This is a genomic window from Tessaracoccus sp. MC1756 (genome assembly GCF_014164735.1).
Lineage (GTDB): Bacteria > Actinomycetota > Actinomycetes > Propionibacteriales > Propionibacteriaceae > Arachnia.
Genome location: NZ_JACJFZ010000001.1, coordinates 747,076 through 976,125, shown reverse-complemented (window position 1 = coordinate 976,125; position 229,050 = coordinate 747,076). Strand labels below are relative to the sequence as shown.

Annotated in this window: 219 protein-coding genes and 6 tRNA genes (1 of these 225 only partly in view); 70 read left to right on the top strand and 155 right to left on the bottom strand. The window is 68.4% G+C overall.

Features of this window, described 5'->3' with window-relative positions; translation table 11 throughout:
* The first annotated feature begins 121 nt into the window (after positions 1–121).
* The 3 genes from H5393_RS04550 to H5393_RS04540 all read left to right on the top strand — a co-directional run bounded on the left by H5393_RS04550 (position 122) and on the right by H5393_RS04540 (position 2,227).
* Complete coding sequence (locus H5393_RS04550; RefSeq protein WP_255436252.1) at positions 122–1,048, top strand: hypothetical protein; 927 nt, start codon at positions 122–124, stop codon at positions 1,046–1,048.
* Positions 1,049–1,058: 10 nt separating this feature from the next.
* Positions 1,059–2,132 (top strand): tellurite resistance/C4-dicarboxylate transporter family protein, encoded by a 1,074-nt coding sequence (locus H5393_RS04545; protein WP_182765621.1) that lies wholly within the window; start codon positions 1,059–1,061, stop codon positions 2,130–2,132.
* A gap of 21 nt (positions 2,133–2,153) precedes the next feature.
* Positions 2,154–2,227 (top strand) — tRNA-Ile (locus tag H5393_RS04540).
* A 3-nt stretch (positions 2,228–2,230) separates the two neighbouring features.
* Here the strand turns inward: H5393_RS04540 and otsB are convergent.
* On the bottom strand, positions 2,231–3,055 hold the full coding sequence (otsB, locus tag H5393_RS04535; protein WP_182765620.1) for a trehalose-phosphatase: 825 nt from the start codon (positions 3,053–3,055) through the stop codon (positions 2,231–2,233).
* 90 nt (positions 3,056–3,145) lie between these two features.
* On the opposite strand from otsB, the gene H5393_RS04530 reads away from it, so the two are divergent.
* Entirely contained in the window at positions 3,146–4,543 is a 1,398-nt protein-coding gene (locus tag H5393_RS04530) for a trehalose-6-phosphate synthase (RefSeq protein ID WP_182765619.1), read from the top strand.
* Positions 4,544–4,549: 6 nt separating this feature from the next.
* Here H5393_RS04530 and H5393_RS04525 read toward each other — a convergent pair whose 3' ends face one another.
* Positions 4,550–6,487 carry a solute carrier family 23 protein gene (locus tag H5393_RS04525; protein ID WP_182765618.1) on the bottom strand — a complete coding sequence of 646 codons (1,938 nt, stop codon included), beginning with the start codon at positions 6,485–6,487 and terminating at the stop codon, positions 4,550–4,552.
* Between the two features lie 118 nt (positions 6,488–6,605).
* Here H5393_RS04525 and H5393_RS04520 point away from each other — a divergent pair.
* A tRNA-Asn gene (locus tag H5393_RS04520) sits at positions 6,606–6,678 on the top strand.
* 86 nt (positions 6,679–6,764) lie between these two features.
* On the opposite strand, the gene H5393_RS04515 is transcribed toward H5393_RS04520, so the two are convergent.
* Positions 6,765–7,445 (bottom strand): DUF6766 family protein, encoded by a 681-nt coding sequence (locus H5393_RS04515; protein ID WP_182765617.1) that lies wholly within the window; start codon positions 7,443–7,445, stop codon positions 6,765–6,767.
* A gap of 85 nt (positions 7,446–7,530) precedes the next feature.
* Entirely contained in the window at positions 7,531–7,923 is a 393-nt protein-coding gene (locus tag H5393_RS04510; RefSeq protein ID WP_182765616.1) for a hypothetical protein, read from the bottom strand.
* A gap of 123 nt (positions 7,924–8,046) precedes the next feature.
* Between H5393_RS04510 and ybaK the strand changes: the two genes are divergently transcribed.
* Both ybaK and H5393_RS04500 read left to right on the top strand, forming a co-directional pair.
* The gene (gene ybaK, locus H5393_RS04505; RefSeq protein ID WP_182765615.1) at positions 8,047–8,538 is read left to right on the top strand and encodes a Cys-tRNA(Pro) deacylase; all 492 of its coding nucleotides are present in this window, start codon (positions 8,047–8,049) and stop codon (positions 8,536–8,538) included.
* A 75-nt stretch (positions 8,539–8,613) separates the two neighbouring features.
* On the top strand, positions 8,614–9,231 hold the full coding sequence (locus tag H5393_RS04500) for a GNAT family N-acetyltransferase (protein WP_182765614.1): 618 nt from the start codon (positions 8,614–8,616) through the stop codon (positions 9,229–9,231).
* Here the strand turns inward: H5393_RS04500 and H5393_RS04495 are convergent.
* From H5393_RS04495 to hisI, 8 genes are read right to left on the bottom strand one after another with little or no spacing between them, the layout of a single operon-like run.
* Positions 9,218–9,838, bottom strand: coding sequence for an SCO family protein (locus H5393_RS04495; protein ID WP_182765613.1), 621 nt, complete (start codon positions 9,836–9,838; stop codon positions 9,218–9,220). The two genes, H5393_RS04500 and H5393_RS04495, sit on opposite strands and share 14 nt — an antisense overlap.
* Positions 9,835–10,683, bottom strand: a complete 849-nt coding sequence (gene trpA / locus H5393_RS04490) for a tryptophan synthase subunit alpha (protein ID WP_182763489.1) — start codon at positions 10,681–10,683, stop codon at positions 9,835–9,837. Before trpA ends, H5393_RS04495 begins: the two co-directional genes overlap by 4 nt.
* Positions 10,680–11,915 (bottom strand): tryptophan synthase subunit beta, encoded by a 1,236-nt coding sequence (gene trpB, locus H5393_RS04485; RefSeq protein ID WP_182763490.1) that lies wholly within the window; start codon positions 11,913–11,915, stop codon positions 10,680–10,682. The genes trpA and trpB overlap by 4 nt, the downstream gene beginning before the upstream one ends.
* Entirely contained in the window at positions 11,915–12,709 is a 795-nt protein-coding gene (gene trpC / locus H5393_RS04480) for an indole-3-glycerol phosphate synthase TrpC (RefSeq protein WP_182765612.1), read from the bottom strand. The genes trpB and trpC overlap by 1 nt, the downstream gene beginning before the upstream one ends.
* Positions 12,706–12,912: an HGxxPAAW family protein gene (locus H5393_RS04475; RefSeq protein ID WP_076058596.1), complete on the bottom strand. Its 207-nt coding sequence runs from the start codon at positions 12,910–12,912 to the stop codon at positions 12,706–12,708. Before H5393_RS04475 ends, trpC begins: the two co-directional genes overlap by 4 nt.
* A 44-nt stretch (positions 12,913–12,956) precedes the next feature.
* Complete coding sequence (locus tag H5393_RS04470; RefSeq protein ID WP_182765611.1) at positions 12,957–13,118, bottom strand: hypothetical protein; 162 nt, start codon at positions 13,116–13,118, stop codon at positions 12,957–12,959.
* Complete coding sequence (locus H5393_RS04465; protein ID WP_370585926.1) at positions 13,115–14,605, bottom strand: anthranilate synthase component I; 1,491 nt, start codon at positions 14,603–14,605, stop codon at positions 13,115–13,117. The genes H5393_RS04470 and H5393_RS04465 overlap by 4 nt, the downstream gene beginning before the upstream one ends.
* Positions 14,602–14,931, bottom strand: a complete 330-nt coding sequence (gene hisI, locus H5393_RS04460) for a phosphoribosyl-AMP cyclohydrolase (RefSeq protein ID WP_370585925.1) — start codon at positions 14,929–14,931, stop codon at positions 14,602–14,604. The genes H5393_RS04465 and hisI overlap by 4 nt, the downstream gene beginning before the upstream one ends.
* A 48-nt stretch (positions 14,932–14,979) precedes the next feature.
* On the opposite strand from hisI, the gene H5393_RS04455 reads away from it, so the two are divergent.
* Positions 14,980–15,588, top strand: a complete 609-nt coding sequence (locus H5393_RS04455) for a TIGR03085 family metal-binding protein (RefSeq protein ID WP_182765610.1) — start codon at positions 14,980–14,982, stop codon at positions 15,586–15,588.
* Here the strand turns inward: H5393_RS04455 and gatB are convergent.
* From gatB to H5393_RS04420, 7 genes are all read right to left on the bottom strand, one after another.
* Positions 15,575–17,071, bottom strand: a complete 1,497-nt coding sequence (gene gatB, locus H5393_RS04450) for an Asp-tRNA(Asn)/Glu-tRNA(Gln) amidotransferase subunit GatB (protein ID WP_182765799.1) — start codon at positions 17,069–17,071, stop codon at positions 15,575–15,577. The genes H5393_RS04455 and gatB overlap by 14 nt on opposite strands.
* Positions 17,068–18,576 (bottom strand): Asp-tRNA(Asn)/Glu-tRNA(Gln) amidotransferase subunit GatA, encoded by a 1,509-nt coding sequence (gene gatA / locus H5393_RS04445; protein ID WP_220488221.1) that lies wholly within the window; start codon positions 18,574–18,576, stop codon positions 17,068–17,070. The genes gatB and gatA overlap by 4 nt, the downstream gene beginning before the upstream one ends.
* Positions 18,573–18,866: an Asp-tRNA(Asn)/Glu-tRNA(Gln) amidotransferase subunit GatC gene (gene gatC, locus H5393_RS04440; RefSeq protein ID WP_182765608.1), complete on the bottom strand. Its 294-nt coding sequence runs from the start codon at positions 18,864–18,866 to the stop codon at positions 18,573–18,575. Before gatC ends, gatA begins: the two co-directional genes overlap by 4 nt.
* 71 nt (positions 18,867–18,937) lie before the next feature.
* On the bottom strand, positions 18,938–19,135 hold the full coding sequence (locus H5393_RS04435) for a hypothetical protein (RefSeq protein ID WP_255436325.1): 198 nt from the start codon (positions 19,133–19,135) through the stop codon (positions 18,938–18,940).
* A gap of 45 nt (positions 19,136–19,180) precedes the next feature.
* Complete coding sequence (locus tag H5393_RS04430) at positions 19,181–20,134, bottom strand: uroporphyrinogen decarboxylase family protein (protein ID WP_182765606.1); 954 nt, start codon at positions 20,132–20,134, stop codon at positions 19,181–19,183.
* Positions 20,134–21,207: a tRNA 2-thiouridine(34) synthase MnmA gene (gene mnmA, locus H5393_RS04425; RefSeq protein WP_182765605.1), complete on the bottom strand. Its 1,074-nt coding sequence runs from the start codon at positions 21,205–21,207 to the stop codon at positions 20,134–20,136. The genes H5393_RS04430 and mnmA overlap by 1 nt, the downstream gene beginning before the upstream one ends.
* Before the next feature lie 29 nt (positions 21,208–21,236).
* Complete coding sequence (locus H5393_RS04420) at positions 21,237–22,127, bottom strand: LysR family transcriptional regulator (protein ID WP_182765604.1); 891 nt, start codon at positions 22,125–22,127, stop codon at positions 21,237–21,239.
* Positions 22,128–22,197: 70 nt separating this feature from the next.
* Here H5393_RS04420 and H5393_RS04415 point away from each other — a divergent pair, with 70 nt between their 5' ends.
* Positions 22,198–23,196, top strand: coding sequence for a putative sulfate exporter family transporter (locus tag H5393_RS04415; protein WP_220488159.1), 999 nt, complete (start codon positions 22,198–22,200; stop codon positions 23,194–23,196).
* Here the strand turns inward: H5393_RS04415 and H5393_RS04410 are convergent.
* Positions 23,193–24,308 carry a cysteine desulfurase family protein gene (locus H5393_RS04410; RefSeq protein WP_182765602.1) on the bottom strand — a complete coding sequence of 372 codons (1,116 nt, stop codon included), beginning with the start codon at positions 24,306–24,308 and terminating at the stop codon, positions 23,193–23,195. The two genes, H5393_RS04415 and H5393_RS04410, sit on opposite strands and share 4 nt — an antisense overlap.
* An 84-nt stretch (positions 24,309–24,392) precedes the next feature.
* On the opposite strand from H5393_RS04410, the gene glgX reads away from it, so the two are divergent.
* The 3 genes from glgX to H5393_RS04395 are packed head-to-tail and all read left to right on the top strand — an operon-like array spanning position 24,393 to position 29,737.
* Entirely contained in the window at positions 24,393–26,573 is a 2,181-nt protein-coding gene (gene glgX, locus H5393_RS04405; RefSeq protein ID WP_182765601.1) for a glycogen debranching protein GlgX, read from the top strand.
* Positions 26,574–26,582: 9 nt separating this feature from the next.
* Positions 26,583–28,589, top strand: a complete 2,007-nt coding sequence (locus H5393_RS04400) for a maltotransferase domain-containing protein (RefSeq protein WP_370585924.1) — start codon at positions 26,583–26,585, stop codon at positions 28,587–28,589.
* Positions 28,586–29,737 carry a phosphotransferase gene (locus H5393_RS04395; protein ID WP_182765600.1) on the top strand — a complete coding sequence of 384 codons (1,152 nt, stop codon included), beginning with the start codon at positions 28,586–28,588 and terminating at the stop codon, positions 29,735–29,737. The genes H5393_RS04400 and H5393_RS04395 overlap by 4 nt, the downstream gene beginning before the upstream one ends.
* Here the strand turns inward: H5393_RS04395 and H5393_RS04390 are convergent.
* On the bottom strand, positions 29,716–30,342 hold the full coding sequence (locus tag H5393_RS04390) for an RNA polymerase sigma factor (protein ID WP_182765599.1): 627 nt from the start codon (positions 30,340–30,342) through the stop codon (positions 29,716–29,718). The two genes, H5393_RS04395 and H5393_RS04390, sit on opposite strands and share 22 nt — an antisense overlap.
* Positions 30,343–30,462: 120 nt before the next feature.
* Here H5393_RS04390 and H5393_RS04385 point away from each other — a divergent pair, with 120 nt between their 5' ends.
* From H5393_RS04385 to H5393_RS04375, 3 genes are all read left to right on the top strand, one after another.
* A complete protein-coding gene (locus tag H5393_RS04385) occupies positions 30,463–33,282 on the top strand; it encodes a BTAD domain-containing putative transcriptional regulator (protein WP_182765598.1) in 2,820 nt (939 codons plus the stop codon).
* An 87-nt stretch (positions 33,283–33,369) separates the two neighbouring features.
* Positions 33,370–35,265, top strand: coding sequence for a 1,4-alpha-glucan branching protein GlgB (glgB, locus tag H5393_RS04380; protein WP_182765597.1), 1,896 nt, complete (start codon positions 33,370–33,372; stop codon positions 35,263–35,265).
* Complete coding sequence (locus H5393_RS04375; protein ID WP_182765596.1) at positions 35,262–36,047, top strand: NUDIX hydrolase; 786 nt, start codon at positions 35,262–35,264, stop codon at positions 36,045–36,047. Before glgB ends, H5393_RS04375 begins: the two co-directional genes overlap by 4 nt.
* 22 nt (positions 36,048–36,069) lie before the next feature.
* Here the strand turns inward: H5393_RS04375 and H5393_RS04370 are convergent, their stop codons facing one another.
* Positions 36,070–36,441 (bottom strand): ankyrin repeat domain-containing protein, encoded by a 372-nt coding sequence (locus H5393_RS04370; RefSeq protein WP_182765595.1) that lies wholly within the window; start codon positions 36,439–36,441, stop codon positions 36,070–36,072.
* A gap of 33 nt (positions 36,442–36,474) precedes the next feature.
* Between H5393_RS04370 and treY the strand changes: the two genes are divergently transcribed.
* The 10 genes from treY (at position 36,475) to H5393_RS04320 (ending at position 48,017) form a co-directional block, all read left to right on the top strand.
* Complete coding sequence (treY, locus tag H5393_RS04365; protein WP_182765594.1) at positions 36,475–39,003, top strand: malto-oligosyltrehalose synthase; 2,529 nt, start codon at positions 36,475–36,477, stop codon at positions 39,001–39,003.
* A complete protein-coding gene (treZ, locus tag H5393_RS04360) occupies positions 39,003–40,709 on the top strand; it encodes a malto-oligosyltrehalose trehalohydrolase (protein WP_182765593.1) in 1,707 nt (568 codons plus the stop codon). Before treY ends, treZ begins: the two co-directional genes overlap by 1 nt.
* Positions 40,702–41,601, top strand: a complete 900-nt coding sequence (locus tag H5393_RS04355) for a tetratricopeptide repeat protein (protein WP_182765592.1) — start codon at positions 40,702–40,704, stop codon at positions 41,599–41,601. The genes treZ and H5393_RS04355 overlap by 8 nt, the downstream gene beginning before the upstream one ends.
* A gap of 14 nt (positions 41,602–41,615) precedes the next feature.
* Positions 41,616–43,244, top strand: coding sequence for a phosphoglucomutase (alpha-D-glucose-1,6-bisphosphate-dependent) (gene pgm / locus H5393_RS04350; RefSeq protein WP_182765591.1), 1,629 nt, complete (start codon positions 41,616–41,618; stop codon positions 43,242–43,244).
* Positions 43,245–43,299: 55 nt separating this feature from the next.
* The gene (gene mce, locus H5393_RS04345; RefSeq protein WP_076058548.1) at positions 43,300–43,749 is read left to right on the top strand and encodes a methylmalonyl-CoA epimerase; all 450 of its coding nucleotides are present in this window, start codon (positions 43,300–43,302) and stop codon (positions 43,747–43,749) included.
* A 125-nt stretch (positions 43,750–43,874) separates the two neighbouring features.
* Positions 43,875–44,978 carry a DivIVA domain-containing protein gene (locus tag H5393_RS04340; RefSeq protein WP_182765590.1) on the top strand — a complete coding sequence of 368 codons (1,104 nt, stop codon included), beginning with the start codon at positions 43,875–43,877 and terminating at the stop codon, positions 44,976–44,978.
* The gene (locus H5393_RS04335; RefSeq protein WP_370585923.1) at positions 44,975–46,246 is read left to right on the top strand and encodes an AI-2E family transporter; all 1,272 of its coding nucleotides are present in this window, start codon (positions 44,975–44,977) and stop codon (positions 46,244–46,246) included. The genes H5393_RS04340 and H5393_RS04335 overlap by 4 nt, the downstream gene beginning before the upstream one ends.
* Before the next feature lie 30 nt (positions 46,247–46,276).
* Positions 46,277–46,969, top strand: coding sequence for an endonuclease NucS (gene nucS, locus H5393_RS04330; RefSeq protein ID WP_182763512.1), 693 nt, complete (start codon positions 46,277–46,279; stop codon positions 46,967–46,969).
* Complete coding sequence (locus H5393_RS04325) at positions 46,969–47,241, top strand: hypothetical protein (RefSeq protein WP_182765589.1); 273 nt, start codon at positions 46,969–46,971, stop codon at positions 47,239–47,241. Before nucS ends, H5393_RS04325 begins: the two co-directional genes overlap by 1 nt.
* On the top strand, positions 47,238–48,017 hold the full coding sequence (locus tag H5393_RS04320) for an alpha/beta fold hydrolase (RefSeq protein WP_182763514.1): 780 nt from the start codon (positions 47,238–47,240) through the stop codon (positions 48,015–48,017). Before H5393_RS04325 ends, H5393_RS04320 begins: the two co-directional genes overlap by 4 nt.
* Here H5393_RS04320 and H5393_RS04315 read toward each other — a convergent pair.
* The 3 genes from H5393_RS04315 to H5393_RS04305 form a co-directional block, all read right to left on the bottom strand.
* On the bottom strand, positions 47,989–48,771 hold the full coding sequence (locus tag H5393_RS04315; RefSeq protein WP_182765588.1) for a sulfite exporter TauE/SafE family protein: 783 nt from the start codon (positions 48,769–48,771) through the stop codon (positions 47,989–47,991). The two genes, H5393_RS04320 and H5393_RS04315, sit on opposite strands and share 29 nt — an antisense overlap.
* A complete protein-coding gene (locus H5393_RS04310) occupies positions 48,772–50,202 on the bottom strand; it encodes an MBL fold metallo-hydrolase (protein WP_220488158.1) in 1,431 nt (476 codons plus the stop codon).
* A 71-nt stretch (positions 50,203–50,273) separates the two neighbouring features.
* On the bottom strand, positions 50,274–50,945 hold the full coding sequence (locus H5393_RS04305) for a peptidylprolyl isomerase (protein WP_370585922.1): 672 nt from the start codon (positions 50,943–50,945) through the stop codon (positions 50,274–50,276).
* A gap of 27 nt (positions 50,946–50,972) precedes the next feature.
* Here H5393_RS04305 and H5393_RS04300 point away from each other — a divergent pair, with 27 nt between their 5' ends.
* On the top strand, positions 50,973–51,575 hold the full coding sequence (locus H5393_RS04300) for a cob(I)yrinic acid a,c-diamide adenosyltransferase (RefSeq protein ID WP_182763516.1): 603 nt from the start codon (positions 50,973–50,975) through the stop codon (positions 51,573–51,575).
* 31 nt (positions 51,576–51,606) lie between these two features.
* Here the strand turns inward: H5393_RS04300 and H5393_RS04295 are convergent, their stop codons facing one another.
* The 20 genes from H5393_RS04295 to H5393_RS04200 form a co-directional block, all read right to left on the bottom strand.
* On the bottom strand, positions 51,607–52,065 hold the full coding sequence (locus H5393_RS04295) for a DUF2550 domain-containing protein (RefSeq protein ID WP_182763517.1): 459 nt from the start codon (positions 52,063–52,065) through the stop codon (positions 51,607–51,609).
* Between the two features lie 88 nt (positions 52,066–52,153).
* A complete protein-coding gene (locus H5393_RS04290) occupies positions 52,154–52,564 on the bottom strand; it encodes a F0F1 ATP synthase subunit epsilon (protein WP_182765587.1) in 411 nt (136 codons plus the stop codon).
* Between the two features lie 4 nt (positions 52,565–52,568).
* On the bottom strand, positions 52,569–54,020 hold the full coding sequence (atpD, locus tag H5393_RS04285) for a F0F1 ATP synthase subunit beta (RefSeq protein WP_182765586.1): 1,452 nt from the start codon (positions 54,018–54,020) through the stop codon (positions 52,569–52,571).
* 8 nt (positions 54,021–54,028) lie between these two features.
* On the bottom strand, positions 54,029–54,943 hold the full coding sequence (locus tag H5393_RS04280) for a F0F1 ATP synthase subunit gamma (RefSeq protein WP_182765585.1): 915 nt from the start codon (positions 54,941–54,943) through the stop codon (positions 54,029–54,031).
* 6 nt (positions 54,944–54,949) lie between these two features.
* Complete coding sequence (atpA, locus tag H5393_RS04275; protein WP_182763520.1) at positions 54,950–56,587, bottom strand: F0F1 ATP synthase subunit alpha; 1,638 nt, start codon at positions 56,585–56,587, stop codon at positions 54,950–54,952.
* A gap of 23 nt (positions 56,588–56,610) precedes the next feature.
* Positions 56,611–57,408: a F0F1 ATP synthase subunit delta gene (locus H5393_RS04270; RefSeq protein ID WP_182765584.1), complete on the bottom strand. Its 798-nt coding sequence runs from the start codon at positions 57,406–57,408 to the stop codon at positions 56,611–56,613.
* Positions 57,405–57,935, bottom strand: coding sequence for a F0F1 ATP synthase subunit B (locus tag H5393_RS04265; RefSeq protein ID WP_255436321.1), 531 nt, complete (start codon positions 57,933–57,935; stop codon positions 57,405–57,407). Before H5393_RS04265 ends, H5393_RS04270 begins: the two co-directional genes overlap by 4 nt.
* A 17-nt stretch (positions 57,936–57,952) precedes the next feature.
* The gene (atpE, locus tag H5393_RS04260) at positions 57,953–58,171 is read right to left on the bottom strand and encodes an ATP synthase F0 subunit C (RefSeq protein WP_076058514.1); all 219 of its coding nucleotides are present in this window, start codon (positions 58,169–58,171) and stop codon (positions 57,953–57,955) included.
* A 56-nt stretch (positions 58,172–58,227) separates the two neighbouring features.
* On the bottom strand, positions 58,228–59,028 hold the full coding sequence (gene atpB / locus H5393_RS04255; protein WP_370585921.1) for a F0F1 ATP synthase subunit A: 801 nt from the start codon (positions 59,026–59,028) through the stop codon (positions 58,228–58,230).
* Positions 59,029–59,326: 298 nt separating this feature from the next.
* Positions 59,327–59,785 carry a hypothetical protein gene (locus tag H5393_RS04250; protein ID WP_182765583.1) on the bottom strand — a complete coding sequence of 153 codons (459 nt, stop codon included), beginning with the start codon at positions 59,783–59,785 and terminating at the stop codon, positions 59,327–59,329.
* Positions 59,778–60,923 carry an MraY family glycosyltransferase gene (locus H5393_RS04245; RefSeq protein ID WP_182765582.1) on the bottom strand — a complete coding sequence of 382 codons (1,146 nt, stop codon included), beginning with the start codon at positions 60,921–60,923 and terminating at the stop codon, positions 59,778–59,780. Before H5393_RS04245 ends, H5393_RS04250 begins: the two co-directional genes overlap by 8 nt.
* Complete coding sequence (locus H5393_RS04240) at positions 60,923–61,666, bottom strand: L-threonylcarbamoyladenylate synthase (RefSeq protein ID WP_182765581.1); 744 nt, start codon at positions 61,664–61,666, stop codon at positions 60,923–60,925. The genes H5393_RS04245 and H5393_RS04240 overlap by 1 nt, the downstream gene beginning before the upstream one ends.
* Positions 61,663–62,520, bottom strand: a complete 858-nt coding sequence (prmC, locus tag H5393_RS04235; RefSeq protein WP_182765580.1) for a peptide chain release factor N(5)-glutamine methyltransferase — start codon at positions 62,518–62,520, stop codon at positions 61,663–61,665. The genes H5393_RS04240 and prmC overlap by 4 nt, the downstream gene beginning before the upstream one ends.
* Entirely contained in the window at positions 62,517–63,584 is a 1,068-nt protein-coding gene (gene prfA / locus H5393_RS04230; RefSeq protein WP_182765579.1) for a peptide chain release factor 1, read from the bottom strand. Before prfA ends, prmC begins: the two co-directional genes overlap by 4 nt.
* Before the next feature lie 88 nt (positions 63,585–63,672).
* Positions 63,673–63,873 (bottom strand): 50S ribosomal protein L31, encoded by a 201-nt coding sequence (gene rpmE, locus H5393_RS04225; protein WP_076058500.1) that lies wholly within the window; start codon positions 63,871–63,873, stop codon positions 63,673–63,675.
* Positions 63,874–63,967: 94 nt separating this feature from the next.
* Complete coding sequence (rho, locus tag H5393_RS04220) at positions 63,968–65,812, bottom strand: transcription termination factor Rho (protein WP_182765578.1); 1,845 nt, start codon at positions 65,810–65,812, stop codon at positions 63,968–63,970.
* A gap of 180 nt (positions 65,813–65,992) precedes the next feature.
* Entirely contained in the window at positions 65,993–66,877 is an 885-nt protein-coding gene (gene thrB, locus H5393_RS04215) for a homoserine kinase (RefSeq protein WP_182765577.1), read from the bottom strand.
* Between the two features lies 1 nt (position 66,878).
* The gene (locus tag H5393_RS04210; RefSeq protein ID WP_182765576.1) at positions 66,879–68,183 is read right to left on the bottom strand and encodes a homoserine dehydrogenase; all 1,305 of its coding nucleotides are present in this window, start codon (positions 68,181–68,183) and stop codon (positions 66,879–66,881) included.
* Positions 68,180–69,583: a diaminopimelate decarboxylase gene (gene lysA, locus H5393_RS04205; RefSeq protein ID WP_182765575.1), complete on the bottom strand. Its 1,404-nt coding sequence runs from the start codon at positions 69,581–69,583 to the stop codon at positions 68,180–68,182. The genes H5393_RS04210 and lysA overlap by 4 nt, the downstream gene beginning before the upstream one ends.
* Before the next feature lie 43 nt (positions 69,584–69,626).
* Positions 69,627–70,130, bottom strand: coding sequence for a hypothetical protein (locus tag H5393_RS04200; RefSeq protein ID WP_182765574.1), 504 nt, complete (start codon positions 70,128–70,130; stop codon positions 69,627–69,629).
* An 83-nt stretch (positions 70,131–70,213) separates the two neighbouring features.
* Here H5393_RS04200 and H5393_RS04195 point away from each other — a divergent pair.
* From H5393_RS04195 to galK, 5 genes are all read left to right on the top strand, one after another.
* Positions 70,214–70,285 (top strand) — tRNA-Arg (locus H5393_RS04195).
* Between the two features lie 84 nt (positions 70,286–70,369).
* Positions 70,370–71,581, top strand: coding sequence for a glycosyltransferase 87 family protein (locus H5393_RS04190; protein WP_182765573.1), 1,212 nt, complete (start codon positions 70,370–70,372; stop codon positions 71,579–71,581).
* 105 nt (positions 71,582–71,686) lie between these two features.
* Complete coding sequence (locus H5393_RS04185) at positions 71,687–75,508, top strand: multifunctional oxoglutarate decarboxylase/oxoglutarate dehydrogenase thiamine pyrophosphate-binding subunit/dihydrolipoyllysine-residue succinyltransferase subunit (RefSeq protein ID WP_182765572.1); 3,822 nt, start codon at positions 71,687–71,689, stop codon at positions 75,506–75,508.
* 18 nt (positions 75,509–75,526) lie between these two features.
* On the top strand, positions 75,527–75,706 hold the full coding sequence (locus H5393_RS04180) for a DUF6104 family protein (RefSeq protein WP_182765571.1): 180 nt from the start codon (positions 75,527–75,529) through the stop codon (positions 75,704–75,706).
* Entirely contained in the window at positions 75,706–76,848 is a 1,143-nt protein-coding gene (gene galK, locus H5393_RS04175; protein ID WP_182765570.1) for a galactokinase, read from the top strand. Before H5393_RS04180 ends, galK begins: the two co-directional genes overlap by 1 nt.
* Here galK and H5393_RS04170 read toward each other — a convergent pair.
* Positions 76,845–77,219, bottom strand: a complete 375-nt coding sequence (locus H5393_RS04170) for a hypothetical protein (protein WP_182765569.1) — start codon at positions 77,217–77,219, stop codon at positions 76,845–76,847. The two genes, galK and H5393_RS04170, sit on opposite strands and share 4 nt — an antisense overlap.
* Positions 77,220–77,386: 167 nt before the next feature.
* Between H5393_RS04170 and H5393_RS04165 the strand changes: the two genes are divergently transcribed.
* A complete protein-coding gene (locus H5393_RS04165) occupies positions 77,387–77,638 on the top strand; it encodes a WhiB family transcriptional regulator (protein WP_076058478.1) in 252 nt (83 codons plus the stop codon).
* A gap of 80 nt (positions 77,639–77,718) precedes the next feature.
* Here H5393_RS04165 and H5393_RS04160 read toward each other — a convergent pair whose 3' ends face one another.
* Positions 77,719–79,131 (bottom strand): sensor histidine kinase, encoded by a 1,413-nt coding sequence (locus H5393_RS04160; RefSeq protein WP_182765792.1) that lies wholly within the window; start codon positions 79,129–79,131, stop codon positions 77,719–77,721.
* A gap of 123 nt (positions 79,132–79,254) precedes the next feature.
* Here H5393_RS04160 and H5393_RS14820 point away from each other — a divergent pair, with 123 nt between their 5' ends.
* On the top strand, positions 79,255–79,329 hold the full coding sequence (locus H5393_RS14820; protein WP_369819251.1) for a 50S ribosomal protein bL37: 75 nt from the start codon (positions 79,255–79,257) through the stop codon (positions 79,327–79,329).
* 68 nt (positions 79,330–79,397) lie between these two features.
* Here H5393_RS14820 and H5393_RS04155 read toward each other — a convergent pair whose 3' ends face one another.
* From H5393_RS04155 to leuC, 5 genes are all read right to left on the bottom strand, one after another.
* Positions 79,398–79,670 (bottom strand): zf-HC2 domain-containing protein, encoded by a 273-nt coding sequence (locus tag H5393_RS04155; RefSeq protein WP_182765568.1) that lies wholly within the window; start codon positions 79,668–79,670, stop codon positions 79,398–79,400.
* The gene (locus H5393_RS04150) at positions 79,670–80,284 is read right to left on the bottom strand and encodes a sigma-70 family RNA polymerase sigma factor (RefSeq protein ID WP_182765791.1); all 615 of its coding nucleotides are present in this window, start codon (positions 80,282–80,284) and stop codon (positions 79,670–79,672) included. Before H5393_RS04150 ends, H5393_RS04155 begins: the two co-directional genes overlap by 1 nt.
* A 247-nt stretch (positions 80,285–80,531) precedes the next feature.
* Positions 80,532–81,002: a DoxX family protein gene (locus tag H5393_RS04145; RefSeq protein WP_182765567.1), complete on the bottom strand. Its 471-nt coding sequence runs from the start codon at positions 81,000–81,002 to the stop codon at positions 80,532–80,534.
* Positions 81,003–81,169: 167 nt separating this feature from the next.
* Positions 81,170–81,775, bottom strand: coding sequence for a 3-isopropylmalate dehydratase small subunit (leuD, locus tag H5393_RS04140; protein ID WP_182765566.1), 606 nt, complete (start codon positions 81,773–81,775; stop codon positions 81,170–81,172).
* 3 nt (positions 81,776–81,778) lie between these two features.
* Positions 81,779–83,185, bottom strand: a complete 1,407-nt coding sequence (gene leuC, locus H5393_RS04135) for a 3-isopropylmalate dehydratase large subunit (RefSeq protein ID WP_182765565.1) — start codon at positions 83,183–83,185, stop codon at positions 81,779–81,781.
* A gap of 115 nt (positions 83,186–83,300) precedes the next feature.
* Between leuC and H5393_RS04130 the strand changes: the two genes are divergently transcribed.
* Complete coding sequence (locus tag H5393_RS04130; protein ID WP_182765564.1) at positions 83,301–84,026, top strand: IclR family transcriptional regulator; 726 nt, start codon at positions 83,301–83,303, stop codon at positions 84,024–84,026.
* Positions 84,027–84,070: 44 nt separating this feature from the next.
* On the opposite strand, the gene H5393_RS04125 is transcribed toward H5393_RS04130, so the two are convergent.
* Positions 84,071–84,364, bottom strand: coding sequence for an antibiotic biosynthesis monooxygenase (locus H5393_RS04125; protein WP_182765563.1), 294 nt, complete (start codon positions 84,362–84,364; stop codon positions 84,071–84,073).
* Between the two features lie 116 nt (positions 84,365–84,480).
* On the opposite strand from H5393_RS04125, the gene H5393_RS04120 reads away from it, so the two are divergent.
* Positions 84,481–84,867: a DUF4870 domain-containing protein gene (locus tag H5393_RS04120; protein ID WP_182765562.1), complete on the top strand. Its 387-nt coding sequence runs from the start codon at positions 84,481–84,483 to the stop codon at positions 84,865–84,867.
* A gap of 70 nt (positions 84,868–84,937) precedes the next feature.
* Here H5393_RS04120 and H5393_RS04115 read toward each other — a convergent pair.
* The 5 genes from H5393_RS04115 to cimA form a co-directional block, all read right to left on the bottom strand.
* Positions 84,938–85,013 (bottom strand) — tRNA-Glu (locus tag H5393_RS04115).
* Positions 85,014–85,069: 56 nt separating this feature from the next.
* Positions 85,070–85,141 (bottom strand) — tRNA-Gln (locus H5393_RS04110).
* Between the two features lie 79 nt (positions 85,142–85,220).
* On the bottom strand, positions 85,221–86,156 hold the full coding sequence (locus tag H5393_RS14815) for a CPBP family intramembrane glutamic endopeptidase (RefSeq protein ID WP_182765561.1): 936 nt from the start codon (positions 86,154–86,156) through the stop codon (positions 85,221–85,223).
* Positions 86,153–86,956, bottom strand: a complete 804-nt coding sequence (locus H5393_RS04100) for a fumarylacetoacetate hydrolase family protein (RefSeq protein ID WP_182765560.1) — start codon at positions 86,954–86,956, stop codon at positions 86,153–86,155. The genes H5393_RS14815 and H5393_RS04100 overlap by 4 nt, the downstream gene beginning before the upstream one ends.
* A 31-nt stretch (positions 86,957–86,987) precedes the next feature.
* Complete coding sequence (cimA, locus tag H5393_RS04095) at positions 86,988–88,568, bottom strand: citramalate synthase (RefSeq protein ID WP_182765559.1); 1,581 nt, start codon at positions 88,566–88,568, stop codon at positions 86,988–86,990.
* A gap of 130 nt (positions 88,569–88,698) precedes the next feature.
* Here cimA and H5393_RS04090 point away from each other — a divergent pair, with 130 nt between their 5' ends.
* On the top strand, positions 88,699–89,751 hold the full coding sequence (locus H5393_RS04090; RefSeq protein WP_182765558.1) for a 3-isopropylmalate dehydrogenase: 1,053 nt from the start codon (positions 88,699–88,701) through the stop codon (positions 89,749–89,751).
* 59 nt (positions 89,752–89,810) lie between these two features.
* On the opposite strand, the gene mgtE is transcribed toward H5393_RS04090, so the two are convergent.
* Positions 89,811–91,172, bottom strand: coding sequence for a magnesium transporter (gene mgtE, locus H5393_RS04085; RefSeq protein WP_182765557.1), 1,362 nt, complete (start codon positions 91,170–91,172; stop codon positions 89,811–89,813).
* 235 nt (positions 91,173–91,407) lie between these two features.
* Here mgtE and H5393_RS04080 point away from each other — a divergent pair, with 235 nt between their 5' ends.
* Positions 91,408–91,893, top strand: coding sequence for a hypothetical protein (locus tag H5393_RS04080; RefSeq protein ID WP_220488157.1), 486 nt, complete (start codon positions 91,408–91,410; stop codon positions 91,891–91,893).
* Between the two features lie 56 nt (positions 91,894–91,949).
* Here H5393_RS04080 and ilvC read toward each other — a convergent pair whose 3' ends face one another.
* The 13 genes from ilvC to H5393_RS04015 all read right to left on the bottom strand — a co-directional run bounded on the left by ilvC (position 91,950) and on the right by H5393_RS04015 (position 104,375).
* Positions 91,950–92,978 (bottom strand): ketol-acid reductoisomerase, encoded by a 1,029-nt coding sequence (gene ilvC, locus H5393_RS04075; protein WP_182765555.1) that lies wholly within the window; start codon positions 92,976–92,978, stop codon positions 91,950–91,952.
* Between the two features lie 44 nt (positions 92,979–93,022).
* Complete coding sequence (gene ilvN, locus H5393_RS04070; RefSeq protein WP_076058449.1) at positions 93,023–93,529, bottom strand: acetolactate synthase small subunit; 507 nt, start codon at positions 93,527–93,529, stop codon at positions 93,023–93,025.
* Positions 93,526–95,268, bottom strand: a complete 1,743-nt coding sequence (locus H5393_RS04065) for an acetolactate synthase large subunit (RefSeq protein ID WP_182765554.1) — start codon at positions 95,266–95,268, stop codon at positions 93,526–93,528. The genes ilvN and H5393_RS04065 overlap by 4 nt, the downstream gene beginning before the upstream one ends.
* A 268-nt stretch (positions 95,269–95,536) precedes the next feature.
* Positions 95,537–96,019 (bottom strand): aromatic ring-opening dioxygenase LigA, encoded by a 483-nt coding sequence (locus H5393_RS04060; protein WP_182765553.1) that lies wholly within the window; start codon positions 96,017–96,019, stop codon positions 95,537–95,539.
* A 161-nt stretch (positions 96,020–96,180) separates the two neighbouring features.
* On the bottom strand, positions 96,181–96,573 hold the full coding sequence (locus tag H5393_RS04055) for an HIT family protein (protein ID WP_182765552.1): 393 nt from the start codon (positions 96,571–96,573) through the stop codon (positions 96,181–96,183).
* An 18-nt stretch (positions 96,574–96,591) separates the two neighbouring features.
* Complete coding sequence (hisF, locus tag H5393_RS04050; protein WP_182763551.1) at positions 96,592–97,353, bottom strand: imidazole glycerol phosphate synthase subunit HisF; 762 nt, start codon at positions 97,351–97,353, stop codon at positions 96,592–96,594.
* A gap of 63 nt (positions 97,354–97,416) precedes the next feature.
* Entirely contained in the window at positions 97,417–100,173 is a 2,757-nt protein-coding gene (locus tag H5393_RS04045; RefSeq protein ID WP_182765551.1) for an RNA helicase, read from the bottom strand.
* A gap of 59 nt (positions 100,174–100,232) precedes the next feature.
* Positions 100,233–101,156 (bottom strand): diacylglycerol kinase family protein, encoded by a 924-nt coding sequence (locus H5393_RS04040; protein WP_182765550.1) that lies wholly within the window; start codon positions 101,154–101,156, stop codon positions 100,233–100,235.
* A complete protein-coding gene (gene tatC, locus H5393_RS04035) occupies positions 101,153–102,022 on the bottom strand; it encodes a twin-arginine translocase subunit TatC (RefSeq protein ID WP_182765549.1) in 870 nt (289 codons plus the stop codon). The genes H5393_RS04040 and tatC overlap by 4 nt, the downstream gene beginning before the upstream one ends.
* 2 nt (positions 102,023–102,024) lie before the next feature.
* Positions 102,025–102,249 (bottom strand): twin-arginine translocase TatA/TatE family subunit, encoded by a 225-nt coding sequence (locus tag H5393_RS04030; protein ID WP_255362881.1) that lies wholly within the window; start codon positions 102,247–102,249, stop codon positions 102,025–102,027.
* A 68-nt stretch (positions 102,250–102,317) separates the two neighbouring features.
* Positions 102,318–102,503: a hypothetical protein gene (locus tag H5393_RS04025; protein ID WP_182765548.1), complete on the bottom strand. Its 186-nt coding sequence runs from the start codon at positions 102,501–102,503 to the stop codon at positions 102,318–102,320.
* A 10-nt stretch (positions 102,504–102,513) separates the two neighbouring features.
* Entirely contained in the window at positions 102,514–103,446 is a 933-nt protein-coding gene (locus H5393_RS14810) for a WYL domain-containing protein (RefSeq protein ID WP_182765547.1), read from the bottom strand.
* The gene (locus tag H5393_RS04015; protein ID WP_182765546.1) at positions 103,443–104,375 is read right to left on the bottom strand and encodes a YafY family protein; all 933 of its coding nucleotides are present in this window, start codon (positions 104,373–104,375) and stop codon (positions 103,443–103,445) included. Before H5393_RS04015 ends, H5393_RS14810 begins: the two co-directional genes overlap by 4 nt.
* Before the next feature lie 42 nt (positions 104,376–104,417).
* Here H5393_RS04015 and gluQRS point away from each other — a divergent pair, with 42 nt between their 5' ends.
* The gene (gene gluQRS / locus H5393_RS04010) at positions 104,418–105,332 is read left to right on the top strand and encodes a tRNA glutamyl-Q(34) synthetase GluQRS (protein ID WP_182765545.1); all 915 of its coding nucleotides are present in this window, start codon (positions 104,418–104,420) and stop codon (positions 105,330–105,332) included.
* Here the strand turns inward: gluQRS and H5393_RS04005 are convergent.
* Positions 105,329–106,366 (bottom strand): FKBP-type peptidyl-prolyl cis-trans isomerase, encoded by a 1,038-nt coding sequence (locus H5393_RS04005; RefSeq protein WP_182765544.1) that lies wholly within the window; start codon positions 106,364–106,366, stop codon positions 105,329–105,331. The two genes, gluQRS and H5393_RS04005, sit on opposite strands and share 4 nt — an antisense overlap.
* Before the next feature lie 69 nt (positions 106,367–106,435).
* On the opposite strand from H5393_RS04005, the gene H5393_RS04000 reads away from it, so the two are divergent.
* From H5393_RS04000 to H5393_RS03990, 3 genes are read left to right on the top strand one after another with little or no spacing between them, the layout of a single operon-like run.
* A complete protein-coding gene (locus H5393_RS04000; RefSeq protein ID WP_182765543.1) occupies positions 106,436–107,347 on the top strand; it encodes an AEC family transporter in 912 nt (303 codons plus the stop codon).
* Between the two features lie 48 nt (positions 107,348–107,395).
* Positions 107,396–107,878 carry a DedA family protein gene (locus H5393_RS03995; RefSeq protein ID WP_370585920.1) on the top strand — a complete coding sequence of 161 codons (483 nt, stop codon included), beginning with the start codon at positions 107,396–107,398 and terminating at the stop codon, positions 107,876–107,878.
* Between the two features lie 5 nt (positions 107,879–107,883).
* On the top strand, positions 107,884–108,921 hold the full coding sequence (locus H5393_RS03990) for a magnesium and cobalt transport protein CorA (RefSeq protein WP_182765542.1): 1,038 nt from the start codon (positions 107,884–107,886) through the stop codon (positions 108,919–108,921).
* Here H5393_RS03990 and ilvD read toward each other — a convergent pair.
* The 8 genes from ilvD to H5393_RS03950 form a co-directional block, all read right to left on the bottom strand.
* On the bottom strand, positions 108,916–110,769 hold the full coding sequence (gene ilvD / locus H5393_RS03985) for a dihydroxy-acid dehydratase (protein ID WP_182765541.1): 1,854 nt from the start codon (positions 110,767–110,769) through the stop codon (positions 108,916–108,918). The genes H5393_RS03990 and ilvD overlap by 6 nt on opposite strands.
* Positions 110,770–110,934: 165 nt before the next feature.
* A complete protein-coding gene (gene gnpA, locus H5393_RS03980) occupies positions 110,935–113,142 on the bottom strand; it encodes a 1,3-beta-galactosyl-N-acetylhexosamine phosphorylase (RefSeq protein WP_182765540.1) in 2,208 nt (735 codons plus the stop codon).
* A 115-nt stretch (positions 113,143–113,257) separates the two neighbouring features.
* Complete coding sequence (locus H5393_RS14805) at positions 113,258–114,055, bottom strand: sulfurtransferase (protein ID WP_182765539.1); 798 nt, start codon at positions 114,053–114,055, stop codon at positions 113,258–113,260.
* A complete protein-coding gene (locus H5393_RS03970) occupies positions 114,052–114,717 on the bottom strand; it encodes a response regulator transcription factor (protein WP_370585919.1) in 666 nt (221 codons plus the stop codon). Before H5393_RS03970 ends, H5393_RS14805 begins: the two co-directional genes overlap by 4 nt.
* 75 nt (positions 114,718–114,792) lie before the next feature.
* Positions 114,793–115,332, bottom strand: coding sequence for a hypothetical protein (locus H5393_RS03965; protein WP_182765538.1), 540 nt, complete (start codon positions 115,330–115,332; stop codon positions 114,793–114,795).
* Between the two features lie 84 nt (positions 115,333–115,416).
* Positions 115,417–118,251 (bottom strand): vitamin B12-dependent ribonucleotide reductase, encoded by a 2,835-nt coding sequence (locus tag H5393_RS03960; RefSeq protein ID WP_182765537.1) that lies wholly within the window; start codon positions 118,249–118,251, stop codon positions 115,417–115,419.
* 59 nt (positions 118,252–118,310) lie between these two features.
* On the bottom strand, positions 118,311–118,829 hold the full coding sequence (gene nrdR, locus H5393_RS03955; RefSeq protein ID WP_182765536.1) for a transcriptional regulator NrdR: 519 nt from the start codon (positions 118,827–118,829) through the stop codon (positions 118,311–118,313).
* Positions 118,830–119,035: 206 nt separating this feature from the next.
* Complete coding sequence (locus tag H5393_RS03950; RefSeq protein WP_182765535.1) at positions 119,036–119,374, bottom strand: hypothetical protein; 339 nt, start codon at positions 119,372–119,374, stop codon at positions 119,036–119,038.
* Positions 119,375–119,582: 208 nt separating this feature from the next.
* Here H5393_RS03950 and lexA point away from each other — a divergent pair, with 208 nt between their 5' ends.
* Positions 119,583–120,320: a transcriptional repressor LexA gene (gene lexA / locus H5393_RS03945; protein WP_182765534.1), complete on the top strand. Its 738-nt coding sequence runs from the start codon at positions 119,583–119,585 to the stop codon at positions 120,318–120,320.
* 12 nt (positions 120,321–120,332) lie between these two features.
* Here lexA and H5393_RS03940 read toward each other — a convergent pair whose 3' ends face one another.
* From H5393_RS03940 to miaA, 4 genes are all read right to left on the bottom strand, one after another.
* The gene (locus tag H5393_RS03940; protein ID WP_255436312.1) at positions 120,333–122,258 is read right to left on the bottom strand and encodes an ATP-dependent DNA helicase; all 1,926 of its coding nucleotides are present in this window, start codon (positions 122,256–122,258) and stop codon (positions 120,333–120,335) included.
* Between the two features lie 67 nt (positions 122,259–122,325).
* On the bottom strand, positions 122,326–123,750 hold the full coding sequence (gene hflX / locus H5393_RS03935; RefSeq protein WP_182765532.1) for a GTPase HflX: 1,425 nt from the start codon (positions 123,748–123,750) through the stop codon (positions 122,326–122,328).
* Positions 123,751–123,817: 67 nt separating this feature from the next.
* The gene (dapF, locus tag H5393_RS03930; protein ID WP_182763571.1) at positions 123,818–124,633 is read right to left on the bottom strand and encodes a diaminopimelate epimerase; all 816 of its coding nucleotides are present in this window, start codon (positions 124,631–124,633) and stop codon (positions 123,818–123,820) included.
* Between the two features lie 16 nt (positions 124,634–124,649).
* Positions 124,650–125,567, bottom strand: a complete 918-nt coding sequence (gene miaA / locus H5393_RS03925) for a tRNA (adenosine(37)-N6)-dimethylallyltransferase MiaA (RefSeq protein WP_370585918.1) — start codon at positions 125,565–125,567, stop codon at positions 124,650–124,652.
* 84 nt (positions 125,568–125,651) lie between these two features.
* Here miaA and H5393_RS03920 point away from each other — a divergent pair, with 84 nt between their 5' ends.
* Complete coding sequence (locus tag H5393_RS03920; RefSeq protein WP_182765530.1) at positions 125,652–125,876, top strand: antitoxin; 225 nt, start codon at positions 125,652–125,654, stop codon at positions 125,874–125,876.
* Here H5393_RS03920 and miaB read toward each other — a convergent pair whose 3' ends face one another.
* The gene (gene miaB / locus H5393_RS03915) at positions 125,877–127,370 is read right to left on the bottom strand and encodes a tRNA (N6-isopentenyl adenosine(37)-C2)-methylthiotransferase MiaB (protein WP_182765529.1); all 1,494 of its coding nucleotides are present in this window, start codon (positions 127,368–127,370) and stop codon (positions 125,877–125,879) included.
* A gap of 33 nt (positions 127,371–127,403) precedes the next feature.
* Here miaB and H5393_RS03910 point away from each other — a divergent pair, with 33 nt between their 5' ends.
* A complete protein-coding gene (locus H5393_RS03910; RefSeq protein WP_182765528.1) occupies positions 127,404–128,288 on the top strand; it encodes an aldose 1-epimerase family protein in 885 nt (294 codons plus the stop codon).
* Here H5393_RS03910 and rny read toward each other — a convergent pair whose 3' ends face one another.
* The 4 genes from rny to H5393_RS03890 all read right to left on the bottom strand — a co-directional run bounded on the left by rny (position 128,289) and on the right by H5393_RS03890 (position 131,996).
* Complete coding sequence (gene rny / locus H5393_RS03905; RefSeq protein WP_182765527.1) at positions 128,289–129,863, bottom strand: ribonuclease Y; 1,575 nt, start codon at positions 129,861–129,863, stop codon at positions 128,289–128,291. It lies immediately after the preceding gene.
* 210 nt (positions 129,864–130,073) lie between these two features.
* Positions 130,074–130,607, bottom strand: a complete 534-nt coding sequence (locus tag H5393_RS03900) for a regulatory protein RecX (protein WP_182765526.1) — start codon at positions 130,605–130,607, stop codon at positions 130,074–130,076.
* Positions 130,597–131,643: a recombinase RecA gene (gene recA, locus H5393_RS03895; protein ID WP_076059417.1), complete on the bottom strand. Its 1,047-nt coding sequence runs from the start codon at positions 131,641–131,643 to the stop codon at positions 130,597–130,599. Before recA ends, H5393_RS03900 begins: the two co-directional genes overlap by 11 nt.
* 158 nt (positions 131,644–131,801) lie before the next feature.
* On the bottom strand, positions 131,802–131,996 hold the full coding sequence (locus H5393_RS03890; protein ID WP_182765525.1) for a DUF3046 domain-containing protein: 195 nt from the start codon (positions 131,994–131,996) through the stop codon (positions 131,802–131,804).
* Between the two features lie 202 nt (positions 131,997–132,198).
* Between H5393_RS03890 and H5393_RS03885 the strand changes: the two genes are divergently transcribed.
* The gene (locus H5393_RS03885; protein ID WP_182765788.1) at positions 132,199–132,960 is read left to right on the top strand and encodes a DeoR/GlpR family DNA-binding transcription regulator; all 762 of its coding nucleotides are present in this window, start codon (positions 132,199–132,201) and stop codon (positions 132,958–132,960) included.
* A gap of 4 nt (positions 132,961–132,964) precedes the next feature.
* Here the strand turns inward: H5393_RS03885 and H5393_RS03880 are convergent, their stop codons facing one another.
* From H5393_RS03880 to H5393_RS03790, 19 genes are all read right to left on the bottom strand, one after another.
* Complete coding sequence (locus tag H5393_RS03880; protein WP_245243933.1) at positions 132,965–133,240, bottom strand: helix-turn-helix domain-containing protein; 276 nt, start codon at positions 133,238–133,240, stop codon at positions 132,965–132,967.
* A gap of 104 nt (positions 133,241–133,344) precedes the next feature.
* On the bottom strand, positions 133,345–133,824 hold the full coding sequence (locus H5393_RS03875; protein ID WP_182765524.1) for a CinA family protein: 480 nt from the start codon (positions 133,822–133,824) through the stop codon (positions 133,345–133,347).
* 18 nt (positions 133,825–133,842) lie between these two features.
* On the bottom strand, positions 133,843–134,460 hold the full coding sequence (pgsA, locus tag H5393_RS03870; RefSeq protein ID WP_245243935.1) for a CDP-diacylglycerol--glycerol-3-phosphate 3-phosphatidyltransferase: 618 nt from the start codon (positions 134,458–134,460) through the stop codon (positions 133,843–133,845).
* Entirely contained in the window at positions 134,457–135,842 is a 1,386-nt protein-coding gene (gene rimO / locus H5393_RS03865; protein WP_182765523.1) for a 30S ribosomal protein S12 methylthiotransferase RimO, read from the bottom strand. Before rimO ends, pgsA begins: the two co-directional genes overlap by 4 nt.
* Before the next feature lie 21 nt (positions 135,843–135,863).
* A complete protein-coding gene (locus tag H5393_RS03860) occupies positions 135,864–138,155 on the bottom strand; it encodes a DNA translocase FtsK (protein WP_182763692.1) in 2,292 nt (763 codons plus the stop codon).
* A 340-nt stretch (positions 138,156–138,495) separates the two neighbouring features.
* Positions 138,496–139,419 carry a thiamine-phosphate kinase gene (locus H5393_RS03855; RefSeq protein WP_182763581.1) on the bottom strand — a complete coding sequence of 308 codons (924 nt, stop codon included), beginning with the start codon at positions 139,417–139,419 and terminating at the stop codon, positions 138,496–138,498.
* Positions 139,416–140,528, bottom strand: a complete 1,113-nt coding sequence (locus H5393_RS03850) for a D-alanine--D-alanine ligase family protein (RefSeq protein WP_182765522.1) — start codon at positions 140,526–140,528, stop codon at positions 139,416–139,418. The genes H5393_RS03855 and H5393_RS03850 overlap by 4 nt, the downstream gene beginning before the upstream one ends.
* Before the next feature lie 8 nt (positions 140,529–140,536).
* Entirely contained in the window at positions 140,537–141,340 is an 804-nt protein-coding gene (locus tag H5393_RS03845; RefSeq protein ID WP_182763583.1) for a 1-acyl-sn-glycerol-3-phosphate acyltransferase, read from the bottom strand.
* A gap of 93 nt (positions 141,341–141,433) precedes the next feature.
* Positions 141,434–142,321, bottom strand: coding sequence for an EamA family transporter RarD (gene rarD / locus H5393_RS03840; RefSeq protein ID WP_182765521.1), 888 nt, complete (start codon positions 142,319–142,321; stop codon positions 141,434–141,436).
* A 64-nt stretch (positions 142,322–142,385) separates the two neighbouring features.
* The gene (locus H5393_RS03835) at positions 142,386–143,216 is read right to left on the bottom strand and encodes an alpha/beta fold hydrolase (RefSeq protein WP_182763585.1); all 831 of its coding nucleotides are present in this window, start codon (positions 143,214–143,216) and stop codon (positions 142,386–142,388) included.
* A 67-nt stretch (positions 143,217–143,283) separates the two neighbouring features.
* Entirely contained in the window at positions 143,284–143,778 is a 495-nt protein-coding gene (locus H5393_RS03830) for a bifunctional nuclease family protein (RefSeq protein ID WP_182763586.1), read from the bottom strand.
* A 58-nt stretch (positions 143,779–143,836) separates the two neighbouring features.
* Positions 143,837–144,226 carry a metal-sulfur cluster assembly factor gene (locus H5393_RS03825; RefSeq protein ID WP_182763587.1) on the bottom strand — a complete coding sequence of 130 codons (390 nt, stop codon included), beginning with the start codon at positions 144,224–144,226 and terminating at the stop codon, positions 143,837–143,839.
* A 26-nt stretch (positions 144,227–144,252) separates the two neighbouring features.
* Positions 144,253–144,687: a Fe-S cluster assembly sulfur transfer protein SufU gene (sufU, locus tag H5393_RS03820; protein WP_182763588.1), complete on the bottom strand. Its 435-nt coding sequence runs from the start codon at positions 144,685–144,687 to the stop codon at positions 144,253–144,255.
* 3 nt (positions 144,688–144,690) lie between these two features.
* Positions 144,691–145,935 carry a cysteine desulfurase gene (locus H5393_RS03815; protein ID WP_370585848.1) on the bottom strand — a complete coding sequence of 415 codons (1,245 nt, stop codon included), beginning with the start codon at positions 145,933–145,935 and terminating at the stop codon, positions 144,691–144,693.
* Positions 145,932–146,696 carry a Fe-S cluster assembly ATPase SufC gene (gene sufC / locus H5393_RS03810; RefSeq protein ID WP_182765520.1) on the bottom strand — a complete coding sequence of 255 codons (765 nt, stop codon included), beginning with the start codon at positions 146,694–146,696 and terminating at the stop codon, positions 145,932–145,934. The genes H5393_RS03815 and sufC overlap by 4 nt, the downstream gene beginning before the upstream one ends.
* Before the next feature lie 58 nt (positions 146,697–146,754).
* Positions 146,755–147,084 carry a non-heme iron oxygenase ferredoxin subunit gene (locus tag H5393_RS03805; RefSeq protein ID WP_182763590.1) on the bottom strand — a complete coding sequence of 110 codons (330 nt, stop codon included), beginning with the start codon at positions 147,082–147,084 and terminating at the stop codon, positions 146,755–146,757.
* Positions 147,081–148,262, bottom strand: coding sequence for a Fe-S cluster assembly protein SufD (gene sufD, locus H5393_RS03800; protein WP_255436250.1), 1,182 nt, complete (start codon positions 148,260–148,262; stop codon positions 147,081–147,083). The genes H5393_RS03805 and sufD overlap by 4 nt, the downstream gene beginning before the upstream one ends.
* A 44-nt stretch (positions 148,263–148,306) precedes the next feature.
* Complete coding sequence (gene sufB, locus H5393_RS03795; protein ID WP_182765518.1) at positions 148,307–149,749, bottom strand: Fe-S cluster assembly protein SufB; 1,443 nt, start codon at positions 149,747–149,749, stop codon at positions 148,307–148,309.
* A gap of 14 nt (positions 149,750–149,763) precedes the next feature.
* Entirely contained in the window at positions 149,764–150,435 is a 672-nt protein-coding gene (locus H5393_RS03790; RefSeq protein WP_182765787.1) for a metalloregulator ArsR/SmtB family transcription factor, read from the bottom strand.
* 164 nt (positions 150,436–150,599) lie between these two features.
* Here H5393_RS03790 and H5393_RS03785 point away from each other — a divergent pair, with 164 nt between their 5' ends.
* Genes H5393_RS03785 through H5393_RS03765 form a run of 5 tightly spaced genes read left to right on the top strand, consistent with a single transcriptional unit; the run spans position 150,600 to position 155,561 of the window.
* Positions 150,600–151,310: an ABC transporter ATP-binding protein gene (locus tag H5393_RS03785; RefSeq protein WP_370585939.1), complete on the top strand. Its 711-nt coding sequence runs from the start codon at positions 150,600–150,602 to the stop codon at positions 151,308–151,310.
* Entirely contained in the window at positions 151,307–152,068 is a 762-nt protein-coding gene (locus tag H5393_RS03780) for an ABC transporter permease (protein ID WP_182765517.1), read from the top strand. Before H5393_RS03785 ends, H5393_RS03780 begins: the two co-directional genes overlap by 4 nt.
* Positions 152,056–152,943: a heme A synthase gene (locus H5393_RS03775; RefSeq protein ID WP_370585917.1), complete on the top strand. Its 888-nt coding sequence runs from the start codon at positions 152,056–152,058 to the stop codon at positions 152,941–152,943. The genes H5393_RS03780 and H5393_RS03775 overlap by 13 nt, the downstream gene beginning before the upstream one ends.
* A gap of 39 nt (positions 152,944–152,982) precedes the next feature.
* Complete coding sequence (locus tag H5393_RS03770; RefSeq protein ID WP_182765516.1) at positions 152,983–154,974, top strand: M3 family metallopeptidase; 1,992 nt, start codon at positions 152,983–152,985, stop codon at positions 154,972–154,974.
* A gap of 11 nt (positions 154,975–154,985) precedes the next feature.
* Entirely contained in the window at positions 154,986–155,561 is a 576-nt protein-coding gene (locus H5393_RS03765) for a DinB family protein (protein ID WP_182765515.1), read from the top strand.
* Here the strand turns inward: H5393_RS03765 and H5393_RS03760 are convergent.
* Both H5393_RS03760 and H5393_RS03755 read right to left on the bottom strand, forming a co-directional pair.
* Positions 155,548–156,969, bottom strand: coding sequence for an MDR family MFS transporter (locus H5393_RS03760; RefSeq protein ID WP_182765514.1), 1,422 nt, complete (start codon positions 156,967–156,969; stop codon positions 155,548–155,550). The genes H5393_RS03765 and H5393_RS03760 overlap by 14 nt on opposite strands.
* 105 nt (positions 156,970–157,074) lie before the next feature.
* The gene (locus H5393_RS03755; RefSeq protein WP_182765513.1) at positions 157,075–158,403 is read right to left on the bottom strand and encodes a DUF4921 family protein; all 1,329 of its coding nucleotides are present in this window, start codon (positions 158,401–158,403) and stop codon (positions 157,075–157,077) included.
* 41 nt (positions 158,404–158,444) lie between these two features.
* Here H5393_RS03755 and H5393_RS03750 point away from each other — a divergent pair, with 41 nt between their 5' ends.
* On the top strand, positions 158,445–160,493 hold the full coding sequence (locus H5393_RS03750) for a prolyl oligopeptidase family serine peptidase (protein WP_182765512.1): 2,049 nt from the start codon (positions 158,445–158,447) through the stop codon (positions 160,491–160,493).
* An 18-nt stretch (positions 160,494–160,511) separates the two neighbouring features.
* Here the strand turns inward: H5393_RS03750 and H5393_RS03745 are convergent, their stop codons facing one another.
* Complete coding sequence (locus H5393_RS03745) at positions 160,512–161,438, bottom strand: heme o synthase (protein ID WP_370585916.1); 927 nt, start codon at positions 161,436–161,438, stop codon at positions 160,512–160,514.
* A 137-nt stretch (positions 161,439–161,575) separates the two neighbouring features.
* On the opposite strand from H5393_RS03745, the gene zwf reads away from it, so the two are divergent.
* The 3 genes from zwf to pgl are packed head-to-tail and all read left to right on the top strand — an operon-like array spanning position 161,576 to position 164,765.
* A complete protein-coding gene (gene zwf, locus H5393_RS03740) occupies positions 161,576–163,108 on the top strand; it encodes a glucose-6-phosphate dehydrogenase (RefSeq protein WP_182765511.1) in 1,533 nt (510 codons plus the stop codon).
* Between the two features lie 16 nt (positions 163,109–163,124).
* Positions 163,125–164,030, top strand: a complete 906-nt coding sequence (locus H5393_RS03735; protein ID WP_182765510.1) for a glucose-6-phosphate dehydrogenase assembly protein OpcA — start codon at positions 163,125–163,127, stop codon at positions 164,028–164,030.
* Positions 164,031–164,765, top strand: a complete 735-nt coding sequence (gene pgl / locus H5393_RS03730) for a 6-phosphogluconolactonase (RefSeq protein ID WP_182765509.1) — start codon at positions 164,031–164,033, stop codon at positions 164,763–164,765.
* 24 nt (positions 164,766–164,789) lie between these two features.
* Here the strand turns inward: pgl and H5393_RS03725 are convergent, their stop codons facing one another.
* From H5393_RS03725 to uvrC, 12 genes are all read right to left on the bottom strand, one after another.
* Positions 164,790–165,146: an RNA polymerase-binding protein RbpA gene (locus tag H5393_RS03725; RefSeq protein WP_076058374.1), complete on the bottom strand. Its 357-nt coding sequence runs from the start codon at positions 165,144–165,146 to the stop codon at positions 164,790–164,792.
* 56 nt (positions 165,147–165,202) lie between these two features.
* The gene (gene secG, locus H5393_RS03720; protein ID WP_370585915.1) at positions 165,203–165,421 is read right to left on the bottom strand and encodes a preprotein translocase subunit SecG; all 219 of its coding nucleotides are present in this window, start codon (positions 165,419–165,421) and stop codon (positions 165,203–165,205) included.
* A gap of 226 nt (positions 165,422–165,647) precedes the next feature.
* Positions 165,648–166,427: a triose-phosphate isomerase gene (gene tpiA / locus H5393_RS03715; RefSeq protein ID WP_076058369.1), complete on the bottom strand. Its 780-nt coding sequence runs from the start codon at positions 166,425–166,427 to the stop codon at positions 165,648–165,650.
* Positions 166,427–167,641, bottom strand: a complete 1,215-nt coding sequence (gene pgk / locus H5393_RS03710) for a phosphoglycerate kinase (RefSeq protein ID WP_182765508.1) — start codon at positions 167,639–167,641, stop codon at positions 166,427–166,429. The genes tpiA and pgk overlap by 1 nt, the downstream gene beginning before the upstream one ends.
* A 102-nt stretch (positions 167,642–167,743) precedes the next feature.
* Positions 167,744–168,739, bottom strand: a complete 996-nt coding sequence (gene gap / locus H5393_RS03705; RefSeq protein WP_182765507.1) for a type I glyceraldehyde-3-phosphate dehydrogenase — start codon at positions 168,737–168,739, stop codon at positions 167,744–167,746.
* Between the two features lie 113 nt (positions 168,740–168,852).
* Positions 168,853–169,833 (bottom strand): DNA-binding protein WhiA, encoded by a 981-nt coding sequence (whiA, locus tag H5393_RS03700; RefSeq protein ID WP_220488155.1) that lies wholly within the window; start codon positions 169,831–169,833, stop codon positions 168,853–168,855.
* A 49-nt stretch (positions 169,834–169,882) separates the two neighbouring features.
* Positions 169,883–170,830, bottom strand: coding sequence for a uridine diphosphate-N-acetylglucosamine-binding protein YvcK (gene yvcK / locus H5393_RS03695; protein ID WP_182765506.1), 948 nt, complete (start codon positions 170,828–170,830; stop codon positions 169,883–169,885).
* Positions 170,827–171,693, bottom strand: coding sequence for an RNase adapter RapZ (rapZ, locus tag H5393_RS03690; RefSeq protein ID WP_182765505.1), 867 nt, complete (start codon positions 171,691–171,693; stop codon positions 170,827–170,829). Before rapZ ends, yvcK begins: the two co-directional genes overlap by 4 nt.
* A 36-nt stretch (positions 171,694–171,729) precedes the next feature.
* Positions 171,730–172,353, bottom strand: coding sequence for a CbiQ family ECF transporter T component (locus H5393_RS03685; RefSeq protein WP_182765504.1), 624 nt, complete (start codon positions 172,351–172,353; stop codon positions 171,730–171,732).
* The gene (locus H5393_RS03680; protein ID WP_182765503.1) at positions 172,350–173,060 is read right to left on the bottom strand and encodes an energy-coupling factor ABC transporter ATP-binding protein; all 711 of its coding nucleotides are present in this window, start codon (positions 173,058–173,060) and stop codon (positions 172,350–172,352) included. The genes H5393_RS03685 and H5393_RS03680 overlap by 4 nt, the downstream gene beginning before the upstream one ends.
* Positions 173,057–173,650 (bottom strand): biotin transporter BioY, encoded by a 594-nt coding sequence (locus tag H5393_RS03675; protein WP_182765502.1) that lies wholly within the window; start codon positions 173,648–173,650, stop codon positions 173,057–173,059. The genes H5393_RS03680 and H5393_RS03675 overlap by 4 nt, the downstream gene beginning before the upstream one ends.
* A gap of 418 nt (positions 173,651–174,068) precedes the next feature.
* Positions 174,069–175,988, bottom strand: a complete 1,920-nt coding sequence (gene uvrC / locus H5393_RS03670; protein ID WP_182765501.1) for an excinuclease ABC subunit UvrC — start codon at positions 175,986–175,988, stop codon at positions 174,069–174,071.
* 45 nt (positions 175,989–176,033) lie between these two features.
* Here uvrC and H5393_RS03665 point away from each other — a divergent pair, with 45 nt between their 5' ends.
* Positions 176,034–176,624, top strand: a complete 591-nt coding sequence (locus H5393_RS03665; protein WP_182765500.1) for a hypothetical protein — start codon at positions 176,034–176,036, stop codon at positions 176,622–176,624.
* Positions 176,625–176,661: 37 nt separating this feature from the next.
* Here H5393_RS03665 and uvrA read toward each other — a convergent pair whose 3' ends face one another.
* The gene (gene uvrA / locus H5393_RS03660; protein WP_182765782.1) at positions 176,662–179,505 is read right to left on the bottom strand and encodes an excinuclease ABC subunit UvrA; all 2,844 of its coding nucleotides are present in this window, start codon (positions 179,503–179,505) and stop codon (positions 176,662–176,664) included.
* Positions 179,506–179,531: 26 nt separating this feature from the next.
* Between uvrA and H5393_RS03655 the strand changes: the two genes are divergently transcribed.
* The 5 genes from H5393_RS03655 to gcvP all read left to right on the top strand — a co-directional run bounded on the left by H5393_RS03655 (position 179,532) and on the right by gcvP (position 186,801).
* Positions 179,532–180,227 (top strand): maleylpyruvate isomerase family mycothiol-dependent enzyme, encoded by a 696-nt coding sequence (locus H5393_RS03655; RefSeq protein WP_182765499.1) that lies wholly within the window; start codon positions 179,532–179,534, stop codon positions 180,225–180,227.
* 90 nt (positions 180,228–180,317) lie between these two features.
* Positions 180,318–182,381: an excinuclease ABC subunit UvrB gene (uvrB, locus tag H5393_RS03650; protein ID WP_182765498.1), complete on the top strand. Its 2,064-nt coding sequence runs from the start codon at positions 180,318–180,320 to the stop codon at positions 182,379–182,381.
* A gap of 105 nt (positions 182,382–182,486) precedes the next feature.
* Positions 182,487–183,605 carry a glycine cleavage system aminomethyltransferase GcvT gene (gcvT, locus tag H5393_RS03645; protein ID WP_182765497.1) on the top strand — a complete coding sequence of 373 codons (1,119 nt, stop codon included), beginning with the start codon at positions 182,487–182,489 and terminating at the stop codon, positions 183,603–183,605.
* A gap of 9 nt (positions 183,606–183,614) precedes the next feature.
* Entirely contained in the window at positions 183,615–183,971 is a 357-nt protein-coding gene (gene gcvH / locus H5393_RS03640; RefSeq protein ID WP_220488154.1) for a glycine cleavage system protein GcvH, read from the top strand.
* Between the two features lie 7 nt (positions 183,972–183,978).
* Positions 183,979–186,801, top strand: a complete 2,823-nt coding sequence (gcvP, locus tag H5393_RS03635; protein WP_182765496.1) for an aminomethyl-transferring glycine dehydrogenase — start codon at positions 183,979–183,981, stop codon at positions 186,799–186,801.
* A 9-nt stretch (positions 186,802–186,810) separates the two neighbouring features.
* Here the strand turns inward: gcvP and coaE are convergent, their stop codons facing one another.
* Positions 186,811–187,407, bottom strand: a complete 597-nt coding sequence (coaE, locus tag H5393_RS03630) for a dephospho-CoA kinase (protein ID WP_182765495.1) — start codon at positions 187,405–187,407, stop codon at positions 186,811–186,813.
* 63 nt (positions 187,408–187,470) lie between these two features.
* Between coaE and H5393_RS03625 the strand changes: the two genes are divergently transcribed.
* Positions 187,471–187,626, top strand: coding sequence for a lmo0937 family membrane protein (locus H5393_RS03625; RefSeq protein WP_143570834.1), 156 nt, complete (start codon positions 187,471–187,473; stop codon positions 187,624–187,626).
* Positions 187,627–187,693: 67 nt separating this feature from the next.
* On the opposite strand, the gene rpsA is transcribed toward H5393_RS03625, so the two are convergent.
* Positions 187,694–189,139: a 30S ribosomal protein S1 gene (gene rpsA / locus H5393_RS03620; RefSeq protein WP_076058328.1), complete on the bottom strand. Its 1,446-nt coding sequence runs from the start codon at positions 189,137–189,139 to the stop codon at positions 187,694–187,696.
* 210 nt (positions 189,140–189,349) lie between these two features.
* On the opposite strand from rpsA, the gene H5393_RS03615 reads away from it, so the two are divergent.
* On the top strand, positions 189,350–190,105 hold the full coding sequence (locus tag H5393_RS03615) for a class F sortase (RefSeq protein ID WP_182765494.1): 756 nt from the start codon (positions 189,350–189,352) through the stop codon (positions 190,103–190,105).
* 3 nt (positions 190,106–190,108) lie between these two features.
* On the opposite strand, the gene polA is transcribed toward H5393_RS03615, so the two are convergent.
* A complete protein-coding gene (gene polA, locus H5393_RS03610; protein WP_370585914.1) occupies positions 190,109–192,787 on the bottom strand; it encodes a DNA polymerase I in 2,679 nt (892 codons plus the stop codon).
* Between the two features lie 34 nt (positions 192,788–192,821).
* Here polA and H5393_RS03605 point away from each other — a divergent pair, with 34 nt between their 5' ends.
* Positions 192,822–193,223 (top strand): PaaI family thioesterase, encoded by a 402-nt coding sequence (locus H5393_RS03605; protein ID WP_182763617.1) that lies wholly within the window; start codon positions 192,822–192,824, stop codon positions 193,221–193,223.
* Between the two features lie 40 nt (positions 193,224–193,263).
* On the opposite strand, the gene H5393_RS03600 is transcribed toward H5393_RS03605, so the two are convergent.
* Entirely contained in the window at positions 193,264–193,845 is a 582-nt protein-coding gene (locus H5393_RS03600) for an ANTAR domain-containing response regulator (protein ID WP_076058321.1), read from the bottom strand.
* Between the two features lie 141 nt (positions 193,846–193,986).
* Here H5393_RS03600 and H5393_RS03595 point away from each other — a divergent pair.
* Positions 193,987–194,069 (top strand) — tRNA-Leu (locus H5393_RS03595).
* A 69-nt stretch (positions 194,070–194,138) separates the two neighbouring features.
* Here the strand turns inward: H5393_RS03595 and pyk are convergent.
* The 20 genes from pyk to mraZ form a co-directional block, all read right to left on the bottom strand.
* Positions 194,139–195,566 carry a pyruvate kinase gene (pyk, locus tag H5393_RS03590; protein ID WP_182763618.1) on the bottom strand — a complete coding sequence of 476 codons (1,428 nt, stop codon included), beginning with the start codon at positions 195,564–195,566 and terminating at the stop codon, positions 194,139–194,141.
* A 53-nt stretch (positions 195,567–195,619) separates the two neighbouring features.
* The gene (locus tag H5393_RS03585) at positions 195,620–196,552 is read right to left on the bottom strand and encodes an RluA family pseudouridine synthase (RefSeq protein WP_182765493.1); all 933 of its coding nucleotides are present in this window, start codon (positions 196,550–196,552) and stop codon (positions 195,620–195,622) included.
* A complete protein-coding gene (gene lspA / locus H5393_RS03580; protein WP_182763620.1) occupies positions 196,549–197,031 on the bottom strand; it encodes a signal peptidase II in 483 nt (160 codons plus the stop codon). Before lspA ends, H5393_RS03585 begins: the two co-directional genes overlap by 4 nt.
* 17 nt (positions 197,032–197,048) lie before the next feature.
* Positions 197,049–197,474, bottom strand: coding sequence for a TraR/DksA family transcriptional regulator (locus tag H5393_RS03575; protein WP_182763621.1), 426 nt, complete (start codon positions 197,472–197,474; stop codon positions 197,049–197,051).
* 111 nt (positions 197,475–197,585) lie between these two features.
* The gene (locus H5393_RS03570; RefSeq protein ID WP_182765492.1) at positions 197,586–198,539 is read right to left on the bottom strand and encodes a DivIVA domain-containing protein; all 954 of its coding nucleotides are present in this window, start codon (positions 198,537–198,539) and stop codon (positions 197,586–197,588) included.
* A gap of 107 nt (positions 198,540–198,646) precedes the next feature.
* Positions 198,647–198,934 (bottom strand): YggT family protein, encoded by a 288-nt coding sequence (locus tag H5393_RS03565; protein WP_209455103.1) that lies wholly within the window; start codon positions 198,932–198,934, stop codon positions 198,647–198,649.
* A 5-nt stretch (positions 198,935–198,939) separates the two neighbouring features.
* On the bottom strand, positions 198,940–199,401 hold the full coding sequence (locus H5393_RS03560; RefSeq protein ID WP_076058311.1) for a cell division protein SepF: 462 nt from the start codon (positions 199,399–199,401) through the stop codon (positions 198,940–198,942).
* Between the two features lie 107 nt (positions 199,402–199,508).
* On the bottom strand, positions 199,509–200,690 hold the full coding sequence (gene ftsZ / locus H5393_RS03555) for a cell division protein FtsZ (RefSeq protein WP_182765491.1): 1,182 nt from the start codon (positions 200,688–200,690) through the stop codon (positions 199,509–199,511).
* Between the two features lie 109 nt (positions 200,691–200,799).
* Positions 200,800–201,531 (bottom strand): cell division protein FtsQ/DivIB, encoded by a 732-nt coding sequence (locus H5393_RS03550; protein WP_182763625.1) that lies wholly within the window; start codon positions 201,529–201,531, stop codon positions 200,800–200,802.
* The gene (murC, locus tag H5393_RS03545) at positions 201,528–202,970 is read right to left on the bottom strand and encodes a UDP-N-acetylmuramate--L-alanine ligase (protein WP_182765490.1); all 1,443 of its coding nucleotides are present in this window, start codon (positions 202,968–202,970) and stop codon (positions 201,528–201,530) included. The genes H5393_RS03550 and murC overlap by 4 nt, the downstream gene beginning before the upstream one ends.
* Positions 202,971–202,989: 19 nt before the next feature.
* Positions 202,990–204,072, bottom strand: coding sequence for an undecaprenyldiphospho-muramoylpentapeptide beta-N-acetylglucosaminyltransferase (murG, locus tag H5393_RS03540; RefSeq protein WP_182765489.1), 1,083 nt, complete (start codon positions 204,070–204,072; stop codon positions 202,990–202,992).
* Positions 204,069–205,313, bottom strand: coding sequence for a putative lipid II flippase FtsW (gene ftsW / locus H5393_RS03535; RefSeq protein ID WP_182763628.1), 1,245 nt, complete (start codon positions 205,311–205,313; stop codon positions 204,069–204,071). Before ftsW ends, murG begins: the two co-directional genes overlap by 4 nt.
* Positions 205,314–205,338: 25 nt before the next feature.
* Positions 205,339–206,790, bottom strand: a complete 1,452-nt coding sequence (murD, locus tag H5393_RS03530; RefSeq protein WP_245244234.1) for a UDP-N-acetylmuramoyl-L-alanine--D-glutamate ligase — start codon at positions 206,788–206,790, stop codon at positions 205,339–205,341.
* A complete protein-coding gene (gene mraY / locus H5393_RS03525; RefSeq protein WP_182763630.1) occupies positions 206,787–207,866 on the bottom strand; it encodes a phospho-N-acetylmuramoyl-pentapeptide-transferase in 1,080 nt (359 codons plus the stop codon). Before mraY ends, murD begins: the two co-directional genes overlap by 4 nt.
* Positions 207,863–209,302, bottom strand: a complete 1,440-nt coding sequence (murF, locus tag H5393_RS03520) for a UDP-N-acetylmuramoyl-tripeptide--D-alanyl-D-alanine ligase (protein WP_182765488.1) — start codon at positions 209,300–209,302, stop codon at positions 207,863–207,865. The genes mraY and murF overlap by 4 nt, the downstream gene beginning before the upstream one ends.
* Positions 209,280–210,836 (bottom strand): UDP-N-acetylmuramoyl-L-alanyl-D-glutamate--2,6-diaminopimelate ligase, encoded by a 1,557-nt coding sequence (locus H5393_RS03515; protein ID WP_182765487.1) that lies wholly within the window; start codon positions 210,834–210,836, stop codon positions 209,280–209,282. The genes murF and H5393_RS03515 overlap by 23 nt, the downstream gene beginning before the upstream one ends.
* Position 210,837: 1 nt before the next feature.
* Positions 210,838–212,595 (bottom strand): penicillin-binding protein 2, encoded by a 1,758-nt coding sequence (locus H5393_RS03510; RefSeq protein WP_182765779.1) that lies wholly within the window; start codon positions 212,593–212,595, stop codon positions 210,838–210,840.
* A gap of 272 nt (positions 212,596–212,867) precedes the next feature.
* A complete protein-coding gene (locus H5393_RS03505; RefSeq protein WP_182765486.1) occupies positions 212,868–213,401 on the bottom strand; it encodes a hypothetical protein in 534 nt (177 codons plus the stop codon).
* A complete protein-coding gene (gene rsmH / locus H5393_RS03500; RefSeq protein ID WP_182765485.1) occupies positions 213,398–214,348 on the bottom strand; it encodes a 16S rRNA (cytosine(1402)-N(4))-methyltransferase RsmH in 951 nt (316 codons plus the stop codon). Before rsmH ends, H5393_RS03505 begins: the two co-directional genes overlap by 4 nt.
* 129 nt (positions 214,349–214,477) lie before the next feature.
* The gene (gene mraZ, locus H5393_RS03495) at positions 214,478–214,915 is read right to left on the bottom strand and encodes a division/cell wall cluster transcriptional repressor MraZ (RefSeq protein ID WP_182765484.1); all 438 of its coding nucleotides are present in this window, start codon (positions 214,913–214,915) and stop codon (positions 214,478–214,480) included.
* 257 nt (positions 214,916–215,172) lie between these two features.
* Between mraZ and H5393_RS03490 the strand changes: the two genes are divergently transcribed.
* From H5393_RS03490 to H5393_RS03475, 4 genes are all read left to right on the top strand, one after another.
* Positions 215,173–216,138 carry an AAA family ATPase gene (locus H5393_RS03490; protein ID WP_370585913.1) on the top strand — a complete coding sequence of 322 codons (966 nt, stop codon included), beginning with the start codon at positions 215,173–215,175 and terminating at the stop codon, positions 216,136–216,138.
* 3 nt (positions 216,139–216,141) lie between these two features.
* On the top strand, positions 216,142–217,365 hold the full coding sequence (locus H5393_RS03485; RefSeq protein ID WP_182765483.1) for a DUF58 domain-containing protein: 1,224 nt from the start codon (positions 216,142–216,144) through the stop codon (positions 217,363–217,365).
* Entirely contained in the window at positions 217,362–219,515 is a 2,154-nt protein-coding gene (locus H5393_RS03480; RefSeq protein ID WP_182765482.1) for a transglutaminase family protein, read from the top strand. Before H5393_RS03485 ends, H5393_RS03480 begins: the two co-directional genes overlap by 4 nt.
* 69 nt (positions 219,516–219,584) lie before the next feature.
* Positions 219,585–219,977 (top strand): DUF3040 domain-containing protein, encoded by a 393-nt coding sequence (locus H5393_RS03475; protein WP_182765481.1) that lies wholly within the window; start codon positions 219,585–219,587, stop codon positions 219,975–219,977.
* 3 nt (positions 219,978–219,980) lie between these two features.
* Here the strand turns inward: H5393_RS03475 and H5393_RS03470 are convergent, their stop codons facing one another.
* The 4 genes from H5393_RS03470 to H5393_RS03455 all read right to left on the bottom strand — a co-directional run bounded on the left by H5393_RS03470 (position 219,981) and on the right by H5393_RS03455 (position 225,912).
* On the bottom strand, positions 219,981–220,562 hold the full coding sequence (locus H5393_RS03470) for a CueP family metal-binding protein (RefSeq protein WP_182765480.1): 582 nt from the start codon (positions 220,560–220,562) through the stop codon (positions 219,981–219,983).
* A 78-nt stretch (positions 220,563–220,640) separates the two neighbouring features.
* Positions 220,641–221,861, bottom strand: a complete 1,221-nt coding sequence (dinB, locus tag H5393_RS03465) for a DNA polymerase IV (RefSeq protein ID WP_182765479.1) — start codon at positions 221,859–221,861, stop codon at positions 220,641–220,643.
* A gap of 5 nt (positions 221,862–221,866) precedes the next feature.
* On the bottom strand, positions 221,867–225,607 hold the full coding sequence (locus tag H5393_RS03460) for a DNA polymerase III subunit alpha (RefSeq protein WP_182765478.1): 3,741 nt from the start codon (positions 225,605–225,607) through the stop codon (positions 221,867–221,869).
* Positions 225,607–225,912, bottom strand: a complete 306-nt coding sequence (locus H5393_RS03455) for a DUF6504 family protein (protein ID WP_182765477.1) — start codon at positions 225,910–225,912, stop codon at positions 225,607–225,609. Before H5393_RS03455 ends, H5393_RS03460 begins: the two co-directional genes overlap by 1 nt.
* Positions 225,913–226,199: 287 nt before the next feature.
* Here H5393_RS03455 and H5393_RS03450 point away from each other — a divergent pair, with 287 nt between their 5' ends.
* Positions 226,200–227,132 carry a hypothetical protein gene (locus tag H5393_RS03450; protein WP_182765476.1) on the top strand — a complete coding sequence of 311 codons (933 nt, stop codon included), beginning with the start codon at positions 226,200–226,202 and terminating at the stop codon, positions 227,130–227,132.
* Here H5393_RS03450 and H5393_RS03445 read toward each other — a convergent pair.
* Together H5393_RS03445 and H5393_RS03440 are read right to left on the bottom strand one after the other, a co-directional pair.
* Positions 227,129–227,935: a cytochrome c biogenesis CcdA family protein gene (locus H5393_RS03445; RefSeq protein ID WP_182765475.1), complete on the bottom strand. Its 807-nt coding sequence runs from the start codon at positions 227,933–227,935 to the stop codon at positions 227,129–227,131. The genes H5393_RS03450 and H5393_RS03445 overlap by 4 nt on opposite strands.
* Positions 227,932–228,759, bottom strand: a complete 828-nt coding sequence (locus H5393_RS03440) for a thioredoxin domain-containing protein (RefSeq protein WP_220488153.1) — start codon at positions 228,757–228,759, stop codon at positions 227,932–227,934. Before H5393_RS03440 ends, H5393_RS03445 begins: the two co-directional genes overlap by 4 nt.
* A 204-nt stretch (positions 228,760–228,963) precedes the next feature.
* Between H5393_RS03440 and H5393_RS03435 the strand changes: the two genes are divergently transcribed.
* On the top strand, positions 228,964–229,050 hold the 5' portion of the coding sequence (locus H5393_RS03435) for a UvrD-helicase domain-containing protein (protein WP_182765473.1). It continues 2,115 nt past the right edge of the window; the window shows 87 of its 2,202 coding nt (coding positions 1–87); it begins with the start codon at positions 228,964–228,966; the stop codon falls past the right edge of the window.

Here is a 229,050-nt window from a genome sequence, read left to right as displayed (position 1 = left end):
TGACTCCTTCTGGACGGGGATCCGCGCTCAACGATAGCGCTCCGGGGGAAGCACCAACTCTACGCAGACCACGCACGGCCGTCGACGCTGTTGCTTGTCTGAATGTGGTTCGATGGTCACGATGAGCGAGCACGACGACGCCGGCCCGGTGCAGGGTCCCCCTCCCCCTCCGCCCGAGGAACGCGCGGAGGATGAGATGGTGCTCGCCGCGCACCATCCCCTCCGGGAGGAAGACCCGCCCAAGGTGGGCGGCTTCTGGCTCGACGCCAGGCTGACCGCCACCCCGGCGGGCACCACCTTCGTCGCGCACGAGGACGGCGGCGACTCCGTCATGCTCCTCCTGCTCTCAGAGGGCGCGGCGCGCGACGCCGCGGCCCGGGCCCGGTTCTCCGGCGAGATCAACGCCATGCATATCGACACCGTCGTCGCCCGTGGCGGCGAGGATCAGGACGACGGCCGCACCGCCGTCCGGTACCGCAGCGAAGACGACGATCCACACCTCGCCCATCTGCTCCCCCTCGCGCCCTGGGCTGCGCTGGCGTTCGACGGAACGCTCGCGGCCGTCGAGGAGGCGGACAGGGTGCTGCGCGCCGTCGATCTGTCGATGGCGCCGCCGCTGAGCCAGCCGGCGGGCCCCGACTACCGGTTGCACTGGATCGACAAGACCGGCCACGGCGCCACCCGGCTCTGGCCGCTGGCCTGGCCGGGGCGTCGGGACCGTGCCTCCTGGATCACCATCCTGGTGTCCTTCCTGGTGATGGCCCTGTTGTCGGCGCTCGCGCTGCTGATGGCCATCCTCGCCTTCCAGAACCAGCCCCCCGTCGACGCTCCCCCGCCCATCCCTTCGCCCGCGGAGGGCTCCGGCGAGGGGTCAGGCTCGCCTGATCCGGCGTCGGCCTCCCCCCAGTCAGGGGAGCCGCAGAGCGGCGAGCCGTCCAGCCCTTCACCTGGCAGCGACGGCGGACCGTACAGCGACTCGCCCTCGATGGAGGTACCCAGCGACGGCGAATCCGGCCCCGGCGGGCCGAGCGTCAACCCGAAGCTCTGACGCGCCGGTCATGAGCCAGCCCTCCGCCTTCTCAGAGGCCCTCGAACGCCTGTCGCCGGGCTACTTCGCGCTCGTGATGGGCACCGGCATCGTCTCGATCGGCCTGCACGAGATCGGCCTGGAGTCGCTGTCGCTCGCGCTGCTCGTGATCGCCGCCCTGTCCTACGCCGTGCTCTGGGTGCTCTACGTGTGGCGCGCCGTGTCCCACCGTGCCGCGATGCTGCGCGACCTGCGCGGGCCTGAGATGGCGTTCGCCTACTTCACCGTGGTCGCGGGCACCGACGTGCTCGCCGTCCGTCTGCTGGCTGCCGGGTATGTCACCATCGCGCTGCCGCTGATCTTCCTCGGCACCGTGCTCTGGTTCGTCTTCGGGTACGTGTTGCCCTGGCAGGTGCTGATGACCCGCGACGGCAAGCCGATCCTCGCCAGGACCAACGGCACCTGGTTCATCTGGGCGGTCGCCAGCCAGTCGCTGGCCATCGGCATGACCCGCATCATGGGCTTCTTCCCGGATGGGCGGGCGTGGATCGGGATCCTCGCGGTGCTGTCGTGGTCGGTCGGCGTTGCGCTGTACGCGGGCGTCTCCATCCTCGTGCTCCTGCGCATCGTCCACTTCGGCATCACGCCGCGCGAGTTCGAGCCGCCCTACTGGGTGGCCATGGGCGCGATGGCGATCGCGGTCGTCGCGGGCAGCAACATCGTCGCCATGGATTCGACGCCCATGGTCGATGCGACCCGGACGCTGATCGCGGGTACCATCGCCATCTTCTGGAGCTTCTGCCTGTGGCTCATCCCGATCCTGGTCGGCGCAGGAGTGTGGCGGCACTTCGTGCACCGGGTGCCGCTGGTCTACGTGCCCACCTTCTGGTCGATCGTCTTCCCCGTCGGCATGTTCGCCGTCGCCTCGATCAACGTGGGCAGGGTCGACCGACTGCCGTTGGTGGAGGCCATCGGCACTGTGTTCCTGTACGTCGCGCTGGCGGTGTGGGCGGTCGTCTTCGTCGCCATGATGCGCAACGTGGTGATGGTGCTCCTGCCGAGGGCGCGGCCGGGACGGCCACGTGTTGGGCAGGGACAGGCGTAACTGAGTATCCTTCTTCCCCGAGGGGCATTAGCTCAGCCGGTTAGAGCAGCGGACTCATAATCCGCCCGTCGCGGGTTCAAGCCCCGCATGCCCCACCCTCAGGCCAGCGCTGCAGCCAGGTCCCGCAGCCAGGCAGCGACACCGTCGGGCCCCTCCGCCAGCACATCGGCCTGGGCGGCCATCGCCGGCTGTTCCGCAGACCCGCTGATGACGGCGCAGGTGCTGAGACCCCCGTCGCGCAGTTCGCGAAGCACTTCAAAGGCCGGCAGGTCCCCCAGGTCGTCGCCGCACATCGCCACGACGGAGGCCCCGGTCTCGTCGACGAGGGCACGGAGCGCGTCACCCTTGGTCAGCGCTGAAGCACGCAACTCAAGGACGTTGCGGCCGGGCTCCAGAACGAGCCCGTGCCGCTCGGCCACGACAGCCAGCTGCGGCTCCAGGAGCCGGAACGCCGCGTCGGGGTCTGCGCTGCGACGCGTGTGCACGCCGAGCGCGCGGCCCTTGTCCTCCAGCACCACACCGTCGATGGCGCAGCCCGCGATGATCTGCTCCACCGCTGGGCGCGCCGCGGAGACGTTCTCGGGCACCGACGGCGGCGTCTCCTCGCCCGTGGCCGCATCCCAGCGCTCCGCGCCGTACTGGCCCAGGACCACCAGGTTGCCCAGCCCTTCGCGCTCCGCCAGGCGCCCCAGGCGCCGGACCACCGCGACCCCCCGTCCGGTGATGATCGCCACGTGCCCGAGAACGCCGCCCAGCCGGGCGAGGGCCTGGGCCGCGCCGTCGTGCATCCGGGAGTCCTCCGGGTCATCGACGATGGGGGCAAGGGTGCCGTCGAAGTCGAGGGCGAGCAACACCCGGGACGGGTCTGCGGCGGCGGCGGAGAAGAAGCTCCGGGCATGATCGGTCACTGCATTCCAGGTCATGGCACCTACCTTGCCACGTCGGCGTTCTCGGGTCGCCCGACTCATGTGACAGCCTCACTCGGTAAGGTGATAGACGACCTAGGAGGAAAAATGTCCGAGCGCGCACGCTTCGTCGTTGTCGCCAACCGGCTCCCTGTCGACCGCATCACCGCAGATGACGGGAGCGTCGACTGGCGCACGTCACCGGGTGGCCTGGTCACCGCTCTCGAGCCCGTGATGCGCCGCATGGGCGGTGCATGGGTGGGCTGGCACGGCGCGTCGGGTGAGCGCGTCGCGCCCTTCGAACACGAGGGCTACTCCGTCGTGCCGGTACCCCTGAGCGCAGAGGAGTATGAGGAGTACTACGAGGGCTTCTCCAACGCCACCCTCTGGCCGCTGTACCACGACACCGTCGCCTTCCCCGAGTACCACCGCGAGTGGTGGGACGCCTACGTCACGGTCAACCGTCGCTTCGCCGAGGCGACCGCGGAGGTGGCCGACGAGGGCGCCACTGTGTGGGTCCAGGACTACCAGCTTCAACTGGTCCCCAAGATGCTGCGCGAGCTGCGCCCGGATCTGCGGATCGGCTTCTTCCTCCACATCCCGTTCCCTCCCACCGAACTGTTCCAGCAGCTACCGTGGCGCAGTGAGATCCTCGAGGGTCTCCTCGGTGCTGATCTGGTGGGCTTCCAGGTGCCGGGCGGCGCCCAGAACTTCCTGCGGCTCGTGCGCCAGCGCACCGCCCACCGTGTGGAGCGCGACCGGGTGCGCGTATCGGGATCGCACGTGTGCACCGCCCGCGCCTACCCGATCTCCATCGACACGGAGGGCTTCGCGGCCCTGGCCGAGACGCCGGAGGTCATCGCCGAAGCCGAGGCCCTGCTGGAGGAACTGGGGCATCCCAAGCGGATCTTCCTGGGCGTGGACCGGCTGGACTACACGAAGGGCCTGCGGCAGCGCATCCGCGCCATGGGCGAACTCTTCGAGGAGGGCAAACTCGACCCGGCGGACACGGTCTTCCTGCAAGTGGCGACCCCGTCGCGCGAGCGCGTCGACGAGTACAGGCGGCTGCGCGACGATATCGATCTCCTGGTGGGGCGGATCAACTCCGAGGTTGGCGGCGTCGGTCGCCCGGCCATCTCCTATCTCCACGCCGGCTTCCCGCGCACGACGATGGCGGCTATGTACCGCATCGCCGACGTCATGGTCGTGACTCCGCTGCGTGACGGCATGAACCTCGTGGCCAAGGAGTACGTGGCGTGCCGCCCCGACACCAATGGCGCGCTGGTCCTCAGCGAGTTCGCCGGCGCGGCGCAGGAACTCAAGCAGGCCTACCTGGTCAATCCGTACGACCTCAACGGCATGAAAGAGGTCGTCATGCAGGCCGCGACGGACCCGGCCCGGGAACGCCAGCGGCGCATGCGGGCGTTGAAGAAGCAGGTGCACGGCAACACCATCGAGCACTGGGCCGACAATTTCCTGGGTGACCTCCAGAACACCGACGGCTGAAGCGGGTCAGTTCAGCGCCTCGAACTTGCGTGACCAGGCGGAGCGGATCGGGTTCGCGTCAGCCACGAGGGCATCGAAGCGGCGGTCAGCGATGTTGGCCACCTCGCCCACGGTCTTGTGCAGTTCGCGTTCCGGCGAGGCCTCCACGCGCACCCAACTCTGCTCCACCACGGAGTCGAGCGTGGTGGTCGCGTTGAGCGACACCACGAGCGGGAGGCCGAACTTGTCCTGGTACGCGTGCGACACGGCCATGAGACTCTGCCGGTCGTGGTCGTCCATCCTGTCGGCGGCCAGCGATCCGGTCTCGGTGAGCGCGGCGATGTCCGACGGCGTGTGACCAGGGTCCTCGTCGAGGAGGAGGTCGGCGATGTCGCGGTACCTGAGGATCAGGCTCCGCTGTTGGTCGGGGGTGCCGCTCATCAGCGAGTTCTGGAAGGCTCCCCGCAGGTCGGCCGTCGAGTTGAACGGACGCGACTGGTACGCGGCACGGATGGGCCAGGTCTCTTCCGGATAGAGGCTGCGGAAGGTCTCGACGAAACGTTCCTCGTCCATGGCGTTGATCTGCTCGAGGTTGAGCGGGCTCCTGCCTGAGGTCGCGACGTCCGGGCCCCGGCGGCGTCCGACGTGGAAGAACAGCAGGTTGAGCACGATCGCGGTGATCGCGCCGATCGTGACGCCGGAACCGAAGAAGATGTGGAGCCACCCGGGCACAGCCTGGGCAACGGAGGGCTGCAGGGTGACCAGCATCGCCAGCGCCAGCGAGGTGGAGACGATGACCTGGTTGCGGTTGTCGTGCAGGTCGGCCTTGCCCAGCGTCTGGATGCCGACGAAGGCCACGTTGGCGAACATGGCCAGGGAGGCACCGCCCAGAACCGGTCCGGGGATGGCCGCGACGATGGCGCCTGCCTTCGGGAGGAGGCCCAGGATGATCATGAACACGCCGGCCACGGCGACAACCCAGCGCGACTTCACGCGGGTGAGGCGCACGAGGCCGACGTTCTGCGCGAAGCAGGTGTAGGGGAACGAGTTGAGGACACCGCCCAGCGCGGTGGACAGGCCGTCGGCGCGCAACGCGGCGGCGATGTGCTTCGGGGTGATGCGCTTGCCGACGACCTCACCGGTGGCGAACACGTCACCGGTGGTCTCGACGGCCGTGATGGCCATCACGATCAGCATGGAGACGATCGCGGCGAAGGTGAACTTGGGCATCCCGAACCAGAACGGGGTGGTCACGCCCACCCAGGAGGCGTCGGCCACGTGGGTGAACGAGGTGTCGCCCAGGATGACGGCGACAACCGTACCCAGGACCAGACCCATGAGGACGGCGACGGTGGCCATGAAGCCCTTGAAGAAGCGCTGCATCAGCACGATCACGCCGAGCGTGGCCAGCGCGTAGGCCAGGTTGCGTGTCAATTCCGCCCCTGCGGCGTTCCCGCCGCCGGCACCGCGGACGATGTCGCTGGCCGCCACGCCGATGAGGGTGGTGCCCATCACGGTCAGGAGGGTGCCGGTGACCACCGGCGGGAAGAAGCGGATGAGCTTGGAGAAGTAGGGGGCGACGAAGAACGTGGCCAGACCGGCGACGATGATGGAGCCGTAGATCTCCGGCAGGCCCTCCCTGCCACCGCCGGCGGCCAGGCCGATGGCGATGATCGGCGACACGGCCGTGAACGTCACGCCTTGGATGAGCGGGAGCCGCACGCCCACCTTCCAGAAGCCGACGGACTGGATGATCGTCGCGATGCCGCAGGTGAACAGATCGGCGTTGATCAGGTGGATGAGGTCCTGGGTGGACAGGTCCAGCGCGCCGGCGATCACGATGGGGACGATCACCGCGCCGGCGTAGAACGCCAGGACGTGCTGCAGGCCGAGGACGGCCAGCTTGGGCCCCGGTGGAACCTGGTCAACGGGGTGGACGCGGCGCTCCAGCGTGGCGGCGGACATGGGCTGCTCCTGTCACGAAAAATCGACTGGCTAAAGCTACCCCCAGCCCCTCCGATTCGCCATCCGGCAGAATCATCTGCTAACGTTCTTCATCGCGTGGTCATCCACTGACCACCGGTCCCTGGTAGCTCAATTGGCAGAGCATCTGACTGTTAATCAGAGGGTTACTGGTTCGAGTCCAGTCCGGGGAGCTAGAGCAAACACGCTCTGACAAGCTGAACGGCCCTTCCAAGCTCCATTGGAGGGGCCGTTCTTTTTGGCCAACCTCGCGACTCCTCTAGGGGTTCTCGTGGTGCGGCATGCCCACCGGCTTGGATTCCGGGGAGTTCCGCTGCCGGAGGAACACCGCGAAGATCGCCATGGACCCCACTGCAAGGAACTCGGACTGCCAGTTCTGGAACGTCCTGCTCCAGAACTCCGGTTGGAGGAGATAGTCACCCAGGCTGAGCGGATCGAGCAGGTCGCGCAGGCGTTCCTCGTTGTAGGCGACACGACCAGCCACCGCCTGAGCAGCCCAGGACAACACGAAGATGGCGAACATCACGATGGTCAGCGACATCGAGAACACGCTGGTACGCCACCCGCCGACCCGGGCAAGCTGCGGCGAGTCAGGCCGGGCGAACTCCCCCACCATCTCCTCCGAGTCGTCGTGCGGCCCCATCTCCTGGGGCGGCTTGGACTCCGACGAACCCCGCTGGACCAACCAGACGGTGAGCAGGATGAAGAGCGTGAACTGGAGGTACTCGGACTGCCAGTTCTCCGCCACGTCGACGGCGAACGAAGAGGACGTCAGGTAGCGCCACATGTCGATCTCGGCCAGGCCCGCCGTGCGGGCCTCCAGGTTGTAGTGGGCCTGACCGGCGAAGGCCTGGCCGATCAGCGCGAGCAGCAGCAGGATGCCGAAGCCGATGGACAGGGAGTTGTCGCGCAGCGCGGACTGGACTCGTGGATCCTTCACCGTGCCACCGCCGCAATGATGAAGACGGCGAGCAGCCCCAGCAGGATGAACAGCAGGTACGTCCAGAACACAACCCTCGCGAGAATCATGCCTTCACCTCACACTCGTACGGCCAGGCGGGATCCGCCTCTTCACGGACGCATCCCGCTGCGGTCACCAGCCAGCCCTCAGGGAACCGCGCCAGGAACACGACGTCATCCGCGAGTCGCACCTGGGCGCTCTCACCCGCGACCTCCCCGCCCTCCACGTCAGAGGCCGAGGGCAGCCCCAGTTCCTCAAGGACTGCGGCGCAATCGGTGCCCGAGTCCTTCTCCACGCTCTTGCGGGTCTCCGGCGCGAGCATCTCGCACGCCTCCGCCGGAGTGGCTCCCACGAAGGCGCGGGCGGCGTCTTCCACCTCGCCCTCGCGGGCGTCGGCCGAGCAGCCGGCCACTGCCAGACCGGCGATCACCACAGCAGCCATCCAGTTTCTTGCCACGAGTTCAACCTCCTCGAGACAGCGGGGCCCATATCCGGGTGAACCCGTCCGAGAAAGCCGACAGTAGTCCCGGACAGGTGCTTCGAATCACACCCTTGTGGGCTACGACAGTAGGCTTCGCCCATGGCCAAGAAGCAGCACGGCGGCACGGGCACGCCCGCCACCAGCGCCCTGGACCAATCGAAAGTGCCCTACACCATCCACACCTACGACCACGATCCCGCCTCACCCTCCTACGGTCTCGAAGCAGCGGAGGCGCTGGGCAGGCCGGCCGAGGAAGTGTTCAAGACGCTGCTCGTCGATACCGGCGCGGGGCTCGCCGTCGGGGTGGTCCCGGTCCATCTGCAACTGGACCTGAAGGCGCTCGCGGGCGCCCTGGGGGTCAAGCGCCTCACCATGGCCGCTCCTCCCGCGGCCGAACGCTCCAGCGGGATGGTGGTCGGGGGCATCTCCCCCATCGGTCAGCGCAAGCCGCTGCCCACGGTGCTCGACGCGTCGATGCAGGGCAGGGCCACAGTGCTGGTCAGCGGCGGACGACGCGGCCTGGACGTCGAACTCGCCCCTGCTGACCTGGCCCGCCTCACGCGGGCCACCTTCGCAGCCATCGCCAGATAGCCTCACGGCCCGCCCCGCTACCCTGTCCAGCATGGCCTGGTCAGACATCCTCCCCTTCATGGGCGTGTCCATCCGTTGCGGCGACCTCACGCTGAGCGCGATGACGCCCGACGACGTGCCGGAACTGCTCGCCGTCGCGGGCGGCGGCATCGTGCCAGACGGTTCCGGCTACCCGTTCCTCACCGACTGGGCGCTGCTGCCGAAGGCCGAACGCGAGCTGAGTTCACGCAGTTCTACTTCTCGACTTGGAGCGCCGCCCGCCCCGAGCGTTTCGAGCTCCTCATGGTGGCGCGCCAGGGCGACACCATGCTGGGCGCCCAGGACCTTCGGGCGGCCGACTTCGCGGTGCGCCGAACGGGCTTCACCGGGTCCTGGCTGGGCCGGGAGTTCCATGGCAGCGGCATCGGCACCCGCATGCGTCAGATGATCTGCGCCTTCGCCTTCGACGAACTGGGCGCCATCGAGATGCGCACCGAGGCCTATGCCGACAACCCGGCATCGAACAGGGTGAGCCAGAAGACCGGCTACCGGGAGTTCGACCGCGCCCGCGTCAACCGCCTGGGCGAGGCCGCGACCGAGGTGCGCTACAAGCTCACCCGGGAGCAGCTGACCAGGCCGGAGGAGCCGATCAGCTACGACGGCGGCCAGGCCCTGCGCCGATTCCTCGGCATCTCCTGGGTCAGCCCGCGATGAGGCGTTCGTAGTCCTCGCGCATCTCGCCGGGCGGAACCTCGTTCCACACGACGGCCAGCTTGCGGTCCTCGCCGAAGCCCAGGATGTAGCTGCCGTGGTCCACCTCATAGCCACCGGACGGCAACTGCTTGCCCTCGGCGATGTCGATGCCGAGGCTCAGCGCGGCGGGCTTGATCAGGTCGAGGCTGCCGGTGAGCCCGATGAAGGACTCGTCGACCCGACGCAGGTACTCCTTCAGCGCCTCGGGGGTGTCACGGGCCGGGTCCGTCGTGACGACGATGAGCGTGATGTCATCAACGATCTCAGGCGGGAGGCGGCGCTTGGCCGTGGCCATGTCCGCCATGATGCCGGGGCACACGTCTGGGCAGTTGGTGTACCCGAAGAAGAGGGCCAGGGCCTTGGTGGTGACGTCCGTGGCCAGGTTGAACGGGTTGCCGTCCTGGTCCGTCAGGGTCACGTCCGGAACGGGGTTGCCGCCGCCGGACAGGTGCGTGCCGTGCCACTCACCCGCGCCCTCGATGTCGGCAGCAGGCTCGTCGGCGGCGGGGCTGCAGGCAGCCAGCAGCGCGGTGGCACCGGCGCCGAGAAAGAGGCGTCGTCCTATCACCGGCGAGCCCGCTCGACGCCCGCCGCAAGGTCGTCGGCCAGCGCCCGGAGCTTCTGCAGGTCGCCGTGCATGTCCAGCCCGTCCGACGACATACACTTCACCAGCGCCGAGCCGACGATCACCAGATCCGCGAAGCTACCGATCTCGGCCGCCTGGTCCCCGTCGCTGACGCCCAGGCCGATGCCGATGGGCAGCGACGGATCAACGGCGCGGGCGCGCTCCACGATCACGGGGGCCGCGTCGGAGGTCTGGCTCCGCACACCGGTCACGCCCATGACGGACGAGGCGTAGACCCAGCCGCGGCAGGACTCCATGGTGAGTGCGATCCGCTCGTCGGTGGATGACGGGGCGATCAGGAAGACCCGGTCCACATCGTGCGCGTCCGAGGCCTCGAACCACTCCGGGCAGTCGTCCGGCGGCAGGTCGGGCGTGATGACGCCCGCTCCCCCGGCCGCCGACAGGTCCCGGGCGAACGCGTCGACCCCGTAGGCCTCCACGAGGTTCCAGTAGGTCATGACCATCGGCGTGGCACCGGCCGATGCCACGGCCTCGACGGCGAGGAAGGCGTCCCTGGTGCGGACGCCGCGCGCACGGGCCTTGGTGGTGGCGTGCTGGATGACCAGCCCATCCATCAACGGATCCGAGTACGGGATGCCGATCTCGACGATGTCGGCGCCACGGCCCTGCGTCCCCTCGACGAGGGCCTTCACCACGGACAGCGAATCCGGCACCGTGGGGTAGCCCACCGGGTAGTAGCCCACCAGCGCAGGGCGCCCCTCGTCGAGGCAGCGCGCGACAGCGGCACCCGAGTTACCGAGGCGCTTGGGATCTGTGAACTGGCTCATTCGAACGCTCCCACCGTCACGTCAGGCTGGCCTGACAGGCCGAAATACTCGAACGCGGTGGCCACATCCTTGTCGCCCCGCCCGGAGAGGCACACGAGGATCGACGGCGTCGCCGAGGGATCCTGCTGCGCCAGTTGTCGGCCGAGCCGCAGCGCACCGGCCAGGGCGTGAGCCGACTCGATGGCAGGGATGATGCCCTCGGTGCGGGTCAGCAACTTGAAGGCCTCCATGGCCTCCGCGTCGGTGACCGGCTCGTAGACGGCACGGCCCGTGTCCGCCAGGTAGGCGTGCTCCGGCCCGACACCCGGGTAGTCGAGGCCGGCGGAGATGGAGTGCGACTCGATGGTCTGCCCGTCCGCGTCCTGCAGCAGGAAGGTGCGCGCACCGTGCAGCACGCCGGGGGTCCCGGCCGTGATGGTCGCCGCGTGACGGCGGGTCTCGATGCCGTCACCCTCTGCCTCGAAGCCGTACAGGCCGACACCCTCGTCGCCGATGAACTCGTAGAACATGCCGATGGCGTTGGAGCCGCCGCCGACGCAGGCCGCCACGTAGTCCGGCAGGCTGCCGTGGTCGTCGAGCATCTGCTGGCGGGCCTCGACGGAGATGACGCGCTGCAGTTCGCGGACCAGGTACGGGAACGGGTGTGGACCGCCCACGGTGCCGATGAGGTAGTGCGTGTGGTCCACCGTCGTCACCCAGTCGCGCATGGCCTCGTTCATCGCGTCCTTGAGGGTGCGCGAGCCCGCGGCGACCGCGTACACCTCGGCGCCGAGCAGCTGCATGCGGGCGACGTTCAGCGCCTGACGCTGGGTGTCCACCTCCCCCATGTAGACGCGGCACTCAAGGCCCAGCAGCGCAGCCGCAGTGGCTGTGGCCACCCCGTGCTGTCCTGCGCCGGTCTCCGCGATCACGCGGGTCTTGCCCATGCGCTTGGTCAACAGGGCCTGGCCCAGAACGTTGTTGATCTTGTGGGCGCCGGTGTGGTTGAGGTCCTCGCGCTTGAGCAGGATGCGGGCGTTACCCGCATGCTTGGAGAACTCATCGGCGACCGTGATCGGCGTAGGCCGGCCGGCGTAGTCGCGCTGCAACCTGGCCAGCTCCGCGTGGAACGTCGGGTCCGCCCAGGCCTCGTCGAACGCGACGATCAGTTCGTTCAGCGCCGCTTGGAGTGCCTCGGGCACGAAACGGCCGCCGAAGCGGCCGAAGTGTCCCCGGGAATCGGGAAGGCTCATCAGTGCTTTGCCCTTTCTGCGGCAGCCATGAAGCTGCCGATGGCGTGGGTGGGGTCGCCGTGTTTGACGAGCGCCTCCCCCACGAGGATGACGTCTGCCCCCTCGGCCGCGACACGCGCGACGTCGTCGGCGGACTGGATCCCCGACTCCGCCACCTTCACGGCGGCATCGCCGATGCGCTCAGCCAGGCGGCCGAAGGTGGCCGGGTCGACGTCGAGGGTCCTCAGGTTCCGGTTGTTGACGCCGATGAGGCCGGCCCCGGCGGCGAGCGCCCGGTCCACCTCCTCAGCGGTGTGGGTCTCGACCAGCGCGGTCATGCCGAGCTCTGCGGTCAGCCCCAGGAAGCGGGTGAGTTCGTCGTCGGTGAGCGACGCGACGATCAGCAGCACCAGGTCCGCACCGTGGGCGCGGGCCTCGTGGAACTGGTACTCCTCCACCATGAAGTCCTTGCGCAGCACCGGGATGCGGACGCGCTCACGTACGGCGTCGAGATCCGCCAGCGAACCGTTGAACCGGTGCTTCTCCGTGAGAACAGAGATGGCTGCGGCGCCGCCCGCCTCGTAGGAGGCGGCGAGCCCGGCAGGATCCGTGATCATGGCGAGGTCGCCCTTCGACGGCGACTTGCGCTTGACCTCCGAGATCACGGCGATTTCCGGGGTGCGGAACCGCGGCATCGGGTCGATCGCCGGCGCTGCCTGGTGGGCGGCGCGGACGACCTCGTCGATGGAGGTGCGGGCCTTGCGTTCCTCGAGGTCTCGCCGGACGCCGACGATGATGTCGTCGAGGACGGTCACGGCTGACCCAGACCCATGGCCTTCATGATCATGGTGGTCAGTGCCCCGACGAGAATCACGGCTGCACCGACGATGACCCAGAGCCACGCCGGGCCCAGCATGGCGGCCACGCAGGCGATGGTGAAACCGACAGCGGTCAGCACCGATCCGGTCCAGGCGGCAGGGCTCCGACCGTGGTGGTAGTACTTCGGGGTACGTGCCATGAGCGCGACCTTTCTCTGAACGAGGGAGGGTTCAGCCCCCGAGCCTACCCTCTATCAGTCGGGTCGGCACCGTCGTCCATCGCCTTCCAGAGGTCCTCGGGCTGCTCCGCCGACTGCTGTTTCGGGCGGCGCCGTGGCTTCCAGAACCAGAAGAGCAGCGCGCCCGAGGCCAGCACCCCGAGGATGGGCCAGATGACCTCGATCATGCCGTCGCCATGGCCTCTGCACGCCCGATCGCCGCGATGACGGCGCGCGCCTTGTGGGAGCACTCGGCGTCCTCCGTCTCCGGCACTGAATCCGCGACGACGCCGGCGCCCGCCTGCACATAGGCGACACCGTCGGCCAGCACCGCGGTACGGATGGCGATGGCCACGTCGGAGTTGCCGGCGAAGTCGAAGTAGCCCACCACTCCCCCGTACAGGCCGCGCCGCGAGACCTCCAGGCGGTCGATGATCTCCATGGCCCGCACCTTGGGGGCGCCCGACAGGGTGCCCGCGGGGAAGCAGGCCAGCGTGGCGTCGAGGGCGGTGCGGCCCGCGTCCACCCGGCCGGAGACCGCGGCCTCCAGGTGCATGATGTGGCTGTAGCGGCGCACGTTCATGAACTCGTGCACGGTGACCGAACCCGCCTCGCAGATGCGCCCCAGGTCGTTGCGGCCCAGGTCCACGAGCATCAGGTGTTCCGCCTTCTCCTTGGGGTCTGCGAGCAGCTCCTCCGCCATCTGGCGGTCCTCCTCCGGGGTCCGGCCCCGGGGCCGCGAACCGGCGATGGGCCGCGTCGTGGCCACGCCGTCCTGCACCGTGACGAGCGCCTCCGGGCTGGAGCCGACGATGTCGAAGCCCGGCAGGCGCATCAGGTACAGGTAGGGGCTGGGGTTGGTGAGGCGCAGCGCGCGGTACACCTCGAAAGCATCGGCGCTGGTGGGGATGTCGAAGCGCTGCGACACGACGATCTGGAAGGCCTCTCCCGCGCGGATCTCGTCCTTCACCTCGTCCACCATCGCGCGGAACTCCTCCGACGTGCGTTGCCGATGGACCTCGGGCGTGCGCGGTTCGCCCTCCTGGCACACCAGCGCGACGCGGGGTTGGCGCACCTGCTCCGCCATGGTCTCGACGGCGGCCACCGCGTCGCAGTAGGCGCGCTCCGCGCCCTCCGGGGTGCCGTCGTAGTTGATGGCGTTGGCGATGAGCCAGAGTTCGCCGCGGTGGTGGTCCAGCACGGCCAGTTCGGAGCTGAGCATCATGACCAGCTCCGGCAGTTCAAGTTCGTCGACGGTGGTCTCGGGCAGCTTCTCGAGCCGGCGCACCACGTCGTAGCCCAGGTAGCCCACCATGCCCGCGTGGAACGGCGGCAGGCCGGGGGTCGCCGGGGTGGCCAGCTCCGCCAGGGTTTCGCGGAGGACGACGAGCGGGTCGCCGTCGGCGGGGATGCCCACCAGCTCGCGGCCGATCCAGGCCGCCTGGCCGTCGCGCTCGGTGAGCATGGCTGCGGAACGCACGCCCACGAAGGAGTAGCGCGACCAGACACCAGCGTCTGCGGATTCGAACAGGAACGTTCCCTCCCGGGCGCCGCACAGCGCCTGGTAGAGCGCGACGGGGGTGAGGTCGTCTGCGAGCAGCTTGGCGTGCACGCTGATGACGCGACGATGGTTGGCGAGTTCGACGAACTCGTCGAGCGTGGGAGAGACGATCACTGGGCGGTGTCCTGAGCGGTCAGAGGGGTGAAGAAGCAGGTGCGGTTGCCGGTGTGGCAGGCGGCGCCGGTCTGGCGCACCCTGAGCAGGATGGTGTCGCCGTCGCAGTCGACGGTCACGCTCTCGATGGCCTGGTGGTGGCCGGAGGTCTCCCCCTTGACCCAGAATTCCTGCCTGGACCTCGACCAGTAGGTGGCCTTGCCGGTGGTGAGGGTTCGGCGCAGCGCCTCCTCATTCATCCAGGCCATCATCAGGACCTCGCGGGTCTCTGCGTCCTGGGCGATGGCGGGCACCAGCCCGTCGGAGTTGTAGGTCACAGTCGGCATGAGCATCATTGTGCCGCACGTGTCCGAACCCCCTCCTAGACTGCCCACATGAAGTTCGTCCACCGCCAGCGCGCCGCCCTTGCAGACCTGCTCGAAGAACTGGGGCCGTTCGCCCCCACCATGTGTGAGGGCTGGCAGACCCAGGACCTGGCCGCCCACCTGTACGTACGTGAACACCGCCTGGACGCCCTGCCCGGCATCGGCTCCGAGCGTTTCGCCGGGCACACCGAGCGGGTCCAGAACCTCGAGCTGCACCGCCGCGGGTTCCTGCCGCTGGTGGAGGCCGTCCGCAGGCCCGGCTGGATCATGCGGCCGTTGGATCAGCTGGTGAACTCCTCAGAGCTCTTCATCCACCACGAGGACGTCCTGCGGGCCAACGGCCGCTCGCAGACGCTCACCGCCGAGGAGCAGGAGCACCTGTGGCCGTTGGCGAAGGTCCTGGCCAGGCGTGCCCAGATGCGGTTCGGCGGGCGGCTGCTCATGACCCGCACGGACACAGGCTACGAACACCAGATCGGTCAGGGGGACCGCACCGTGCACCTCGCCGGGCTGCCGTCGGAACTGCTCCTGCACCTGAGCCAGCGTGAGGCCGACGTCACGCTCACCGGCGAGACGTCCGCCGTCGACGCCTGGCGTTCCGCGATCAGCCCGTTGTGAGCTTCGCGAGGATCAGTTCGCGCACCTTGGCCGCATCGGCCTGGCCGCGCATGGCCTTCATGATCTGACCGATGAGCGCACCGGCAGCCTGGACCTTGCCGCCGCGGATACGCTCGGCGATGTCCGGGTTGGCGGCGATCGCCTCGTCGACGGCGGCACCCAGGGCGCCTTCATCAGAGACGACGGCGAGGCCACGCTTCTCGAGGACCACGGCGGGTTCCCCTTCGCCGGCGAGCACGCCGTCGATGACCTGCCGAGCGAGCTGGTCGTTGACCTTGCCCTCGTCCACCAGCGCCTGCACCGCAGCCACCTGGACGGGGGTGATGGCGAGGTCCTCCAGCTCGATGCCGGCCTCGTTGGCCCGGCGGGAGAGGTCTGAAACCCACCACTTTCGGGCGGCCGCCGGTGAGGCACCTGCGGCGACGGTGTCCTCCACCAGCCCCAGGGCACCGGCGTTGACGATGCCGCTGAAGTCGATGTCGTTGAAGCCCCACTCGCCCTGGAGGCGGCGACGGTGTTCCGTCGGCGGTTCCGGCAGTGTGGCGCGCAGTTCCTCCACCCATGCACGCGACGGCGCGATCGGCATCAGGTCCGGCTCCGCGAAGTAGCGGTAGTCCTCCGCGTCGGACTTCACGCGGCCGGCCGAGGTGGTGCCGTCGGCCTCATGCCAGTGGCGGGTCTCCTGCACGATGGAGCCACCGGCGTCGAGGATGGCAGCCTGTCGCGTCATCTCGTAGCGCACCGCGCGCTCGATGGAGCGCAGGGAGTTGACGTTCTTCGTCTCGGTGCGGGTGCCGAGCTTGTCGCTCCCGACGGGGGCGATGGACACGTTCGCGTCGCAGCGCAGCGAGCCCTGCTCCATCCGCACGTCGGACACGCCGAGGGCCTTGAGCAGGTCGCGCAGCTGCGCCACGTAGGCGCGTGCCACCTGGGGCGCCTTGTCACCGGCGCCCAGGATGGGCCGGGTGACGATCTCGATGAGGGGCACGCCGGCACGGTTGTAGTCGATGAGCGAATAGTCCGCCCCCTGGATGCGGCCGGAGCCGCCCACGTGCGTCGCCTTGCCTGCGTCCTCCTCCATGTGCGCGCGCTCGATCTCGACGCGGTAGGTCTCGCCGTCGACCTCCACCTCGACCCAGCCGTCGAAGGCGATGGGTTCGTCGTACTGGGAGGTCTGGAAGTTCTTGGTCATGTCCGGGTAGAAGTAGTTCTTCCGGGCCATGCGGCACCACTCGGCGATCTGGCAGTTGAGGGCCAGACCGATGCGGATGGCGGACTCGACGGCCTTGCCGTTGATCACCGGGAGCGAGCCGGGCAGGCCCAGGCACACGGGGCACACGTGGGTGTTCGGGTCGCCGCCGAATTCGTTGGCGCAACCGCAGAACATCTTGGTGTTGGTGTTCAGTTCGACGTGGGTCTCGAGACCCAGCGCAGGCTCATACCGGGTGAGGAGATCGTCGTAATCGACCAGTTCAGTCATCAGTAAACCGCCTTCGATCCCTCGAGCTGAGTCATTTCGCGCCACATCGGGCCGCCCCACTGCGCTTCCAGCGCCCGCTCCAGCACTGCACCGACCCGGTAGACGCGTGCGTCCTCCATGGGCGGGGCCATGATCTGCAGGCCGGTGGGCAGGCCGTCGCTGAGGCCCGACGGGAACGAGCCGGAGGCGTTGCCCGCCATGTTCGACGGGATGGTGCAGAGGTCTGCCATGTACATGCTCATGGGGTCTGTCATCCGTTCCCCCACCTTGAACGCGGTGGTGGGCGTGGTGGGCGAGACCAGCACGTCGACCACCTCGAAGGCGCGGTCGAAATCCGCCTGGATGAGCGAGCGGACCTTCTGCGCCGAGCCGTAGTAGGCGTCGTAGTAGCCCGCGGAGAGTGCGTAGGTGCCGATGATGATGCGGCGCTTGCCCTCGCGGCCGAAGCCGGCCTCGCGGGTGAGGTTCATGACCTCTTCCGCGGAGCGGGAGCCGTCGTCGCCGGCGCGCAGGCCGTAGCGCATGCCGTCGAAGCGGGCCAGGTTCGAGCTGAGCTCCGCCGGCTGGATGAGGTAGTACGCGGGCAGCGCGTAGGTGAATGCCGGGCAGGACACCTCGACGACCTCGGCCCCGGCCTGACGCAGCAGTTCCACCGCCTCGTGGAAGCGCTCGAGCACGCCCTCCTCGTAGCCGTCGCCCCTGAACTCGGTGACGATGCCCACCTTCATGCCCGTGAGGTCGGTGGCCTGCGCCGCCGCCACGAGTTGGGGTACGGGCTGGTCGAGCGACGCGGAGTCCTTCGGGTCGTGGCCGCTGATGATCTCCTGGAGGAGGGCCGCGTCCTCAGCGGTGCGGGCGCAGGGCCCGGGCTGGTCAAGGCTGGAGGCCATGGCCACCAGGCCGAAACGCGACGAGCCGCCGTAGGTGGCCTTCACCCCGACGGTGCCGGTGACGGCACCCGGCTGGCGGATCGAGCCGCCGGTGTCGGAGCCGATCGCCAACGGCACCATGAACGCCGCGACGGCCGCTGCCGAACCGCCGCCGGAACCGCCGGGCACCCTGTCGGTGTCCCACGGGTTGCGGCTGGGGCCGAAAGCGGAGGTCTCGGTCGAGGAGCCCATCGCGAATTCGTCCATGTTGGTCTTGCCGATGATGACCAGGCCGGCATCGCGCAGGCGAGCCACGACGGTGGCGTCGTAGGGCGGCACCCAGCCTTCGAGCATGAGGGAGCCGCACGTCGTCGGGAAGTCGGTGGTGCAGTAGTTGTCCTTCACACCCACGGGCACGCCGGCCAGGGGACCCAGTTCCTCGCCGGCTGCGCGGCGCTGGTCCACGGCGCGTGCCTGCTCGAGCGCGTGCTCAGCGTCGACGGCCAGGAACGCGTTCAGGGCGGGGTTCAAGGCCTCGATCTGCTCGAGGCAGGCGCGGGTGAGTTCCTCGGAGGTCAGTTCCCGGGCGGCCATCAGCCGGCCCAGTTCAGCGGCGGACTTCGTGATCATCTGGCTCAGTCCTCGCTCAGGATCTGGGGCACGCGGAAGCGGCCGTCCTCGTGGTCCGGCGCGCCGGAGAGTGCCTGCTCCTGCGTAAGGCCGGGGGTGACCACGTCGTCGCGGAACACGTTGCTGACAGGGAGGGCGTGGGTTGCCGTCGGCACATCGGGGCGTGCGACCTCCGACACGCTGCGGACGGATTCCAGGATGACGTCCAGCTCGGGGGCAAGCTCCGCGCACTCCTGCTCGGTGAGCTGGATGCGGGCCAGAGCGCCCAGCCGGGCCACGTCGTCGGCGGTGAGACCCACGTCGATACTCCCTCGGTTGGTGCGGTGCCGCAGGATGCGGCCTGCCCCATCTTAGGGGTAGACGGCGGGGGTCATCCCCCGGTGAGGATCAGGTAGAACATGCGCCCCAGGAAGAACAGCCCGGTGGCGATGGCCACGGTGATAACCGGCACGATGATGCGCTGGAACTTCTTCCACCGCGTGCCGGGGACGCCACGGGGGCCCCACGAGCCACGGGCCGGCTGGACCCGGGTGGGCGTCTGGCCGTCGAGGTTCAGGTTGGAGAACATGCGCACCTGCCCAGCTTAGGCGCTGGCGGCGCACTGCCCATCCCCTCAGCCCTGGCCGAGGAGTTCCTCGGTGAGGGAGGCAGCGCGGGCGAGGGCGTCGAACTGCGGCACGACGTCCGTCTGCCGCCACCCGGCCAGCCCGCAGGCAGTGCCGAGCAGCAGGTGGTCGCCGCCCTCTGCCTGGATCGCCCGGAGCACGCGCAGGGCTTCGTTCACCAGGGCATCCACCCCCTGCGGTTGCCCCAGGCCCGTGTCGACGACGCCCAGCACCAGGGTGCGGCGTTCGTCGGCCCACTGCGCCAACTCATCCAGATCCGCCAGGCGGGAATCGACGGCGGCCCCGGCGAACCCGGCGCGCCGGGCCAGTTCCAGCCAGCGGCCGGGCGCGCAGTTGTGCAGGAGGGCACCGTCGGCGAAGGGCTTCAGGGCCTCGACGGCATCAGCCTCCGAGACACTCCTGTGCCTGCTGAAACCGCTAGCGGTGGGGATGTCGCCCCCGACGACGGCGCCGAGCGCCGGTTCGTCCACCTGCACCAGCACGGTCGCGTCGGGCAGGCGCCGGCCGAACTCACCCCGGAGCACGGCCACCGCCTCGACGAGGGCCTCAGCCAACTCCCGACGCGCCCCGTGATCTGCCAGCAGCCAGTCGCCGGTGGGACGCTCGACAGACGAGGCCAGCGTCCACGGCCCTGTGACGGCGACCTTCAGGGTGCCCGCGAAACCCTGCAGGAGTTCTTCCGCATCGTCCAGGTCGTGGCGCCACTGTGCCCTCGCGCGCCGATGCTCGGCGTCCGGGTGGTGGGTGAGCCGCCACCCGGCGGGCTGCAGGTCGAACGCGAGCCCGCCGACGAGGCCCAGCGTGCGCCCGATCATCGCCGAGGCCACTCCCCTGGCGGGCAATTCCGGCAGCGGCAGCACGTCGGGCAGCGCCTCTGCCATCGAGGAGAGGGCGCCTCGGAAATCCGTGCCGGGCAGCGACCCGGCAGCGGTGATCCGCATCACCGCGCCTCGGCAATGACGGCCGAGCCCACCACGCGGTTGCCGTCGTAGACGACGACGGTCTGGCCTGGGGCCACTCCGGAGGCGGGCTCGTCGAGCGCCACCACCAGGTCGCCGTCGAGAAGGGAGATCGTGGCGTCCTGCGGGATGCCGTGCGCCCGGTACTGGGCGTGACCGCGCCAGGGGCCCTCGATGGGCGACTCCGTCCAGGTGGGACGGATGCCGCGCAGGGAACGCACCGCGAGATCCTCGCGGGCACCCACGACGACGGTGTTGCTCACCGGCTCGATGCTCAGCACGTAGCGTGGTTCGCCCGTGGGGGCGGGGACGCGCAGGTCGAGGCCCTTGCGCTGGCCGACGGTGTAGCGGTGGTGGCCCTGGTGTTCGCCGAGCACCTGCCCGTCGGCGTCGATGATCGGGCCCGGCCTGTCGTCGAGGTAGCGCGACAGGAAGCCCTGGGTGTCGCCGTCGGCGATGAAACAGATGTCGTGGCTGTCGGGCTTCTTCGCCACGCCGAAACCGAGCACGGCCGCTTCCTGGCGCACCACGGGCTTCTCCACGTCGTGCAGCGGGAACAGGCAGCGGCTCAACTGCTCCTGGTTCAACATGCCCAGCACGTAGGACTGGTCCTTGGCCGCGTCAGCAGCGCGGTGGAGCGACACCGACCCGTCGTCGTGGCGCTGCAGGTCCGCGTAATGCCCCGTGGCGACGGCGTCGAAGCCCAGCGCAACACCCCTGTCGAGCACGGCGGCGAACTTGATCTTCTCGTTGCACCGCAGACAGGGGTTGGGGGTGCGGCCGGCCTGGTACTCGGCGATGAAGTCCTCGACGACCGCCTCGTGGAACTCCTCAGCGAAATCCCACACGTAGAAGGGGATGTCGAGCTTGTCGGCCACGCGGCGGGCGTCGTGCGAGTCCTCCAGCGAGCAACAGCCGCGGGCTCCGGAGCGGTACGACGCGGGGTTCTTCGAGAGCGCCAGGTGCACGCCCGTCACATCGTGGCCCTCGGCCACGAGGCGCGCGGCGGCGACGGCGGAGTCCACTCCGCCTGACATGGCAACCAGAACCCGCATGGCCCTCCTTCGGTGATCGGCACCCAAGTCTAGGCGCCCATCGCCGTGGCCAGAAAAAGGGCTGCGGGGCCCGTGGGTTGGGACGGCCCCAGCCAGACGGCGTGCAGGTCACGCTCGATGTTGCCGCCGACGATCGGCACCGCCAACAGCCTGCCGGCGACCAACCCGCTGAGGACCGCGTGGATGGAGAGGACTGCGGGCCCCAGCCCCGCCGCCACGGCAGCGACCACCGCGCCGTTGCTCGGGAGTTCCACGAGGGGGGCCACCCGGCGGCCGGGTACCGCCTGATCGAGGAACGACCTGGTGCCCGAGCCGCGTTCCCGTTCCACCAGTGCCGTGACGGCCAGTTCCTCGACGGTGACGCCCCCTCGCCTGTCCCCCCAGGGATGCTCCGGAGCGACCACCACGACGAGCCGGTCGGTGCCGACGCGGACCCGCTGCAGGTCGCCGGGCACTTCCGGGCCCTCCACGAACCCGAGGCCCACCCGCCCGCGGCGCACGTCGTCGACCACGTCGGCCGAGTTGTGGATCACCATGCTGGCCGCGACCCCGGGATAGTCGCGCCGCATGGCGGCCAGCCAACTGGGCGCGAGGTACTCGGCGATCGTCATGCTGGCGGAGACCACCAGGTCGCGGCCCTCGTACTGCAGCGCCCCGACCCCCTGCAGCAGGCGGTCCATCGCCATCACCACGCTCCGCGCCCACTCGACGGTGAGCTCCCCGTCGGCGGTCAGCGTGGAGCCTGCGGCGCTCCGGGTGACGAGCGTGAGCCCGAGCCGCTGCTCCAGGCCGGCCAGGGTCCGGCTCGCGTTCGACTGGGCCATCCCGACAGCCCGGGCTCCGGCACCCAGGCCGCCTTCGTCGGCGACCGCAACCAACAGGCGGAGGGCCGCGACGCCGGGCTCATGGATCAGAGACATATCGGGAGCATATGCCCTCATGTCCGATGCGGGTTACCGCCTCCGGCCAGGCATTCTGCACACTCTTCCTGTGACCACACCAACAGCCGTCAGAACAAGCACGTCCGTTCTCCCCGGGCTCGCCGCAGCCTTCGCGGCAGCACTCCTCGCCGTCGCCGTCGGCCAGGTAGTCCCCACCCTCAGCCCGCTGCTGGTGGCGATCATCCTGGGCGGCCTCTGGCGGAACCTGGCCGGACAACCGGCCTCGTGGGCACCGGGTGTCGCCGTCGCGGGCAAGCGCGTGCTGCGGATCGGCATCGTGCTGCTGGGCTTCCAGGTATCGCTCGTCGAAGTGCTCGGGCTCGGCGCCGGCACGCTCCTGCTGGTGGTGGCCGCCGTCGGCGTCACCTTCTTCACGACGCGACTCCTGGGCAGGCGGCTCGGGTTATCCGTGGCGCAGAGCACCCTGATCGCCGCCGGCTTCTCGATCTGCGGTGCCGCCGCCGTGGTGGGGGTCGAGCCGGTCACCGACGCCGACGAGAACGACACTGCCACCGCCGTCGCCCTGGTGGTGGTGTTCGGCACCCTCCTGATCCCGCTGCTGCCCCTCGCGGTGGCCGCCCTCAACCTCGGCGCCCAGGTGGGCGGCATGTGGGTGGGCGTCTCGACCCACGAGGTGGCGCAGGTGGTGGCTGCCGCCGGCCTGATCGGACCCGAGGCGCTGACGGTGGCAGTCACGGTCAAGCTGGCCCGCGTCCTGTGCCTCGCCCCGATGGTCGCGCTGCTGGCCATGGGGCGCCGCCGGGCGGCCGCCGGCACCGCCTCCGCGCCGCCGCCCATCGTGCCGCTGTTCATCGCCGGCTTCGTACTCGCCATGCTGGCGCGCACCGTCGGCATCCTCCCTCAGGCCGCGTTGGGCGCGATCGCGGTGGGGCAGAAACTGCTCCTCGCCGCCGCGATGTTCGCGCTCGGGCTCGGGGTGCATGTGAAGTCCCTGCTGACAGTGGGCGGCAAGCCGTTCATCCTGGCCACCGTCGCCACCGGCATCATCACCTCGATCGGTTTGGCCGGCGCCCTGGGCCTCGCCTAGAACGCCGCCCGCGCCTGCTGCAGCGCTTCAGGAAGCACCCGGCACACCACGTCGATGTCGGCGTCGGTCGTCGACCAGCCCACCGAGAACCGCAGCGACTGGGTCGCCTCGTCGGGGGTGCGGCCCATCGCCAGCAACACATCGCTGGGCTGGTGCACCCCGGCCTTGCAGGCGGACCCGACGGACGCGTGCACACCCCGCTGGTCCAGCAGGAACAGGAGGTCGTCGGCCCTGATGCCGTCGAAGGTCACGTTGACGATGTGCGGTGCGCCGTCGTGACGGCTGTTGAGCCGGCCACCGGCATCCACCGCCGCCGCTGCGATCCGTCGGCTGAAGCTGCGCAGCCGTTCAGCCTCCTCCTGCAGCGACGCGACAGCGGTGCTCGCGGCCCGCGCGAAGGCCGCCGCCAGGATCACGGGCACCGTCCCCGAGCGAACCTCCCGCTCCTGGCCGCCGCCGAGACCGATGGCCCGCGGCACCACGTCGCGCCTGACGAGCAGCGCGCCGACGCCCACCGGGCCGCCGATCTTGTGCGCGGACAACGACATCAGGTGCGCGCCGCTGGCCGCGAAGTCGACGGGGAGGTGCCCGAGTGACTGCACCGCGTCCACGTGCAGCCACGCGCCCACCTTCGTGGCCGGGCCCCGGATGTCGTCGACCGGCTGCACGATCCCCGTCTCGTTGTTGACCGCCATCACCGAGACGACGCCGACCCGCTCGTCGATCAGCTGCGCAGCCTCCGCGACGTCCACCCACCCCTCCGCCGTGACCGGCATGATTTCTGCGCCCCACTGGACGGCGCCCAGGACGGCTGGATGCTCGACGGCGGACACCAGGCAGCGGTCACGGCCCTCGTCGCGCCGCTTCGCCCAGCCCCCCAGCACGGCGATGCTGTCCGCCTCGGACCCCCCCGACGTGAAGACGACCTCGGTGGGATGGGCACCCACCGCCGCCGCCAGTTCCTCGCGCGCCTCCTCCAGGATCGCGCGCGCACGCTGGCCCGGCCGGTGCAGCGAGGAGGGGTTCCCGACGAGGGAAACGAGCTCCGTGAACACCGTTATACTGTCCCCGCGCATGGGGGACGAAGCGGCGTGATCGAGGTAGACCGACATAACCTCAGCCTAGAGGCGTGGCGCACAGACCAATTCGTCCAAACCCGGCCCCAGTGGCAGAATGAACCGCCGTTCCATCCTCAGATGAAAGACAGCATGATCCCCCAATCGGCACCTGACAGCCGCTCCCTCGGCGCCCACATCACTGATGCCGGAGTCCGCTTCGGGTTGTGGGCACCTCGCGCGACGGCAGTCGAGCTGGTGCTGGTGGACCAGACCAACCATCAGTTCAACCACCACATGGCCGCCGACGACCTAGGGATCTGGAGGGTCGAGATCCCCGGCATCGGCGCCGGTCAGGCCTACGGCTACCGGGTGCACGGCCCGTGGGACCCCAGCGCGGGCAGCCGCTTCAACCCCGCCCGCCTCCTGCTGGACCCTTACGCCCGCGCCATCAGCGGCGGCGTCGACTTCCGTGGCCCCATCCTCGACCACGTGCCGGGCGACCCGTTCACCATCTCCACCAGGGACTCCTTCGGTGCCGTGCCGCTGTCCGTGGTCGTGCAGGACACCCCGCCACCCACGCCCATCGATAAGCGGCGCCCGATGTCCGAGACGATCATCTATGAGACGCACCTGCGCGGCTTCACCAAGATGCACCCCAGCGTGCCGGAGCACCTGCGCGGTTCCTACCTCGGCATGGCGGATCCCGCGGTCATCGCCTACCTCAAGGACCTGGGCGTCACCGCGGTCGAGTTCCTCCCGCTGCAGCACTTCGTCTCCGAGCCGTTCATCGTGGCCAAGGGCCTGCGCAACTACTGGGGCTACAACACGCTCGGCTTCTTCGCCCCGCACGCCTTCTACGCCCCCCGCGGCACCGTCGGTGACCAGGTGTCCCAGTTCAAGGCCATGGTCTCCGCGCTGCACGAGGCCGACATCGAGGTGCTGCTCGACGTGGTCTACAACCACACCGGCGAGGGGGGCCACCAGGGCCCCACTCTGTCCATGCGGGGCATCGACCACGACGCGTACTACCGCCTCACCAACGACCGTCGCAACGACTACGACGTCACAGGCACCGGCAATTCCGTCAACACCGCCCACCCCATGGCCCTGCAGCTGGTGATGGATTCGCTGCGGTACTGGGTCACGGAGATGGGCGTCGACGGCTTCCGCTTCGACCTGGCCACCACCCTGATCCGCGACGCCAACCACCACGTCGACCAGAACCACGCCTTCAAGCAGCTCGTGGCGGCGGACCCCACCTTCGACGGCATCAAGATGATCGCCGAACCGTGGGACGTCGGCCCCTACGGCTACCAGGTGGGTGCGTACGGCCCCGGCTGGTACGAATGGAACGACCGGTTCCGCGACCACGTGCGCGACTACTGGCGCGGCGCCGTGCACGGCGTCCAGGAGCTCGCCACCCGGCTGGCCGGCTCGCCGGACATCTTCGACCAGCCCGGCCGTAAACCCCAGGCGAGCATCAACTTCGTCACCGCCCACGACGGCTTCACGATGCTCGATCTCGTCAGCTATGACGTCAAGCACAACCTCGACAACGGCGAGGCCAACCGCGACGGCAGTGACAACAACCGCTCCTGGAACCATGGCTGGGAGGGTGAGACGCCAGACCCTGAGATCAACGCGCTGCGCCGCCGGCAGGTGCTCAACATGATGGCCACTCAGCTGCTCGCTGCCGGCACGCCCATGCTGACGGCCGGAGACGAATTCGGCCGAACGCAGAAGGGCAACAACAACGCCTATTGCCAGGACTCACCCACCTCCTGGGTGAACTGGGACATCACCCCCGAATGGGAGGCGGTGCGCGACCGCATCCGTGACCTCATCGACATACGGCAGCGGCACTGCGCGTTCCGGCCCGTTGACTACGCCTATCACACAGAGATCATCAACGAGCACGGCGAGAACCTGCAGCGCGTCGACCTCACCTGGATGGACGGCCGCTACGGCGAGATGAGCCAGGACGCCTGGCACGACGGCGCCCGCCGCCTGCTCGGCATGTACGTCTCCAACGACCACGAGGGCTTCCTCACCTGGTTCAACTCGGACCCGGAACCGCAGCGCATCGTGTTGCCGACCATGCCCTGGGGCCACGCCTACGAGGTCATCTGGCATTCCGGCGACGACGGCGAACTGCCCGAGGGCGCGCTGCCCGCGCTCGGCGAATTCGACATCCCCGGCCGCACCGTCGCGCTCATGCGGGTCAGCGTGCCGTTCAACTCCAAGGAGCTGCTCGCGCTCCAGGCCGAGTCGGAGCCCTCGTCGTACGACCTCATTCCGGGCGGCACGTCCACCAGCTAGGCTGGCGGCGTGACTGAGGACATCTCGCCCCGTATCAGCAAGCGCATCGTCCGGACAGACGGAGGCTTCGGCCGCATCCCCGTCACCGGCGTCACTCCCGTCATCGAGGGAGGGGCCTACCCCGTCAAAGCTGTGGTCCATGAACGCATCCTGATCCAGGCCTCCGTCTTCCGTGAGGGCCACGACGCGGTCAACGCATCGGTCATCCTCACCTCCCCCGGCGGCACCCAGCGTCGCGTCGACATGAAACAGGTCGAGCCGATGGGCCTCGACATCTGGCAGGCGCACGTGCGCATGGCCGCCGAGGGCGACTGGACCTACCGCATCGAGGGCTGGTCAGATCCCTGGGGCACCTGGCGCCACGCCGCGGAGAAGAAGCTCCCGGTCGGGGTCGACGTCGAACTGGTGTGCATGGAGGGCCGTGACCTCCTGGAGCGGGCCGCCCAGCACGCGGACCAGCTGCGGGTCGCCGGCGCCGCCCACCTCCTGCGCGGCGCGGCCGAGACGATCACGCCGGAGACGGACATCGAGGAGATCCTCGAGCTGGTCACCTCCGGCCCCATCCAACGGGCCATGGCCCGCTTCGGCCCGCGTGAAATGGTCTCCCCCACCCCCGACTACCCCATCCGGGTCGAGCGTCGGCGCGCGCTGTACTCCTCCTGGTACGAGTTCTTCCCCCGTTCCCAGGGCGCTCATGTGGACGAGCACGGCACCTGGCACTCGGGCACGTTCAATTCTTCGCACGAGCGCCTGGAGGCTGCCGCCGCCATGGGCTTCCACGTGGTCTACCTGCCGCCCATCCACCCCATCGGCACCGCCTTCCGCAAGGGCAAGAACAACTCTCTGGACCCGAGTCCGCAGGATCCCGGTTCCCCGTGGGCGATCGGCTCCCGGGACGGCGGGCACGATGCAATCCACCCGGAACTCGGCGACTTCGAGGACTTCGACAGGTTCGTCGCGAAGGCCCGTTCGCTGGGCCTCGAGGTGGCGCTCGACCTGGCGCTGCAGGCCTCCCCGGACCACCCCTGGGTACAGGACCACCCGGAATGGTTCACCACCCGGCTGGACGGCACCATCGCCTACGCCGAGAACCCCCCGAAGAAGTACCAGGACATCTACCCCGTCAACTTCGACCTCGACCCGGTGGGCATCTACCACGAGGTGCTGCGCATCGTGCGGTTCTGGATCGACCGCGGCGTGAGCATCTTCCGCGTCGACAACCCGCACACCAAGCCCGTCGAGTTCTGGGACTGGCTCATGAGCCGGGTCTACGAGACAAACCCCGAGGTGATCTTCCTCGCAGAGGCGTTCACGAAGCCGCAGATGATGGCCGCGCTCGGCAAGGTGGGATTCCACCAGAGCTACACCTACTTCACCTGGCGCAACGCGAAGTGGGAACTCGAGGAGTACCTCACCGAGCTGTCCTCGGAGATGGCCTCCTTCTACCGGCCCAACTTCTTCGTCAACACCCCGGACATCAACCCGTTCTACCTCCAGTCGGGCAACCCGGCCGCCTTCTCGATCCGGGCGATCCTGGCCGCCACCATGTCCCCCACCTGGGGCGTCTACTCCGGCTTCGAACTCTTCGAGCACGAACCGCTGGCCGAAGGCCGTGAAGAGTACCTCAACTCGGAGAAGTACGAGTACCGGCCGCGTGACTACAACGCGCAGCCCAACCTCAACCTCCTGTTGGGGAGGCTCAACGAGATCCGCGAGCAGCACCCGTCGCTGCAGCAGCTGCGCGACATCCACCTCCACCATGCCGCGCACGACCAGGTCATCGTCTACTCCAAGCGCGACGCCGACGACCTGGTCGTCGTCGTGTGCTCCCTGGACCAGGACGCCACGGTGGAGTCGCCCGTCATGCTCGACTTCGACGCGCTCGGCTTCCCGAACCGCGCCACGGTCAAGGTGCACGACCTGCTGACCGGCGAGGAGTACCAGTGGGGCCGCGAGTCCTTCGTCCGGCTCTACCCCGGCAAGCCCGCCCACATCTTCCACGTGACGGCCGAATGAACGGCACCGATGATCTCTGGAACCTCGCGCTCACGCAGCGGTGGTTCTCCGGGCGCGAAGGGCGTCCCGTCGACGTCGAGTACGGCGATTGGCTCCCCTCGGAGGATGCCGAGGTCCGTCTGCGGCCGGCGGTGCTCGTCGTCGAGTTCGAGGGCGGACGCCGGGAGCGCTTTCTCATCCCGCTGCTGTACCGCGGGGGACAGGACCCCATTGATGCCTGCGACGACGGCGGGGTTCTGCTGGACCTGCTCCGCACCGACGCGCCCGGGTTCGAGCGGCTCCGCGACGTGCCTGAGGGGCTGCCCGCCCGCCGTTACACGGGCGAGCAGTCCAACACGAGCATCTTCTACGGCACGCACCTATTGGTGAAGGTGTTCCGCCGCCTCGAGCCGGGCGTCAACGCCGACGTGGAGGTGCACCGGGCGCTGGCCGGTAGCGGCGTGGTGGCCGAGCTCTATGGCTCGTGGCGGGTCGACGGCACAGACTATGCGGTCTTCCTGGAGGCGCTGAAGGCCCCGCAGGACGGCTACGTCCTCGCCTGTGAGTTCGCCTCGGCTGGCCGCAGTTTCGCAGACCACGCGCAGGCACTGGGCGTCGCGCTGGCCACGGTGCACCATCGCTTGGCCGCGCACTTCCCCACCTCGACGACCGACGGCGCCCGGCTGGCGGATGACTTCAGGCGAAGGTTCCGGGCCGTCGCCTCCGAAGTCGGTGCCGTCGAGCGGTATCTGCCGGCCGCGGAGGCGGTGTTCGGCCAGGTCGCGGACCACGGGGTGCCCACGCAACGCGTGCACGGTGACTGCCACCTCGGCCAGGTCCTCCTCAGCGAGGGCCGGTGGATCTACGTCGACTTCGAGGGTGAGCCCCTGAAGTCGATCGAGGAGCGCAGCCTGCCGGATTCACCGTTGCGCGATGTCGCCGGCATGCTGCGTTCCTTCGCCTACGCCGCAGCAGCCGGCGAAGCTGACGATGCCTGGCTCACCGAGGCCCGAGACGCCTTCCTGCGCGGCTACGGGCGGGACCACATCGACGCGCCGCTGCTGGCGGCCTACGAGATCGACAAGGCGGGCTACGAGGCGACCTATGAATCGCGCTACCGCCCCCACCTGCTCGGCGTCCCCCTGGGCTACCTCGGCACGCTCGGCTGAAGCGCCCCCGCCACTGCCAGCCGGTGCCTCACCAGCACTGCGCGCAGCAACTGGTCGAAACGCGTACGGTCCAGAGCCGGCGCCCCCTGGAGCGGGCGAATCCCGCCGCCCCTGCTCAGCCGGGCCTTGACCGTGTGGATGCCCACCACCTGGTGCACCGCGATCTGCTCGTAGGTCAATCCACAGATGTCGCGCAGCACCAACGCCTCTCTGATGACGACCGGCAGAGACTCCACCACCCCCCGCAGCCGCAGTTCGACCGGATCCGTGCACACGGGCACGGGAAGTGCCGCCTGTCTGAACGGCTCTGGGCTCCGTTGCCGGTGCCAGGCGACGGCCCGGGACGTCCCCGCCGCCACGAGACTCAGCCAGTGGCCGAACGCCACCGCCCCGCTGTAATCAGTTATCGCCCTCCTCGCGTTGCCGAACGTGTGCGCCAACGCATCCATCGCGTCGCGCGGGTCGTTGGTGATCCTCAGACAGACGGACCACAACGTGTGGCGGTGCGGCTCGAGCAGCGTCCCGAACGCCCGCTCATCCCCCGCGCGTGCCGCGTCGATGGCAAAGGTCCTTGCCGCTATGTCGCCCACCGATGTGATCGTCATGTTGTCCCCCCTGAAATCAACGGTGACCTGAGCCATATCCTCGTCCGGCGACTTAAGGGATCCTTAAACTTCCTTACCGGATGGGCTTTGGGAACGCCTCCGTCGTGAAAGCATGTGTTGATGGAGAAGGCTTGCCGGATTCGCCTTCTCGGCCCCGCCCGGGTGCTGGGGGCCGACGGCGCCGGCCCTGTGATGATGAGCGGAACGCGGCAGCGGGTCCTGCTGGCTGCGCTCGCCCTGAGGCCCGGCCGCCCCGTCCCCGTGCCGGACCTCGTTTCCGCGCTCTGGGGGGACGAACCGCCGGACAGCGTGCACAACGCCCTCCAGGTCCACGTCTCAGGGCTACGCAAGGTTCTCGAACCGCTCGGTTTCCCCATCGTCCGCGACGGCGCCACCTACACTCTGGCCTGCGGGATCTCCGACGTCGACGTCGCCATGTTCGAGGCTCTCGTCACCCGCGCCCAGTCCCTCCTCCGCAGCGCCGCCCCGGACCAGGCGCTCGAGGTGCTGGAACGAGCCTTCACGCTCGCTGCCGGCCCGCTGCTGGCGGGGCTGGACCTGACCGCCTGGTTGGAGCAGGCCCGCAGGGCGATCGCCGAGCGGCATGTGGCCGCCCGCCGGGACCACGTCATCGCCCTCTTCCGCAGCGGACGTGCGGAACGGGCGGTGGAGGAGGCCAGGTCGCTGGTGGCCGACGACCCCCTCGACGAGGCGTCCTGGTCACGCCTGATGGCAGCCCAGTACCATGCGGGCCAGCCCGGTGCCGCCCTCGAAACCTTCCACCAGGCCCGACGCACGCTCCTCGACGAACTCGGCGTGGAGCCGTCACCCGAGCTCAGCGCGCTGCAGCGCGACATCCTCAACCACAGGCTCCCGTCCCCGGTCACCCCGCCGACGTTGCAGGGGGCGTCGCTGCCGACGGGCGACCTCATCGGACGTGACGACCTCGTCGCGCGCGTGCTCTCGGCGGTGGGCTCACACCGGCTCGTGACGCTCCACGGTCTCGGAGGGGTGGGCAAGTCCGCCCTCTGCGTCGCGGTGGTGGACAGGCTGAAGGCCGCGGGCCGGCGGGTGGCCACGACGGAGTTCATGCAGGTGTCCACGCCCAGGGACGCGCTGGAATCCTGGTGCCGAGCCCTCCAGTTGCCGATCGGGGACGGGGATCCGACGCAGACGATCGCAAGGACCGGACCGTGCGTCCTCGTGGCGGACAACGCAGAGCAGTTCGACGGCTTCGCAGACCTTGCGCTCGCCCTGCTGTCCGCGGCGCCTGAGGCCACGGTGCTCGTGACCGCCCGCCAGCCGGTCGGGATCGGGCCGGAGGCGGCGATCGTCGTGCCGCCGCTGCCGTCGGATCCCAGCGGCCCCTCGGCAGCCGAGGAGTTGTTCCTCCGCCATTGCCGCCGAGCGAGACCCGGCATCGACCTCGAGGATTCCCGAGACGACATCCGCGAACTGTGCAGGCTGAGCGGCGGCCTGCCGCTGGCGATCGAACTCCTCGCGGCCCGGATCAGGGTCTCGTCCCCAGTGCGGCTGGTCGAGCAACTGCGCCGCTCCCCCGAGGCGCTCGCAGCCCTCACGACGGACCGCGACCCCCGGCGCAGCATCCCCGCCGTCGTCGAGTGGGCGGCCAACGGTTGCTCGCGGGAGGCACGGATGCTGCTGCGTGCCCTGGCCGAGGCGACGGGACTCGTCAGTGGGCGCCTCGTCGACTCCCTCAGCCGCAGCCCCCACGCGCTGATGGAACTGGTGGACGCCGGACTCGTCACGGGACCGACGGACTCTGACCACTTTCTCGTCCTGCCCCCGGTGGCGCAGGCCCTCGGCGACTCCGACGGCCCGACCAGGGACGCGCTGCTGGACGCCGTGACGGATCTGGTGCGGCCTCCCGACGGGTCACAGCCATCGGTGCGGGCCCTCCTGGATGACGAGTCAGCCGTGTTGCGGGCGGTGACGCTCTCCTGCGAGGCAGGGCATCCCGGGGTGCTGTTGCCGTGGCTCGAACCGTTCTGGCTCGCCACGGCCCGTGTGCGCGAGGGCATCCGCGTTCTGCGGGGGGCGGTGGAGAGCGCCCATCCCGACGACAGGGTGGCCCTGCAGGTCTCGCTGGGGCTGTTGGCGATCCTGACCGGCGAAGGCGATGCCGACGCCTTGGAGGGGTCGCTGCGGGAGGCGGAGACCACCCCCTGGCACCACAGTCGGCTCGTCGTCGAGGGCTGGTGCAGCGTCGGGGGTCTCCATGCGGCCGCCCTCCGGCCTGAGGAGGTGACGAGGTGTGCGCAGGAGGCGACCACAGCGGCCGGCCACGACCCGGTGCTGCGCGCCCTGGCGCTGGGCTGCTCTGCGGCCGCCGCCGACGCCGCCGGTGACACTGAGCACGCCGTCGACCTGGGCTTCCGGAGCGTCGCCGAACTCCGACGCCACGGGGACCCCCAGGATCTGGTCGTGGCGCTGGGGCGGTTGGTCGAGCCCCTCGTCCGCCTCGGCCGGGTGGCGCAGGCGCGGGTCAGCGTCGACGAGATGTTGGAGCTGTCGGCCCGGCACCCCATGGGGATGGGAGCTGTGGCGGTCTCGGCAGAGGCGGCCGTCGTCGAGCTCGCGGAGGGCGGGGCCGCCGCCTCGATCGGAATGGCGACCACGGTGCTGGCCAAACTCGACGAAGTGGGGTGCCGCACACGCCACGAGGTGGTGGCGCTGCGTTGCATCGCCCTCGCTCACACGCAACTCGGCCGCCCCGGCCTCGGGGCCCGCTTCCTGGGCGCCGCCGACGAAGTGGCCCACCGTGCCGGCCGGCATCCCGAGGAACCAGGGGCGCTGATGTTCGAATCGACACTGGCCGCGCTGCGGGCCGCCCCCGAATTCGCGGAGAACCGCCTCATCGGCCGATCCGATCCCGACGGTGTGGTCCAGCGCTGGCTGGCAGCCATCGCCAACGCCTGAAACCGGGCACGCAGCCACGGGGTCCGCCAGCGGCGCACCCCTGGGCACGCTAGATTGGCGCGCAGACCTGCACGATGGGAGCAAGACATGGCGCATGACCAGTTCGGCGGACTGACCGGGTGGGACTTCGAGGGTTTCCACAGCGGCGGCGACACAGAACTGTGGCGGCGCCTCGGTAGCAAGGTGGTCAGCGTCAACGACGACGGCCGGGAGGTTACCGGCGTCCGCTTCGCCGTCTGGGCGCCCAACGCGCGCTCGGTCCAGGTGATCGGCGACTTCAACTGGTGGACCGGCGACCAACTCCACCTCGTCCCCGGCACCGGCGTGTGGGCCACCTTCATCCCCGGCCTCGACGAGGGCACGCTCTACAAGTTCCGGATCGAGACGGCCGACGGCCAGTGGCTCGAGAAGGTCGATCCCATGGCCCGCTTCTCCGAGCAGGCACCGGCCAACGCGTCGATCGTCTACGAGTCGAAGTACCTCTGGTCCGACGACGAGTGGATCGCCAAGCGACGCGCCGCGCAGGCCCACGCCGAGCCGATGAGCATCTACGAGGTGCACCTCGGCGGCTGGCGCAAGGGTAAGAGCTACCTGGACCTTGCCGAGGAACTGGTCAGCTACGTCAAGTGGCAGGGCTACACGCACGTCGAGTTGATGCCCGTGGCGGAGCACCCCTTCGAGCCCAGCTGGGGATACCAGGTCACCGGCTACTTCTCCCCCACGTCACGCTTCGGTAAGCCGGATGACCTGCGTTACCTCATCGACCGCCTGCACCAGGCGGGCATCGGCGTGATCATGGACTGGGTGCCCGGTCACTTCCCGAAGGACGCCTGGGCGCTGGGCCGCTTCGACGGCACCGCACTCTACGAGCACGCTGATCCCCGGCAGGGCGAGCACCAGGACTGGGGCACCTACATCTTCAACTACGGCCGCAACGAGGTGAAGAGCTTCCTCGTGTCCAACGCGCTGTACTGGATCCAGGAGTTCCACGTCGACGGGCTGCGCGTCGACGCGGTGGCATCGATGCTCTACCTGGACTACTCGCGCGAGGAGGGCCAGTGGGTACCGAACCAGCACGGCGGCCGCGAGAACCTCGAGGCAATCGACTTCCTGCGCTACGTCAACCGGCACCTCTATGAGCGCGAGCCCGGCGTCCTGATGATCGCTGAAGAGTCGACGAGCTTCGCCGGCGTCACCAAGCCGGTGCACGAGGGTGGTCTGGGCTTCGGCTTCAAGTGGAACATGGGCTGGATGAACGACACGCTGCGCTACCTGCAGCTCGACCCGGTCTACCGCCAGCACGAGCACAACCTGCTCACCTTCGCGATGGTCTACCAGTATTCGGAGAACTTCATCCTGCCGATCAGCCACGACGAGGTCGTGCACGGCAAGGGCTCCATGATCAACAAGGTCCCGCAGGACGACTGGCGCAAGTTCGCGACGCTGCGCGCCTACTACTCCTTCATGTGGAGCTTTCCCGGCAAGCAGCTGGTGTTCATGGGTTGCGAGTTCGGCCAGCGCCCGGAGTTCAACGAGTCCGTCTCGCTCGAGTGGTGGGTCAGCGAGCTGTGGGGGCACGGCGGCCTGCAGCGCCTCTTCCGCGACCTGAACCTCATCTACCGCGCCACCCCCGCCCTCTACGAGCTGGACAGCTCGCCTGACGGCTTCAGCTGGATCAAGGCGGACGACCCCGGGCACAACGCGCTGTCCTGGGTCCGCCACGACTCGCAAGGCAACCATGTCGCCTGCATCGTCAACTTCTCCCCCGTCCCGCTCCAGGATTATGAGATCGGCCTGCCCGTCGACGGCACCTGGGAGGAGATCCTCAACACCGACGCGCCCATCTACGACGGTTCCGGCGAGTTCGGCAACCTCGGCGAGGTGCACGCGATCGACGAGCCGTGGGGCCACTGGCCGGCGCGCGCCAACGTCACGGTGCCCCCGCTCGGATCGGTCTGGTTGCGCAGGGCAGCAGGTCAGTGAGCGAGTTCAGCGTCTCTGTCGACATCACCGGCGGCGTCGGCACGCTCCGGTGGGAGGAGCAACAGGTCGACGTCGACACGCTGAAGCGGGCCATCTCGCTCGCCGCTGACGACGCCATCCTCGCCCACAACCTGCGCCGACTCCAGGTGGAGCTGCCGGAGTGGGACACGGCGGCCCGGGTCTCGCTGCACCGCGCCGGCTTCCGGCTCGAGGGGCGCCTGCGTTCGGTGTTGGAGCCCCAACCGGGCGTCTTCCGCGACATCCTCGTGTACTCGCGCCTCGCCGTCGATCCCGTCTACGGCGAGGTGGGGTTCTCGGGCGTGCTGGATTCGATCCTGCCCACCAAGCGCCTGATCGCCCATGCGTTGTTCCGCGACGCGGAGGGCCGGGTGCTGCTGCTGGAGACGTCCTACAAGGACGACTGGGAGCTGCCCGGCGGTGTCGTCGAGCCCGGGGAGTCGCCCCGCGTCGGCGGCGAACGCGAGTGCCTGGAGGAGCTCGGCATCGAGGTGCGGTTCGGCCAGCCACTGCTCGTCGACTGGATGCCGCCGTACCTCGGCTGGTCGGATGCGCTGGAGCTCATCTTCGACGGCGGGGTGCTCGACGACGACACCATCTCGCGGCTGGGCACCGACGACCCCGAGATCGTCGCCATCCACTGGGTGGCACCGGAGGACGTCGAACCCCACGTCATGGACCTGTCCGCCCGGCGGATCCGTCTGATGCTCGACAGCTACACCGGGCTCACCGAGAACGGCTACCCGGTCCCCGACGCCGGTTGAGCCCCGCGGTCCGCGCGAGGGGTCAGAGGGTGAGGCCGAACATCTGTGCGGTGGCGCGCGCTGAGGGCTGACCCGCTTCGGGATCTGCCCCCGCCTCCAGCAGCGCCGCGATCACGGCCTGTTCCTGTTTGAACACGGCCCCGGCCAGTGGGGACTGGCCCCGGTTGTTCAGGGCGTCCGGATCAGCACCCAGCGCCGCCAGGGCGCGCACGGTTCCGACATGGCCGTGGTAGGCGGCCAACATGAGCAGTGTGTTGCCGTCGGCATCCGTGAGGTCGACCGGCGCGCCCGCCTCGATGTAGGCGCTCAACCGCTGCGTCTCGCCCTGCCGTGCGCGATCGAAGAGCCAGTCGGCCAGCGTCGCAGGGTCCGAACCGTCAGGAATTTCACTCATGGATGGAACCCTAGCCCGCCTATGCTGGAACGCATGGCACGGTCCGCATCCGCCCTTCCCACGTCCACTTACCGCCTTCAGCTGAACGCGGACTTCACCTTCGAGGACGCCACCAGGCAGCTGCCCTATCTGGCCTCCCTGGGCGTCACCCACATCTTCTGCTCCCCCATCCTCCAGGCCGCCCCGGGCTCCATGCACGGCTACGACGTGGTGGACCACTCGCGGATCTCCGTGGAGTGCGGCGGCGAGGACGGGTTCCGCAGGATGGTGGCGGCCGCGCGGGAACTGGAGCTCGGCATCATCGTCGACGTCGTGCCCAACCACATGGCGGTCCCCACCCCGCTGTGGCTCAACCGCGCGCTGTGGGACGTGCTGCGCTCGGGCGCTGACTCGGAGTTCGCCGGCTGGTTCGACATCGACCTCACCCGTTCCCGCGCCATCCTCATGCCGGTGCTCGGCCGGCGCATCGGGGACGAACTGGCAGACAACACGATCCGGCTGGAGAACCGGATGTTCCCCGGCGGCGGCGAGCCGGTCATCGTCTACCACGACCACGTCTTCCCGGTCCGCCCGGGCACTGAGCACCTGCCGCTCATCGAACTCCTCGAGCAGCAGTGGTACCGCCTGGCCTACTGGAAGGTCGGCAACGAGGAACTCAACTACCGGCGCTTCTTCGACGTCGACACGCTCGCGGCCATCCGCGTGGAGGACCCGGAGGTCTTCGAGACGAGCCACGCCAAGCTCATCGAGCTGTTCGACGAGGGGCTGATCGACGGCTTCCGCATCGACCATCCGGACGGCCTGGCCACCCCGCGCGGCTACCTCCAGATGCTGCAGCGCGCCACCGGGGGCTGCTGGGTCGTGGTGGAGAAGATCCTCGAGCCGCACGAGCAGCTGCCGGAGGGCTCCCGGTGCGCGGGCACCACGGGCTACGACGCACTGCTGCGGGTCAACGGCCTCTTCCACGATCCCAGCCAGCTGGCCAGGCTGAACGACCTCTGGGAGCGCACCGCGGACACGTCCGAGGGCTGGTTCGGCCAGGTGCTGCAGCAGGCCAAGGAGGAGCTGGTCAGGACGATGTTGTTCACGGAGGTCAACCGGCTGACCTCGATCGCCGTGGCTGTCTGCGGCTCCGACCTGAGGCTGCGCGACCACACCCGTCGCGACCTGGAGCGGGCGATCCGGAGCCTGCTCGTCCAGATGGACCGCTACAGGGCGTACCTCGAACCCGGGCTGCCGGCCAGCGACGCCGAGCTCGCCGTCGTGCGGGAGGCGGCAGACCGGGCGCGCCCGGACCTGGACGACGACGAGCAGGCCACGCTCGACTTCATCGTGGCCCTCGTCTCGGGCGAAGACCCCACCGGTGAAGGCGGCGGCCCCGAGACCCTGCCCTCGGTGACTGCGCACCCCGTGACCACCGAGCTGCCGGACTCGGCACCTGATGTGGCTGCGCTCCGCGCGGAGTTCATGATCCGCTTCGCCCAGACCTGCGGGCCGGTGATGGCCAAGGCCAAGGAGGACACTGCCTTCTACCGCTGGAACCGCTTCGTCGGTGTCAACGAGGTGGGCAGCGAACCCACCATCGTCGGGATCTCGCCGGATGCCTTCCATGACTTCTGCGAACAGCTGAACCAGCTGTGGCCGGCCACCATGACCACCCTGTCCACGCACGACACCAAGCGCTCCGAGGACGTCCGGGCACGGCTCTCCGCGCTGTTGGAGCACGCCAAGGCCTGGGAGGCGTGCCTGGCCGAACTGCGCGCCGCCACAGAGGAGATCCGCTCGTCGATGGTCGACGGCGCCACCGAACTGCTTGTGTGGCAGACCCTGGCGGCCGTGCGTCCCATCACCGAGGAACGGCTCGACAGGTACCTCACCAAGGCGATGCGCGAGGCGAAGCGGCACACCACCTGGACCGCCCCCGAAGCTTCGTACGAGTCGGCCGTGCTGGACCTCGCGCACGCGGGGCTGAGGAACGACCGGTGCGCCGCGGCCCTGGCAGAGTTCGACGACGTGACCGCGGACACCGTCCGCAGCAACGTGCTGGGCGCTAAGCTGATCCAACTGACCATGCCCGGGGTGCCGGACGTGTACCAGGGCTGCGAGATCGTCAACGTCTCGCTCGTCGACCCCGACAACCGTCGACCGGTGGATTTCGCCCTGCGCGCCAAACTGCTCGCCGAACTCGACGCGATCACCGCACCGGGCTCCCTGGATGCCGAGAAGCTCCTGGTCACGAGCCGCGCACTGCGGCTGCGGCGCCAGAGGGCCGACGCCTTCCGCGGCCCGGGGGCCACCTACGCGCCGGTCCCCACCACCTCCGGTCACGCGGTCGCCTTCGCACGGGGCACCGAAGGCGGCGGCGTGACCGCGGTCACCGTCGCCACCCGGCTCCCCTCTGCACTGGCTGAGCGGGGAGGCTGGGGCGAGCACCTGATCATCCTCCCGGAGGGCCGGTACCGCTGCATGTTCACCGGGCTGGAGATCGACGGCGGCGCGCAACCGCTGGCGAGCCTCCTGACAGAGCTCCCCGTCGCGCTGCTGATGGCGGTGGACGCCTGATGCGCCCAGAGGTCTGGGCGCCCCTGCCCACCGTCGTCGAACTGCAGCTGGTCACCAGCCGCCACCCCATGCGGCCGGACCCCTTCAGGCCCGGATGGTGGGTCGCGGACCATGAGTTCGACGCCGGAAGCCGCTACGGCTTCGTCCCGGACGGCGAGGGCCCCTTCCCGGACCCGCGTTCTCTCAGCCTCCCGGACGGGGTACACGGCCTGAGCCGCGCTGTGGCTCTGCCCAAGCAGCGCCCAACGGGATATCTCGGGACGCCCCTGCGCGGCAAGGTCCTCTACGAACTGCACGTCGGTACGTTCACGGACGAGGGCACCCTCGACGCCGCCGCCGGTCGTCTCGCCGACCTCCTCGAGCTCGGGGTCGAGGCCGTCGAGCTGATGCCGCTCAACGCTTTCGCCGGTGACCGGGGGTGGGGCTACGACGGTGTCGCGCCCTGGTCCGTGCACGCGGCCTACGGCGACCAGGAGGCGCTCGTGCGCTTCGTCGACGCGGCCCATGAACACGGGTTGGCCGTGCTCCTCGACGTGGTGCACAACCACCTCGGCCCCGAGGGGAACTACCTGTCGAAGTTCGGCCCGTACTTCACCGAGCGCCACACCACGCCCTGGGGACCGGCCGTTAACCTGGACGATGTGGGGGCCGCGGAGGTGCGCCGCTATCTGATCGGGTCGGCCCGCCATTTCCTCGTAGACATCGGGATGGACGGGCTGCGCCTCGACGCCGTGCACGCTCTCCGGGACGACTCGGCGCGGCATTTCCTCGCGGAACTCTCCGACGAGGTGGCCGGCTGGGAGGCCGAGACCGGCCGCCCGCTCACCCTGTTCGCGGAGTCAGACCTGAACCGCGCCGAGATGGTCTCCCCCGTCGGCACGTCCCCCGGAGCCAGGGGCATGGACGGGCAGTGGGCCGACGACATCCACCACGCGCTGCACTCATTCTTCGGCAGAGAGACGCAGGGCTACTACGTCGACTACGGCACCCCCGAGATCCTCGTCAAGGCCCTCACCCGGGTGTTCGTGCGCGACGGGGGCATCTCCGCCTTCCGGGGCACGCCGTGGGGGGCGCCCGTGGACCCGACGAGCCCCCACTACGACGGGCACTCTTTCGTGGCCTCGCTGCAGAACCACGATCAGGTGGGCAACCGAGCCGTGGGCGACCGCTTCCACATGCATGCCGGTCACGCCGCCCAGTCGGCCGCCGCGGCGCTGTACCTCCTGGGACCCTTCACTCCGATGCTCTTCATGGGAGAGGAGTGGGCCGCCTCCAGCCCATTCCCCTACTTCAGCCGGCTCGGACCGGAACTCGGGCCGTTGGTGACCGAGGGCCGGGCCCGGGAATTCGCCGCCATGGGGTGGCAGCAACAAACCCCTGACCCCCAGGCTGAGGAGACCTTCCTCAGCGCGAAGCTCCGATGGGAAGAGCGCTCGGAGGGCAAGCACGCCGAGATGCTGGAGTGGTACCGCACGCTGCTGCGCCTGCGCCGCGAACACCCCGAGTTCCGCAGCCCGGACCTCGCGGCCGTCGGTGCCGCGGTGCTCGACGCGGACACCGTGGCGCTGCACCGGGGCCCGTTCATGATCGTGGCCTCCCGCGTGCCGGACCGGGTGGGCGTCCCCCGCGGCGAGGTGCTCGCATCGACCGAGGGCTGCATCATCGTGCGGCGCGGCCGAGCCTGGCAAGATGGAACCCATGACTGATGCGAACTTCACGCGCCCGGGCGCCGTTGACCTCTCCTCACTGACGGATGCCGCACCGACGGTCGGCAGCTACGTCACCTCGGTGACCGAGGCCAGCTTCAACGACCTCGCCGGCACATCGATGCAGCACCCGGTCGTCGTCGAGTTCTTCTCCCCCCGGGACCCGAACGGCCAACAGGTCTCCTCAGCGCTGGCCGAGCTGATCAACGCCGCCCAGGGACGCTTCCTGCTGGGCCGCGTCGACGTCGACGCCGAACCGCGTCTGGCCCAGGCACTGGGCGTGCAGGCGGTGCCCACCGTCGTCGCCCTCATTGGGGGCCAGATGGCCCCGCTGTTCCAGGGCACCAAGTCCCGCGAGGAGATCTCGGCCGTGCTCGACCAGATCGCGCAACTCGCCGTCGGCAACGGCATGACCGGCCGGGCGCAGCCGGTGGGCGGTGCTCCCGCCGGCAACGGCGACGCCGAGCAGCAGCCCGTTGCCAACCCGCGCTTCGCGAAGGCCGACGCCGCCCTGCAGGCGGGCGACTTCGCACAGGCCGTCAAGGAATTCGACGAGCTGCTCAAGGAGACCCCGCACGACGCTGAGGTCATCGCCGGCCGCGCCCAGAGTGCCCTGCTGGAGCGCTCCGCCACCTTCAACCCGGCGGAGATCGTGGAGCGGGCCGCCGCCCAGCCCGACGATGTCGCCGCCCAGCTCGATGCGGCAGACCTCGAGATCATCAACGGTCGCTACGAGGAGGCGTTCGACAGGCTGCTCGGTCTCGCCGCCGAGAGCGACGAGGAGCAGCGCGACGCCATTCGCGTGCGACTGCTGGAGCTCTTCGAGGTCGTCGGTCGCGCCGAAAGGGTCGTCCTGAAGGCACGCCGCAAGCTCGCGTCCGTCCTGTTCTGAATAGGATGACTGGCATGGCACACGAGCGCGCCGGCCTGCCGGCCCAGGAATCAGATCTCATCAACGTCGACGAACTCCTCGCCGCCTACTTCGACCGCACCCCAGATCCGTCCAACCCGGACGAGATGGTCGTCTTCGGCACGTCGGGCCACCGTGGTTCCTCGCTCGACACGGCCTTCAACGAGGCGCACATCGCCGCCACCACCCAGGCGATCGTCGAGTACCGCGCAGCGCAGGGCACCACCGGCCCGCTGTTCATCGGCAAGGACACCCACGCCCTGTCGCTGCCCGCCTGGAAGACGGCGCTCGAGGTGCTGCACGCCAACGGCGTGAAGGTGCTGGCCGAGCGCGAGGACGAGTACACCCCCACACCGGCCGTCTCGCGCGCCATCATCCGGTACAACAACGACGGCAGCGCGGCGCAGGCCGACGGCATCGTCGTCACCCCGTCGCACAACCCGCCGCGCGACGGCGGCTTCAAGTACAACCCCCCCACGGGGGGCCCGGCAGACAGCGACGCCACCAAGGTGATCGCCGCCCGCGCCAACGAACTGCTCTCGGACATGGGCGCCGTCCGGCGCACGCCGTACGAAAAGATCGCCGCAGACATCGAGCGCTACGACTACCGCACGCCCTACTGTGCGGAGTTGGCCCAGGCGCTGAACTTCCCCGCCATCATGTCGGCCGGCCTCACGCACGGCGCTGATCCCATGGGCGGCGCGTCCGTCCAGTACTGGCAGTACCTCGCCGAGCAGGGCCTCCCCATCGAGGTCGTCAACCCGGAGGTGGACCCCACCTGGCGGTTCATGACGCTCGACACCGACGGCAAGATCCGCATGGACTGCTCCTCCCCCAACGCCATGGCCTCGCTCGTCGCCCAGCGCGACAGGTACACCGTCGCCACCGGAAACGACGCAGACTCGGACCGCCACGGCATCGTCACGCCGGACGCCGGCCTGATGAACCCCAACGCCTACCTGGCGGTGGCGATCAACTACCTGTTCGCCCACCGTTCCGGCTGGTCGTCCAGCGCCGGCATCGGCAAGACGCTGGTGTCGAGTTCGTTGATCGACAAGGTGGCCACCAAGCTCGGCCGGCGCCTCGTGGAGGTCCCGGTCGGCTTCAAGTGGTTCGTGCCTGGCCTGATGGGCGGCTCCATCGGCTTCGGCGGTGAGGAATCAGCAGGCGCGTCCTTCCTGACGCTGGACGGCCGCACGTGGACCACGGACAAGGACGGCATCCTCCTGGCGCTGCTGGCGTCCGAAATCATCGCCGTCACCGGCAAGACCCCCAGCGAGCACTATGCGGAACTCGAGGCCGAATTCGGCAGGTCCTACTATGCACGCGTGGACGCCGACGCCAACCGTGAGCAGAAGGCTCGCCTCGGCAGCCTCGGCCGCGCCGACGTGACCGTCGACGAGTTGGCCGGGGAGCCCATCCGCACGGTGCTGTCGCACGCGCCCGGCAACGACGCGCCCATCGGCGGCATCAAGGTCACCACGGACAACGCCTGGTTCGCTGCGCGCCCCTCCGGCACCGAGGACAAGTACAAGATCTACGCCGAGTCGCTGCGGTCCGAGGAACATCTGGCAGAGGTCCAGGTGGCCGCCAAGGCGCTCGTCGATGCCGCGCTGGTGAACTGAGTCCGAGGGCCACCCCGCCGCCGACGGCCGCACCCTCTATGGAAAACTAGGAGCCATGGAAAACTCTGATCTGTTCATCTGCATCGATCACGTCGGCCTGGCCGTCCCGGACCTCGATGAGGCCGTCAAGTTCCACACGGAGGTCTTCGGCTGGCGCGAACTGCACCGCGAGGTCAATGAGGAGCAGGGCGTTGCCGAGGCCATGATGGGCACCGGCGAGCAGGGCGAGGAGAACGCCAAGATCCAGCTGCTGGCCCCGCTGAACGAGAACTCGACCATCGCCAAGTTCATCGATCGCAACGGCGCCGGCATGCAGCAGCTCGCCTACCGCGTGGCGGACCTGGACAAGGTCAGCGAAACCCTCAAGGAACGCGGCATGCGCCTCCTGTTCCCGGAGGCCAAGCGCGGCACCGGCGGCTCCCGCATCAACTTCGTGCACCCCAAGGACGCACGCGGTGTGCTCCTGGAGCTGGTTGAACTGCCCAAGGAGCCTGCAGCGCACTGACGTTGCGTGCTTCCCGGCACAGACGGGGCGGGGCGGTCATCCGCCCCGCCCCCTTCGTGTCGGTTCCGGTGATCTGGCGCGGGCACCGACTAGGCTCTGAAGGAGCGAGATGGAAGGACTGCACGGTGACTGAACCCCAGGACCTCGAAACCGAGGAGACCGGACTCAACCTGTTCGACGACAGGGCCTCGGCGGTGGGCAGCTTCCCCAATTCCATGCTCGGCTACGACAAGCATTCCGTCGACAGTTACGTGCGGGAACTGGAGAACCGCGTCGCCGAACTCAAGATGCAGGTGCGCGAGCAGGCCCGCGAGACCCGCTACGTCCGCGACACCGTCGGCGACACCGACTTCAGCCGGCTGGGCGCCCACGCCGCAGGCCTCCTCAGGTCTGCCGAAGCGCAGGCGGGCGACCTCATCGACCGCGCCCAGCATGAAGCGGAACGGATCAAGACGGAGGCGCGCCGCACCGCGGCCGCGCTGCGCGAGTCCGCGCAGCAGGAAGCAGACGACGTGCGCCTCACCGGCCTCGCTGGGCTGCGCCAACTCCGCCAGGAGCAGGCACAGGCGGGCAAGGCCACGCTCGAAACCGCGCGCCGCGACGCGGACCTCATCCTCGAAGACGCCCGCATCCGGGCCAAGGCAGTGCTCGACGGCGCCACTGCGCGCTCCGAGAGCCTCCTCGAAGCCGGCCGGGCAGAAGCAAACCGGGTGCTCAAGGAGGCGGAGCGCCGGGCCATCGAGCTCAAGCTTGAAACCGAGCGCGCCGCGGAGAAGTCGGCCACGGAACTCGCGGCCCATGCGAAGGCCACAGACGACGCCATCGCTGGGCGCCTCACCCAGGCGGACAAGGACGCTTCGGCGGCTGCGGACCGGGCTCTGAAGGCCCGCGAGGAGGCCCAGGCCATCCGCGCCGAGGCGGTCAAGGCGGCTGAGGACATTCGGCTGACCGCCACCCGCCAGAGCGAGGAGACGCTCACCGTCCTCCGCGAGCGCGTTTCCCGCGCGGAGGCGGAGCTTGAGGAGAAGATCGCCTGGCGCAAGGAACAGTTGGAGCGCGAGATCGCCTCGCTGGAAGCCCGCCGCGCCAACGCGCTCGGGCAACTGAGCAACCTGCGTGCCCTGGCAGAGGAATCCGGCGAGCAGTACGCCGAGACCACCGCGGTCATCGCGACCGCAGATCCGGACAGCGAGACCACCATCATCCGAAACAGCAACGGGCAGCCGTGAGCCACCCCGACGAGGCGTCGCCGGAGACCGGTGTCCCTGGGGCCACCCCCGCTTCCGAGGCACCCGGTCCCGCCCCCGGCATGGCAGCCACGCCCAGGCACGTCGGGGCCGGCCACGCACGGCTGCCCCGCGTCGTCGGCCGCTTCTTCGGCACGACGGCGCGTGGGGCCCGTAAGATGCTCACCCCGCTGCCCGAGGCAGTCATCGAGCCGGTGCCCCCCACTCCGCACGCCGTCGAGGAGCGCCGCTACTCGGCCTTCGGCATGGGCTTCATGGGCGCCATCGGCGTCCTCGTAGCCCTTGCGCTTGCCCAGGCCGTCCTCACCGTGCAGAGCGTGCTCATCCTCGCCGTCCTCGCGCTCTTCCTGGCGCTGGGGCTCAACCCGGCCGTCGAATTCCTGACCCGCCTGCGCGTACCCCGCGGCATCGGGGTGGCGCTGGTGACCCTCCTGCTCCTCGGCGTGCTGGCCCTGGGCGTGGTCGCACTGGTTCCCATCTTCACCGAGCAGACCACCGCGCTCACCACGCAGTTGCCGGAGATGCTGCAGACCCTCCTCAACCATCCGCTCCTGGCGGAGTGGGAGCAACGCGACGAGGTACTGGCGCGGGCGCAGGAGTTCATCACCTCGGGAGCGCTGCTTCAAAACCTCTTCGGTGGGCTGATGGGCGCGGGCCGCCTGGTGGCCAACCTGGTCTTCTCCGTGATCGTCACGTTGGTGCTCACGGTGTACTTCCTGGCCTCACTCCCCACCATCAAGGAGACCATCTACGCCCTCGCCCCGGCCAGCCGGCGCCCCCGTGCGCGCTATCTGGCCGACGGCATCTTCGGCGGCGTCTCCGGCTACATCACCGGAATGTTCGTGATCGTCAGCATCGCGTCGGTGTCTGCGCTGATCTTCATGAACATCGCAGGCCTGGGCGACTACTCACTGGCGCTGGCCTTCGTCGTCGCGATCTTCTGCTTCATCCCGTTGGTCGGCTCCAGCCTGGCCATGATCACGGTCGCCATCGTCGGTTTCGCGGTGGATCCGGCCATCGGCATCGCCACCATCATCTACTTCGTGATCTACCAGCAGTTCGACGCCTACGTCCTCTATCCCAACGTGATGAAGCGCACCGTGAAAGTGCCGGGCGCATTGGTGGTCCTCTCGGCGATCATCGGCGGCATGCTGTTCGGTGTGATCGGGGCCGTCATCGCAATTCCCACCACCGCTGCGGTGCTGCTGCTGTACCGCGAGATCGTCCAGCCGGCGCTCGACGCCTCCTGATCCAGGGAGCAAGCCTGCTAGGTTGGTCGGGTGCGTTTGGTCATTGCGAGGTGCCAGGTTGATTACGTGGGCAGGCTGACCGCCCACCTCCCCCTTGCTACCCGGCTCATCCTGGTGAAGGCTGACGGGTCGGTCTCTATCCACGCGGATGACCGCGCCTACAAGCCGCTCAACTGGATGAGCCCGCCGTGCACCATGCAGATCACGCAGCCGGATCCGGAGGCCTCCGAACGGCTCGGGATCACGGAAGTGTGGCAGGTGCGCGCCAAGGACGGCGACACCCTGCACATCTCCATCGCGGACGTCCTGCACGATTCGGCGCACGAACTCGGAATCGACCCCGGCCTGCAGAAGGACGGTGTGGAGGAGAACCTCCAGGCCCTGCTCGCTGAGCACCCCGGCACGCTGGGCGAAGGCCTCAAGCTCGTGCAGCGCGAATACCTCACGCCCATCGGCCCGGTGGACCTCCTCCTGCGGGAAGGCACCGGCTACGTCGCCGTCGAGGTGAAGCGCCGCGGCGAGATCGACGGCGTGGAACAGCTCACCCGCTACCTCGAACTGATGAACCGCGACCCCCAACTCTCCCCCGTACGCGGCATCTTCGCCGCCCAGCAGATCAAGCCGCAGGCCCGGACGCTCGCCACCGACAGGGGCATCGAGTGCCGCCTGATCGACTACGACGCACTGCGGGGTCTCGACAACGTCGACGAGCGGCTCTTCTGATGGGTCGGCGCCCCTCCAAGCACCTGCGGGCGCCGCGCCCGCTGCTCTCCGGCGGCTCGCAGCGCAGGGTGAGGAAGGGGGGCGTCAGCTACATCGTGCGCGACGTCCCCGCACAGCGGGCGGAGAAGGAGTACCGCTGTCCCGGCTGCCAGCAGACGGTCGCCTCCGGCACCGCGCACGTCGTCGCCTGGCCTGAGAACGGCTCCTACGGGCTCGACACGGGCATCGAGGCCCGACGACATTGGCACACACACTGCTGGGGACAGGCATGACGAACCAACTGCACCACCTCACCATCGGCTCCGGGGAACACACAGCAGTGTTCCTGCACGGGCTCTTCGGTCAAGGCAAGAACTTCGGCTCCATCGCCACCGGGCTGACGGGCGTCGCCACCAGCTACCTGGTGGATCTCCCCAACCACGGCCGCTCGCCGTGGACGGAGACGTTCTCGCTGGACAACCAGGCCGCAGAGGTCGCCGAATGGCTCCACCAGTCGTTCGACGAGCCCGTCGCACTCATCGGACACTCGCTGGGCGGCAAGATCGCCATGCGCGTCGCCCTCCAGGCGCCGGAACTGGTCGAGAAGCTGATGGTGGTGGACATCTCACCCGCCCGCAACGTGGAGGCGGCCCAGTTCGTCAACCTGGTGGCGGCACTACGCTCACTCGACCTGGCTGAAGTGCACAGCCGCACCCAGGCCGAGGAGGCCCTCGAGGAACTCATCCCGGACCGGACGGTGCGCCGCTTCCTGCTGCAGAACCTGCACCACAAGGACCACGTGTGGTTCTGGCTGGCGAACCTGGACCTGCTGGCAGATTCACTCCACGCGGTGGGCGGCTGGCCCCACATCGAGGGCGAGTTCGACGGGCCGGTGTTGTGGGTGACCGGAGGCCGCTCCCCCTACTGCCTGCCTGAGCATGAGGCGCCCATGCAGGCGCTCTTCCCGAGGGTGCGTCAGGTGACGGTGAGGAACGCCGGGCATTGGGTGCACGCCGATGACCCGGAGACCTTCACCAGCATCACCCGGATGTTCCTGACCCAGAACTGAGGAGCGGCGGCACTTCCTGGCTGAGCACGAAGATGCCCATCGCCAACACGAAGATGCCGAACCCCTTGCGCAACGCCTTCTCCGGAACCATCCGGGTCAGGCGGGCACCGATGAGCGCCCCGACCATGGCCGTGGCGCTCACTCCCAGCACGAGCGGCCAGTCGATGCTCACCGTCGTCAGGTAGCCGGCGAGGCCCGCGAACGACTTCATCGAAATCACCAGCAGCGACGTGCCCACGGCCACGGACATGCGCAGGCCCCCGAGCAGCGCCAGCGCAGGAACGACCAGGAACCCGCCCCCGGCGCCCACCAGACCGGTCACGGCGCCGACGACGAGGCCCTCGAGCACGATCTTCGCCACCGGGAGATGGTCGCGCTCCTTCGTCGTCCCTGCTTTTCGGCCGCGGATCATGGCCACCGAGGTGGCGATCATCATCAACGCGAAGAGCAGCATCAGCACGAAGCCCGGGATGCGGCCCCCGGCCAGACCACCGGCGAACGCACCGGCCATGCTGGCCGCGCCGAAGACCAGGCCGGTGCGCCACTGCACGTTGCCGGCGCGCGCGTGCGCGAAGAGGCTCAGCATCGAGGTGGCACCCACGATGAACAGCGAGGAGGCGATCGCCTCCTTGGGCCCCATGCCGGCGACATAGGTCAGCAGGGGCACGGTGAGGATGGACCCGCCGCCGCCGAGGAGGCCCAATGAGAGCCCGACGGCGACGGCGAGGACCAGTACCAGGACTGTGGTGACCACCTAGTTGGCGGCTTCCTGGTAGGCCACCCACCCCAGCCAACTACCGTCCAACTCGGCCACGTCATAGCCCTTCCGACGCAGGGCCGAGGCGGCCACGGAGTTGCGGACCCCGCTGCGGCAGTAGGAGACGATCCTGCCGTCGCGGGGCAGCTCGTCCAGATGCCACAGGACGCGGCCGCCGCTCAGCTGGTACGAACCGTCGATGGCGCCCTCGGCGTGCTCGGTCTTGTTGCGGACATCCAGCAGCATGTCGCGCTCGTAGGACGCGAGCTCGGCCGGCTGGACCACCGTCGGGGTGTACATGGGCAGCCCATCGAGGCTCGTGGTGTAGCCAGCGACCTGGTCGATCCCGACGCGCATGAGGTGCTGCCGGTAGGCGTTGGCCTCGTCGCGGTCCGACGCAAGGAGGACCAGGGACGCTGTGTCGGTCTCGGGATCGTAGACCCAGGAGCCGTAGGTGGCGGACTTGTCCAGGCCGGGCACGTTCACGGAGCCCTTCACCGTCCCGCCATGGACCTCGTCGTGCGGACGCGTGTCGACGAGGATGACCTCCCCGTCGCCGATCTGCGCCGCCAGGGACGCTTTGTCCAGTTCGGGGAGTTCGGCGAGCGGGTGGCCCAGCACGGCCGGTCCGCTCCGGTTCTGACGCTTCATCCGCCCGAAGTAGGCGTGCGCGTCGGGCTGGCCGTCGAGGAGCTCATAGACGAAGCCCTGCTCGTCGTCGGAGGCCAGGAAGGGTGCCCACCAGGCGTAGGTGCGCTCGTAGCCCACCGTGGTGGACGGCAGCGCGCCGAGCGCCTTGCCGCAGGCGCTGCCCGCGCCGTGGGCCGGGTAGACCTGCACGTGGTCGGGGAGCTGGAGGAAGACGTTCTTGAGGCTGGCGAAGAGCTGCCTGGCGCCACCGAAGCGGGTGTCGACTCCGCCGGCGGCCTCGTCGAGCAGGTCGGGGCGGCCGAGGTCGCCGGAGAAGACGAAGTCCCCTGACAGCAGGTAGCCGGGGTCGCTGGCGAAGGCGCCGTCTGTGACGAGGAATGACAGGTGTTCGGGGGTGTGGCCCGGGGTGTGACGGGCCTCGATGGTGATGTTGCCGATGGTGATGGTGTCGCGGTCGTAGAGGCGCTCACCCTCGAAGTCGTATTGCCAGTCCTCGCCGCCCTCACCTGAGACGTAGATCGTGGCGCCCGTGGCGGCGGCAAGTTCGCGGGTGCCGGACAGGTAGTCGGCGTGGATGTGGGTCTCGGTGACGGCCACGATCTTCATGTCGTGCCGGGCGGCCAGCTCGAGGTACTCGTCGATGTCGCGTCGGGGGTCGACGACGACGGCGGTGTTCTCCGCCTGGCATCCGATCAGGTAGCTGGCCTGAGCGAGATCTTCGTCGTAGAAGCGATGCAGCAGCATGGTGATCTTCTCCTCGTGGGTCTGTGATGACACCACCCTAACAGATACCCCCGGGGGTATCCATAACACCGACGAAGTCCGTTGTCAGGTCACTGAACAGTGAATCAGCCGAGCGTGACGGCGGTGATCTTCGCCTCCGCGATGGGCGAGGTCTGGTCCCCCGCGTCCACGCCCTGGGCCGCGATGCCGCCCACCACATCGATGCCGGCCTGGTCCATGGTGCCGAAGACCGTGTAATCCGGCGCCAGCTGCGAATCCGCATAGACCAGGAAGAACTGCGAGCCGTTGGTGTCCGGGCCCGCATTGGCCATAGCGACGGTCCCCGTCGGGTAGGCCGCCTGCCCCAGGTCCTTGACGGGCTCGAGCTCGTCGGCGTAGCTGTAGCCCGGCCCACCCATGCCCGTGGCCGATGGGTCGCCGCACTGCAGCACGAAGATGCCGTAGTCCGTGAGGCGGTGGCACACGGTGTCGTCGAAGTATCCCTGCTCCGCGAGCGAGACGAACGAGTTGACGGTGCACGGGGCCTTGGCCCGGTCCATCGTGATGGTGACGTCACCTGCCGTCAGCTCGAGTGTGGCGGTCACCTCGCCCTGCGTCGGCACCCCTGTGGTGGCTGGCGCATCGACGGCCTTCGCGGGCTCCCCCGCGCTGGGGTACTCGCAGGTGGTGGTGTTCTCGCCCGAGACCGGACCTGTGTTGGTCTGGTTCGCGTCGGTACAGGCGGAGAAGGAAACGAGCGCGGCCGCGCTCAACATGGCAAGGGCTCGAATACGCACGGCTTCACTCTGGCATAGATTGGGACCATGGTCACACTCTCGAAGATCTATACCCGCACCGGCGACGCGGGCACCACCCGCCTGTCAGACAACTCCGAAGTCCGCAAGACCGATCTGCGCGTCGAGGCCTACGGGCACACCGACGAGGCGAACTCCGTCATCGGTGTGGCCGTCGCCCTCGGAGGGTTGCCGGATCGGGTGGTCGAGATGCTCGCCCTCGTCCGCAACGAGCTGTTCGACGTGGGCGCGGACATCTCCAACCCGCTGGACCCGGACCCCAAGTGGCCCCCGCTGCGCATCGAGCAGCCCTCGATCGACCGTCTCGAGGCGTACTGCGACGAGCTCCAAGAGGACCTGCCGGTCCTGCGCAGCTTCATCCTCCCCGGTGGGAGCCCCTCGGGCGCGCAGCTCCATGTGGCCCGCACGGTTGCCCGCCGCGCAGAGCGGGCGGCGTGGGCCTGCGCCGAGGAACACGGCCTGGACGTCGACGGCGGGGTGAACTCGCTGGCGATCAAGTACCTCAACCGCCTCTCGGATCTGCTGTTCATCATGAGCCGCGCCGCCAACGGCACGGAGCATGAAGTCCTCTGGGTACCGGGAACTGACCGCGAGAAGCCGGCGCGAGCCTGACTGCGCCCGGTTTTGGCGAGGCCCCGGAAGATCAGGGGGGCGAATCCGCCGAGGTCGGCAGGTAGTTGGAGCCGGGCGGGGCTGACTCGAGCCAGCTCATCAGTGCCAGCACCTCGTCGCGTGCCATGGAGAGCGACGACGTCGAGCCGGTGAAACGGTCGCGCACCGTGACGATCATGGAGTCCTCGAACAGCGCGATGGCCTCCAGGCCCGCCGGCTGACGCTGGTGCACGTACGCGGTGGCGACGCGGGGGAAGACCCGTTTGGGGCGCAGGTTCAGGGAGAAGGCCCGGAACCATTCGAGGTTCTCGCCCCGGTACCTCCCCATGCCGAGCACCCACCCGGAACCGGGGGTCTTCTCGTTGATCTGATAGGCGCAATCAAAAAGACCGCCTTGGCCAGTGAGCCAGCGGCGGCGGAGGTAAAGCAGCGCGAACGGGAGCAGGACAATGGCAATCACCATCAACGTTGTCCATACGATCTCCCACATCTGCCGGTCTCCTTTCCGCTGCGGGACTTCCCAAGTATGCACTCAGGGCAGCCCCCCGATGGAGGACCGCCCTGAGTGGTGGGTGCTTCTAGTTGCTGGCCGCTCGTTCGCCTGCGCGAACCTGGGCCTTGAGCATCTTGAGCCGGTGGATCTCGGCGTCGTCGGCCTGACCCTGCTGGGCCCTCAGGACGAGCGGCGCGAGTTCCTTACGGGCCTCCTCCAGACTCACCTCGTGACCGAGCGTGGCGAACTGCGCCAGCACCGACACGTGGCCGTGGGCCACCGAGATGAACCCGCCGTCGACCATGAGCGACTCGCTGGCGCCCTCTGCGGTCACGATCTCGACCATGGACGGCTCGAGGACCGCCAGCAGCGGTTCGTGACCGGGCAGGATGCCGATATCGCCCTCGACCGTGCGCGCGATGATGTTGACGGCGTCGCCGGACCAGACCACGCGGTCTGCCGACACGACCTCGACATGCAGCGGTGCGTGCTCCATGGACTCAGCTTTCCTTCTGCATGCGGTCCCAGTTGGCCATGACGTCATCCATGCCGCCGACATTGAAGAACGCCTGCTCAGCGATGTGGTCGACGTCACCGTTGCAGATCATCTGGAACGACTCGATCGTGTCGGCCAGCGGCACCGAGGAGCCCGGGATGTTCGTGAACTTCTCGGCCATGTAGGTGTTCTGCGACAGGAACTGCTGGATGCGACGCGCGCGGTTCACGATGATCTTGTCCTCTTCGGACAGCTCGTCGATACCGAGGATGGCGATGATGTCCTGCAGTTCCTTGTTGCGCTGCAGGATCTGCTTCACGCGCACCGCGGTGTCGTAGTGCTCCTGGCCGATGTACTGCGGGTCCAGGATGCGCGACGACGAGGTGAGCGGGTCCACGGCCGGGTACAGACCACGCGAGGCGATCTCACGGGAGAGTTCCGTGGTGGCGTCCAGGTGGGCGAACGTGGTGGCCGGGGCCGGGTCGGTGTAGTCATCGGCCGGCACGTAGATGGCCTGCATCGACGTGATGGAGTGACCCTTCGTCGAGGTGATGCGCTCCTGGAGCTGCCCCATCTCGTCGGCGAGGTTCGGCTGGTAACCCACCGCGGAGGGCATGCGCCCCAGCAGCGTGGAGACCTCGGAACCGGCCTGCGTGAAGCGGAAGATGTTGTCGATGAACAACAGCACGTCCTGGTTCTGCACATCGCGGAAGTACTCCGCCATGGTCAGGGCCGACAGGGCGACGCGCAGGCGGGTGCCCGGCGGCTCGTCCATCTGGCCGAAGACGAGCGCGGTGTCCTTGAGGACTCCCGCCTCTTCCATTTCGTTGATGAGGTCGTTGCCCTCACGGGTGCGCTCCCCCACGCCGGCGAACACCGAGGTGCCACCGAAGTTGTGGGCGATGCGGTAGATCATCTCCTGGATGAGGACCGTCTTGCCGACGCCCGCACCACCGAAGAGGCCGATCTTGCCGCCCTTCACGTACGGGGTGAGGAGGTCGAGGACCTTGATGCCCGTCTCGAGCATCTCGGTGCGGGACTCCAGCGCGTCGAACGCGGGGGCCGCACGGTGGATGGGCCAGCGCTCGGTGATCTCGATCGACGAGGGGTCGACATTGAGCACGTCACCGGTCACGTTCCAGACGTGGCCCTTGGTCACGTCGCCCACGGGCACCGTGATGGCGTCGCCGGTGTCCGTGACCTCGGCCCCACGGCGCATGCCGTCGGTGGGCTTCAGTGCGATGGCGCGCACCACGTTGTCGCCGACGTGGAGGGCGGTCTCCATGGTCATGGTGCGCTTCTCGCCCATGACCTCGGTCTCAACGGTCAGTGCATTGCCGATGGCCGGGATCTGGTCAGCCGCGAACTCGACGTCCACGACGGGGCCGATGACGCGGGTAACGCGGCCGACACCACCGGTGGTGGCGGGCTGCGTGTCGCTCACAGTGGCAGTCATTTGTTACCTCATTCGTTTCCGGCTGATTCCGCCAGCGCCGAAGCGCCGCCGACGATCTCAGTGATTTCCTGTGTGATGCCCGCCTGGCGAGCCTGGTTCTCGGCGCGGGTCAGCTTCTCGATGAGCTCCTGCGCATTGTCGGTGGCCGACTTCATGGCGCGCTGGCGGTTGGCCAGCTCGGATGCGGCCGACTGCAGGAGCGCCGTGTGGATACGGTTCGCGACGAACAGCGGCAGGAGCCTGTCGAGCACTGTGCGCGCATCGGGCTCGAACTCGTAGAACGGGTGGGTGTCCTCCGCGCTGTCGACGTAGTCGCTCGGGGCGTCCTCGACGACCAGCGGAAGCAGTCGAACCGCAACGGCGGTCTGCGTCATCATCGAGACGAAGCGCGTACCGACGATGTGCAACTGGTCGACCCCACCCTCCTCGTAGGGGCGCAGGAAACGCTCGATGAGGACATCGGCGATCTCCTTGGCGTTGGCATACGTGGGACGATCCGAGAAACCCGTCCACGACTGCTCGATGTGACGGTTGCGGAAATCGAAGTACGCCACACCTTTGTTGCCCGTGATGTACTGGACGTTCTCCTGACCCTCCTGGATGATCTTCGCGTGCAACTGCTCGGCCGCCTTGATGGCATTGGTCGAGTAGGCGCCTGCGAGACCACGGTCAGAGGTGATCAGCAGCATCGCGGAACGACGCGGCTTCTCCACATCGCGCAGCAGCGGGTGGTCGAGATCCTCCACGCTGGCCAGGGCCGATACGGCCTGGGTCAGTTCGCGGGTGTACGGGGCCGCAGCTCTCGCCGCCTGCTGCGCCTTGACGACGCGGGAGGCGGCGATGAGCTCCATGGCTCGGGTGATCTTCTTGGTCGTCGATACGGATCGACGACGCTGGCGAAGCTCACGCAGACTGGATGCCATGCTCTATCAGCCCCGCTTCTGGCGCACGATCGTCGTCTGGGCGATGTCCTCGTCCTCGAGCGGCTTGTGCTCCTCGCGGCCGACGAGCAGCTTGCCCTCGGACGTGCGGAAAACCTTCTTGAACTCACCGATCGCCTGGACGGTGGCTGCCTTGCGGTCGTCGCCGAACTGGAAGTCGCCGGCGATGTCGGTCAGCACCGACGAGTTGTGACGCAGGTAGTCGAGCAGTTCCTGCTCGAACCGCAGCACATCATCGACCGGTACGTCGTCGAAGTGACCCTCGATACCCGACCACACGGAGATGATCTGGTCCTCCACCGGGTACGGCGCGTACTGGCCCTGGCGCAGCAGCTCGGTGAGGCGGGCGCCACGGTCGAGCTGGCGGCGGGTGGTCGCGTCGAGGTCCGAGGCGAACATGGCGAACGCCTGCATGTCGCGGTACTGGGCCAGGCTCAGCTTCAACGAGCCGGACACCTGCTTCATGGCCTTCACCTGAGCGGCGCCGCCGACTCGCGACACCGACACGCCGACGTCGACCGCCGGGCGCTGGTTGGCGTTGAAGAGGTCCGACTGGAGGAAGATCTGGCCGTCGGTGATGGAGATCACGTTGGTCGGGATGTAGGCCGACACGTCGTTGGCCTTCGTCTCGATGATCGGCAGACCGGTCATCGAGCCGCCACCGAGCTCGTTCGACAGCTTCGCGCAACGCTCCAGCAGACGGGAGTGGAGGTAGAACACGTCACCGGGGTAGGCCTCGCGGCCCGGGGGACGACGCAGCAGCAGCGACATCGCACGGTAGGCCTCGGCCTGCTTGGTGAGGTCGTCGAACACGATCAGGACGTGCGCGCCCTGGTACATCCAGTGCTGGCCGATGGCCGAACCGGCGTAGGGCGCGATGTACTTGAAGCCCGCGGGATCTGACGCCGGTGCGTGCACGATGGTGGTGTATTCCATCGCGCCGGCTGCCTCGAGCGTGCCCCTGACCTCGGCGATCGTCGAGCCCTTCTGGCCGATGGCGACGTAGATGCAGCGGACCTGCTTCTTCTTGTCACCGGATTCCCAGTTGGCCTTCTGGTTGATGATCGTGTCGATCGCGATGGCGGTCTTGCCCGTCTTGCGGTCGCCGATGATCAGCTGACGCTGGCCACGGCCGATCGGGATCATCGCGTCGATCGACTTCAGACCGGTCTGCAGCGGCTCGCGCACCTCCTGACGGTCCATGACGCCTGCGGCCTGCAGTTCGAGAGCGCGGCGTCCCTCGATGCCGCTGATCTCGCCGAGACCGTCGATGGGGTTACCCATGGCGTCCACGACGCGGCCGAGGTAGCCGTCGCCGACAGGGACCGAGAGGACGTCGCCCGTGCCGTGCACGGTCGAGCCTTCGTTGATGCCTTCGGAATTGCCCAGGACGACGACGCCGATCTCACGCTCGTCCAGGTTGAGGGCGATGCCGAGGGTGCCGTTCTCGAAGCGCAGCAGTTCGTTGGCCATGGCCGAGGGCAGGCCCTCGACGCGGGCGATGCCGTCGCCCGAGGAGACGACAGTGCCGACCTCGGTGCGGCCGGCGGCCTTGGGCTCGTACGCCTGCACGAAATCGTCCAGGGCGTTGCGGATCTCGTCCGGACTGATGGTGAGTTCAGCCATGTCGTCCTACTCTTTCTTAGGATTCAGAAGGTGGTGAGCTGCCTGCGGGCATCTTCGAGCCGTGCAGCAACGGTTGATTCGATTACGTCATCGCCGATGACCACGCTCATGCCGCCGAGCACAGCGGGGTCGACCTCGATCTGCAGGTTGACGGGACCGCCCACCTGCCTCTCCAGAGCGGACTTCAGGCGGGCGACACGTTGGGGGTCGAGCGGCCGTGCGACCGTGACCAGGGCCATCTCTTCGCCTGCGATCTCGGCACCCATCTCCACGTACGACTTCGCCGTGAGGGCGAAGGTGCGCTTGCGGGCCTTTGCCGCGCGCGATGCGAGCATCGCGGTGGCGGGGTGGACCTTGCCCGAGACGAGCCTGTTGATGAGGTCGCGTTTGCCTTCCAGCGGATACTGCGCGTTGCGCAGTGCTCCGGCCAGTTCGCGGTTCGCATCCACGGTCACGGACAACTGGTAGAGATCACCCGTGACGTCGTCGATGCGACCCTCGCGGTGCGCACTGCGCAGCACCAGGCGAATGCCCTGCCGCTCGAGAGCGCCGACCAGCCTGTTACCGCTGTTCCACGAGTGCTTGACGATCGCCACGACGACGTCGAGCGCCGCCTGCGAGATCTTCCCGCCGAGCAACCGCTCGGCGAGGTGCGCACGGTTGGCGTCGGAGGCTGAAGGATCCGAAAGGCTTCGACGCAGCGTCGGCTGACCGTCGAGCAGATCGACGACGGCGAACAACTCTTCCGCGGTGCCGGCATCAGTGCTGATGCCGTCCACCTCGGAGTCGAGCGCAGCGTAGGCAACGTCGCGGGCCGTCATCGATCCGATCCTGCCGTCTCGAGCTCAGCCAGGAAACGATCGATGGTGCGTATGGCACGCTCGTCGTCCGTGAGGGACTCACCGACGATCTTGCCGGCGAGAACGGTGGCCAGGCCGCCGACCTCACCGCGAAGATCCTGAACCAGCTGTGAACGCTCCGCCTCGAGCTGCGCACGGCCCGACTGCAGAATCCGCTGAGATTCCTTGCCGGCCTTGTCGCGAGCCTCGGCGAGGATCGTGGCGGACTGGTTCTTCGCATCCTCGCGGATACGGGCGGCTTCCTCACGAGCAGCATTGAGCTGGTCGTTGTACTCAGCGAGCGCAGCTTCGGCCTTCGCCTCCGCGGCTGCAGCGCGTTGCATGCCACCTTCGATCTTGTTCGAGCGCTCTTCGTACATCTTCTCGAATGCCGGAACGACAACCTTCCACATGATGAGGAAGATGATCAGCATCAAGCCGATGCCCGCGAACACCTCCGACCAGTGGTGGGGTGCAAGGGGCCCAAGGATGTCTTGCGCCCCTTCCAAGGGGACCACAGGATGCCTCAGAGAACGAACGCGAGAGCGATGGCGATGATGGCGAGAGCCTCAACAACGGCGAAGCCGATGAAGGCGGTGCTCATCATGGCGCCACGGGCCTCCGGCTGACGGGCAGTGCCGTTGATGACCGACGCGAAGATCCAGGCAACGCCGAGGGCGGGGGCGATCGTGGCGATCGCGTAACCGATCATGTTCAGGTTGCCGGTGATTTCGAGGAGGGACATGTGTTTCCTTTCGGATGACTACCCAGGCGGTCGACCTGGGGAGGGTTTTCGGTGCTTTAGTGCGCCTCGGCGATCGAGGTCGACACGTACTGGGCGGTGAGGACGGTGAAGATGTAGGCCTGCAGGGCGCCGATGAACAGTTCCAGCAGCATGATGATGAGGCTGAAGAGGATCGAGACGCCGCCGGAGATGTTGTAGAACAGGTTGTCCTGCTGTGTGAGGAGCCAGCCGCCGCCGACCACGAACACCATGACTACGAGGTGGCCCGCGAACAGGTTGGCGAAGAGACGCAGGGCCAGCGTGATGGGGCGCGTGATGAACGTGGCCAGGAATTCCAGCGGAATGACCAGCGGCAGCAGGTACACCGGCACGCCGTCGGGGACGAGCGCCTTCTTGAGGAAGCCGCCGAAGCCCCACTTGGCGAAGCCTGCGCCGACGTAGACCAGCCAGGAGAGGATGGCCAGGCCATAGGCGTAGCCGACGTTGGAGAACGCCGGGTACATGAAGAAGAAGAACTGGCCGAACCAGTTGTTCACCAGCAGGAAGGTGAAGAGGCCGAGCAGGTACGGCAGGAACTTGCGGAAGTCAGAGTGCAAGATGTCGCGCGCGATGCCGTTGCGGACGAACTCGTAGAGGTACTCCGCGAAGAACTGACCCTTCGTGGGCCGCACCTTCAGCTTGCGGGACGCAATCACCCACAGGGTGATGACCAGGAGGGCGCCGATGACCGCCTGGAGGAGGGGCTTGTTGACCCAGTCGGGGAGGACGCCCGGCATGATGGATCCCCAGAGGAAGTCCTCGGTGCCAGGTGGCTCGTAGTCGCCGCCGGTCTCCAGCGGAAGAAGGCCCAGAGTCACGTACCACTCCCATATCGTTTGATGATCAGATACAAGCTACTGACAAGTCCTACGATGAGTCCGAGTGGCAGTAACCATGTTGTCTCGAGGAAATGATCACCGACCCACCCGAGGCCCCCGTAGAAGATCAACCCTGCGAGGATGTAGGCGAGAACGGCCATGCCGTCCTCATGCCCGGTGGGGCCAGAACGCTCTGACCCGTCGCCTGGCGTAGGTGAAGTGCCCATAACGTGGTTGAGCCTAGCGGAAATAGCAGGTTGTTACACATCGGGAACTCCCTGTCCCAAAAACCTGCGCCTCAACCGGAGGACGGCGGCTCGTACTCGTGGTCGTACACCGGCACGCGCTGCCGTGAGGCCACGAACACGACGCCGATCAGCCAGGCCAACACTGTGCCCGCCACGCTCAGGAGCAGCCATCCCTTGGAGACGTGCGGCGCGACGGCGGGCAGGCTCAGCAGGGCCCACAGGCCGGCCGCGATGCCCACGACCCGGACGCCGTAACTCACCAGCACCAGGCTGAGCCCCTGGAAGGGTTCGAGTTCGGAGGCGACCACCTCGAGCGCCTGCCCGATCGAATAGAAGATGACGACGGCGGCGAAGCCGAGGGCGGCCGTCAGGGCGGCGCTGGGGCCGTCGACGGCCAGGGCGAGGCCGAGGACGGTGAGACCCACGACGTGACCTGCGATCACGCCGCCAATCATCATCTCCTTGGCCCGTCGGGTGGCTCCGGTCACCCGACGGCGTGGTTCAGTCATCGACGCTCAACCTGTCGACGACCTCGGCCTCGCGGCCGCCGATGAAGCTCGGGGCTGTGCGCACCGGCCAGAGCGTGAGCACCAGCACGGTCACCAGGCTTCCCGCCACCAGCCACACCGCGGTGGAGCGGTTGGTGAGGGCGATCAGCACCAGCCCCACCGAGACGACGGCGGACCAGCCGTACATGAGCAGCACGGCCCCCCAGTGGGAGTGCCCCCGGGCCAGCAGGCGGTGATGCAGGTGCTGCTTGTCCGCCTGGAAAGGGTGCTGGCCGTTCCAGGCCCGCCGCACCCAGGCGAGCATCAGGTCGAGGAGCGGCAGCGCCAGCGCCGCCACCGGCAGCAGGATGGGCAGGATGGCGGGCAGCACGTCGCTGCCCTGCGCCAGCGCGCTGGGGTCGAGCTGTCCCGTGAAGGAGATGGCGCTCATGGCCATCAGCAGGCCGAGCAGCATCGCGCCGGAGTCGCCCATGAACATCTTCGCGGGGTGCCAGTTGTGGAACAGGAACCCCACGGCGATGCCACAGGTGGCCACCGTGATGAGGCTCGCCGTCGTGGCGCGGGCGAGTTCCTGTTCGTAGGCCAATACGTAGGTGTAGCTGAAGAAGGCGCCGGACCCGATCGCGACCACCCCGGCGGCCAGGCCGTCGAGGCCGTCGACGAAGTTCACGGCGTTGACACAGATGGCGATGATCAGGACGGTCACCATGATGCTGGTGGTGTCGTCGAGCCCGACGATCCGGTTCGGCAGCGGGATCCAGTAGATGCGCACGCCCTGCATGACGGCAACGCCGGCGGCCAGCACCTGACCGCCGAGCTTCACCAACGCCGGCATGTCGTACTTGTCGTCCAGCACGCCCACGATGCAGATGACCAGGCCGGCCCACAGCACTGCGGAGGCATCGTGCTCGACGGTGGTGTACCGGCCGAGGAACGGCATCTGGACGGCGAGAAGCATGGCGATGACCAGGCCGCCGAACATCGCCATGCCGCCGAAGTACGGGATGGGATGGGTGTGGACGTCACGGTTACGGACCGTGGCGAGGGCTCCCGTGCGCACCGCGATGGTCCGGGCCAACCCCGACAGGAGGTAGGTGGCACCGGCTGCGACGAACAGCACCAGGAGGTATTCGCGCACTAGTGACCCGGTTCCTCGGGTTTGCCCTCGACCGTGACGTCGGGCTCCGGCTCGGACTCGGGCGCGGATTCGGTTTCAGGTTCGGGTTCCGTCGGCAGGCTGAGGACCTGGGGGGCGAATTCGTGGAGCTGCGCCAGGCTCAGCGCCCCTTCCCTCAGGACACGGCCCTCGGGTGATGAGGCGAAGTCGACGATGGTGGAGGCGACTCCCCCGGCGGCGGGACCGGCGTCGAGGTACACGGCGACGCGGTCGCCCAGCTGATCGACAGCCTCCTGGGCCGTCACCGCGGCGGGCTGGCCGTGGACGTTGGCTGAGCTGACCGCGAGCGGGCCGGTGTGGCGCAGCAAGGCTCGCGCGCCCTCATGGTCCGGTACGCGCACGGCCACCGTGCCGCCGGTCTCCCCCAGCTGCATGCCGGAGCGGGGCTGGGCGCGCAGGATCAGGGTGAGCGCACCGGGCCAGAAGGCCTTCGCCAGCGCAGCCGCACCCTCTGGCACCTCGTCGGCGACCGCGCGCAGCATGGAGGGCTCCGCGACCAGGACCGGCGGGGGCATGTCGCGCCCGCGCTCCTTGGCGTTGAGCAGCCGCTGCACGGCGTCCGCGTCGAAGGCGTCTGCCCCGATGCCGTAGACGGTGTCGGTGGGCAGCACGATGCACTGGCCCTCGCGGACGGCTGCGGCGGCCTCACGGAGCCCGGTGTCGCCGTCGGCGTCGAGGTTGAAGACGCGTGGGGATTGAGTCACAGCCCAATCCTGCCATCATCCGCCGGTGCCGTGGCAGTGACGAACCGCGGGCGGCCCGTCAGATCGTTGTGTGAGACCACGTCGGCGAACCCGGCCTCCCCAAGCAGGCGCACGACGGCGGGAGCATGGGAGTCGTCGTGCTCCGTCGCGAGGAGCCCGCCGGGGCGCAGCAGGCGCGTGGCGACCTCTGAAACGACCCGCAGCGCGTCGAGGCCGTCCCGGCCTGAGAACAGGGCCATCTCGGGGTCCTGCAGCACGTCGGTGGGCAGCAGTTGTCGGTGCGGCTCCGGAATGTACGGGGGGTTGACGATCACGAGGTCAACGGTGCCGTCGAGTTCGTGGAACGCCTCCGCCATGTCGCCGAGCACGACGTCGACGGCCAGCCCGTGGAGGTTGCGCACGAGATACGCGTGCGCTTCGGGCGAGAGTTCGACGGCGTGGAGCTCCACCTGCCCCAACTCGTGCCCGATGGCCGCTGTGATGGCACCCGAGCCGGCGCACAACTCCACGACACGGCGCCGACCGACGGGCCGCGCGGCCAGCCGCTGCAGTGCCCAGGTGACCATCTCCTCGGTCTCCGGACGCGGGACGAACACGCCGGGGCCGACCTCAAGGGTCTCGTACCGGAAGTAGGCGACTCCGGTCAGGTGCTGCAGCGGCGCACCCTCGGCACGGAGGTCGACGAGCTGGTCGACGACGGCGCGCTGCCTGGGCGAGACGCTCGCCACCAGCAACTGCGCCGGCTCGATACCGAGCACATGCGCCACCAGGGTGCGCGCCTCGGGGCCGGGGCTGGGCGAGCCGCAGCGGGTCAGGCGTTCGGCGACCTCGTGGGCGACGTCGCTGGCCCTCACCCGCCCACTCCGGCGAGGCGCTCGGCCAGATCCTGCTCCGCCAGCGCGTCGAGCAGTGGGGTGAGCGCCCCCTCAAGCACGGCATCGAGGTTGTGGGCCTTGAAGCCGATCCGGTGGTCGGTGATCCGGTTCTCCGGGAAGTTGTAGGTGCGGATGCGCTCCGAACGGTCCACGGTGCGCACCTGCGACTTACGGGCGTCGGAGGCCGCCGCAGCGGCCTCCGCCTCAGCGCGCTGGGTGAGGCGGGCGCGCAGCATCCGCATGGCGGATTCGCGGTTCTGCAGTTGGGAGCGTTCGTTCTGGCAGCTCACCACCACGCCCGTCGGGAGGTGCGTGATGCGCACGGCGGAGTCTGTGGTGTTGACGCCCTGGCCGCCGGGGCCGGAGGAGCGGTACACGTCGATGCGGAGGTCGTCGTCGTTGATCTCCACCTCGTCGGCCTCCACGTCCGGCATCACCAGGACGCCAGCGGCCGAGGTGTGGATGCGGCCCTGCGATTCCGTGACCGGCACCCGCTGGACGCGGTGCACGCCACCCTCGAACTTGAGCCGGCCGTAGGGCCCGAACCCCAGGCTGCTGCCGCCCTTGACCGCGACGGTGACCGACTTGTACCCGCCCAGGTCTGTGTCCTGCGCATCGAGGATCTCGATCTTCCAACCGAGGTCCTCGGCGTAGCGGGTGTACATGCGCAACAGGTCGCCTGCGAACAGGGCGGACTCGTCGCCGCCTTCGCCGGACTTGATCTCGACGAGGGCGTCGGCGTCGTCGTTGGGGTCGCGCGGGGCGAGCAGCCGGGTGAGCTTGGCCGTGGCCGTCTCGATCTCGGCGTCCAGTTCCGCGACCTCGTCGGCGAACGCGGGGTCGTCGGCCGCCAACTCAGCGGCCGCGCCGCGGTCGCCGGTCAGCCGGCGGTACTCCTCGATGCCCTCGACGACGGGCCGCAGCGCGGCGTAGCGACGCCCGACCCTGCGCGAGCGGGCCATGTCGGAGTGCAGTTCGGGGTCTGAGAGCTGTTTCTCCAGATCGCGGAACTCGTCGATCAGAGGCTGTGCGTTGTCGAACATGGCTGGCTCCTGGGCACGGTGGATCGAGGGCAAAAAGAAACGAACGCCGGTCCGGGCACTGCCCGGATCACGGCGTTCGTCTGCTTGGCTACTTCTTGGCGTAACGCTTCGCGAAGCGCGCCACGCGGCCACCGGTGTCAAGAATCTTCTGCTTGCCGGTGTAGAACGGGTGGCATTCGGCGCACACGTCGGCGTTCAGCGTTGCCTTGGTGCTGTGGGTGGTGTACGTGTTGCCGCAGGTGCAGGTGACCTGGGCCTCGACGTAATCAGGGTGAATTCCCTGCTTCATGATGGACTCCTAGGGGTGTGGGTTTCGGCCGGGTCGCCTGGAGGCGGCGTGAACCGGCACATCTACGTATTATGCCACGCGCAACCGGTGCGGCCTAACCGTCCTGGGCCGGGGTGGTCTTGAGCACGCTGAGCAGGAAGTCGTGGTTGCTGGCGGTCTTCGTCATCCGCGACTTCAGCGTCTCCAACGCGGCCTGGTTGTCCAGACCGGAGAGCGCACGACGCAGCTTCCAGATGATCTGCAGTTCGTCGCGGTTGAGGAGGAGATCTTCGCGACGGGTACCGGAGGCGTCGACGTCGATGGCCGGGAAGATGCGCTTGTCCGCGAGCTCGCGACGCAGGCGCAGTTCCATGTTGCCCGTGCCCTTGAACTCCTCGAAGATGACCTCGTCCATCTTGGAGCCGGTCTCGATGAGAGCGGTGGCCAGGATGGTCAGCGAGCCACCGTTCTCGATGTTGCGGGCGGCGCCGAAGAACTTCTTCGGCGGGTACAGCGCCGCCGAGTCCACGCCACCGGACAGGATTCGGCCCGACGCTGGGGCTGCCAGGTTGTAGGCACGGCCCAGGCGGGTGATGCCGTCCAGCAGCACGACGACGTCGTGGCCCAGCTCCACGAGGCGCTTGGCGCGCTCGATGGCCAGCTCCGAGATCATGGTGTGGTCCTCGGCGGGGCGGTCGAACGTCGAGGCGATGACCTCGCCGGAGACCGTGCGCTGGAAGTCGGTGACCTCTTCAGGACGCTCGTCGACCAGGACGACCATGAGGTGCACCTCGGGGTTGTTCGCGGCGATCGCGTTGGCGATGGACTGCATGATCATCGTCTTGCCGGCCTTCGGCGGGGACACGATGAGGCCGCGCTGGCCCTTGCCGATGGGCGAGACCATGTCGATGATGCGGCCGGTGAGGTTGTTCTGCACCGTCTCGAGGCGCAGTCGCTCCTGCGGGTACAGCGGGGTGAGCTTCTGGAACTCTGGACGGCCCTTGGCCTTCTCCGGGTCGTCGCCGTTCACGGAGTCGATGCGCACGAGCGGCTGGAACTTGTCCTTGCGCTCCCCCTCGCGGGCGACGCGCACGGCGCCGCTGATCACGTCGCCACGACGCAGGCCGTAGCGGCGGACGGTGGCCATGGACAGGTAGGCGTCCGCCGGGCCGGGCAGGTAGCCCGTCGTCCGGACGAAGGCGTAGTTGTCGTTGATGTCGACAATGCCGGAGATGTTGGCCAGCTCGTCGTCGTCTGCGACGGTGACCTCGGCGTCCATGCGGTCCATGCCTTGGCCGCCACGGGTTGGGCGGCGCTGGTTGCGGTCGCGGTCGCGGCTGCGGCGACGGCGACCGCGGCGGGAACCACCCTGGTCGTCGTCATAGCTGGCGGGCTCGACGTTCACGGAGCGGGACTGGGCCGGCTGCTGCTCCCGCTGCTGTTGCTGCGGCTGCTGCTGGCCGCCGGCTGCCGGCTGCGTTCCGCCCATGGCGGCCTCCAGGAGCTCGCCCACCACTTCGATGGTCTCCGGGTTGGGCTGACGCTCGCGGTCACGGCCGCGGCGACGGCGGGTGCGGGTGCCGTCACCCTGCTGCTGGTCGCCACGCTGTTGGTCTCCACGCGACTGCTGATCGCGCTGCGGCTGCTGATCGCGCTGCTGGCGCTGTTCGCGGGGCTGCTGGTCACGCTGTTCGCGTGGCTGCTGGTCGCGGGACGACTCGCCATCGCGCGGCTGCTCCGGGGCGGAGGATCCGTTCTTCGGCTGCGCCTCGGTGAGGAGCTCCGCCTGCGCGGGACGCTCGGCGCTGCGCTGGCGCGCCGGCCTGCCGCCTCCCTGGTTCTGGATGGCGGCAACCAGATCGGCCTTCCGCATGGCGGAGATGCCCTTGATGCCCAGCCCTGTGGCCACCTGCTTCAGGTCGACCAGTTTCATGCTGGACAGGTCAGCGGATTCGCTCAACGAGATTCCTTCCCAAGAGCCGACGCGCCGAAAATGGATTCAGGAGGCGCCGCCGGCGTCAGAATGATGGGACCCACTCAGCAGCTGAAGTACTGCGGCAGATTTGCCGCGAACAGCGCCTTCTTCGGTGGGCCACTCATCAGGTTAGCAATGACCCGGCCCAGATACCAAAGTTTCCGGCTAAAACAGTTCCACGCCCCCGGCGGGACGCAGGTGGCGCACGGTGAAACCCGTGACATCGACGGCGTCGACACCTGCCAGTTGCTCGTTGAGGCCGACGGCGATCACCGTGGGCCCGGCACCGGAGATCGCGGCCGGCGCCCCGGCCCCACGCAGGCGCAGCACCAGGTCGTAGCTCGAGGGCATCATCGGCGCGCGGTACTGCTGGTGCAGGCGGTCCGACGTCGCGTCGAAGAGCAGATCGGGTCGCTTCGTGAGAGCCAGCGGCAGGGCGGCCGCGGCGATGGCCTGGGCGACGGCGTCGGCACGCGTCACGGTGTCCGGCAGCACGGCGCGCGCGTCGTCGGTCTTCGACTCGAAATCCGGCACGAACGCCACCGCGCGGAAATCCTCCGGCAGCGGCAACTGCACCAGCGAAACCTTCTCATCACGGGCCCACGCCAGGATCGCGCCTCCCCAGACGGCGGCACCGGCGTTGTCGGGATGGCCCTCGGCTTCGTGGGCCAGCCGCGTGATGGCGGAACGGTCGATGGGTTCGCCGGGGCGGGCGATGCCCCACGCCAGCGTCAGGCCGGCCACGATGGCGGCCGCCGAGGAGCCGAGTCCCCGCGAGTGCGGAATGGTGTTGTGCGCCGTCAGGCGGAACCCGGGCACCTCAGCGCCCCAGGCGGCCAGGCCCCGGTGGATGGACCGCACCACGAGATGGCTCGCGTCCGTCGGTACCTGGAGGGCGCCCTCCCCCGTCACCGCAACCTCGAGGCCGGGCTCCTCCAACAGGTCCAGCGTCAGTTCGTCGTACCAGTCGAAGGCCATGCCGACGCAGTCGAACCCGGAACCCAGGTTCGCCGTCGTGGCCGGCACCCGCACAGTCAGGCGTCGGGCCACCTCAGAAGCCTACGACGCGCATGACGCGCACCTGGGAGCCCACGAAATCAGATTCGCACAGTTGCTTGACGACGGCCGCCAGCGACGACTCCTGCGTGATGTGCGTCATGACGCCGAGGCGGGCGGGGAAGCCCTCCACGTGCGCCTCGTCCTCGAGATAGGACTGCTGCACCACGCGCAGCGACACGTTGTGGTCGCCGAACACCGCGGCACACCTGGCGAGCACGCCCGGGCGGTCCTCCACCTCGAAGCTGACGTAGAACTGCGTCCAGGACTCTCCGACGGGCGCCACCTGGCGGCGGGTGTAGCCCGAGCCGATGTGGGCGGCGGTGCCGCGGTGGCGGTTGCGGCCCACGGTGACGACGTCGCCCATCACTGCGCTGGCCGTCGGGGCCCCGCCTGCGCCGGCGCCGAGGAACATCAGTTCCCCGGCCTCGCGCGAGTTCACGAAGATGGCGTTGTAGGCGCCGCGCACCGCCGCCAACGGGTGCTTGTTGGCCACCATGGCCGGGTGCACCTTGACGATGATGCGGTCGTCGTCGGTCAGCTTGGCGACCGCGAGGAGCTTGACGGTGCAGTCCATCGACTCGGCCGCGGCGATGTCGGCCTCGGTCACGCCTGTGATGCCCTCGGTGAAGACCTCCTGGCCCTTGACCTCGGTGTGGAACGCCAGCCCGGCGAGGATGGCGGCCTTCGCCGCCGCGTCGTGGCCGCCGACGTCGGCGGTGGGATCAGCTTCGGCGTAGCCCAGTTGCTGGGCTTCAGCGAGCGCCGAGTCGAAGCTGACGCCGTCTGTGACCATCTTGTCGAGGATGAAGTTGGTGGTGCCGTTGACGATGCCCATCACCTCGGTGATGTCGTCGCCCACCAACGACTCGCGCAGTGGCCGGATGATCGGGATGGCGCCGGCGACGGCAGCCTCGTAGTAGAGGTCGACGCCCTTCTCCTCCGCGATGCGGGACAGTTCGCCCAGGTCCTCCGCCAGGAGGGCCTTGTTGGCGGAGATCACCGAGGCGCCCTTCTGGAGGGCCGTGCGCACCAGTTCACGGGCGGGGTCGAGGCCGCCGATGAGTTCGATGACGATGTCGAGGTCGTCGCGGGCGACGAGGGACTCGAGGTCTGTGGTCAGCAGCGCCGGGTCGATGCCGGGCCGCTCGACGTCCATGCGCCGGACGCCGATGCCCACGAGTTCGAGGCGGCGGCCGATGCGGGCCTCGAGGGTGTCACCCTCGTTGAGGATGATGCGTGCCACCTGGCTACCGACGACGCCGGCCCCCAACAGCACAACCTTCAGCGGCTTGCTCACTTACCCACGTCCAATCTCATGAGGTCATCCAGCGTTTCGCGGCGCAGCATCACGTCGGTGACACCGTCCTTCGCGCTGACGACAGGGGGCTTCGGGATCTGATTGTAGTTATTGGCCATGCTGCGTGCGTAGGCGCCGGATCCCGGGACGGCGATGAGGTCGCCGATGCGCACGTCCGAGGGGAGGAAGACGTCGCGGATGAGGATGTCGCCACCCTCGCAGTGCTTGCCCACGACACGGCACAGGACGGGCTGCGCATCGGAGGCACGGTTGGCGATCGCGCCGGAATACTCGGCGGCGTACAGGGCCGGGCGGATGTTGTCGCTCATGCCGCCGTCGACACTGACGTACATTCGCGAGCGGCCCCCCTCGAGTTCGACCTGCTTGACGGTGCCGACCTCATAGACGGCCACACCGGACGGGCCACAGATGGCGCGGCCGGGCTCGATGCTCAGGTGCGGGCGGTTGATGCCGAACGCGCGGCACTCGTGGTCGATCATCTCCTCGAAGGAGGACGCGAGTTCCGTGGTCGTCGACGGCGTGTCGGCCGCGGTGTAGGCGATACCGAAGCCGCCGCCGAGGTCCAGCTCCGGCAGTTCGACACCGGTGGCTTGGCGGAACTGCGAGGCCAGCTTCAGCGTGCGGCGGATCGCCACCTCGAAGCCGTGGGTATCGAAGATCTGAGAGCCGATATGGCTGTGGATGCCGCGCAGCTCGAGGAACCTCGACGAGTGGCAGCGCACCAACGCGGTCAGCGCCGCGCCACCCATGATGCTGAGGCCGAACTTCTGGTCCTCGTGCGCGGTGGCGATGTACTCGTGGGTGTGCGCCTCGACGCCGGTGGTGACGCGGATCAGGACATTGGCGGTGTGACCGCCGTCGGCGCACGCCCGCTCCAGGCGGTTGATCTCGTCGAAGGAGTCGACGATGATCCGCCCCACGCCCTGCTCGAGGGCGAACGCGATCTCGTCGTCGGACTTGTTGTTGCCGTGCAGACCGAGCCGCTCGGCCGGCATCCCGCCGGCCAGCGCGATGCGCATCTCGCCCATGGTCGTGACGTCGAGGTTGAGCCCCTCCTCGGCCGCCCACCGTGCGACGCGCCGCGTCAGCAGCGCCTTGCCCGCGTAGTAGACCGACCAGCCGGGGAAGGCCGTGATGAAGTCATGGGCCCTCGAGCGGAAGTCGTCCTCGTCGATCAGGTAGACGGGCGTGCCGTGCTCAGCGACGGCGTCGGGCAGCGCCACACCTGCCACGACGATGCGGCCCTGGTCGTCGCGGTGGGTGCCGCGGGGCCAGAGCTTGAGGTCGAGCTCGTTGAGGTCGTCCGGCACGGTGAGCCACTGGGGCCCGCCCTGCACGGCGTCCGCGTGGATCGAGCCGGCGATGTGCATGTGCGTCATGGGGTCAAGCCTGCCAGAGCGCGGTTGGCAATCGGTATTTCGCTCAGCTGGTGGCCACGACCTGGATCTCCCTGGCATCACGCAGGAGCACCTGGGCAGGCTCGCCGTCCACGACCTCGCCGTCGACCCTGACCTCGAGCGAGCCGCAGGCGGCACCGAGGCAGCCGGCGCCGAACCTCACACCCCACAGCGCAAAGAAGTGACCCAGGGTGGATTCCCTGTTCGCCCCTCCCTCCAGCCACACTTCACCGCCGGCATCGTGGGTGTGCACCGGCGCCTGGATGGCTCGCGGCCTGTCGATCCCGATGTAGGCCGGAATCTCGACGGGTGCGCCGTCGACCATGATCGCCAGGTCGAGGATCCACGGGTCCGCGTCGTCGCCGAGGGCCAGTTCGCGCAGTCCAGCCGCACGGATGTAGGAGACGGCGTCACGAGGAGCATCCCAGGGCGGAGCGGTGTCGCGCAGCACCGCAGGAGCGGGCTCCGGGCGCGAGACGCACCCCACGAGCAGCGCCGCACTGACCACCAAGACGAGCAACCTACGCACGCCGCAACCATAACGGCAGGCGGTGGTGGTGTTGACGACCGTTTCGAGGTGCTAACCTTTCACCGGTCGCCTTCGGGTAACTGGCCCCCGTAGCTCAGGGGATAGAGCACCGCCCTCCGGAGGCGGGAGCCGAGGTTCGAATCCTCGCGGGGGCGCAAGCCGTTCACAGGGGAGGCCAGAAGATGACCGGAGCCGGGCGCGCGCCAGGTGGCCCGACTTTCCGAGACATCCTCGTACCTGTGCTGTTGGTGGCACTCTTCGCCGCCACCCGGTTTCTCATCCTGCTATCGCTCAAGCTCGAGCAGGTGGCGTTCATCGCCAACGACGTGAGCTACTACGCCTTCTACCTCAACAAGCTGGACATGGGCGAGACGGGCATCATGCTCGAATACCCGATCCCCGCCGTGTGGCTCCTGCAGATCATCTACGCCCTGGGCGGCGGCTGGGAGACCTGGACCCCGGTGTACGTCGGCTGCTTCCTCGCGCTCGACGCCCTGGTGGCGATCCTCATGTACCGACGCGGCAATGCTGCGGGGACGCTCTTCTGGATCCTGTTCACCGGCGCGCAGGGTGCGGTGCTCTGGTACCGCTTCGACCTCATTCCTGCGGCCCTGGTCGCCGTCGCCTGCGTGTACGCGCTGAGGTTCCCGAAGATCGCTGGCGGCGCCATCGGGCTGGGCGCGGCCGTGAAGCTGTGGCCGGCGCTGCTGATCGGGCCCCTGCTGGCTCCCAACCCGCTGCGCAGGGGGGGCGCCCGTTCGCGTCTCATCGGCTTCATCGTGGTGGGCTTCGGCCTGGCCGCCGCGTCGCTGATCACGAGCGGCTGGACCCGTTCGGCCTCCCCGCTGACGTGGCAGAGCGACCGCGGCCTACAGATCGAATCCGTGCCCGCCACCCCCCTGATGTTCCTGCGCACGTTCACCCACAACGAGAGCTGGCTCATCGAGTTGTCGCAGTACAACGCGCTCGAGATCGTCACCGGCCCGGGCATCAACCAGCTGCTGACGGTGTCGACGGTGCTGACCGCCGCGTCGGTGCTGCTGACCATCTGGCTGAGCTACCGCCTCATCCGGCTCTTCCGCGAACAGGACCACCGTCTCCACGAGGCCATGCTGCTGGCTGTGCTGGCGATCGTGCTGGCCACGGTGATCGCCAACAAGACGCTGTCGCCGCAGTACATCGTGTGGCTCGGCGGCCCCGTCGCCGCCCTCCTGGTGGTGCAGCGCAGCGAGTGGTTGCTGCGCCACACCACGGTGATAGCCGTGGCGCTGGTGATCGTCGGGGGCCTCACCCAGTTCACCTATCCGTGGGGCGCGTACGGGATTATGGCGATCCCCCAGGGCGCCGGCCCGGAGACCTCCGTGCTCATCCTGCGCAACCTCGCGCTCGTGGCACTGACGACCTACTCCGTCGTCCTGACTCTGAAGGCGACCCGACGCTCCACGTCCTGAGAGTGGTCGGGACGGATGCCCATTATTGGGTAAGCTCAGTGAAGCAGCCGCAGACGTCTGCGGCCTCCGTCCAAATAGAGGGGAAAGTGGCTTCTGCCACGGAACATGTCAGCACCTGACTCGAATGACCTTTTCGGTGCCAACACCTGGCTGATCGACGAAAAGCGGGAGGCGTATGACGCAGACCCGCAGTCAGTGGACGCCACCTGGCGTGAGTTCTTCGCTGCCGAGGGTGCACCTCCGCAGCCCGCAGCGGTGGAGTCCGCCGCTCCGCCGACGAGTCGTGCCCCCGAGAAACCGCAGGCCACGCCCCAGGCCGAGACGAAGCCGGCCCCGAAGGCCGAGACGAAGCCGGAAGCCAAGTCGGAGCGCCCGAAGTCGCCTGAGGCGAAGCAGCGCGAAGCGGCCTCCGGCCTGTCTGACGCGCCCGCCCCCAAGCCGGCTGCGGCGAAGACGGAGAGCAAGCCCACCGTCGAAAAGGTGACGACGGGCCGCAACGCGCCGCACAACCCCGGCACCGGTGCCGGTCTCAGCGCCAACACCCCCAACCCGAACGTGCGTCCCGAGCCCACTGCTGCCCAGCCCAAGTACACGGTCCTGCGCGGTGCCCCCATGCGCACGGCCAAGAACATGGACACCTCCCTCACCGTCCCCACGGCCACGTCCGTGCGCTCGGTGCCGATGAAGCTGGTCATCGACCAGCGGGTGCTGATCAACAACTTCCTGCGCCAGTCAAAGGGCGGCAAGGTCTCGTTCACCCACCTCATCGGCTACGCCATGGTGCAGGCGCTCAAGGCCATGCCCGAGATGAACAACGCCTACGACATGGTGGACGGCAAGCCCAACCTGATCGAGAACCCCTCGATCAACCTCGGCATCGCCATCGACATCCAGAAGGGCGACACCCGCCAGCTCCTGGTGCCCAACATCAAGGGCTGCGAGAACTTCAACTTCTTCCAGTTCTGGTCCGCCTACGAGCAGGTGGTGCGCAAGACCCGCGCCGGTGACCTGCAGGTGTCGGACTTCGCCGGCACGACGGCGTCGCTCACCAACCCGGGCGGCATCGGCACCAACCACTCGGTGCCCCGGCTGATGACCGGTCAGGGCATGATCCTGGGCGTCGGCAACATCGACTACCCGGCCGAGTTCCAGGGCATGAGCGAGTCCAAGATGACAGACCTCGCCGTGTCCAAGGTCACCACCCTGACCTCTACCTACGACCACCGCGTGATCCAGGGCGCCACCTCCGGCGAGTTCCTGAAGACGATGCACGGGTTGCTGCTCGGCGAGAACGGCTTCTACGACGAGATCTTCGAAGCGCTGCGCATCCCCTACGAGCCCCTCCGCTGGGCCGGCGACATCTCCGCGCACCGCGACAACCAGGTCTCCAAGACCGCCCGGGTACTGGAGCTGATCAACTCCTACCGCGCGTTCGGCCACCTGGTCGCCGACACGGACCCGCTGGAGTACCGCCAACGTTCCCATGAGGACCTGCGCCTCGAGACGCACGGGCTCTCCATCTGGGATCTGGACCGCCAGTTCGCGGTGGGCACCTTCGGTGGCTCCGAGCGCACCTACCTGACGCTCCGCGACATCATCTCGACGTTGCAGGATTCGTACTGCCGCACCGTGGGCATCGAGTACATGCACATCCCGGATCCGCGGCAGCGCCGCTGGTTCCAGCAGCGCATGGAGAAGCCGCACCAGGCGCTGACGCACGACGAGCACATGCACGCGCTGGACAAGCTCAACGAGGCGGAGATCTTCGAGACGTTCCTGCAGACGAAGTTCGTCGGGCAGAAGCGCTTCTCCCTCGAGGGTGGCGAGTCCGTCATCGTGCTGCTCGACGAGATCGCGCAGCAGGCGGCCAACGACTCCGTCGACGAGGTCTGCATCGGCATGCCGCACCGCGGCCGGCTCAACGTGCTGGCCAACATCGTCGGTAAGAGCTACGGCCAGATCTTCCGCGAGTTCGACGGCCAGGTCGACAGGTCGGGCACGGGTGACGTGAAGTACCACCTGGGTGCGGAAGGCACCTTCGTCGCCTCGAACGGCGCCACCGTCAAGACGTCCGTGGCCGCCAACCCGTCCCACCTGGAGGCCGTGAACCCGGTGCTCCAGGGCATCGCCCGCGCCAAGCAGGACATGCTGCGCCAGAGCGACTACCCGGTGCTCCCCCTGACCATGCACGGCGACGCGTCGTTCGCGGGCCAGGGCGTGGTCTTCGAGACGCTGCAGATGTCGCAGCTACGCGGCTACAAGACCGGTGGCACGATCCACGTCGTGGTCAACAACCAGGTGGGCTTCACCACGGCCCCCACGGAGTCCCGTTCCTCGACATACTCCACCGACGTGGCGAAGTCCATCTCCGCCCCCGTGCTGCACGTCAACGGCGATGACCCGGATTCGTGCATCCGCGCGGCACGCATCGCGTTCGAGTACCGACAGACGTTCCACAAGGACGTCGTCATCGACATGGTCTGCTACCGGCGTCGTGGCCACAACGAGGGCGACGACCCGAGCTTCACGCAGCCGAACATGTACGACCTCATCGAGCAGAAGCGCTCCACGCGCCGGCTCTACACCGAGTCGCTGATCGGCCGTGGTGACATCTCCATGGCCGACGCCGAGGACGTCATGAACCGCTTCCGCGCCCGCCTCGAGAACGTGTTCCGCGAGGTGCGCGACTCCAAGGGCGCGCCGGACGAGTACCGCAAGGTGCCGTACTACCCCACCAAGCCTGAGGAGCGGCTCACGGAGATCACCACGGAGATGCTCCAGCGGATCGCCAATGTGCACACGCAGTTCCCGGAGGGGTTCGCCGTGCATCCCAAGGTGCAGCCGCAGCTTGAACGCCGCGCCGAGGCGATCATGAACGGCCCCATCGACTGGGCCACCGCTGAGATGATCGCCATCGGTTCGCTGCTCATCGAGGGTCGCCCGGTGCGCATGGCCGGCCAGGATTCGAGGCGGGGCACGTTCTCGCAGCGCTTCGCCGCCATCGTGGACCGGGTCACCAACGAGGCGTGGGTGCCGCTGAAGCACCTCACCGAGGACCAGGCCACCTTCGAGGTGTGGGATTCGCTGCTGAGCGAATACGCCGCCCTCGGATTCGAGTACGGCTACTCGGTGGCGCGTCCCGACGCGTTGGTGCTGTGGGAGGCGCAGTTCGGCGACTTCGTCAACGGCGCTCAGATCATCTCGGACGAGTTCGTCGCCTCGGGCAACGCCAAGTGGGGCCAGAAGTCGGGCGTGTGCCTGCTGCTACCCCACGGCTACGAGGGTCAGGGGCCAGACCACTCGTCGGCCCGCATCGAGCGCTGGCTGCAACTCTGCGCCGAAGGCGCGCTCGCGGTGTGCCAGCCGTCGACTCCGGCGAACCACTTCCACCTGCTGCGCCAGCACGCCTACGTCAACTGGCACCGCCCCGTCGTGATCGCCACCCCGAAGTCGATGCTGCGCAACAAGCTGGCGACGTCGACGCCGGAGGAGTTCACCTCGGGCCGCTGGCACCCCGCCCTCGACGATCCCACCATCGAGGACCCGTCGAAGGTGGAGCGCATCGTGTTGTGCTCCGGCAAGGTCCGTTGGGACCTGGTGGCCCGCCGCCAGAAGAACGGTCACGACGGGAAGATCGCGATCATCGCCCTGGAGCGCCTCTACCCGCTCCCGGCCGAGGAACTCGTGGCCATCCTGCGTCGGTACTCGCACGTCAGCGACATCCGCTTCGTGCAGGACGAGCCGGAGAACCAGGGAGCGTGGCCGTTCATGTCGGTGCACCTGCCCGGAGCAGTCAGGGAACTGTTCCCCGAATTCGACCTGAAGATGACCCCGGTGACCCGTCCGTGGTCCTCGGCGCCGTCCGTGGGTTCGATGGCGGTGCACAAGCAGCAGGAGGAGGACCTGCTGCGCGCAGCCCTGGGCTGAGGCCCTAAGCTTTCGGTCATGTATTTCACTGACCGCGGGCTGGAAGAGCTGGTTGATCGGCGCGGCCACGAGGAGGTCTCCTTCGAGTGGCTCGCCGAACAGCTGCGCACCTTCGTCGACCTCAATCCCGAATTCGAAACCCCCGTGGAGCGTCTGGCCTCATGGCTCGCGCGTCTCGACGACGACGAGGAGGAGTGATGCCGGATCTCGATGCGCTGAGGGAACGCTACCGCGCTGCGGTGGGCAGTGAGCCCGAGGGCCTGTGGTTCGCGCCGGGCCGGGTGAACCTCATCGGTGAGCACACCGACTACAACGACGGGTTCGTCCTGCCGTTCGCCCTCGACAAGAAGGCGGTCATCGCGGGCGGTCGTCGCGACGACGACGAGCTCATGATGGTCTCGCTCGAACTCGACGACGAGGTGCGCCTGAGGATCGAGGACCTGGCCCCCGGCACCGAGGGCTGGTCCTCCTACCTCGCCGGCGTCGTCTGGGCGCTGCGCGAGGCCGGCCACGCCGTGGGCGGGGCCAACCTGGTGATGAGCTCGGACGTGCCCCTCGGTGCGGGCCTGTCGAGCTCCGCCGCCATCGAGTGCGCCACCGTCGCGGTACTCACAGACCTGTACGGGCTCGACATCGAGCCCATCGACCGGGCCAAGCTCGCCCGCGTGGCCGAGAACGCCTACGTGGGCGCGCCCACGGGCCTCCTGGACCAGGCCGCCAGCACCCTCTGCGAGGCCGAGCACGGCCTGTTCCTGGACTGCCGCACGCTGGAGACAGAGCAGGTTCCCCTCCCGATGGCCGAGCAGGGCTACGAGATGCTGGTGCTCGACACGAAGACCCCGCACAGCCACGTCGACGGCGAATACGGCACCCGCCGGGCCTCCTGCGAGCAGGCGGCCGCCATACTGGGCGTCCCGGCGCTGCGCGACGTCACAGACCTGGACGAGGCCATCCAGAAGCTCGACGACCCCACCATGGTGAAGCGGGTGCGGCACGTCGTCACGGAGAATGAGCGAGTGCTGAACGCCTTCGAACTGACACGCTCAGCAGATCTCGCGGAGTTGGCGCCGCTGCTGGATGCCTCGCACGCCTCGATGCGTGACGACTACGAGATGACGGTGCCCACCGTCGATCTAGCCGTGGACACGGCGAAGCAGGCCGGCGCCCTGGGTGCGCGCATGACGGGTGGCGGCTTCGGCGGCTGCATCATCGCGCTCACGAAGGCGGGCGAGGCGGACCGGATCGGTCAGGCCATCGCCACCGCTTTCGCCGACGCGGGCTTCGGCGCCCCGGAATGGTTCACCGCCACGCCGGCTGCCGGAGCAGGGCGGCTCGCCTAGAGCTTCTCCAGCTCGCCACGGCCCACGGCCACCACGGAGGTGACGACCGTGACGAGGATGAATGGGGCCACGACGAGGGCACCGATGAACTGCGCGCGGTCATCGGTGCCCAGCAGGCTGTAGACGACCATGGCGTGCAGCAGGGAGGACGCCACGATCAGGCCCAGCGCCCACCGCCGGCCGCGCACCACCAGCCAGGCAAAGGCGATCAGGGCGATGCCGTAGATCGAGAGCATCGTCGCCACGCCGATCCCGAACATCCTGCTGTTGGCCACCAGCGTGCCGACGGCGACGCCCAGGATGGCCAGCCCGGTCAGGGCGGTCAGGATCACAGGGATCGCCAGCAAGGGATGTCGCAGCGCAGCAGTCACCCGTTCAGCGTGCCCGAGGCCGCAATTCTCGGCAACTCTTGGGATCGACCGGCGCGGTATACAACACGCAGCCACAGCTATTGCTTATCGTTGCTGCCAAGGGTAATCTGCATGAGCTTGCGGAGAATTCCGCGGCGGAAATTCCCCCCGACAGAAGGAGTACAACTATGGATTGGCGCCACCGGGCTGCCTGCCTCACTGAGGATCCGGAGTTGTTCTTTCCCGTCGGCAACACGGGGCCGGCCTTGGCTCAAATCGAAGAGGCCAAAAAGATCTGCGCCCGTTGTGTCGTCAAGGACCAGTGCCTCTCGTGGGCACTCGAAGCCGGTCAGGACCACGGCGTCTGGGGCGGTCTGAGCGAAGACGAGCGTCGCGCGATCAAGCGCCGCGCCGCCCGCTCCCGCCTCCGCAACAACTGACCCGACCCGCCATCGTGAGCCCTCTCGGGGGCTGGCGCTGCGCGTCCTGAGTCTCTGCACACCGCCACCCGTTCAGCACCTCACGGAACGGGCAGCACGATGTGCGCCACGGCGCCCTGGCCGTCGTCCCTGTTCCTCAGCGTGAAGGTGCCGTCCAGGTCGTGGATCAGCGTCGAGATGATCGACAGCCCCAACGACTTCTGCGACCCCATCCGGAATCCGTCGGGAAGGCCGTTGCCGCCGTCGAGGATGTCGATCTTCAGCGTGCCACCGTCGCGGTGGGGCCGCACCTCCACGAGCCCTGAGGCGCTGTCCAATCCGTGCTCGACGGCGTTCTGGCAGAGCTCGGTGATGACCATCGAGAGCGAGGTGGCCATCTCCGCCGGGATCACCCCGAACGTGCCGCGCCGCGTGGCCCGTACCGTGCCGGCTGAGGCGGCCAGGTCTCCCACCATCTCGAGGATCTTGTCGCAGACGCCGTCGAAGGCCACCTCCTCCACCAGCGAGTAGCTGAGGGTCTCGTGGACCATCGCGATCGACGACACGCGGCGCATGGCGTCGCGAAGGGCCTCCCTGCCCTCCTCCGACTTCAACCGCCGCGACTGCATGCGCAGCAGCGCGGCCACCGTCTGCAGGTTGTTCTTCACCCGGTGGTGGATCTCGCGGATGGTGGCGTCCTTGGTCACGAGCATCCGGTCGCGGCGCCGCAGGTCTGTGGTGTCGCGGCACAGGACGAGCATGCCGGCCGTGGTGAACTCCAGCCACAGCGGCAACACCACGAAGCGCATGGAGGCGCCCCGAGCCTCGACGTCGAACTCCAGGGTGAGCCTGCCGTCGATGTCCGCGCTCACCGTCTGCCCCATGGACTCGACGCCCTGCCGGACACGGCGGGTGAGTTCCCGGAACCGCTCCCCCTCGATGTCGCCGATGGCGCCCAACCTGCGGTAGCCGGTGATGGCGTTGGGGCTGGCGTACGAGATCACCCCGTCCGGCTGCACCCTGAGCACGCCGTCGGCCACTCGTGGCATCAACGCCTTGTCCGACGGGGGCACCAGCGGGAACTCGCCGCGCATCAGCATCTGCGTGAGGATCTCCGCCGCCTCGAGGTAGTTCTCCTCGAGGGCACCGGTGGCCCGCATACCCATCTGGTTGGTGTGGCGCTCGATCACCGCGACCGGGCGGTCGTGTCTCAGCACCGGGATGGCCCAGACGTCGACGGGGATGCCGGCGGAAATGGCGTTGTCCGTGGTTTCGGCGATCTCGTGCGTCATGAAGGCGACGGTCACCTGGTGGTCCGGCTCATACTCGATGAGTTCGCCCACGATGTCCTCCTCGAGGGCTGTGGGGCCCGTCACCGGCCTCACCTGGGCGGTGCAGGCAAAGATGTCGCCTTCTTCGGTGAGGGGCTTCCAGAGGACCAGGTCAGAGAAACTCAGGTCTGCCAGCATCTGCCAGCCGGAAACGAACGCGTCGAGCCATTCGTCGTCGCTCATCAGGTCTACGTCTCGGGTCACAGGCTCCACTCTGCCACGGACACCCTTTTCCGTGCAGCCGGGTCCTTCTGGCACAATGGGGCGTCACCTGAATAGACATAAGCAGACCTAAGGAGGCCCAACATGGGTAAGCGTGGCCGTAAGCGCAAGGCTCGTCGTAAGAACGGCGCCAACCACGGTAAGCGTCCCAACGCCTGACCGGAGAAACCACAAAGCCCCCGCCTGGTGCGGGGGCTTGTTGTTTCTCAGAACTGTTCGGCTTGTCCTCAGCCGGTCCGGGAGATGCGGATGGTCTGGATGCGGGCCGTCAACGTCGACGGTGCCGTCTTCTGCGGCAGGCTGCGCTGGATCATCTCGGTGATGGTGGATTCGATTTCGAAGTTCTCCATACATCGTTCACAGGCGTGGAGGTGGTGACGGATCATGTCCGCGTCGGCGTCGAGGAGTTCGTTGTGCAGGAAGGCGTGCACCCTGGCGAGGGCCTGGACGCATTCGTCCATCTCGTCGTGCGCATGGGAGAACATGTCGCTTTCACTCATCACCGGCCCCCCGCCTTCCGGCCGATGCCCCGCTCGAGGGCGTAGTCTGCAAGCAGCTCGCGCAGTTGGGCGCGGCCGCGGTTCAGTCTGCTCATCACGGTGCCCAGCGGGGTGTCCATGATCTCTGCGATCTCCTTGTAGGAGAACCCTTCAACGTCTGCGAGGAGAACTGCCATGCGGAAGTTCTCCGGGAGCGCCGCGATCGCGTTGGCGACGGCCGCATCCGGCGTCTGGTCGAGCGCTTCCATCTCCGCGCTGCGCAGACCGGTGGAGTCGTGCGAGGCGGCCCGGGCGAGCTGCCAATCGGTGACGTCCTCGTCGCCGCTGGTCTGCGGCGAGCGCTGCGCCTTGCGGTAGGCGTTGATGTAGGTGTTGGTGAGGATGCGGTAGAGCCAGGCCTTGAGGTTGGTACCGGGCTGGAACGTGTGCCGCGAGGCGAAGGCCCGCGCGTAGGCGTCCTGGACGACATCTTCGGCGTCTGCCGGGTTGCGCGTCATGCGCAGCGCTGCGGCGTAGAGGCGGTCGAGATGGCTCAGCGCTTCCTCCTCGAACGCCGCGGCGGCCGCGACGTCGAGTTCGGCGTCAGTTGACGCATCGAGAAGTTCCTTGTCCATCACGACAGAGAATAGCGCGAGAAGCACGATGGCCCGCACTGAGCCCACTGGCACCGCAGTGGTGCAGCGCTTCGAGGCTGGCATCGTGGTCATGTGCTGTGTAACGCTCCGCATGCGTGAGTTATTCCCACCGAAGGACTTTGTGCCGCCGGCATCTGTCCCCGCCTCCCCGCCTCCCAGCCAACGGTCGAGAAGAGACAGAGACGCCCCGCTCCCTGACGGGACGGGGCGTCTCTGGGTGGCGGGATCAGTTGCCGACGGGCTGCGGTTCGCGCGTCTCGGCGGCGACACCGGCCGAGCGGGAGAGGATCATCGCGTCGACGGAGTAGCGACCGGCACCGGCAACGCCGACCGCGAGCGCGGCGGCGGCGATCACGCCGACCAGTTCCCAACCGTTGGCGGCGACGAACACGCCGCCGGACAGGTGCACGAGCACGGCGGCGCCGGCCATCTCGACGGCGACGATCAGGCCGGCGATCGCAGAGAAGGCACCGACGAGCAGCAGGAGGCCACCCACGAGCTCGACGAACGCGGCGACGGTGGCAGACAGCTGCGGGGCGGGGACGCCCATCTGCTCGAACGCCGCGCCGGTACCGGCGAGGGTCCACTCGCTGAACTTCTGAACGCCGTGCGCGATGAGCACCGTGCCGAGGATGACGCGGGCGATGAGCAGGGCGACGTTGCGGGCCGCGGCGGGGAAGGCGATGAGGCTCTTCATGAGGGAACTCCTGGTTTCAGACGTGGAGGCGGCATCGGTCGACCCACCTGGTTGATTGTTCAACTTTACATATTAGTTGAAGCTTCCACAACATGGGACCCGCCCGGGACAGCAGAAGGGGACCTGCCCAGTGGACAGGTCCCCTTCGGTGAGGAGTGGTTGGACCCTCAGCCGGCGGTGCGCACCGGGAGGGTCTTCGGCTTGAACGACGGACGGGTGGCCTCGTAGGCCGAGATCGTGTCCGCATCCTGCAGGGTCAACGAGATGTCGTCGAGGCCGTTGAGCAGACGGTGCTTCGTGTACTCGTCGATCTCGAACCTCACTGTGAGGCTACCGCGCACGATCGTCTGCGACTCGAGGTCCACCGTCGTCTCGACGTTGGGGTCCGCCTCGATGGCGGCCCACAGCAGGTCGCGGTCCGCGTCGGAGACGAGCGCCACGAGCAGGCCGGCTTTGCCGGAGTTCGAGCGGAAGATGTCGCCGAAGCGGGTACCGATGACCACGCGGAAGCCGTAGTTCTGCAGGGCCCACACCGCGTGTTCGCGCGAGGAACCGGTGCCGAAGTCGGGGCCGGGGATCAGAATGGTGCCCGAGGTGAACGGTTCCTTGTTCAGGACGAACTCGGGATCGTTGCGCCATGCGGAGAACAGGCCGTCCTCGAAGCCGGTGCGCGTGATGCGCTTGAGGTACACCGCCGGAATGATCTGGTCGGTGTCGACGTTCGAGCGCTGCAGCGGAACGGCGATGCCGGTGTGGGTCTTGAAGGGTTCCATTGGTCAGGCTCCAATCAGGTCGGCAGGGGCGGCCAGGTGGCCGACGATGGCGGTGGCGGCGGCGACGGCCGGCGACACGAGGTGGGTGCGCCCACCCTTGCCCTGCCGTCCTTCGAAGTTGCGGTTCGAGGTAGACGCGGCGCGCTCCCCCGGTGCCAACTGGTCCGGGTTCATGCCGAGGCACATCGAGCAGCCGGCGGCACGCCACTCGGCACCGAAGTCGAGGAACACCTGGTGCAGGCCCTCGGTCTCGGCCTGGAGGCGTACCCGCGCCGAGCCCGGCACGACCAGCATGCGGACGCCCTCGGCGATGTGCTGGCCCTGCAGCACGGAGGCGGCGAGGCGCAGGTCCTCGATGCGGCCGTTGGTGCAGGAGCCCAGGAAGACGGTGTCGACGGTGATGTCGCGCATGGGGGTGCCAGGCACGAGGTCCATGTATTCGAGGGCGCGCTTCGCGGTGGCCTGCTCGACATCGGACTCGAAGTCCTCGGGGGCCGGCACGACGCCGCCCAGCGGGACGCCGTGACCCGGATTCGTGCCCCAGGTGACGAACGGCGTCAGTTGCGTGGCGTCGATGTCCACCTCGACGTCGAACGTGGCGTCGTCGTCGGTGCGGAGGGTCTTCCAGTACTCGACGGCGGCATCCCACTCTTCGCCCTCAGGCGCGTGGGGGCGACCCTTGAGGTAGGCGAACGTGGTCTCGTCCGGCGCCATCATCCCGGCCTTGGCGCCCCACTCGATGGACATGTTGCAGATCGTCATGCGGCCTTCCATCGAGAGGTTCTCGATGGTGGAGCCGCGGTACTCGACGATGTGGCCCTGGCCGCCGCCGGTGCCGACCTTGGCGATCAGCGCCAGGACGACGTCCTTGGCTGTGACGCCATCGGGAAGTTCGCCGTTGATGTTGACGGCCATGGTCTTCGGCTTGGCCTGGTTCAGCGTCTGCGTGGCGAGCACGTGCTCGACCTCGGAGGTACCGATACCGAATGCGAGCGCGCCGAAGGCGCCGTGCGTGGAGGTGTGGGAGTCGCCGCAGACGATCGTCATGCCCGGCTGGGTGACACCCAACTGGGGGCCGATGATGTGCACGACGCCCTGGTCCTTGTCGCCCAGCGAGTGGATGCGGATCCCGAAGGCCGCGGCATTCTCACGCAGGGTCTCGACCTGCTTGCGTGAGACCGGATCCGCGATCGGCGCGAGGATGTTCAGGGTGGGGGTGTTGTGGTCCTCGGTCGCGAGCGTGAGGTCCGGGCGACGGACGGCGCGGCCGGCCAGGCGCAGGCCCTCGAAGGCTTGGGGGCTGGTCACCTCGTGGACGAGATGGAGGTCAATGTAGAGCAGGTCCGGCTCTCCCTCGGCGGCGCGGACGACGTGTGCGTCCCATACCTTTTCGCTCAGGGTCTTACCCATGGCTCCTCGCTTCGCAGAACTTGGATCGTTCGTGTGTGAACTCACCGCAAGTATGCAGGAATCGCCGCAACTTCCCCGTTTGCTTGTCCAGCATGTGGATTGATAATCTCACCATATGGACGACACTTCTGGCGTTGGAGTACTCGACAAAGCGAGCCTGGTGCTGGCCGCTCTCGAGCGCAACCCCCTCACCCTCGCGGGCCTGGTCACGGCCACCGGACTGGCCCGACCGACCGCCCACCGTCTCGCGGTGGCGCTTGAGCACCACCGGTTCGTGGGGCGCGACCTCCAAGGCCGCTTCGTGCTGGGCCCCCGCCTGATCGAGCTGGCCGAATCCGCCGGTGAAGACCCCCTCCTCGCCACTGCCGGGCCCATCCTGCAGCGCCTCCGCGACATCACGGGCGAATCCGTCCAGTTGTTCCGCCGTCAGGGCGACTTGCGCGTGTGCGTGGCCTCGGTGGAACGCCCCACGGGTCTGCGCGACACCGTCCCCGTCGGCGCGCAACTGTCGATGTCCGCCGGCTCCGCCGCCCAGGTGCTGCTGGCCTGGGAGGAACCGGACAAGCTGGACAAGCTGCTCGACGCGGCGTCGTTCACCATGGCCACGCTGCAGACCGTGCGCCGCCGCGGCTGGTCCCAGTCGGTGGCGGAGCGCGAGGCCGGCGTCGCGTCCGTCTCTGCCCCGGTGCTGGCACCTTCCGGCAAGCTCATCGCGGCAGTGTCGGTCTCCGGCCCCATCGAGCGGCTGACCCGCTCCCCCGGTCGTCTGCACGCGCCCGCGGTGCTGGCGGCGGCGGAGCGCCTGAGCGAGGTTCTCCGCAGGAGCGGCGCCCCTGAATGAGACAACCAGAAACATCCCCCGGCACCGGGGGACGTTTCTGTCGCCTAAAGGCCGGCCAGCGCCCTGAAGACCTGCTTGACGCGCGGTTCGGTCTGTACCCGGTTGGTCACCTCGGCCCACGCCCTGTAGTGGTCGGTCTGCTTGTGGGCGTCCAGCGCACCCTCATCGACGTAGGCCTCGGCCAGCGTGAACCTGGTGGGGTCGTCGTCGTGCTGGAGAACGTCGAACCGGAGGCAGCCCGGTTCCTGGAGTGAGGCGGCGCTGTTGGCCGCCGTCACGGCGACGAACTCCTCCTCGGCTTCTGGATGGATGGTCACGACTACCTGGAAGACGTACATGGGCCTCAACATAACTCCCCGGGGTGGCTCGGGGGGCCTCGACCCGGGCACCGACAGGGGGCGGGTCCGGGCTGATCCGGATACCCTCGGCGCCGCTGCCTCCCTACGCTTGAAACATGACCTACCACTATTCCGATGCCCGGGCCGCGCGGAGCGACGAGCGCTCCATGGCGGTCCTCGCCCACCTCTCCGCGATCATCGCCATGGTCCTCAGCGCCGGCTGGCTGAGCTTCGCCGGTCCTCTGATCGTCTGGTTCCTCTACAAGGACCGCAGCGGCTACGTCCGCCGTGCGGCCGCCGGTTCGTTCAACTTCAACATCTGGGCCTGGCTGATGAACGCCATCGCCTGGGTCTGCCTGTTCACGGTGGTCCTGATCCCAGTGTCGATCGTGCTCTGGGCGATCGCCGGCATCATGACCCTCTGGTGCCACATCCACGGCGCGGTGCGCGCCTCCAACGGCCGGACCTACGACTACCCGGCGTCCATCCGCATCCTGGACTGACCATTGGTCGCTCAGCTCTGGGCACACAAAAAAGCAGCCTGGTCAACAGATGTTGACCAGGCTGCTCGCTTGGTAGCCCCGACGGGATTCGAACCCGCGCTACCGCCTTGAGAGGGCGACGTGCTAGGCCGCTACACAACGGGGCCCCTAACGCGTGGGAGAGCTTAACACTCTCTCCTGCTGGATGGCTAATCGCCATCCGCAGGGGTACCAGGACTCGAACCTAGACTAACGGAACCAGAAACCGTCGGGCTGCCAATTACCCCATACCCCTAGTTACTCGGCTACCCGAGCACGAGAAGAAACACTACACCACCCTCAGCCAGCACCACAAATTCGGCGTGCGCGCCGGTTCAGGGCGTGGTGGTCGCGAGATTGAGGCGCCGGGCAAGCCACCAGGCAGCGAGCCCGAAGAGCACGAACGCCAAGATGTTCCAGCCGGCCTCCGCCCATGTGATACCCGTTGTGGCCCGCAGCTCCTCGAGCCCGATGCTGAAGAGCGCGTACACGTAGCTCGAGATGTTGTTCACGATGTGCGCCCCGATGGCCGCCTCGAGCCCCCCGGTCACCAGCACGAGCGAGCCGGCCACCAGGCCGAATACCAGGCGGTGCGCGAAGAGAGCGGGGTTCTGCAGCCCGTGCATGAGCGCGAACAGCAGCGCCGAGCCGACGACGCCCACCCAGGCGCGACCCGTCGCCGAGCCGATGGCTTGCAGCAGGTAGCCCCGGAAGAAGAACTCCTCAGCAGCGGCCTGCAACGGCGAGGAAAGCACGATCAGCACCAGGAAGCCCTGCCACCCCGGCTGGCCATCAGTGAACGGGGACAACTGCCCGAGCGCCCACTGCGCCCACACGACGGCGTTGAGGAGCACGGCGGCCACCACCAGCGTCATCAGCAGATAGCGCCACCGCATCCCCGGTTGGACGGAGGCCAGCCAGCGGGGTTTCAGGCCGTGCACGTAGCGCATCAGCAGCAGCGAGATGGGGATGAGCAACGCGAGCGCCAACTGCCCCGCCACGGGGCCGTCGGGAAGACGGTAACTGGCCGCGTCCGCCAGGTAGGCCGACCAGCCGCCGCCCCCGCGCACCAGGAATCCAAGGCCCAGGAAGGCCTGGTTCGCCAGCGGGATCAGCAGCGCGTAGGCCGAGAAGCCCAGCAGAATGCCGAGGGTCACCGTCATGCCCAGGAACGGGACCGTGGGCAGCACCCTCGGGTACGGCATCCCCGGCGGCGGATCCACCGCCTCCCCTGGATGGAACAGCGCGAGCGGCGTGGGAGGCTGGGTCACGCGTCGACGACGGGGTTGCTGAGCGTGCCGAGGCCGTCGATGCTGACATGCACCTCGTCGCCGGGCTGCATCTCCCCCACTCCGGCGGGGGTGCCGGTCAGGATGAGATCGCCCGGGAGCAAGGTGATGGACTGCGAGATGTGGCTCACCAGCTCGGCGATGCCGCGCACCATCTGAGAGGTGTTGCCGCTCTGGCGGACCTCCTCGCCGAGCCTGGTCTCGATGGGCAGGTGGCCGGCCTCGTCGATGGTGAGATGCGTATTCATCCACGGCCCCAGCGGGAGGAACGTGTCCGCGCCCTTGGCGCGGGCCCACTGGCCGTCCGAAGCCTGCCAATCACGCGCGGTGACGTCATTGGCGATGGTGTAGCCGAAGATCACCTCGGGCACCCGCTCGACGGGCACCTGCTTGCAGATCCGGCCGATCACGACGGCGAGCTCACCCTCGAAATGCAGCGACTCCACTCCGTCGGGCCGGATGATCGATTCGTTGGGCCCGATCACCGAGGTGTTCGGCTTCAGGAACAGCAGCGGCGCGGGCGGCACCTCCCCGCCCATCTCCTTGGCGTGGTCCGCGTAGTTCTTCCCGACGCCGACCACCTTGGAGCGAGGGATGACCGGCGACAGCAGCCGCACGTCGTCGAGCTCGTGCCGCTCCCCCGTGTAGTTGACGGGGACGCCGGCCAGCGGATCTCCGGTCAGCGTGGCGATGGTGTCGGGGTGGTCACCCCCGTCGACAGCGAGTTCGATGACCCCGTAAGCGGGGTCCTGTCCGGCGGTGGCGAAACGTGCGATGCGCATGAGGCACAGAGTAGTGGACCCCTGCTGCGCACTAGTGCGCGTAGGTCATGAGTCCGTAGGCGAGGGCGTCGCGCAGCGCCTCCCACGAGGCCTCGATGACGTTGGTGCCCACACCCACCGTCGTCCAGGCGTACCCGTTGTACGCGGTGTCGATCAGCGTGCGGACGATGGCGTCGGTGCCGTGACCCTCGTCGAGGATGCGGACGCGGTAGTCCGTGAGCTCGAACTGGGCCACCTGCGGGAACGTCGGCTGCAGCGCCGAGCGCAACGCATGGTCCAGGGCGTTGACCGGCCCGTTGCCCTCGCCCACGACCATGAAACGGCCGCCGTTGGCGGTGAGCTTCACGGTGGCCTCGGAGAGGTCCTCGCCGGCGCGCTCCTCGGTGAAGACGCGCCAGCTCTGCACCTGGAACGGCAGCTCGAGGATGCCGAGTTCGTCGCGCAGGAGCATCTCGAAGCTGGCGTCGGCCGACTCATAGGAGTAGCCCTCGGCCTCGCGCTTCTTGACGCGATCCGTGACTCGCGCGGCCAGTTCGCGGTCGTTCAGGTCGAAGCCGAGCTGCTCGCCCTTGATCTGGATGTTGGCGCGGCCGGCCATGTCGGAGACCAGCATGCGCATGTCGTTGCCCACCAGGCTGGGGTCGATGTGCTGATAGAGATTCTCGTCCACCTTGATGGCCGAGGCGTGGAGCCCCGCCTTGTGCGCGAACGACGACTGTCCGACGTAGGGCTGGCGACCCACGAGCGGCTGATGCGCCACCAGCGCGATGGCGTGTGCGACCCGGGTGAGCTCCGCCAGGTTTTCAGCCGGCAGCACGTCCCAGCCGTACTTGAGCTGGAGGTTGGGGATGAGGGCGGACAGATCGGCGTTGCCGGTGCGCTCCCCGTAACCGTTGAACGTGCCCTGCACGTGCATCACGCCCGCCTCGACGGCCGCCATGGTGTTGGCGACGGCGCAGGCCGTGTCGTTGTGGCAGTGGATGCCCAGGTTCGCGCCGGTCGACGCGGCCGCCTGAACGACTTCGGCCATCCAGCTGGGCAGCATGCCGCCGTTGGTGTCGCACAGGACCACGACGTCGGCGCCGGCCTCGTGGGCGGTGCGTACCACCTGCAGCGCGTACTCGGGATTGGCGCGGTAACCGTCGAAGAAGTGCTCGCAGTCGACGAAGACGCGCTTGCCCTGGCTGCAGAGGTATTCGACGGTGTCGCGGACCATCTCGAGGTTCTCCTCGAGCGTGGTGCGCAGCGCGCGGAAGACGTGCTCGTCATGCGACTTGGCCACGATGCAGATGTAATCAGTACCCGCATCGACGAGGGCCTTCGTCAGGGCGTCCTCAGAGGCGGTGGCTCCGGCCTTGCGGGTGGCGCCGAAGGCGACCAACCGGGAGCGCTGCAGGTCGAGCTCTTTGGCTGCACGCTGGAAGAACTCCGTGTCGTTGGGGTTGGCCCCCGGCCAGCCACCCTCGATGAAGTGCACCCCCAGTTCGTCGAGGTAACCCGCGATCTTCAACTTGTCGTTGACGGACAGGTGCATGCCCTCCTGCTGCGCGCCGTCGCGCAGGGAGGTGTCGAAGACGTGGAACTCGGCGGGCTGCACCGGCACGGTCGGCATGGTCTCTCCAGTCGGTTGGGGAATCTGGGGGAACAATACGCTGTCCAGCGCCTGCCCGGACGTCTCAGCCAGTGGACGGACACCTGAGACACCCACCGCCACCGGAGACGCCTCGCGTAGGGTTTCCGCCATGACTTCAGCGAAGATCGCCGTGATCGGCGGAGACGGTATCGGCCCCGAGGTGACCACGGAGGCGCTCAAGGCGCTGACCGCCGCGGCTGGACCGGACACTTTCGAGTTCGTCGACTACGACCTGGGCGCCGAGCGCTGGCAGCGCACCGGTGAGGTCCTGCCGGACTCCGTCCTTGAAGAACTGAAGTCCGTCGACGCCATCGTGCTCGGCGCTGTCGGTGCGGCCCCCGGTTCGAAGGCCATCCCCAGCGGCCTCCTGGAGCGGGGCCTCCTGCTGAAGCTGCGCTTCGCCTTCGACCACGCCGTCAACCTCCGCCCCTCCAAGCTCTACCCGGGCGTCCCCACCCCCCTGGCGCCGCACATCGTCGAGGGGCGCACCATCGACTTCGTCGTCGTGCGCGAAGGCACGGAGGGCCTCTACTGCGGCAACGGCGGCTCGGTCCGCGCCGGCACCCCGCAGGAGCTGGCCACCGAGGTCTCCGTCAACACCGCCTACGGCGTGGAGCGCGTGGTGCGTGACGCCTACCGCCGCGCCCAGTCGCGTCGTGGCCACCTCACGCTGCTGCACAAGCACAACGTGCTGGTCAACGCCGGCAGCCTCTGGAACCGCGTCTTCACGGAAGTCGGCCAGGAATTCCCGGACGTCGAGACGAAGTATTTGCACATCGACGCGGCGATGATCGCCATGGTTGTGGACCCCGCGCAGTTCGACGTGATCGTCACCGACAACCTCTTCGGCGACATCGTCACGGATCTCGCCGCAGCGGTCACCGGCGGCATCGGGCTGGCGGCCTCGGCCAACATCAACCCCACGGGCGAATTCCCGTCGATGTTCGAGCCCGTGCACGGCTCCGCCCCCGACATCGCGGGCAAGGGCATCGCCGACCCGACGGCGGCCATCTCATCGATGGCACTGCTGCTCGACCACCTGGGCAGGCCGGAACTCGCCAAGAAGATCGACGACGCGGTCACCGCCGACATCGGCGCCCGCGGCGCCGACAAGTTCTCGACCACCGAGATCGGCGACCGGATCGCGGCCAAGCTCTCCTGACCCGGCACCACACTGGAAAGGCGTGGCCCCGGCACCTCCGGGGTCACGCCCACCGCGGCTCACACGCCGAGGACGGCCTTGGCGATGAGGAAGTAGATGACCAGGCCCGTGGCGTCGACCAGGGTCGTGACCAGCGGCGCCGACACCACGGCCGGGTCGATCCCCATCTTCCGTGCCAGCAGCGGCATGGCGCCGCCGATGGTGGCCGCCCACGCACAGATCAGCACGAGCGAGATGGCCACCACCAGAGCGATGCCGGGGCCGACGAAGAAGGTGCCGACCACGAGCCCGAGGATCGCCAGCATCAGGCCCAGCAACAGCCCCACGCGCAACTCGCGCCAGGCGACGGTGGGCAGGTCGCGGAACCTCAACTCGCCGATGGCCAACGCCCGCACCGACGCGGTCGCGGCTTGGGCCCCGGCGTTGCCGCCGGCGCCGATCAGCATGGGGATGAAGAGCGCGAGGGCGGCCACCTGTTCCAGCGTCGCCTCGAAGGCCTGGGTCACCGAGACCGTCAGCGTGGCGGCCACCAGCAGCAGAGACAGCCACATCGCCCGGTAGCGGGCCAGCCGGAACACTCCGACCGCCATGTAGTGGCCGGCCCACGGCGCCGAGCCGGACTGGAGGGCCGTGTCCTCGTTGTCGGCCTCCTCGATGACCTCGATGGCGTCGTCGAGCGAGAGCATGCCCACCAGGCGACCCTCGCTGTCGACCACCAGCATGTTGTACGCGTTGGTCTCGCGCATCAACCGTGAGGCGTCCTCGGCGCTCTCGGTCGCCGGCACGACGACGGCGTCCGGGTCCAACAGTTCCCCGACTCGGGTCCCGGGCGCTGAGAGCACCAGCGTCCCCAACTCCAGGACCCCCACCAGATGGCGCGTCGCGTCCACTGCTGCCAGGGTGTAGACGTTCTCCGCCTGGGGCCCCTTCCGCTGCACGGCCAGGAGGGCCTCCCCTGCCGTCGCCCCGGCCGGCACGGTGAGCACCTCCGGCGTCATCACGCGGCCGACGGAGCCCTTGGGGTAACCGAGCAGGGTGGCGGTCATGGCGCGTTCGGTGGGGCTCAGGCCGCCCAGGACGCGCCGCACGACCTTGGCCGGGGCCTCGTTGAGCATTCGGGCGCGGTCGTCCGGGTCCATCCCCTCGACGACCTCCTGGAAGGCCTCATCACGCAGCGACTCGAGCAGCCTCTGTTGGTCGAACGGCTCGAGTTCTTCGAACACCTCGATGCCCGTGTCCTTGGGGAGCAGGCGGAACGCGATGGCCATCGGCACGTCGTCGAGCCGGGCAAGTTCACCGGCGATGACATGGTCCGGTTGCTCGCCCAGCAACCTGGCAGCTTCAGGCAACCGCATCTCGTCGATCAGCTTGGTCAGTTCCCGGGCGTAGTCCTGGGTCGCCGTCCCGTCATCGCGCGCCATCTCACCCCTCACCCTCGGTAACCGACCGAAGTCTAGCCGGGCATCTGTCACGGGCCATTGCCATCCTGACCGCCCCTGGCGGGCAGGACGTCGCGACTGCGCAGCTCAACAGTCCCGCACGCTGACCGCCACCCACCACAGCCCCACCCTGCGGGGTGGGCCCAGCGCCCCTTCCCTGGTCCTGCACGCCTCGGATGGGTAGCGTCGGGGTAAGACCCACAGGAAGGTTGTGACCATGACCTACATCAAGACCTATCTTCGGGACCACCACGGCGGAGCCGCCGCCGGCGTCGACGCCTTTCACCGCGTCGCGGAGGGCCACGGCGACCAGAGCGTGCGCGACACCGTCGCCCGCATCGCCGTCGACATCGAGGCAGCGCACGAGGAACTGCAGCACATCATGGAGCGCTTCGGGGCGCAGCCCAACAGCGCGAAGGACTTCGTGGCGAAGATGGCCGAAAAGGCGAGCAGGCTGAAGCTCAACCGCGAGGTGGTGCGCCGCTCCCCGCTCTCAGACCTGGTCGAGCTCGAGGCGTTGATGGACGCCGTGCACGCGCAGTCCAGGATGTGGCAGATCCTGCTGCAGCTCGACGACACCCGCCTCGACCGTCGGCAGCTCACCGACCTCTTCTCCCGGGCGCGGCAGCACGAGAGCGAGCTTGAAGAGCTCTGGCTGAGGCAGGCCCCCAAACTGCTCGAGCGCGACGAACAGCCCGGGTGAGACGAAGAGGCCCCAGTGACCGGTGCGGTCACTGGGGCTTCTCAGGCCGGCCCGGATCAGCGGGCGGCGGTGCCTTCGGTGTAGTCGGCATCGTCCGAGGCGACCCAGCTCATGAGCTTGCGCAGCTCACGGCCGGTGGCCTCGATGGGGTGCGCCTCACCCTTGGCGCGCAGTTCCTTGAACTCCGGCGCGCCGGCGTCCTGGTCGTCGATGAAGCGCTTGGCGAAGTTCCCGTTCTGGATGTCCGCGAGGACGCCCTTCATGTTCTCCTTGACGCGCTCGTCGATGACACGGGGGCCCGACACGTAGTCGCCGTACTCGGCCGTGTCGGAGACGCTCCAGCGCTGCTTGGCGATGCCGCCCTCGTACATGAGGTCGACGATGAGCTTCAGCTCGTGGAGGCACTCGAAGTAGGCGACCTCAGGCTGGTAACCGGCCTCGGTCAGCACCTCGAAGCCGGCCTGCACGAGAGCCGACGCGCCGCCGCACAGCACGGCCTGCTCGCCGAACAGATCGGTCTCGGTCTCTTCGGTGAAGGTGGTCTTGATGCCGCCCGCGCGCAGCGAGCCGATGCCCTTGGCGTAGCTCAGCGCGAGCTCCCAGGCCTTGCCGGACTCGTCCTTCTCCACGGCGATGATCGCGGGCACGCCACGGCCGTCCGCGTATTCGCGACGCACGAGGTGCCCGGGGCCCTTGGGAGCCACCATGCACACGTCGACGCCCTGCGGCGGCGTGATGTAGCCGTAGCGGATGTTGAAGCCGTGCGCGAAGAACAGCGCGTCGCCCTCGGCGAGGTGCGGCTCGATCTCCTCCCTGTAGAGGGTGCGCTGCGCCTGGTCCGGCGCCAGGATCATGATGAGGTCAGCCTCTTCGACAGCCTCGGCCACGGACACGACGCGCAGGCCCTCGGCCTCCGCCTTCGCACGCGACGGCGAGCCTTCGCGCAGGCCGACCCGCACGTCGACGCCGGAGTCACGCAGCGAAAGGGCGTGCGCGTGGCCCTGCGAGCCGTAGCCGATGACGGCGACGTGGCGACCCTGGATGATCGACAGGTCGGCGTCTTTGTCGTAGAACATCTCTGCCATGGGAATCCTTCTTTGATGTAGCGATGTGGGGGTGAGTCTATTGGTTACTTGGCTTTGCTCTGCGAGAGCGTCTTAGCACCGCGGCCCAGCGCGACCTGGCCCGACTGGACCAGCTCGATGATGCCGTGCGGAGTCAGCATCTCCAGCAGGGCGGCGAGCTTCTCGTCGCTGCCGGTGGCCTCGACCGTGATCGATTCGGCCGACACGTCCACTGCCTTGCCGCGGAACAGGCTGACCACGTCGATGACCTGGCTGCGGGTGTTCACGTCTGCACGCACCTTCACCAGCATCATTTCGCGACGCACCGCCGAGACACTGAGTTCGAGCACCTTGCGCACCTCGATCAGCTTGTTGAGCTGCTTGACGATCTGCTCGAGCGCCGCCTCGTCGTCGACCTGCGCCACGACAGTCATGCGCGACAGGTCCTCGGACTCGGTGGGACCGACGGCCAGGGACTGGATGTTGAAGCCACGGCGCGAGAACAACGCGGCGACGCGCGTCAGGACGCCGGGACGGTTGTCGACCAGGATGGACAGGGTCTGGGTCTTCACAGGACTTCCTCTTCCCACTCGGGAGCCATGTCGCGGGCGACGCGGATCTCATCGTTGCTGACACCGGCGGGCACCATCGGCCAGACCATGGCGTCCTTGTGCACGACGAATTCGATGACCACGGGGCGGTCGTTGATCTCCAGGGCCTGCTGGATGGCCGCCTCCGCCTCCACCTCGTTGGTGGCGCGCAGCCCGACGCAGCCCATCGATTCCGCGAGCATCGGGAAATTGGGCAGCGACTCGGTCATCAGGTCGGTGTTGGAGTAGCGGCCCTCGTAGAACAGGGACTGCCACTGGCGCACCATGCCGAGGGCGTGGTTGTTGATGATCGCGATCTTGATCGGGATGTTGTTGAGCGCGCAGGTGACGAGTTCCTGGTTGGTCATCTGGAAGCAGCCGTCGCCGTCGATCCCCCACACCGTGGTGTCCGGGTTGGCGACCTTGGCTCCCATCGCCGCAGGGACACAGAAGCCCATGGTGCCGGCGCCGCCGGAGTTGAGCCACGAGTTCGGCTTCTCGTGCGGCAGGAAGTGCGCTGCCCACATCTGGTGCTGGCCGACGCCGACAGCGTAGATGCTGTCCGCGGGGCTCAGCTGGCCGATGCGTTGGATGACCTCCTGCGGGGAGAGCTGCCCGTCAGGAGCGGCATCCCACCGTGGCTGGTAGCGCGCCTTCATCGTGCCCAGCTGACGACGCCACGCGTCGATCTGGGGCATCTCATAGGCCTCGATCGCCTCGTTGAGCTGGACGAGCGTCTGCCTGACGTCGCCCACGATGGGGATGTCAACCGGCTTGTTCTTGCCGATCTCGGCCGGGTCCACGTCGGCGTGGATGATCTTGGCCCCCATGGCGAAGCTGTCCAGCTTGCCGGTGACGCGGTCGTCGAACCGGGTACCCAGCGCGATCAGGAGATCGGCCTTCTGGAGCGCGCCCACGGCGGCGACCGTGCCGTGCATCCCGGGCATCCCCATGTTGAGCTCGTGCGAATCCGGCAACGCACCGCGTGCCATCAGCGTGGTCACGACGGGGATGCGGGTCTTCTCGACGAACTCGGCAAGCTCCTCGTGGGCTCGGGAAAGGGTGACGCCGCCACCGATGTAGAGCACGGGGCGCTTGGCGTCGGAGATCATCTTCGCCGCCGCCCGGATCTGCCGCGAATGCGGGCGGATCGTGGGCTTGTAGCCGGGCAGGTCGAGCGTCTCCGGCCAGATGAACGGCGCCGAGTTGGTCAGCGCGTCCTTGGCGATGTCGACGAGCACCGGCCCCGGACGTCCCGTGGCGGCGATGTGGAAGGCCTCCTGGATCGCGCGCGGGATCCCGCCGACCTCCTTGACCAGGTAGCTGTGCTTCGTGATCGGCATCGTGATGCCGCGGATGTCTGCTTCCTGGAACGCGTCGGTGCCGATCGAGTGGCTGTTGACCTGTCCGGTGATCGCCACGATCGGGGTCGAATCCATGTACGCGTTGGCGATGGGGGTCACGAGGTTCGTGGCGCCGGGACCCGACGTGGCGATGCAGACGCCGACGCGGCCGGACGAGATCGCGTACCCCTCGGCCGCGTGGCCGGCGCCCTGCTCGTGCCGCACCAGGATGTGGCGGATCTTGGAGTCGTAGAGCGGGTCGTAGGCAGGCAGAATGGCGCCACCGGGAATACCGAAAGCTACATCGACACCCATTCGTTCGAGTGACTCAACGAGAGCCTGGGCCCCCGTCATGAGCTGACCGTCTGTCTGCGCCATTGCCTCTCCCTTCTCATGTGCAGTGGCTCGTGGACTTCGTCTTCCAAGAAAAAACCCCCGCTGCCCACTTGGGCACACGAGGGAGCGCTTCGGATCTGAGATCGCTAAGCGCTAGAAGTCAATTACGAGCCAGCTGGTGTTGGGCATGGGTCAACCCTCGCGTTTGGCGCCGTGACTGTCAAGCGATTCGGCGGTGTGGTCCGAAATGTAAGACGGCGGACCGGGAAAATCCCGGTCCGCCGCCTCACGAGCGCTCAGAGGTGGGCGATCACGCCTCCACGCGGCCGACGACCGGGCGGATGGTGGTCAGGGCCCAACCGATGAGGGCGAACAGGATGCCGAGACCGATCACCAGGGCGGCGACGCCGAAGGCGACGACCGAGGTGAACAGCGAGGCGCGGAGGAAGGAACCGTTCATGACGGTGTTGCGCTGCTTGTTGAACTCCTCAGCGGCGGCGGTGTCGCCGGCGGCCTCGGCCTCACGGGCGAGCGAGCCGAGCTCGGCGTAGGTCTTGCCCTCGGAGCCGGCCAGGGCGTGCATGTTGATCGTGTCTGCCTGAGCGAACGCGCTCAGCGGGCCGGTGACTTCCTTGCCCGCGTAGGCGCCGTTCATGAACGTCGAATCGCCCGGCACGGTGATGTTCTCAGCCTTGAGCTGCGACGACACCTGGGTCCAGGTGACGGCGCCGGCGACGATGAGGACAACGCCGGCGATGATCGACAGGATGCCGACAAGTTTGGTGGCCTTCATGGAAGCCCTCTTTCTATCTGTTCTGGGTGCGCTTGCACCCTGGGACTGTGTCTCGGGACCCACTGGAGTGAGGGCTCCGGCCGTTACCTTACGGGGGTTCGGTATTTACGACAATTGGTAGTATGCACCCCTGTGGTTAGCCTGTCCTAATCGGGGGTCACTTAAGGCTTCAGTGCCGCGTGGACATCGTCCAGATCAACGTCGATCACGCCCCGCATGTTAGTGATTCCGGGGTTGTCGGCATAGCGCGGAATCACGTGCACGTGGGTGTGGAACACCTCCTGGCCCGACACGCCCCCGACGTTGGCGAGCACGTTGAAACCGTCCGCCCCCAGGCCCTCCTTGAGGAGCCGACCGACCCGAGCCACGGCGTGCCCGATCTCGGCGAGCACGTCGTCGTCCTCCAGGATGTCGACGGTGTGCCGCTTGGGCACCACGAGGCTGTGACCCTTCTGCCAGGGCGAGATGTCGAGGAACGCGAAGGCCACGTCGTCCTCATAGATCTTCTTCGAGGGGATGTCGCCGTTGATGATCTTGCAGAACAGGCAGTCCATGAAGAGTTCCTTCGGTTGTCAGCGGACTTCGAGCCCGGCCTCACGGAGGCCGGCCTTCACTTGGTCGACGGTGAGGGCACCGTAGTGGAACACGCTCGCCGCGAGCACCGCGTCGGCGCCGGCACGGGCCGCGTCGACGAAATGCTGCACCGTGCCCGCCCCACCGGAGGCGATGAGGGGCACGTCGACGGTCTCTCGCACGGCGCGCAACATCTCGAGGTCGAAACCGTCCGTGGTGCCGTCGGCGTCCATCGAGTTGAGCAGGATCTCTCCCACGCCGCGGTTGCAGGCCTCCCTGGCCCACGCCAGCGCGTCGACCCCCGCCGACTTCTTCCCCCCGTGGGTGGTGACCCCGTAGCCCGACGGCATCCCCTCTTCGCGGCGGGCGTCCACTGAGAGCACGAGCACCTGGTTGCCGAAGGCTCTGGCGATCTCGTCGATCACCCCGGGGCGGGCCAGCGCACCGGTGTTGATGCCCACCTTGTCGGCACCTGAGCGCAACAACGCGTCGACGTCGGCGACCGAGCGCACTCCCCCGCCCACCGTCAGCGGGATGAACACCGTCTCGGCGCAGCGGGCGACCATCTCACGGGTGGTCGCCCGGCCCTCGACAGAGGCGGAGATGTCCAGGAAGGTGAGTTCGTCCGCCCCCTGGGCGGAGTATTTCGCGGCCAGCTCGACGGGGTCGCCCGCGTCGCGGAGGTTCTGGAAGTTGACCCCCTTGACCACCCGGCCGTCGTGGACGTCGAGGCAGGGAATGACACGCAGAGCTACTGACACGGGGAAATCCTACTGTTCTTTCGCCGGACACACGCTCGCTCCCACGGCCGCAGCGGGACGCGGTCAGTCCTCCGTCAGGTCCGTGGCGACGACCCCGCGGCGCATCGAATCCGCCACTGCGTGGCAGGTACGACGCAGGTCACCGGGACCGACGGCGGTGGCCAGCTGGCCCGCAAGGTCCACGACCTGGCGCACCCAGCGCACGAAGTCCCCGGCCGACAGGCTGGTGGTGGCGAGCACCTTCGACAGGTCCTGGCCGGACGACCAGCGCCACGCGGCCTCGGCGAACCCGATGTCCGGCTCCCTGCCCCGGTCACGCTTGTGCTGGCGCTCCAGCCTGCCCACCTCTCGCCACACGTCACGCAGCGCGGACTGCGCGCGCTCCGACTCGGCGTCCGGCATGCGCGGCAGCACAGCGTCGCGCGAGGGCCGCGACTCGTAGACCAGCGTCGATAGCACCGCGGCCAACTGGGGAGGGGTGAGCCCGGCGAAGACGTCGCGGCGGATGCATTCGGCGGCGACGAGATCGAGTTCGTTGTAGATGCGGCGCAGCATGCGTCCGGCATCCGTGAGCGTGTCGTCGTCGAGGTAGCCCAGTTCCTCGAGCACCGCCAGCACGCGCTCGAACTGCACCGCCAACGAATTCGCGCGACCGGTGATCTGTGACTCGATCCGCTCCGCCTCACGCTCCAGCCGGATGACGCGCGCAGCCTCGACGGCATGGACCTCCCGATCCGGGCACTCGTGGCAGGGATGGGCCTTGAGTTCGCCGCGCAGCTGCCGGATCTCGCGCTGCACCTGGTCGTCGGACGGCGGCGCGGTGTCCGGGATCTCCGGGTCTGCGGAGGCGATCTTGCTGCTCATGGCCGACAGCAGAGAACGCCTGTCCGCGCGGTCACGCACCGAGAAGTTGCGCGGCACGCGCACCCGGCCGACCGGCTGGACAGGGCCGCGGAGGTCGTGGGCCTGCAGCTTGAGGACCGTGTGATCGCCGGAGATGATCTGCGCCCAGGGCTCGGCCTGCCGCCCCTGCTGGCCCACACGCAGCACCACGGCCCACCCCTGGCGCGGTACGTGCACGATGTCCCCGGGCATCAGCGTGGTCAGGGAGTGCCCGACGAGCTCCGACTGCTCAGCCTTGCGGGCCTTCGAGGACACCGCCTCCAACCTGGAGATCTCGTCGCGCAGCCGCGCATAGCTCATGAAGTCGCCCAGGTGGCACTCCACCGCCTCGCGTGCGACGGCGAGATCAGCGCGCGTCGAGCGGGAGGTGCGGGTGGCCTTCACCACCGACTTGTCAGTCTGGAACTGCGCGAACGACTGGTTGAGCAGGTCACTGGCCCGCTCGCGGCCCAGCGTGGCCATCAGATTGACGGCCATGTTGTAGGTGGGGGCGAAGCTGGACACCAGTGGATACGTGCGCCTCGAGGCGAGGCCGGCGACCGCACGGGGATCCATACCGGACTGCCACAGCACGACGGCGTGCCCCTCGACGTCGATGCCGCGTCGGCCGGCACGCCCGGTCAGCTGGGTGTACTCCCCCGGCGTGATGTCGACGTGCGACTCGCCGTTGTACTTGACCAACTTCTCAATGATGACGGTGCGCGCCGGCATGTTGATGCCCAGCGCGAGCGTCTCCGTGGCGAAGACCAGCTTGAGGGCACCCGTGGCGAAACCCTCTTCGACGATCGCCTTGTAGGCGGGCAACTGGCCGGCATGGTGCGCGGCCACCCCTGCCATCAGCGCCTCCCGGAACCGGTCGTAGCCCAGCGCGTCCAGGTCTGCCCACGACAGCCCCTTGACGTGCTTGTCGGCGATGTCGCCGAGCAGCGCCGCCTCGGACCGGTTCGTCAGCGTGATGCCGGCGTCGAAGACCTGGCCGACCGCCGCGTCGCAGCCGACCCTGGAGAAGATGAAACAGATGGCCGGCAGCAGCTGCGCCCTGTCCAGCACGACGGCGATCTCGCCGCGGCTCGTGCGGTGCTCGCGGAAGCGCTCGTGCGCAGCGCCACCGTACCGGCCGGAACCCTGCGTCACCTCACGCTTGCCACGCCCGGACCTGCCGCGCGGCCTGCGGGCGTCGTCGCGCACCTTGGTGGCCTCACCCTTCGAGACCCGCAGCAGCTCACGGTTGACCTTCGACGCGCGCGCCTCCGGCAGTTCCTGCGCCGTGGGTGCCACCCCTTCGAACAGGTCCATCAGCTTGCGGCCCACCAACACGTGCTGGAACAACGGGACCGGCCGCCGCTCGGACACGACGATGGAGAACTCACCGCGCACGGTGCGGAGCCACTCGCCGAAGTCCTCCACGTTGCTCACCGTCGCCGACAGCGCCACGATCTGCACCGAATCCGACAGGCCGAGGATGACCTCTTCCCACACCGCGCCGCGGAACCGGTCCGCCAGGTAGTGCACCTCGTCCATCACGACGAAGCCGAGGTTGGCCAACGTCGGGGAGCCCGCGTAGATCATGTTGCGCAGCACCTCGGTGGTCATCACCACGATCTGCGCCTCGGAGTTGATGGAGGTGTCGCCCGTCAGGAGACCCACCCGGTCTGACCCGTAGCGCTCCACCAGGTCGTGGTACTTCTGGTTCGAGAGCGCCTTGATGGGCGTGGTGTAGAAGCACTTGCGGGAGGTCTCAACCGCGAGGAAGACCGCGAACTCACCCACGACGGTCTTGCCGGCGCCGGTGGGGGCGGCCACGAGCACGCCGCGGCCCTCCGCCAGCTCGCGGCATCCGTCGAGTTGGTAGTCGTCGAGCTGGTACGGGTAGAGCGCACTGAACTCGGAGAGTTGGTCGAGAACGTTGTCCGTCATTTGCGTATCACGTTACCGCACGCGTTTGGGCAGGGTGGGGACCTCGGGGGCGCGGAGCCTCAGCCCGCGTCCCCGACGATGACCTTCAGGCAGCCAGGGACGCAGGTCACGGTGGCGGGCACGTCGCCCATCTCCTCGCCGTCGCCCATCAGGAACAGACCGTCACCGTCCACCTCGACGGTGCGCGCACGGAGGCGCTCCACCACCGGGTCCGTGACGAAACCACCCGTGTAGACCGAGGGCAGGAGGCGCAACAGCTTGCCGCGTGAGGCCTCATGGATGATCGTGACATCGAGCATGCCATCGGCGACGTCCGCGTCCGGCGCAATCTGCATGCCACCGCCGAACACCGCGGTGTTCGCGACCGCCACCATCATGGCGCGCAGTTCGCGGGGCTGGCCGTCGATGACCAGGCGGTACTCCAGGGGCGCGAAGGAGGCCAGCTCCCGCAGCGCGATCCAGCCGTAACTCAGCGCCCCGAAGCGCAGCCGGATGTCGTTGGTGGCACGGTTGACCCGCGCGTCGTAGCCGCTGGAGACGACCGCGCCGACGAAACGCGCGCCGGAGTCGTTGGTGAGCTTGCTGAGGTCCATCACGCGGACGACGCCGGCCACGACGGCCTCCACAGACTGCCGGATGGATTTGGGAATGCCCGCGCCGCGGGCGAAATCGTTGCCGGTGCCGGCGGGGATGACCGCGAGCGTCGCATCGGTTTCGGCGCAGGCGTTGAGGCCCAGATGGGCCATGCCGTCGCCACCCATGACCGCGACCACGTCCCCGGGACGGGCCTGCAGGGCGAGCGAACGCGTCAGGTCCCGGGCCTGCTCGTAGGACGTGGAGGTGACGATGTGCAGGTCTGCGCCGGTGAGGCCGTCGCGCAACTGGCGGGCGACGCCGGGAAGGGCACGGCCGGCACGACCGCCGCCGGAGGCTTCGTTGCACACGACGCTGACGAGGCGGCGTTTGGCAACCTCACCGGTCACTGGCCGTCTTCCAGGTCGATCGCGTATTCGGCGACCGTTTCCTCGGTGATGCCCTTACGTTTGTCTGAAATCCGGCAGATCAGCTCCGCGATCAGGAACATGCCGGACACCGGCAGCGCCAGCGACAGCATCGAGAAGGGATCTGTGGTGGGCGTGGCCACGGCCGCGAGCACGACGCTGCCGAACATCACGAACTTGCGGGCCCTCTTGAGCTGGTAGCCCCGCACGACGTTGGCCATGTTCAGCGCCACGACGACCACGGGCAGCAGGAAGCTCAGGCCGAAGACCAGAATGATCTGGATCTCCATCTTGAGGAACTCCGCCATGTCCTGCATGTTGGTGATGCCCATGTCCTGTGGCGTGAAGCTCAACAGCACCTCGATACCCTTGGGCCAGATGTAGTAACCGAGTGCGCACCCGCCGAGGAACAGCGGAGTGGCAGCGCCGATGAACCCGAGCGCGTACTTCTTCTCCTTGGCCACCAGGCCGGGGGCTACGAAGGCCCACAGCTGGTAGACCCAGATGGGGGTGGACAGGATGATGCCGGCCACCACGCACAGCACCACGGCGAAGGTGAAGGAACTGGTCACGCCGTTGTTGACCACCATGAGGCTGGCTCCGGGCCTGGCCTCTTCGAGGGCGGTGCGGGCCCGGTTCCAGGGCGCCATGATCAGCAGCACCAGCTGCTTGTAGAAGATGATCGAGAAGGAACCGGCGAGGACGATCGCGATGGCGGCAATGGTGACCCGGTAGCGGAGTTCCCGCAGGTGGTCCCAGATCGACATCGTCCCGCCGGGGCCACCCTTCGGTGGCCGCAGCCAGGCGAACCGGCCCTCGGTGGCTGGCTCAGCAGTTGCGGCCGACATGATCAGCTTTCGCGCGGCTTCCGGTCGTGATCGATCTCAGGCTGGACGATCTCGGCGTCGACGACCTCGTCGTGACGCGTTGCACCACCCTCGCCCTCGACACCCTTGACCTCTTCCTTGAATTCGCGGATGGAGCGTCCCATGCCCTTACCGACACCGGCAAGACGCGAGCCGCCGAAAAGCAGCAGCGCGACAACGAGAATGATCACCCATTCCCAGCCGCCCATGAACAACAACGTAGGCATTGGTCCCTTTCTTAGGCGACGGGAGGCGTCGCCTGTTCTGCCCTCACAGTCTAGTCGCGCTGTGCAGGGGTTCTCTCAAGCTGACCGAGCAGCGTGCGCAGTTCGGCGCGCCGCTCGTTCAACACGGTGACCTCGGCCTTGACGTCTGCGGCCTTGTGGCCCAGCGACACGGCGTGGATGACCAGCGCCACCACACCTGCGAGGGCGAGCGCGCCGACAACAACAACCCAGATCACGGGCGAAATGCTACCGGACGACCTCGGGATATCCAGCAAGGGCCCTGCCTGCCTTCACCCTGGCCGCCTGGGCGACCCTGTCGTCGGACACGTCCAGCACCGCGCCGCCGAGGCGCAGGATGAGCGACACGGCCCAGTCGTGCGAGGCGACGGGGAACGTGACGGCCACCCTGTCGCCCAGATCCTCGACGCCCACCGTCGGGAAGTACTCGGCGATCCAGCGGGCCGAGGGCTGCACCGTCAGCGTCAGCCGGTCCGGCACGTCGTCGAACCAGCCGTCCGGGGGTGCCCCGTGGTCGCCGGCCGCCTGGTCGAGCACCTCGACGGCGACGACCCGGTCCAGCCGGTAGCTGCGCCAGGCCTCGCGTGACCTGCTCCACGCGTCGAGATAGGTGTAGCCGTCCACCAGGTTCAGCCTGGCGGGCTCGACCACGGCAGTGGTGGTCCCCTGCCTGCCGGTGGTGCGGTACTCCAGTTGCACTGCGCGTCGCTGTTCGACGGCCCGGCTCAGCGCCGCGCGCCGCTGCGGATCCGTCGACTCCACCGCCACGCTGACGTGGGCGTCGGCCTCCCCCACGGCCGCCTCCAGCTTCTTCAACGCGCTCGCGGCCGCGTCAGACCTGCCCGCGACGTCGACGACGAGCCGCAGTGCGGCCAAGAGGCCCGCGGCCTCCGCCGGGCGCAACCGCAGCGGCCGGGCCAGGACGTCGGCGTTGCGGAAGTCGATGTGTCCCTCCTCGCGCACCACGTCGATGTCGACGTCGAAGAGGTCGTCGAAGTACCCGCCCGGGAGGCCGCAGAACTGCAGCACCTCGAGGTCCCTGATCACCTGGCGTGGCGTCACGCCGAACTCCTCAGCCACCTTCGCCACCTCGATACCGGGGTGGGAGGACAGGTACGGCACCAACCGCAGGAGCCGCGCAAGCTGTTCCTCGGACCTCACGATGCCACCGCCCGCAGTCGCTCGATCACAGCGGCGCGGAGCTCCGGCGGATCGAGGAGGATCATGTCTGGGCCCGCCGCGGCCACCTCGCCGACGATCGCGTCATCGGTGGAGAGGCTGACCCGGAAGGCGCTGTAGCCCTCGGGGACTCCCGCGTGGGCCACGGCCTCCGGGTGGGGGAAGTCGTGCGGGGCGCCTTCGCGCACTGCCACGACTGCGGTGCTGGCGCCGGGCGGCGCGAGCCGTTGGGCGCGCTCCCCCACGTCATCAGGGACGGTGTAGGCACCCGCCTTGCCGTGGGCCACGGCCTCGCCGGTGAAGCGCGACAATTTGAAGAAGCGGTCCGCCTGGCGGTCCGGATCGAACCCGAACACGTACCAGTGGCCGCGGCGCTGCAGCATCTTCCAGGGCTGCAGCCGACGCTCCTCCCCGGCATAGCCGAACGTCACCTCGACGCGACGCAGGATGGCGTCGTAGAGCACGTCGAAGCTCGGCTCTGCCACGGCCAGGAGAGGGCGCATCCGGGGCACCAGGGTGGGGTCCGGTGCCGCGCCGCCGGCACGCAGCGCCTCGAAGGCCTGGGCCGTGTGGTCCGCCGCCACCGTGTCCTGCCAGACCTGACCGGCGAGGCCGAGCGCGGAGAGTTCCTCGGGCGTGAAATCCAGCGGCGGGAGTTCGAACTCTGACCGATTGATCCGGTACCCCTCCTCGTCGTCGAAGAACGGATCGTTGGAGCCGGTTTCGATCAGCACCCCGATGTTGCGCAGTTCTTCCTTGTCACGCTCGAACTGGCGTTCAAAGGCGCTGTCGCTCGCGGAGAGCCGATAGCCCTCAACCGTCCCACGCAGTTCCTGTTTGGTCAGGAACCGACGGGTACTGAGCAGCGCTATGAGCAGGTTGACAAGCCGCTCCGATTTCCTCGCTGACATGCGGCTCAGGGTACCGGGTGCGGAGGCGGCATCATGGACCCCATGCCACATGTCGACCGATACGCGCCGAGCCCCACCTCGGACCTCCACCTCGGGAACCTGCGCACCGCCCTGGCCGGCTGGCTGCTCGCCCGTTCCGTGGGCGGCCGGTGGCTGATGCGTGTCGAGGACCTGGATGCGGAGCGGGTGCGGGCCGCCGACGGCGTGGAGGCACGGAACCTGGCAGACCTGCTGGCCCTGGGGTTGGAGTGGGACGGCGAGGTGGTACGCCAGTCCGAGCGGCTGGACCTGTACCGCGATGCCGTGCGCAGCCTGCCCACCTACGAATGTTTCTGCAGTCGCCGCGAGATCGCGGAGGCTGCCTCCGCGCCGCACGACGGGTACCGCGCCTACCCCGGCACCTGTCGGCGGTTGACCGCCTGGGAACGCGCCGAGCGCCGCGCCACCCGGAGGCCCGCCCTGCGGGTGGATTCCGGGGGCGCCACGTTCACCGTCGAGGATGTGCACGCTGGCCGGGTGGAGGGCGTCGTCGACGACTTCGTGCTGGTGCGCGGTGACGGCGCCTTCGCCTACAACCTGGCGGTGGTGGTCGACGACCTCGGGATGGGGGTCACCCACATCACCAGGGGCGACGACCTCCTCAGCTCGGCCCCCCGGCAGGCGTGGCTCACCCGCCAACTAGGCGGCACGCCGGCCACGTACGCGCACATCGGGCTGGTGGTCAACGAGGAGGGGCAACGGCTCGCCAAGCGCGACGGTGCGGTCGCCCTCGCCGACCTGGCCCCGCTCAAACCCGCAGACGTCCTGGCGCGGCTCAGCAGCTCTCTCGGGCTCGGTGCCTGCCGGACAACAGAAGAAGCGCTGGCCGCCATGCCGGGCGATCAGCGCTTCTTCTCGGGTGCCGTGTGGCGGTCCTCCGACCGGGCCTTGGCGCCCGGCGAGGCCGTGGCGGACTAGTTCTGCACGTCCAGGATGTCGATCACGTAGACCAGCGTCTGGCCGGCCTCGAGCGGAGGGGTGGCCTCCGGGAGTCCGTCGGGGAACGCCAGCGCGGGGGGCACGACGAGCAGCACGCGGGAGCCGGCCGTCTTGCCGACGAGGCCCTGCTTCCAGCCCTCGATGAGGCTGGAGAGCTTGCCCGACTGCGGCGCCCAGGCGTCCTGCCAGATCGTGCCGTCGGCATAGTTGAACGCGCGGTACTGGACCTGGACGGTCGACTCTGCGGTGATGGCGGCACCCGGGCCGGTGATCAGCGGCTGGGCGCGCAGCTCTGTGGGAGCCGCAACTCCGGCCGGGACGGCGATCTCGGGCTTGCCGTCCTTCATCGTGACGGTGGGCATGCCCTCGGCCGGGGGAACCTCTTCGCCCACGGCCTCGGAGAAGTTCGCCGAGATGATGTCGACGAGGAAGACCAACGACGTGCCTGCTTCGATGCCGGCGCCGGGGTTGCCTTCGCCGTAGCCGTCCTCGGGAACCATGCCGATCAGCACGCGGGAGCCGACCTTCTGGCCGGAGAGCCCCTTCTGGAACCCGGGCACGACCTGCTCGAGCGAGAAGGTGGCGGGCTCGCCGCGCTCGTACGAGCTGTCGAACACCTCACCGGTGGTGCCGTTGACGCCCATGTAGTTGATGGTGACCACCGACGTGTCGGTGAGCGTCTGCGCGCTCTCACCCTCCTTCAGCACGTCCGCCTGGGTCTTCTCGATGCCCCACGGCGCGGGGACCTTGACCTCGGGGACCTCGCCGTCGACGACCTCGACGGCGCTCAGGTCCGCGGAGGGGGTAATGGTGGGCTGGGGGCTCTCTTCGACGCTCGGTGATGCCTCTGCGCTCGGCGACGCCTCCGCACTGGGCTCAGCGGAGACCGACGCCGAGGGCGACACCTCCGGCTCAGTGGTGGGGTCGTCGGAGCCACAGGCGGACAGGGTGATCAGCGAGGCGATACCGACGGCGGCCAGCATGCGACGCAGCGTTTTGGCGGAGAAAGTCACGGGGGAATCGTAGCCGACCCCGACAAGACCGCTGAAACCACGGTGAAGCCTGGGCGTAGTCTTCTGCGCATGTGGGCGGCACTGCAGGGATTCACGACGATCGGCATCGTCGTCGCCGTCGGATATCTGCTGGCCCGCACCCGGGTCACCGGCCGCTCGGCGCAGAAGGTGCTGGGCGACGTGGCGTTCTACGTGGGCCAGCCCGCCCTCGTGTTGGTGGCCGTGGCGGGGGCGGATCTCGACCTGCTGATCGGCCCCCACGTGCTGGCCTTCGGGCTGGCCTGTGTCCTCACCGGCCTGGCCTTCTCCATCACGATGGTGCGACGGTGGGGCGCCACCCGTGCGGAGGGTGCCGTCGCATATCTGGCCACGAGCTACGTCAACGCCGGCAACCTGGGCATCTCCATCGCCGCCTACGTGCTGGGCGACGCAGCGTGGGCGGCTCCCGCGATGCTACTCCAGGTGCTGGTCCTGCAACCCACTGCGGTGGCGGTGCTCGAGTCGACGCCGGCGGGCCGTGGCCGTTCGGTGGTTCGCAGCTTCCTCACCCATCCCCTGGTACTGGGGGGAGTCATCGGCCTGGCGCTGAACCTCAGTGCTTGGCAACCACCCATCGTCCTCTGGGATCCCCTGGTGCTGATGGCAGAGCTGGGTATCCCCGCCATGCTGCTGGCCTTCGGCATGTCGTTCCACTCCACTCCCCTGCCCGCCCTGAACAGGCTGCCCCGGCTGACCGTGGCCGCCATCGCGACGAAGTCTTTCGTGGTGCCGGGGGTGGCGCTCGGCCTGTCCCTGCTGTTCGGCCTCACCGGCACGCCGCTACGCGCCGCCGTCGTCCTGGCTGCGCTACCCACGGCCCAGGTCGTCTTCGTGCACGCCATGCGTTACCGCACCGCCCTCCCGCTGGTGCAGGCGACGACCCTGTGGACCACTCTGCTGAGCGTGCCGGTGATCGTGGCCGCCGGTGCCTTCCTCAACTGAACAGATACACTGGCGGAGCCCCATCCCCCTCGCAGCACCAGGAGAGCCGTGTTTGATCCCACCACCTGGGACGCCCCGTTCGCGGTCGTGGTGGTGGCGCTCTTCGGGATCGTGATGCTGCGGGCCAACGCCACCTACTGGTTGGGGCGCGGCATCGCCGCAGGGGCCCGGCGGACGCGGCTCGCCAAGCTGATGGAGTCGCGGCACTACGCCACGGGGGCCCGCTGGCTGAACCGGTGGGGCGCCCCCGCGGTGTCCATCTCGTTCCTGACCATCGGGATCCAGACCATGGTCAACCTGGCCGCGGGTGTCACGCGGATGCCGTTGCGTCGCTACCTGCCCGCCGTCACCCTCGGCTGCATCATGTGGGCCTTCCTGTACGGCACCATCGGCATGATCGGCTTCAAGGCGATCGGGATCCTCTGGACCCGTTCCCCCTGGCTCGTGCTGGCCGTGGCGCTCGTGGCCGCCGCGCTGGTCATCTGGATCGTGCGTCGACGCGACGTGGCCCCCGACGCTGCGACACACTAGGGGCCATGACCCAGCCGCGCCCCACCTCGATCGTCGATGCCGGCTTCTACGTCGATGGGCGGCGGATCGCGTCGCCCACCACGTTCGACCAGAGCTTCAACCTGCTCGACGAGCACGCCGACGGTTTCGTGTGGATCGGCCTGTACCGGCCCACCCACGCTGAGATGGCGCTGTTGGCCGAGGAGTTCAAGCTGAGCCCCCTGCTGGTCGAAGACACCATCACCGCACATCAGCGGCCCAAGTTCGAGCGATACGGTGACACACTGTTCCTCGTGCTCCACGCCGCGAGGTACGTGGACCGCACCGAGACGGTGGACTTCGGCGAGGTGCACGCCATCGCCGGCGACCGCTTCGTCATCACGGTGCGCCACTCGGAGACACCTGACCTCACAGTTGTCCGGCGCGACCTCGAATCGGCGCCGGAGACCCTGGGGATCGGGCCCAGCGTGGTGCTGGAGCAGCTCCTCGACAACATCGTCGACGATTACGGCCCGGTGGTGCTGGGCATCGAGAACGACATCGATGAGATCGAAACCCAGGTGTTCAGCGGGTCGGCCCGGGTGTCGCGGCGCATCTACCAGTTGTCACGCGAGGTGATGTACCTCCAGCGCGCGGTACGCCCCCTCAAACCCATCCTCGACTCCGTGCGCCGCGACAGGGTCTTCCTGATGGCCGGCGAGCACCGTCGGCAGGAACTGCGCGACATCGAGGATCACGCCATCCACATCACCGAGCACGTCGAGGTGCTCCGCGAGACGCTGAAGGGCACCCTGGACCTCAACATATCGCTGCAGACGCAGCGGCAGAACGAGGAGGCCAGGAACATGACCTCAGCCAGCCTGAAGCAGACAGAGGACTCACGCCGCATCGCGGCATGGGCCGGTGTGCTGTTCGTGCCCAGCCTGGTGACGGGCACCTATGGGATGAACTTCCACACCATGCCCGAACTGGACTGGCCGTTCGGCTACCCCTTCGCCCTGCTCCTCATGGTGGGCACGGGCGTCGCGATGTACCTGGTCTTCAAGTCCAAGAAGTGGCTATAGGGCCTGGTTGAGCTTGCGCGCGGCGCCCTTGTCGGCCGACTGCGCGAGCATCCCGTAGATCTTCAAGGCCGTCGACACGGCACGCCGGCGCTGTTGCGCCGGCTGCCACCCCTTCGCGTCACGCGCGGCGCGCCGGGCGGCGAGGGTCTCGTCGTCGACCTCGAGGTGCAGCGAGCGGTCCGGGATCGAGATGGTGATCTTGTCGCCGTCCTCGATCAGCCCGATGGCGCCGCCACTGGCGGCCTCCGGCGACACGTGCCCGATGGAGAGGCCCGAGGATCCGCCGGAGAAGCGGCCGTCGGTGATCAGCGCACACTCTTGGCCGAGGCCGAGCGCCTTGAGGTAGGACGTGGGGTACAGCATCTCCTGCATGCCGGGACCGCCCTTGGGCCCTTCGTAGCGGACGATGACGATGTCGCCGGGCTTCACCACCTTGCCGAGGATGGCTTCCACAGCCGCGTCCTGCGACTCCGTGACCACCGCGGTACCGGTGAAGTGCCACTGCGACTCCGGAACACCAGCCGTCTTGACGATGGCACCGTCGGGCGCGAGGTTGCCGGTGAGCACCGCCAGCCCGCCGTCGACCGTGTAGGGGTTGGCGGTGGAGCGGATACACCCGTTGTCGGAATCGGTGTCCAGGCTCTCCCACCGGTTGGTGCTGGAGAACGCCTCGGTGGTGCGGACCCCACCGGGAGCCGCGTGGAACAGTTCGATGGCCTCCGGCTTCGTCTTGCCGCTGCGGATGTCCCAGTCGTCGAGCCACTGCTGGAGCGTCGGGGTGTGCACAGAGGTGACCGCTTCGTTGAGCTTGCCGCCGCGGTGCAGTTCGCCCAGGATCGCCGGCACGCCGCCGGCGCGGTGCACGTCCTCCATGTAGTAACGCTCGGAGTTGGGCGCCACCTTGGCCAGGCACGGGGTGACCCGCGAGATCGCGTCGATGTCGGCCATGGTGAAGTCGACGTCACCCTCCTGGGCCGCGGCGAGCAGGTGCAGCACGGTGTTGGTGGAGCCGCCCATGGCGACGTCGAGCTTGATGGCGTTCTCGAACGCGGGCTTCTGGGCGATGGACCTGGGCAGCACCGAGTCGTCGTCGTCCCCGTAGTAGCGCTGACACAGTTCGACGATGAGGCGCCCGGCCTCCTGGAACAGGCCCTTGCGCGCCGCCGCGGTGGCCAGCGTGGAGCCGTTGCCCGGCAGCGCCAGGCCGATGGCCTCGAGCAGGCAGTTCATCGAGTTGGCCGTGAACATTCCGGAGCAGGAGCCACATGTGGGGCAGGCGTTCTCTTCGATCCGGCCCAGTTCGGCGTCGCTGACGTTGGGGTCCACCGCAGCGACCATGGCGTTGACCAGGTCCAGCGAGCTCTCGACGGTACCGCCGTCCTTGATGACGGCCTTGCCGGCCTCCATGGGGCCACCGGAGACGAACACTGTGGGGATGTTCAACCGCAGCGCGGCCAGGAACATGCCGGGTGTGATCTTGTCGCAGTTGGAGATGCACACCATGGCGTCGGCGCAGTGCGCATTGACCATGTACTCGACGGAGTCGGCGATCAGCTCGCGGCTCGGCAGCGAGTAGAGCATGCCGTCGTGGCCCATGGCGATGCCGTCGTCGACGGCGATGGTGTTGAACTCGCGGCCCACGCCGCCCGCTTCCGCGATGGACTCGGAGACGAGCTTGCCCATGTCCCGCAGGTGCACGTGGCCCGGCACGAACTGCGTGAACGAGTTGACCACCGCGATGATCGGCTTGCCCCAGTCGTTGTCCGTGACGCCGGTGGCACGCCAGAGCGCGCGGGCGCCTGCCATGTTGCGGCCGTGGGTGGTGGTGCGGGAGCGAAGCGCCGGCATGGTGTGGATACCTCCAAGGGATTTGTGCTCACAACACAATAGCGGCCCGCTCCGTTGGCTCAGCTTGCGGTACGTACCGTGAGCAATTGGATGGGGTCGTCGGGCGACACGCCGAGAAAACGGCTCGGAACCACACGTGACCCCATCCAATTGCTCATGATCCACTCAGGCGAGGTCGATCCAGCGCGACTCCATCGGCTCGAGGTCCAACTGCAGCGCAGTGATGTCGCCGTCGGAGACAAGGCCACCCACGCGGCCGGACACCGCCGTCGACGTCGCGACCGTGAGGTTGTTCATGACGAAGGCTCTGCCGGCGTCGGGGAACACTGCAATCTCGACCCCGGGGTTCGACGGGATCCAGTGGGCGTCGAAGTCGTCCTCGCGGCCCGCGGCCCAGTAGATGGCGCGGTGCAGCAACCGGGCGTTGTCGTGGCTGTAGGGCAGCCCAGCCGCGTAGACGGCCCGGCCGTTGCCGGTCTCCTTGGCCGCCAGATCGACGGACTTATCGGTGAGGCGCAGGATCCGGGTGTCGTCGTTCAGGGCAAAGATGTCGCCGGCCCCTTCGCCCACGTCGACCTTGGTGGACTCGTCGAGGTGGGCCGTGATGAAGTGCTGGGGCTTCTCCACCGGGTAGCGGTCGGTCGACTGGCTGAGCCCCAGTTCCTTGTCGACGCCGAAAACGTCGGACAGCTGGAAGAAGGCCCCGTTGGCCAGCACCGCGGTCGGTTCACCCACACCGATGAGGCCGCCGCCCTGGTGGACGTACCGGCGCAGCGCCACAACCAGGGCTTCGTCGAGCCATTCGCTGCCGCCCGAGAACGCCGTCTCGGCCGCGCCGACGTTCAGCACCACGTCGAGGTCGGCCAGCTTGCCGTCGCGGGCCTCGTCGAAGCTGACGAACTTCAGGTCGAACGGGAGCCCGGCGAGGGCCTCCATGACCCCGAGGTAGGAGTAGATCTGCTTGTACCAGAGCGCGTGCGCCACCATGTGCGTCTGCCAGGTGCGCAGGCTCCCCCAGGCGTTGAGCACGCCGATGCGGATGGGCGCATTCTCAGGACGCTTGCCCTGGCCCTCGTCGTGGATGGAGCGGAACTCGTCGCAGATCTGTTCGACCCGCGCCATGAAGTCGGGGAACTGCACAGCCAACGACAGGTAGCCGCCGTATCCGATGCGGTCGAGCGGCGTGCGGGCGATGGCGCGGCGGGCCAGGAGCCAACTTTCGTTCGCCTCGCCGAGGGGGTCGCCGCCGGGGCGGAACACGTCGGGGAAGAAGTACGGGAGGAACCGGCCCTCGGTGAACTTCACGCCGGGGATGTCCGAGATCATGCGGCACGTGACAGAGGATCCGACGGAGCCCACGACACCGTCGATCCCGGTGCCGGCGAACAGCTCACCGTACGGTTCGGTGCCCATCCAGTTGTCGCCGAGGAACATGAGGGCTTCCTTGCCGTACTCGTGCACGATGTCGACGAGTTCCTTGACGCGGGAGCAGACGAAGCGGGTGGTGAACTCGATCCAATCGCGGAACACCTTCGACGGCACCCGGAAGGATGAGTTGTAGTAGCCCTGATCCACGAAGTCCTCGGCGCGCAACCGGTAGCCGTACTCCTCCTCGAAGGCCTCCATCGCGATGGGATTGACGGAGGTGGAGTAGCCGAACCAGTCGACGTACTTCTCCTTGCCGAGGTCGTTGAAGACGAGGGTGAAGTGATAGAAGAACGTGGTGAAGCGCACCACGTCGACCTCGGTGCGCTCCTCACACCACTGGCGCAGGGACGACTTCATGAACTCCCACGCGACGGGGTGGCGGGCGTCGTAGCCGATCTCCCGTACGCGCGACTCGTCGTCCCACCAGTTGTTGGTGGTGTAGTTGTACATCTGCGTGGAGTCCCAGACCTGCCAGGCCAGGAAGTTCACCGTGTACACGTGGAACGGCACAGGCTCAGCGACGGTGACCGACACGTCGGTTCCCTGCCCCCCGACAGTCCAGCCGTCCACGGGCACGACCTCGCCGGTGGTGCGGTCAATGACCTCCCACCACCGCCGCACATTTCCCTGGTCCGGCTCGACCTGGAGCTCGTAGTAGCCCTTCATGATGTCGATGGACAGCGGGCCCTCGGCCGGAGCGGCCACGCGCTCACTCATCAGATAGAAGCGTGGGCGGGCGTCAAGGTTGGCTTCGGCAAACGCCTGGTGACCGCGCGCCGGGAAATACGTCTCGTAGACCTTCACCCCCAACTGGGGTGTGATCTCAGGCAGCCAGGTCCCGTCCGAGTTGCGCACGGCGTCGGCGCCGAGCCGTGCCAGGATGCCGGGCAACTGGTCGTCCATGCCCTGTTCGATCGGGAGGGTCACTCGCCCCTTTGCGTTCATGCAGAGTCCTTCGCAGGTGTGTTGGTAAAGCGGTGTAGGTCGGAGACGAGTCTGGCACCGACCTGAGCGGTTCCGCACGTTGCGTGCAGATGCGCCGTCCACTCTGCGCGATTGCTCACTCCCCGACGGCGACGGGCCTCTCGGTGCCGCTGTACTGCGACCATGAACCCGGGTACAGGCGGCCCCGTCCGAGTCCCGCGTACTCCATCGCAATGAGGTTGTGACAGGCGGTGATGCCGGACCCGCAATAGGAGATGGTCTTAGCCGCATCGTCGATCCCGCGGAAGCGTTCGCGCAACTCCACCGGGCCCAGGAAGTGGCCATCCTGCGTGAGGTTGTCCGTGAGCGGAAAGCTACGTGCACCGGGAATGTGTCCGGCCTTCGCGTCGATCGGCTCGGTCTCGCCACGGAAACGCTCAGCACCACGGGCATCGATGACGATGGACCCGCGCGCGGCCTCCTCGATGGTGGCCAGCGCCTCGTCCGGCCACGGCGTGACGGTGAAGGTGGCAGGAGCCGGGTCAGGGACCACCGTGGTGAGTTCCCCGTCATAGGCGGCCATTCCGCCGTCGAGCAGGGCTGCGTCGCGGCCCAGCATGCGCAGGAGCCACACCAGGCGTCCGGCCATCGAGCCCCCCGCGTCGTCATAGGCCACGACGGTGGAGTCGTCGCCGATTCCGACGGCGGCGAGCCCCTCAGCGAAGCGCTGCGGGGTGGGCAGCGGATGGCGGCCCAACTCAGTCGTGGGGGGATCCGCCAGCACCTCGTCCATCGGGACATGGACGGCGCCGGGAAGATGCCCGTGCTCATAGGCCCGGGCGCCGGAGCGACCGTCGAGGTAGTGCCGCACATCCGCGAGCACCACGTGGGGATGGGCCTGGAGCCAGGTCGCGTCGACTACTGGAGGAATCACCCGTCCAGCGTAACGTGGCTGAAGTCTGGCAACATTCCGTTCTCCAGCCCCCACCGCACGGCCTGCGAGCGTCGTTCGACCCCGATCTTGCGGTAGGCGGAGCGGATGTAGGACTTCACCGAGTTGATGCTCAGGTAGCTGCGGCTGGCGATGTCCTGGTTGGTGAGACCACGGGTGATGAGCGCCAGGACCTCGGATTCCCGCGCTGTGAGGCCGAAGTGCGCCCCCGGCCAGGCCAGGTCCTCAGGCGAGGTGAGGGTGTGCCCGTCGTGGTCCGCGTTCGGCTCTGAGATCACGACTTCACCTCGGGCGATGGCCTCGAGCGACTCCACCAGCTGGGCGGCGGACATCGACTTGTCGAGGTACCCCCGGCACCCTCTGGCGACGGCCTGCGCCGCGAGGTCGGGGTGCATGGTCCAGGTGTAGATCACCAGCGCCCCCGTCCCCCGCGTGCCAATCAGGCCCTGAATGTCGGGGTCATCTTCGTGGCTCTGGCTGAACGTGTCGTAGAGGGTGACATCCACCGGTTCCTCCACGTGTGCGCGGGGACCCATGTCGACGATCTCCACCCGATCCTCGAAGGGCGCGAGCATGCTACGGAGGCCGTGCACGACCACTTCATAGTCGTTGAGGATTGCGATACGCAGCCGCTTGTCAGTCACGAGAGTCAATATACGCACCAAACTGTGCAAAAGGCGGTAAACGCCGCGAAACTCGACCTGACTACCATTTCAGCCTCATCCGAAAGGGTGAGGCGGGGGTTTCCAGCGTCCACCGACGGTGCTCCACAGCGCCCATCCGAGAGCGCCTACCAGGTAGGTGACGAGGACGGCCCAGAAGGCCCCTGAGAAGCCCGGCTGCCCCGCGGCGACCCTGCCCACCTGGTCCAGGGCGAAACCGACGAAGGCGATGGTCGCGGCCCCGAACCACCCCATGTCGTCAGCGATCATCCCACGCGTCCGAGGGAGGTTCTCCGGCCTCAGCCAGTAGTCACGGTGTGGGAGGTTGACGGCTTCGACCGGCAACCGGCCGATCAGTCTGGGGGCGAACCACATCGCCAGGAACAGCCCCAGGCCGGCCAGGCAGGCCATCAGCACGTGGGTGGGGCGGTCGGACCATCTGGCGACCTCCCCGCCGGGCCCGATCTGTCCAGGCACCCGGTCCGGCAGCGTGTAGGCCTGGTAGACGACGAGCACCGCGTATCCGGCGGCTGCGGCGAGCAGTGCGGCTCGAGCCCGCGAGAGACCGGTAGCCGGCGGCTCGTTCATTTCCATCACAGGGACAGCCTAAGCCCGGCACCAACGCGGACAGGGCCGCCCCGGTTGCGCCCGAGGCGGCCCTGCGGTTCCACATCGTGCTGGTCAGCTGCAACCGCTGGTGGAGCCGCAGCCCTCGCAGACATAGCAGCTGCCCGACGGGCGCATCTTGGTGCCGCAGGTCATGCACAGCGGCGCGTCGATTGCGGCGACGCCCATGGCCTCCATCAACTCCGCGGTCGTGTGCGCGTCGATCAGCGAAGGCTGACGGGCGCCGTCCACGTTGAAGTCGTCGAACTCGTCGTTGCGGAGCTGCTCGGCCTCGGGCATCCGGGCCTCGTCCTCCTCCGACAGGTAGCTGCCGGTCTCGACGTAGCGGGCACGCTCACCGGCGGTGTAGATGCCGAGCTCGGCGCGGTCGTCGAACGTGAGGTAGTCCAGGGCCAGGCGGCGAAAGATGTAGTCCATGAAGGACTGCGCGATCCGGATGTCGGGGTCGTCCGTCATGCCAGCGGGCTCGAACTTCAGGTTGGTGAACTTCTGCACGAAGCTCTCCAGCGGCACGCCGTACTGCAGGCCGATCGACACCGCGATGGAGAACGCGTCCATCACGCCCGACAGGGTGGAGCCCTGCTTGCCCAGCTTGAGGAACACCTCGCCGAGGCGGCCGTCGTCGTAGGCACCCGACGTCATGTAGCCCTCGGCACCGCTCACAGAGAAGCTCGTGGTGCGCGAAGCACGCGACTTGGGCAGGCGGCGGCGCTTGGGACGGTACTCGATGCGCACCTCGGGCTGCGGGGCTTCCTTCGCCTCGTCGGCGGTCTTCTTCTTGCCGTCGGAGAGGGGCTGGCCGACCTTGCAGTTGTCGCGGTAGACGGCGAGCGCCTTGAGACCGAGCTTCCAGCCCTGCAGGTAGACGTCCGCGATCTCCTCGACCGTGGCGTCCTCCGGGAGGTTGACCGTCTTGGAGATGGCGCCGGAGAGGAAGGGCTGCACGGCGGCCATCATGCGCACGTGACCCATGGGCTTGATGGCCCGGGTCCCCATGGCGGTGTCGAAGACCTCGTAGTGCTCAGCGGCCAGGCCGGGCGCCCCGATCACGTGACCGTGGGTGCCGATGAACTCGACGATGGCGTCGATGTCCTCGGACTTGTAGCCGAGGCGCTTGAGCGCACGTGGGACCGTCTGGTTGACGATCTGCATCGAGCCGCCGCCGACGAGCTTCTTGAACTTCACGAGCGAGAAGTCCGGCTCGACGCCGGTGGTGTCACAGTCCATCATGAAGCCGATGGTGCCGGTGGGGGCCAGCACGGAGGCCTGCGCGTTGCGGAAGCCGTTCTTGGCGCCCAGCGAGACCACGTGGTCCCACTCGCGGGTGGCGACGGCGTGCAGCTGGCGATCGTCTGCCAGCACGCGCAGGTCGTCGTTGGCGGCCTGATGCTTGCGCATCACGCGCTGGTGGGCCTCCGCGTTGACGGCGTAGCCGTTGTACGGGCCGACGATGGCGGCGAGCTCAGCCGAGCGGCGGTACGAGGTGCCCGTCATGACCGACGTGATCGCGGCGGCGGTGGAGCGGCCACCATCCGTGTCGTAGCCCTTGCCCATGGCCATCAGCAGCGCCCCGAGGTTGGCGTAGCCGATGCCCAACTGGCGGAAGTTGCGGGTGGTCTCCCCGATCGACTCGGTGGGGAAATCCGCGAAACAGATCGAGATGTCCATCGCGGTGATGATCAGCTCGACCGCCTTGACGAACGTCTCCGCGTCGAAGGTGCCGTCGGCCTTGAGGAACTTCAGCAGGTTGAGCGAGGCCAGGTTGCACGACGAGTTATCGAGGCTCATGTACTCGGAGCAGGGGTTCGACGCCGTGATGGGGCCGGTCACCGGGTTAGTGTGCCAGTCATTGATGGTGTCGTTGTACTGAATGCCCGGATCCGCACACTCCCAGGCCGCCTTGGCCATCTTCTGGAACAGGTCCTTGGCGTCGACCTCCTCGATCACTGAACCGTCGCTGCGGGACCGCAGCCCGAAGGCGCCACCGTTCTCGACGGCGGTCATGAACTCGTCGCTGACGCGAACGGAGTTGTTGGCGTTCTGGTACTGCACCGAGGTGATGTCCTTGCCGCCCAGGTCCATGTCGAACCCGGCGTCGCGCAGGGCGCGGATCTTGTCCTCTTCGCGCGCCTTGGTCTCGATGAACTCCACGATGTCCGGGTGGTCCACGTCGAGCACCACCATCTTGGCGGCCCTACGGGTGGCGCCGCCCGACTTGATGGTGCCGGCCGAGGCATCGGCGCCGCGCATGAAGGACACGGGACCCGAGGCGGTGCCTCCGGAACTCAGGAGTTCCTTGGACGAACGGATGCGGGAGAGGTTGAGGCCGGCGCCGGAGCCGCCCTTGAAGATGAAGCCCTCCTCCCGGTACCAGTTGAGGATGGACTCCATGGAGTCGTCGACCGAGAGGATGAAGCAGGCGCTGACCTGCTGCGGCGAGGGGGTGCCGACGTTGAACCACACGGGCGAGTTGAAGGAGAAGTACTGGTTGAGCAGCATCCACGTGAGTTCGTGGCCGAAGATCTCCGCGTCGGTGTCTGTGGCGAAGTAGCCGTAGTCGCTCCCGGCCTTGACGTAGCTCGTCACCACGCGGTCGATGAGGGTGCGCAGCGAGTCTTCCCGCTCGGGGGTGCCGACGGCGCCACGGAAGTACTTCGTGGTGACGATGGTGGAGGCGTTGACGCTCCAGGACGACGGGAACTCCACGCCGTGCTGCTCGAAGACGGTCTCACCGGTACGCCAGTTCGTCTGAACCACGTCGCGGCGGTCCCACTCGACTTCGTCGTACGGATGCACGCCCGGCTTGGTGAAGACGCGGTCGATGACGAGACCCGTGGCCTCTGTCTCCGAGGACTTGCGGCGGGAGGCCCGCGCTGCGGTCGCTGTCATGGTCAAAACCCCTCTGATTCTCTTGCTGCGTTTGATTCGATGTGAAGCTGATGTGTTGCTCAGCCCAGGAGCGGCTCTTGGGCGGTGAGCTGTTGGAAGGCCGCTCCGCCCTCGGGTGCCGGCTTCCGGGTGGTTGCGCTGAGGCGCAGGGCGTCGATCTCGCGTTGGAAATCGTCGACCGACTCGTAGTTCTTGTAGACGCTGGCGAAACGGAGGTACGCGACGGAGTCGAGTTCCTCCAATGGGCCGAGGATGGCCACGCCGATCTGTTCCGAAGGGATCTCCGCTTGGCCGGAGGCCCGGAGGGACTCCTCCACACGCTGGGCGAGGGCGGCCAACTGCGCCGGTGTCACGGGACGGCCCTTGCAGGCCTTCGACACGCCGCGCATGACCTTCTCGCGGCTGAACGATTCGACGACGCCGGACCGCTTCACCACCGTCAGAATGATCTGTTCGATCGTGGTGAACTTACGCTCGCACATGGGGCACATCCGACGGCGCCGGATGGCGGAGCCGTCCTCGGTCGCGCGCGAATCCGACACCTTGGTGTCGCAGTGGCGGCAGAACGGGCAGTGCACGGCGCGGGCCTTCCTCGAGCGATGGAGCGAGTGGACAACAGTGCCACACCGGAGCGGTTCCTCACAAGTGGCGAATCACGTTCGAATCACAACTTGTAGGGGAATCACATCAGTGCAACCACTAGATGTAGGGATCACACTAGGCGCGGCCCATCAGGAAGGCAAGAGACACGCCGAGGGGAATTCGACGTGTCCCAGTAGAGGAATCAGGGCTGCGAGACGTGCGCCCAGGCTGGGTCACCGGCGACATAACCCATCGCCGGATCAGGGGACACGAGGCCGCCCACCAACTGAGCGGCGGAGACGGCGCCACCGGCCAGCGCCAACAGCGACACAACCGCGACCTTGGCCGCCAGCCAGGGGGAGCGGCGCTCCGGGCTCACGACGCGGCACGAGGCAGCAGCACCAGTGCGTCCGGGACCGACGGGACGCGTGGGGCTGATGCGGGGCAGATGGAGATCAGGACGGCCGGCCGGGGACACGGTGACGACCCGACGACCGGGCGTGCCGACGATCTGGAAGCGAACTGCGCTCGACGTGGTCATGACTGACCTCTTTCATTCCTAGAACAAGTGTTCGATTGAAACGCTACCGCATGTGCGGATCAGATTCAAACATTTGTTCGAAGCCTGCTGTGCGCCACGGGATTTGTGACGTGCACCACTCAACAGGAGCCCACTGACAAAATTCGTCGACCATCGACACGCCTGCGCATTTCGAACACCTGTTCCAGCTAATGGCTACCATGGGGCCATGGCTGACAAGACGAACCGCCCGCGCCGTGGCCGCCCCAGCAACGCAGAGATCGAGGCGCAGCTGGCAGGCTTCCCCATTCCCGAGGGACCGGATTACGGGCTCTCCCGCAGGCAACTGGCGCTGGTGCACGTCATCAAGGACGCCATCGAGGACCTGGGCTACCCCCCCAGCATCCGCGAGGTGGCGGACAGGGCGGGGCTGGCGTCGACGTCATCGGTGACCTACCAGCTGCGCATGCTGGAGCAGAAGGGCTTCATCCGCCGGGACCCCAACCGGCCGCGGGCCGTCGTGCTGACACTGCCTGATGTGCCCAAGCTCCCCGAGGAGCTGGATTCGGCGCAGGGATGGGATGCACGTCCCTCAGCCGTAGCCGCGCCCGTGTTGGGCCGGATCGCCGCCGGCGGGCCGATTCTGGCCGAGGAGCACATCGAGGACGTGTTCGCGCTGCCGAAGCAGATCGTCGGCGACGGCCAGCTCTTCCTCCTGGAGGTCAAGGGCGACTCCATGATCGACGCCGCAATCTGCGACGGCGACTGGGTGGTGGTACGCCAGCAGAAGGACGCCACCAACGGCGACATCGTTGCCGCGTTGCTCGACGACGAGGCCACCGTCAAGACCTACAAGCTGCAGCAGGGCAAGGTGTGGCTGCTGCCGCACAACGAGCGCTACTCCCCCATCGACGGCACCCACGCCAGCATCATGGGCAAGGTCGTGGCACTACTCCGCAAGGTGTGAGCCCGCCATAGGTCACTCAATGTCGCCGCGGAGGCGGCGTAGTGCCGACACGGCCACATCGCCATCCGTGGTGGCCCAGAAATCCGGTAACGACGCGGTGAGGAAGGATCCGTACCGCGCGGTGGCCAACCGGGGGTCGAGCATGGCCACCACTCCCCTGTCCTCGGAGCGCCGGATCAGCCTGCCGGCCCCCTGCGCCAGGAGCAGTGCAGCATGGGCGGCGGCCACACTCATGAAACCGTTGCCCCCTGCGTCGTCGACCGCCTTCTTCCTGGCCTGCATCAGCGGGTCGTCCGGCCTCGGGAACGGGATCTTGTCGATGATGACGAGCTGGCACGATTCGCCCGGGACATCGACGCCCTGCCACAGCGACATGGTGCCGAACAGGGCGGTGGTGGGCTCGTCGAGGAAGCGTCTGGTGAGCTCTGACAGTTGGGCGTCGCCCTGGGCCAGGATGGTCAGGTCCGGTAGTTCCCGCCGGCAGTAGTCGGCGGCCTGGTCGGCAGCCCTGCGCGAAGCGAACAGCCCCAGCGCACGGCCCTCGGCCGCCCAGACCAACTGCGCGATCTCGGCGAGGGTCTTTTCGTGCATCCCGTCACGGCCCGGCGGCGGCAGCCGGCGGGCCACGTACAGGATGCCCTGTTTGCGGTAGTCGAACGGCGAGCCGACGTCGATGCCGCGCCACGCGAACTCGTTGTCCCCCTCGCCCTCGCCCTCGGCCTCAAGCCGGTCTGCCGCGCGCAGCCCGACGGCGCCCGCAGCCGGTTCGAACGCCCCGCCCAACGTGAGCGTGGCGGAGGTCAGCACGGTTGGCCCCTGGCCGAAGACCTGGTCCCTGAGGAGGCCCGACACGTTGAGCGGCGCCACGTACGCGGCGCGCCCCATGAGGTCGGACTCTGTCACCCACACCACGTCCTGTGGTTTCAGAGCGGCGATCCGCTCCGCGATGTCGAAGATCTCCCTGACCGACGAGGTGGCCTGTTGACGGTCCGGGTCGTCGGTCACCTTGCCGAGCGCGCTCACCACACGACGGGAGACGTCGCGCAGCGCTGCCGCAGCGTACGGCAGCGGCGCGGAGGACTCCGTGATGCGGGTGAGTTCTGATTCGTCCAGGGCCTCGCGCAACGTGTCCACCTGGTCGAGGAAATCCACGCCCAGGTCGTCGTCGAGCCAGGTGAGTGCCCGCCGGGCGGCGCGATCCACGATGCCGGGGGTCAGTTCATCCGTCGCCGCCGTCGTGATGCGGCTGACCAGTTCGTGCGCCTCATCCACGACGAGCGCTGCGTGTTCCGGCAGCGCGGTGCCACCGTGCATGGCGTTGATCGCCAGCAGCGCGTGATTGGTGACGATGAGATCCGCCTCGCGGGCGACCTCGCGGGACTTCTCGACGAAGCACTCCGCCCCGAACGGGCAGGCCGACACCCCCAGACACTCCCTCGTGGGGATCGACACCTGCGACCAGCCGCGGGCGGTGTGCGTGGGGGCATCGTCGCGGTCTGCCAGGCCGCCGCTCTCCGCCTCCCCCTCGATCCACTCGCGCAGCGCCAGCACCTCGGCGCCGAGCCTGCCGACATCGTCCGCCTTCGACGTGGCCGCCGTCTCCGCCATGGCGGAGGCGCCGATCAGGGAGTCCTGGTCGAGGTCTGAGCCCTGGCGGGCCCGGTAGAGGCAGGCGTAGTTGGTGCGGCCCTTCAGGATGGCCGCCTTGGGCCGCTGGCCGGTGACCTCCTCCACTGCGTCGAGCGCCGTGGGGATGTCCTTGGTCGCCAACTGGGCCTGGAGCGCCAGGGTGGCCGTGGCCACGACCACGACCTCGCCGGTACTCACGCTCCGGGCGAGCGCGGGTGCGAGGTAGCCGAGCGACTTGCCGGTGCCCGTACCCGCCTGCACCAGGAGGTGCGTGTCATCCTCGAATGCCGCGGCCACGGCGTCTGCCATGGCCTGCTGACCGGGGCGTGCCTCGCCCCCGATGTCACCGACCGCGGCCGCCAGAATGGCTCCGTGATCAGTCACGTACGAACTCGGCCAGCTCATCGGCAAGATCAGGGCGCACCCGCGCGCTGATCAGCGTGCCGTCGCCGGTGTGCTCGAGCGAATCGATCACGGCCGTCTTGTGGACCTTGTCCACCAGATCCCCGCGGTTGTACGGCACCAGAGCGGTGAGCGCGACCTCGGGGCGCGGGAGCCTCTGCTCGAGGGCCTCACGCAGCGCCTCGAGGCCGCGGCCCGTCCGCGCGGAGATGACGACGGCATCCGGGTGCTTTGCACGCAACGCCATGATGCTGGCGGCATCCGCGACGTCCGCCTTGTTGAGGACCAGCAGTTCCGGCACCGAGGCTGCGCCGATCTCTGACAACACGGTGCGGACGGCCCTGATCTGCCCCTCAGGATCCGGGTCTGCGGCGTCCACCACGTGGAGCAGCAGGTCTGCCTGGGCCGACTCCTCCAATGTGGAGCGGAACGCCTCGACGAGGTCGTGGGGGAGATGGCGGACGAAGCCGACGGTATCTGTGAGCGTGAACACGCGGCCGTCGTCAGTCTCCGAGCGGCGGGTAGTGGGGTCCAGGGTGGCGAACAGCGCGTCCTCCACGAGCACCCCGGCTCCCGTGAGCCGGTTGAGCAACGACGACTTGCCCGCGTTGGTGTACCCGACGATGGCGACGGAAGGAACCTGGTGACGACGCCGCTCCGCTCGCTTGGATTCGCGGGTGGCGTCCATCTCGCGCAGCTTCCGGCGCAACTGCGAGATCCGGGTGTGGATGCGGCGGCGGTCTGTCTCGATGCGGGTCTCACCGGGGCCTCGGCCACCGATACCTGCACCGCCGGCGACGCGGCCACCCGCCTGGCGCGACAGGTTGCCGCCCCAGCCGCGGAGGCGCTGCTTGAGGTACTGCAACTGGGCCAGTTCGACCTGGGCCTTACCTTCGGCGCTCTTGGCGTGCTGGGCGAAGATGTCGAGGATCAATGCTGTGCGGTCCACCACCTTGACCTTGATCCGGTCTTCGAGGTTTCGCAACTGCGCGGGTTCGAGTTCACCGTCGCAGATGACGGTGTCTGCGCCCGTGGCGCGCACCACCTCCGCGACTTCCAGCACCTTGCCGCGGCCGATGTAGGTTGCCGGGTCCGGGTGGGAGCGACGCTGGACCAGCGCGTCGAGCACCTCTGAGCCGGCGGTCTCCGCCAGCAGCTTCAGCTCGTCCATCGCGTTGTCGGCGTCTTCCTGTGAGCCTGTGGTCCAGACACTGACCAGCACCACGCGCTCGAGCCGCAGTTCGCGGTACTCGACCTCTGTGATGTCCTCGAGTTCGGTGCGCAGGCCGGCGACGCGGCGCAACGAATGGCGCGCCGCCAGGTCTTCCTGATCACCGTCGTAGTCAGGCTCCAACTCGTCGTCGTCGTAGTCGAGCAGGTCTTCGTCAGAATTAGTCATCGTCTGCCCATTCTTCCAGCCCAGCCCCTGACATCCAAGGGACGGGTACGGGCTGTGGATAATCGAGTCAGATCCAGAATTCCCCACGCCCGATGATCACCGCGGGCCCGGTCAGGCGGGCCGCGTCACCGTCGAAATCGACCGTGAGGTCGCCACCGGGAACGGTCACGTCGACGCTGCCGTCATGCTGAGCGCGCCGGCGATAGGCCGCCGCGGTGGCCACCACGCCGGTGCCGCAGCTCTGGGTCTCCCCCACGCCGCGCTCGAAGACCCGCATGGACAGCTTGCCTGGCTCGTCGACCCGGACGAACTCGACATTGACGCCCTCGGGGAAGGCACTCACCGGTTCCCAGGTGGGGGCGTCGTACAGATTGAGGGAGTCGAGGTCCTCGTCCTGAAGGAACACCACGGCGTGGGGGTTGCCGACATCCACCTTCGTCGCCGGCCACTCCCGCCCGCCGAGCCGGACGGTGACGTCCTCATCGGACACGGTCGCGTCCCCCATGGTGGTGCGGATCAGCCCGTGCCTGGCCACTTCGACGCGGCGGAGGCCCGCCCGGGTTGCCACGTCGAACTCCCCGTTGTCGACCAGCTGCTCGTTGATCAGGTGGCGGGCGAACACCCGCAACCCGTTGCCGCACATCTCGGCGATGGATCCGTCGGCGTTGTAGTAGTCCATGAACCAGAGCGAGCTGTCGCCCTCCCAGCCGCGGATGCTGGAGGCCCGGACCACGCGGATCACGCCGTCGGCGCCGATGCCGCTGTGCCGGTCACAGACCATCTGGATGAAGTCGGGATGCATCTCGTGCATGCCGTAGGAGTCATCCAGGATGATGAAGTCGTTGCGGGTGCCGTGACCCTTGTGGAAGCTGAACCGACGCATCACGCCCTCCTGAGTTTCACAAGTCTATCCCTGTGAGCACGCTTTGGACCGCCGTCGGGGAGGTTGCGTCCAGCCATGTGATGCGGGGGTCGCGCCGGTACCAACCGAGTTGGCGACGGAAGAACCGCCTGGTGGCCCGCTGCACCTCACCGCGGGCCTCCGCTTCGGTGAGTTCGCCGTCGAGGAAGGCGACCACCTGCCGGTAGCCGATCGCCCGGATCGCGGTGACGCCCTCACGCAGGCCCCGCGCCAGGAGGGCCGTGACCTCCTCAACGAGGCCCTGTTCCCACATCTGTTCGACGCGCAGGTCGATCCGCCGGTCCAGCTCCGCCCGGTCCAGGTTCAGCCCGAACTGGTGCACGTCTTCCAGTTCGTAGGTCCACTCGGGGATGACGGGGGCGTGGCCCCCTGTCAGCTCGAGCACCTCGAGGGCCCGGACGATCCGGCGGCCGTTGGCGGGCTCGATGGCGGCCGCCGACTCAGGCGCCAGTTCGGCGAGCCGACGGTGCAGCGCATGCGGCCCGCCCTGGTCGAGTTCCTGCTCCCAACGCGCCCGGACGGCCGCGTCCGAGGCCGGGAACTCGAAGCGGTCGGTGATCGCACGGGTGTAGAGCGCCGAGCCGCCCACCAGGATCGGGATGACCCCCCTGGCCCGCAGGTCGGCGATCGTGGCGCGGGCGAGCCGCTGGAAGTCTGCCACCGACGCCCGTTCGGTGACCTCCGTGATGTCGATCAGGTGGTGGGGCACCCCGCGCCGCTCCTCGACGGTGGGCTTGGCCGTGCCGATGTCCATCCCCCGGTAGACGAGCATCGAGTCTGCGTTCACCACTTCGGCGGGATGGCCGCGCTCTGCCAACGCCAGCGCGAGATCGACCGCGAGGCCCGATTTGCCTGTGGCCGTGGGGCCGACGAGAACGATCAAGGGAAGGGACACGCTACCAGTGTGCCAAACACCTTCCGTGCTGGCCTCTCGGCTGTGCATGATGGGGACCTCACCCCACCACCCGAAGGACATGACATGGGACTCTTCGACAACCTCGATGACCTGGCCAAGCAGCACGAGACGCAGATCGAGGAGGGCATCGAGCGGGCCGGCGACTTCGTCGACGACAAGACCGACGGCAAGTACGCCGGTCACGTGGACAAGGCGCAGGACTTCGGCAACGACCAGCTCGACAAGCTCACGGGCGACCAGCCCGAGCGCCCGGCCGATCAGCCCAGGCGCCCAGCCGACCAGCCCTGATCAGTTGCAGCCGGTGGCGGCGGGCAGCGGCGCGGGCTTCTCCAACGTGGGCATGCCCAGCCCGACGCCCGCCGGCCTGGCGCCTCCCTGCGCCGCCTCCCACGCGTCCCCTCCGCGGGTACGCCTGAGGTTGGTGGGCAGGAGGTCCGAGTTCAGGTGGTGCGGCGCCGCATGCGTGATCGACACCGTGGCGATGTCGCCCGGCCGGGGCCGCAGCGCCGGGTCCTCCGGAACCACCACGTGGACCAGGCGGTTGTCCCGCGCCCGGCCGCTCATGCGGTGGGTCTCGGCATCCTTGCGGCCCTCACCGGTGGCGAACATGACCTCGATCTCCTGGCCGGCGAACGTCTTGTTCTCCTCCCAGGCCAGGTCATTGACCAGGTCGACGAGGCGCAGGTAGCGCTCCTGCACGATCTCCTTCGGCACCTGGTCAGGCATGGTGGCCGCAGGCGTGCCGGGGCGGATCGAGTACTGGAAGGTGAAGGCGGCGGAGAACCGCGAGCGACGCACGACGTCCATCGTCGCCTGGAAGTCCTCTTCGGTCTCGCCGGGGAATCCCACGATGATGTCGGTGGTGATGGCGGCGTGCGGCATGGCCGTCCTGACCCTGTCGAGGATGCCCAGGTAGCGCTCCGCCCGGTAGGAGCGACGCATCGACTTCAGGATCCGGTCCGAGCCGGACTGCAGCGGCATGTGGAGCTGGGGCATCACGTTGTGCGTCTCGGCCATGGCCTCGATCACGTCGTCGGTGAAGTCCTTGGGGTGGGGTGAGGTGAAGCGCACGCGCTCCAGCCCGTCGACGGTGCCGCAGGCCCGCAGCAGCTTCGCGAAGGCCTGCCTGTCGCCGAATTCCACGCCGTAGGCGTTGACGTTCTGGCCCAGCAGGGTGATCTCCTGGACGCCCTGACTGACCAGCATCTCGATCTCCGCGAGGATGTCGCCCGGGCGGCGGTCGGTCTCCTTGCCGCGCAGGGCCGGCACGATGCAGAAGGTGCAGGTGTTGTTACAGCCCACGGAGACCGACACCCAGGCCGAGTAGGGCGATTCACGGCGCGTCGGGAGGTTGCTGGGGAATGTCTCGAGGGCTTCCTTGATCTCGATCTGCGCCTCGCGCTCCACCCGGGCCCGCTCCAGCAGCCTGGGGAGGGAACCGACGTTGTGCGTACCGAAGACGACGTCCACCCACGGCGCCTTCTTCAGGATGGTGTCGCGGTCCTTCTGCGCCATGCAGCCGCCCACGGCGATCTGCAGCCCGGGGTGGACGGCTTTGATGCTGGCCATGTGGCCGAGGTTGCCGTAGAGGCGGTTGTCTGCGTTCTCGCGCACGGCGCACGTGTTGAACACCACGACGTCGGCACCTGCACCGAGCGCGTCGTTGCCCGGCGCGGCGCGGTGCATCCCGGCCTCCTCGAGCAGGCCGCTGATGCGTTCGGAGTCGTGGACGTTCATCTGACACCCGTAGGTGATGACGTGATATGTGCGCGGATCAGTCATAGCCCGACCATGTTACCCATTAGGGTTCGAGACATGAACATCCTGCCTACCGGCCAACAATTCCTCATCGAGTCCGGGCCGTACACCGCGGTCGTGACCGAGGTGGGCTCGACGCTGCGCAGCCTCACCCGCGACGGTGTGGAGTTGCTGCACACGTTCCCTGAGGACGGGTCGCCGAGTTCCTCCATGGGCCGCCAGTTGGTGCCGTGGCCCAACCGCATCCGCGACGGCCGCTACACGTTCAACGGGGTGGAGCAGCAGCTCCCGATCAGCGAGGTGCCGCGGAACAATGCCATTCACGGCCTGGGGTCTGACCATGCGTGGCGGCTCCTGAGCCACGACCCCGACGAGGTGGTGTTGACCACCGTCATCTACCCGCAGTCCGGATGGGACGGCGTGCTGGAGGTCGAGATCAGTCACGCGCTGGACGACGGCGGGCTCACCGTCACGGTGACGGCGCGCAATGCGGGGCAGGAGGCGCTCCCCTACGGCTACGGCACCCACCCGTACCTGGCCGTCGACACCACCGCCGTGCTCACCTCGCCGTTCCCCTATGAACTGGCCGTCGACGACCGGCTGCTCCCGGTGGAACTGACCGACGTGACCGCTGAGCACGACTTCCGGGAGCCCCGGGAGATCGGCAGCACGGAGTTCGACAGCGCGTTCCGGATCGACGAGGGACCATGGGAGCTGACGGTGGCCGACGGCACCCGCACGGTCGCCATGTGGGCCGACGCGACGCTTCCGTGGTGCCAGATCTACGTGCCCCCGACGCGCAACGCGATCGCCGTGGAGCCGATGACGTGCGCGGCCGACGCGTTCAACGAAGGCCCCACCCACGAATCGCTCATCGTGCTGCAGCCCGGCGCCGAGACGTCGTCGCGTTGGGGCATCCGGGTGGACGCCGTCGAGAACTGATCAGTGGGCGGTCTCCGTGGCGCGGGACTCCCGCACCACGGTGATCCGGATCTGTCCCGGGTAGCTCAGGGTCTTCTCGACCTCTGCGGCGATGTCGCGGGCCAGCGCGTGCGCCCCGGCGTCGTCGATGTGGTCCGGTGAGACCATGACGCGCACCTCGCGCCCGGCCTGCATGGCGTAGGCGCGCACCACGCCTTCGTGTTTCGTGGCGATGTGCTCGAGGTTCTCCATCCGCTCGACGTAGGCCTCGAGCGACTCGCGCCGGGCACCCGGACGGGAGCCGGAGATGGCGTCGGCGGCCTGCGTAAGCACCGCTTCAACCGTGCGCGGCTCGACCTCGTTGTGGTGCGCCTCCACCGCATGAGCGATGTCCTCGTGCTCGCCGTACTTGCGCAGCAACTCCGCCCCGATGATGGCGTGCGGACCCTCCACCTCATGGGTGAGCGCCTTGCCGATGTCGTGCAGGAAGGCGGCCCGCTTGCAGACCGTCACGCTGAGCCCCAACTCCGCCGCCATCACGCCTGCGAGATGGGCACACTCGACGAGGTGCCGCAGCACGTTCTGCCCATAAGAGGTGCGGAACGCCAGCGCCCCGACGATGGGCACCAGATCAGGGTGCAGGTCCACGATGCCCACCTCTGCCAGGGCGTCCTCGCCGGCGCGCAGCACGCGGTCGTTGATGCGGCGCAGGCTGCGCTCGTGCACCTCTTCGATGCGGGCGGGATGGATCCGCCCGTCGGCGATGAGGTCGACGAGCGTGAGGCGCGCGGTTTCGCGGCGCACCGGGTCGAAGCTGCTGAGGAGCACGGATTCGGGGGTGTCGTCGATGAGGACGTTGACTCCCGTGATCTGTTCGAAAGCGCGGATGTTGCGCCCTTCACGGCCGATGATGCGGCCCTTCATGTCATCGCTGGGCAGGTCCACCGTGCTGACCACGGACTCCGACGTCTGCTCTGAGGCGACCCGCTGGATGGCGGTGGTGATGACGCGCCGGGCGATCTGGTCCGCCTCGCGCTTCGCCGTCGCCTCGATGTCGCGGGCGATGGAGGTGGCGGTCAGTTTGGCCTGCTTCTCCGCCGCCGCCAAGACCTCCTTGCGGGCTTCCTCTACCGACAGCCCTGCAATACGTTCGAGTTCGAGGGCAAGCCGCTCCTCCTGCGCCTGGAGCTCCTCCCGCTGCTCCCGCAGCTGGATCCGCTGGGCATCCAGCCTCTCAGCGCGCGCGACAAGGCCCTCGGCCTCAGCCGAGAGGCGGTCCTCGCGCTCATGGAGGCGGGATTCACGACGCTCCTGCGCCGCCCTCGCCTCCCGCAACTCCTGGCGCTGCCCCGTGAGCACGGCTTCCATCTCTCCTCGACGCCGCTCAGCGTCCTCGAGAGCTTCGCGGGCGCGCTCCTCGATGACGCTCGCCGCGGCCTGGGCTGTGGCACGCACGGAGGCCACATCGTCCTTGGACCGGCGCTCCCACGAAAGTCGCTCCGCGGTGGCTTCGGCCGTTCGGCGCCGCAGGAGAAGGCCCAACATGATGAGCCCGACCAACGCGGCTCCTGCAATGATCCAACCGAGCTCGGGCACGGCGCCTCCTCATATCCGGACAGTCCGGCCACGGCACCGCACAAGGTGGTTGGCAACAATGTCGCTAGGGACGACAAGCCCCTGCGGCCAGAAGGCCGCAGCGGCAAAAGTCGAATGTCATCTTCTAGGTGTTGTCAGTGAAGTTTCAGGTTTCAATGCCCCAGCCAGGCCGGGGCGGTTCATGCGGGGCCAAGGGCCTTGCCGACGAGCCTATTGCTCACCTGTGGAAAACTCAACCGGTTCGTCGTCCCAGCCCTTGCCCAGCACCTCTTCGAGCACACCGCTGACGATGCCACCGGAGAAGCCCCTGCGGGCCAGCACACCGGCCAACCGGCGGCGCGCGACATGCCGTTCGAGCCCCGCCAGCGAGCGCACCCTACGGCGGGCCAACGTCAGCGCCGCGTCACGCTCGTCCTCCGGGTCCAGTTGGGCCAGTACCTCGTCGGTGATCTCGCGGTCTATGCCCTTGGCCTGCAGTTCCTGCCGGATGCGGACCCTCCCCCGCAGCCCGAACTCCGCGCGCGTCAAGGTGAGCGACTGAGCGAAGGCCGCGTCGTCGATGAGCCCCACCTCGGTGAAGCGCTCGATGATCTCGTCTGCGACGTCGGCAGGGACGTTGCGCCGCTTCATGACGGTACGCAACTCCTGCTCCGAGCGTGCCCGTGTGGCCAACTGGTCGAGCGCGATCTTGCGGGCCACCTCCACCTGGGTGGCCCGCTCCTCCGCACTGCGATCAGAAGTCAACTTCTCCGGTCTCCGGGTTCACGCCTTCCGGCACCGCCTCCTTGTCGATGCCGAGGTGGACGCGGATGCGACGCTCGATGTCGTTGGCGACCTCGGGGTTGTTCTTGAGGAAGGTGCGGGCGTTCTCCTTGCCCTGGCCCAGCTGATCCGACTCGTAGGTGAACCAGGCGCCGGCCTTACGCACGATGCCGGCATCCACGCCCATGTCGATCAGCGAGCCCTCGCGAGAGATGCCCTGGCCGTAGATGATGTCGAACTCGGCCTGCTTGAAGGGCGGGGCCACCTTGTTTTTGACCACCTTGACGCGGGTGCGGTTGCCCACCATCTCCGTGCCGTCCTTCAGTGTCTCGATGCGGCGTACATCCAGGCGGACCGAGGAGTAGAACTTCAGCGCGCGACCACCCGTGGTGGTTTCGGGGCTGCCGAACATCACGCCGATCTTCTCGCGGAGTTGGTTGATGAAGATGGCCGTGGTGTTGGAAGTCTTGAGCGCACCGGTCATCTTTCGCAGCGCCTGCGACATGAGGCGGGCCTGCAGACCTACGTGCGAATCGCCCATCTCGCCTTCAATCTCGGCGCGGGGCGTCAGCGCGGCGACGGAGTCGATGACGACGAGGGAGAGGGCTCCCGAGCGCACCAGCGTGTCGGCGATCTCCAGAGCCTGTTCGCCGTTGTCCGGTTGCGAGACAAGCAGCTCGTCGGTGTCGACTCCGAGCTTCTGGGCGTAATCAGGGTCCAGCGCGTGCTCCGCGTCGATGAAGGCGCAGATCCCGCCGTCGCGCTGGGCGTTGGCGATGGCGTGCAGCGCGACGGTGGTCTTGCCGCTCGACTCCGGCCCGTAGATCTCGACGACGCGGCCACGGGGCAGCCCGCCGATGCCGAGCGCCACATCCAGCGCGACGGAGCCGGTGGGGATCACGTCGATGGGCTGGCGATTGTCCTCGCCCAGCTTCATGACGGAGCCCTTGCCATGGGCCTTCTCGATCTGGGCGAGCGCCGCCTCCAGCGCCTTGTTACGGTCCGATGAGGCCATCAGGATTTCCTTCCAGGAACCGGCTGATGCCGGAGGTTTCGATGTCGCTGTCACTGTAGGTAGCGGGCCCGACAATTTTCGACGAGCCGGTTCCGCTGTGGACAACCGCCGAATTCAAGATAGGCGAACAGGCGTTCTAATGCGAACCGACACGCCGCGTCTCAGCGTAGTCGCGCGGGCAGTTCCAGTTGTCGCCAGACGGCGCGCCAGATCGTCTTGCAGGGGATTCCTGTGGCGAGGGCTTCGTGGACCGTGCGACCCCCCAGATCCTCGAGGACGACGGACTCCGCCCAGCTCGCGGCATATCCAGCGGGCAGAGCGTCGTTCATTCGTTCCCAGAGTTCAGCTTCGCGCACGCGCCAACGGTACACGCAGCGCGATGATGGGCATTCGCGCAGGTTCTTGTGTCAAAACTGGCCCCGCTGCGCACTGGAAGTGAGCAAGGGCTAGAATCTCGCTCAACATTTGTGCGTATGTTGCACAACAGGCCACTTAGGCGCAAAGGAGCCCCCACGGATGAATGCACCCGGCACGCCCTCCCATAAGCGATCGGACCGGATGGTCGCGCTTTTGGCACTTCTGACGGAGCAGGGCCAGCTGCCACTGTCCTATCTGGCGGACCAACTGGGGGCGTCGGCCGCAACGATCCGACGCGACGTCGCTCTCCTGGCGACCCAGGGCCTCCTCGAGCGGACCCACGGCGGCGCCCGGCCCATGAAGGGCAACAGGGAACTGCCGGTGCGGCTGCGCGACGGCCGGAACCAGGACGCAAAGCGCAGGATCGCCCGGACAGTGGCCGGCATCATCCCCGCCGGCAAGCACGCCATCGGGCTGACAGGCGGAACCACAACAGCCGAGGTGCTGCGCGCCCTCAGGCACCGCGAGGACCTGACGATCATCACGAACTCACTCAGCATCGGCCTCGAGGCGGCGGAGCAGGGCCAGGCCCGCGTCCTGATCGCCGGCGGCGTGCTGCGCTCCAGCTCGTTGGAACTGGTCGGTTCGCTGGCCGAATCAACCATGAAACTGGTCAACGTCGGCACAGCGGTGGTGGGCGCCGACGGTGTCAGCGCGACCGGGGGCCTGACGACGCACGATGAGATCGAGGCCCGCACCAACCTTGCCATGATCGAGCGGGCCCAGCGCGTCATCGTCGCGATCGACTCGACGAAGATCGGTCACACCACCCTGGCCAAGGTGGCGGACATCAAGGACATCCACGTGCTTGTGACAGACGCCGGGGCCCCGGAGGCTGAACTTCAGCGGATCCGGGACGCCGGCGTCGAGGTGCACGTTGTGGAGGGGCCGCGTCACCGCTGACGGGTCAGGCGGCGACCGCCACCCGGGGCATGCGCTGGGCCTCGAGGGTGGCGAGCTTGCCACTGATGGAGATCATCAGATCTGACAGGGACACATCGAGCGCGGATGCGATGGCGAAGAGCACTTCGCTGGAGGCTTCCTTGTGACCGCGCTCAATCTCCGAGAGGTAGCCGAGCGAAACCATGCTGGCCATGGAGACCTCTCGCAGGGTCATGCCGGCGCGCATCCGGAGTTCCCGGAGTGTCTCGCCCATCACCTTACGAATCAGAATCGTCTTCACGGCTGTTTCCTATCTGACCACGGGCCGAGTGCCCGCTGTCGATAGGTCCAACCGCGAAGGTGGGCGGTTTGTTCCCGATCAGCGAAAAGTTTCTCCAGGTTCGTCTAGAGAACCCTCAGCAACATCTCGAACGCGTGCTCCGTGGCCGCACGTCGGACGGCCTCCCGGTCCCCGTCGAAGGTACGCAGTTCGGTGTACTGCGGCGGGGACGACATGCCCACCCGTGGGCCCACCACGGCGAACCAGACGGTGCCGACCTTGACGCCGTCCGTCTCCGTGGGGCCGGCGACCCCGGTGGTGGCGACTGCCCAATCCGAGTCACAGCGGCGTTGCGCACCGAGCGCCATCTGCAACGCGGTCAGTTCGTTGACCACGCCCTCGCGCTCGATCAACTGCTCGTCGACGCCGGCCAGGTGGTGCTTCAGGTCTCGCGCATAGGTGATCAATCCACCCCGGTACACCTGGGAGGCCCCGGGCACTGAGGTCAGTTCGGCCCCGATGCCGCCACCGGTCACGGATTCGCACGTGGCCAGGGTGACCGAGCGGTGGGTGAGCTTCTTGATCAGTTCGGCGGCCAGCGTCATGCCCGCAAGGCTACCTGCTCACGCCTGCTGGGCGCGGCCCTTCCGGCGGATGACCCAGGCGTGCCGCAGGTAGTCGAAGCCGGTGACGACGGTGAGGAGGAGCGCCGCAATCATCAGCACCCAACCGAGGACGGCGACCGGACCGGGAAGCATCTCCAAACCGAGGCTGAAGATGATCAGCGCGAAGGTCTGGGTGAGCGTCTTCAGCTTCCCGCCCTTGTTCGCGGCCATGATCCCGTACTTGGCGATGGCCGCGCGCACCCAGGTGATCCCCCATTCGCGCACGAGGATGATGATGGTGAAGTACCACGGCAGTTCGCCCAGGATGCTCAGGGAGACGAAGGCCGCGCCTGTCAGCGCCTTGTCCGCCACCGGGTCCCAGAGTTTGCCGAAGTCTGTCACGAGGTTGTACTTGCGGGCGATGTGCCCGTCGGCCAGGTCCGTGAGCATCGCCACGACGAACACGATGGTGGCCCAGAGCCGCCAGGTGAAGTCCTGCGGACCGATGAAGAGGAAGGCCACGTACACCGGCACCAGGAGGATCCGGATGACCGTGAGGATGTTCGGGATGTTCCAGTTGCTGGCCGCCCCGTCCGACGCCGCACGGCGGGGCCGGCCGCTCACGCTCTCACTCACAGTGCCTCCGCAATCAGATCGATGCCCTCAGAGTCCACGACCCGGGCGGTCACGAGGCTACCGACGGGTGCCCCACGGTCCACAATCACCGCACCGTCCGTCTCAGGAGCCTGGTGTTCGGCCCGGCCGGTTGTTTCGCCGTCCTCGTTGCTTTCGACCAGCACGACGACGGTGTCGCCGATGCGCTCGGCCGCGCGGGCCTCGGCGACATCCACCGCCAGATCGGCGAGCATGGCGCGCCGTTCCTCGATGACGTCCTCAGGAAGGTGGTCCGGCAGCGACACGCCCTCGGTCCCCTCCTCGTCGGAGTAGCCGAAGACGCCCAGCACGTCGAGTTGGGCGGCGATGATGAAGTCGCGCAGCGTCTGCACGTCCTCGTCGGTCTCCCCGGGGAAGCCGGCGATGACATTGCTGCGGATGCCCGCCTCCGGGGCCATGGCGCGGATCCGGCCGATCAGGTCCAGGAAGCTGTCGGGGTCACCGAAGCGGCGCATGCGGCGCAGCACGGCGCGCGACGCGTGCTGGAAGCTCAGGTCGAAGTACGGCACCACCTTGTCGATGCCGAGCATCGACTCGACGAAGCCAGGGCGGATCTCGGCGGGCTGGAGGTAGCTGACGCGGATCCAGTCGAGGCCGTCTACCCGCGAGAGCCGGTCGAGCAACTGCTCGAGCCGCACGTCGGCGCCCATGTCCTTGCCGTAGCTGGAGGTGTTCTCGGAGACCAGGAAGAGTTCCTTGGCACCCTCCTGCACCAGCCAGCGGGCCTCCGCCTCGAGTTCGTCGATGGGCCGGGAGAGGTAGGAGCCGCGGAAGGCTGGAATCGCGCAGAAGGCGCAGCGTCGGTCACACCCGGAGGCGATCTTCAGCGACGCGCTGGGGCCGCCCATCAGACGACGGCGGGCGCCGGGCAACCAGACGTGGCCCGGCACGGCGACCTCGGGTGCTGCCGCAGGGCGGGCAGACGGGGTGAGCGGGAGCAGCTTGCGCCGGTCGCGGGGGACGTGCGAGATGGACTGTTCGCCGTCGAGGATGCCGCGCAGCCGCTCCGCGATGTCGGCGTAGGCGTCGAAGCCCAGGACGGCGTCCGCTTCTGGCAGCTCAGCGGCCAACTCGACGCCGTAGCGCTCAGCCATGCAGCCCACCGCGACGACAGACTTGACCGTGCCGCCATCCTTGAGGTCTGCGGCGGCGAGCAGGGTGTCGATCGAGTCCTTCTTCGCCTGGGCCACGAAGCCGCAGGTGTTGACCACCACCGTCTCTGCCGTCTCCGGGTCGTCGACGAGGGTGAACCCGCCGTGTTCGAGGCGGGCGGCGAGTTCCTCGGAGTCGACGTCGTTGCGAGCGCAGCCGAGGGAGGCGATGTGGACCGAGTGGGTAGTCATGGTGGGCCTAGTATCCCACCATCAGCCGGCGGCGAGGTTGGCGAGGACCTCGTCCAGGTCGTCGGGCTTGACCAGCACCTCGCGGGCCTTGGAACCTTCGGACGGTCCCACCACGCCCCTGCTCTCCAGGATGTCCATCAGGCGGCCGGCCTTCGCGAAGCCGACGCGGAGCTTGCGTTGCAGCATCGACGTGGAGCCGAGCTGCAGTTCGACCACCAGGCGGCAGGCGTCGAGGACGAGGTCCAGGTCGTCGCCGATGTCGTCGACGACCTTCTTGTCGCTCCCCGCCGCGACCGCGACGTCCTCGCGGTAGTTGGGCTGGAGCTGCTGGCTGATGAAGGCCACGACGTCGCGGATCTCGGACTCGTTGACCCAGGCACCCTGGACGCGGATGGGCTTGGAGGAGCCCATGGGCAGGAAGAGCCCGTCGCCCTTGCCGACGAGTTTTTCGGCGCCGGGCTGGTCGAGGATGACGCGGGAGTCCGTCATCGACGACGTGGCGAACGCGAGCCTGGAGGGCACGTTGGCCTTGATCAGGCCGGTCACGACGTCTGTGGACGGGCGCTGTGTTGCCAACACCAGGTGGATGCCTGCGGCGCGGGCCAGCTGGGTGATGCGCACGACGGAGTCTTCCACGTCGCGCGGGGCCACCATCATGAGGTCGGCGAGCTCGTCGACCACCACCAGGAGGTACGGGTAGGGCGTGAGCTTGCGCTCCGAACCGTCGGGGACCTTCACCTGCCCAGCGCGGACGGCCTTGTTGAAGTCGTCGACGTGGCGGAACCCGAAGGCGGCAAGGTCGTCGTAGCGCATGTCCATCTCGCGCACCACCCAGGCGAGCGCCTCGGCGGCCTTCTTCGGGCTGGTGATGATGGGGGTGACCAGGTGCGGGATGCCCTCGTACTGGTTGAGTTCCACGCGCTTGGGGTCGACCAGGAGCAGGCGAACCTCGTCCGGCGTGGCGCGCATCATCACCGAGGTGATCAGCGAGTTGATGAAGCTGGACTTGCCGGAGCCGGTGGCGCCCGCCACCAGAAGGTGGGGCATCTTCGCCATGTTGGCGACCACGAACCCGCCCTCGACGTCCTTGCCGAGCCCGACCGTCATGGGGTGGTGGTCGTTCTTGGCGCGGTTGGAGCGCAGGACGTCGCCGAGCGAGACGACCTCCTTGTCCAGGTTGGGGATCTCGATGCCGATGGCGGACTTGCCGGGGATGGGCGTGAGGATGCGGATCTCGTTGGAGCCGACCGCGTAGGCGATGTTGTCAGCCAGGCCGGTGACCTTGCTGACCTTGATCGCGGAACCCAGCTCGACCTCGTACCGGGTGACCGTGGGGCCGCGGGTGTAGCCGGTGACCCGGGCGTCGATCTCGAACTCGCGCAGCACGGCACCCAGTTGACGCACCACCTTGTCGGACGCCTCCGTGCGCGCCTTGGGCTTGGAGCCCGGCGCGAGCGTCTGGTCGTCCGGGAGCTGGTACATGACGTCGCCGCTCAGCTGGAGTTGCTCGGCCGGGCCGGGGGGCGTGGAATGCTGCGGCGGCTCCGGTTCGCGGGCCTCGGCGTTCTTCGGACGGCCCGGCACCTGCCGGGGTTCCGCCGGCACGGCCGGGACCGGGTCAGGCTCGGCGTAGGAGTCGCCGAGATAGTCGAAGACCTCGGCATCGTAGGAATCCTCGACCTCGGGATCCTCGACCGGGTCGTCGATGAGGGGGCTGTCGTAGGGCACGGCCACGCCGAGCTTGAGCTTGTCCTTCGGCGTGGGGTCGCCGTCGTGTTCGACGAGCGCGCCGAAGAGACGCGAGACGCCGGCGCCCAGTTCGCGGATGGGGCGGCCGATGACCAGCAGCGCTCCGAGCAGCGTCATGACGATGAGCAGCGGCACGGACGCCCAGACCGTGAGCAGGTCCGAGGGGATGGAGGAGGAGACGTAGCCGAGCACGCCGCCGGCCGCGCGGACCGCCTGCATGCCGTCGGTGTTGGGGCGCGGCAGTCCTGCCCCGATGTGCACGAGGCCGAGCGAACCGAGCGTGATGAGGAACCAACCCAGGCCGGTGCGGGGGGCGGCGTCGACGTCGTGCGGGTGCCGCAGGACGCGCCACGCGCCATAGAGCAGCACCGCGGGGACGACCACCGACAGCGAGCCGAAGACGGTACTGACGCCCGTCTGGAGCCACTGGCCGACTGGGCCGTCGAGGTAGAACCAGAAGCGGGCGGCCACCGCGGCGCCGAGCGTGAGGAGCACCAGCCCCCAGCCGTCGCGGCGGAGCTCGGGGGCCACGTCGTCGGAATTGCCCCCGACGCTGCGGGCCATCCAGCCGACGCTGCCCGCGATACCGCGGAAGATCGCGGCGATGCCCCTGCCGATCCCGCCGACGATGGTCACACCGATGCCCGGGCCCTGCTGCTGCGGCTTCGCGGGAGCGGCCTTGCTGGCTGCCGGCCTGCGGGTTTTCGCCGTCGAGGTGGTGGCCCGGGACCGTGTGGAGCCCGAGCTGGAGGTACGTTGCTTGGCACCACCGGAAGAAGACGCGCGCGCCTTGGTGGTGCTTCGCGAAGGGGAAGATCCGCGAGTCGCCATGGTCGTCACCCTAGCTGACGAGGCGGACGTCGCCGTCATCCCACTCCCACGCGCGGCGGGTTTCCCGCCGGTTTCAGCCGAAGTGGTCCCAGCCCATGGAGCCCTCGTACGGCTCGCCGTCGACGGTGATCCCGGTGCCGGCGCTGACCTCGCCGACGCGTACCCAACCCTCTGGAAGGGTCGTACCGAACGGGAAGGTCGCCGCGAGCGCATGATCCTCTCCCCCTGCCAGGATCATGCCGAGGGCGGGCTTGCCGGTGGCGGCGGCCACGCGGGCCACCGGGTCCGGGATGCTCAGCAGACCGGTCACGACGTCGATCGAGACCCCGGAGCCTTCCGAGATGTGCCCGAGGTCTGCGAGCAGCCCGTCGGAGATGTCGATCATGGCGGTGGCCCCCGCCTCAGCGGCGACCCTGCCCTGGCCGTACGGGACGTGGGGTGTCTGGTGCTCCAGGACGGCGTCCTTCGGGGACCCGAAACCGCGCTGCAACGCGATCAGGCCCGCCGCGGAGAGGCCGAGGTTGCCGCGGACGGCGACGATGTCGCCCGGCTGGGCGCCGTTACGGGTGACGGGAGCGCGGCCCATGGTGTCGCCGATCGCCGTGACACAGGCGACGATGTGCTCAGAGCTGGACATGTCACCGCCGATGAGGCTCACCCCGGCGGTGCGGCACTCGGCACGCACGCCTGCCTCGAAGTCGTCGACCCACTTGGGGTCGAGGTCCTTCGGGAACGCGAGGGCCACCACGATGGCCGACGGGCGGCAGCCCATGGCCTCGAGATCCGAGACGTTGACCGCCACGGATTTGCGCCCGACGGCGTGCGCCGGACTCCACTGCTGCTTGAAGTGGACGTTCTCGATGAGGATGTCGGTGCAGACGACGGTGTCGCCCTGGAGGGAGACGACGGCGGCGTCGTCGCCGACGGACAGTTCGACGTCGGAGTTGACCTCGAGGCCCTGGGTGACGCGGGCGATGAGTTCGAATTCGCCGATCATCGCAGCCCCACCGGCCGGGACATCGCCAGGCTGATGAGTTGGTCCACGAGTTCGGGGTACGTCATCCCGCTCTCCTGCCACAGTGTGGGGTACATGGAGATCTCGGTGAAACCGGGCATCGTGTTGACCTCATTGATCCAGGCGCCGTCATTCGTGACGAAGAAATCGGCGCGGACCAGGCCCTCGGCGTCGACGGCGTGGTAGGCCCGCACGGCGAGGGCGCGAAGCCGGGCGGCGAGGTCGTCGTCGAGCTGGGCGGGGGCGTCGAGAGCGGCGCCGTCCTCGTCGAAGTACTTAGCCTCGTAGTCGTAGAAGCCGTCCTCGGCCTGCACGCGGATCTCGCCGACCACGGAGGTGCGGCAGCCGTCCGTGCCGTCGGGGTCGCCGAGGACCGCGACCTCGAGTTCGCGTGCGCCGACGAAGCCCTGCTCCACGACGATCTTCGGATCCCACTTCTGGGCCTCGGCGATGGCGTCGTCGAGCTCGGCGGGATCCGTGATGCGGACGATGCCGATGGAGGAACCACCGCGGGCCGGCTTGATGAACAGGGGGTACTCGAGGCGGTTGATCTCCTCGAGCACGGCCGCTCTGTCGTGGGTGAGGCGGTGGGCGGAGGCGACGACGTAGGGCCACACGGGCAGCCCTGCAGCCTCGAAGGCCACCTTCATGAAGTGCTTGTCCATGCCGACGGCCGAGGCCGTGACGCCTGAACCGACGTAGCGGATCCCCATCATCTCGAACATGCCCTGGAGCGTGCCGTCCTCGCCGAAGGGACCGTGCAGGAGCGCGAAGGCGACATCGATGCGGTGGATGTCGACGAGCTTCTCACCGGACCGGGTGGCGACCTCACAGCCGTCCTCCCCCACCATCCACACCGCGTCGTGCTGCGGCTCGGCGACCTGGGGCGCCTGGCCGTCGACGATGCGATAGGCCTCGATGACCTCGAGCGGCACCTGGGTCCAGCGCCCGGTGCGGGAAATGCCGATGCCGTGGACGTCGTAGCGCCCCTTGTCGATGGCCTTCAGTACCGAGGCGGCCGTCAGGCACGAAATGCCGTGCTCCGACGACTGGCCGCCGAAGATCAGTGCGACCCGGGTGCGTTCACTCACATGTCCTCCTAGTGCGTCGAGGAGTCTACGCGTCTTCCCGCTCGCATGTCCCAACGCCCCTCGGGCGGCTCCTCGCCTCGCAGGTCCGCGACCATCGCGGTCAGCACGTCCAGGAAGTGGTCCGTGACCTGGTCGAGGAGTTCCTTCGGGGCCTCCCCGCCGTCGGGGTTCTGAGCGGCGAAGGCGCTGAGATCAAGGGGTGTACCGGCCTGGATGTGCACGTCCCGGCGACCACCGAAGAGTTTCCTCCATTCGAGGTGTTTGCGACCGAGGATCTGGTCCGCCCCGACCTGGGCGACGGGCATCACGGTGACCCCTGTCTCCAGGGCGAGTTGAGCGGCTCCGCGGCGCCCGGTCATCGGCCACCCGTCGGGGTCCGCGGTGATGGTGCCCTCCGGGTAGATGATCACGCACTTGCCGCGCTCGAGCGCGCGGCGCGCATGGATGAGGGAGTCGCGGGCCTGTTCCGTGTTCCGGTACACGGGGATCTGCTCACACTTGCGGGCGATCCAGCCCAGCACGGGTACCTTCCAGATCTCGGACTTGCCGAGGAAACGGGGCCAGCGGCCGCTGTAGATGAGGTACTCGCCCAACACGATGGGATCGAAGTTGGAGAGGTGGTTCGCCACCACGAGCAGGCCGCCGTCCTGGGGGACGTGGTGCTGACCCGCCCAATGTCGCCTGGCCACCAGCGGGATCACGAGCCGGACGAACCCCAGCACGAGATGCCGGTAGACCCACGGACCGTGCTCGCGGTTGACCTCGCTCAGCGGGAGCCGCCACGGTTTGCGGCGGCGCTCGAGCGTGCTCACGGCGTCACCCTGCGTGCCGGGACGGCGAGCCCGAGAAATGCGGGAGGCAACCAGCGGTGGGACATGCCGCAACTTTAGCCGTGTCGGCGACGGCTAGGGCCGCGGAGCCCTGCGACGCGTGACCACGATGGCGTCCGTGACGAACAACAGGACAGCGACCCAGATCAGGGCGAAACCCGCCCAGCGGCTGGGTGGCATCGGCTCGCCGAAGTACAGCCAGCCCAGGAGGAACTGCCCGATCGGCGCGATGTACTGAAGGATCGCGATGGTCACCATGGAGACGCGGCGCGCCGCGGCAGCGAAGAGCAGCAGCGGGATCGCCGTCACGATGCCGGTGGTGGTCAAGAGCGCGCTGTAGCCGCCGGTGGCCGTCGACTGGCCGGTGACGGCGAGATAGATGAGGAAGCCGATGGCGATGGGTGCCACGGCGCCCGTCTCGATGGCGAGGCCGGGCAGAGCGCCGACGGAGCGCCCGGCGAGCTTCTTGACCAGCGAGTAGGTGCCGAAGGAGGCGGCGAGTGTGAGGGCCGCCCACGGCACCTGGCCGTAGGCGACCACCATGACGATGACGGAGGCCAGGCCGAAGCACATTGCCGTCCACTGGAGCGGACGCAGCCACTCGCCCAGCACCAGGATGCCGAGGCCCGCCACGGCCAGCGGGTTGATGAAGTAGCCCAGCGCCGTCTCGAGGGTGTGGCCCGTGAGCACCGCGAAGACGTAGGTGGACCAGTTGACGACGATCAACACGCCGGCGACGGCCAGCGACAGGACGGTGCGACGATCAGCGAAGGCTTTCTTCAGATGGCGCCACTGCCCGAGGACGGTCAGCAACACGGCGCAGAAGACCAGCGACCAAACTGCCCGGTGGGCCACCACCTCCAGCGCCCCTGAGCGCTCGAACAACACGAAGTAGAGCGGGAACAGGCCCCACAAACCGTAGGCGGCCAGACCATAGCCCAGCCCCTTGTTGGAGTCCGTCATCTCACCTGTCCTTCAACCGGCCGCGTGCGCATCGTCGCACGCCGCCGGCCAGGGAACCGTACCGCTAGTCCAGCGTCTCCAAGAAGTCGAGGACATCCATGTTCCATTCGCGGGCATGCGAATCGTTGAGCCCGTGCGGGCCGCCCTCGATGACCGCGAGCTGTGCCTGGGGGATGTACTGGTGCATCCGCTCGCTCGACTTGCTGATCGGCACGTTGAGGTCACCGTCGCCATGGATCACGAGGGTGGGGACGTCGATGGCGCGGCAGTCGTCGCGCAGGTCGGCCGCCCAGATCAGGATGGTCTCCACCGCGGCGTGGGGATCGGACTGCCTGGCGATCTCCAGAGCGCCCAGCCGGACGTCGTCGTCGACCTGCAGGCCACGTTCCTCGGTCGAGTAGAACCAGCCGATGAACTTCTCCAGGAAGCCGTCGCGGTCGTCGCGGCACTGGTCCGCCATCCCCCTGAAGCCCTCCATCGGCATGGCACCGTCCGGGTTGTCGTCCGTGATGCACAGCGCGGGGGTGACCGAGCCGGAGAAGATGGTGCCGGCCACCCTGTCGGAGCCGTACCTGCCCACGTAGCGGGCGACCTCTCCCCCGCCCATCGAGAAGCCGAGGAGCACGGCGCCGTGGAGGTCGAGTTCATCGAGCAGCGACTTGAGGTCGTCGGCCAGGGTGTCGTAGTCGTAGCCGTCCGCAGGCTTGTCGGATTTGCCGAAGCCACGTCGGTCGTAGGTGATGACGCGGTGACCCGCCTCTTCGAAGCGCGGAATGTTGCGGGCGAAGGCCTCCCCGGAGAGGGGCCAGCCGTGGATCAGCACCAGCGGCCGGCCTGCGCCGCCGGTGTCGGTGTAGTTGAGGGTGACGCCGTCGGCAGTGGTGACAGTGGGCATGTCTCGCCTCCTTGGGCTGTGGTGTGTCCTGCCGCCCAGGCTAGTCCGCGAACGGGTTGCCGGACGGTCAGCCGCGGAAGTCATCCGGGTCGACGGTGTCCAGGAACTCGCTGAACTGCTCGACCTGTGCCTCTTCCTCGGCCTCAGACAGTTCGCCCTCGTGGATGCCGGCCTCGCGCAGCACTTCCTCCGCGACGAAGATGGGCGCACCCACCCGCAGCGCGAGCGCGATGGAGTCCGACGGCCTGGCGTCGATCACCTTGGGACCCTCAGCCGTGCCGAGGGTGATCTCCGCATAGAAGGTTCCCGCCTCGAGCCGCGTGACCGCCACCCTGTCCACCGTGGCATCCATCGCCTCCAGGAGCCGGGACATCAGGTCGTAGGACATGGGCCGGGCCAGGACGGCTCCCTCGAGCGCGACCATGATGGCCGTGGCCTCCTGCCCACCGATCCAGATGGGCAGGAACACCTTGAGGTCTTCGCGTGGCACGCTGGGCTTCAACAGCACCACCGGAAGCCCACGAGCATCGATAGCCATACTGGTGAGGTCGACTTGGATCATGGCGGACCACCTCCGGGATCGGGGTCCCTCCCCAGTCTATCCGTGGGCGCAGAGACCGTCAGAGGTTGTAACCGATGGCCCGCAACTGCTCGCGGCCGTCCTCGGTGATCATCTCGAGCGTCCACGGCGGCAGCCACACCCAGTTGATGGCCACGGAGTTCGCCAGGCCGTCGAGCACGTACTTCGTGTCGTATTCGATCTTGTCGGTCAGCGGGCAGGTGGGCGACGTCAGCGTCATGTCGATGGTGACGTTGGCCTCGTCGTCGACCTGGGCGCCGTACACCAGGCCGAGGTCCACCACGTTGACCATCAGTTCGGGGTCGACGACGTCCTTCATGGCCTCGAGCACCTCGTCGACCGAGGGCACCGCGGTGCCGCCGGCCGGCTTCTCGATGTCGACGTCGGGCAAGGTGTCCTTCACCAGGTCGCTGGGTCGGGGTTCAGTCATATCGGGATCCTTTGTTGAAACGATGATCAGGCCGTGGCCTGGAGGGCAGCGTCGCGCATGGCCGACCAGCCGAGCAGCGCACACTTGACGCGGGCGGGGAACTTGGACACGCCCGCGAAGGCGATGGCGTCCTCGAAGACGTCCTCGTCGGGGACGATGGCGCCCTGGCTGTGCATGACCGCCAGGAACTGGTCGTGCATCTCCATCGCGTGCTCGACGGGGGTGCCGATCAGCAGGTCCGTCATGATCGACACGGACGCCTGTGAGATCGAGCAACCTTCGGCGTCGTACGAGATGTCGGTCACCTTGCCGTCGTCGATCTGCACGCGGAGCGTCAGTTCGTCGCCACAGGAGGGGTTCACGTGGTGGACCTCCGCCTGGAACGGCTCGCGCAGCCCCGCGTGGTGCTTCTCGCGGTAGTGATCGAGGATGATCGTCTGGTACAGCTCGTCGATGTTCATGTCTCAGCCCTTCAGCTTCGGGGCGAAGTAGTTGCTGGTGAAGACCAGCGCGTCAGCCAACGCGTCGATCTCCGCAGGGGTGGTGTACAGGTACGACGACGCACGTGTCGAGCTCTGGTGTCCCAGGCGCTTGTGCAACGGGCGGGCGCAGTGGTGGCCACCCCGGATGGCGACCCCGCGCGAGTCCAGCACCTGCATCACGTCGTGCGGATGCACGTTGGCGATGTTGAACGAGATGGCGCTGCCGCGATCCTCGGCGACAGTCGGGCCGAGGATCCTCAGACCCTCGATGGCCGTCAGCTTGGCGAGAGCGTACTTGGTGATCTCGTGCTCATGCTCGGCGATGGCATCCATGCCGACGCGCGTCAGGTAGTCGACGGCAGCTCCCAGACCCACGGCCTGAGCGATCGGCGGGGTGCCGGCCTCGAACCGGTGCGGCGGCGCCGCGTAGGTCGAGCGTTCCATCTCGACGATCTCGATCATCTCGCCGCCACCCAGGAACGGCGGCATGTTGGCGAGCAGCTCGTAGCGGCCCCACAGCACGCCGACGCCCGTCGGGCCGAGCATCTTGTGCGCCGTGAAGGCCAACAGGTCGGCGCCCATGGTCGACACGTCGGTGACCTGGTGCGGAACCGACTGCGAACCGTCGACCACCAGCAGCGCCCCGACGGCGTGCGCCTTCTCAGCGAGGAGCGTCACCGGGTTGTGCGTGCCCAACACGTTGCTCACGGCCGTGATCGACACGATCCTGGTGCGCTCGTTGATGAGATTGTCGCGTGCGGCGGCCTCGAGGTCGAGGCGGCCCTCCTCCGTGATGTCGAACCAGCGCAGCGTGGCGCCGGAACGCTGGCAGGCCATCTGCCAGGGCACGATGTTGGAGTGGTGCTCCATGACGGAGATGACCACCTCATCGCCGGGCTTGAGCCCGGCGCCCAGGGAGTTGGCCACCAGGTTGAGCGCCTCGGAGGCGTTCTTGGTGAAGACGATCTCCTCGCCACGGGACGCACCGATGAACCGGGCCACCTTCCCCCGCGCATTCTCGAACGCCTCGGTCGCCTCAGCACCCAGGAGGTGCATGGCGCGCGCCACGTTCGCGTTGTGCTGCAGGTAGTGCTCGGCCACGGCGTCGACCACCTGGCGCGGCTTCTGCGAGGTGTTCGCCGAGTCGAGGTAGGCCAACGGGGACTCCCCCACCCTGCGCCGCAGGATGGGGAAGTCGGCCCGGATCAGGTTGGTGTCCAGCATCAGGCGTTGGCAGCTTCCTTGATGTACTTCTCGTAGCCCTCGGCCTCGAGGTTCTCGGCCAGTTCCTTGCCCCCCTCGGCCACGATGCGGCCGTCGACGAAGACGTGCACGAACGTGGGCTCGATGTAGCGCAGGATGCGGGTGTAGTGGGTGATGAGGACGACGGCGCGGTCACCCTGCGCCGAGTACTTGTTCACGCCCTCGGAGACGATGCGCAGCGCATCGATGTCGAGGCCCGAATCGGTCTCGTCGAGGATGGCCGCCTTGGGGTTGAGCAGCTGGAGCTGGGCGATTTCGTGACGCTTCTTCTCACCGCCGGAGAAGCCCTCGTTCACCGAGCGGCCAGAGAAGGACTTGTCGAGCTGCAGCTCGGAGAGCGTCTGCTCGACCTCCTTGACCCAGGTGCGGACCTTGGGGGCCTCACCGTCGATGGCGGTCTTGGCGGTGCGCAGGAAGTTGGCGACGGACACGCCGGGCACTTCGACGGGGTACTGCATGGCGAGGAAGAGGCCAGCGCGGGCGCGCTCGTCGACCGACAGAGCGGTGAGGTCCTCACCGTCGAGGGTGACGGTGCCCTGGGTGATCGTGTACTTGGGGTGACCGGCGATGGCGTAGGCCAGCGTGGACTTGCCCGAGCCGTTGGGGCCCATGAGGGCGTGGATCTCACCGGGGTTGATGGTGAGGTTGACGCCCTTGAGGATCTGCTTCGGGCCGTCCTCGGTCTGGATGTCGACGTGCAGGTCGGAGATGACGAGGGTTGACATGGTTGCTGTTTCTCCTGAGTGAATCTATTGGGGGGTGCGGGGGCGTACCCCCCGTGTGTCAGTACTGGGTGACGGTGGCGTGGACGTCGATCAGGACGTCGTCGCCTTCGATGTGGCACGCGAACACGCGCACCGGCTCCGTGGCGGGCAGGTTGAGCGGGCGGCCGGTGGCCAGGTCGAAGACCGATCCGTGCAGGTAGCACTCGATCGTGTCGTCGACGACGTCTCCCTCGGAGAGAGCCACCTTGCCGTGGCTGCACTCGTCCTCGATCGCGTAGATCTTCCCGCCGTGGCGGACGATGGCGACGGTGAGCTCATCGTCCACCTCCACGGCGAAAGGGACGTCCGTCGTCAGGTCCGTGACCTTGCAGACCGCCTGGGGGCTCACTGCTCGTCGGCCTTCGTGGTGGTGGAGCCGTGCACCAGGTCGAGCTCGCGCTCGATCGTGGTGAGCAGACGCGCCTCGATCTCCGGGATGCCGACCCTGCGGATGATGTCGGCGAAGAAGCCGTGCGCCACCAGACGACGGGCATCCACCTCCGGGATACCGCGGGCCATCAGGTAGAACAGCTGCTCGTCGTCGAACCGGCCGGTGGACGAGGAGTGGCCGGCGCCGGCGATCTCGCCGGTCTCGATCTCCAGGTTGGGGACCGAATCAGCCTGGCAGCCGTCCGTCAGGACGAGGTTCTTGTTCGACTCGTAGGTGTCGATGCCCTCAGCGATCTTGCGGATCAGCACGTCGCCGATCCACACCGAGTGCGCACCCTTGCCGCGCAGCGCACCGCGGTAGTCCACGTTGGACTTGGTGTGCGGCGCGTTGTGGTCCACGAACAGCCGGTGCTGGATGTGCTGGTTCTCGTCGGCGAAGTAGAGGCCGTAGGCCTCCAGCTCGCCGCCGGGGCCGTTGTAGGTCGAGTTCTCCTGAAGCCGGACGTTGCCGCCCAGCGACGCGGTGACCGTCTTGACGTGGGCGTCGCGGCCGATGGCGACGGTGCGCTGACCGCCGTGCACCGAACCGGTGTCCCAGTCCTGCAGGGTGACGAAGTTCACTTTGGCGCCGTCGCCGACGATGACGTCGGTCTTCTCGGCATAGTTGGCCGAGCCGACGTACCGGAACACGATGGTGGCGCGGGAGTTGGCACCGACGGTGACCACCACGTGGTCGCGGGCCTCCCCGCCGTTGCCCTGTCCGGTGAACACGATGGGCTCGGTGAGCTCCGTGTCGGCCGCGATCCGGATGTGCGTGCGGTGGAGGGACTGGAAGGCCGCCAACGCCGAGATCCGGTCCGTGGGCGCCTCGTTGGCCAGTGCGTGGGCCTGCTCAGCGGTGATCGACTCGACGGTCACGCTGTCGGGGAACTCGCCGCTCCACTCCAGCGAACCCAGGCCCTCAGCCACAGGGTTGAGGAGGGTCTTGAACCGCTTGAGCGGGGTGAAACGCCAGATCTCCTCACGTCCGGTGGGCAGTGGGTGATCCTCGACGGCCCACGACGGGGTGGGGTGGAGGTGCGACTCGACGGTTTCGATGGCTGCGGCCACGTTCGGGGCCTCAGTGATGGTGGTCAATTCTTCTTCCTTCAAATGGTGTGGGCGGGCGGGCTGGGACGGCATCAGCCGACCGCGCCCTCCATCTGCAGCTCGATGAGGCGGTTCAACTCAAGGGCGTATTCCATGGGCAGCTCGCGGGCGATGGGCTCCACGAAACCGCGCACGATCATGGCCATGGCCTCGATCTCACCCATGCCACGGCTCATGAGGTAGAAGAGCTGGTCCTCGGAGACCTTGGACACGGTGGCCTCGTGGGCCATCGAGACGTCCTCTTCACGCACGTCGACGTAGGGGTAGGTGTCGGAACGCGAGATGGTGTCCACCAGCAGCGCGTCGCACATGACCGACGACGCGGAGTGACGGGCACCCGGATCCACCTGGACGAGGCCGCGGTACGAGGAACGGCCGCCGCCACGGGCCACCGACTTCGACACGATGGAGCTCTGCGTGTTGGGCGCGCAGTGCACCATCTTGGAACCGGCGTCCTGGTGCTGACCCTCGCCCGCGAAGGCGATCGACAGCGTCTCACCGCGGGCGTGCTCGCCCATCAGGTAGACGGCGGGGTACTTCATGGTGACCTTGGAACCGATGTTGCCGTCGATCCACTCCATCAGGGCGCCCTCTTCACAGGTGGCGCGCTTGGTGACCAGGTTGTAGACGTTGGTCGACCAGTTCTGGATGGTGGTGTAGCGGCAGCGCGCGTTCTTCTTCACGATGATCTCGACGACGGCGCTGTGCAGCGAATCCGACGAGTAGATCGGGGCGGTGCAACCCTCGACGTAGTGCACTGAGGCGCCCTCGTCGACGATGATCAGCGTGCGCTCGAACTGGCCCATGTTCTCCGTGTTGATGCGGAAGTAGGCCTGCAGCGGGATGGTCACCTCGACGCCCTTGGGAACGTAGATGAACGAGCCACCCGACCACACGGCGGTGTTGAGCGATGCGAACTTGTTGTCGCCGACCGGGATGACCGTGCCGAAGTACTCCTGGAAGAGCTCCGGGTGCTCCTTCAGCGCGGTGTCGGTGTCGAGGAAGATGACACCCTGCCGCTCGAGTTCCTCGTTGATCTTGTGGTAGACGACCTCGGACTCGTACTGCGCGGCGACGCCGGCGACGAGGCGGGCCTTCTCAGCCTCCGGGATACCGAGGCGGTCATAGGTGTTCTTGATGTCTTCGGGCAGGTCTTCCCAGGTCTGGGCCTGACGCTCGGTGGAGCGCACGAAGTACTTGATGTTGTCGAAGTCGATGCCGGAGAGGTCCGCGCCCCACGTGGGCATGGGCTTCTTGTCGAACAACTTGAGGCCCTTGAGGCGGAGGTCGAGCATCCACTCGGGCTCGCTCTTCAGGCCGGAGATGTTGCGGACAACGGCCTCGCTGAGGCCGCGCGCGGCGGTGGCGCCGGCGAGGTCGGAGTCGTGCCAGCCGTACTCGTACGTCGAGAGCGCCTCGAGGTGCTCGTCCTGAGTGGCTCCCAGTCCTGGTGCCTTGGGTGCGGTCTGCGTCATATCGATCGTCTCCGTCACTTTCTTTTCGGGATCTGCGGGGTGGGTAGTCGGTGGGGGACGTGCGTCGTGCACACGCCGTCGCCGTGGGCGATGGTGGCGAGCCGTTGGACATGGCTGTCCAGCAGCCGCGAGAACAGCTGGGTCTCGATCTCACAGAGGATGGGGAACTCAGCGGCCACGTGGGCGACCGGGCAGTGGTGCTGAAGGAGTTGCTCGCCCGTCCGGAGGGGGCGCGCAGAGGCGGCGTAACCGTCGAGGCCGAGCACTTCGACGAGCGCATCCAGTGGCCTCACCCCAGGATTCTCCGCGTGCAGTTGCAGGTAGCGCTGCTCGATCTCCGCCACGCGGTCGTGGGCCAGCTCGCGCACGGCGTTGGGCCCTGCGACGGCTTGGAGGCGGCGTAGTGCGGCGATCGCCAGGTCGTCGTAGGCCTGGGTGAATTCGGCCCTGCCCGCGTCTGTCAGGACGAACACCTTCGAGGGACGCCCGCGGCCCCTCGGGCCGTAGACGCGCTCCTCGCGGGACGCGAGGATCCCGTCGTCCAGCAGCGAGGCCAGGTGGCGCCGCACGGCCGCAGGGGTGAGCGCGAGCCTGTCGGCGAGTTGCTTGGCGGTCTGCGGCCCTTCCGCCAGGATCAGGTCCACCACTCTCTGGCGGGTCGGCGTTTCGACGACTTCTGCTTGCATCATGTCCACCTCCCTGACCCAACGCCACGAATTAGCTTACAGATATGTTTCCAAAGTCAATCCCAATCTCGTTCGGGATTCAAGCAAGGCTTGCCTAACCATCCAGATGATGAGACAGCCGGTCGCAAAGGCCGACCGGGGCGCCCCGGCCACTCTCCTATAGGCTGTCGGACGTGTCCGTCCTGACCGCCCGCGAGCTCCGCCTGTCCTTCGGTAAGAAACAGGCCCTCGCCGGGCTCTCCCTGAACGCCGAGGCCGGCAGGATCACTGCCCTGCTCGGCCCCAACGGGGCAGGCAAAACAAGCTTCATCCGATGCTGCACCGGCCTGGCGGTCCCGGACGGGGGCACGCTGTCGCTGTTCGGCGGCGCGCCCGGCTCCGCCGAGGTGCTGCCCCGCATCGGCCTCATGCCGCAGACCACCGGAGCCTGGTCCGGCATCACGGCGTCCCGGCTGTTGACCTACCTGGAGCGCCTGTACGCAAACCCGCAGCCGGTTGACCAGTTGATGGCACTGCTCGGGATCGATGACTACGCGACCACGCCGTACCGTCGGCTGTCCGGAGGCCAACAGCAGGCGGTCAACCTGGCCGGTGCCCTCGTGGGCAGGCCGGATCTCGTGTTCCTGGACGAACCGTCCGCTGGGCTGGACCCGCGGAGTCGCCGTTCCATCTGGGACCTCCTCGCCCGCATCCGCGCCGACGGCGTGGGCATCCTGCTCACCACGCACGACATGCACGAGGCGGAAGCCCTGGCAGACCACGTCTTCATCGTCGACCGCGGCCGGGTCACCGCCGAAGGCACCGTGGCGGCGCTGACTGTGAACGGCTCCCTCGAGGACGCGTTCCTGACCCACACGACCGGAGACCTGGCATGACCGCCCTGAACTTCGCGCCCGACGCCGGCGCCGCTCCGTTCGGAGCCCGGGTGTGGGCGCAGGCCACCACCGAGGCGAGCCTCATTCTCCGCAACGGGGAGCAGGCCATCCTCGCCATCGTCATCCCGGTCGCCGTGCTCATCGGCAGCCGGATCTTCGGGGACGCGCTGGGTCTGGAACTCCAGCAGATGGCACCCTCGGTCATCGGCCTGGTGATCTGGAGCTCCTGCCTCACCACGCTCGCCATCGCCACCGGCTTCGAGCGTCGCTACAACGTCCTCGAGCGCATCGCCGCCACGCCCCTGGGTAAACCCGGCATCCTGCTGGGCAAGGGCCTCGGCATCACACTGATCACCGTGGGCCAAATCGCCGTTCTGGCGGTGATCGCGCTCGCCGTGGGCTGGCGCCCGTCGTTCACCGTCGCGTCGTTCCTGCTGACAGGGCTGGTCGCCTTCCTGTCGATGGGCGCGTTCACGGGGCTGGCGCTCGCCATCTCCGGCGCACTGCGCCCGGAGGCGACGCTGGCCGTCGCCAACCTGCTCTACCTGGTGGGCATGCCGTTGGGCATCCTGCTGCCGTTGGACCGTTTCCCCGGGTGGGCCGCCACCGCCATCGCGTTCCTTCCCACCGGCGCTCTCGGGGAGGCCCTGCGACACGGCTCCCAGGGCGTGGTTCCGGGCTGGCCGCTGTTGGTGGCAGCTCTCTGGTGCGCGGCCACCCTGCTGCTGGCACGAAAGGTGTTCACGTGGACCTCGTGAAGAAGCTGTTCGACGGCGACCGCGCGCTGCGCACCTGGTTGTGGATCTCGCTGGTCTGCAACATGGGCATCATCGTCACCGGCGCTGTGGTGCGCCTGACCGCCTCCGGGCTGGGCTGCTCCGAGTGGCCCCGGTGCACGCCGGACACCTGGACGAACACCCCTGAGGCCGGCATCCACGGCATCATCGAGTTCGGCAACCGATTGCTCACGTTCGTGCTCGCCGCCGCGGCGCTCGGCGCGTTCATCGCCGCCTGGCGCAACCGCGGCCGCCTGAGCCGTCTGTGGTGGTTGACACTCGGAGTGGGCATCGGCATCCCCTTCCAAGGCGTCATCGGAGGCTTCACGGTGTGGAGCGGCCTCAACCCCTTCGTCGTGGCCCTCCATCTGCTGCTGTCCGTGCTGTTGATCGTCCTCTGTGTGTGGGCCCTCACGCTCGGCTACCGCGTCCACCCCACTCCCTTGGCCCCCGGAGCCAGATGGCTGGTGGTCGTGACGTTCACCGCCACCATGGTGTCGATCTGGCTCGGCACGGTCGTGACGGGCTCCGGCCCGCACGCCGGCGACTCCACGGCCCCGCGCACGGGGTTCGACCTCGAGTTCGTCTCGCGCCTCCATGCGCTGTCGGCCTGGCTCGTCGTCAGCCTGGCCATCGTGTGTCTGGTGGTCTTCGCCCGCTCCCGCCGGGAACAGCCGCGCAAGGCCGCCCGCCTGCTGTTGGTGACCGTGGCGCTGCAGGGTGTCATCGGCTACGTCCAGTACTTCTTCGGCCTGCCCATCGGCGTCGTCGCCCTGCACATGGTGGGCCTCACCCTGCTGACCGTCGCTGCCGCCTGGCTGTTGTTCTCCACCCGATCAGGGGATCCGACCGCCTAGCTGTACCTAGCGCCCGGGGAGGCGCCTAGGCTGTAGGCCATGTCGATCAACCCCGTTCTCACCACCGAACTGCCCTTCTCGCTGCCCGATTTCGCCAACGCCACCCCCCGTGACTACCACGTGGCCATCGAGGAGGGCATGCGCACCCAACTGGGTGCCCTGGCCAAGCTGCGCAGTGACGGTTCACCCGCCACCGTGGCCAACGTGCTGGCCGAATGGGATGCGGCCCAGGATGTGCTCCTCCGGGCGATGAACGCCTTCTTCGCGGTCTACGCGTCGGACGCCACCGACGAGATGATCGCCATCGAGGAGGAGATCGCGCCGCGCCTCGCCGAGCACAGCGACGCCATCTACCTCGATCGTGACCTCTACGCCCGCCTGCAGTCCCTCGAGGCCCGCATCGCCGGCGGTGAAACCGAGGCGGACGCGCAGGACCGCTATGCACTCGACGAACTGCTCCGTTCGTTCCGCCGCGCCGGCGTCGCGCTCACCGACGAGGAGCAGACGCGCCTCCGCGCGATGAACAAGCGGCTCGCGGAGTTGTCCAGCCGCTTCGAGACGCTGAACCGCGAGGCCCGCGTCGCAGGCGGTTTCGCCGTGACCGAGGCGGAACTCACGGGGCTCACCGACGACGAGAAGGCTGCGTTGAAAACCGACGACGGATACCGGATCGAGTTGGTGAACACGACCCAACAGCCGCTGGCAGCCAAGCTCGCCGACGCCGGCGTGCGCCGTCGGCTGCTGGAGGCCTCCACCTCCCGCGCCCTGTCCGGGGACTTCGACACCCGCGAGGTCGTCGTCGAGATCGCCCGCCTCCGCGCTGAGCGCGCCACGCTCCTCGGGTACCCGAACCATGCGGCCATCGTCGCCGAGGCCGGTACCGCCAAGACGGTCGACGCCATCCTGGGGATGCTCGGTCCCCTGGCCCAGGCCGCTCTGGCCAAGGCCGTCGAGGAGGGCAGGGACCTCCGCGAGCGGTACGCCCAGCTGAATCCTGGGGCCGAGTTCACGGCCGCCGACTGGTCCTTCGTGGAGGCGATCGTGCGTCGGGAGCGCTTCGCCTTCGACGAGGCCGAGCTGGGCGAATACCTGCAGGTGGACAAGGTGCTGAAGGCCGTCTACGCGGCGGCCGAGGAACTCTACGGACTCACCTTCACGCTGCGCGCGGACCTGGGCGGACACGTTCCCGGCACCCAGACCTACGAGGTGCACGACGACGAGGGCATCATCGGCCTGTTCGTGATGGACTTCTGGGCCCGCCCGACGAAGAACGGCGGCGCCTGGATGAGCAACCTCGTCGACCAGTCGGACCGCACCGGCGATCTGCCGGTGGTGACGAACAACTGCAACTACACCCCGACGACCACGGCCATCTCCTGGGATGACGTGATCACCATGTTCCACGAGTTCGGCCACGCGCTGCACGGCCTGTTGGCCAGTTCGCGCTACGCGGGGCGCTCCGGCGCCAACACCCCGCGCGACTTCGTCGAGTTCCCCAGCCAGGTCAACGAACATTGGGCCTGGACCCCTGGCCGGGTGCTGCCGGCCGAGTGGATCACCAAGCTCGAAGAGGCCTCCACGTTCGGTCAGGGCTACGCCACCGCCGAGACAGAGCTCGCCTCGTTGCTCGACCTGGTGTGGCACACCACCCCGCTGGAGGAACTCCCCACGTCGGCAGACGAGGTGGAGGGCTTCGAGCGCCGCGCCCTCGAGAAGTACGGCCTCGTCAACGAGCTGGTCCCCCCGCGCTACCGCACGCAGTACTTCGCCCATATCTGGGGCGGCGGCTACGCGGCAAGCTACTACGGCTACGCGTGGGCGAAGGTGATGGACGCCGACGCGGTGGCCTGGTTCAAGGAGAACACCGAGGGCCACTCCCCGGCCATGACGCTGCGCCAGGCCGGCGAACACTTCCGTCGCACGCTGCTGGCGCCCGGCGGCTCCGTCGATCCGATGGAGACCTACCGGAGCTTCCGCGGGCGCGACCCGGAACTCGCACCACTGCTCGCCCGCCTCGGCCTGACGATTTGAGAGGCTCCGGCATGGATATCAAAGCCGCACTGCACCGGCAGCTTCGTCTGCAGCGTGAGGCGCTCCTGTGGAAGGCGGAGGGACTGGACGAGCGCGACCTGCGTCTGCCCCGCACCCCCACCGGCACCAACCTGCTGGGGCTGATCAAGCACTGTCTGGCCGTCGAGCACGGCTATTTCGTGACCAGCATGGGGCGAGCTTCCCAGCTCAAGCTGCCCGAAATCGACTTCGAGCAGGATCCGAACGGCGACTTCTACGCCACCGAGGATGAGCGCGCCGACGAACTCATCGAGCTGTACCGGGCCGTGGCGGTCGAGGTGGACCAGGCGATCGACGAGTTGGAGCTCGACGCGCCCGGCACGGTCGAATGGTGGGGCGAGCGCGGCGCCACCACGCTGGGCTTCCTGCTCGCGCACGTGCTCGGCGACATCGCACGCCACGCCGGCCACGCCGACATCCTCCGTGAGGGGATCGACGGCCGGCTCGGCGTCACGGTGGACAACTCCAACATGTGGGAGCCGGACGGGGGCTGGGACACCCACGTCCTGCGGCTCACCGGCATCGCCGAGGGCTTCAGCCCGCAGTGACCTCGTGGGCTTCTTCCTCCGGTTTGCGGAGGAACAAGCCGGCGATCAACGCCGCCGTCCACACTGCGCCCGCCCCCAGGAACGCCCAGTGCGCTCCCTGCAACATGGCCGCGGCCTCCGTCGGGGCCGTGTTGCGGGCGGCCGCTGTCTGCATCGCGAAGATCGTCACGAACAGCGCTGTGCCCGTGGCCCCGGCCACCTGCTGCACGGTGCCGATGACCGCAGAACCGTGCGAGTAGAGGCTCTTCGGCAGCGAGCCCAGCGCAACGGTGAACAGCGGCGTGAAGATGCCGGCGAACGAGACCGACATGGCGGTGTGCGCCAGCATGATGCCCCACCACGGCATGGCCGGGTTGATCGTCGACAGGTACAGGAACACCCCCAGCACCACGAAGCTGGCAGGGACCACCAGCACCCGGGGGCCGACCCGGTCGTACAGCCGGCCGATCAACGGGGACAGCAGACCCATCGCGACGCCGCCGGGCAGCAGGATGAGGCCCACCTGGAGCGCTTCCATCCCGAACGCGCGCTGCAGCAGGAGCGGCAGCATGATGATGGTGCCGAACAGCGCCATCATCGCGATGCTCATCATCAACACCGCAACGGTGAACGTGGGGTACGCGAACGTGCGCAGATCGAGCAGCGCGGCGTCACGGGCCTGCAGCACGAACTGGCGGGCCATGAACGCGGCGAGCCCGCCCACGCCGACGCCGATGGCGAGCATGGGGACCCAGAAGGCGACATCCTCGGCCCCGACGAGGCTCAAACCGTAGACCAGGGGCCCGAAGGCGACCAGCGTCAACACCACGGAGACCGCATCGAGCGGCGTGCGCTTCTCCTCCCCCACGTCGGCCAGCTTCCAGTGCCCCAGCGCCAGCATCAACAGCGCGATGGGCAGCATGACCCAGAAGATCAGCCGCCAGGAGCCCACCTCCAGGATGAAGCCGGACAGCGTGGGGCCGACGGCGGGGGCCACGGAGATGACCATCGAGATGTTGCCCATGGTCCGGCCCCGCTGGTTGGGGGGCACGAGTTGCATGATGGTGGTCATCAGCAGCGGCATCATCATGGCGGTGCCGGACGCCTGGACCACCCGGCCCACGAGCAGCGAAGCGAACGTCGGTGACACGGCCGCGATGAGGGTACCCAGGCTGAACAGCGACATGGCCACCTGGAACACCCGACGGGTGGGCAACCGGTCGAGCAACCAGCCGGTGACGGGGATGACCACTGCCATCGTCAGCATGAAGGCCGTGGTGAGCCACTGCGCCGTGCGCTCCGTCACACCGAGGTCGGCCATGATGGAACTGAGGGCGACGTTCATCGTCGTCTCGTTGAGGATGACGACGAATGCTGCGACGAGGAGGATGGGAATGACCCCGCGGTTGGTGCGGGGAGGGCTGTCCACGAGCATGGCTGCCTTTCGTGTGACGGCGCGGTCTGCCGCGCCGCACGAGCGTAGACGATCCGGCTGGATCGGACAATCAGCTGACCCGTGAACTCGACACCTCTGTCAGCGGGAATAGCGCAGCGGGTTGGGTGCGCAGGAGGCCTCCGTCGCGATCCTCAGGTCCGCGGCGATCAGTCCGCTCTCCCGAAGCGGATAGAGCGCTGAGGCCACCCGGTCGCGGATCGTGGCGGGGCTGAGGGTGTTCAGGTAGATCTTCGTGGCGCCCTCGAACCCGGCCAGCGTCGACACTCGCCACTTCAGCATCACCCGCCACGGCATGGCCAGGTTCACGTCGATGGGCCGGTAGTGCCACTCCTCGTTGGAGGGCACCCGCGCTCCGGTGGCGGCATGCATGGCGTGGATCAGGTCGGACATCCCCCTGATCTCGTCCGGGTGCTGTTCCCAGGGGTCCGAGTGCTGTGACCGGGAATAGATCTCAACCGTCGGGTACCGGTGGCCGAACCCGGCGAACGCGAGGGCGTGTTCGTTCTCCGCGATGATCAGGTTGCGCCGCGAGGCGTAGTTGGCTGCGGCGTCGTTGAAGATGTTGGGGTTCTCGCGCAGCCTGACCAGCTCCGCCTCCTGCTGGTGGCCGCGGTCGTCGATGGAGACCAACTGCTTGTGGAGGTGGTCGAACGACGCGCCGGCAGGCCTCAGCCAGTTCTGGAACACCGCCACGTAGCGGGCGTACGGGTTGACCTCGAACGCCATCCTCGTGCAGTCGACGGTGTAGGCGATGAACTGCGCATGCTCCTCCGGGGTGAGCGTGCCTGAGGCGGCCAACTCCGAGTCGTCGGTGGCCGCAGCGACGAAGTGTCGCCGGGCGATGACCAGGTCGTGGCCCCCACCGAAGAAGCCCGACGCGGTCTGCAGCTTCTCCTCGTGGCTGAGGGCGGCCACCTCCGCGTCGGTCAGGCCACGGGCATAGAGCTTCGCCTCTGCCACCCGCATCACGTGGTCGAGGCCCGCCGGCGACGCCAGATAGGCTGCCCGGCGCTCGGCCACGGGGGCCGGCAACTCGAACCCGTAGTTCTTGTGCCAGTAGTCGTAGCTCAGGATCTCGAAGAGGTTCGGCACCCTCCGGAACTCCGCGACGGTGGTGAACAGCTCTTCAGCCGGCGTGAGGTAAAGGGTCGCCCAGGAACCGTCGTCGCGACGGACGACACGGGACTTCTCGGGCGGGGTCTCCATGTAGCGCTGCTCGCAGAAGGGGCAGTGGCGGCCCCGCTCGTCGTCGCGGATGGGCAGCGGATGGGGAGCGATGAGGCCGAGCGGCCGGTCCCCCCGACCGGGTACGGTCCACACCTCGGTGCCCGTGAACGGGTTGAGCTGCTTGACCGTCCCGTCGCGCAGATCGGTGATGTACTCGGGTTCGCGCACGAGCGGTGCCATGTTCCGACATTAGCCGCGGCAGGCGTGGCAAGGTGGAAGTCATGACAGACCTCTCGCATCCCACCACCGAGGAGCACGCTTCCCCCTGGTTCGATCTCGACGCCTACGTGTCGCTGCCCCGCCTCGGCGCCCTCAGTCTCAGCCCCGACGGCGAGACCCTGGTGTGCTCCGTCCAGGGAGTCACCGCAGACAGGACGGAATACGCCAGCGCCCTGTGGCGGGTGGACCCGCACGGCGAGCGGGCCGCCACCCGCTACACACGCTCCGTGCAGGGCGAGTCCGCCGCAGGATTCCTGCCCGACGGTTCCCTGCTGTTCACCTCCAAGCGCGACGTACCGGCCGTCGGCGAGGACGAGCCGAAGAAGTCGACGACCGCCCTGTGGTGCCTGCCTGCCAACGGTGGCGAGGCCTACGTGCTCGCCCGCCGCGACGGCGGCTGGGGCGACGTCCTCACCAGCCCGCTGTCCGACACCGTCGTGCTCGGCGTGCTGATGCACGCGGGAGTCGAGGACGAGGAGGCCGACGCGGCCAAGCGTGAGGCCCGCAGCAAGAGGAAGATCTCAGCGATCCTGCACGACGGCTACCCCGTGCGCTTCTGGGACAAGGACCTCGGCCCCGAGACGACGCGGCTGAAGGCCGCCACCGTCGGCGGCGACGGAGACCGCGCCTTGGAGGACCTGCGCGATCTGACCGGTGACGTCGGCCGCTCGGTGCGCGAGGCCGTGCTCTCCCGCGACGGCGCAGCGCTCGCCGTCGTCTGGGGCGTGCCCCGCCGTGCGGGCGAGACCATGTCGCAGCTCGAGCTGATCGACGTGGCCAGCGGCCAGCGCCGCACCCTGGCCGCCGACGACGGGCACGAGTACGGCAGCCCCATCTTCACCGACGACGGCGCCACCGTCGCCTGCGTTCGCACGGCCCGCTCCACCGCTGAGCGCGCTCCGCGGCCGACCCTCTGGCTGATCGACGTCGCATCCGGCGAGGGACACGAGGTCGCCGGCGGTTGGGACCGGTGGGCGACCCCCGTCGCCTTCGCACCCGACGGCCTTACGCTGTACGCGACCGCGGATGACGATGGCGACTGCCCGATCTTCGCCATCGACGTCGCCTCCGGCGAGGTGCGCCGGCTCACCGGCGACGGCTCCCACTCGTCAGTGCTGCGCAGCCCTGACGGCACCACGCTGTACGCCCTCCGGGCCTCGTACGCGAGCCCGGGCGAGATCGTCGCGGTCGAGACCGCCTCTGGCACCGCCACAGTGCTGCGTGCCCCCGTCGAGTACCCGCCGCTCCCCGGCCGCCTCGAGCGCGTCGAGACGGAGGCGTCCGACGGCACCCGCGTCCCCGGCTGGCTCATCCTCCCCGAAGGCGCCTCCCCCGATCAGCCCGCCCCCCTCACGCTGTGGGTGCACGGCGGTCCGCTGAACTCATGGAACTCGTGGTCCTGGCGCTGGTGCCCCTGGCTGCTCGTGTCAAGGGGGCAGGCGGTGTTGCTGCCCGACCCTGCCCTGTCGACCGGCTACGGCCAGAGCTACATCCAGCGCGGCTGGGGCCGGTGGGGCGCCGAACCCTTCACCGACGTGATGGCGCTGACCGACGCGGCCGAGGCCCGCGACGACATCCGCAGCGATGCCTCGGTGATGATGGGCGGCTCCTTCGGTGGCTACATGGCCAACTGGATCGCCACCCAGACGGACCGGTTCACGGCGATCGTCAGTCACGCCTCGCTCTGGAACCTCGGCAACTTCGGACCCACCACCGACGCGGCCTGGTACTGGAAGCGTGAGATGACGCCGGAGATGCAGGCGAAGTTCTCGCCCCACCAGTTCGCCGCGCAGATCACGACGCCCATGCTGGTCATCCATGGAGACAAGGACTACCGCGTCCCGATCGGCGAGGGACTCGCGCTTTGGTGGGCCCTGGCGAGCGTCTTCGACGGCGACCCCGCGGACCTGCCGCACCGGTTCCTGTACTTCCCGAACGAGAACCACTGGATCCTCACGCCGCAGCACGCCAGGGTCTGGTACGACACGGTGCTGGAGTTCGTGGCCGCGCGACGCGAGGGGCGCCCGATGGGGGTCGTGGAGAACCTGTGAGGATCCTTCGTCACGCCGTCAGAAGAGCAGCGGGTCGATCGCGACGGCGAGGAAGAGGAGGGCGAGGTAGGTGTTGGAGTAGTGGAAGAGCTTCATCGCCTTGAGCTGCGCGCCCTCCATGCCCGCACGGGCGCGTCGCCAGAGCTGGAGCGCCTCCCACAGGAAGATCAGGCCGGTGACCAGCGCGACGGCCGGGTACAGCCATCCGGTGGGCGTCACGGGCCACAGGAGCAGCGACATCACGACGGTGGCCACGGAGTACCAGAAGATCTGGTTCCCCACCTGCGGTGCGGTGCGCACCACTGGGAGCATGGGCACGTCGGCGGCGGCGTAGTCGTCCTTGTACCGGAACGCCAACGCCCACGTGTGGGGCGGGGTCCAGAGGAACACCACGCCGAACAGGATGAACGGCGCCCAGGCGACGGAACCGGTCACGGCGGTCCATCCGATGAGCGGCGGGAAGCAGCCGGCGATACCGCCCCAGACGATGTTCTGGGAGGTGCGGCGCTTGAGCCACATGGTGTAGACGAAGACGTAGAAGGCGTTCGCCACCAGCGCCAGGATGGCGGAGAGCCAGTTGGCCCCGAAGCCCAGCACCAGGGTGGCCAGCATGCCCAGCACGATGCCGAAGACCAGGGCGTTGCGCGTGGAGATCTGGTGGCGGGGCACAGGACGACGGCGGGTGCGGCGCATGATCTCGTCGATGTCGGCGTCGATCACACAGTTGAAGGTGTTGGCCGAGGCGGCGGCGAACATGCCGCCGAACATCGTCCAGATGATCAGCTGCCACGGGGGCAGCCCACCGGCGGCCAGGAACATGGCGGGCACGGTGGTCACGAGCAGCAACTCGATGATCCGGGGTTTAGTCAGTGCCACATATGCCCGGATGACGTCGCCGAAGCGAGCCTCCGTAGGCTGGGCCTGAGCCTGGACCGCCACACGCACCCCGATTCTCGTCTTCGCGATTTCCGGAGCAGTCTACCCGCCCGCCCGCCGGGCACCTAAGCGACGATTCCCGGTGCCCGGCCAGGGGACGAACGATTGCTTCCCCACCCCGCCGGGTGCGTCTAGTGTTGGTCCCGATGAACGCCTACACCAATCCCCTGCGTGATCCCCAGGACCGCCGCCTGCCTCGCATCGCCGGACCCTGCGTCCTGGTCATCTTCGGTGTGACGGGTGACCTGTCGCGCAAGAAGCTGATGCCCGCCGTCTACGACCTGGCCAACCGCGGCCTGTTGCCGCCCGGTTTCGCGCTGGTCGGCTTCGCGCGCCGCGACTGGGCGAACCAGGACTTCGCCCAGGTGGTGCACGACGCGGTGAAGGAGAATGCCCGCACGCCGTTCCGTGAAGAGGTCTGGGAACAACTCCTGGAAGGCATCCGGTTCGTCTCCGGCTCCTTCAACGACGACGCCTCGTTCGAGCGCCTCGGAGCCACCATCCGCGAACTGGACACCACCCGGGGCACCGGCGGCAACCACGCGTTCTACCTGTCCATCCCCCCGTCGGGCTTCGAGCCGGTCATGACGATGCTGCGCAAGCACGGCCTGACGGAGCGCGGCGCGGACGACAACTGGAACCGCGTGGTCATCGAGAAGCCCTTCGGCCACGACCTGGCTTCCGCGAAGGAACTCGACGCGGTGGTCAGCTCCCTGTTCCAACCGCACGAGGTGTTCCGGATCGACCACTACCTGGGCAAGGAAACCGTCCAGAACATGCTGGCGCTGCGCTTCGCGAACCAGATGTTCGAGCCCATCTGGAACAACCACTACGTCAGCCACGTGGAGATCACGATGGCCGAGGACATCGGCATCGGTGGCCGCGCCGGCTACTTCGACGGCATCGGCATCGCCCGCGACGTCATGCAGAACCACCTCCTCCAGCTCCTGGCGCTCACCGCCATGGAGGAGCCCACCAGTTTCGAGGCCTCGCAGTTGCGCACCGAGAAGAAGAAGGTGCTCGCCGCCGCCCGCGTGCCGGAGCGCTACGACCTCCACACCGCCCGCGGCCAGTACGCCGCCGGTTGGCAGGGCGGCAAGCAGGTCATCGGCTACCTGCAGGAGGACGGCGTCGCGGAGGGCTCCGCCACGGAGACCTACGCCGCGATCCGCGTCGACATCGACAACCGACGGTGGGCCGGGGTCCCGTTCTACCTCCGCACTGCCAAGCGGATGCCGCGCCGCGTGACCGAGGTGGCGCTCAGCTTCAAGCGTGCGCCGCACCTGCCGTTCACCGCCACGGACACCGAGGAACTGGGCACCAACGCGCTGGTCATGCGGATCCAGCCCGACGAGGGCGTCACGCTCCGCTTCGGCGCGAAGGTGCCGGGTACCCAGATGGAGATCCGCGAGGTCTCGATGGACTTCGGGTACGGCGGCTCCTTCACGGAGTCCTCGCCGGAGGCCTACGAGCGCCTCATCCTCGACGTCCTGCTGGGCGACCCACCCCTCTTCCCCCAACAGGAGGAAGTGGAGCTGAGCTGGCGGATCCTGGACCCGGTCATCGAATACTGGGCGTCCCTGGACGGGCAACCCGAACAGTACGAGTCCGGCACCTGGGGCCCTGAGTCGGGGCACAAGATGCTGGCCCGTGACGGCTTCAAGTGGCGTCGGCCGTAAGGGAGACAGAGAACTCATGATCATCGACCTGACTGATACCTCGGCACGCGACATCGCGGCTGCCCTGATCAACGCGCGCCGCACCGTGGGCAGCGCCTCCGGCCTGGTGCTGACCCTGATCGTGGTCACAGACGACGACCACTTCGACGAGGTGCTCCGGGCCGCCCAGGCCTCCGCCACCGCACACCCCTCGCGGGTCATCGTCGTGACCTACGTCGACGGTGACGAGCCGTTCCTCGACGCCGAGATCCAGGTGGGCGAGGGCCACCCCGGCGACCTGCTGATCCTGCGGCTCCATGGCTCGCTCCGCGAACACGGCGACTCCATCTGCCTCCCGCTGCTGCTGCCGGACTCCCCCACCATCGTGTGGTGGCCCAACACGGCGCCGGACCACCTGGCAGAGGATCCCATCGGCTCCCTGGCAGACCGCCGCATCACCGACGCCGCGGGAGACCCCGATCCACAGCAGGCCCTGGTGCGTCGCGCCCGCAACCACGCCGACGGCGACACAGACCTCACCTGGACGCGCCTCACCCGGTGGCGCGCGCTCCTGACTGCGTCGCTCGACCAGACCCAGTCCGTCGTGACCGGGGCCTGTGTGCGTTCCGCGCCGGACAACGCGCCCGCCACGCTGCTCGCAGCCTGGCTGAGCGAGCGCCTCGGCGTCGACGTCCACCGCGTCGACGGTGACCACCCGGGCGTCAACGAGGTCGTACTCAACACGGAGAAGGGCGACATCGTCCTCAGCCGCGTCCGCGAGGGGGCCGCCCACTACCGCGTGCCCGGTGAGCCCGACCGCACCGTCGCGCTGCGCCGTCGTCCGCTGACGGACCTCATCACTGAGGAACTCCAGCGGATGGACGCCGACGACATCTTCGAGGCAGCGGTCCAACGGGTGGTCAAGGATTCGGAGGCGAGCTAGATGTACACGCGGGTGGTTCGGCTGGAGACGGCGGCGGACGTGAGCCGGGTGGTCGCGGCACAGTTGCTGGCCAAGATCATCGAGCTGCAGCGCACGCAGGACACCGTGCACCTCTGTCTGACGGGAGGCAACGCGGCCAACGCCATGTATGAGCAGTTCGCCGAACTGGCCGACGGCTCAGCCCTGGACGCGTCGAAGCTGCAGTTGTGGTGGGGCAACGAGCACTTCGTGCCCACCACCGACCCGGCCCGCAACTCGCTCCAAGCCATCAGCAGGCTGGCCCGCACCGTCTCGATCAAGTCCGCCGACACCCACATGATGGCGGCCAAGGACGGCCGCAAGGACAGCCAGGAGTCAGCGGCGGAATACGAGGAGGAGTTGGGCGACACCCGCTTCGACATCACCCTGCTCGGCATCGGCAACGACGGCCATGTCGCGTCGATCTTCCCCGGCCATCCCAGTTTCGACCCGACGACGAGCCGTGCCGTGATCGGAGTTGAAGACAGCCCCATGGCGCCGTCGGAACGCATCTCCCTCACCATCCCCACTCTCAACCGGGGAGCGGAGATGTGGATCATGGCCGCGGGCGCGGCCAAGGCGGACGCGGTCCGGCGTTCGCTCGAGGGCGATGAAAGCATTCCGGCCGCGCATGTGCGCGGCCGGAATGCGACTCTGTGGTTCCTCGATGCGGCTGCCTCGGCCGGTCTCCCGGCGCAGTACACCTGCACCTTCTGAGGGCACCTCCTCAGCGGTGTCCGCTCAGTAGATGACCTCGCCCGCCGCGCGGCGGGCCCGCAGCGCGGAGATCGCCTCTTCGAGGATCTGCGCTGCTTCGGCGTCGGTGCGACGCTCCTTCACATACGCAAGGTGGGTCTTGTAGGGAATGATCTTCGGCGGCGGAGGAGGATTCTCCGCATCCATGTTGGCCGGGAGGCCGCAGCGCGGGCAGTCCCACGACTCGGGAATCTGGGCTTCGGCTGCAAACGCCGGCGTGGTCACATGACCACTGGCGCAGAAGTACGAAACGTGCATACGGGGCGCTGCTTCGCCACGTTCTGCCTCGCCCATGGGACCGGCGCCTACACGGCTGCCGCGAATGGCGTTGCCACCTGCCACTTTGCTGTTCTCCTACTACGAGAAGTGATGGATTGAAAGGGGATGAGAATGCGTGATCAGGCGCCGATGCGATACAGCACCAGGAGGCCGACGATCGTCAGCAGCCACACGACGGCGAGTACCACCGTGATCCGGTCAAGACGACGCTCAGCGGTGGACACGCCACCCATGGAGGTCGACATGCCGCCGCCGAACAGATCTGACATTCCGCCGCCACGGCCTTTGTGGAGCAGAACGGTGGCCGCAAGGAGGATGCTGAGGATCACGACGATCACAGACAGCGTGGTAATGGGCCATGAAACCAAGGGGACAATCACGCGGTACAGCCTAACCGACAGCGCCGGATAATCCACATCCGGTACCCCGTGGTGAGCACTTTCGCCCCGCCCGGTTGCTCGGAAAGGAGAAACCCCCAAAAGCCCGGGAAACTCGCCCGGACTATTGGGGGCTTCAGGCGGGCACGCCCTCCTGACAGGGGTCAGGAGAGCGCCCGGCCAGCGATCAGAACTGGTAGAAGCGGACGATGGCCGCGAACTCCTCGGGCTGGAGGCTCGCGCCGCCGACCAGGGCGCCGTCGATGTCCGGCTGGCTCATGATCTGGGCCACGTTGCCGGACTTGACGGAACCGCCGTACTGGATGCGCACCGACTCGGCGGTGGGACCGTCGTACAGTTCGGCGACCTCCTTGCGGATGGCGCCACACACCTCCTGGGCGTTCTCCGGGGTGGCGACCTCGCCGGTGCCGATGGCCCAGACGGGCTCATAGGCGATCACGAGACCGGCGACCTGCTCGGCCGTCAGGCCGGCCAGCGTGCCGCGCACCTGGTTGAGGGTGTACTCGACGTGTTCCCCCGCCTTGCGGATGTCAAGGCCCTCGCCCACGCAGACGATCGGGGTCATGCCCGCGGCCAGGACCTTGGCGGCCTTGGCGTTGATGAGGGCATCGTCCTCCCCGTAGTACTCGCGGCGCTCGGAGTGGCCGACGATGACGTACTGCACGCCGAGCTTCGACAGCATGGCCGTCGAGATCTCACCGGTGTAGGCGCCGTTGTCGTGCTGCGAGACATTCTGGGCCCCGAGGCCGAACTTCAGGCGGTCACCGTCGATGAGGGTGCGCACGGTGCGCAGGTCCGTGAAGGGGACGCAGAGCACCGCGTCGGACTTCTCCGGATCCCATTCCTTGTCGACGAGGGTGTAATGCAGCTTCTCCACCAGGCCGGTGGCCTCGATGTGGTCGACGTTCATCTTCCAGTTGCCGGCCATGATGGGCTTGCGTGTCATCAGTTGTCCCCTTCCAGAACAGCGATACCGGGCAGTTCCTTGCCCTCGAGGAACTCGAGGGAGGCGCCGCCGCCCGTCGAGATGTGGCCGAACTCGTCGTCGGCGTGGCCGAGGACGCGCACGGCGGCCGCGGAGTCACCGCCGCCGACGACGGAGAGGCCGTCGACTTCGGTGAGGGCCTTGGCGACCGCAGCGGTGCCCTGGGCGAATGCCGGGATCTCGAACACGCCCATAGGGCCGTTCCAGAACACGGTCTTGGCGCCCTTGATCGCCTCCGCGAACAACGCCTCGGTCTCGGGGCCGATGTCGAGGCCCATCTTGCCCTCGGGGATGGCGTGGGCAGCGACGACCTCGACCTGGCCCTTGGCTTCGCGGGCGTCGAAATCCATGCCGTCGGCGACGCGGACGTCGACCGGCAGCAGGATCGTCTTGCCGGCGGCCTCAGCCTGCGCCAGGTAGTCGCGGCAGGTCTGGAGGTTGTCCTCGTCGAGCAGCGAGGAGCCGATGTTCATGCCCTGCGCCTTGAGGAAGGTGAACAGCATGCCGCCACCGATGACCAGGGTGTCGGCGACCTTCAGCAGGTTGTCGATGACCTGGAGCTTGTCGGCGACCTTGGCGCCACCCAGCACGACGACATAGGGCCGCTCGGGGTTCTCGGTCAGCTGCTTGAGGACGCCGACCTCCTTGGCGACCAGCGAACCGGCGGCGTTGGGCAGCAGCGAGGCCACGTCGTAGACGGAGGCCTGCTTGCGGTGCACGACGCCGAAGCCGTCGGAGACGAAGATGTCGCCGAACGCGGCGTACTTCTCAGCCAGCGCCTTGCGCGCGGCTTCGTCCTTGGACTCCTCGGCGGGCTCGTAGCGGACGTTCTCCAGCAGGGCGACGTCGCCGTCGGCGAGCGAGGCGACGGTGGCCTGGGCGGATTCGCCGACCACGTCGGTGGCCAGCTTGACCTCGGAACCGAGCAGTTCGGCGAGGCGGGCCGCGACGGGGGCCAGGGAGTACTTGGGGTTGGCCTCACCCTTCGGGCGGCCGAGGTGGGCCATGATGACGACACGGGCGCCGGCGTCGCGCAGGGCGGTCAGCGTGGGCAGCGCGGCGCGGATGCGGCCGTCGTCGGTGATGTTCTTGTCTGCGTCCAGCGGGACGTTGAAATCGCAGCGGATGAGTACCCGCTTGCCGGACAGATCGCCCAGCTCAGCAACGGACTTCACTTCGGTCCTCTTTCTTCTCAGATTTCTTCTTCGGCGACAACGGCCCTGCGGCCCCAGGCGGGGCCACAGGGCCGTTGTCTCAGACCACGTGGGTGGTGGTGATCAGAGCTTCGAGCCGACCAGGACGGTCAGGTCGACGAGACGGTTGGAGTAGCCCCACTCGTTGTCGTACCAGCCGAGAACCTTGACCTGGTTGCCGATCACCTTGGTGAGCTTGGCGTCGAAGATGCAGGAAGCCGGATCGGTCTCGATGTCCTTGGAGACGATCTCGTCTTCGGTGTAGACGAGGACCTTGCCGTCGGCGGCCTTCTTGACGATCTCGTTGATCTCCTCGACGGAGGTCTCACGGGAGGCCTCGAAGGTGAGGTCGGTGGCGGAACCGGTGGGGGTGGGGACGCGCATGGCGTAGCCGTCGAGCTTGCCCTTGAGTTCGGGCAGCACGAGGGACACGGCCTTGGCGGCACCTGTGGTGGTGGGAACCATGTTCAGGGCGGCGGCGCGCGAGCGACGCAGGTCCTTGTGGGGGCCGTCCTGCAGGTTCTGGTCCGCGGTGTAGGCGTGGATGGTGGTCATGAGGCCCTTGACGATACCGATGCCGTCGTTGAGCGCCTTGGCCATGGGGGCGAGGCAGTTGGTGGTGCACGACGCGTTCGAGATGATGTTGTGCTTCTCGGTGTCGTACAGCTCGTCGTTGACGCCCATGACGATGGTGATGTCCTCGTTCTTGGCGGGAGCCGAGATGAGCACCTTCTTGGCGCCGGCCTGGATGTGGGCCTGGGCCTTGGTGGCGTCGGTGAAGAAACCGGTGGACTCGATGACGATGTCGACGCCGAGGTCCTTCCACGGCAGCGCGGCGGGGTCCTTCTCCGCGAACGCCTTGATCTCCTTGCCGTCGACGGTCAGGGCGTCGTCGTCGTAGCTGATCTCACCGGGGAAACGGCCCAGGATCGAGTCGTACTTCAGCAGGTGGGCCAGCGTCTTGTTATCGGTCAGGTCGTTGACGGCAACCACGTCGAGGTCGGCCCCCGCAGCGACGAGCGCGCGGTAGAAGTTACGGCCGATGCGGCCGAAGCCGTTGATTGCAACCTTTACGGTCATGAGGAATTCGATCCCTTTCGAGCTACCGAGCGCACGGATGCGCGGATGGACATCCTCATCCTAACGACTTGAGCATCTCGAGCAAGCGTGGGGTCGTTTTAGTGAGCGTTACCTCAGCTGTCCTGGAGGTCTGCCGGGAGGCTGGCTTCCGTCGTGGGAACTCCGCGTTCCTCGGCGACCTTGTCCGCCGTGGCGAGGAGGCGTCGGATCCGTCCAGCGATGGCGTCCTTGGTCAGCGGCGGCTCATGCAGCTGACCCAGTTCCTCGAGGCTGGCCTGGCGGTGCTGGAGCCGCAGGTTGCCGGCTTCTCGCAGGTGCTCGGGCACCTCGTCGCCGAGGATCTCCATGGCGCGCTCCACGCGGGCGCTGGCGGCGACGGCGGCCCGGGCCGAGCGGCGCAGGTTGGCGTCGTCGAAGTTGGCCAGCCGGTTCACCGAGGCACGCACCTCCCGGCGGCGGCGGCGTTCCTCCCAGAGGATCCGCGTCTCAGGAGCCCCCATGCGGGTCAGCAGTTCCGCGATGGAGTCGCCGTCGCGGATGACCACCCGCTCCACCCCGCGCACCTCACGGGACTTCACGGCGATGCCCAGGCGGCGGGCCGCGCCGACGAGGGCGAGGGCCGCTTCAGAGCCGGGGCAGGTGATCTCCAGCGACATCGAGCGGCCGGGCTCCGTCAACGAGCCGCGTGCCAGGAACGCGCCGCGCCACACAGCCACGGCGTCCGCCGCGGAACCGCCGACGACGATGGGGGGCAGGCCGCGCACGGGCCTGCGCTGCTGGTCGACCAACCCCGTCATGCGGGCCAGTTGTTCGCCGCCCTGCACAGCGCGCACGGAGTACCGGGGGCCGCGGCGCACGCCGGAGGCATTGATCACGAGCAGGTCTGTGTCGATGGTGTAGAGGTCGCTGATGAAACTGCGCAGCCGTCGAGCCGCTCCCCCGGTGTCGAGTTCCGCCTCCACGACGATGCGGCCACCCACCAGATGGAGGCCGCCGGCGAAGCGCAACATCGCCGCCACCTCGGCCCGTCGCACAGACGGATGGGGCGCGACGACGGAGGCCAGTTCGGCCTTCACCTTCTGCGTCAGAGCCATGGGGCGAAGTCTGCCATACGGGGACGGCCATGCACGGGGGTCAGGATCCTCACCCGGTGATCACTTCGCTGAACACCGACGCGAGGCGGTGCCGGTCATGGGTGGACGAGCCGTCGCGGGACGCGACGTCGGCCCGCACGAGGCGGCCCCCCATGGACTGGACGTAACCCTCGATGTGCTCGTCGTCCGCGGTGAAGCGGCTGTCGGCGATGACCACGTCGAGGCGGAGGTTCGGGGCATGCTCCGCAAGCGTCTCGATGTGGCGGGCGGCGGAGAAGCCGTCGGTCTCCGCCGCCGCGGTGATGTTGAGGACGAGGATGCGCTGCGCCTTCGTCGTGACGATCGCCTCGGCGAGCTCCGGCACGAGGAGGTGCGGCAGCACTGAGGTGAACCACGAACCCGGACCGAGCACGACGGCGTCGGCCGCCATGATCGCCGCCACCGCTTCGGGCCTGGCCGGGGGCTGGTCCGGCACGAGCCTGACGCGCTGCACCTCCGCCCGGGTCTTGGCGACGGTGGCCTGGCCGCTCAGGGTGCACACCTCATCGGGCGCGAAGGGGTCGAGACCCAACACGTCGGCCTCGATCTCGAGCGGCACGGAACTCATGGGCAGCACGCGGCCCCGGGTGCGCAGCAGGTCGCCGACCATGTCGAGCCCCTGGACCGGGTCCTCGAACTGCTGCCAGAGCCCGGCGATCAGCAGGTTGCCGATGGCGTGCCCGCCGAGCGGGCCGTCACCCGTGAACCGCGACTGCAGCACGTTCGCCCAGGTGCGGCCGGCGTGGTCGTCGGAGCAGAGCGCCGCCAGCGCCATGCGGAGGTCTCCGGGCGGGAGGCAGTTGAACTCCTGGCGCAGCCGCCCCGAGGAGCCCCCGTCGTCCGCGACCGTCACCACGGCGGTGAGCTGGTCCGTGACGCGGCGCAGCGCCGTCAGTGACGCGGCGAGGCCGTGGCCGCCGCCGAGAGCGACCACCTTGGGCAGGGAGGTGATGGTCATTCCTTCCCCAGATCCCGGTGCAGCACCGTGGTCGGGAAACCGTGTTCACGCAGCCTCATGGACAGCTCTTCGCTCATGCTGGTGGAGCGGTGCTTGCCGCCGGTGCAGCCGATCGCGACGGTGACCTGGCGCTTGCCCTCGTTGAGGTAGCCGGGCGCGACCGTGGCCAGCAGCTCCACCATGTGATCCTGGAACCGCTGTGCCGCCTGCTGCTTGAGCACGTACTGCGCCACGTCCTTGCTGAGCCCGGACTTGGGCCTCAGTTCCGGGATCCAGTACGGGTTGGGCAGGAAGCGCACGTCGAACACCATGTCGGCGTCGACCGGCACGCCGTTCTTGAAGCCGAAGGAGATCAGCGCGATCTTGAGCTTGTCGGTGGCCTCGTCGCCGAAGTGGTTGGCGACGCGCTGCACCAGTTGGCGGGCGGAGAGGCGGGTGGTGTCGACGACGATGTCAGCGGTGGCCCGGATGTCGGCCAACAGGCGCCGTTCGCGCGCGATGCCCTCGATCAACCGGTCGCCGCCCTGCAACGGCAGCGGGCGACGGTTGGATTCCTGACGCTGCACGATGATGTCGTCGTCGGCCTCGATGAACACCGTCGTGATGCGGCCCCCGGCCTCCTCGAGGGCGGCCAGCGCGGCCGGCAGCTGCTCGAACTGCTCGCGGCTGCGGACGTCGGCGACCACCGCGACCCTGTACACGCCATCCTGGAGCAGGGTGCGGGCCAGGCCGGGCAGCATCACGGGCGGCAGGTTGTCGACGGTGAACCAGCCCAGGTCCTCCATGGCGTGCGCCGCCGTGCGTCGCCCCGCACCGGACAGGCCGGTGATGATGGCGAACTCCTGGTGCGGCGCGTCGGTCATGGCGCCCACCCTACTGGCCTCGGGCCGGCGCATCGCCTAGGCCGGGTCCTCCGGCAGCCCCCGCGCCTGCAGCGCCTCACCGGTGCGCTGCGCATACGAAACTGCGTTCACGACGGCGGGTGTGAGCAACAGCGCCAGGTTGCGCTCCTTGCCCCTGGCGCGTGCCGCCGCGCGCGCGTCCTCGATGGACCCGGCCAGGAACGGGATCGAGCGCACCATCAGCGCCACCATGAGCGCAACCGCGTCCGGATTGATCCGCACGTGACGCAGCACGCGGAGACCGCGGCTGAGGGCGTCGAGCAGGTCGGCCGTCGAGGTGGTGAGGGTCAGCATGCGCGCCGCCAGGACAGCCAGCAGCATGTTGCCCGCAGTCACGAACGCGGCCTCCCACCGGAGCCCGATGACCTGGTACATCGCCAACAGCCCGAGGAAGAACCAGATGTACCAACCGAAGGCGAAGATCCTGCGCAGCCCCAGAGCCGAGGTCAGAAGGATGACGAGCACCAGCACCAACCCGGCAAGCGTGGCCCACCACTGGAAGATGAAGATGGGCGGCACGGCCAGCGCCAGGAGGATGAGGTACTTCGCGCCGACAGGCAGCCGGAAGAGCCATCCGTCGCCCGGCTCGAAGGTGCCCAGGACGCTGGTGTGCGCGCTCACGAGCGGACCTGATCCGCCATGATCCGCGTGTAGAAGTCGACCGTCTCGCGCGGGGTGCCGTCGGCGACGATACGGCCACCGTCGACGACGATGACCCGCCCGGCGTCCATCGCCACGTCGAGGTCGTGGGTGGAGAAGATCACCTGCTGTTCCAGTTCGGCAAGGACCTGTCGCAGCAGGTGCTTGTTGCGCAGGTCGAGCAGCGTGGTGGGCTCGTCGGCCACCAGGATGGCCGGGTCGACCGCGAGCACGCTGGTGAGCGCGACGAGTTGGCGCTCACCGCCGCTGAGGTCATAGATCGACTGGTGCGCGACGTGGCCGATCCCCCGCTGCTCCAGCAGCGCGTGGGCCCGGGCGGTGCGCTCGGCACGGTTCCCGATCTTCGAGCGGAGGCTCAGCTCCACGTCCTCCACAGGGGTGGACATCAGCAGTTGGGCGAGCGGGTCGGTGAAGATGAAGCCCACCTTCTGCCGCACCGCCTTGCCGTCGCGGTCTGCGTCGAGGCCGTCCACGAGCACCCGGCCCGAGGTGACGGTGCGCAGGCCGTTGAGCAGTCGGAGCAGGGTCGACTTTCCGGAGCCGTTGGCGCCGATGACGGCGACGCGCCGCTCGGCGAGGTCCAGTGTCACCCCCGCGAGCAATACCCGGTCCGGGTCGCCCTGCCGGGGGGCGGGGACGACCACGCGGGCGTCGCGGAACTGGATCATCGGCCGAGGAGCCTCGGGAACGCCTTGTGCACGGCCACCGCGATGAGGACCGCGAGCAGGCTCTTGGCGGCGTCCCAGACCCAGAACGGCATGTCGATGGTGACCAACGCCTCGACGAAGGGCTTGTCGAGGTAGGCGGCGAGCCAGGCGACGCCGATGGGCAGCACCACGAGGTAGCGGGCGGCGAGGCAACCGAGGAAGAACCACACCGGGGTCATCGCAGACAGGCCCTTGCGCAGGGCCCACTTGGCCACGAGGCCGATCGCCACGGCGCCGACGACGAAGGAGAGGAGGTAGCCGCCGGTGGGGCCGAGGAACGCGGAGAGACCCGCCTTGCCCCCGGCGAAGACCGGCAGGCCGGCGACGCCGACGACGATGTAGAGCAGCACCGCGGTCGCGCCGCGCCAAGGGCCGAGGACGAGCGCCGTCAGGGCGACGCCGAGGGTCTGCAGCGTGAAGGGCACCGGCCCGAGGGACACGGTGATCTGGGACAGCGCCGAGAGCAGGCCGGCGAACACGGCGATGTACGCGAGGTCGGCGGGCGCGAAGGCCTTCGTGCGCGGCGCGTCGACAGCGGTGCTGGTGGACATCGGTCACTCCTTGGGTCGATGAGTGAGCACAATTTAAGCACCTTGTTTGAACACTGTTCAACTCGGGCCGTCGTTCAGCGTGAGGTCTCACTCATCGGGCCGACACGTGGCGCCACACGTCGCAGTACGGGCCGGGTGGGTTGCGTAGTGCAAGAAGTTGCACCGACGTCGGTGCCAGAACCGACACCACGACGACGGCCCGAGCCGTCCTGCCACTTCTGCCACCATCCCGACAGCACCGCCAACCCCGAAGCGTCCGACGGCCGCCACCACCCGTGTCGTTGCCATCCACAGCAACCACGCACCACCCGCAACCCGCCAACGGGTGACGCGCACCGACTCGCCATGGACCCCGTACGTGGATACCTCCGGCTGCCAAGCAAACCGGCAGCCCTACTGGCTCAGGAAACGACACGTGTCAGGTCTCGAGAACCTCGCCGGTGGTCAGGTTGATCGCCTCTCCCCCGGTGTCGGCGACGGCGGCCTTGACCGAGGCGGCCAGCCGCGGGCCGAAACCGGGCACCTCTGCGATTTCCTCGACGGTGGCCTGGCGCAGCTTCCGCATGGAACCGAAGTACTTCAGCAGCGCCTTCCTGCGGAGCTCCCCCAGGCCGGGGACGCCGTCGAGCACGGATTCCACCACCGTCTTCGCACGCCGCGAACGATGGTGCGTGATGGCGAAGCGGTGGGCCTCGTCGCGCAACCGCTGCAGCAGGTACAGCCCCTCCGCGGCCCGCGGCAGGATCAGCGGGTATTCCTCGCCGGGGATCCACACCTCCTCGAGCCGCTTGGCCAGCCCGCAGAGCGCGATCTCGGCGTCGAAGCCGAACTCCTTCAGCACCGCCGCGGCGGCGTTGACCTGCGGCAGGCCGCCGTCCACCACGATCAGCGCCGGGGCGTACGAGAAGCGGGCCGCCTCCCCCGTCGTGGCGTCCACCTTGACGTCGGACTGGCGTTCGTCCGCCAGCCTCCGCAGGCGCCGGCTGAGCACCTCGGTCATGGCGGCGATGTCGTTGGACCCCTCGAAGCTCTTGATGATGAAACGGCGGTACTCGCTCTTGCGCGGGATCCCGTCCTCGAACACCACCATGGAGCCGACGGTCTCGGTGCCCATGGTGTGCGAGATGTCGTAGCACTCGATCCGCAGCGGCGGTTCCTCCAGACCCAGCGCCTCGGAGATCTCGTCCAGCGCCTGCGAACGGGCGGTGAGGTCCGTGGAGCGACGCAGCTTCGCCTGGTCGAGCGCCATGTCGGCGTTGCGGACGACGGTGTCGAGCAGCGCCCGCTTCTCGCCCCGCAGCGGCACCCTGATGTCGACCTTGCTGCCGCGGCGCGTCGACAGGTGCGCGATGAGCGTGTCCTCCGCCTCCACGGAGCTGAGGATGTACGGCGGGATCTCCAGGTCGTCGGTGTACAACTGTTCGAGGAAGGCCTCCAGCAGTTCCGTGAGCGAACGGTCGTCGGCGCGGTCGGCGATCCAGCCGCGTTCGCCCCGGATGCGCCCGTCGACGATGTGGAACACCTGGACGGCCACTTGGTGGCCGTTGTCGGAGAGGCCCACGATGTCGGCGCGCAGCCCGTCGCTGAGCACCACAGAGTTCTTCTCCTGTACCTTGCGCAGGGCGGTCAGCGAGTCCCGCAGGACGGCGGCGCGCTCGAAGTTCATCTCCGCCGAGGCGTCGTACATCGCGCGCTCGATGCGGCCGATGATTCCGCCGGTGTTGCCGGCCATGAAGGAACAGAAGTCCTCGGCGATCGCACGGTGCTCCTCCGGGCTCACCCGTCCGACGCAGGGGGCGCTGCACTTGCCGATGTCACCGAGGAGGCACGGCCTGCCGGAGGAACGCGCCCGGTTGAAGACCCCCTGCGTGCAGGAGCGCATGGGGAACACCCGCAGCAGCAGGTCGACGGTCTCGCGGATGGCCCACGCCTGGCCGAACGGACCGAAGTACCGCACGCCACGCTTCTTGGCGCCGCGCCCCACGAACACCCGGGGGTACTCCTCGTTCATGGTGACCGCCAGCCACGGATAGGACTTGTCGTCGCGGTACTTGACGTTGAACCGGGGGTCGAACTGCTGGATCCAGGTGTACTCGAGCTGCAGCGCCTCCAACTCGTTGCGCACCACCGTCCACTCCACCTTCGCCGCAGTGCGCACCATCGTCTGGGTGCGGAAGTGCAGCGCGGCGGGGTCCGCGAAGTACGAGTTGAGCCGCTGGCGCAGATTCTTCGCCTTGCCGACGTACAGGACGTGGCCGAACGCGTCGAAGAACCGGTAGACCCCGGGGTCTGTGGGGATGCTGCCCGGACGGGGGCGGTAGCTCGCGGGATCGGCCATGTCTGCAGCCTACTCAGCCGCGGAATCCGGGCTTATCCTTGAGGCATGACCACGAGTCACACAGAGACTTCCTTGTCGGCCCGCGAGGAGCTCGTCCTACAGATGCGTGCCTGGCGCAAGCGCCGTCGCATCGCCTTCGTCGTGCAGGTGGTCACCATCATCGCGGCGCTGGCGTTGGCGGCACCCGCCGCAGCGCTGTTGCTCGGCCAGTTCACCGGCATGCGCGACGACTACGTGCCCCAGCGGCACGTGCCTGGCACTGACGGCTCCATCACGATCACGTCGGCGGATTCCTACGTGCTGATCCGTCACGAGGCCGAACTTCCTCCCTGCACCATCACGGATGCGGAGGGCTACGAACTCCTGCAGGAGCCGTGGCGCTACGCGTCCGATCCGCCCACCGTCGGCACGTCCTTCTACGCCGAGCCCGGCCGCTATCAGGTCGCCTGTGAGGGCGGTCAGGACGGCGTGGTGGCCCTGAACCGGGTGCAGTACATCAACTCCCTACGGGGTCCGTGGGACCCCCGCAAGCCCGCCCTGCCGCTGTTCGGCGCGGCGCTGCTCATCTACTTCGCCGGTAGATGGTCCGCCGGGCGCATCGCGCCCGAGTCGCTGCGCCCGCTCTACCCCGCGTGATCCGGGCGGTCCCGCCGGGGTGCCGCGGGACTTCCGGTCACAGCAGCTTCCTCAGGAACTCGCCGGTGGCTGAGCCCGCCGTCGCCGCGACCTCCTCGGGAGTGCCGGTCGCGATGACGGTGCCACCGCGCGTCCCCCCGTCGGGCCCCATGTCGATCACCCAGTCCGTGCTCTTGATCACGTCGAGGTTGTGCTCGATCGTCACGACGGTGTTGCCCTGGTCGACGAGCCGCTGCAGCACGGCCAACAGGCGGCGGATGTCCTCGAAGTGGAGGCCGGTGGTCGGCTCATCGAGGACGTAGAGGGTGCGACCGGTGGAGCGCTTCTGCAACTCCGCCGCGAGCTTCACGCGCTGCGCCTCGCCGCCCGACAGCGTCGTGGCCGGCTGGCCCAAGCGGACGTAGCCGAGGCCCACCTCCTCCAGCGTCTTGAGGTACCGGGCGATGGACGAGATCGACTCGAAGAAGACCGCCGCCTCACTGATGGGCATGTCGAGCACCTCGGCGATGGTCTTGCCCTTGTAGTGCACCTCGAGCGTCTCGCGGTTGTATCGGGCCCCGTGGCAGACCTCGCACGGCACGTAGACGTCCGGCAGGAAGTTCATCTCGATCTTGATGGTGCCGTCGCCCATGCAGTTCTCGCACCGGCCGCCCTTGACGTTGAACGAGAAGCGGCCTGGCATGTAGCCGCGGACCTTCGCCTCGGGCGTCTTGGCGAACAGGGCCCGGACCTTGTCGAACACGCCGGTGTAGGTGGCCGGGTTCGACCGGGGGGTGCGTCCGATCGGCGACTGGTCCACCGAGATCACCTTGTCGAGGTGTTCAAGCCCGTCGAGCGACTTGTGCCGCCCGGGCACGGCCTTCGCGCCGTAGATGGCCTTCGCGGCGGCCGTGTACAGGATGGAGTTGACCAGCGACGACTTGCCCGAGCCGGAGACCCCGGTCACGGCGATGAACTGCCCCAGGTTGAAGCTCACGTCGATGTTGCGCAGGTTGTGCTCACGGGCCCCCTTGACGACGAGCTGCAGCCCGTTCCCCGGGCGCCGCACGGCCGGTACCGGGATCTCGAGCCGGCCGGACAGGTAGGCGCCGGTCTTGGACTCGGGGTGGTTGAGCAGTTCCTCCACGGTGCCGCTGATGACGACCTCGCCGCCACCCTCGCCCGCCCCTGGGCCGATGTCGACCGCCCAGTCCGCGGCCCGGATGGTGTCTTCGTCGTGCTCGACGACGATCAGCGTGTTGCCGAGGTCGCGGAGCCGGTGCAGCGTCTCGATGAGGCGCAGGTTGTCGCGCTGGTGGAGGCCGATGCTCGGCTCGTCGAGCACGTACAGGACGCCCACGAGGCCGGACCCGATCTGGGTGGCGAGACGGATCCGCTGCGCCTCGCCGCCCGACAACGTGCCGGCAGCGCGCGAGAGCGAGAGGTAGTCGAGCCCCACGTCGAGCAGGAAGCGCAGCCTCAGGTTGATCTCCTTGATGAGCCGCTCCGCGATGGCAGCCTCCCGCTCCGACAGTTGCAGCGCGCCGAGGAACTCCGCGGCCTCACCGATCGACAGGTTGGCCAGCTGGGAGATGTTGCGCTCCGCCACGGTGACCGCGAGCGACGCGGCCTTGAGCCTGGCGCCCTCGCAGCGCGCGCAGTCGATCTCGCGCATGTAGCCGCCCCACCGGTCCCGCGCCGCGTCCGTCTCGGCCTCGTCGAACCGCCGCCGGATGAAGGGGATGACGCCCTCATACTTCTGAGAGAACGCCCGCACCCGGCCGAACCGGTTGCGGTACTTGACCACCACGTTGCCCTTGGCTCCGTGCAGCAGCAGCTTGCGGGTGGCTGCGGACAGGTCCTTCCAGGGAGTGGTCAGGGAGAAGTCGTGTTCCTCGCCCAGCGACTCGAGGACGCGGGCGTAGTGCTGCTTGATCGTCGGCGTGGTCCAGGGCGCGATGGCGCCGTCCTCCACCGAGAGGTCGTCGTTGGGGATGATCAGCTCGGGGTCCGGGTCCAGCAGCGTGCCGAGGCCCGAGCACTCGGGGCAGGCCCCCCATGGGCCGTTGAACGAGAACTGCCGCGGCTCGAGTTCGTCGATGTTGACGTCGTGCTCGTTGGGGCAGCCCATCTTCTCCGAGAAGCGACGCTCGCGCTCCGGGTCTCCCTCAGGGCGGTCCACGAAGTCGATCGTGACCACGCCACCGGCGAGGTTGAGGGCCGTCTCAATGGATTCGGTGATCCGCTGCTTGGCGTTGGGCCGCACCACCGCGCGATCCACCACCACGTCGATGTCGTGCTTGTAGGTCTTGGCCACGGCTGGCAGTTCCGTCAACGAATAGGTCTCGCCGTCGATGCGGACGCGGGCATACCCGTCGCCGATCATTTGGCGGAACAGGTCGGCGTGCTCGCCCTTGCGACCGCGCACCAGCGGAGCCAGGATCTGGAAGCGGGTGCCCTCCTCCTCGCCCATCATGCGGTCCACGATCTGCTGCGGGGTCTGCTTGCCGATCACGGCGCCACACACCTCGCAGTGCGGGACGCCGATGCGCGCGTAGAGCAGGCGCAGGTAGTCGTAGACCTCCGTGATGGTGCCCACCGTGGAGCGGGGGTTGCGCGACGTCGACTTCTGGTCGATCGACACCGCCGGCGAGAGCCCCTCGATGAAGTCGACGTCCGGCTTGTCCATCTGGCCCAGGAACATGCGGGCATAGGCCGACAGCGACTCGACGTAGCGCCGCTGCCCCTCAGCGAAGATCGTGTCGAACGCCAACGACGATTTTCCCGATCCGCTGAGTCCGGTGAACACGATGAGTGAGTCGCGGGGCAGGTCGACGGAGACATTCTTGAGGTTGTGTACGCGTGCGCCACGCACAATGAGCCGATCATTCACGCCCGTAATGGTACGTCTTTGCTAGTTTGGGGCACATGCCGATGAACCGCCTGCCGTTCGGCGACGTGGTGAGCGCCGTGCGCGAGCACACGTCGCTGCTACTCGGAACGACCATCGGCTTCACCGACGAAGACTGGGCCGGCCCCACGAAGTTGAGCGGCTGGTCACGCAGCCACGTGGCCGCGCACCTCGCCGAGGGGGCCCGTGCGATGGTCCGGGTGATCGGCGAACTCCAGGAGGGCGTGCAGAGCGAGATGTACGGCTCGCGCGGCGAAGACCACCAGGCCATCGAGCTGGGCGCTATCTCCGGCGGCCTCGCGCTGCAGATCGACCTCGACACCAGCGCCAGCGAACTCCAGGAGCTCCTCCCGGAACTGGAGGGCGACCAGCGGGAGATCAGGCTCCGCGACGGCCACCACATCCCCGCCCGCCACGTCCCGCTCGCCCGGCTCAGCGAGGTGGTGCTCCACCATCTCGACCTCGACGCCCACTTCACGCCGTCCGTGCTGGCCCCGGACATCGCCCTGGCGCTCCTGGCCTTCCAGGTGGAGCGCATCGGGCACCGCGACGATTACCCTCCGCTGCGCCTCGTGGCGGATGAGGGCTACGAGGGCACCGTGGGCCGCACGGTGGATCCGGCCACCTTCCACGGCCCGGCCGCCGATCTGCTCGCCTGGCTGATGCGGGGCGTGGAGTGCTCGCGCATCTACCGCGAGGACGAAACCGACTGAGCCCACCCACGACCGTCGACTCGTCCTGGCCTCGGCATGCGACCCTTCGGCAACACGATGCTGTCAGGGCCCGCGACTACTCTGTGTCTCATGCGTCCCATCGAAGAACTGCAGCGCCAGGTGGCCCCGTTGGAGGTCATCTCGGAGTTCTCGCCGTCCGGTGACCAGCCCAGGGCCATCGCGGACCTCGAGAAGCGGATCAACGCCGGCCAGCAGGACGTCGTGCTGCTGGGCGCCACCGGTACCGGCAAGACGGCGACGGTGGCGTGGCTGGCAGAGCGGCTGCAGCGCCCCATCCTCGTGATGCAGCCCAACAAGACCCTGGCCGCGCAGTTCGCCAACGAGCTGCGCGACCTGATGCCCAACAACGCCATCGAATACTTCGTCTCGTACTACGACTACTACCAGCCCGAGGCCTATCTCCCCCAGACGGACACCTACATCGAGAAGGACTCCTCGCTCAACGAGGAGGTGGAGCGGATGCGGCACGCTGCCACGTCGTCGCTGCTCACCCGAAGGGATTGCATCGTCGTGGCAACGGTGTCGGCCATCTACGGCTTGGGCACGCCGGAGGAGTACCTCAAGCAGCGGGTCACGCTCCGCGTCGGAGACGAGTACGAACGCGACAACCTGCTGCGCCATCTGGTGGACATCCAGTACGCCCGCAACGACATCGGCGGCGGACGCGGCACCTTCCGGGTGAAGGGCGACACCCTCGAGGTGTTCCCCATGTACGAGGAGAACGCGCTGCGCGTGGAGTTCTTCGGCGACGAGGTGGAGCGCATCGTCACCATGCACCCGTTGACGGGCAACGTGATCCACGAGGAGAGCGAGGCCTACATCTTCCCCGCCACCCACTACTCCGCAGGCGCAGACCGCATGGAGCGCGCCATCGCTGGCATCGAGCGTGAGCTGGAGCTGCGGCTCGCCGAGTTCGAGGCGCAGGGCAAGCTGCTCGAAGCGCAGCGCCTCCGGATGCGCACCCACTACGACATCGAGATGATGCGCCAGATCGGCACCTGCTCCGGCATCGAGAACTACTCGCGCCACGTTGACGGCCGCGCCCCCGGGTCCGCACCGTCCTGCCTGCTGGACTACTTCCCCGAAGACTTCCTGCTAGTGGTCGACGAGTCGCACGTCACCATCCCCCAGATCGGCGGCATGTACGAGGGCGACGCCTCCCGCAAGCGCACCCTCGTCGAGCACGGGTTCCGGTTGCCCAGCGCCATCGACAACCGGCCGCTGAAGTTCGACGAGTTCGTGGAGCGCATCGGGCAGTCCGTCTACCTGTCGGCCACGCCCGGCCCGTACGAGATGGAACGGGCCGACGGCGTGGTGGAGCAGATCATCCGCCCCACCGGTCTGGTGGATCCGGAGGTCATCCTCAAGCCCACGCGTGGGCAGATCGACGACCTCATGGGCGAGGTGAAGCTCCGCGTGGAGCGCAACGAACGGGTGCTCGTCACCACGCTCACCAAGAAGATGGCCGAGGACCTCACGGACTACCTGATGGACCACGGCATCCGCACCCGCTACCTTCACTCCGACATCGACACCATCCGCCGCATCGAGCTGCTGCGCGAGCTGCGCCTCGGCGAGTACGACGTGCTGGTGGGCATCAACCTGCTCCGCGAGGGCCTCGACCTCCCGGAGGTGTCGCTCGTGGCCATCCTGGACGCCGACAAGGAGGGCTTCCTGCGCTCCGAGCGGTCCCTCATCCAGACCATCGGCCGTGCCGCGCGAAACGTCGCCGGCCAGGTGCACATGTACGCGGACAAGATCACGCCGTCGATGGAGGCCGCCATCGGCGAGACCAACCGTCGACGCGCCGTCCAGGTGGCGTACAACACCGAGCACGGCATAGACCCGCAACCGCTGCGCAAGCGCATCGGCGACGTCTCGGAGATGCTCGCCCGCGAGGACGCGGACACCACCGAACTGCTCGAGGAGGCGGCCTCCGGTGGCCGACGCAAGGGCCGCGGCCTGGATGCCACCGCCATGGCCCAGGAGGAACTCGCCAAGCTCATCGAGGACCTCACCGCCCAGATGCACCAGGCGGCGGCGGAGTTGCAGTTCGAGGTGGCCGCCCGCCACCGCGACGAGATCGTGGACCTGAAGCGGGACCTGCGCGGCATGATCGAGGCCACGCGCTGACGCTGCGCGGATTCCCCCGTTCCCCGCACCGCGGCACTGGTGCGCAGCTAGCCTGGATGCGTTGTCCAACCGTCGGCACGCGTGCCGGGAAGGGGCCCGACGTCGATGAAGACCACGGCGCTGCACGAACTCCACACCCAGTTGGGCGCCAAGCTCGTCGACTTCGCAGGCTGGGACATGCCCGTCCAGTTCGAGGGCGGCCTCAAGGAACACCAGCACACCCGCACTGCGGCGTCACTGTTCGACGTCTCCCACATGGGCCAGGTCCTCATCCGCCCACGCTCAGGAAACATGGCGGACGCGGCGGCAGCGCTGGAGACCCTCATCCCGGCGAGCGTCGCGGGGCTTGAGGAGGGCCGGCAGCGCTACGGCCTGCTGACCAACGACGCCGGCGGCGTGGTGGACGACCTGATGTTCGCCCACCACGGAGACCGGTTCTTCCTGGTCCTCAACGCATCGCGCACCGACGTGGACCTGGCTCTGCTCCAGAGGCTGGAGGGCGTCACCGTCGAGCACCTGACGGACAGGTCGCTGCTGGCGCTGCAGGGGCCGAAGGCCGAGGAGTCGCTGGCCACCCTGCTGCCCGAAGTCGTCGCCATGCGCTTCATGGATTCCCTCGTGCTGGATGCCCCGGGACAGGTTGGGGGCGAGCTGTGGATCTCGCGCTCGGGGTACACCGGTGAGGACGGCTTCGAGATATCCCTCCCCAACGAGCAGGTGGAGGCCTTCGCCCGCGCGCTGCTGGCGCTGGACGACGTGGCCCCGGCCGGTCTGGCCGCCCGCGACTCCCTCCGACTGGAGGCCAGCATGTGCCTCTACGGCCACGAGCTCGCTGAGGACATCACCCCTGTCGAGGCCGGGATCGCCTGGGCCATCCCGAAGGTCCGCCGCTCCGGCGGCTCCAGGGCCGGCGGCTTCCCCGGCGCGGAGGTCATCCTCCGACAACTCGACGAGGGTGCCGCACGTGAGCGGGTGGGCCTGCGCCCCGAGGGCAGGGCCGTGGCCCGCGAGGGTGCTCCCCTGTTCGTCGACGAGCAGGGCACCGAACAGGTCGGCGTCATCACCTCGGGCGGCTTCGGCGCGACCGCCGGCGGCCCCGTCGCCATGGGTTTGGTGCCCACCGGCGCCACGGCCGGAACAACCTTCTACACCCAGGTCCGGGGCAAGGCCCTGCCGCTCACCGTCACGGAACTGCCGTTCGTCCCCCACCAGTACAAGCGCTAGAGGAGCACCATGATCAAGTTCACCAAGGAACACGAATGGGTCGACACCGATACGTTCGCCGTCGGGATCACCGACCACGCCGCCTCGGAACTCGGCGACATCGTCTTCATCGACCTGCCCGACGCCGGCACCACGGTCACCGCGGGTGAGGAGATCGTGGGCATCGACTCCGCCAAGGCCGTCTCCGGCATCAACGCCCCCTACGACGGTGAAATCACCGAGGTCAACGAGTCCCTGGCGGACTCCCCCGAATCGGTGACGCCGGATTCCGCGATGCAGACCTGGTTCATCAAGATCCGCCCTTCGGATTCCGCCGCGGCGGAATCGCTGATGGACGAGGACGCCTACCGCTCGATGATCGGGTAGGGCACCGATGACCACGTGGGACAGCCCGGACGTGCAGCCGGACGACTTCGCGACGCTGCGCCACATCGGCCCCAGCCGCATCGAGATAGCCTCGATGCTGGAGGCCGTGGGCGTCGGCTCGCTCGACGAACTCATCGAGCAGACCGTCCCCAGTGGTCTCCACCAGACGCGGCCGCTGAGCTGGGAGCCCCTCACGGAACACCAGGTCACGCAGAAGCTCCGCGAAGTGGCCGCGAAGAACACCGTGCTGACCTCACTCATCGGCCAGGGCTACTACGGCACGGTCACCCCACCGGTCATCCAGCGCAACGTGTTCGAGAACCCCGCCTGGTACACGGCCTACACGCCGTACCAGCCGGAGATCTCACAGGGCAGGCTGGAGGCGCTCCTGAACTTCCAGACGATGGTGGCGGACCTCACCGGGCTCCCCCTCGCCAACGCCAGCCTCCTCGACGAGCCCACCGCCGCCGCGGAGGCGATGGCCATGGCGAAACGCACCGCCAAAGCCACCTCGCGCCGGTTCTTCGCCGCCGACGACCTCCACCCCCAGACGATCGCAGTGCTGGCCACGCGCGCCGAGCCGCTCGGCATCGACCTCGTGGTGGGCCCCGTGGCCGACTTCGTCGCAGACGACTTCTTCGGCGCCATCTTCGCCCACCCCGGCACCTACGGACACGTCCGCAACCTCACGGACCAGTGTCGCGCCGTCAAGGACAGCGGCGGCATCGCGGTCATCGCCACGGACCTGCTCGCCCTGTGCCTGATCAAGGACCCCGGTTCGATGGGCGCCGACATCGCCATCGGCTCCTCACAGCGCTTCGGCGTGCCCATGGGCTTCGGCGGGCCGCACGCGGCGTTCATGTCGTGTCGTGACGAGCTCAAGCGCGCGCTGCCCGGCCGTCTGGTCGGGGTCTCCAAGGACGCCCGGGGCAACCGCGCCTACCGGCTCGCGCTCCAAACCCGCGAGCAGCACATCCGCCGCGAGAAGGCCACGTCCAACGTCTGCACGGCCCAGGCCCTGTTGGCGGTGATGGCGTCGTTCTACGCCGTCTTCCACGGGCCCAAGGGCCTGCGCTCCATCGCCCAGCGCACCCACCTCACTGCCGCCACGCTTGCCGCCGCCCTCCGCGACGGCGGCGCCGCCGTCGAACCCGAGGTCTTCTTCGACACCATCACCGTCGACGTCGGCGTGGGCCAGGCGGGGATCATCGCCGCCGCCGAGCACCGCGGGATCAACCTGCGCCGCATCGGCCGGCACCGCGTCGGCATCTCCGTCGACGAGACCACGGACCTGGACATCGTCGCCCGCGTGCTCGACGCGTTCGGGATCGACGAGCGCCCCGGGCTGACCGTCGTCCCCGCGCTGCCGGACGACCTGCTCCGCACCACCGACTACCTCACCCACCCGGTGTTCCACCTCAACCGGGCCGAGTCGGAGATGATGCGCTACATGCGCCGCCTGTCGGACCGCGACCTGGCGCTCGACCGCGCCATGATCCCGCTGGGCTCGTGCACCATGAAGCTCAACGCGGCCGTCGAGATGCGGCCCCTGAGCTGGCCCGGGTTCGCCGAACTGCACCCCTACGCACCGGCCCACCAGACGCAGGGCTACGCCGAACTGATCGCCGACCTCGAGGCCAAGCTCTGCGAGATCACGGGCTACGACGCGTTCTCCATGCAGCCCAACTCCGGCGCGCAGGGCGAGTATGCGGGCCTGCTCACCATCGCGGCCTACCACAGGGCCAACGGCGACGACCGGGACGTGTGCCTGATCCCCACCTCCGCCCATGGCACCAACCCGGCCTCCGCCCAGATGGCCGGCATGAAGGTGACGGCGGTGAAGGCGACGGCCGACGGTGAGATCGACCTCGACGACTTCCGCGCCAAGGCCGCCGAGGCGGGCGGCAGGCTCGCGGCGGTGATGATCACCTACCCGTCCACGCACGGCGTCTTCGAGGAGACGGTGCGCCAGGTCTGCGACATCACCCACGAGCACGGCGGCCAGGTCTACATCGACGGCGCCAACCTCAACGCCATGGTGGGTCTGGTCAGGCCGGGCGAGATCGGCGGCGATGTCAGCCACCTCAATCTGCACAAGACCTTCGCCATCCCGCACGGCGGCGGCGGGCCCGGCATGGGGCCGATCGGCGTGCAGCGCCACCTGGCCCCGTTCCTCCCGTCCGACCCGCAGGCGGGCGCCCCCGGTGCCGTCTCCGGCGCCAACCACGGGTCCGCGTCGATCCTGCTGGTTTCGTGGGCCTACGTGCTGCTCATGGGCGGCGCCGGTCTCACCCAGGCCACCAAGGTGGCCATCCTCTCGGCCAACTACCTCGCGAGCAGGCTCGCCGAGGCGTACCCCATCCTGTACACCGGCGCCCGCGGCCGCGTGGCCCATGAGTGCATCGTGGATCCGCGCGGCTGGTCGAAGTCCGGCGTGACCGTCGACGACATCGCCAAGCGGCTCATCGACCACGGCTTCCACGCGCCCACCATGAGCTTCCCGGTGGCCGGCACGTTGATGTTCGAGCCGACGGAGTCGGAGCCCCTTGCGGAGCTGGATCGCTTCGTCGCCGCCATGCTGGACATCGCCCGCGAGGCCCGGCAGGTGATCGACGGGGAGGTCAGCGCCGCCGAGTCGCCGCTCCGGCACGCCCCACACACCGTCGAGGACCTCGTGGCCGACTGGGAGCGCTCCTACTCGCGTGAGCAGGGCTGCTTCCCGGCGGGCGCGTTCCGCGTCGACAAGTACTGGCCAGCGGTGGGACGCATCGACAACGCCTACGGCGACCGCAATCTCGTCTGCAGCTGCCCGCCCTGGGGCGAGGAGTAGGAGCGGCGCTCAGGTCGCAGAGTTGCTGAGTTTCTCCCACAACTGCTCGACCTGGCGGACGGTAGACGCCTGGTCACCGTCGTTGTCGATGACCTGGGTGGCTGCCGCGCACCGCTCCACGCGGGAGGCCTGTGCCATGATCCGCTGGCAGGCCTCGTCGCGGCTCAGGTTGTTGCGGTGCATGAGGCGCAGCACCTGGGTGTTGACCGGCACGTCCACGACGACCACCTCGTCGAACAGGTCCTGCTGGCCGGTCTCCACCAGCAACGGGATCACGTGGACGACGACGGCGTCCACAGGCGCCTTCTGCTCCAGTTCCGCGCTCCTGGCGCGCACGAGCGGGTGGACGATGGCGTTGAGGTCCGCGCGCGCAGCGTCGTCGGCGAAGACGAGCCGGCCGAGCCGTGGCCGGTCGAGCATCCCCTCCGGCGTCAGGATGTCTTCGCCGAACCGCTCGACGACGGCTGCCAGACCCGGGGTGCCCGGCTGCACCACTTCCCGTGCGAGCAGATCCGAATCGATGAGCACCGCGCCGCGGGCTTGGAGTTCGTCCGCGACGAACGACTTCCCGGAGGCGATACCCCCTGTCAGGCCAACCCTTACCACCGCCCCCACCTCCCTGTAGGCTGAACCGAACCCGAACCTGACAACGGCATGAAAGGAAACCTCATGGCACGCATCCTGTGGATCGTTCTCGTCGTGGTGGTCATTCTATGGCTGCTCGGCTTCCTCCTGAAGGTGGGCGGCGCCTTCATCCACATTCTGCTGGTGATCGCGCTCATCGTCCTGATCGTCAACCTCGTGACCGGGCGCCGCGGCGTCTGAGCCGCCTGACACCGGAACCAACAAGGCCCGCCCCCATTCGGGGGCGGGCCTTGTTGGTGACGCGGGATCAGTTACCGGCGAGCTTGTCGCGCAGAGCCTGCAGCGACTCATCGGAAGCCAGCGAGCCGGCTCCGTCGGTCTCGACGTCGGTCGAGGTGTAACCGGCGGCAGCCTCGACGGTGGCATCGCGTTCGGCAGTCTCGGCGGACTCCACCTGAGCCTTGTGGGCCTCCCACAGAGCGTGCGCCTGGGCGTACTGGGCCTCCCAAGCAGCGCGCTGCTCGTCGAAGCCTTCCTTCCAGTCGTTCGTCTCGGGGTCGAAGCCCTCGGGGTAGATGTAGTTACCCTGCTCGTCGTAGGACGCCTGCATGCCGTAGAGAGCCGGGTCGAAGTCGATTGCGGCGACGTCGATGCCCTCGTTGGCCTGCTTCAGCGACAGCGAGACGCGGCGACGCTCGAGGTCGATGTCGATGACCTTGACCATGCGGTCGTCACCGACGGCGACAACCTGCTCCGGGATCTCGACGTGACGCTCAGCGAGCTCGGACACGTGGACCAGGCCCTCGATGCCCTCGCCGACGCGGACGAACGCACCGAACGGAACCAGCTTGGTGACCTTGCCGGGCACGATCTGACCGATCTGGTGCAGACGCGCGAAGGTCTGCCACGGGTCTTCCTGGGTGGCCTTGAGCGACAGGGAGACGCGCTCGCGGTCCATGTCCACCTCGAGCACCTCGACGGTGACGGCCATGCCGACCTCGACGACCTCGTTCGGGTGGTCGATGTGCTTCCAGCTGAGCTCCGAGACGTGCACGAGGCCGTCCACGCCGCCGAGATCGACGAACGCGCCGAAGTTGACGATGGAGGACACGACACCCTTGCGGATCTGGCCCTTCTGGAGCTGCGTGAGGAAGGTCTGACGGACCTCCGACTGGGTCTGCTCGAGGTAGGCGCGACGCGACAGGACCACGTTGTTGCGGTTCTTGTCGAGTTCGATGATCTTGGCCTCGAGCTCCATGCCCACGTAGGGCTGGAGGTCGCGGACGCGACGCATCTCGACCAGCGACGCGGGCAGGAAGCCACGCAGGCCGATGTCGACGATCAGGCCGCCCTTGACAACCTCGATGACGGAGCCGGTGACAACGCCGTCCTCTTCCTTGATCTTCTCGATCGTGCCCCAGGCGCGCTCGTACTGTGCGCGCTTCTTGGACAGGATGAGGCGGCCTTCCTTGTCCTCCTTGGTCTGGACGAGGGCCTCGATCACATCACCCACCTGGACGACGTCGAATGGATCGACGTCGTGCTTGATGGAGAGCTCCTTCGAGGGGATGACGCCTTCGGTCTTGTAACCGATGTCGAGCAGGACCTCGTCCCGGTCAACCTTGACGACGGTGCCGGAGACGATGTCCCCGTCGTTGAAAGAAATGATGGTGGCGTCAACCGCAGCGAGGAAATCTTCGCGGGTGCCAATGTCATCGACTGCGACAGTCGAGGCCTCAGTGGAGGAGGTCATGTAGTAGGGCTCCGAAATAGTGGATGAAAATGGATGCACTGCGCCCGTGACGAATCACCGCTCTCTACTCCGTCCGAGAGAACGCAGGCCACAGTGCCCGCTCAGCGTACCGCTCTTCGTCGAGCAACGGCAACCTGAAGTCGAAATCGGGGCCAACCGGAGAACACTAGCGGTTATGGTCCGATCCGGCCAATGCCTATGCTTGCCCACGTGTCGCAGACCCCTGAACCGCAGAGCCGGCGCTCCACGCGCCTCCTCGTCCTGTTGGCCGCCGTCGTCGGGGTGATCGCGCTGCTGGTCTTCGCGCTCACCCGCGGCGGTGCACCCGCGGCCGGGCCGGCGGCCCCAGCCGCTTCGTCCCCCGCCCCGGCCTCCACCACCGCGCTACCGTCGCCGGCTCCGGCGACGACCTCGGCGTCACCTGGCGGCCAGGCCACGCCGTCGGGCAACCCGGCCCTCGCAGAGTGCACGGCGGTCGCGGACGGCTTCGTGCCACAGCGGTTCACGATCGAGTCGTTGGGCGCCGACGAGCGGGTCATTACGCTGAACCTGGACAAGGACGGCAACATCGCCGCTCCCCCGTTCGACCAGCCCCGTACCGCCTCCTGGTGGAGCGGCGGCCCCAAGCCCGGCGCGGCCAACGGCAAGGCCGTCCTGTCCATCCACACCTACAACCCCAGCCTGCCGCCCGCCCTCGGCAACGAGATGTACGAAGGCGGCAGGTCCCAGTTGGAACCCGGCGACGTGATCAAGCTGTACGGCAGCGACGGTCAGGTGCAGTGCTACCAATACACGGAGGCCGTGAAGGTGTGGGTCGAGGACTATGACCCTAATTCCAACGTGATGGTCGACTTCGAGGGCGCGCCCCAGCTGGCCATCGTGATCTGCTGGGACTACGAGGCGAGCACCAAGGCGTGGGATTCCCGGATCCTGTTCTACGCAGACCCGGTGGTCCCCGCCACCTGAGGGCTAGTGGGCGGCAGACTGCCAGCTGTCGCCCACGCCGATCGACACCTCGAGCGGCACCAGCAGCTTCGCGGCCCCGCCCATCTCGCGCGCCACCAGTTCGGTGACGGTCTGGCGCTCGCCCGGGGCGATCTCGAGGACCAGTTCGTCGTGCACCTGCAGCAACATCCGGCTGGTCAGCCCCGCGTCGTCCAGCGCGCGGCCGACGTTGATCATGGCGACCTTGATGACATCTGCCGCGGATCCCTGGATGGGTGAGTTGAGCGCCGCCCGCTCCGCCATCTCCCGCCGCTGCCTGTTGGTCGTGGTGAGGTCCGGCAGGTACCGGCGACGGCCCAGCATGGTTTCGGTGTAGCCCACGCGGCGGGCCTCCTCGACGATGGCCGCCAGGTACTGGCGCACGCCGCCGACGCGGGAGAAGTAGTCGTCCATGAGGTCGCGCGCCTCACCGACAGAGATCTTCAGCTGGTTGGACAGGCCGAAGGCGCTCAGCCCGTAGGCCAGGCCGTAGTTCATCGCCTTGATCTTCGCCCGCATCTCCTGCGTGACACCGCCGGGTTCGACGCCGAACACCAGGGACGCCATCTCGCCGTGGAAGTCGCGGCCGGACTCGAAGGCCTCGATCAGCCCCGGGTCCTTGCTGCCGTGCGCCATGATGCGCATCTCGATCTGCGAGTAGTCCGCCGACATCAGCGACTCGTACCCGTCCCCCGGCACGAACGCGGCCCGGATCTGGCGGCCCACCGACGTGCGGATGGGGATGTTCTGCAGGTTCGGGTCTGTCGACGAGAGGCGCCCCGTCGCGGCGATCGCCTGCATGTAGCTGGTGTGGATGCGGCCGTCCGGCCGCACCGTGGCCAGCAGTCCGTCGACGGTCTGGCGCAGCCTGATCCGGTCCCGGTGGGCCAGCAGGTGCCCGAGGAACGGGTGCTCCGTCTTCTCGAAGAGCTGTTCGAGGGCCTCGGCGTTGGTCGTGTAGCCGGATTTGGTGCGCTTGGTCTTGGGCATCCCCAGTTCGTCGAACAGGACCCCCTGCAGCTGCGTGGGCGAGCCGAGGTTCACCTCGTGCCCGAGCACGTCGAAAGCGGCCTGCTGGGCGTCCTGCACGGCGCGGTCGAACTCGTCGCGCAGGGTGTGCAGCCGGTCCACGTCGACCGCGATGCCGAGCTTCTCCATGGTGGCCAGCGTCCGCTGCAGGGGCAGTTCGACCCCCGTCATGAGGGCGGCCGCGTTGCGTTCGGCGAGTTGCTCGGACAGCACCTCTGCCAGGTCGTGCACGGCCCGCGCGTGCAGCAGGGCGGATTCGACGGCGGAGTCGTCCTCGTCGCCGAAGTCCAGCGCCAGTTGCGCGTCGTCGTCGGTCTGCTGCTGCACGGCGAGGTCGCGGTGCAGGTAGCGCACCACCAGGTCAGAGAGGTCGTAGGTGCGCTGGTCCGGGCGCAGCAGGTACGCGGCCAGCAACGTGTCGAGCTGCACGCCGTCCAGGTCCCAGCCCCTGCTCCAGCACGCCAGGGTGGGGCCCTTGGCCTCGTGGATCAGTTTGGGCCGAGAGCGGTCGGCCAGCCACTCCGCGAGGGATTTGTCGTCCTCCGGGGTGAGGTCCGCCGTGTCGACGTACGCCCCCGAGTTGTCCGCCGCGGCCAGCGCCAGGGCGGTCAGGTCGCCCTCGCCGGCACCCCAGGTGCCGACGAAGTGGACGGCGGTTGTCTGCTGGGCGTGCGCTGCGAGCCAGGCGGCCACCTCGCCCTGCTCGAGGCGCGCGCCCTCCACCGCGAAGCTCTCGGTCGCCACCGGCTCAGCGGAGGCGGCCAACTCCAGCAGCCGCTCGCGGAGGACCCTGAACTCGAGGGCGTCGAACAGTTCGTGTACGCGCTCCCGGTCCCAGTCCACGCGGACGGTGTCCGGCAGCGCCAAGTCGATATCGAGGTCGCAGACGAGCGCGTTGAGGCGGCGGTTGCGCACCACGTCGCCCAGGTGCGCGCGCAGCGACTCCCCCGCCTTGCCGGGGATCTGCTCGGCGCGGGCGACGATGTTGTCCAGCCCGTCGAACTGGGCGATCCACTTCGCGGCGGTCTTGGGGCCCACGCCGGGCACGCCCGGGAGGTTGTCGCTCGTCTCCCCCACCAGGGCGGCGATCTCGGGGTACCGGGCGGGCGGCACCAGGTACTTCTCCTCCACCGCGGCCGGCGTCATGCGGGCCAGGTCCGAGACGCCCCGGCGGGGGTAGAGCAGGGTGACGTGCTCGTTCACGAGCTGCATGGCGTCGCGGTCGCCGGAGACGATGTAGGTGTCGAAGCCCTCACTGGCGGCACGGGTGGAGAGCGTCGCGATCAGGTCATCGGCCTCGTAGCCGGCCATCTCGACGAACGGGATCCGCAGCGCGTCGAGCACGTCCTTGACGAGGGCCACCTGGCCCTTGAACTCGTCTGGGGACTTCGAGCGGTTCGCCTTGTACTCCGGGTACTGCTCGGTACGGAAGGATTCACGCGCCACGTCGAAGGCGACGGCGACGTGCGTGGGCTGCTCGTCGCGCAGCACGTTGATCAGCATGGACGTGAAGCCGAAGACCGCGTTGGTGTGCTGGCCGGTACGGGTGGCGAAACTCTCCACCGGCAGGGCGAAGAACGCCCGATAGGCCACGGAATGTCCGTCGATCAGCAGCAGTTTCTTCACGTCAGTCACAGCTCAAGAGCCTACCGTGGCAGAGTGAGGCCCCATGAACTCCATCCCTGCCTGGCTCGCTGACCAGTTCTCCCCGCTCGACGACAAACTGGGCCTGACCATCACCGAACTGACGCCGGAACGCGTCGTGGGATGGATCCCGGTGGAGGGCAACGAACAGCCGTTCGGGCTCCTCCACGGCGGCGCCAGCGGGGTCGTGGTCGAGACCCTCGCGTCGATGGGGGCCATGGCACACGGCTGGCCGGACCGGGTGGGCGTGGGCGTCGATCTCAACGTCACCCACCTGAGGGCGGCGACCAGGGGCCGGGTGACCGGTACCGCCACCGCCCTGCACCTCGGCCGCAACATGGTGACCTACTCCGTCGACATCATCGACGAACAGGGCAGGCTCACCGCTACCGGGCGGTTGACCTGCCACATGATCAACCGCCGCTGAGCCTGCCCGGCAGGGATCGCCGGCAGGCTCAGGGCGGGCGCTACTTCTTCTTGTGGGAGATGACGCCCTCGGCGACGTCGCGCATGGACTTACGCATGTCCATGGCGGTCTTCTGGATCCAGCGGAACGCCTCCGGCTCCGTGAGGCCCAGGTCCTGCTGCAGGATGCCCTTGGCCTGGTCGATGATCTTGCGCGACTCGAGGCGGTCCTCGAGGCTGGCGAGCTCATCCTCGATGGCGGCGATCTCCTGGAAGCGACCCATGGCGATCTCTATGGCCGGAACCACGTCGGAGGCGCCGAACGGTTTCACGACATAGGCCATGGCGCCGGCGTCACGCGCGCGCTCCACGAGGTCGCGCTGGCTGAACGCGGTGAGCATGACGATGGGCGCGATCCGCTCCTCCGCGATGATCTCTGCGGCCGTGATGCCGTCCATCTTGGGCATCTTCACGTCCATGATCACGAGGTCGGGTACGAGCTCGCGGGCGAGCTTGACGGCTTCTTCACCGTCGCCGGCTTCGCCGACCACGTCGTATCCCTCCTCGGTGAGGAGCTCGACCAGGTCGAGGCGGATCAGCGCCTCGTCCTCGGCGACAATCACAGTGGGCTTCTTCTTCGTCATATCTAGTGGCACTTTTCCCTCGCCGCGGGAGGCGAGCTTCGTCGGTCAACCTGCCCAGATACTACTCCCGTAGCGGGCAAAGTGCCCACTCACGCCCGCAATGCATGATGCGGGCGGTCTATGGCACAATAAGTGAGGCCCGCCCGGGTGGCGGAATGGTATACGCGGACGGCTCAAACCCGTCTGGTCGAAAGGCCGTAGGGGTTCGAGTCCCCTCCCGGGCACACACAGCAACACCCCGCCAGGATCGCTCCCGGCGGGGTGTTTCACTTGCGGTCAGGGCCGCCGGCGGGTCAGTGGGACTCGCCGAGTTCCTTGATCTTGTGGACGCGCAGGTTGTTGGTCTTGCCGGGGATGCCCATGGGCGAACCCGAGACGATGACGATGCGCTCGCCGACCTCGATCATGCCGCGGTCACGCAGGTGACGGTCAACGGCCTCCACGACCTCTTCCTGGGAGTTGAACTCAGGGGTCACCTGGGTGTCGACGCCCCACGACAGGGTCATGGTCTGGCGGGTGGCCTTCTCCGGGGAGAACACCAGCATCGGGATGGGGGAACGCAGACGCGAGATGCGCCGGCCGGTGTCACCGGACTTGGTGAAGGCCACCAGGTAGCGGGCGCCGATACGCTCGGCGACCTCGGCGGCGGCCTTCGCCAGGATGCCACCCGTGGTGTGCGGGTCCCAGTCGATGATGTGGATCTCGGCGTGGCCTTCGCGCTCGGTCTTCTCGACGATGCGGGCCATGGTGGCCACGGTCTCGACAGGGAAGTCACCGACGGAGGTCTCGCCCGAGAGCATGACCGCGTCGGCGCCATCGAGGATGGCGTTGGCGACGTCGGAGGTCTCGGCGCGCGTGGGGCGCGGGTTCGAGATCATCGACTCGAGCATCTGCGTGGCGACGATCACCGGCTTGGCCCACTTGCGGGCCGCGCGGATGATCTTCTTCTGGACCAGCGGGACCTCTTCGAGCGGCAGTTCGACGCCCAGGTCACCGCGGGCGACCATGAACGCGTCGAACGCGTCGATGATGTCCTGCAGGTTGGCGATCGCCTGGGGCTTCTCAAGCTTGGCGATGACGGGCAGGTGGCGACCCTCCTCGTCCATGATCTCGTGGACGCGCTTGATGTCGTCGGCCGAGCGCACGAAGGACAGGGCGATCATGTCGACGTCCTGGTGCAGCGCCCAGCGCAGGTCGTTCTCGTCCTTCTCGGACAGCGCGGGGACGGACACGGCGACACCGGGCAGGTTGATGCCCTTGTTGTTCGACACGGGACCGGGGACGGTCACCTCGCACACGACGTCACGCTCGGTGACCTCGATGGCGCGGAGGCCGACCTTGCCGTCGTCGATGAGGATGGGGTCCCCCACGTTGACGTCGCCGGTCAGGCCCTTGTAGGTCGTGGAGCAGCGCTCCTTGTTGCCGAGAATGTCGTCGATGGTGATGGTGAACCGGTCACCCACCTCGAGGTACTGCTTCTCGTCGTTCTCGAAGCGCCCCAGACGGATCTTGGGGCCCTGCAGGTCGGCGAAAACGCCAACGGTCTTGCCGGTCAGCTCAGCTGCTTCCCGGACGTTCTTGATTCGGTTGCCGTGCTCGTTGTAGTCGCCATGGCTCATATTGAGACGGGCGACGTTCATGCCGGCATTAAGGAGCTCCACAAGGCGCTCGACGGATTCAGCAGACGGGCCGAGGGTACATACGATCTTTGCTCTACGCACGGGCCAAGACTACTGCAAGGGCCGCCTCAGGCACATCGGGGTGCCCCGATGGATCATCGTGGCTGGGCGATCCCCTCGCGCACCAGCTCCAGCGCCCGCGCCAGATCCTCGGGGTACGGGGAGGTGAAGCGCACCTCGTCACCCTTGGTGGGATGCGTAAAGCCCAACTCGACGGCGTGCAGCCACTGCCTGATCAGGCCGAGGCGCTCCGCCATGGTGGGGTCCGCCCCGTAGAGGGGGTCGCCCACGCAGGGGTGGCCGATGGCCGCCATGTGGACTCGGATCTGGTGGGTGCGGCCGGTCTCGAGGTGGACCTCGAGAAGGGTTGCGGCGCGGTGCGCCTCCAACGTCTCGTAATGCGTGACCGAATGACGGCCACCCTCGATGATGGCCATCTTCCAGTCGGCGCCCGGGTGCCGCGCGATGGGCGCCTCGATGGTGCCCGTGAACGGGTCCGGGTGACCCTGCACCAGCGCGTGGTAGATCTTGTCGACGGTGCGGTCGCGGAAGGCCTGCTTCAGCACGCTGTAGGCGACCTCCGACTTGGCCACCACCATCAGGCCGCTGGTGCCGACGTCGAGGCGCTGCACGATGCCCTGGCGCTCGGCCGCACCGGAGGTGGCCACCTGCACGCCGGCGGCAGCCAGGTGCTCCACGACGGAGGGCCCCTCCCAGCCGAGGCTGGGATGCGCCGCCACACCGACGGGCTTGTCGACGACGACGAGGTCTGCGTCCTCGAACACGATACGCACACCGTCTGCCAACTGCGCCCGGACCTGCACGCCCACGGGGGCGGAGTCGTCGAGGTCGAGCAGTTCACCGCCGCGGACCTTCTGGGAGCCCTTCGTCACGACAGCCCCGCCCAGCCGGAGGTGGCCGTCGGCGATCATCGTCTCGATGCGCGACCTCGAGTAGCCGGAGATGCGGGCGGCCGCGGCGTCGAGGCGCTCGCCGGCGAGCGCGTCCGGAATCAGGAAGACGCTCATGCGGGCACCTTCCGGGGACTCCGCTCCCGCAGCTCGGCCAGGATGCCGGCCACGATGATGAGACCCGCGGCCACCGTGATGCAGACGTCGGCCCAGTTGAAGATGGCGAAGTTCGGCACCTGGAACATGTCGATCACGTGGCCGTGCAGCGCCGCGGGCGGCTGGGTGATCCGGTCCACCAGGTTGCCGGTGATGCCGCCGAAGAGCAGGCCCAGGGCGACGGCGTGCCAGAGCGCTGTGATCCGCGTGAGCGCCACGAGGCAGCCGACGGTGGCGAGGATGGCGAACACGCTGAAGACGATCGTGACCCCAGAACCCATGCCGAAGGCCGCCCCGGGGTTACGGATGAGGTTGAGGCTCAGCAGTTCCCCCACGACGGGCACACGCTCGCCAGGGGTCAGATGCGTGACAGAGGCGATCTTGATCAGTTGGTCCGCGGCGAGCATCGTCAGGCCGAGGCCCGCGGCGAGCAGACCCACCCCCAAGCGCTGCTTGTTCAGCGCCGTTCCTCGCGCTGCTTGCAGGTCACACACATCGTGGCACGGGGGAACACCTGGAGGCGGCCCTTGCCGATCGGCTGGCCGCAGACCTCACAGAAGCCGTACTCGCCGTTGTCGAACAGGTGGAGCGCGAGGCGGGCCTGCTCTGCCATCTCACGCACGTTCTGCACGAGCGAGAGTTCCTGGTCGCGTTCGAAGTTGCTGGAACCCACGTCGACCGGGTCACGACCGGCTCCGTCGATACCGCCCCGCATCAGGGAGTCCAGTTCGGCCTCGGTCTGCTCGATGCGGCGTTCCATGCGCTGGATCTCATCGACGAGCTCGGCGCGTTGCTCCGCCACCTCTTCGGGAGTCCACGGCTCCTCGCCCTCAAGCACGGGGAGGACCACCTGGGTCTCAGGGGTCTTTTTCGTCGTCGGCATGGCTGCTCTTTCTCGCAGTGGTGTTCTGGTTGGGGAAGGCTACACCAGGATGGGGGCAACGCAACAGGCCGACCCACTCACGGATCGGCCTGCGCTCAGAAAGGTTGTTGACTACTGCTGATCCCCACCGGCCAGCGCATCGAGACGGGGGGTCTCGGAGTGGCGCTGCTGGGCCAGTTCAGGAACGTCGTGCGGCTCCGGGCGGTCGTCCTTGATGGACGCCAGGAGACGCTGCAGCGAACCGGTCATGTTCTCGCGGTAGCTCGTCTCGAACGAACGCAGGGCATCCACCTTGACGGTGAGGTCCGCCTGCTCGCGCTCGAGGGAGGAGAACAGCTCGTGGCGACGCTCGGTGGCCTGACGGTCGATGTCGCTGGCGCGCGACTCAGCTTCCTTGGTCATCTGCTCCGCGTTCACCCGGGCCTCGGACTCGACACGCTCGGCCTTGGTGCGGGCGTCGGTCTTGATCTCGGTGGCGCGCTGCTCGGCCTCGGCGATCTTGCGCTGGGCCTCAGCCTGCGCCTCGTTGACGAGGGTGGTGGCCTGGTCCGTGGCCATCTGCAGGAGCCGCGTGACGGCGGGGGCGGCCTCTTCGGAGCTGGTCACGACGATGTTCTCTGTGCCGCCGACCTGCGTCACACGCTCGGAACGGGCGCGGTCGTACTCGGCGCGCACCTTCTCGAGCTGGTTGCGCAACTGCTCGTTCTCGGCGGACAACTCGCGCACGCGCTCCTCGGCGGCCGCCTGGTGCGCGGCGCTGGAATCGCCACTGCTGTTCAGCGCCGACTTGAGCCGGTCGACCTCGCCACGGAGCGCGGAGATCTCGTGGTCCTTGTCCTGGAGTGCGGAATGCAGTTCCGAGTCGTCCACGACGGCGGGCTGCACGCTGGTGGACTGCACTGAGTCAAGCTCGCGGCGGAGGCGTTCGCGCTCCTTGTCGAACTCGTCGAACGTCAGCTCGACCTTGTCGATGAAGGTGTCGACGTCACCGACCTGGTAACCCGTCTCGCCACGCCGGGACATGCGGAATCGGATCTGGCGCACCTCGTCGAGTGTCAGACTCATGTTGGCTCCATATCGAAAGATGATCAATCAACCGGCCGGAACCGGATTATCTGAGGCTAGCGTAGCCCCATGGGCACCTGCCAACACCTCAAGCGGGGGTGAAGGGTTCAAAAGGGCAGGTAGACCAGCACCAGCTGCCCGATGATCTGCAGCAGGATGAACAGCACCAGCACGCTGAGGTCCAGCGAGGCGTTGCCCAGCCGCACCGGTTTGATCCACCGGCGGAGGAAACGCACCGGCGGATCAGTCAGGCTGTAGATGGTCTCCACTATGACCAGCACGAAACCCTTCGGGTGCCAGCCGGGAGCGAACATGGGCACCCACGAGAGAATGACGCGGGCGAGGAGGACCCAGATGTAGAGGTTGATCAGCCACCAGAGGATGTATGCGACCACTGTGCTCAACTCTGGTTGAAGAAGCCACCAGAAACGATGCGCTCCTTGTCTTCGGGGCCCACGACCAGATTCTGCGGGCAGAGCAGGAACACCTTGCTGGAGACGCGCTCGATGTTGCCCTGGAGCCCGAAGACGAGGCCGGCAGCGAAGTCGACCAGGCGCTTCTCATCGCCGTCCTCCATGTCCGACAGGTTCATGATCACGGGGATCTGGTCCCGGAAGTTCTCACCGATGACCCGCGCCTCGTTGTACGAGCGGGGACGGACGCTGACGATTCTGCTCAAGTCGGCCACCTCCTTCTGCGGCTGCGCCACGGGCGTCACCGGCTTGGGGCGGCGCTGCGGCAGGGCCTGCACGCGGCTGACTTCCGCGCTGGGCTCGTCTTCCTCAACGTAGACGTCGTCCGTGAGTTCGTCTGCGTCGTCGATGTCGTCATCCCGATAGCGACCGTCTTCGACGAGTCCCATCCACGCGGCAAGCTTCCGAACGCCCACGAGAGTCTCCTTCTGGTTAATACACGAAGGCTAGCGCGCCGCACCAGGGTTACCGGATCCGACGCACCGACGCGCCGTGATCACTTCATGAAGTCGGGGACATCCAGGTCGTCGTCGTAGTCCGGCCCGGGCTGGGGCGCGGCGGGACGCTGCGTCGGCATGGGGCTGGCCTGCTGGGCGCGGTACTGCTGGTGGCCCGGGTTGGTGGGCTCCGCCTCGAACTGCGGCTGCTGCTGCGGCCGCGGCTGGGGGGCGGGCTGCTGCTGCGTCTGCGGCTTGGGGGCGACGCGGGCCTGCGGCCGGCGCTGCGGCATGCCACCGTCGAAGCCGGCGGCGATGACGGTGATGCGCACCTCGTCGCCCAGGGCGTCGTCGATGACGGTACCGAAGATGATGTTGGCCTCGTCGTGCGCGGCCTGCTCGATGAGCTGGGCCGCGGCGGAGACCTCGAACAGGCCCAGGTCTGAACCACCGGCGATGGAGAGCAGGACGCCGTGGGCGCCGTCGATGCTGGCTTCCAGCAGCGGCGACGAGATGGCCATCTCCGCTGCGGCGCGTGCACGGTCCTCGCCGCGGGCCGAACCGATACCCATGAGGGCGGAGCCGGCCTGGCTCATGATGGACTTCACGTCGGCGAAGTCGAGGTTGATGAGACCCGGGGTGGTGATGAGGTCCGTGATGCCGGACACGCCCTGCATCAGCACCTGGTCCGCCTGCTTGAACGCATCGAGGATGGCCACCTGGTGGTCCGTCATCTGGAGCAGCTTGTCGTTGGGGATGACGATGAGGGTGTCAACCTCTTCGCGGAGCTGCTCGATGCCCACCTCCGCCTGGGAGGCGCGGCGCTTGCCCTCGAAGGAGAACGGACGCGTCACGACGCCGATGGTCAGGGCGCCCAGCGAGCGGGCGATCTTCGCGACGATGGGAGCGGCGCCGGTACCGGTGCCGCCTCCCTCACCCGCGGTGACGAAGACCATGTCGGCCCCCTTGAGGGCCTCCTCGATCTCGTCGGAGTGGTCGTCCGCGGCCTGCCGGCCCTTCGCGGGGTCAGCTCCCGCGCCGAGACCGCGGGTCAGTTCGCGGCCGATGTCGAGCTTGACGTCCGCGTCGCTCATCAGCAATGCCTGCGCATCTGTGTTGACGGCGATGAACTCCACGCCGCGGAGCCCCGCTTCGATCATGCGGTTGACGGCGTTGACGCCGCCGCCGCCGACACCGACGACTTTGATCACCGCGAGGTAGTTCTGAGATGCGCTTGCCATGGGCTAGAGACTATGGGGGCGGCCAAGGCCAGTCCAACGGCACGGCCCAAACCCTCAATAATCACCTCAAGTGCTACTTCAGGGTTTGGTTGAGCCTCGGCCCGTCCACCTACTTCGTCGTGGGATGTCCCGGTGCCGACACGTCGTAAACGGTGGCCTCGACGCTCAGTAGAGCACTCACCACGTCGGCCTTCAACTCGGATTCGTCCGCACTTCCCCATACGACGGTGCGCCCGCCCTCGAGGGAGAGGGAGATCCGGTCCACGGCCTCCGCCGAGATCGCGACGACGGCCGGCCTGAGGTCCGCCGGGATGTGGTTGGCGACGGTGGCGACATCCGCCAGCAACCGTTGCTGGTCCTCCACGGTGGCCACTGTGGCCGGCAGGTCCCGCGGGCCGAGCGCGGCGGTGCGGTGGAAGGCCACGCCCTCCTCATCGATCCAGTCGTACTGGCCGTCGCGTTCGCGCAGGAAGGCGGCGGTGCGCTCGGTGACCTCGATCACGACGGTGTCCGGCAGTTGCCGCGACACCTCGACCGAGCGAACCGCGGGCAGGTCGTTGACCCGTTGGGTCACGGCGCCCAGGTCCTGCGTGAGCAGCGGCTCGCCCATCGGCACCTCGGCGGCGGTGATGATCTGGTCCGTCGTCAACAGCGACACGCCGGTGACCGACACCCGCTGGGCCGCGAAGACCGTCGAGAAGAAGGCCAGCCACACGCCGAGGGCCACCAGCAGCACAGCAGCTGCGAGACCGCCTCGGAACCACCACCTGCGGCGGCGCTCCGCGTTGCGTTTGTCCTGGAGGGCCCTGGCGAACTCGCCCGGGGTCAGCGCTTCGCTCACTTCGCGGTGGGCCGCTGCTTCAGGAGATCAGCAAGTAGCGGGCCGACGATGGTGACGTCGCCACAGCCCAGGGTGATGATGAGGTCACCCGGTTCTGCGATGTCGTTGAGGGCTGCGGGAAGGTCGTACTTCTCCTTGACGTAGACCAGGTTCTCCTGGCCGTGCCTCCGTGCCGCGTCGACGACGAGTTCGCCGGTGACGCCGGGCACCGGGTCTTCCCGGGCGCCGCAGATGTCGTTGATGACCGCGATGTCCGCCAGCGTCATCACCTCACCGAACTCGTCGGCGAAGTCCAGTGTCCGGCTGTAGAGATGGGGCTGGAAGCAGGCGATCAACCGGCCGGTGAGCCCCGTGGCCTCGTTGCCGGCCGACGTGGCGCGCCGGGCCGCAGTCAGCGCGGCGCGGATCTCCGTGGGGTGGTGCGCGTAGTCGTCGAAGACGCGGATACCGGCGGTGTCCGTGATGAGCTGGAAACGCCGCAGCGTGCCCTCGAACCGGCCGAGCGCGTCCACAGCCTCGTTGTGGCTGAGCCCGAGCACGCGGCCCACGGCGTAGGCGGCTGACGCGTTGGCCAGATTGTGGTTGCCCGGCACCTGGAGCACGATCCGGCCGGAATCATCCCCGTAGGTGATGGTGGCGGCGACCCCGTTGCCGTGGGCCTCCACCTCTGTGATGCGTACGTCGGCGTCCTCGGATTCGCCGTAGCGGATGATGTGCGGGGTCTCCCCCACCAACTCCTCCGCCAGCGTGCGGGAGCCGGCATCGTCGACATTGATGACCACGTGCTGGACGTGCGGCCTGGTGGCGAAGGCGCGGAAGCCGTCGGCGTAGGCCTCAGCGGTGCCCCAGTTGACCAGGTGGTCCGCCTCCACGTTGGTGATGACGGCGATCTCCGTGGGGTACTGCAGGAACGAGGCATCTGATTCGTCGGCCTCGACGACGAACGACTCACCGGCGCCGACGGCGGAGCTCGCCCCCGTCGTCGACAGCGGGCCGCCGATGACGTAGCTGGGATCCCTGCCGGCCTCGCTGAGCATGACGGCCGTCATGGCCGTCGTGGTCGTCTTGCCGTGTGTGCCCGCGACGGAGACGCCGCGCTTGCCCTTCATCAGGGCGGCGAGGGCCGCCGAGCGGTGCCAGATCCGCAGGCCGCGTCTGCGGGCCTCCACGAGTTCCACGTTGTCGGCGCGGATGGCCGAGGAGATCACGACGGTCTTCGCGTCGCCGACCTGGGAGGCGTCGTGTCCCACATAGGTGGTCACTCCGGCTCGTTGGAGGCCACGGAGCGCCGTCGAATCAGACTGGTCCGAACCGGAGGTCTTGATGCCGAGTTCGGCGTAGAGGCTGGCGATGCCGCTCATGCCGGAGCCGCCTGCTGCGATGAAATGGACCGGCCCCACCTCGTCGGCGGGCACCACCTCGATGGGATTGAGGAGCATGGGTTGTGATCGACCTTTCTCAGACGGCGTCGATGATGGCGGCTGCGAGGACCTCGGCCGCATCGGCCGGATACATGTCGCGGCACGTGGCCGACATCTGCGCGAGGCGCTGCCGATCTCCGAGGATCTCGGTCACGACATCGACCAGTCTAGTCCGGCTGATCTCACCGTCGGGCACCAGAACGCCGCCGCCGGAGGCGACCAGTTCCGCCGCGTTCCTCCCCTGCTCCCCGTTGCCCCAGGGCAGCGGCACGAACACGACGGGGAGGCCGCTGACGGCGGTCTCCATCACGGTGCCGGCGCCCGCCCGGCCGACCATGAGGTCTGCGGCGGCGTAGGCCACGGCCATGTCCGAGACGAACGCCACCGGCCGGTATTCCGCGCCCGAGGCACCCGTGACAACGGTGTGCACGGTGTCGTCGAAGTTCTTCGGCCCCAGCACATGCAGGATCTGGATCCCGGCGGCGAGCAACTCGTCGCGCGCCTCCGCGACGGCGTCGTTGATGCGCACCGCTCCCTGCGAGCCGCCGCTGACCAGGAGCGTGGGGCGCTCCTGGTCGAGCCCGAACCGGGACCGCGCCTCTTGGGCGCCCACCGACGGGTGGGTGATCGAGCGGCTCATCGGCATGCCGACGAGCACGCCTCCGGGCAGTTGGGTCTCGCGGAACGTCGTGCCGACGAACTTCGCTGAACGGGCACCGATCTTGTTGGCGATACCGGGGAGCTTGTTGGCCTCGTGCACCACCACGGGCACCCGCGCGAGCCTGGCCGCCAGGTACACCGGGATGGAGACGTAGCCGCCGAAACCAACGACCACATCGGCCCGCGCCCGGCGGATGACGCTGCGGGCCTCCATCACCGACCGGGTCAGCGTGTAGGGCAGCTTGACGAGATCCAGGGTCAGCGTGCGCGGAAGCGGCACCGGGGTGATCAGTTCCAGATCGAGACCCGCCTCAGGGATCACGCGGGTCTCCAGCCCCCTGGCCGTACCGACGCACACGATGGTGGTGTCGGGCCGGGCCGCGAGGAGCGCTTTGGCGGTGGCGATGAGCGGCGACGTGTGGCCGGCGGTACCACCGCCGGCGAGCACCACACTGGTCACGAGTCCTCCCTGCCTGCCGCCATGACGCTCGTCATGCGCGGTCTCGCAGGGACCTTACGCGATGCCAGGTACGCCCGCGCCCCCGGAGTGTCACGGCCCAGGCAGAGCAGGACGCCGACGCCCATGAGGCTGGCGATGAGCGCCGAGCCGCCGGATGAAACGAACGGTAGCGGCACGCCGAGGACCGGAAGGAGGTGCATCACGACGAAGATGTTGATGGTGGCCTGGCCGAGGAACCAGGCGGTGATGCCGGCCGCGACGACGCGGTTGAACATCTTGTCCGACCGGATGGCGATCTCCAGCCCCGCCCAGCCGAGCAGGGCGAACATCGCGATGATCAGCAGCACCCCGAACAGCCCGAGCTCCTCGCCGATGACGGCGAAGATGAAGTCTGTGTGGGCGCCGTCCTTGAGCCCGCCCCACTTCTGTTTCGAGGCGCCGAGGCCGAGCCCCCACCAGCCGCCCGAGGCCAGCGCATACAGCGCTGCCATGGGTTGCGACGAGAGGTCCGTGTTGGACTGCGGGTCGAGGAACACGCTGATGCGGCTCATGCGGTTGCCCGAGCCGTAGACCAGCAGCAGCGCCAGCCCGGTCACGGCCGCACCCAGGGGCAGCAGCACCCGCAGCGACGTGCCGATGAACCACATCACCGCAACGAGGATGAGGCCGATGATGAGGCCGGTGCCCAGGTCGCGGCCGGCCAGCACGAGGGCCAGGATGAGCCCTCCGAGCGGCACGAACGGGACGGCCAACTGCCACGGTTCGTGCAGCCTACCGCGCTTCACGTGGAAGATCGTGCCGCACCACACGACGAGGGCCAGCTTGGCGAACTCCGAGGGCTGGAACTGGCTGCCTCCGATGAGGAGCCAGTTGCGGTTGCCGTTGACGAGCACGCCGAGGCCCGGGATCTGGACGGCGATCAGGAGGCCGACGGCGATCACCCAGAACAGCCAGCCGAACCTTCGCAACAGGGAGGACGGCAGGCGGCTGAGTATCACGAGGAACACCAGGCCGACGGCGAGAAAGGCAAGCTGCCTGAGGGCGTAGTGGTAGGGGCCGTCCTGGGTGGACTGAGCCAGCGCTGCCGAGGAACTGAGCACCATCAATGGGCCGATGCCGATCAGCACGGTGACGCTCGCGGCGACGAAATAGTACGGGGCCATCGGCGAGGCTGCGAGTGCCCGCACCTGGGACCAGATGGTGAACCGCGCCGTGGGGGAAGTGGCTGCGTCGGACGCCATGGTCGTGATCCCTCCTGTCCTGTACCTACCCGAGATACCGCTGTGCCGCCTCGGCGAACGCGTCCCCGCGTGCCGAGTAGCTGTCGAACATGTCCAGGCTGGCACAGCCCGGGGAGAGCAGCACCGCGTCGCCGGGGCGGGCGAACTGCCCAGCCAGAGCGACGACCTCGTCCATCACCCCAGTGTCGCTGCTGTCCAGCACCCGGACGGGGACGTCGGGCGCGTGTCGGGCAAGCGTGTCGGCGATGAGGTGCCGGTCCACGCCGATGACGACGGCGGCCCGCAGCTTGCCGCGGTGCCGTTCGATCAGCTCGTCGAAGGTGGTGCCCTTGGCCTGGCCGCCGGCGATCCATACGAAGGAGTCGAAGGCCTGCATGGCGGAGTTGGCGGCGTGGGGGTTGGTGGCCTTGGAGTCGTCGATCCACCGGATGCCGTCGGCCTGGGCGATCTGCTGGATGCGGTGACCGCCCAACTGGAGCCGCTGGAGACCCTTGGCGACGGAGGTGTGGTGCACGCCGTAGCTGCGCGCCAGCGCCGCAGCCGCCAGGGCGTTGGCGACGTTGTGCGGAGCGGCCGGCTGCACGTCCGAGACTTTGGCCAGCTCGAGGGCCGAATCGCGGCGCTGTTCGACGAAGGCCCGGTCGACGAGGAGGTCGTCGACGACGCCGAGCATGGAGATGGCGGGGGTGCCGAGCGTGAAGCCGATGGCGCGGGCGCCCTCGACGACCTCCGCCTCCTCGACCATCCGCTCCGTCACGGGCTCATCGACGTTGTACACGCACGCGTGTGTCACGCCCTCGTAGATCTTGGCCTTCTCCGCGGAGTAGCGCTCCATGGCGTCGGGCACGCCCTCGTACCACTCGAGGTGGTCGGGGTGCACGTTGAGCACCACAGCGGCGTGCAGGTTGATGTTGTTCATCCAGTGGAGTTGGAAGCTGCTGAGCTCGACGGCGAACACGTCGTACTCGACGTCGTCGAGGATGGCCTCGATGATGGGCCGGCCGATGTTGCCCACCGCTGCGGCCTTCCGGCCGTCGGCGATCAGCATCGACTCGACCATCTGGGTGGTGGTGGTCTTGCCGTTGGTGCCGGTGACGCCCAACCACGGGATGACCCTGTCGGGCTGCATCATGCGCCAGGCCAGTTCCGTCTCGCCCCAGATGGGCACGCCGGCGGCTGCCGCCTGGCGCAGCAGCGGCGCGGAGGGGCGCCATCCGGGTGAGGTGACGACGAGGTCCGTGCCGGGCGGCAGCTCCGCCGTCGACCCTGGGCCGAGCCGCACGGTCACGTCGAGCTTCTCGAGGAGTTCGGCCTTGTCAGCATGCGCGGTGGACTCGTCGAGGACGATGATCTTCGCGCCGAGCGACATCAGGCCGTCGGCCGCGGCGAAGCCAGACACACCGAGGCCGGCGACGACGACCTGCGCGGAGGGCCATTCGGAAAGCCGGGTGGCGGTGGGGATCCAATCCAGGGTCACGAGCCCGTCACCCACTCCGCGTAGAACACGCCCATGCCGGCGGCCACGCACAGGCCGCAGATGATCCAGAAGCGGATGACGACGGTGACCTCATCCCAGCCCTTCAGCTCGAAGTGGTGGTGGATGGGCGACATCTTGAAGATGCGCTTGCCCTTGGTCGCCTTGAAGTAGCTCACCTGCAGCGCCACCGAGCCGACCTCGAGGACGAACAGCAGACCGAGCACGACGAGCAGCAGTTCGGTGCGGGTCATCACCGACAGACCGGCGAGTGTGGCGCCGATCGCCATGGACCCGGTGTCACCCATGAAGATCTTGGCGGGCTTGGCGTTCCACCACAGGAAGCCGAAGGTGGCTCCGGCGAAGGCGATGGCCAGTACCGCGAGGTCGTTGGGGTCGCGCACCTCGTAGCAGCGTGCCGCCATTGATCGGGCCACCGAGGGCCGCGAGCACCACTGGTTGAACTGCCAGATGTTGACGATGGTGTACGCGGCGAAGACCAGGGTGGCGGAGCCGGCGGCGAGCCCGTCGAGGCCGTCGGTGATGTTGACGGCATTGGACCAGGCAGCGATCAGGAAGACGATGAACAGCACCGCCAGCACCAGGGGCATCGTGAGCCACGGGATGTCGCGCAGGAAGGAGATGGCCGGCGACGCCGGTGTGATGCCGCGGTGATTCGGCAGCGTCAGTGCGGCGACGGCGAACCCGCCGCCGATGAGCGCCTGGCCGATGAGCTTGCCGCGCGGGGTGAGCCCCAGGCTGCGCTCCTTGGAGATCTTCGACCAGTCGTCGAGGAAGCCCAGGAAGCCCATGCCGACCGCCAGCCCGATGAGCAGCAGGCCCGACACCGTCGGCGCCTGCCAGCGCACCAGGTGCGTGACGGTGTAGGCGAGGACGACCGCGACGATGATCACCAGGCCGCCCATGGTGGGGGTGCCACGCTTGACGTGGTGCGTGGTGGGGCCGTCCTCGCGGATGAACTGACCGTACTGTCGCCTGGTCAGGAACTTGATCAGCAGAGGAGTGCCGATCAGGGAGAACAGCAACGACAGCGAACCTGCCGTGAGGATGTTGATCACTTCGCCGCTCCGTCCTTACCGGCCAGTGCGGCCGCCACCGTTTCGAGACCCACGCCGCGGGATCCCTTGATGAGCACGACGTCGCCGGGATTCAGCGTAAGGGAGTCCACGACCTCATCGCGATTCGCCGTCCGCGCGGTGATGCCCTCACCGGTGGCGCCGGCCACGATCCTGTCGGCCAGGTCACCGACAGCGACCACCTCGGCGACACCGAGGTCCGCGGCGAGCCTGCCCACCTCCTCGTGGAGGTCGTCCGCCAGCGGGCCGAGCTCGAGCATGTCGCCGAGCACCGCCACGACCCGCGCGTCGGGATGTTCGCCGCGTGTGCCGTGCACCAGTTCGACGGCGGTCGCGAGCGCGGCGGCCATGGAATCCGGGTTGGCGTTGTAGGAGTCGTTCAGCACGAGCACGCCGTCGGGACGCGGGATGAGTTCCATCCGCCAACTCGAGCGCTGCACGGCCCCGGAGAGGGCCCGCGCCACCAGATCGATGTCGAGGCCCACCGCGAGGGCGGCGGCGGCGGCGGCGAGCGCGTTGGGCACCTGGTGCCGGCCGATCACGCCGAGCGAGACCTGCGCGGTGCGTTCACCGTCGGAGTCCATCGCGACGAGTTCGAAGCTGGGCTGGCTCAGGGCGTTCATGGTGACGTTGCGGGCGCTGACCCGGAGGTCGCCGCCGTCCAGCTGGCCCTCGCCGAACCAGGCGATGCGAGCCTTGGTGACGGCGGCCATGCCCGCGACGGCGGGGTCGTCGGCGTTGAGCACGGCCCAGCCGTCCTCCGCCAGATCCGCCACGATCTCGGACTTGGCGACGGCGGTGGCCTCCACTCCCCCGAACTCGCCGACGTGGGCGCGGCCCACATTGAGGCACACGCCGACGTCGAGCCCGACGATCGAGGTGAGCCAGGCGATGTGCCCCTTGCCGCGGGCGCCCATCTCCGAGATGAGGTACCGGGTGTCGGCGTCGACGCGGCACGCGGTCAGCGGCACGCCGACCTCATTGTTCTGGGAACCGACGGGGGCCACCGTCGGGCCGGCGGCCTCGAAGACCTGGGCCATCAGGTCCTTGGTGCTGGTCTTGCCTGAGCTGCCGGTGATGCCGATGGAGACCATGCCGCGGGCACGTTCCTCACGGACGATGCCGCGGGCGAGCCAGCTCATGGCCGTGATGGAGTCTTCCGCGAGGATGTGCGGCACCTCTGCGGCCGTGCCGTACATCCCGATGATGCCGCGCGCGCCCGCCTCGACGGCTGCCGCTGCATAATCGTGTCCGTCGGCGCGCTCGCCTGGAATGGCGACGAAGAGCGACCCCTCGGTGGCCTCACGGTTGTCGATGACGACGTCAGGGCCCACCTCCACGTCGGTGTCGTCGCCGAACAGCTCGACGGGGGCCGGTTGGATCAACTCCACCAACTCAAACATCGTGCGCACGCGCATGCGGATCTCCTTCCTCACCGCCGCGGCCCCAGGCACGGGCCGCCTCCTCGACATCATCGAAGTCGACGGTGCGGTCTGCCAGGATCTGGCCACGTTCGTGCCCCTTGCCGAGGATCGCCACCACAGTATCGCCACCGGCCCGCCCCAAGGCGGTCTCTATGGCGGCGCGCCGCCCGGGTACCTCCAGCACCTCGGTGCCCGGCCGCTGGGCACGACGTGCGCCCGCCATGACCTCGGCGCGGATCGCGGCCGGGTCCTCGGAGCGGGGGTTGTCGTCGGTGATGATCGTCACATCGCTGAGCCTGGCCGCCACGGCGCCCATGTCCGGACGCTTCTCTGCATCCCGGTCGCCGCCGCAGCCCAGCACGCACACGAGCGTGCCGATTCCCTGGAGGGACCGGAGGGCAGCCTCGACCGCCTGCGGGGTGTGGGCGAAGTCCACGACCGTCAACGGCGCATCGGGGCCCAGGTGGACCCGCTGCATCCGCCCGGGGATCTGGGCGGTGGCCAGGCCACGCAGCGCGGCCTCCACGGGCACGCCGACCGCTTCCAGCATGGCGAGCGCCACCACGGCGTCGATCATGTTGTAGACACCCGGCAGGCTCAGCTCCAGGGTCAGGTCCTCGCCCCGACGGGTCACCGTGGCGACGCCGCCGAGGGGATGGACGGGGCGGTAGTCGCTCATCCGGTAGTCGACCTGTGGTCCGGTGCCGGCGGTGATCAGCCGGCTCTGCCCGTGTCCGGCGACCCGGCCGGCGATCTCGACGCCGGCGCTGTCGTCGGTCCAGACCACGCTGGTGCGGGCGCGGCCCGGCTCGAAAAGCCTGGACTTGGCCGCGAGGTACTCCTCCAGAGTGTGGTGGAAGTCGAGGTGGTCACGGCCCAGGTTGAGGAACGCGGCCACGTCGAACTCGATGGCGTCGACCCGGCTGAGGGCCATCGCGTGCGAGCTCACCTCCACGGCCACCGAATCGGCTCCGCGCTCCTCCATCACCGCCAGCAGCGCCTGCAGGTCCGGCGACTCCGGGGTGGTCACCGTCGACCTGCTGGAGTTCAACTCCTCGCCGCCCAGGCCGAAGCCGATGGTGCCGATCGTGCCGGCCACCCGCCCAGCGGCCATCAGCCCGGCCTTGATGAGCGCGACGGTGGTCGTCTTGCCGTTCGTGCCGGTCACGCCCAGCGTCGTGAGGCGCCGTGCGGGTTCACCGAAGACCCGCGCTGAGACGACCGCCATGGCCGCGCGCACGTCGCCAGCCACGAGCACCGGCACCTCGAGCCCGGTCAGCCGGGCGGCCCCCTCGTCGTCTGTGAGCACTGCGGCGGCGCCGGCGTCGACGGCGGCCCGGGCGAAGTCCGCGCCGTGCCGCTGCCTGCCGGGCAACGCCACGTACAGCCAGCCGGGCAGGATCTCCTGCGAACTGAGACTGATGCCGGTGATGAGCGTCGAGCTGCCGATGTCGCCGACGAGGCCGAGCCCCGCCACCAGTTCGGTGAGCGGGGCCGCCGTGGTCTCGGTGGGCCGGATCGATGTCATGTCAGTCAAAAGTGGTGGGCAGATCGGGTGCCTCCGTGGTTGAGGGTGCCACGTTATAGCGTGGCAGCGCCAGCGAGAGGATGTTGTTCGTCACGGGCAGGGCCAGTCGGCTGCCGAGGTTGCCGTTGCGCGGTCGGTCGAGGACCACATAGACCAGCAGCTGCGGGTCCTCGGCGGGCGCCACGTTCACGAACGAGGCGGTGTAGCCGTTGTAGCACTTGCATTGCGGGTCGAAGCGCTGGGCGGTGCCGGACTTGCCCGCGGTCCGGTACCCCGGGATCCGGCGGTTGTCGTTGAGCGTGATCACCGATTCCATCATCTCGACCACGGACGCGGAGGCCTCGTCCGAGATGACGCGGCGGCTCTCGGGCTGCGGCAGTTCGATCTCGGTGCCGTCAGCCGCCGTCGCGGACTTGATGATCACCGGCTGGTGGTAGGTGCCGCCGTTGGTCACGGCGGCGACCGCCGCGGCCATCTGCACCGCGTTCACGCTGAGGCCCTGGCCGAACGAGATCTGGTCGCGCGTGTAGTCCGGCATGTCCTTGGTGGGGATCTGGCCGGTGGACTCGCCGGGCAGGCCGGTGCCGGGCTTGGCGCCGAGCCCGAACGACGAGAGGTAGTCGCTGATGGTCTGCTTCTCGAGGTCACGCGTGAGCATGATCATGCCGACGTTCGACGACTGCGCGACGATCCCGCGGGCCGTCAGCTTGAGGTCGCCGTGCGAGAAGGAGTCGCGGACCACGCCGCCGCCGGAGGCGATGCTCCCGGGCACGACCCGCTTGGTGTCGGGGGTCACCAGACCCTGGTCCGCCAGGGCGGCCATCGTCAGGACCTTCTGCACCGAGCCGGGCTCGTAGACCTCGGTCACCGCGCGGTTGCCGAGGTTGTCGCCGTCTGCGGCGCTGGGGTTGGCGGAATCGAAGCTCGGGCCGTTGGCCAGCGCGAGGATCTCGCCGGTGTGGATGTTCATCACGACAGCAGTGCCGGTCTTGGCCTGGGCCTGCCGCATGCCGTCTGCCAGGGCCTGTTCCGTCATCCACTGCAGGTCCGAATCCAGCGTCAACTCGTACGAGGCGCCGTCCACCGGCGGGGTCATGATGTTGGTGCCCAGCGGGATGCGGCCGTAGGTGGAGGCGTCGTAGACCTGCTCACCGGGGGTGCCCTCGAGGTGCTCGTCGAGCGCGTATTCCAGGCCGGCCGCGCCGTCGCCCTCGGCGTTGACGAAGCCCACCACGTTGGAGGCGACCGACCGGTTGGGGTAGACGCGGATGGGATCAGGGGTGCCGAAGACGCCGTACCAGCGACGCTTCCCTTCGCCGTTCAGGCCGGCCTTCATGTCCGCCTCGATGGCACTGAAGGTTGCCGCGGGGACCCGTCGGGCGACGATCTCGTAGCGGGAGTCGGGCGTGTCGATCAGCGTGAGGTACTTCTCCTTGCGGCCGCCGAGGTGCTTGGCGAGGATCTCGGCCACCGCGTTGGGCGCCAGCTCGGTCTCCTCCAGCTTCCGCTTGCTCATGGCGTAGCGCTTGTCGGCCCCGTTGGTGCGCACCATGTCGGGATCGATGGACACGAGCATGGCCGGCTCCGTGCTGGCCAGAACCACACCGTTGCGGTCGAGGATCTCGCCGCGCGTGGCCGGCAACTCCCGCTTCGACTGCATCTTGGCGGCGGCCTCGGCAGCGAACGCCTGGGAATCGAGGCCCTGGAGCTGGACGGCCCGCACCCCCGCCACGCCGAGCAGGAGGGCGAACACCAGCATGAACACGCGGATCCGCACGGATGACCGCCCCACGGGCAGGCGCACCGTCTTGCGGTAGGTCCGGGGTGCTCCGGCTGGTTTGGAGGTGCGCAGCTTCGGCTTGGCGGCCGGCTTCGCCGCGGTCGTGCGGCTGGAAGCCTGCTTCTTGACCGCCTGCTTCTTGGCTGACTGCTTCTGCGTGGTCCGCTGCTGGGCCGGGCGCTTCTGGGCCGGGCGCTTCTGGGCGGGAGGCTGCTCGGCGGGCCGCCTCTGGCGGGGCCGCTTCTCCCCGCTCACTGCTGGGCTCCAGGCGCTCCGACTGCCACCAGTTCGCTGTCCGCACCGGGGTCGACGGGTTGCGCCGCCGGGGTCGGGGTGGGCAGCGCAGGAGCCGGGACGGGCTTGGTGGCGATGCCGCGCAGGAAGGGCATCTCGTCCTCGGTGGCAGGGGTGGGCACGCCGGTCACGGTCCCGTCGGCCAGGTTGATGAAGGCGGGATACGGGTTGGGCACCATGCCGAGTTCGCTGGCGCGCAGGGCGAGCGCATTGGCGCTGGACATCCGCTGGATGTGCGACTCGAGCGCGGCCGCCGTGTAGCTGAGCTCCGTCGCATCGCGGCGAAGGCTCGAGAGCTCACGCGACTGAGCCCCCACATTGGTGGTCACGATCGTCACGCCGGCCAGACCGACGGCGATCAGGCCGAGGAGGATGCTGACGAAGCCCACCGTCGAGACGGTGGCCCCGACGGACTGCGGAACCAGCCCCAGCCTGGGCCGGGCGGGCGCGGCCGCGACCGGATCGTCGGTGGTGATGGGCTCGGCGCTCATGCTGCCTCCTTGATTCGTTCGGCCACGCGGAGTCGCGCGGAGGCCGCCCTGGGGTTGGCGGCCGTCTCTTCGGGGGTGGGCTTCTCGGCGCCGCGGGTGAGCAGGGCCAGTTCTGCCTTGAGGTGGTCAGGAACCAACGGCATGTCGCGGGGTCCGCGGTCGGTGGCCTTGGCGGCGAAGGCCCGCTTGACGGCGCGGTCCTCGAGCGAGTGGTAGCTCAGCACCGCCATCCGGCCGCCCAGGGCGAGCGCGTCGATGGCCGCCGGCAACACGCCGTTGAGGGCCTCGAGTTCGCGGTTGACCTCGATGCGCAACGCCTGGAAGGTGCGCTTGGCCGGGTGGCCGCCGGTGTGGCGGGCCGCGGCGGGGATGGCACCAGAGATGGTCTCCACCAACCTGGCGGAGGTCTCGAACGGGCGGTGCTCGACGATGGCCCGGGCGATGCGGTCCGCGAAGCGTTCCTCGCCGTAGCGCGACAGGATCCGGGAGAGGTCGCGGGCCGGGTAGGTGTTGAGCACGTCGGCGGCGGTCGGGCCCTCCGTCGGGTTCATCCGCATGTCGAGGGGTGCGTCGACCCGATAGGCGAAGCCCCGCTCGGTGCGGTCGATCTGGAGGGAGCTGAGGCCGAGGTCCAGCAGGATGGCGTCAACGCTCTCGATCCCGAGGTCGTCGAGCACCTCGGGCAGTTCGTCGTAGACGGCGTGCACCAGGGTGGCGCGCTCCGCCAGGTCACCGAGTCGTTCGCGGGCGACGGCATGCGCGTCGAGGTCGCGGTCGATGCCGATCAACCGGGCCTCGGGGCAGGCCTCGAGGATCGCGATGGCGTGCCCGGCGAGACCGAGGGTGCCGTCGACGTAGATGGCGCCCGGCCGTGACAGTGCCGGGCGCAGCAGATCGACGATGCGGTCGCGCATGACCGGATCGTGCACGTCTGTGAAGCCCTGCATGATGCTGTTTCGACCCTTCTTCAAAGCTGTTGTCCTGGTGGGTGACCCCTCCAGTGGTTCCCTTCCGGGCCGGACCTGACATCGGGGAAGTGAGATCAGGGCCTGACCGGCCGGGAGCCACCGGTTGGGTCACAAGCCGGTGAGTGCGACGAATTCGTCATCCATCTCGGAGAAACCCTCCTCGCTGGCCTGGGAGTACTCGTGCCATGCCTGGGCGTCCCAGATCTCGGCGCGTTCTCCGGCGCCGATCACCACGACCTCGCGATCCAGATTCGCGTACTCGCGCAGCGGGGGCGGGATGGTGATGCGCCCCTGCTTGTCTGGAACTTCATCGCTGGCCCCGGCCATCAACATGCGCTGGTAGTCACGGACCTGCTTCACGGTGCTGGGGGCGCTCATGAGGGCGGACATCTTGGCCTCGAAGGTGGCCCTCGGGTACACCGCAAGCGACCTGTCCTGCGCCCTGGTGACGACCAGGCCATCCTCGAGCGCGTCGCGGAACTTGGCGGGAAGGATCAGCCGGCCCTTCTCGTCGAGTTTCGGTGTGTACGTCCCCATGAAAAACATGCGATGCCAGGCCTCCTTCCCCCACTTGTCATCCACTTTGCCCCACTGCGCACCACGGTACCCCACTTTCCCCCACCGGCCCACCACTTTTTGTCGGTGGGTTGTGCTTGTTCGCCTTTTTCCGCTCGAGAGGGGTCCGGGGGCACACCTGTCCTCCATCTGGCGGGAAGTGGGTAGGTTGTCGAGCGATACGCGTGCCCGCTTCCGGGCGCGGTTAGTCTTGGTTTGCTTGCCGCACGAACATCGAGGAGCCTCCGGTGAACCAGCCCGCCACACCGTCACTGCATGAGGTGTCCCAACTCGCCAGCCGCATCGCCGCGGAGATGGCGCGCGTGATCGAGGGCAAGCCCCATCAGATCCGCATGGCCGTGATCGTGCTCCTGGCGGAGGGACACCTTCTTATAGAGGACGTCCCGGGCGTGGGGAAGACGGTCCTGGCGAAGTCGCTCGGACGCGCCATCTCCGGTGACGTCAAGCGCATCCAGTTCACGCCGGACCTGTTGCCCAGCGACGTCACCGGCGTGTCGGTGTTCAACCAGTCGACGCGCGAATTCGAGTTCAAGCCCGGCGGGATCTTCGCCCACATCGTGCTGGGGGACGAGATCAACCGCGCCTCCCCCAAGACGCAGTCGGCCCTGCTCGAGGCGATGGCGGAGAGCCAGGTTTCGGCAGACGGCAAGACCTACCAACTGCGTCAACCGTTCATGGTCATCGCCACCCAGAACCCCATTGAGATGGAGGGCACCTATCCCCTCCCCGAGGCCCAGCGGGACCGCTTCATGGCCCGCATCACCATGGGGTACCCGGCCCGCGCCGCCGAGGTGGCGATGCTCACCCACCACGCCAGCGGTGACCAGCTCGCCACGGTCAGCGCCGTCACGGACGCCGCCTCCGTCGCCGCCGCCATCGACGCCATCCGGGGCGTGTTCGTGGCCCCGGTGATCAACGACTACATCGTCAGCATCGTCGAGGCCACGCGCCAGCACCCTGATCTCCGGCTCGGCGCCAGCCCCCGCGCCTCCCTGCACCTCATGCGAGCGGCGCGCGTGGAGGCGGCTCTCGGTGGGCGCGACTACGTCATCCCCGAGGACGTGCGCTCCCTCGCCGCCGAGGTGCTCTCCCACCGGGTGCTGCCCACTGTGGAGGCCCAGGTGGCACGCCGTGACCCGGCAGACGTCATCACGTCCGTGCTGGCCTCGGTGCCCACCCCTGCCAGGAGCTGACCGGTGCGTCGAGGCACCCGGCTGACCGGACGCGGCGCCACGCTGCTGCTGAGCGGGGCGCTGGTCATCGGCGGCGCCGCCTACATCGGTGAGGTCGACGTGCTGTGGGTCGGCCTGGTCATGGCTGCGCTGCCGCTGCTGGCGCTGGGCTACCTCGTCCTCGCGCGTCCCCTCGTGACCCATGAACGCTCCCTGACCCCACCCACCATCCCCGTCGGCACGTCCACCAGGGTGGTGCTCCACGTGCTGAACCAGTCGCCTGCCCAGGCGTCGGCGCTGCGGTTCCACGATGCCGCCGACGCGTCGCTGGGCGGCGGCGCGTCCTTCGTCATCGCGCGCGGCTTCGGCGAATGGAGCCAGGCGGTGGGCTACACCGTCGAGGCGCTGCGCCGCGGCCGGTTCAGCGTCGGCCCCCTCTGGGCCCAGGCCGGCGACCCGCTCGGGCTGGCGCTGCGCGGCTTCATCGCCAAGGGACGCGATTCCGTGCTCCGCGTCACGCCGCGCATCTGGCGGCTCGACGACCTGGCCGGGGGCGCCGGGCTCGGCAGCGCCGGCGACGCCACCCCCCAGCGGATCGGCTCCGCAGGCGCCGACGACGTCCTCGTGCGTGAACACCGGCACGGCGACGACATGCGCCGCGTGCACTGGAAGATGACGGCCAAGAAGGACGACCTCATGGTGCGGCTCGAGGAGCACCCGTGGGACCCGTCGAGCACCCTCATCGTGGACACCCGCCGCAGCGCGCACCTGGGCGACGGCGCCGACGGCTCCCTCGAGTGGGCCGTCTCCGCGGTCACCTCCGTGGCCGCCCTCCTGAGTGAGGGCCGCCACAAGCTCGCCATCATCGCCCCCTCGGGCCGCGTCTTCGAGACGGGGCACAGCGTGGGCGAGGCCTCGCGCCAGTTGATGATCGAGGCGATGACGGACCTTCCCACCTCGGAGGAGACGTGGCTCGGCTCCGCCGTCGACGACCCTGAGCTGCTGACCTCGGTGGCCTCGCTCGTGGCCGTGACCGGCCTCCTGTCGAACGCGGACGCGGCCGCCCTCGCCGCCGCAGGCGGACGGGCGCGCAGCCTGATCGCCCTGGCGCCGGACGCCTCAGCCTGGGACGCCGAGCACGACGAGCACCGCGAGGCGCTCAGGTTCCTGCTCGGCCGGGGGTGGCGCGTCGAGACGTTCCGCCCGGGCGAGCCCGTTCCGCAGGTGTGGCAGCGGGTGACGACATGAGGTTCACCCACCACCCGTTCTCGCACGTGATCGTGGCCGCTGCCGTGTGGTTGTCGATGCTGCCGTTGTCCACGCTGGTCTCCGACACCCAGCAGGTGTGGGCGCACGCCTGGTTCATCCTGGGCGCGGCCGGCACCGTCGGGCTCGTCATGGGGCTGCTGCGGGCGCCGCGGGCGCTGGTCCTCTTCGTCCAGCTGCTCGTGATCCTCGGCGTGCTCGCCTGGCGCGGGTTGGCGCTGGCGCCCCGGGGGGATCCCCTGGTTTCGCTCCGGGCGCTCACCGCAGACGGTGTCGAGGTGATCCGCACCGGCGTGCCGCCACTGCAGCCGGAACCCGGGTTGGTGTGGCTCTGCCTCATCCTCGCGGCCCTGCTGGTGATCATCGTCGAACTGCTGGTCAACGGTCTCGAGCAGCCCGCCTGGACGATCGCGCCCCTGGCGTTGACCTACGGCGTCGCGGCGCTCGTGCGCATCGACGACCTCGACTGGCTGCTGCTCGTGCCCGTCGTCGTCGGCTTCATCGCCATCCTGTTGAGCTCCACGGGCGCGGGCGAAGCGGCGGGCAAGGCCTCCCGTGCGAGCTCCCACCACCTGTCGCGGGTCTCCGTCGGGTTGGCGTTCGGCGCTGCCGCGCTGGTGGTGGCGATCCTGGTGTCGGCCATGGTGCCCCTGGGAGACAAGCGTCCCTGGACGGAGGGCGGCCAGGACGGCCCCATCCAGCTCAGCGACCCCACCGTGCGGCTCGACCAGGACCTGCGCCGCCCCACGGACAGCCCTGTGCTGACGTACCGCACGAGCACCGGCGGGCCGGTGTACATGCGCACCGTGGCGCTTCCCAACCTCAGTTCCTCCGGCGCCGGACTGGTGCCGATGTCGCTCAGCCGCTCGGGGCTGGACGCCGACCACGACTTCCCCGGCGAGCAGGTGACGGTCGACGTGCAGATGGATGCGGTGCCGTCCGAGTACCTGCCGGCCCCGTTCGCGGCGGCCTCCTACGAGGCCGAGGGAGCGTGGAGCCACGACCCGGACACGCTCGCGATCGTCGCCTCGGGCCCGAACCGCACGCAGCAGACGGTCAACCTGGGCTACCGCGTCGAGTCCACGCTGCCCTCCCCCACGCGCGAGGAGGTGTCGCAGGCGAGCCCCGGCAGCCTGCCCAGCGCCGTCACACGTGAGGTCCCCGCCGGCCTCAGCCCCGCCGTCACCGCCCTGACCAGCGACGTGGTCGCCGGCGCGACCACCGCGGGCGAGAAGGCCCTGGCCATTCAGCGATTCCTGCGCTCCGACGCCTTCCGCTACACGCTCGAGGCCCCCAACACCGCAGGGACGGACACGATCTCGAGCTTCCTGCTGGAGGCCCGCTCGGGTTACTGCATCCACTTCGCCGCCGCGATGATCACCATGGCGAGGATCGAAGGCATCGACGCCCGGATGGCCGTCGGGTTCGTCCCCGGTGAACAGCAGGCGGACGGCAGCTACCTGGTGACCTCGCACGACGCCCACTCGTGGCCCGAGCTGTACTTCGAGGGCCTGGGCTGGGTGCCGTTCGAGCCCACCCCCGCGTACCAGGGCGACCCGGAGTACGTGGACCCCTCGGCGATGCAGCCTGCCACGAGCCCGTCGCCGTCGCCCACGCCCAGCGCGGTGCCCACCCCGCAGCCCACCACGGTGCCGCCCACCATGCAGCCGGTACCGACGGCGCCGACAGCGGTGGACGAGAGCCCGGGGCCGGTGGTCCGGGGGCTGCTGATCGCCCTGCTGGTGCTGCTGGCGCTCGCCCTGCCCGCCCTAGTCCGCCTGGGGCTGCGCGCCTCGCGTCTGCGGTCCGACGGCGACCCCGGCCAGGCGACCGACCGGGCTTGGCGGGAGGTGCAGGCCATGTTCGCCGACTACGGCCTGCGCTGGCCCGAGGGTTCACCCGGACCGGCCGGCCGGGAGGCGGCGGAACAGTTGTCACCCCGGGGCGCGGAGTCGCTCGCCGCCATCGCCGCGACGGTGGAGCGCAGCCGGTACTCCCGCGACGGCGCGCCCGTCACCGAGCTCCCTGCGGAGGTGGGCACGCTACGCAAGGCGCTTGCCGGCCAGGCCACCCGGGGAGCGCGCCTGCGTGCCGTGCTGCTGCCCGCGTCGCTGTGGCGGCTGGGCCGGTAGCCAGATTGCTCTTGGGGTTGGGGATTCCCCGGCATAGAATGGTCGCCACCGGTAGTAAGGGAGAAGGCCATGGCGCTGTCTGAACAGGAACAGAGGCTGCTAGAACAGCTTGAGGCGTCGTTGAAGGCTGAGGACCCGAAGCTTGCCGACGCACTCAGCGGCACCACGCAGGTCAAGTTGCACCGTCGTCGCGCCGCCATCGCAGGGCTCGTGTTCATCGTGGGCGTCGTGGTGCTTCTCGTGGGTGTGCAGGTCCATCCGGCCGTCAGTATCGGCGGCTTCCTGTTGATGCTCGGCGGCGCCCTCGTGGGAATCAGTTCCTGGCGGCGCGTGTCTGACGACGCGCAGCCCAGTCGGCCCCGTTCAGGCGGCCCCCGCACCTCCCCCGGTGCGGGATCCAGCCAGGACTTCATGGACAAGCTCGAGGAGCGCTGGCGTCGACGTCAGCAGGGCGACCTCTGAGACTCAGACCAGCTGCATCGTGGTGATGCAGGTGGGGTCTTCGACGCCGGTGGAGATCTCCTGCGTGGCGGACTTCCCGTCATGGCCCACCGTGATGGTGGCCTGGATGCCTGCGGGTAGCCAGAAACCGGCGAACCCGTTGTCGTAGGTGGTGACCGTCTCATCGACGAGTTGCTCACCCTCTGCCGTGACGATGGACACCTCGATCTCCTGACCGGCCAGCTCACCCTGGCATGAGGCCAGGTTGTGGTTGTAGCACTCGTGGGTCTGCGTCAGGTAGGGCGCCACGGAGAGATAGAAGCCTTCGTCGACGGGCAGCGTGACCTCAGCGCCGGTGTCGTCACTCAGAACGAGCTCTCCCGGGCGGACGGAGCCGTAGGGGCCGGCCTCCCGGTCATCGTTGGTGGCGTCGAGGCTTTCAACGATCTCGCGTACCGACCTGCCGTCGAGGTTGTGCTCCGCAAGGAATTCCGACTCGGCGGACGCCGACGTCGCGGTGGTGCCAACAGGTTCCGGGGCGCCGGAGCAGGCCGCGACGACGGGCAGCAGTGCGACTGTGGCCAGGGCGATCAGGGTCTTCTTCACTTAGGGTCCTCACATCTGATGGTGGTGCCAACGCTATACCGGGGCGGGGTACCGGGATTCGCGGGGGTGCGTTAGTGGTCACGAGGCGTGGAGCGCGGGCCGGCGGGTGAGTCTGGCCCGCTGCACCGCCTTCGGGCCGAAGCGCAGCACCGCCCTGTCCACCGCCTGTTCCGCTTCGCTCCACCCGTGCGCCGGCTCGTCGAGGGCGGGCTGCTCGTAGGTGGTGGCCTTCGGCACGAGTTTCTCCATCCGCACACCCACCCGCCGGACGCGGGCGCGCTGCAGGTTGAGTTTGCCGTAGAGCCGCATGGCCTCCGCGTAGACGTCGTTGGTGCGGTCCGTGAACGCCTTGAGCGTGCCGGTACGGGTGATGGTGGTGAAGTCTGCGAACCGGACCGACAACGTCACCGTGCGGCTCACCATCTCCTGCGCCCGCATGCGGGCGGCGGTGCGTTCCGCCATCCGCAGGATCTCTGTGGCGACGATGGCGGCGTCGTCGGTGTCTCGGGCGAACGTCTCCTGCGAGCCGACGCTGTGCTCCGCGGGTTGACGGGCCAGCACCGAGCGCTCGTCGCGGCCCCAGGAGAGGTCGAACAGCATGGCACCGAGGTGGTCGCCCATGGCGCGCTGCAGTGTGGCCCGGGGCGTGTTCGCCAGGTCCCGTACGGTCTCCAGCCCCAGCTTGCGCAGTTTGCCGGCAGTGACCTCACCCACTCCCCAGATGGCATCGACGGGCAGCGGGTGCAGGAACGCGATCACGTCCTGGGCCTGCACCAGGCGCAAACCGTCCGGCTTGGCCTGCTTCGAGGCCAGTTTGGCGATGAACTTGTTGGGGCCGATGCCGACGGAGCAGGCCACGCCCTGTTCGTCCATCACCTGCGCGCGCAACTGCTCCCCGACGGTGACCGGGTCCTCACCGAGGCGGCGCATGGCGGTGGTGAGGTCGATGAACGCCTCATCGATGGAGGCCATTTCCACCTTGTCCGTGAACGTGTCGAAGATCTCCCCGATGCCGGTGGAGACCGCACCGTAGTGGTCGTGGTCAGGGTGCACGACGGCCACCTGGGGGCAGAGCCGCCGGGCCCTGCTCGACGGCATGCCGGCGGTGATGCCGTAGCGGCGTGCCGGGTAGTTGGCCGACAGCACCACGCCCCGGGTGGAGCCGCCGACGAACATGGGCACGTCGCGCAGCTCGGGGTGGCGCGCCATCTCGACCGAGGCGTAGAACGCGTCCATGTCCACGTGCACGACGACCTGCGGGAGGCCGCCCGTGGAGGCTTGGCTGCGGGTGGTACGCATGGGGATCACCTTCCTGAGCTTCCGGGGCTGGAGTGCCACAGTTTGCGCGGGGCATCCGCGGCACCGGTGCCCGCCGGTTTGATGTCTGAGTAGGGGGACTGCTTGAACCCGCTGGCATGCACCAGCACCCGTCTCCGACCCATCCCGCCGGCCCGGGTGTGGTTCTGCGGATCCGGCGGCGGTTCCTCGCCGTCGGCCGGGAGCGGGGGCTCTGGCGCGGCTTGGGGTTTCTCAGCCGGCTTCCACTCCCCCACCAACGAGTAGCCCTCGGGCACCTCGTCGAGGATGGCCGTCACTGCGGCGACGGCCTCAGCCTCTGTCGCCCCCTGGTCCAGCGCAGCGCGCCAGGCCGCGTCCAGAGTGCCCAGGTCCCAGGCACCGGTGGCTCGGATGGAGAGGCCGCGGGTGCCGGTGCGCCGGATGAGCCCCCGCACCAACAGGATCCACGACGCGAACACCGTGGCCGCGTACGGGCCCTGGACGTCCTCGAAGAAGGTGGTGTCCACCGGGCCGGTGGAGTCGTCGAGGGTGAGGAAGATCACCCGCCGGCCCGAGCGCACCGGAGGGGTCTGGGTGGCCACCTTCACCCCCGCGACGAGCACCTCGGCGCGGTTGCGGCGCTGCAGCAGCGTGCGGGAACTGGCCGCACCGATGGCGCGCAGCAACGGAAGGTAGCGCTCCATGATGTGGTGGCTGGCGTCCAGCCCGAGGATCTCGAGTTCGGCCTTGAGCCGCTGCTCGTCGTCCATCTCCGCCAAGCCGGTGGGCACCACGTCCGTGGTGGGTTCGGCCTCCTCGTCGCCGAAGCTGAAGGCGCCCTGCAGCGCCCCCACCCGGCTGTCGGCGCGGCGTTCGCGGTGGAGGTCTGCCAGCGCCAGCAGGAGGTCACGCCGGGTCACCTGGGTGCGCCGCTGGACGGGGGCGCGCCGTCCGATGCCGTAGAGGCGGTCGAACGCGCCGGCCAGGATGAGCCGCTCCACGACGGGTTCCGAGACGTTCGCGCGGGACCAGAAATCCGTGAGCGACGTGTAGGGCCGGGCGGCCACGATCTGGCGCATCTCCTCCTCCGAGATGCCCTTCACATCAGACAGCGACAGCCTGATCCCCCAGCCCTCCACCAGGGGCAGGCCGTCCCCGTCGGGACCGGGGTGCTCGTGGGCACTGAGCGGCTGCGCTGAGGGATGCTCCATCGCCAGGTTCTCCGGGAGCCGCACCGTCTCATCGGTTCCGGCCACGTCGTCGAGCGGTTCCGCCCGGTAGTCCTGCACGCTGCGGTTGACGTCGAGGCCCAGCACGGCGATGTTCATCCGGCGTGCCTCCTCCAACAGCAACCGCTTGGGGTACATCCCCGGGTCATGCGTGAGGATCCCGGCCAGGAAATGCGCGGGATAGTGCCGCTTCAACCACGCCGACTGGTACGTGGGCAGCGCGAAGGCAGCCGCGTGCGCCTTGCAGAACCCGAACGAGGCGAACGCCTCGAGGATGGCCCAGATCTCCTCACACATCGGCTCCGGGTAGCCGTTGGCCAGAGCCTTCGGCACGAACCACTTCTTGACCTTCACCTGGCCCTCGCGATCTCCCAGCGCGCGGCGCACCTCGTCGCCCTGGGCCAGCGAGCAGCCGGTGACGATGGAGATGATCTGGATGATCTGTTCGTGGAAGACCACCACCCCGAAGGTCTGCTCGAGGGCGGGGACGAGGCTGGGGTGGAGGTACTCCGGTTCCGTCCAGCCCTGCCGGGCCTCGAGGAACGGGGTGACCATGTCCGACTTAACGGGGCCGGGCCGGAACAGGGAGATGTCGACGATGATGTCGTGGAACGTCTCCGGCCCGAACTTGCCCACCAGTTCCCGCTGGCCGGGCGATTCGATCTGGAAGCAGCCCAGCGTGGCGCGGTGGGCGATCATGTCGTACACCTCCCCGTCGTCGAACGGGGCGAGCGCGTCGATGTCCGGCGCCGGGCCGGCGGTGCGGCTGATCTCCGTGAGCGCGTGGGCCATGGCCGACTGCATGCGGATGCCGAGCACGTCGAGTTTGAGCAGGCCGAGGTCTTCGACGTCGTCCTTGTCGAACTGGCTCATGGGGTAGCCACCGAAGCTGCGCTCCAGCGGGGTGCGCTGGCCGAGCGAGGAGTCGCTGAGGATCACGCCGCAGGGGTGCAGCGCGATGTGCCGGGGTAGCCCGTCGAGCGATTCGACCAGGGAGAACAGCATGTCGAGACGCTCCTCCCCCAGCCCCGCGGCCCGGAGTTCCGGGAGGTCGCGCAGCGCCGCCCGGGCGTCGCGGGCACGGATGTGCGGGAAGGCCTTCGCCATGGCGTCAATCTCCACCGGCGGGAGGCTGAGCGCCGCGCCGACATCGCGCACGGCGTGGCGCACGCGGTAGGTCTCGATCATCGCCACGCACGCCACGCGCTGCTCGCCGAAGGTGGCCAGGATCTTGTCGTAGACCTCCGTGCGGCGCGCCGATTCGACGTCGAGGTCGATGTCGGGCAGCGCCACGCGCAGCGGCGACAGGAACCTCTCCATGATGAGCCCGTACTTGATGGGGTCCACCCCGGAGACGCCCAACGCGTAGTTGACGAGGCTCCCCGCTCCGGACCCGCGAGCGGCGCAGCGGATACCCAGGTCCCGGATGAGGCCCACCACGTCTGCCACCGTGAGGAAGTACGACTCGAACCCCAGCTTGCCGATGACGGTGAGTTCGTCGTCGAGGCGTTCCAGAGCCTGCCTGTCCAGCGTGCCGTAGCGCTCGGTGAGGCCGGCCTGGCAGCGGGCGCGCAACACGCCGGCCGCCTCCTCGGCGGTGGTGCCGAGGGTCTCGAACTCCGGCAGCCGGATCTCGCCCAGGCCGATGTCGCCGATGGGGTCCAGCATGCACCGCTCCGCCAGGCCGCGGGTGGCTGCCAACAACGCCGATGCATCAGGGCGCCCGGCCAGCAGCGCGGCCTCCCCCGCGGCCAGCGTCATGGCGTCGGTGCCCTTGAGGTGGCCCTCCGCATTGCGGCGGTCGATGTTGCGCACGTCCAGTGGGACGAGGCGGCGTGCTGCGTCGAGCACATCGACGGTGGCGGCCTGCTCCCGCCGGGCCATCCGCACCATGTTGGTCAGCACCACGGGGACTCCCAAGCCGTCCCCCAGCCTGATGAGGCCGGCGGCCTGGTGCGCCGAGGCGACTCCGCGCCCACCGGTCTGGTGGTTGGTGGCGGCGAGGAACAGCCCGTCCCCCAGCTCCGTGCGCCACTTCCGCACCTCGTCGGCGGCATCGGCGGGCCGACCGGCGACGAGCAGCTCACCCGGTTGCGAATCCGCGCCCAGGAGCACCACCACGTCGTGGCCGGCGCAGTGCTGCGCGATGATCTCGCGGGTCACCACCGGGTCTGCCCGTTCCCCGGCCTGCTGGGCCGCGGTGATGAGCTGGCACAGCGTGCCCCACCCCGAGCGGGAGGTGGCCAGCACGACGGCGCGCGGGAGTCTCTCGTCGCGCAATTGGCCACCCCGCACCGCAGTGGGCCGGCGGCGGGCCAGCCAGCCGTCGGGTCGCACCGCGAGATCCACGCCGACGATGGGCGCGATGCCCGCGGACAGGCACGCCTTGGCGAAGCGGACGGCCCCGTAGAGGCCACCGCGGTCTGTGATGGCGAGCGCGTCCATGCCGTGGGCGACGGCTTCCGCCACCAGCGCGCTGGGGTGGGAGGCGCCGTACTGGAAGGAGTAGCCGGAGGCCACCCTGAGGTGGGGGAACATCAGTCGAGCACCGCCTGGAGCACCCAGTTCTCCGCGCCGACGGTACGGGCCAGTTCGTAGACGCCCCGGTGGCGTCCGTTGCCCGCCTCGACGCGCCAGACCTCCAACTCTCCGAGGAGATCCGACCCCACCGCCTGGTCGACGCTCTCGCCGCGGGCGGCGCGGGCCTGCTGACCCGCCCACCACGGCGTGGCGCGGCTCCACCGGGCCTGCACCTCTTTGACCAGCAACAGCTTGTCGCGCCAGATGAACTGCCTGGGCTCTTCTCTGAACAACACGAAAATGGGGTCGTCGTACCTGCGCATGGGGCCACCTCCCGGGGAACACTCGAATAGAACACATCATGCTTTTCGACCCGGGAACCCCGGCCCGGCGCAGGGGTCGAAGCCGCGCCAGGCCGGGGTGGCCCCTCACCTCACGCTTGATACGGACCAGAGCTTCCCCGAACTAATCGAACAAGCGTGCGGTGATCTTCACTATAGATCGACCGTCCGACAAAAGAAAAGGGGCGCCGGAGATCCGTGCGCAACTCCCCCGGCGCCCGGTCGGAGGGGCGCTGCCAGCCCTGGCGCGAAGCCCTACGATCGGTCCTATGCTCATCGTCAGAGGCGCCACGCTGGCCGGCCTGGCTGCCGCCGCGCGGCTCGCCAGGCTCGGGCATGAGGTGACCCTGGACGCGGCCGGGCACACCGTCGACCCGCTGCCGCAGACCATCGTGCTGCCCGCCACCTGGCGTGACCTGTTCAAGAAATCCGGCGCCCACCTGGTCACCGCGCTCAACGGCGCGGGGCTGGCCCTCACCGAGGCGCCACCGCGCCGCCACCACCTCAGCGACGGCACCACGCTCGACCTCCCCGCAGAGCGGGGCGCGCAGTATCACGCCTTGTCCGCCACTTTCGGCCCGGAGGAGGCGGCGCGCTGGCGTGACCTGCTCGACGACCTGCTGCCGGTATGGGAGGCCTTCCGCCGGCACGCCCTGGAGGGCACGGAGCCGGTGCGCACCAGGCAACAACGCGCCTCGCTCTGGCTCGACCGCAGCGTCACCGACCTGGCCGGCAGGCTCCGGACCCCACTGTCAGAGGTGGTGCTCTCCCTAGGCCCGGAGGAGCCGGGCACGGCCGCGCTCCCGCTGCTGCTGGAACGGATGTTCGGCCGCTGGCAGGTGACCGACGACGCCGGGTCCCCCCAGCTGGCCGAGCGCCTCGTCGACCTGCTGCGCCAGCGGGTGGCAGAGCGGGGGGTGCACACCGTCGAATCGCACGACGGGCCGGCCGACATCGACTGTCGGCCCCACGTGCTGAGGACCCACTGGTGGCAGCGCCGACCACCCCTGGGCACCCCGATCGACGACGGCCGGCATCTGCGCGCCTCCGCCGCCTCACCCGCGGGCGCCGCCCCCTGGGGGCAGCTGGCGAGCGCCGCCCTGGCCGTCTACGAGCTGCATGAGCGGCTCACCGGCGAGGACCCCCGCCCGACCAACAAGGCGTTCACGCTGCCCCGGCTGGGGCGCCCGACCCGGGGCTAGGACCGCGTCGGCCGGCGCAGCCAACCCCACAGCAGCAGACCCGCCACCACCACGACGGCCCCGACGACGGCGAGGTCGGGGATCCGGAGGCCCACCTCGCGCAGCCAGGACTCGAGGTGGAACTGCTGCGTTGCGTCGAGGATGCCACCGATGGCCGTGGTCGCATCCGTGGTGATGAACAGCACCCCGACGCCGACGAACAGCAGGCCGGAAACGAGACCCAGCACCGAGGTGGCGAACGTGCCGATCCTGACGGGACGGGGCCGGAGCCGCTCGCCCAGCCGCAGCCGGTCCCACAACAGCGCCAGGATCACCAGCGGCGCCACCATCCCCGCGCCGAACAGCGCGAGCAGCAGGCCGCCCCGCACGGCGTTACCCCCGACTGCGGCGACGGTGAGCACCGCGCCCAGCAGCGGTCCGGTGCAGGCGCCGGCCAGCCCGTACGTCATGCCGAGCAGGACCGCGCCGACCGGGCCCTTGGGGTCGCCGCGTTGCGCCAGCCCGGGGATCGGCAGCCGGATGCCGAGCGCCATGACGAGGCCGAAGATGATGAGCACGACGCCGCCGACGAGCGCGAGGGTGTCGCGGTGCCTGGTGAGCAGGCCGCCCAACGCCCCGGCAGCCAGCCCCAGCGGCACGAGCGTCAGCAGCAGGCCCACGTAGAACAGCGCGGTGCGCCCGATGAGCCGGGCCCGCTGATCCCCGAAGGCATAGGCGAAGAAGGCGGGCAGCACCAACGCCGCGCAGGGGCTGAGGATCGCCGCGATGCCGCCGAGGAATGCCCCCGCATAACCGATCGTCATCCGAGCGTGGCGGCCTCGGCCTCGATGACGCGCTCGAACTCGGCGATCGGCTGCGCGCCGGTGAAGAACTGGGTGCCGACGACGAAGGCCGGCGTGGCCGACACGCCCATGCCCTGCGCCTCCTGAGAATCCGTGAGCACGGCCTGGCGCAGTGCGGGCTGCGCCCAGTCCGTCTCGAACTGGGCCGCGTCGAGGCCCAGGTCTGCGACGATGCCCATCACCAGATCGTCGGGGATGTCGGGGTGTCCCTGGTTCGGGGTGGCGGCGAAGATGGCGTGCTGAAACTCAAAGTACTTCCCCTGCAGGCCGGCAGCGCGCGCCGCCGTGGCGGCCTTGACCGACTCGTCGCCGAACAGCGCCAGGTCGCGGAACTCGATGCGGAGCGTGCCGTCGTCGATGTACTTCTGCAGCAGGGGCAGCGTCTCCTCGGCGAAGACGGAGCAGAACGGGCAGCGGTAATCGGCCCACTCGGTCAACACGACGGGGGCGTCCAGTGCGCCCATTGCCATGGGGTCACCCTCCAGGCGGCGGGGGAACTCATCGCGCACCCACTGCTCGTACCCGGCCTGGTCGGCACCGGCGTCGGTGCCCTCCTCCGGCGGCGGGGCGGCGGCCGGATCCTCCTGGGCGGGAGCCTCCGTGGCCGGCAGTTCCGCCACCGGAGCCTCCGTGGTGGGAGTGCCGGCCGCCGGCGCCTCAGCGCCGGGGACCGCCGCGGGAGCCGCGCTCTGCTCGAGCGGCCGAGTCTGCGAGAACGCGATCAGCGCGACCACCAGCACCAGGAACAAGCTCAGCACGATCCACTTGTCCTTCGTCATGGTCATGCGTCCGGTCTGCGGGGGGCTGTTCATGGCTCACTCAAATCACTCTGGCATCACTGTGTTCGCCCCCACTCTGCCCCATCCCCCGGAAGGCATCCAATCCAGGGTCGGCTCCGCGGGCGGCCCGCCGCTGTCCGGACGGTTCAGGTGGCGTTCATACGGGGGTAGTAGGGTTGACTGTCTGTCTTTCACGGAGGAAGGTCTGATTTGACCACCACATCGCGCGCTGACCTGGAACGCGAAATCGCCCTGGAACAGGCTCACGTCGACAGGGTCTACGCCAATCTGACCACC

Excerpts from the sequence above, each read along its gene's own strand:
- H5393_RS04550 (WP_255436252.1), top strand. The coding sequence starts at position 122 with ATGAGCGAGCACGACGACGCCGGCCCGGTGCAGGGTCCCCCTCCCCCT.
- H5393_RS04545 (WP_182765621.1), top strand. The coding sequence starts at position 1,059 with ATGAGCCAGCCCTCCGCCTTCTCAGAGGCCCTCGAACGCCTGTCGCCG.
- otsB (WP_182765620.1), bottom strand. The coding sequence starts at position 3,055 with ATGACCTGGAATGCAGTGACCGATCATGCCCGGAGCTTCTTCTCCGCC.
- H5393_RS04530 (WP_182765619.1), top strand. The coding sequence starts at position 3,146 with ATGTCCGAGCGCGCACGCTTCGTCGTTGTCGCCAACCGGCTCCCTGTC.
- H5393_RS04525 (WP_182765618.1), bottom strand. The coding sequence starts at position 6,487 with ATGTCCGCCGCCACGCTGGAGCGCCGCGTCCACCCCGTTGACCAGGTT.
- ybaK (WP_182765615.1), top strand. The coding sequence starts at position 8,047 with ATGGCCAAGAAGCAGCACGGCGGCACGGGCACGCCCGCCACCAGCGCC.
- trpA (WP_182763489.1), bottom strand. The coding sequence starts at position 10,683 with ATGAGCCAGTTCACAGATCCCAAGCGCCTCGGTAACTCGGGTGCCGCT.
- trpB (WP_182763490.1), bottom strand. The coding sequence starts at position 11,915 with ATGAGCCTTCCCGATTCCCGGGGACACTTCGGCCGCTTCGGCGGCCGT.
- H5393_RS04475 (WP_076058596.1), bottom strand. The coding sequence starts at position 12,912 with ATGGCACGTACCCCGAAGTACTACCACCACGGTCGGAGCCCTGCCGCC.
- H5393_RS04470 (WP_182765611.1), bottom strand. The coding sequence starts at position 13,118 with ATGATCGAGGTCATCTGGCCCATCCTCGGGGTGCTGGCCTCGGGCGCG.
- hisI (WP_370585925.1), bottom strand. The coding sequence starts at position 14,931 with ATGCCGACTGTGACCTACAACTCCGACGGGCTGGTGCCCGCCATCGCC.
- H5393_RS04455 (WP_182765610.1), top strand. The coding sequence starts at position 14,980 with ATGAAGTTCGTCCACCGCCAGCGCGCCGCCCTTGCAGACCTGCTCGAA.
- H5393_RS04435 (WP_255436325.1), bottom strand. The coding sequence starts at position 19,135 with ATGTTCTCCAACCTGAACCTCGACGGCCAGACGCCCACCCGGGTCCAG.
- H5393_RS04430 (WP_182765606.1), bottom strand. The coding sequence starts at position 20,134 with ATGCGGATCACCGCTGCCGGGTCGCTGCCCGGCACGGATTTCCGAGGC.
- mnmA (WP_182765605.1), bottom strand. The coding sequence starts at position 21,207 with ATGCGGGTTCTGGTTGCCATGTCAGGCGGAGTGGACTCCGCCGTCGCC.
- H5393_RS04420 (WP_182765604.1), bottom strand. The coding sequence starts at position 22,127 with ATGTCTCTGATCCATGAGCCCGGCGTCGCGGCCCTCCGCCTGTTGGTT.
- H5393_RS04410 (WP_182765602.1), bottom strand. The coding sequence starts at position 24,308 with ATGTCGGTCTACCTCGATCACGCCGCTTCGTCCCCCATGCGCGGGGAC.
- glgX (WP_182765601.1), top strand. The coding sequence starts at position 24,393 with ATGAAAGACAGCATGATCCCCCAATCGGCACCTGACAGCCGCTCCCTC.
- H5393_RS04395 (WP_182765600.1), top strand. The coding sequence starts at position 28,586 with ATGAACGGCACCGATGATCTCTGGAACCTCGCGCTCACGCAGCGGTGG.
- H5393_RS04390 (WP_182765599.1), bottom strand. The coding sequence starts at position 30,342 with ATGACGATCACATCGGTGGGCGACATAGCGGCAAGGACCTTTGCCATC.
- H5393_RS04385 (WP_182765598.1), top strand. The coding sequence starts at position 30,463 with ATGGAGAAGGCTTGCCGGATTCGCCTTCTCGGCCCCGCCCGGGTGCTG.
- glgB (WP_182765597.1), top strand. The coding sequence starts at position 33,370 with ATGGCGCATGACCAGTTCGGCGGACTGACCGGGTGGGACTTCGAGGGT.
- H5393_RS04370 (WP_182765595.1), bottom strand. The coding sequence starts at position 36,441 with ATGAGTGAAATTCCTGACGGTTCGGACCCTGCGACGCTGGCCGACTGG.
- treY (WP_182765594.1), top strand. The coding sequence starts at position 36,475 with ATGGCACGGTCCGCATCCGCCCTTCCCACGTCCACTTACCGCCTTCAG.
- treZ (WP_182765593.1), top strand. The coding sequence starts at position 39,003 with ATGCGCCCAGAGGTCTGGGCGCCCCTGCCCACCGTCGTCGAACTGCAG.
- H5393_RS04355 (WP_182765592.1), top strand. The coding sequence starts at position 40,702 with ATGACTGATGCGAACTTCACGCGCCCGGGCGCCGTTGACCTCTCCTCA.
- pgm (WP_182765591.1), top strand. The coding sequence starts at position 41,616 with ATGGCACACGAGCGCGCCGGCCTGCCGGCCCAGGAATCAGATCTCATC.
- mce (WP_076058548.1), top strand. The coding sequence starts at position 43,300 with ATGGAAAACTCTGATCTGTTCATCTGCATCGATCACGTCGGCCTGGCC.
- H5393_RS04325 (WP_182765589.1), top strand. The coding sequence starts at position 46,969 with ATGGGTCGGCGCCCCTCCAAGCACCTGCGGGCGCCGCGCCCGCTGCTC.
- H5393_RS04320 (WP_182763514.1), top strand. The coding sequence starts at position 47,238 with ATGACGAACCAACTGCACCACCTCACCATCGGCTCCGGGGAACACACA.
- H5393_RS04300 (WP_182763516.1), top strand. The coding sequence starts at position 50,973 with ATGGTCACACTCTCGAAGATCTATACCCGCACCGGCGACGCGGGCACC.
- H5393_RS04295 (WP_182763517.1), bottom strand. The coding sequence starts at position 52,065 with ATGTGGGAGATCGTATGGACAACGTTGATGGTGATTGCCATTGTCCTG.
- H5393_RS04290 (WP_182765587.1), bottom strand. The coding sequence starts at position 52,564 with ATGGAGCACGCACCGCTGCATGTCGAGGTCGTGTCGGCAGACCGCGTG.
- atpD (WP_182765586.1), bottom strand. The coding sequence starts at position 54,020 with ATGACTGCCACTGTGAGCGACACGCAGCCCGCCACCACCGGTGGTGTC.
- H5393_RS04280 (WP_182765585.1), bottom strand. The coding sequence starts at position 54,943 with ATGGCATCCAGTCTGCGTGAGCTTCGCCAGCGTCGTCGATCCGTATCG.
- atpA (WP_182763520.1), bottom strand. The coding sequence starts at position 56,587 with ATGGCTGAACTCACCATCAGTCCGGACGAGATCCGCAACGCCCTGGAC.
- H5393_RS04270 (WP_182765584.1), bottom strand. The coding sequence starts at position 57,408 with ATGACGGCCCGCGACGTTGCCTACGCTGCGCTCGACTCCGAGGTGGAC.
- atpE (WP_076058514.1), bottom strand. The coding sequence starts at position 58,171 with ATGTCCCTCCTCGAAATCACCGGCAACCTGAACATGATCGGTTACGCG.
- H5393_RS04250 (WP_182765583.1), bottom strand. The coding sequence starts at position 59,785 with ATGACTGAACCACGCCGTCGGGTGACCGGAGCCACCCGACGGGCCAAG.
- prfA (WP_182765579.1), bottom strand. The coding sequence starts at position 63,584 with ATGTTCGACAACGCACAGCCTCTGATCGACGAGTTCCGCGATCTGGAG.
- rpmE (WP_076058500.1), bottom strand. The coding sequence starts at position 63,873 with ATGAAGCAGGGAATTCACCCTGATTACGTCGAGGCCCAGGTCACCTGC.
- lysA (WP_182765575.1), bottom strand. The coding sequence starts at position 69,583 with ATGACGCACATGCACATCGCCGGCTCGATCCACGCGGACGCCGTGCAG.
- H5393_RS04185 (WP_182765572.1), top strand. The coding sequence starts at position 71,687 with ATGTCAGCACCTGACTCGAATGACCTTTTCGGTGCCAACACCTGGCTG.
- H5393_RS04180 (WP_182765571.1), top strand. The coding sequence starts at position 75,527 with ATGTATTTCACTGACCGCGGGCTGGAAGAGCTGGTTGATCGGCGCGGC.
- galK (WP_182765570.1), top strand. The coding sequence starts at position 75,706 with ATGCCGGATCTCGATGCGCTGAGGGAACGCTACCGCGCTGCGGTGGGC.
- H5393_RS04165 (WP_076058478.1), top strand. The coding sequence starts at position 77,387 with ATGGATTGGCGCCACCGGGCTGCCTGCCTCACTGAGGATCCGGAGTTG.
- H5393_RS04160 (WP_182765792.1), bottom strand. The coding sequence starts at position 79,131 with ATGAGCGACGACGAATGGCTCGACGCGTTCGTTTCCGGCTGGCAGATG.
- H5393_RS04155 (WP_182765568.1), bottom strand. The coding sequence starts at position 79,670 with ATGAGTGAAAGCGACATGTTCTCCCATGCGCACGACGAGATGGACGAA.
- H5393_RS04150 (WP_182765791.1), bottom strand. The coding sequence starts at position 80,284 with ATGGACAAGGAACTTCTCGATGCGTCAACTGACGCCGAACTCGACGTC.
- H5393_RS04145 (WP_182765567.1), bottom strand. The coding sequence starts at position 81,002 with ATGAAGAGCCTCATCGCCTTCCCCGCCGCGGCCCGCAACGTCGCCCTG.
- leuD (WP_182765566.1), bottom strand. The coding sequence starts at position 81,775 with ATGGAACCCTTCAAGACCCACACCGGCATCGCCGTTCCGCTGCAGCGC.
- leuC (WP_182765565.1), bottom strand. The coding sequence starts at position 83,185 with ATGGGTAAGACCCTGAGCGAAAAGGTATGGGACGCACACGTCGTCCGC.
- H5393_RS04130 (WP_182765564.1), top strand. The coding sequence starts at position 83,301 with ATGGACGACACTTCTGGCGTTGGAGTACTCGACAAAGCGAGCCTGGTG.
- H5393_RS04125 (WP_182765563.1), bottom strand. The coding sequence starts at position 84,364 with ATGTACGTCTTCCAGGTAGTCGTGACCATCCATCCAGAAGCCGAGGAG.
- H5393_RS04120 (WP_182765562.1), top strand. The coding sequence starts at position 84,481 with ATGACCTACCACTATTCCGATGCCCGGGCCGCGCGGAGCGACGAGCGC.
- H5393_RS04100 (WP_182765560.1), bottom strand. The coding sequence starts at position 86,956 with ATGCGCATCGCACGTTTCGCCACCGCCGGACAGGACCCCGCTTACGGG.
- cimA (WP_182765559.1), bottom strand. The coding sequence starts at position 88,568 with ATGCCGACCGTGCCGGTGCAGCCCGCCGAGTTCCACGTCTTCGACACC.
- H5393_RS04090 (WP_182765558.1), top strand. The coding sequence starts at position 88,699 with ATGACTTCAGCGAAGATCGCCGTGATCGGCGGAGACGGTATCGGCCCC.
- mgtE (WP_182765557.1), bottom strand. The coding sequence starts at position 91,172 with ATGGCGCGCGATGACGGGACGGCGACCCAGGACTACGCCCGGGAACTG.
- H5393_RS04080 (WP_220488157.1), top strand. The coding sequence starts at position 91,408 with ATGACCTACATCAAGACCTATCTTCGGGACCACCACGGCGGAGCCGCC.
- ilvC (WP_182765555.1), bottom strand. The coding sequence starts at position 92,978 with ATGGCAGAGATGTTCTACGACAAAGACGCCGACCTGTCGATCATCCAG.
- H5393_RS04065 (WP_182765554.1), bottom strand. The coding sequence starts at position 95,268 with ATGGCGCAGACAGACGGTCAGCTCATGACGGGGGCCCAGGCTCTCGTT.
- H5393_RS04060 (WP_182765553.1), bottom strand. The coding sequence starts at position 96,019 with ATGAAGGCCACCAAACTTGTCGGCATCCTGTCGATCATCGCCGGCGTT.
- H5393_RS04055 (WP_182765552.1), bottom strand. The coding sequence starts at position 96,573 with ATGGACTGCCTGTTCTGCAAGATCATCAACGGCGACATCCCCTCGAAG.
- H5393_RS04045 (WP_182765551.1), bottom strand. The coding sequence starts at position 100,173 with ATGACGGACAACGTTCTCGACCAACTCTCCGAGTTCAGTGCGCTCTAC.
- tatC (WP_182765549.1), bottom strand. The coding sequence starts at position 102,022 with ATGTCGGCCGCAACTGCTGAGCCAGCCACCGAGGGCCGGTTCGCCTGG.
- H5393_RS04030 (WP_255362881.1), bottom strand. The coding sequence starts at position 102,249 with ATGGGCGGCTGGGAATGGGTGATCATTCTCGTTGTCGCGCTGCTGCTT.
- H5393_RS04015 (WP_182765546.1), bottom strand. The coding sequence starts at position 104,375 with ATGTCAGCGAGGAAATCGGAGCGGCTTGTCAACCTGCTCATAGCGCTG.
- gluQRS (WP_182765545.1), top strand. The coding sequence starts at position 104,418 with ATGCCACATGTCGACCGATACGCGCCGAGCCCCACCTCGGACCTCCAC.
- H5393_RS04000 (WP_182765543.1), top strand. The coding sequence starts at position 106,436 with ATGTGGGCGGCACTGCAGGGATTCACGACGATCGGCATCGTCGTCGCC.
- H5393_RS03990 (WP_182765542.1), top strand. The coding sequence starts at position 107,884 with ATGACCCAGCCGCGCCCCACCTCGATCGTCGATGCCGGCTTCTACGTC.
- ilvD (WP_182765541.1), bottom strand. The coding sequence starts at position 110,769 with ATGCCGGCGCTTCGCTCCCGCACCACCACCCACGGCCGCAACATGGCA.
- gnpA (WP_182765540.1), bottom strand. The coding sequence starts at position 113,142 with ATGAACGCAAAGGGGCGAGTGACCCTCCCGATCGAACAGGGCATGGAC.
- H5393_RS03960 (WP_182765537.1), bottom strand. The coding sequence starts at position 118,251 with ATGACAGCGACCGCAGCGCGGGCCTCCCGCCGCAAGTCCTCGGAGACA.
- H5393_RS03950 (WP_182765535.1), bottom strand. The coding sequence starts at position 119,374 with ATGACCACGTCGAGCGCAGTTCGCTTCCAGATCGTCGGCACGCCCGGT.
- lexA (WP_182765534.1), top strand. The coding sequence starts at position 119,583 with ATGGCTGACAAGACGAACCGCCCGCGCCGTGGCCGCCCCAGCAACGCA.
- H5393_RS03940 (WP_255436312.1), bottom strand. The coding sequence starts at position 122,258 with ATGGCAGACGCCGTGGCCGCGGCATTCGAGGATGACACGCACCTCCTG.
- hflX (WP_182765532.1), bottom strand. The coding sequence starts at position 123,750 with ATGACTAATTCTGACGAAGACCTGCTCGACTACGACGACGACGAGTTG.
- dapF (WP_182763571.1), bottom strand. The coding sequence starts at position 124,633 with ATGCGTCGGTTCAGCTTCCACAAGGGTCACGGCACCCGCAACGACTTC.
- H5393_RS03920 (WP_182765530.1), top strand. The coding sequence starts at position 125,652 with ATGGGACTCTTCGACAACCTCGATGACCTGGCCAAGCAGCACGAGACG.
- miaB (WP_182765529.1), bottom strand. The coding sequence starts at position 127,370 with ATGACTGATCCGCGCACATATCACGTCATCACCTACGGGTGTCAGATG.
- H5393_RS03910 (WP_182765528.1), top strand. The coding sequence starts at position 127,404 with ATGAACATCCTGCCTACCGGCCAACAATTCCTCATCGAGTCCGGGCCG.
- H5393_RS03885 (WP_182765788.1), top strand. The coding sequence starts at position 132,199 with ATGGTCGCGCTTTTGGCACTTCTGACGGAGCAGGGCCAGCTGCCACTG.
- H5393_RS03875 (WP_182765524.1), bottom strand. The coding sequence starts at position 133,824 with ATGACGCTGGCCGCCGAACTGATCAAGAAGCTCACCCACCGCTCGGTC.
- rimO (WP_182765523.1), bottom strand. The coding sequence starts at position 135,842 with ATGACTACCCACTCGGTCCACATCGCCTCCCTCGGCTGCGCTCGCAAC.
- H5393_RS03860 (WP_182763692.1), bottom strand. The coding sequence starts at position 138,155 with ATGGCCCGCAGCGTCGGGGGCAATTCCGACGACGTGGCCCCCGAGCTC.
- H5393_RS03855 (WP_182763581.1), bottom strand. The coding sequence starts at position 139,419 with ATGATCGGCGAATTCGAACTCATCGCCCGCGTCACCCAGGGCCTCGAG.
- rarD (WP_182765521.1), bottom strand. The coding sequence starts at position 142,321 with ATGACGGACTCCAACAAGGGGCTGGGCTATGGTCTGGCCGCCTACGGT.
- H5393_RS03835 (WP_182763585.1), bottom strand. The coding sequence starts at position 143,216 with ATGCCCACTGTCACCACTGCCGACGGCGTCACCCTCAACTACACCGAC.
- H5393_RS03830 (WP_182763586.1), bottom strand. The coding sequence starts at position 143,778 with ATGATCCAAGTCGACCTCACCAGTATGGCTATCGATGCTCGTGGGCTT.
- H5393_RS03825 (WP_182763587.1), bottom strand. The coding sequence starts at position 144,226 with ATGACTGAACCCCGACCCAGCGACCTGGTGAAGGACACCTTGCCCGAC.
- sufU (WP_182763588.1), bottom strand. The coding sequence starts at position 144,687 with ATGAACATCGACGAGCTGTACCAGACGATCATCCTCGATCACTACCGC.
- sufC (WP_182765520.1), bottom strand. The coding sequence starts at position 146,696 with ATGTCAACCCTCGTCATCTCCGACCTGCACGTCGACATCCAGACCGAG.
- sufB (WP_182765518.1), bottom strand. The coding sequence starts at position 149,749 with ATGACGCAGACCGCACCCAAGGCACCAGGACTGGGAGCCACTCAGGAC.
- H5393_RS03790 (WP_182765787.1), bottom strand. The coding sequence starts at position 150,435 with ATGCAAGCAGAAGTCGTCGAAACGCCGACCCGCCAGAGAGTGGTGGAC.
- H5393_RS03780 (WP_182765517.1), top strand. The coding sequence starts at position 151,307 with ATGACCGCCCTGAACTTCGCGCCCGACGCCGGCGCCGCTCCGTTCGGA.
- H5393_RS03770 (WP_182765516.1), top strand. The coding sequence starts at position 152,983 with ATGTCGATCAACCCCGTTCTCACCACCGAACTGCCCTTCTCGCTGCCC.
- H5393_RS03765 (WP_182765515.1), top strand. The coding sequence starts at position 154,986 with ATGGATATCAAAGCCGCACTGCACCGGCAGCTTCGTCTGCAGCGTGAG.
- H5393_RS03755 (WP_182765513.1), bottom strand. The coding sequence starts at position 158,403 with ATGGCACCGCTCGTGCGCGAACCCGAGTACATCACCGATCTGCGCGAC.
- H5393_RS03750 (WP_182765512.1), top strand. The coding sequence starts at position 158,445 with ATGACAGACCTCTCGCATCCCACCACCGAGGAGCACGCTTCCCCCTGG.
- zwf (WP_182765511.1), top strand. The coding sequence starts at position 161,576 with ATGAACGCCTACACCAATCCCCTGCGTGATCCCCAGGACCGCCGCCTG.
- H5393_RS03735 (WP_182765510.1), top strand. The coding sequence starts at position 163,125 with ATGATCATCGACCTGACTGATACCTCGGCACGCGACATCGCGGCTGCC.
- pgl (WP_182765509.1), top strand. The coding sequence starts at position 164,031 with ATGTACACGCGGGTGGTTCGGCTGGAGACGGCGGCGGACGTGAGCCGG.
- tpiA (WP_076058369.1), bottom strand. The coding sequence starts at position 166,427 with ATGACACGCAAGCCCATCATGGCCGGCAACTGGAAGATGAACGTCGAC.
- gap (WP_182765507.1), bottom strand. The coding sequence starts at position 168,739 with ATGACCGTAAAGGTTGCAATCAACGGCTTCGGCCGCATCGGCCGTAAC.
- whiA (WP_220488155.1), bottom strand. The coding sequence starts at position 169,833 with ATGGCTCTGACGCAGAAGGTGAAGGCCGAACTGGCCTCCGTCGTCGCG.
- yvcK (WP_182765506.1), bottom strand. The coding sequence starts at position 170,830 with ATGACCATCACCTCCCTGCCCAAGGTGGTCGCTCTCGGCGGCGGCCAC.
- rapZ (WP_182765505.1), bottom strand. The coding sequence starts at position 171,693 with ATGACCGACGCGCCGCACCAGGAGTTCGCCATCATCACCGGCCTGTCC.
- H5393_RS03680 (WP_182765503.1), bottom strand. The coding sequence starts at position 173,060 with ATGATCCAGTTCCGCGACGCCCGCGTGGTCGTCCCCGCCCCCCGGCAG.
- H5393_RS03675 (WP_182765502.1), bottom strand. The coding sequence starts at position 173,650 with ATGTCCACCAGCACCGCTGTCGACGCGCCGCGCACGAAGGCCTTCGCG.
- uvrC (WP_182765501.1), bottom strand. The coding sequence starts at position 175,988 with ATGGCCGATCCCGCGAGCTACCGCCCCCGTCCGGGCAGCATCCCCACA.
- H5393_RS03665 (WP_182765500.1), top strand. The coding sequence starts at position 176,034 with ATGACCACGAGTCACACAGAGACTTCCTTGTCGGCCCGCGAGGAGCTC.
- H5393_RS03655 (WP_182765499.1), top strand. The coding sequence starts at position 179,532 with ATGCCGATGAACCGCCTGCCGTTCGGCGACGTGGTGAGCGCCGTGCGC.
- uvrB (WP_182765498.1), top strand. The coding sequence starts at position 180,318 with ATGCGTCCCATCGAAGAACTGCAGCGCCAGGTGGCCCCGTTGGAGGTC.
- gcvT (WP_182765497.1), top strand. The coding sequence starts at position 182,487 with ATGAAGACCACGGCGCTGCACGAACTCCACACCCAGTTGGGCGCCAAG.
- gcvH (WP_220488154.1), top strand. The coding sequence starts at position 183,615 with ATGATCAAGTTCACCAAGGAACACGAATGGGTCGACACCGATACGTTC.
- gcvP (WP_182765496.1), top strand. The coding sequence starts at position 183,979 with ATGACCACGTGGGACAGCCCGGACGTGCAGCCGGACGACTTCGCGACG.
- H5393_RS03625 (WP_143570834.1), top strand. The coding sequence starts at position 187,471 with ATGGCACGCATCCTGTGGATCGTTCTCGTCGTGGTGGTCATTCTATGG.
- rpsA (WP_076058328.1), bottom strand. The coding sequence starts at position 189,139 with ATGACCTCCTCCACTGAGGCCTCGACTGTCGCAGTCGATGACATTGGC.
- H5393_RS03605 (WP_182763617.1), top strand. The coding sequence starts at position 192,822 with ATGAACTCCATCCCTGCCTGGCTCGCTGACCAGTTCTCCCCGCTCGAC.
- H5393_RS03600 (WP_076058321.1), bottom strand. The coding sequence starts at position 193,845 with ATGACGAAGAAGAAGCCCACTGTGATTGTCGCCGAGGACGAGGCGCTG.
- H5393_RS03585 (WP_182765493.1), bottom strand. The coding sequence starts at position 196,552 with ATGAGCGTCTTCCTGATTCCGGACGCGCTCGCCGGCGAGCGCCTCGAC.
- H5393_RS03575 (WP_182763621.1), bottom strand. The coding sequence starts at position 197,474 with ATGCCGACGACGAAAAAGACCCCTGAGACCCAGGTGGTCCTCCCCGTG.
- H5393_RS03570 (WP_182765492.1), bottom strand. The coding sequence starts at position 198,539 with ATGAGTCTGACACTCGACGAGGTGCGCCAGATCCGATTCCGCATGTCC.
- H5393_RS03560 (WP_076058311.1), bottom strand. The coding sequence starts at position 199,401 with ATGGGACTCGTCGAAGACGGTCGCTATCGGGATGACGACATCGACGAC.
- ftsZ (WP_182765491.1), bottom strand. The coding sequence starts at position 200,690 with ATGGCAAGCGCATCTCAGAACTACCTCGCGGTGATCAAAGTCGTCGGT.
- murC (WP_182765490.1), bottom strand. The coding sequence starts at position 202,970 with ATGCTCCTCAATCCCATCGAGGTGGTGCCCGCCGACGAGGTGGGGCCG.
- ftsW (WP_182763628.1), bottom strand. The coding sequence starts at position 205,313 with ATGGCGTCCGACGCAGCCACTTCCCCCACGGCGCGGTTCACCATCTGG.
- murF (WP_182765488.1), bottom strand. The coding sequence starts at position 209,302 with ATGCGCGTGCGCACGATGTTTGAGTTGGTGGAGTTGATCCAACCGGCC.
- H5393_RS03515 (WP_182765487.1), bottom strand. The coding sequence starts at position 210,836 with ATGACATCGATCCGGCCCACCGAGACCACGGCGGCCCCGCTCACCGAA.
- H5393_RS03510 (WP_182765779.1), bottom strand. The coding sequence starts at position 212,595 with ATGCTGGTGTTCGCCCTCCTGCTCGGCGTGGCGGGGGTGCGGGCCGTC.
- H5393_RS03505 (WP_182765486.1), bottom strand. The coding sequence starts at position 213,401 with ATGAGCGCCGAGCCCATCACCACCGACGATCCGGTCGCGGCCGCGCCC.
- rsmH (WP_182765485.1), bottom strand. The coding sequence starts at position 214,348 with ATGCAGGGCTTCACAGACGTGCACGATCCGGTCATGCGCGACCGCATC.
- mraZ (WP_182765484.1), bottom strand. The coding sequence starts at position 214,915 with ATGTTTTTCATGGGGACGTACACACCGAAACTCGACGAGAAGGGCCGG.
- H5393_RS03480 (WP_182765482.1), top strand. The coding sequence starts at position 217,362 with ATGAGGTTCACCCACCACCCGTTCTCGCACGTGATCGTGGCCGCTGCC.
- H5393_RS03475 (WP_182765481.1), top strand. The coding sequence starts at position 219,585 with ATGGCGCTGTCTGAACAGGAACAGAGGCTGCTAGAACAGCTTGAGGCG.
- dinB (WP_182765479.1), bottom strand. The coding sequence starts at position 221,861 with ATGCGTACCACCCGCAGCCAAGCCTCCACGGGCGGCCTCCCGCAGGTC.
- H5393_RS03460 (WP_182765478.1), bottom strand. The coding sequence starts at position 225,607 with ATGTTCCCCCACCTCAGGGTGGCCTCCGGCTACTCCTTCCAGTACGGC.
- H5393_RS03455 (WP_182765477.1), bottom strand. The coding sequence starts at position 225,912 with ATGCGCAGGTACGACGACCCCATTTTCGTGTTGTTCAGAGAAGAGCCC.
- H5393_RS03450 (WP_182765476.1), top strand. The coding sequence starts at position 226,200 with ATGCTCATCGTCAGAGGCGCCACGCTGGCCGGCCTGGCTGCCGCCGCG.
- H5393_RS03445 (WP_182765475.1), bottom strand. The coding sequence starts at position 227,935 with ATGACGATCGGTTATGCGGGGGCATTCCTCGGCGGCATCGCGGCGATC.
- H5393_RS03440 (WP_220488153.1), bottom strand. The coding sequence starts at position 228,759 with ATGACCATGACGAAGGACAAGTGGATCGTGCTGAGCTTGTTCCTGGTG.